General features: G+C 73.3%; 114 protein-coding genes and 2 pseudogenes (1 of these 116 cut by a window edge). 44 read left to right on the top strand and 72 right to left on the bottom strand.

Annotated features, from left to right (window positions below; all coding sequences use genetic code 11):
- Positions 1-564: 564 nt before the first annotated feature.
- Together BAW75_RS01105 and BAW75_RS01100 are read left to right on the top strand one after the other, a co-directional pair.
- A complete protein-coding gene (locus tag BAW75_RS01105; RefSeq protein ID WP_013286940.1) occupies positions 565-861 on the top strand; it encodes a DUF1540 domain-containing protein in 297 nt (98 codons plus the stop codon).
- Between the two features lie 151 nt (positions 862-1,012).
- Positions 1,013-1,795, top strand: coding sequence for a DUF2470 domain-containing protein (locus BAW75_RS01100; RefSeq protein ID WP_104112325.1), 783 nt, complete (start codon positions 1,013-1,015; stop codon positions 1,793-1,795).
- Here BAW75_RS01100 and BAW75_RS01095 read toward each other — a convergent pair.
- From BAW75_RS01095 to BAW75_RS01085, 3 genes are read right to left on the bottom strand one after another with little or no spacing between them, the layout of a single operon-like run.
- Entirely contained in the window at positions 1,792-1,977 is a 186-nt protein-coding gene (locus BAW75_RS01095) for a hypothetical protein (protein ID WP_104112324.1), read from the bottom strand. The two genes, BAW75_RS01100 and BAW75_RS01095, sit on opposite strands and share 4 nt — an antisense overlap.
- Positions 1,977-3,392, bottom strand: coding sequence for an NAD(P)-binding domain-containing protein (locus BAW75_RS01090; RefSeq protein WP_104112323.1), 1,416 nt, complete (start codon positions 3,390-3,392; stop codon positions 1,977-1,979). Before BAW75_RS01090 ends, BAW75_RS01095 begins: the two co-directional genes overlap by 1 nt.
- Positions 3,393-3,447: 55 nt before the next feature.
- Positions 3,448-3,774 (bottom strand): ArsR/SmtB family transcription factor, encoded by a 327-nt coding sequence (locus BAW75_RS01085; protein ID WP_369799347.1) that lies wholly within the window; start codon positions 3,772-3,774, stop codon positions 3,448-3,450.
- Positions 3,775-4,102: 328 nt separating this feature from the next.
- Here BAW75_RS01085 and BAW75_RS01080 point away from each other — a divergent pair, with 328 nt between their 5' ends.
- From BAW75_RS01080 to BAW75_RS01055, 6 genes are all read left to right on the top strand, one after another.
- Positions 4,103-4,486, top strand: coding sequence for an ArsR/SmtB family transcription factor (locus BAW75_RS01080; RefSeq protein WP_064445568.1), 384 nt, complete (start codon positions 4,103-4,105; stop codon positions 4,484-4,486).
- Between the two features lie 82 nt (positions 4,487-4,568).
- Complete coding sequence (locus tag BAW75_RS01075; RefSeq protein ID WP_104112322.1) at positions 4,569-5,261, top strand: arsenate reductase/protein-tyrosine-phosphatase family protein; 693 nt, start codon at positions 4,569-4,571, stop codon at positions 5,259-5,261.
- A gap of 100 nt (positions 5,262-5,361) precedes the next feature.
- Complete coding sequence (gene arsB / locus BAW75_RS01070) at positions 5,362-6,447, top strand: ACR3 family arsenite efflux transporter (RefSeq protein ID WP_043323148.1); 1,086 nt, start codon at positions 5,362-5,364, stop codon at positions 6,445-6,447.
- 56 nt (positions 6,448-6,503) lie between these two features.
- Positions 6,504-6,911 carry an arsenate reductase ArsC gene (locus BAW75_RS01065; RefSeq protein WP_069088393.1) on the top strand — a complete coding sequence of 136 codons (408 nt, stop codon included), beginning with the start codon at positions 6,504-6,506 and terminating at the stop codon, positions 6,909-6,911.
- 78 nt (positions 6,912-6,989) lie between these two features.
- On the top strand, positions 6,990-7,352 hold the full coding sequence (locus BAW75_RS01060) for an ArsR/SmtB family transcription factor (protein WP_043323144.1): 363 nt from the start codon (positions 6,990-6,992) through the stop codon (positions 7,350-7,352).
- Between the two features lie 118 nt (positions 7,353-7,470).
- Entirely contained in the window at positions 7,471-8,145 is a 675-nt protein-coding gene (locus BAW75_RS01055) for a pyridoxamine 5'-phosphate oxidase family protein (protein ID WP_104112321.1), read from the top strand.
- A 42-nt stretch (positions 8,146-8,187) separates the two neighbouring features.
- Here BAW75_RS01055 and BAW75_RS01050 read toward each other — a convergent pair whose 3' ends face one another.
- The gene (locus BAW75_RS01050) at positions 8,188-9,093 is read right to left on the bottom strand and encodes a helix-turn-helix domain-containing protein (protein WP_205796698.1); all 906 of its coding nucleotides are present in this window, start codon (positions 9,091-9,093) and stop codon (positions 8,188-8,190) included.
- 298 nt (positions 9,094-9,391) lie between these two features.
- On the opposite strand from BAW75_RS01050, the gene BAW75_RS01045 reads away from it, so the two are divergent.
- The 6 genes from BAW75_RS01045 to BAW75_RS01020 are packed head-to-tail and all read left to right on the top strand — an operon-like array spanning position 9,392 to position 14,509.
- On the top strand, positions 9,392-9,769 hold the full coding sequence (locus BAW75_RS01045) for a cupin domain-containing protein (RefSeq protein ID WP_064445565.1): 378 nt from the start codon (positions 9,392-9,394) through the stop codon (positions 9,767-9,769).
- Entirely contained in the window at positions 9,762-11,126 is a 1,365-nt protein-coding gene (locus BAW75_RS01040) for a class I tRNA ligase family protein (protein WP_104112320.1), read from the top strand. The genes BAW75_RS01045 and BAW75_RS01040 overlap by 8 nt, the downstream gene beginning before the upstream one ends.
- Positions 11,119-12,156: an NAD(P)/FAD-dependent oxidoreductase gene (locus tag BAW75_RS01035; protein ID WP_104112342.1), complete on the top strand. Its 1,038-nt coding sequence runs from the start codon at positions 11,119-11,121 to the stop codon at positions 12,154-12,156. Before BAW75_RS01040 ends, BAW75_RS01035 begins: the two co-directional genes overlap by 8 nt.
- A 16-nt stretch (positions 12,157-12,172) precedes the next feature.
- Positions 12,173-13,432 carry a lysine N(6)-hydroxylase/L-ornithine N(5)-oxygenase family protein gene (locus tag BAW75_RS01030; RefSeq protein WP_104112319.1) on the top strand — a complete coding sequence of 420 codons (1,260 nt, stop codon included), beginning with the start codon at positions 12,173-12,175 and terminating at the stop codon, positions 13,430-13,432.
- A gap of 5 nt (positions 13,433-13,437) precedes the next feature.
- On the top strand, positions 13,438-13,818 hold the full coding sequence (locus tag BAW75_RS01025; RefSeq protein WP_244205981.1) for an avidin-fold protein: 381 nt from the start codon (positions 13,438-13,440) through the stop codon (positions 13,816-13,818).
- Positions 13,811-14,509, top strand: coding sequence for a LysE family translocator (locus tag BAW75_RS01020; protein WP_104112317.1), 699 nt, complete (start codon positions 13,811-13,813; stop codon positions 14,507-14,509). The genes BAW75_RS01025 and BAW75_RS01020 overlap by 8 nt, the downstream gene beginning before the upstream one ends.
- Before the next feature lie 41 nt (positions 14,510-14,550).
- On the opposite strand, the gene BAW75_RS01015 is transcribed toward BAW75_RS01020, so the two are convergent.
- Genes BAW75_RS01015 through BAW75_RS01005 form a run of 3 tightly spaced genes read right to left on the bottom strand, consistent with a single transcriptional unit; the run spans position 14,551 to position 19,611 of the window.
- Positions 14,551-16,074 (bottom strand): class I SAM-dependent methyltransferase, encoded by a 1,524-nt coding sequence (locus BAW75_RS01015; RefSeq protein ID WP_104112316.1) that lies wholly within the window; start codon positions 16,072-16,074, stop codon positions 14,551-14,553.
- 34 nt (positions 16,075-16,108) lie between these two features.
- Positions 16,109-17,893, bottom strand: coding sequence for an ABC transporter ATP-binding protein (locus tag BAW75_RS01010; RefSeq protein WP_104112315.1), 1,785 nt, complete (start codon positions 17,891-17,893; stop codon positions 16,109-16,111).
- Positions 17,890-19,611: an ABC transporter ATP-binding protein gene (locus tag BAW75_RS01005; protein ID WP_104112314.1), complete on the bottom strand. Its 1,722-nt coding sequence runs from the start codon at positions 19,609-19,611 to the stop codon at positions 17,890-17,892. Before BAW75_RS01005 ends, BAW75_RS01010 begins: the two co-directional genes overlap by 4 nt.
- 176 nt (positions 19,612-19,787) lie before the next feature.
- On the opposite strand from BAW75_RS01005, the gene BAW75_RS01000 reads away from it, so the two are divergent.
- The gene (locus BAW75_RS01000) at positions 19,788-21,779 is read left to right on the top strand and encodes an acyl-CoA dehydrogenase family protein (RefSeq protein ID WP_104112313.1); all 1,992 of its coding nucleotides are present in this window, start codon (positions 19,788-19,790) and stop codon (positions 21,777-21,779) included.
- Here the strand turns inward: BAW75_RS01000 and BAW75_RS00995 are convergent.
- The 8 genes from BAW75_RS00995 to BAW75_RS00960 form a co-directional block, all read right to left on the bottom strand.
- Positions 21,776-22,837: a DUF1700 domain-containing protein gene (locus BAW75_RS00995; protein WP_208635148.1), complete on the bottom strand. Its 1,062-nt coding sequence runs from the start codon at positions 22,835-22,837 to the stop codon at positions 21,776-21,778. The genes BAW75_RS01000 and BAW75_RS00995 overlap by 4 nt on opposite strands.
- The gene (locus BAW75_RS00990; protein ID WP_043323114.1) at positions 22,834-23,172 is read right to left on the bottom strand and encodes a PadR family transcriptional regulator; all 339 of its coding nucleotides are present in this window, start codon (positions 23,170-23,172) and stop codon (positions 22,834-22,836) included. The genes BAW75_RS00995 and BAW75_RS00990 overlap by 4 nt, the downstream gene beginning before the upstream one ends.
- Positions 23,173-23,280: 108 nt before the next feature.
- Positions 23,281-24,762 (bottom strand): vanadium-dependent haloperoxidase, encoded by a 1,482-nt coding sequence (locus BAW75_RS00985; RefSeq protein WP_208635147.1) that lies wholly within the window; start codon positions 24,760-24,762, stop codon positions 23,281-23,283.
- A gap of 180 nt (positions 24,763-24,942) precedes the next feature.
- A complete protein-coding gene (locus BAW75_RS00980; RefSeq protein ID WP_197494849.1) occupies positions 24,943-25,881 on the bottom strand; it encodes a ParB/RepB/Spo0J family partition protein in 939 nt (312 codons plus the stop codon).
- 345 nt (positions 25,882-26,226) lie between these two features.
- Complete coding sequence (locus BAW75_RS00975) at positions 26,227-27,468, bottom strand: 3-deoxy-7-phosphoheptulonate synthase (RefSeq protein ID WP_104112312.1); 1,242 nt, start codon at positions 27,466-27,468, stop codon at positions 26,227-26,229.
- A 78-nt stretch (positions 27,469-27,546) separates the two neighbouring features.
- A complete protein-coding gene (locus BAW75_RS00970; protein ID WP_208635146.1) occupies positions 27,547-29,145 on the bottom strand; it encodes an FAD-dependent monooxygenase in 1,599 nt (532 codons plus the stop codon).
- A gap of 59 nt (positions 29,146-29,204) precedes the next feature.
- Positions 29,205-30,884 carry a solute symporter family protein gene (locus tag BAW75_RS00965; RefSeq protein ID WP_104112311.1) on the bottom strand — a complete coding sequence of 560 codons (1,680 nt, stop codon included), beginning with the start codon at positions 30,882-30,884 and terminating at the stop codon, positions 29,205-29,207.
- Positions 30,881-31,216, bottom strand: coding sequence for a DUF485 domain-containing protein (locus tag BAW75_RS00960; RefSeq protein ID WP_043323102.1), 336 nt, complete (start codon positions 31,214-31,216; stop codon positions 30,881-30,883). Before BAW75_RS00960 ends, BAW75_RS00965 begins: the two co-directional genes overlap by 4 nt.
- A 195-nt stretch (positions 31,217-31,411) precedes the next feature.
- Here BAW75_RS00960 and BAW75_RS00955 point away from each other — a divergent pair, with 195 nt between their 5' ends.
- Complete coding sequence (locus tag BAW75_RS00955; RefSeq protein WP_104112310.1) at positions 31,412-32,152, top strand: DUF6081 family protein; 741 nt, start codon at positions 31,412-31,414, stop codon at positions 32,150-32,152.
- Here the strand turns inward: BAW75_RS00955 and BAW75_RS00950 are convergent.
- From BAW75_RS00950 to BAW75_RS00910, 9 genes are read right to left on the bottom strand one after another with little or no spacing between them, the layout of a single operon-like run.
- Complete coding sequence (locus tag BAW75_RS00950; protein WP_104112309.1) at positions 32,145-32,846, bottom strand: SDR family oxidoreductase; 702 nt, start codon at positions 32,844-32,846, stop codon at positions 32,145-32,147. The genes BAW75_RS00955 and BAW75_RS00950 overlap by 8 nt on opposite strands.
- Before the next feature lie 11 nt (positions 32,847-32,857).
- Entirely contained in the window at positions 32,858-33,538 is a 681-nt protein-coding gene (locus BAW75_RS00945) for an isochorismatase family protein (RefSeq protein ID WP_104112308.1), read from the bottom strand.
- Between the two features lie 32 nt (positions 33,539-33,570).
- Complete coding sequence (locus BAW75_RS00940; RefSeq protein ID WP_069088380.1) at positions 33,571-34,356, bottom strand: 2,3-dihydro-2,3-dihydroxybenzoate dehydrogenase; 786 nt, start codon at positions 34,354-34,356, stop codon at positions 33,571-33,573.
- Positions 34,356-35,546 carry an FAD-dependent monooxygenase gene (locus tag BAW75_RS00935; RefSeq protein ID WP_104112307.1) on the bottom strand — a complete coding sequence of 397 codons (1,191 nt, stop codon included), beginning with the start codon at positions 35,544-35,546 and terminating at the stop codon, positions 34,356-34,358. The genes BAW75_RS00940 and BAW75_RS00935 overlap by 1 nt, the downstream gene beginning before the upstream one ends.
- Before the next feature lie 10 nt (positions 35,547-35,556).
- The gene (locus tag BAW75_RS00930) at positions 35,557-36,873 is read right to left on the bottom strand and encodes a phenylacetate--CoA ligase family protein (RefSeq protein WP_104112306.1); all 1,317 of its coding nucleotides are present in this window, start codon (positions 36,871-36,873) and stop codon (positions 35,557-35,559) included.
- Positions 36,870-37,631, bottom strand: a complete 762-nt coding sequence (locus tag BAW75_RS00925) for an amidohydrolase family protein (protein ID WP_104112305.1) — start codon at positions 37,629-37,631, stop codon at positions 36,870-36,872. The genes BAW75_RS00930 and BAW75_RS00925 overlap by 4 nt, the downstream gene beginning before the upstream one ends.
- 26 nt (positions 37,632-37,657) lie before the next feature.
- Positions 37,658-38,761 (bottom strand): 3-dehydroquinate synthase II family protein, encoded by a 1,104-nt coding sequence (locus BAW75_RS00920; RefSeq protein ID WP_104112304.1) that lies wholly within the window; start codon positions 38,759-38,761, stop codon positions 37,658-37,660.
- Between the two features lie 31 nt (positions 38,762-38,792).
- Positions 38,793-39,617 (bottom strand): 2-amino-3,7-dideoxy-D-threo-hept-6-ulosonate synthase, encoded by an 825-nt coding sequence (locus BAW75_RS00915; protein WP_104112303.1) that lies wholly within the window; start codon positions 39,615-39,617, stop codon positions 38,793-38,795.
- 15 nt (positions 39,618-39,632) lie between these two features.
- A complete protein-coding gene (locus BAW75_RS00910) occupies positions 39,633-40,916 on the bottom strand; it encodes an aspartate kinase (protein ID WP_208635145.1) in 1,284 nt (427 codons plus the stop codon).
- A gap of 214 nt (positions 40,917-41,130) precedes the next feature.
- Here BAW75_RS00910 and BAW75_RS00905 point away from each other — a divergent pair, with 214 nt between their 5' ends.
- Positions 41,131-43,116, top strand: a complete 1,986-nt coding sequence (locus BAW75_RS00905; RefSeq protein ID WP_104112302.1) for an anthranilate synthase family protein — start codon at positions 41,131-41,133, stop codon at positions 43,114-43,116.
- A 95-nt stretch (positions 43,117-43,211) separates the two neighbouring features.
- On the top strand, positions 43,212-43,679 hold the full coding sequence (locus tag BAW75_RS00900; protein ID WP_104112301.1) for a DUF6069 family protein: 468 nt from the start codon (positions 43,212-43,214) through the stop codon (positions 43,677-43,679).
- Between the two features lie 141 nt (positions 43,680-43,820).
- Here the strand turns inward: BAW75_RS00900 and BAW75_RS00895 are convergent, their stop codons facing one another.
- From BAW75_RS00895 to BAW75_RS00830, 14 genes are all read right to left on the bottom strand, one after another.
- Positions 43,821-44,210, bottom strand: coding sequence for a VOC family protein (locus BAW75_RS00895; protein WP_043323075.1), 390 nt, complete (start codon positions 44,208-44,210; stop codon positions 43,821-43,823).
- An 11-nt stretch (positions 44,211-44,221) separates the two neighbouring features.
- A complete protein-coding gene (locus BAW75_RS00890; RefSeq protein ID WP_104112300.1) occupies positions 44,222-46,273 on the bottom strand; it encodes a multicopper oxidase domain-containing protein in 2,052 nt (683 codons plus the stop codon).
- The gene (locus tag BAW75_RS00885; RefSeq protein WP_043323072.1) at positions 46,270-46,734 is read right to left on the bottom strand and encodes a DUF6220 domain-containing protein; all 465 of its coding nucleotides are present in this window, start codon (positions 46,732-46,734) and stop codon (positions 46,270-46,272) included. The genes BAW75_RS00890 and BAW75_RS00885 overlap by 4 nt, the downstream gene beginning before the upstream one ends.
- A 54-nt stretch (positions 46,735-46,788) precedes the next feature.
- Positions 46,789-47,184, bottom strand: a complete 396-nt coding sequence (locus BAW75_RS00880; RefSeq protein ID WP_104112299.1) for a DUF6223 family protein — start codon at positions 47,182-47,184, stop codon at positions 46,789-46,791.
- Positions 47,185-47,375: 191 nt separating this feature from the next.
- The gene (locus BAW75_RS00875; RefSeq protein ID WP_030499014.1) at positions 47,376-48,038 is read right to left on the bottom strand and encodes a response regulator; all 663 of its coding nucleotides are present in this window, start codon (positions 48,036-48,038) and stop codon (positions 47,376-47,378) included.
- Positions 48,035-49,168: a sensor histidine kinase gene (locus tag BAW75_RS00870; protein WP_104112298.1), complete on the bottom strand. Its 1,134-nt coding sequence runs from the start codon at positions 49,166-49,168 to the stop codon at positions 48,035-48,037. The genes BAW75_RS00875 and BAW75_RS00870 overlap by 4 nt, the downstream gene beginning before the upstream one ends.
- Before the next feature lie 90 nt (positions 49,169-49,258).
- Positions 49,259-50,149, bottom strand: coding sequence for an aromatic prenyltransferase (locus tag BAW75_RS00865; protein WP_104112297.1), 891 nt, complete (start codon positions 50,147-50,149; stop codon positions 49,259-49,261).
- 51 nt (positions 50,150-50,200) lie between these two features.
- On the bottom strand, positions 50,201-51,376 hold the full coding sequence (locus BAW75_RS00860) for a hydroxymethylglutaryl-CoA synthase (RefSeq protein ID WP_104112296.1): 1,176 nt from the start codon (positions 51,374-51,376) through the stop codon (positions 50,201-50,203).
- 2 nt (positions 51,377-51,378) lie between these two features.
- On the bottom strand, positions 51,379-52,434 hold the full coding sequence (locus BAW75_RS00855) for a hydroxymethylglutaryl-CoA reductase (protein WP_146074784.1): 1,056 nt from the start codon (positions 52,432-52,434) through the stop codon (positions 51,379-51,381).
- Positions 52,431-53,513, bottom strand: coding sequence for a type 2 isopentenyl-diphosphate Delta-isomerase (fni, locus tag BAW75_RS00850; protein ID WP_104112295.1), 1,083 nt, complete (start codon positions 53,511-53,513; stop codon positions 52,431-52,433). The genes BAW75_RS00855 and fni overlap by 4 nt, the downstream gene beginning before the upstream one ends.
- Entirely contained in the window at positions 53,510-54,619 is a 1,110-nt protein-coding gene (locus tag BAW75_RS00845; protein WP_208635144.1) for a phosphomevalonate kinase, read from the bottom strand. The genes fni and BAW75_RS00845 overlap by 4 nt, the downstream gene beginning before the upstream one ends.
- Positions 54,616-55,656, bottom strand: a complete 1,041-nt coding sequence (mvaD, locus tag BAW75_RS00840) for a diphosphomevalonate decarboxylase (protein ID WP_233514671.1) — start codon at positions 55,654-55,656, stop codon at positions 54,616-54,618. Before mvaD ends, BAW75_RS00845 begins: the two co-directional genes overlap by 4 nt.
- Positions 55,646-56,701 (bottom strand): mevalonate kinase, encoded by a 1,056-nt coding sequence (gene mvk / locus BAW75_RS00835; RefSeq protein ID WP_104112294.1) that lies wholly within the window; start codon positions 56,699-56,701, stop codon positions 55,646-55,648. The genes mvaD and mvk overlap by 11 nt, the downstream gene beginning before the upstream one ends.
- Positions 56,701-57,789, bottom strand: a complete 1,089-nt coding sequence (locus BAW75_RS00830) for a polyprenyl synthetase family protein (protein ID WP_104112293.1) — start codon at positions 57,787-57,789, stop codon at positions 56,701-56,703. The genes mvk and BAW75_RS00830 overlap by 1 nt, the downstream gene beginning before the upstream one ends.
- 420 nt (positions 57,790-58,209) lie before the next feature.
- Here BAW75_RS00830 and BAW75_RS00825 point away from each other — a divergent pair, with 420 nt between their 5' ends.
- Positions 58,210-60,879: a helix-turn-helix transcriptional regulator gene (locus BAW75_RS00825; protein ID WP_167435507.1), complete on the top strand. Its 2,670-nt coding sequence runs from the start codon at positions 58,210-58,212 to the stop codon at positions 60,877-60,879.
- A 54-nt stretch (positions 60,880-60,933) separates the two neighbouring features.
- On the opposite strand, the gene BAW75_RS00820 is transcribed toward BAW75_RS00825, so the two are convergent.
- The gene (locus BAW75_RS00820; RefSeq protein WP_146074783.1) at positions 60,934-62,628 is read right to left on the bottom strand and encodes a LuxR C-terminal-related transcriptional regulator; all 1,695 of its coding nucleotides are present in this window, start codon (positions 62,626-62,628) and stop codon (positions 60,934-60,936) included.
- A 1,000-nt stretch (positions 62,629-63,628) separates the two neighbouring features.
- On the opposite strand from BAW75_RS00820, the gene BAW75_RS00815 reads away from it, so the two are divergent.
- Together BAW75_RS00815 and BAW75_RS00810 are read left to right on the top strand one after the other, a co-directional pair.
- Positions 63,629-65,728: an MMPL family transporter gene (locus BAW75_RS00815; RefSeq protein ID WP_197494845.1), complete on the top strand. Its 2,100-nt coding sequence runs from the start codon at positions 63,629-63,631 to the stop codon at positions 65,726-65,728.
- Between the two features lie 83 nt (positions 65,729-65,811).
- Positions 65,812-66,816, top strand: coding sequence for an NAD(P)H-dependent flavin oxidoreductase (locus BAW75_RS00810; RefSeq protein WP_104112290.1), 1,005 nt, complete (start codon positions 65,812-65,814; stop codon positions 66,814-66,816).
- Between the two features lie 51 nt (positions 66,817-66,867).
- Here BAW75_RS00810 and BAW75_RS00805 read toward each other — a convergent pair whose 3' ends face one another.
- Positions 66,868-67,284 (bottom strand): YybH family protein, encoded by a 417-nt coding sequence (locus BAW75_RS00805; RefSeq protein ID WP_104112289.1) that lies wholly within the window; start codon positions 67,282-67,284, stop codon positions 66,868-66,870.
- Positions 67,285-67,474: 190 nt separating this feature from the next.
- Here BAW75_RS00805 and BAW75_RS00800 point away from each other — a divergent pair, with 190 nt between their 5' ends.
- On the top strand, positions 67,475-68,143 hold the full coding sequence (locus BAW75_RS00800; RefSeq protein ID WP_073827920.1) for an NAD(P)H-dependent oxidoreductase: 669 nt from the start codon (positions 67,475-67,477) through the stop codon (positions 68,141-68,143).
- A 51-nt stretch (positions 68,144-68,194) separates the two neighbouring features.
- On the opposite strand, the gene BAW75_RS00795 is transcribed toward BAW75_RS00800, so the two are convergent.
- Positions 68,195-68,869, bottom strand: a complete 675-nt coding sequence (locus BAW75_RS00795) for a TetR/AcrR family transcriptional regulator (RefSeq protein ID WP_104112288.1) — start codon at positions 68,867-68,869, stop codon at positions 68,195-68,197.
- Positions 68,870-68,997: 128 nt separating this feature from the next.
- Between BAW75_RS00795 and BAW75_RS00790 the strand changes: the two genes are divergently transcribed.
- Positions 68,998-69,693: an NAD(P)-dependent oxidoreductase gene (locus BAW75_RS00790; protein ID WP_043323041.1), complete on the top strand. Its 696-nt coding sequence runs from the start codon at positions 68,998-69,000 to the stop codon at positions 69,691-69,693.
- 140 nt (positions 69,694-69,833) lie between these two features.
- On the top strand, positions 69,834-70,928 hold the full coding sequence (locus tag BAW75_RS00785; protein WP_064445527.1) for an IS701 family transposase: 1,095 nt from the start codon (positions 69,834-69,836) through the stop codon (positions 70,926-70,928).
- A 50-nt stretch (positions 70,929-70,978) separates the two neighbouring features.
- Here BAW75_RS00785 and BAW75_RS00780 read toward each other — a convergent pair whose 3' ends face one another.
- Positions 70,979-71,983 (bottom strand): 3-oxoacyl-ACP synthase III family protein, encoded by a 1,005-nt coding sequence (locus tag BAW75_RS00780; protein ID WP_104112287.1) that lies wholly within the window; start codon positions 71,981-71,983, stop codon positions 70,979-70,981.
- A gap of 211 nt (positions 71,984-72,194) precedes the next feature.
- Between BAW75_RS00780 and BAW75_RS00775 the strand changes: the two genes are divergently transcribed.
- From BAW75_RS00775 to BAW75_RS00760, 4 genes are read left to right on the top strand one after another with little or no spacing between them, the layout of a single operon-like run.
- Entirely contained in the window at positions 72,195-73,190 is a 996-nt protein-coding gene (locus BAW75_RS00775; protein ID WP_146074782.1) for an amidohydrolase family protein, read from the top strand.
- 4 nt (positions 73,191-73,194) lie between these two features.
- Positions 73,195-74,004: an arylamine N-acetyltransferase family protein gene (locus BAW75_RS00770; RefSeq protein WP_051610887.1), complete on the top strand. Its 810-nt coding sequence runs from the start codon at positions 73,195-73,197 to the stop codon at positions 74,002-74,004.
- 3 nt (positions 74,005-74,007) lie between these two features.
- Positions 74,008-74,847 (top strand): arylamine N-acetyltransferase family protein, encoded by an 840-nt coding sequence (locus tag BAW75_RS00765; RefSeq protein WP_104112285.1) that lies wholly within the window; start codon positions 74,008-74,010, stop codon positions 74,845-74,847.
- The gene (locus BAW75_RS00760; protein ID WP_244205980.1) at positions 74,844-75,866 is read left to right on the top strand and encodes an alcohol dehydrogenase catalytic domain-containing protein; all 1,023 of its coding nucleotides are present in this window, start codon (positions 74,844-74,846) and stop codon (positions 75,864-75,866) included. The genes BAW75_RS00765 and BAW75_RS00760 overlap by 4 nt, the downstream gene beginning before the upstream one ends.
- On the opposite strand, the gene BAW75_RS00755 is transcribed toward BAW75_RS00760, so the two are convergent.
- Complete coding sequence (locus BAW75_RS00755) at positions 75,834-77,483, bottom strand: helix-turn-helix domain-containing protein (protein ID WP_146074781.1); 1,650 nt, start codon at positions 77,481-77,483, stop codon at positions 75,834-75,836. The two genes, BAW75_RS00760 and BAW75_RS00755, sit on opposite strands and share 33 nt — an antisense overlap.
- A gap of 136 nt (positions 77,484-77,619) precedes the next feature.
- Between BAW75_RS00755 and BAW75_RS00750 the strand changes: the two genes are divergently transcribed.
- From BAW75_RS00750 to BAW75_RS00730, 5 genes are read left to right on the top strand one after another with little or no spacing between them, the layout of a single operon-like run.
- On the top strand, positions 77,620-78,162 hold the full coding sequence (locus BAW75_RS00750) for an SRPBCC family protein (protein ID WP_064445522.1): 543 nt from the start codon (positions 77,620-77,622) through the stop codon (positions 78,160-78,162).
- Between the two features lie 9 nt (positions 78,163-78,171).
- On the top strand, positions 78,172-79,743 hold the full coding sequence (locus BAW75_RS00745; protein ID WP_104112282.1) for a class I adenylate-forming enzyme family protein: 1,572 nt from the start codon (positions 78,172-78,174) through the stop codon (positions 79,741-79,743).
- Positions 79,740-80,948, top strand: a complete 1,209-nt coding sequence (locus BAW75_RS00740; RefSeq protein WP_104112281.1) for an FAD-dependent monooxygenase — start codon at positions 79,740-79,742, stop codon at positions 80,946-80,948. The genes BAW75_RS00745 and BAW75_RS00740 overlap by 4 nt, the downstream gene beginning before the upstream one ends.
- The gene (locus BAW75_RS00735) at positions 80,945-82,918 is read left to right on the top strand and encodes an FAD/NAD(P)-binding protein (protein WP_104112280.1); all 1,974 of its coding nucleotides are present in this window, start codon (positions 80,945-80,947) and stop codon (positions 82,916-82,918) included. The genes BAW75_RS00740 and BAW75_RS00735 overlap by 4 nt, the downstream gene beginning before the upstream one ends.
- Positions 82,915-84,333, top strand: a complete 1,419-nt coding sequence (locus tag BAW75_RS00730) for a nitrosuccinate lyase (RefSeq protein ID WP_104112279.1) — start codon at positions 82,915-82,917, stop codon at positions 84,331-84,333. Before BAW75_RS00735 ends, BAW75_RS00730 begins: the two co-directional genes overlap by 4 nt.
- A 45-nt stretch (positions 84,334-84,378) precedes the next feature.
- On the opposite strand, the gene BAW75_RS00725 is transcribed toward BAW75_RS00730, so the two are convergent.
- On the bottom strand, positions 84,379-85,197 hold the full coding sequence (locus BAW75_RS00725) for a M23 family metallopeptidase (protein ID WP_064445517.1): 819 nt from the start codon (positions 85,195-85,197) through the stop codon (positions 84,379-84,381).
- Positions 85,198-85,327: 130 nt separating this feature from the next.
- On the opposite strand from BAW75_RS00725, the gene mce reads away from it, so the two are divergent.
- On the top strand, positions 85,328-85,798 hold the full coding sequence (mce, locus tag BAW75_RS00720) for a methylmalonyl-CoA epimerase (RefSeq protein WP_104112278.1): 471 nt from the start codon (positions 85,328-85,330) through the stop codon (positions 85,796-85,798).
- Between the two features lie 76 nt (positions 85,799-85,874).
- On the opposite strand, the gene BAW75_RS00715 is transcribed toward mce, so the two are convergent.
- The 16 genes and pseudogenes from BAW75_RS00715 to BAW75_RS00645 all read right to left on the bottom strand — a co-directional run bounded on the left by BAW75_RS00715 (position 85,875) and on the right by BAW75_RS00645 (position 136,109).
- Positions 85,875-88,190: an MMPL family transporter gene (locus BAW75_RS00715; protein ID WP_104112277.1), complete on the bottom strand. Its 2,316-nt coding sequence runs from the start codon at positions 88,188-88,190 to the stop codon at positions 85,875-85,877.
- A 127-nt stretch (positions 88,191-88,317) separates the two neighbouring features.
- Positions 88,318-89,307 (bottom strand): TauD/TfdA family dioxygenase, encoded by a 990-nt coding sequence (locus tag BAW75_RS00710; RefSeq protein ID WP_104112276.1) that lies wholly within the window; start codon positions 89,305-89,307, stop codon positions 88,318-88,320.
- Between the two features lie 83 nt (positions 89,308-89,390).
- Positions 89,391-92,258 (bottom strand): non-ribosomal peptide synthetase family protein, encoded by a 2,868-nt coding sequence (locus BAW75_RS00705; RefSeq protein ID WP_104112275.1) that lies wholly within the window; start codon positions 92,256-92,258, stop codon positions 89,391-89,393.
- The gene (locus BAW75_RS00700) at positions 92,255-93,118 is read right to left on the bottom strand and encodes a thioesterase II family protein (RefSeq protein ID WP_104112274.1); all 864 of its coding nucleotides are present in this window, start codon (positions 93,116-93,118) and stop codon (positions 92,255-92,257) included. Before BAW75_RS00700 ends, BAW75_RS00705 begins: the two co-directional genes overlap by 4 nt.
- Positions 93,072-94,784 (bottom strand): cyclic peptide export ABC transporter, encoded by a 1,713-nt coding sequence (locus tag BAW75_RS00695; RefSeq protein ID WP_104112273.1) that lies wholly within the window; start codon positions 94,782-94,784, stop codon positions 93,072-93,074. Before BAW75_RS00695 ends, BAW75_RS00700 begins: the two co-directional genes overlap by 47 nt.
- The gene (locus tag BAW75_RS00690; protein ID WP_104112272.1) at positions 94,781-99,472 is read right to left on the bottom strand and encodes a condensation domain-containing protein; all 4,692 of its coding nucleotides are present in this window, start codon (positions 99,470-99,472) and stop codon (positions 94,781-94,783) included. The genes BAW75_RS00695 and BAW75_RS00690 overlap by 4 nt, the downstream gene beginning before the upstream one ends.
- Positions 99,469-104,022: a non-ribosomal peptide synthetase gene (locus BAW75_RS00685; protein WP_104112271.1), complete on the bottom strand. Its 4,554-nt coding sequence runs from the start codon at positions 104,020-104,022 to the stop codon at positions 99,469-99,471. Before BAW75_RS00685 ends, BAW75_RS00690 begins: the two co-directional genes overlap by 4 nt.
- 103 nt (positions 104,023-104,125) lie before the next feature.
- Positions 104,126-109,777 carry a type I polyketide synthase gene (locus BAW75_RS00680; RefSeq protein ID WP_104112270.1) on the bottom strand — a complete coding sequence of 1,884 codons (5,652 nt, stop codon included), beginning with the start codon at positions 109,775-109,777 and terminating at the stop codon, positions 104,126-104,128.
- Between the two features lie 133 nt (positions 109,778-109,910).
- A pseudogene (locus tag BAW75_RS33555) lies at positions 109,911-111,731 on the bottom strand (amino acid adenylation domain-containing protein); the annotation flags it as partial.
- 12 nt (positions 111,732-111,743) lie between these two features.
- Positions 111,744-113,165: pseudogene (locus BAW75_RS33550) on the bottom strand (condensation domain-containing protein); the annotation flags it as partial.
- Position 113,166: 1 nt separating this feature from the next.
- Positions 113,167-117,993: a type I polyketide synthase gene (locus tag BAW75_RS00670; protein ID WP_104112268.1), complete on the bottom strand. Its 4,827-nt coding sequence runs from the start codon at positions 117,991-117,993 to the stop codon at positions 113,167-113,169.
- The gene (locus BAW75_RS00665) at positions 117,990-126,680 is read right to left on the bottom strand and encodes a type I polyketide synthase (RefSeq protein WP_208635143.1); all 8,691 of its coding nucleotides are present in this window, start codon (positions 126,678-126,680) and stop codon (positions 117,990-117,992) included. Before BAW75_RS00665 ends, BAW75_RS00670 begins: the two co-directional genes overlap by 4 nt.
- Before the next feature lie 1,322 nt (positions 126,681-128,002).
- Positions 128,003-130,027: a hypothetical protein gene (locus BAW75_RS00660; protein WP_104112335.1), complete on the bottom strand. Its 2,025-nt coding sequence runs from the start codon at positions 130,025-130,027 to the stop codon at positions 128,003-128,005.
- Between the two features lie 134 nt (positions 130,028-130,161).
- Positions 130,162-131,106 carry a GIY-YIG nuclease family protein gene (locus tag BAW75_RS00655; protein WP_064445507.1) on the bottom strand — a complete coding sequence of 315 codons (945 nt, stop codon included), beginning with the start codon at positions 131,104-131,106 and terminating at the stop codon, positions 130,162-130,164.
- Between the two features lie 45 nt (positions 131,107-131,151).
- Entirely contained in the window at positions 131,152-132,852 is a 1,701-nt protein-coding gene (mhpA, locus tag BAW75_RS00650; protein ID WP_104112266.1) for a bifunctional 3-(3-hydroxy-phenyl)propionate/3-hydroxycinnamic acid hydroxylase MhpA, read from the bottom strand.
- A gap of 116 nt (positions 132,853-132,968) precedes the next feature.
- Positions 132,969-136,109 (bottom strand): ATP-binding protein, encoded by a 3,141-nt coding sequence (locus tag BAW75_RS00645; protein WP_104112265.1) that lies wholly within the window; start codon positions 136,107-136,109, stop codon positions 132,969-132,971.
- 254 nt (positions 136,110-136,363) lie between these two features.
- Between BAW75_RS00645 and BAW75_RS00640 the strand changes: the two genes are divergently transcribed.
- Complete coding sequence (locus BAW75_RS00640; RefSeq protein WP_104112334.1) at positions 136,364-137,191, top strand: SAM-dependent methyltransferase; 828 nt, start codon at positions 136,364-136,366, stop codon at positions 137,189-137,191.
- Here the strand turns inward: BAW75_RS00640 and BAW75_RS00635 are convergent.
- The 3 genes from BAW75_RS00635 to BAW75_RS00625 form a co-directional block, all read right to left on the bottom strand.
- Positions 137,171-137,989 carry an endonuclease/exonuclease/phosphatase family protein gene (locus BAW75_RS00635; RefSeq protein WP_104112264.1) on the bottom strand — a complete coding sequence of 273 codons (819 nt, stop codon included), beginning with the start codon at positions 137,987-137,989 and terminating at the stop codon, positions 137,171-137,173. The genes BAW75_RS00640 and BAW75_RS00635 overlap by 21 nt on opposite strands.
- Before the next feature lie 157 nt (positions 137,990-138,146).
- Positions 138,147-138,797 (bottom strand): M23 family metallopeptidase, encoded by a 651-nt coding sequence (locus BAW75_RS00630; RefSeq protein WP_043329946.1) that lies wholly within the window; start codon positions 138,795-138,797, stop codon positions 138,147-138,149.
- 48 nt (positions 138,798-138,845) lie between these two features.
- A complete protein-coding gene (locus BAW75_RS00625; RefSeq protein WP_043329945.1) occupies positions 138,846-139,238 on the bottom strand; it encodes a VOC family protein in 393 nt (130 codons plus the stop codon).
- A gap of 814 nt (positions 139,239-140,052) precedes the next feature.
- On the opposite strand from BAW75_RS00625, the gene BAW75_RS00620 reads away from it, so the two are divergent.
- The 7 genes from BAW75_RS00620 to BAW75_RS00590 are packed head-to-tail and all read left to right on the top strand — an operon-like array spanning position 140,053 to position 147,697.
- On the top strand, positions 140,053-141,237 hold the full coding sequence (locus BAW75_RS00620) for an aminotransferase class I/II-fold pyridoxal phosphate-dependent enzyme (protein WP_208635142.1): 1,185 nt from the start codon (positions 140,053-140,055) through the stop codon (positions 141,235-141,237).
- Positions 141,234-142,220 carry a UbiA prenyltransferase family protein gene (locus BAW75_RS00615; protein WP_069088339.1) on the top strand — a complete coding sequence of 329 codons (987 nt, stop codon included), beginning with the start codon at positions 141,234-141,236 and terminating at the stop codon, positions 142,218-142,220. The genes BAW75_RS00620 and BAW75_RS00615 overlap by 4 nt, the downstream gene beginning before the upstream one ends.
- Position 142,221: 1 nt before the next feature.
- Complete coding sequence (locus tag BAW75_RS00610; RefSeq protein WP_104112263.1) at positions 142,222-143,271, top strand: thiamine-phosphate kinase; 1,050 nt, start codon at positions 142,222-142,224, stop codon at positions 143,269-143,271.
- Entirely contained in the window at positions 143,271-144,266 is a 996-nt protein-coding gene (locus tag BAW75_RS00605) for an NAD-dependent epimerase/dehydratase family protein (protein ID WP_167435506.1), read from the top strand. Before BAW75_RS00610 ends, BAW75_RS00605 begins: the two co-directional genes overlap by 1 nt.
- On the top strand, positions 144,253-145,173 hold the full coding sequence (locus tag BAW75_RS00600) for a diacylglycerol/lipid kinase family protein (protein ID WP_043322980.1): 921 nt from the start codon (positions 144,253-144,255) through the stop codon (positions 145,171-145,173). The genes BAW75_RS00605 and BAW75_RS00600 overlap by 14 nt, the downstream gene beginning before the upstream one ends.
- Positions 145,174-145,193: 20 nt before the next feature.
- Complete coding sequence (locus BAW75_RS00595) at positions 145,194-146,510, top strand: glycosyltransferase (protein ID WP_104112261.1); 1,317 nt, start codon at positions 145,194-145,196, stop codon at positions 146,508-146,510.
- A complete protein-coding gene (locus tag BAW75_RS00590) occupies positions 146,507-147,697 on the top strand; it encodes an acyltransferase family protein (protein WP_104112260.1) in 1,191 nt (396 codons plus the stop codon). The genes BAW75_RS00595 and BAW75_RS00590 overlap by 4 nt, the downstream gene beginning before the upstream one ends.
- Positions 147,698-147,762: 65 nt before the next feature.
- Here BAW75_RS00590 and BAW75_RS00585 read toward each other — a convergent pair whose 3' ends face one another.
- The 8 genes from BAW75_RS00585 to BAW75_RS00550 form a co-directional block, all read right to left on the bottom strand.
- Positions 147,763-149,103, bottom strand: coding sequence for a cytochrome P450 (locus BAW75_RS00585; RefSeq protein WP_158629871.1), 1,341 nt, complete (start codon positions 149,101-149,103; stop codon positions 147,763-147,765).
- Positions 149,104-149,254: 151 nt separating this feature from the next.
- A complete protein-coding gene (locus BAW75_RS00580; protein ID WP_187692950.1) occupies positions 149,255-150,910 on the bottom strand; it encodes a glycoside hydrolase family 43 protein in 1,656 nt (551 codons plus the stop codon).
- 285 nt (positions 150,911-151,195) lie between these two features.
- Positions 151,196-152,638 (bottom strand): pectate lyase family protein, encoded by a 1,443-nt coding sequence (locus BAW75_RS00575; RefSeq protein ID WP_043322973.1) that lies wholly within the window; start codon positions 152,636-152,638, stop codon positions 151,196-151,198.
- A gap of 61 nt (positions 152,639-152,699) precedes the next feature.
- A complete protein-coding gene (locus tag BAW75_RS00570) occupies positions 152,700-154,349 on the bottom strand; it encodes an RICIN domain-containing protein (protein ID WP_104112259.1) in 1,650 nt (549 codons plus the stop codon).
- A 38-nt stretch (positions 154,350-154,387) separates the two neighbouring features.
- Complete coding sequence (locus BAW75_RS00565) at positions 154,388-155,881, bottom strand: family 43 glycosylhydrolase (protein ID WP_104112258.1); 1,494 nt, start codon at positions 155,879-155,881, stop codon at positions 154,388-154,390.
- A gap of 38 nt (positions 155,882-155,919) precedes the next feature.
- Entirely contained in the window at positions 155,920-157,374 is a 1,455-nt protein-coding gene (locus tag BAW75_RS00560; protein WP_104112257.1) for a family 43 glycosylhydrolase, read from the bottom strand.
- A gap of 254 nt (positions 157,375-157,628) precedes the next feature.
- A complete protein-coding gene (locus BAW75_RS00555; protein ID WP_064445493.1) occupies positions 157,629-158,081 on the bottom strand; it encodes an OsmC family protein in 453 nt (150 codons plus the stop codon).
- Positions 158,082-158,090: 9 nt separating this feature from the next.
- On the bottom strand, positions 158,091-158,888 hold the full coding sequence (locus tag BAW75_RS00550; RefSeq protein ID WP_104112256.1) for a TIGR02452 family protein: 798 nt from the start codon (positions 158,886-158,888) through the stop codon (positions 158,091-158,093).
- 190 nt (positions 158,889-159,078) lie between these two features.
- On the opposite strand from BAW75_RS00550, the gene BAW75_RS00545 reads away from it, so the two are divergent.
- Together BAW75_RS00545 and BAW75_RS00540 are read left to right on the top strand one after the other, a co-directional pair.
- Positions 159,079-161,448, top strand: a complete 2,370-nt coding sequence (locus BAW75_RS00545; protein ID WP_104112255.1) for a NucA/NucB deoxyribonuclease domain-containing protein — start codon at positions 159,079-159,081, stop codon at positions 161,446-161,448.
- An 11-nt stretch (positions 161,449-161,459) separates the two neighbouring features.
- Entirely contained in the window at positions 161,460-162,170 is a 711-nt protein-coding gene (locus BAW75_RS00540; RefSeq protein ID WP_244205979.1) for a hypothetical protein, read from the top strand.
- Between the two features lie 132 nt (positions 162,171-162,302).
- On the opposite strand, the gene BAW75_RS00535 is transcribed toward BAW75_RS00540, so the two are convergent.
- Positions 162,303-163,520 carry the 3' portion of a sensor histidine kinase gene (locus BAW75_RS00535; RefSeq protein WP_167435505.1) on the bottom strand. The gene runs 63 nt beyond the window's last position, so only the last 1,218 of its 1,281 coding nucleotides appear in the window; its start codon lies beyond the right edge, outside the window — the gene reads right to left on this strand; it ends in the stop codon at positions 162,303-162,305.

The following is a 163,520-nucleotide window of genomic DNA, read 5'->3' as shown; positions in this document are numbered from 1 at the left end:
TGCCCGTGCGCCGGGCTGTCGTCCGCGCGGGCCCCCGCCCCGGGCGGCCCGCGCGGACGACAGCCCGGCGCACGGGCACGACGCGGACCCCCGGCCGACCCACCGCCGCCGACCGGCGCGGGCGCACAATTCCGTGTACGGAACCGGCGCTGCGGAAATTCGATTTCCGCCCCGGGCGGCGAAACCAATTCCCGGCTCCGGAGCGCCGATTTCCGCACATCAATTCACCTCCCCGATCCGGCGCATGACCCTCGGCGCGCTCCAGGCCGTTCGCCGGACCGCACCCTGCGCTCGGACCAGCGCGGACGGGGCCAGCGAACGCCCACCTCGCACCGGCAAACAAAGGCTTTCCTTACAAAGGTAAGCCTCATCTTCGCCCGCCCGGGAGTTCGCGCGGGATCGACGGTTTACCGCCGCCGACGCCGCATTCCGCTGCTATGGTGAGCATGATCCTCACTTCGGGCGGACAGGTTTGAAGCCCCGCTCGCAGGGCTAATACCGAATGGCATTCGAGCACCACGAGGCCGGCCGTCGCACCGCCGGCCCGCATGACTTGGAGGCACCATGAAGACGCTGTTGCAGTCTCCGCCGGTACGTGAGTGCGCCGCCACGGCGTGCAGTTTCAACGACAACGGTTGTCACGCGCCCGCGATCACCGTGGCGGCGAGCGCCGACGCGGCGTCCTGCGCGACGTTCGTCGAGTCGTCGCTGAGCGGCGGGATCGCGGAGGTCACCGGCGCGGTGGGCGCGTGCGCGCGGGCCGAGTGCGTGTTCAACACCAACCTCGCCTGCACGGCCGAGTCGATCACGGTGGGCCCCGGCGCCACCGTCAGCGACTGCCTGACCTACCAGCCCGCCTGACAAAGCGGACACCCACGCCCGTACGGGTCACGACGGTCACCGTCGTGACCCGTATGCGTCTCCGGCACCCGACCCGCCGTTGCACAGGTAAGGCTTACCTACTACCGTCTGACCTGGGCCGACTTCACCCCTTCCGGCCGAGGAGACAGACATGGCGTTGCACCCCGCCGGGCGCCCGGCCCCGTCGACCGGCGTCACCCCGGTCGCCGCCGGGCCGTCTCCGGTCACCTCCACGCCCCGCGACGCCGTCGCCGCCCGGTGCGTGCTGAGCGCTGCCTCGTCGCTGCGGCTGACGCTCGGCGACACCACCGCCGACCTCCTGTCCGCCCACGCAGTCCTCCCCGACGGCACGATCGTCCTCGCGGTCGACGCGATGAGCCGCACCGGCGGCCTGCTGGTGGCCGCGCGCGGTCACCGCGGTGCGGTACGCGTGGACGTGACCCACCTCGCTCCGGTCGCCGTACGCTCGCGGGTGCGGGACCGGCTGCGGATCCTGGGCACCGCCCGCCGCTTCGACCCGGCCGCGCTCGACGCCTGCGACCCGGCCACCGTGATGTCGCTGCTCGACCTGCCGCCGGTGGCGCTGTGGGCGATCGAGCCGGACGAGATCCTCCTCGACCGGGCCACCGAACCCGTCGCGGTGGACCTCGGCACGTACCGTGCCGCCCGCCCGGACCCGATCGCCGTCGACGAGGCCGCCCACCTCGCGCACCTGACCCGGTGCCACGGCGACCTCCTGGACCGGCTCGGTGCGCTCGTCGACAGCGCCGTCAGCGCCGGCGCGACGCGGATGGTCCCGGTCGCGCTCGACGCCGAGGGCATCGTGCTGCGCGCGGAGCGGCCGGACGGTCACGCCGACATCCGGTTGTCCTTCCTCCACCCGGTCACCGCCGGCGCCGGCCTCGCCGGGGCGCTGCGGACGCTGCTCGGCTAGGGCTGTCCGCTCCCTACCGAGCGCATCGCGGCGGCGGCGAGAAGGCGGGCGGTGGTGACCGCGGCCAGCAGGCGATGGAGGGTGCCGTATCCGATGGTGCTGGTGACGGCGAGGGCGGCGACGAGGCGCCACCCGTGACGCCCGCCGGCCGTGGGGCCGGCGGGCGCCGTCGTGGTGGTCATCAACTGGTGCAGCAGCCGCCGGTCTCGCCGTTGGTCGGGGTGTCGAGGCTGACCAGGCTGAGCGGCGCGGAGAGCAGGCCCCCGGAGATTCCGGTCGCCAGCCCCTGTGCGGCCGGCGTGGCCGCCGGGTCGGGGCCGCAGCAGCTGTCCGCGCCGGTGGAGTCGGCGGGGTTGCTGTTGCAGACGCCGGTCTCGGGCAGGTCGAGCTGGACGTCGCGGGCGGCGTCCCAGTCGCCGGCGAGAGCGGCGACGACGGAGCGGACCTGCTCGTAGCCGGTGGCCATCAGGAACGTCGGCGCGCGGCCGTAGCTCTTCATGCCGACGGCGTAGTAGCCGACCTCGGGGTGCGCGAGTTCGGCGGCGCCGTGCGGCGGGACGGTGCCGCAGGAGTGCTCGTTCGGGTCGATCAGCGGGGCGAGGGCGCGGGTGGCTCCCATGACCGGGTCGAGGTCCAGGCGCAGCTCGGCCGCGATGGAGTGGTCGGGGCGGAAGCCGGTGGCGGCGACGACGCGGTCCACGGTGACGGACTCGTCGGTGCCGTCGGCGTGCCGGACGGCCACGGTGACCCGGCCCTCGGCCGGGGTGAGGGCGTGTACGGAGAATCCGGTGAGCAGCCTGATCCGGCCGGCGTCGACGTGGTCGCGCAGCCGGGCGCCGAGCGCGCCGCGGGCGGGCAGGGCGTCGGCGTCTCCGCCGCCGTAGGTGCGGGCGGGGCTGGCCGAGCGGATCGCCCAGGTCACCTCGGTGCCGGGTTCGGCGGTGGCCAGCTCGGCCAGGGAGAGCAGGGTGTTCGCGGCGGAGTGGCCGGCGCCGACGACGAGGGTGTGCCGGCCGGCGAAGCGGTCCCGGCCGCTGCCGAGCACGTCGGGCAGGGCGTGCTCGAGGAACGCCGCGGCGTCCGTCTCGCCGCGGGCGGGCAGGCCGGAGGCGCCGAGGACGTTGGGGGTGCCCCAGGTGCCGGAGGCGTCGATGACGGCGCGGGCGAGCAACTCGTCGCCGTCGGCGAGGCGGATCAGGAACGGCGTCTGTTCGCGGCCGGCGGTGCGCAGCCGGTCCAGGCCGAGCCGGCTGATCGCCTCCACCCGCGCGCCGTAGCGCAGGTGGGGCTTGAGCTGCGGCAGGTCCGCGAGCGGCTGGAGATAGTCGGTGACCAGCTCGGCGCCGGTGGGCAGGGCATCCTCGACCGGGGCGACCCAGCCGGCGTCGTCGAGCAGCCGGCGGGCGGCGGGGTCGACGTTGTAGCGCCACGGGGAGAACAGCCGCACGTGCCCCCACTGCCGCACCGCCGCGCCGGTGGTGTCCCCGGCCTCCAGGACGAGGAAGGGCAGCTCACGCTCGTGCAGGTGGGCGGCGGCGGCGAGACCCACCGGGCCCGCGCCGATCACCACGACGGGCGACTCGTCCAGGACACTCATCGGGAACTCCTCGGTGTTGAGAATGGCGGATCAAGAGGTGCGGGTGACGCCTGCCTCAGCAGGCTCCGACCGGATCGGGGGCCGGGCGGCCCATGACGACGTCGGCGGCGGACGGGAAGCACCCGACACAGGCGTCGTTGATGCGGTAGTGGCGTGCGGTGCCGACCGGCTCGACGAGCACGAACCGCACCTCGGTGAGGATCTTCAGGTGCTGGGAGACGGTGGACTGGGCGAGCCCGACGGCGGCGACGATCTCCCCCACACTCATCGGCCGGGCGTGGCGGGCCAGGTACTCCACCACCTGCACCCGCGTCGGGTCCGCGAGGGCCCGGAACCACGAGGCATAGGTCTGCGCGGTGTCGCGGTCGAGGAGGTCCCCCATCATCTCTCCCTCCATCGTTAATCGCCGATTGACGATGGAAGCCTAGCAGGCGCCGGAGCGGGCGATCCGCAGGGCAGCGGTCCCGCTTCTCAGCGGGGTGCCGTCAGCGCGTAGGCGGTGGTGCGGGCGCGGTCGCGGAGGCGGGCGATCCTCTGCGCGGGAGTGGACACCCGGGCGCAGGAGTCGCAGAACCGGACCCCTGCCACGGATGACGGCCGGCGACGCGGGAAGCCGAACATGACGAGCCTCATTTCCTGGGAGCACCTTGTCTTGACATATGTCTAAACAGAGAGTTGCACGCTGATTAGATGGATGTCAACCTAGAGGCATGCCGAAGCGCCAAGCGCCGATCCCCCTCGTCGACCTCGACGCCGACGCGCCGTGCTGCCCCCCACTGGCGCAGCGCCGGGTCCCGGCAGAGACGGCCGCGATCCTCGCGCCCGCGTTCAAGGCCCTCGGTGATCCGGTACGGCTGCAGCTGATGTCGATGATCGCCTCCGCCGACGGCGGCGAGGCCTGCGTGTGCGACCTGACGCCGGCGTTCGACCTGACCGGGCCGACGATCTCTCATCACCTCAAGACCTTGCGCGAGGCAGGCCTGGTGGACGCCGAACGGCGGGGCACGTGGGTCTACTACCGGGCGCGGCCACAGATCCTGCGCCAGCTCGCCGGCCTGCTGTCGATCGAGCCGACCGCCGCGGCGCAGCGGTAGACCACCGCGCGGCGACTCGCGCTCCCGGGGGATCCGGCCGCGCGGCTTGACGCCTCCAGATTAATCAGAAATCATTGAGTCAATGGACATTGAGTCTTACTCGCTGGTCGAGCGCGCGCGGGTCCATGCCGCGTTGGGCGACCCGGCCCGCCTGGCCATCGTGGACGCGCTCACCCTGGGCGACGCCTCACCCGGGGAGATCGCACACACCCTCGCCATGCCGACGAACCTGGTCGCCCATCACGTCAAGGTCCTCGCCGACGCGGGCCTCGTCGTTCGGGGCCGGTCGGAGGGCGATCGGCGACGCATCTACCTTCGACTCCGACCGGCCGCCCTCTCCGCCCTCACGCCGCCACCACTGGCGGGCGCGCATCGGGTCGTCTTCGTCTGCACCCACAACTCCGCCCGCTCGCAACTGGCCGCGGCGCTGTGGAGGCAGCGCGCCAACGGCGACGCCGCATCCGCCGGCACCAGGCCGGCACCGCGGGTCCATCCCCGCGCGCTCGCCGTGGCCCACCGTTACGCCCTCGACCTCGGCCCGGCCGGCACCGCACACGTCGACGACGTCGCCCGGGACGGCGACCTGGTCATCGCCGTCTGCGACAACGCCCACGAGGAACTCACCGGGCCGGTCCGCCCCCGCCTGCACTGGTCCGTGCCGGACCCGGCCCGCGTCGACACCGACGAAGCGTTCGAGGCGGCCTACGCCGACCTCGCCGACCGCGTCGATCGCGTCGCCCCGCACACCGCCGCACCCTGCGGGAAGCCGGCCTGATCACCGCCTCAGTCTGCGGGCGCCCGACGCAGCCGCCCGGCACAGGGCGACCTCACCCGACGCGCACGCGCCGGCACCGACGATCCACGGGAGCAGACCGATGAGCACCGCCACCAGAGCCGAAGACGCCCCACCGTTGGTGGCACGCCTCTCGCGCCTCGACCGGTTCCTGCCGGTCTGGATCGGCCTGGCCATGGTCGCCGGCCTGCTGCTCGGCCGGATCGTTCCCGGCCTGGACGACGCTCTCGACGCCGTCGAGGTCGGTGGCATCTCCCTGCCCATCGCCCTCGGCCTGCTGATCATGATGTATCCGGTACTGGCCAAGGTCCGTTACGACCGCCTCGACACCGTCACCGGTGACCGGCGCCTCCTGGTCTCGTCGCTGATCCTCAACTGGATCGTCGGTCCCGCCGTCATGTTCGCCCTGGCCTGGATGTTCCTGGCCGACCAGCCGGAGTACCGCACCGGTCTGATCATCGTCGGCCTGGCCCGCTGCATCGCGATGGTCATCATCTGGAACGACCTGGCCTGCGGCGACCGGGAGGCGGCAGCGGTCCTCGTCGCCGTCAACTCGGTGTTCCAGGTCCTCGCGTTCGGCCTGCTCGGCTGGTTCTACCTGTCGGTGCTGCCGGGCTGGCTGGGTCTGGACGGCGCCGCGCTGCAGGTCTCCGGCTGGGAGATCGCCGGCAACGTGCTCGTCTTCCTCGGCATCCCCCTGCTCGCCGGCTACCTGTCCCGCCGCCTCGGCGAACGGACCAGGGGCCGCGACTGGTACGAGCGGCGATTCCTGCCCAGGGTCGGACCCGTCGCCCTGTACGGACTGCTGTTCACCATCGTCGTCCTGTTCGCCCTGCAGGGTGAGGCCATCACCGACCGGCCGGTCGACGTGGCCCGCATCGCCCTGCCGCTGCTGGCCTACTTCGCCCTCATGTGGGCCGGCTCCTACCTGCTCGGCCGGGCCATCGGCCTGAACTACGAACGCACCACCACCCTGGCCTTCACCGCGGCGGGCAACAACTTCGAACTGGCGATCGCGGTCGCGATCGGCACCTTCGGGATCGCCTCCGGCCAGGCCCTCGCCGGCGTCGTCGGCCCGCTGATCGAGGTCCCGGTTCTCGTCGGCCTGGTCTACGTGTCGCTGTGGGCCCGTGCCCGCCTGTTCCCCGCGCCGGGAACCCGGCCATGAGATGCCCCGACCGCGCCGCGGCACGCCACGGCAACCATCAGGATCATGGAGACCCGATGAGCGACAAACCCAGCGTCCTGTTCGTCTGCGTGCACAACGCCGGCCGTTCCCAGATGGCCGCCGGGTGGCTGCGCCACCTCGCCGGCGACACCGTCGAGGTCCGCTCCGCCGGAAGCGCGCCCGCCGACCAGGTCAACCCCGCCGCCGTCGAGGCCATGCGGGAGGTCGGCATCGACATCACCGACCAGACCCCCAAGCGCCTGGAGTACGAGACGGCGGAGTCCTCCGACGTCATCGTCACCATGGGCTGCGGTGACGCCTGCCCCGTCTTCCCGGGCAGGCGATACGAGGACTGGAAGCTGGAAGACCCCGCGGGCAAGGGCGTCGACGCGGTACGCCCCATCCGAGACGAGATCCGCGCCCGGGTGGAACGGCTGCTCGCCGACCTGCGCCCCGCCGCCTGACACCCCTGTCGTGCGACTCACCATGATCCGGTCCTGGTTGCACCGGCATGCGGCGGCCGTTGATGCAACGATGCAAGCGTGGGAACTGCGAAAACTGCCACCCCTGCCATCTCGCCGCTGACCGGCGAGCCGATCAAGCGTGCCGATGCCGAACGCCTCGCGGGAGTGCTGAAGGCGTTGGCCGACCCGGCCCGGCTGCGCCTGCTCAGCCTGATCCAGTCCGCTCCGGAGGGCGAGGCGTCCGTCAGCGACCTCACCGCGCCGCTCGGGCTCTCCCAGCCGACCGTCAGCCATCACCTTCGGATCCTCACCGAGGCCGGTCTGATCGAGCGGGAGAAGCGGGGTGTGTGGGCGTACTACCGTCTGGTGCCGTCCGCGATCTCGGCGATCGCCGAACTGCTGACGCCACCTCGTAAGCGACCGACGAGGAAGGTCCGCTGAGCAGGCGACCGCGGGGCTGCCGCGAGCACCCGCCGACCTGACCGGGTCGTCCCCGCCGGCCCCCTTGAGGAGCGCCGTCCGGCCCGGTAGAAACGGCGGGACCGACGGGAGATCAGCCATGACCGATGCCGACGGGCAGTTGTCCGCGACGCCCCGCACGAGCCTGCGCCGGATGAAGGAGAAGGGGCACCGCGACCGCGCCGCCCTGTTCGACGTGCTCCGGGCCGGGTTCGTCTGCCACCTCGGCGTCCTGGTGGACGGTCACCCGATGGTGGTGCCGACCGTCTACGGGTTCGACGACCGCCACCTCTACCTGCACGGCTCGGTGGCCAGCCGGAGCCTCACCACCGACGCCGACGTCTGCGTCACGGTCACCGTGGTCGACGGCCTGGTGCTGGCGCGCTCGGTGTTCGAGCACGGCGTCAACTACCGCAGCGCGATGATCTACGGCCGGCCCCGGTGGGTGACCGGCACCGAGGAGAAGCTGCACGGACTCCGCCTGCTCACCGAGCACGTCGCCCCCGGCCAGTGGGACCACGCCCGCCGCCCGAACCGGCGGGAGCTGGCGGCCACGGCCCTGCTGGCGCTGCCGCTGGCCGAGGCGTCGGTGAAGACGCGCAGCGGCCCGCCGGACGACGGCGACAGCCCGGACGCCGCGCTCGGACTCTGGGCCGGCGAGCTTCCGCTCGTGGCCCGCTGGGAGCAGCCGGTGACCGACCCGGCGCTCCCGCCGACCGCGCCGGTGCCGGCCCACGTGGCCGCCCGCGCCGGCACCCGCGCCGACCGGCGCTGACCGGGGCGCCCGCGCCGCGCGACCGCCCCGGTCCGCCGGTCCCTACCGCAGTTGGCGGGCCACCTCCGCCAGCGGCAGCCGGGGCGCGACGGCGGCGCGGGCGGCGACCACCGCCAGCGCCCGGGGCACCCCCGCGCAGTGGGCGATGATCTGCCGTACCGCCTCGCGTTCGGCGGTGAGGCGACGCTCGCCGAGACGGGCCGCCAGCAGCTCCCACGCCTCACCGGCCGCCAGCTCGTCCACCACGACCGGACGCGCGGCCTCGCCGACGACCAGTCCGGTGAGGCGGTCCCGGCTGGTCACCACCACCATGCAGCCGGGGACACCGGGTAGCAGCGGCCGGACCTGTTCGGCGTCGCGCGCGTCGTCGAGCACGATGAGCATCCGGCGCCCGGCGAGCACGCTGCGGTACAGCCCGGTGCGCGCGGCCGGACCGCAGGGAATGCCGCCGGGCACGTCGAGCGCCTCGATGAGGCCGGCGAGCGCCTCCGCGGGCGCCACCGCCGGCCGGCGCGAGTCGCTTCCGCCGAGCTGGACGTGCAGCACCCCGTCGACGAACCGTGCGGCGGACCGGTGGGCCCAGCGCAGCGCCAGCGCCGTCTTGCCGATCCCGGAGCGTCCGGACAGGACGCAGACCACCACGCTGGACATCCGCCGCGGTCCGCCGTCGAGCAGCCGGTCGAGTTGCCGTAGTTGTGCCGAACGGCCGGTGAAGCCGGGAATCTCCAGCGGCAACTGCATGGGGCGGATCCGGGCCGGCGCCGGGTGGGCCGGCAGGCCGAGCACGTCGCGCAGCAGCCGCACTGTCGCCGGGCGCGGGCGGGTCACCCGCGACGACTCCAGGTTGCGGATGCTCCGGACGCTCAGTCCGGTGCGGGCGGCCAGTTCCTCCTGAGTCAGGTTGGCTCGTCGCCGAGCGGTAGCAATTTCGTCACCCAACGTATCCATGTAGCCGATCACAGCGTCGTCTCCGTACCGGTTCTGGTGGATTCGTACAGGCGGACCACCACTGCGCGGCCACTGAGCGGGCAATCAGTAGCGCCATTGCCGGTGATCTGCCGGTGTAGCTCCTGTTGGCCAGCCGAGGTTAGGTCCACAGTGGGTCCGACGCTATCGACCGAAGTCGAATTGCCACTCCGGCAGGCGGTTGGCTCTGCGTCGCAGAAGCACCACTTCCGGTCACTCTCCGCAAACCCAGATCCGTCCGGCGCGCCCGACGGGCATCGCGCCGACCAGGAGGACGAACATGCGAAGGTACGTCAGCGACACCGCCGAGCTCACCGACGAGTACGGCATCCAGATCGGCCGCTGGACCCAGTACCGCGATCTCGGCCCGTTGCCGTTCGACGCCATGTGGTGCGTGATCCCGCCCGGCGGCAGCAGCACCGAGGACGTCCACCCCGAGGTGGAGTTCGCCGTGGTGACCCGCGGCACCGCCATCTACGAGGCGGGCGGCGAGAAGGTCGAGGTGCCGACCGGCGGGGTGATCCTGCTCGAACCCGAGCAGCGCCACGTCATCCACAACCCCTCCCCCGAACAGCCGCTGACCATCCTGAGCGTCTACTGGATGCCGCGCCCCGAGACCGGCCGGACGGACGCGGGCGACGGGACCGGCCGTGGCTGACGATCCGGCCGGGCGGGGCGCGGTGCTCCTGGTCACCCCGCCGCCCACCCCGAACGGTCCGCTGCACCTCGGGCACCTCAGCGGCCCGTACGTCGCCGGGGACGTGGCGGCCCGCGCGCTGCGCGCCGCCGGCCGGCGGGTGGTGACCCAGTGCGGGCTGGACGCCCACCAGAACTACGTGCTCGCCCGGGCGGAGGCGAACGGCGAGACGCCGGCCGACACGGTCGCCCGCTACGGGTCGCTGATCCACGCCGCGTTGCGCGCCGCGCGGATCCGGTACGACGTGATGGCCGACCCACTGGCCGACGAGGCGTACCGCCGGGCGGTGGCCGGCCTGCTCACCGAACTGGTCGAGGCGAAGGTGGTCGAGGTCGCGCCGGTGTCGCTGCGCGCCTGCGCGGCCTGCCGGCGGACCCTGCACCACGTGCGGGTCGCCGGGCGCTGCCCGGCCTGCGGGGCAGGCGCGAACGGCGGCACCTGCGAGGGGTGCGGCGGTTTCTGCAGCGCCGCGAACCTGGTCGACGCGCGGTCCACCTGCTGCGACGCGCCACCGGAGCCGGTCACCCACACGGTGCCGGTGCTGCGGCTGGACGAGCACCGGGAACGGCTCGCCGGGTTCTGGTCCGGGGCGGTGTTACCGCCCCGGCTGCGCCGGCTCGTCGCGTCGTACCTGGACGACGGGCTGCCGGAGGTGCCGCTGGCGTACCCGACGGACTGGGGCATCGAGTGGGACGACGGCCTGCGCATCGACGTCTGGGCCGAGATGGCCCTGGCGAACCTGCTGCTGCCCGCCCGCCACCTGCGGCCGGACGCGGACACCCTGGCCGGGTACCTCGACGCGTGGCGGGACGTGGACGAGCAGTGGATCTTCCTCGGGGTGGACAACGCCTTCTACTACGCGCTGCTCATCCCCGCCCTGCACCTGGCCGCCGGGCTGCCCGACCGGCCGACCGGCCTGGTGGTGAACGAGTTCTACCGGCTCACCGGCGCGAAGTTCTCCACCAGCCGGGGGCACGCGATCTGGGCGCACGAGTTCCTCGCCGACGAGGACCCGGCCGTGGTGCGGGCGTTCCTGAGCTGGGACCGGCCGGACCGCTACGAGTCGGACTTCCGGCCCGAGGCGTACGAGGCGTTCAAGGCGCGCTACGCCGCCACGCTCGCCGGGGCCGTACCCGGTCTGGACGGTGTGCTCGCCGACGTCGAGCTGACCCGGGGTGAGCAGGCGCTGCGCCCGGCGCACTTCGACAGCGCCACCGTCGTCCGGGCGGCGCTGGCCGCGTACCCCGGTGACCCGGACCGGGCGGCCCGCCTGCTCGACGTCGTCGGCGGCGCGGAACCGGCGGCCTCCGGTGGGTGAGCCCCGCGTGCTCGTCGTCGGCGCGGGCCTCGCCGGTGTCCTGCTCGCCCGGCGGCTGCGGGACGCGGGCGCCGAGGCGGTGCTGGTCGGCCCGCACGGCGGCGACCCGGCCCGCGGGCACGCCGACGCCACCGCCGCCTCCGGTGGCCTGGTACGCGCCTTCGAGCCCGATCCGGCCGCCCGGGCCCTGGCCACCGCGAGCCTCGCCGAACTGCGGGACGACCCGGCGCTCGCCGCGGCCGCCGGGTGGCGGGCCACCGGCTCGCTCTACCTGCTCGACGCCGTCGACGCCGGTGCGGCGGCCGGCGTGGCCGGGGCCGAGGTGCTGACCCGCGACGAGGTCTCCCGGCGGTTCGGCTTCGACCGGCTCCCGGACGGCACTGTGGGGGTCTGGGAACGCCGGGCCGGCCACCTCGACCCGGACCGGTTGCGCCGCAGTGTCCTGCGGGGCCTGGACCGGACCGAGACCACGCCGGTGGCCCGCCTCGGCGACGGCGCGGTCGACCTGCGCGACGGCCACCGGCTCACCGGCGACCTCGTCGTGGTGGCGGCCGGAGCCTGGACGCCGGGCCTGCTGCGCGCCGCCGGGCTGCCGAGCACGCTGCGCACCAAGCACATCCAGTACGCCCACCACCGCACCGGCCGGGCCGACCTGCCGTGTTTCGTCGACGAGACGAGCGGCCTGTACGGGCGGCCCGCCGGTCCGGGGCGTGTCCTTCTCGGGCTGCCCAGCGACCGCTGGGACGTCGACCCGCCCGCGCCCAGCCCGGACTCCGGGCTGGCGGCGCGGGTCCGGGCGGTCGCCGCGCGGCGGCTGCCCGGCCTGGACCCGCGCCCGGACGGCCCGCCGGTCAGCGCCGTCGACTGCTACAGCGACCCGCCCGGCCTGGCACTGCGCGCAGTGGCCGGCGCCGTGCACACCTTCACCGGCGGCAGCGGCGGCGCCGCCAAGACCGTCCTGGCCGCCAGCCGGCTCGCCGCCACCGCCCTGCTGAACTCCCGATCCGCGATCCGTGTCCCGCACGGCTAGACACAGAGGCAGACTGATGACGCAGACCTATCACACAGTGGGAATTGGCGCGGGGCCGGCGAACCTGAGCCTCGCCGCGATGTACGACGCGCTCGCGCCGCACGACATCGCGCTGTTCGAGGCGCGGGACCAGCCGGGCTGGCACGACGGGATGCTGCACAGCGGCGTGCGCATGCAGACCGGCTGGGTCAAGGACCTGGTCTCGCTCTACGACCCGACGCACCCGCTGTCGTTCCTCAACTACCTGGTCACCACCGGCCGGGTCTACGCCCTGCTGGGCGCCGGTTTCGACACCATCCCCCGGATCGAGTACCAGCAGTACCTGGTGTGGGCGGCGGAGCAGTTGCCGCGCATCACCTACGGCGCCCGCGTCGACCGGGTGGAGTTCGACGGCGCGATAGTCACCCGCAGCGGCGGCGTCGAGGTCGCCCGCTCCCAGCACCTGGTGCTCGGCAGCGGGACCGTCCCCTTCGTACCGGACTTCCTGGACGCCCTCGACCCCCGGCACCTGTTCGTCGCCGACGAGCTGAACCGGCGCCTGGCCGGCGTGCCCGACGAGCCGGACGTGCCGTGGGTCGTGATCGGCAGCGGCCAGACCAGCGCGGAGTGCGTCGCAGCGCTGCTCGCCCGCGGCTGCCGCGACATCAAGTGGATCGGCCGGCGGTCCTGGTTCGCGCCGCTGGAGGACTCCCCCTCGGCGAACGACCTGTACCGGCCCGCCTACCAGGAGGCGTTCCTCTCGCTGTCCCGGGACGTGCGGGAACGGCTCGTCTCCGGGCAGATCCTCACCAGCGACGGCATCTCCCCCGGCACGCTGCGCGGCGTCTACCAGCACAACTACGAGGAGCGGCTGCGGACCGGCCGGTTCCCGGTCACGATCATGCCGAGCCGTACCGTGACCGGCGCCCGGCAGCTCGACGGGGAGGTGGAGCTGGAGTGCCTCACCGCCGGCAGCGGCGAGGAACGGCACCGGGCGGTGAACGTGATCGTCGCGGCGGGCCGGCGGCTCGCCCCGCTCCCCTTCGATCCGGAGCTGTCCGCGCTGATCGACGTGGACGAGCGCGGCGAACCGGTGATCGAGTCGGACTACTCGATCCGGTGGAAGCACGCCGACGACCACAAGATCTTCGTGCTGAACCGGGGGCGGTACGTGCAGGGGCTCGTCGACTCCAACCTGAGCATCCTGCCGATCCGCAGCGCGATGATCCTGAACTCGATCGCCGGCCGCACGGTCTGCCGGTTCCGTGACGACTACGTGAGCACCCGGTGGGCGTGAGCGCGATGACGACTTTCGACTACGACGGCCGCGTCTTCGTCTCCGTCGACCACGCCGGTGACCGCGCCGAGCCGCTGCGGGGGCACTACCACCAGCGCGGCGACCTGGTCTGGGCGGAGATCACCGGCGGCCCGGTCCGGCACGGCCGGCTCGCGGGAACCTGCGACGCCCAGGGCGTGGTTCGCTTCGCCTACCTGGAGGTGCTCACCGACGGCACCATAGTGGTCGGCGAGTGCGAGTCCCGGCCCGAGCGGCTGCCGGACGGCCGGATCCGGCTGCGGGAACAGTGGCGCCGGCACGGGCCACGCCAGGACAGCGGTGTCTCCGTCATCGAGGAGGCGGCGCCGGCGCTCGCCGCAGGACAGGAGAGCCGGCCTCGTGTCTGACATCCAGATCATCAGTTTCGTCGCCGCCAGCCTGCTCATCATCATCGTGCCGGGCGTCGACTTCGCGCTCGTCACCCGGCAGACCGTCAGGTACGGCCGGCGGGCCGGGTTCGTGGTGCTGGCCGGGCTGGTCGTCGCCGCCCTGGTGCACGCGTCGTTCGCGACCGCCGGCCTGTCCGCGCTGCTGGTCTCGTCGCCGACGCTCTACACGGTGCTGCGCGTCGCCGGCGCGCTCTACCTGCTGTACCTGGGCGGCACGATCCTCTGGGCGACCCGGCCGCGCCGGGCCGTCCCGGCGGCGCAGCCGGTCCCGGTCGGCGCGGGCGCACCCGGGCCGGGCCCGGACACCGGCCCCGCGCCGGTCCCGGACGCCCCGGCCGCCGACGAGCCGCACGTGGCCCGCCGCTCGTTCGTCATGGGCGTCACCAGTCAGCTGCTGAACGTCAAGGTGGTCGTCTTCTACGTCTCGTTCGTGCCGCAGTTCGTCACGCCCGGCGACGGGGCGGCGGCCCGCACGGCGGTGCTGGCCGCCACGTTCATCGGTCTCGCCGTGCTCTGGTGGGCCTGCTACATCATGCTCATCGACAGGTTGCAGCCCTGGCTGACCCGGCCGTCCGTGCTGGTGGTGATCGAACGGCTGACCGGGCTCATCCTGATCGTCCTGGCGATCCGGATCGCGCTGAGCCGCTGAGCGACGACGGCGCCCGCCGGAAGCGGCGGGCGCCGTCGGTCTCACTGGTTGCGGGGGCGGTGGGCGACGGTGAGGACGTGGGTGGTCGGCCAGTCCAGCGGCCGGCCGTCGAGGTCGGTGAGGGACGCGACCGGTGCGATCCGGTTGTCGATCACCCACTCGTTGCGCACCGGCGCCGACGCCGGGCCGATCTCGAACCCCGCCTCGGTGAGCAGCGCCGTCCAGTCGGCGAAACTCAGGCCGCAGAACTGCTCCTGCGTCTCCGACAGCCAGTTGTCCGTGTAGTCCTTGCGGGTCAGGTAGTCCATCGCCGCGCCCAGCGACAGGCGTACCGCGCCGTCCGGAAGCGGCTCGTGGTCGAACCCGAACGCGAAGTCGACGGCGAACTGGTCCAGCCGCGCCCGCGTCGACAGCCCGCCGACGTGGCGCCGGACCTCCGCCGAGGTCAGCTCGGCGAGATCGCGGCGGGGCGCGGCCGGGTTGTCGCCGTCGTCGGCCGACAGCCGCAGCAGCACCTGCCGCCCGGGGTCGTCCGGACCGCACACGTCGCTGTTGATCCAGACGCCGCCGGGCACCGTGTGGTCGTGGATGCGGCGGGCGAACTGCAGCAGCGACTCCCGCTGCCGCCCGTACGACCAGATCTCATGGGTCAGCGCAAACGTGAGCGTGGTGTCGACCGAGCGGTCCTTGAACACCGCGCCGCCGAGGACGTTGCGGTGGAAGAAGTAGACATTGGCGTTGCGGAACACGCCCTGCGCCTTCTTGTGCAGGCACTCCTGGTAGAGGTGGCGGGCGACCTCCACGCCGATCAGGTCGCTCTCGCGCAGCGCGGCCTCCCGGTCGGCCAGCTCCAGGACCGCGCCCGCGCCGCAGCCGATGTCCACGATGCGGCCGGGCTGCACGTACCCGCGCACCGAGTCCCACTTGCGCTGCGCGGCAGTGGCGAACGCCTCCACGTAGGTGCGGTAGTCGCGGGTCACGGTGAGGCCGCCCTCGTCGCCGACGAGCGGGTCGTTCACCACCGACCGGATCGACTCGACCAGGCGGTAGCGCTCGAACACGTCGATGGTGGCCGGGTGGGTGAGCGCGCGCCAGGTCTCGTCCCCGGCGGCCAGGCGCAGCAGCACGTCCCACGGCCGTTCGGGCGGCTCGGGCAGGTCCGGGTCCGCCTCGACCGGCGCGATCCGGAAGCCGAGCCGCTCGTACAGTTTCGCGACCTCCGGCGTGGAGCAGGCCAGCAACGTGTCGGCGGGGGTGAGTTCGAGCCCGGTGGCCACCGCGATGGATTTCAGCGTCACCTCGGCGAACGCGTCGGTGTACGCGGTGTCGAAGATCGGCACCACCACCGAGCGCAGCCCGCTCAGCACGCTGAACCGCTCGATCGCGGCTTCCCGCCGGTGGTACGGCACCGGGTTGCGTCTGGTGTTCTCGTGGTTGGCCGACGTCACCGCCCAGACCACTGTGGCCTCGTCCCCGGCCAGCCGGCACAGGTAGTCGGCCTGGAACCGGGTCAGCAGGTGGTGCCGCCCCGGGAAGAGTACGAAGCGGGCCGGCTCGTCGGTCATGTTCCCCTCACCTGGGCCGATGGGCGGTGCGCGGTCATACCGGGACGCTCCAGGAGCGCCACAGATGCCCGTACCGGCCGTCGGCGGCGAGCAGTTCCGAGTGCGTGCCCTGCTCCACGATCCGCCCGTGGTCGAGCCGGTGCACCCGGTCGGCGGCGACCGCCTGGCTGAGCCGGTGCGCCACGATCAGCGTGGTCCGTCCCTCGGTGGCGGCCAGCGCCGCCCGGTCCAGGTCACGCGCTCCGGCGCTGCCGGCCTCCGCGGTTGCCTCGTCCAGCACGGCGACGGCGGGCGCGGCCAGCACCAGCCGGGCCAGGGCGACCTGCTGGGCCTGCGCGGCGGTGAGCCGGTGGCCGCCCTCGCCGACCGCCGTGGCCAGCCCGTCCGGCAGCGCGCGCAGCCAGGTGGTGGCGCCGACCCGGTCCAGCGCGTCGAGCAGTTCGGCGTCGGTGGCGTCCGGGGCGGCCAGGCGCAGGTCCTCGGCGAGCGGCCCGGCGAAGACGTGCACCTCTTGGCTGACCAGCGCGACGTCGCGCCGCACGGCGTGCTCGCCCCGCTCGGTCAGCGGCACGCCGCCCAGGCGTACCGACCCGTCGGTGGGCGCGATGATCCCGGCGGCGATGCCGGCGAGCGTGCTCTTGCCCGCGCCGCTGGCGCCCACGAGCGCGACCCGCTCACCCGGGGCCAGGCGCAGCTCGACGTCGGCCAGGACCAGGGGGCCGTCGTCGTCGTAGCGGTGCCGGCGGACCGTGACGTCCAGCGCCGCCGGGCCGCGCCGCCCGGCCGCCGACGGCGCGGACGGGGCGGTGTCGGGCAGCGTGGCCACGCCGACCAGCCGGGCGAGGCTCGCGCCGGCCTGCAGCACCGAGTCGGACTCCATCAGCAGCAGGCCGATCGGGTTGAACAGCCGGTGGAAGTAGAGCGCGGCGGTGGTCGCCGCGCCCACCGTGACCAGGTCGGCGCGGACCAGGAAGAACCCGGCGACGAGCACCGCGGCCAGGCCGAGGAACTCCGACCTGTTGATCCGCAGCCCGAAGCGGGTGTGCAGGTTGAAGATCTCCAGCGACAGGTCGCGCGCCACGCCGGAACGCTCGGCGATCGCCGCGACGTGCGCGTCCTCGGTCCGGTACGCGCGCACTGTCGCCGCGCCCCGCAGCGCGCCGGCCATGGCCTGTGTCCGCTCGCCGGTGGCGACGCGCTCACGGGCGTAGTACGGCGCGGACCGGCGCAGGTACCAGCGCAGCGCCAGCGCGTACGCGGGCGCTGCCACCAGCCCGGCGAGGCCGAGCCGCCAGTCGAGCGCGACCAGCCCGAACACGGTCAGCACCACGGACAGCAGCGCGCCGACGAACGCCGGACCGCTGACCGCGATCACGTTCGTCACCACCGCCACGTCGTCGCCGACCCGGGCCAGCAGGTCACCGGTGCCGGCCCGTTCCAGCGTCGCCGAAGGCAGGTGCAGCGCCCGGTCGAGCACCCGCTCGCGCAGCCGGGCCAGCACCGTCTCGCCCAGGCGGGACGCGAGCGCGGCCCCGGCGGCGGTGAGCAGTCCGGTGAGCACTGCCGCGCCGGCGATCACCGCGACCCGGCCGGCGATCCGGGAGACCGGGGCATCGGCGATGACGTCGTCGACGAGGCGGCCGAGCACCCAGGGCGCGACCAGCCCGCCGGTGGCGGCGGCGACGAGCACGGCGGTCGCGGCGGCGCTGAGGCCGGGCCGCCGCCGGAACTCCGCGCCGAGCGTCGTCCAGGTCCGCCGGGCGGTCGCGGTGGGCAGCAACGCCCGGCCGGGTTCGGCGGTACGCGGGTCAGCGGTCACCGCAGTGTCTCCTCGCGGTAGCGGGCGTCGGTGGCCAGCAGGTGCTCGTGCGTCCCTTCGGCGGTCACCCGGCCGTCGGCGATCACCACCACCCGGTCGGTGATCCGCAGCAGGGCGGGGCTGCTGGTGACCAGCAGCGTGCCCCGGGGCGCGTCGCCGCGCGCGCCGGCGAGTCCGTCGGCGAGTTGGGCCTCGGTGGCGGCGTCCACTGCGGTCGTGGGGTCGTGCAGCACGAGCACCGGCGGGTCGGCGTGCAACGCCCGCGCCAGCCCGAGCCGCTGGCGCTGGCCGCCGGAGAGGTTGGCGCCGCGCTCGACGAGCCGGTGGCCGAGGCCGCCGGGGTGCGCGTCCACCACGTCGTCCGCCGCGGCCGCCCGGACCGCGGCGCGCAGGCGTCCCTCGTCGGTGCTGCGGCCGGCGGCGAGGTTGGCGGCCACGGTTCCCTCGAACAGCGTCACGTCGTGCGGCTCGACCAGCACGGCGCCGCGCAGCGCGTCGATGTCCAGGTCGTCGGCGGGTACGCCGTCGACGCGTACCGCGCCCCGGCGCCGGTCCGCGGGCACCCGTCCGGACAGCAACGCGACCAGCGCGTCCGCGTCGGCCGGGTCGTACGCCAGCACGCCGACGATCTCCCCCGGGTCGACGCGCAGGCACACCCCGTCCAGCGCGGCGTGCCCGACGTGGTCGAGGACGAGCCGCGGCCCGTCCGTACGGTCCGGCCGGGACGCGGCGCCCGGCCGGGTCAGCGGCTCGGCGCCGAGCACGCGCGCGACCCGGGCCGCGGAGGCGCGGGCCATCGCGAACAACTGCACGCAGTAGCCCAGCGTCTGCACCGGCTCGGCGATGAACTGCGCGAGCCCGACCACTGTCACCAGTTCACCGATGGTGAGCCGGCCACGCAGGGCGAGCCAGCCGGCGGCACCGGCGACAGCGGCGAGGAAGAGGCCGTTCGCGGCGGTGGTGAGCCCGAGGTGCAGGCCCTTGGTGTTGGCGGCGCGCAGCGTCACGGCGAGGGCGCGCCGGCTGGCGGCGGCGTACCGGCCGGCGGCGTGGTGCTGGGCGCCGATGCCGCGCAGCACACGCAGGCCGGAGACGAGGTCGACGGCGAGCGCCGTGGTCTCGGCGAGGGCCTCCTGCTGGGAGGCGCTGCGCCGGGACAGCAGCGGTGCCATCCGTTGCAGCGCCAGGACCAGCACCGGTACGCCGATGAGCACGCCGAGCCCGAGCGGGACGTCGATGACCAGCAGCGCGACGGCCGCGACGGTCAGCGCGCTCACCGCGGCGACGCCGAAGCCGGCCACCCGGACCACGTACGCGGAGAGTTCGGCGTCGGAGGCGGCGACCGAGAGCAGTTCGCCGTCGCGTAGGCCGGAGCGGTGCCCGCGCGGGTCGAGCGCGCGCTCGGCCAGTTCCACCCGTAGCAGGTGCGCCTCCCGCTCCACGGCCGCGAACGCCTGGCGGGCGCCGTTGCGGTAGGCGAACGCCAGCACGGTGAACAGGGCGGCGAGGCCGGCGACGGAGTACGCGAGCGCCCACGGGTCGCCGGTCACCACGGCCCGGTCGATGATGACGCCGATCGCCACCGGCACGAGCGCCTCGGTGACCTGGTGCAGCCCGAGCAGGGTCACGCCGATCAGCACCGGGCGGCGCTGGCGGCGCAGCGCCTGGCGGAGCACGTGCCGGGCGGTGACGGCGCTGCCGGGGGGAAGCGGGGACACGAGGGGATGCCTCCAGTGCTTGAAGTGAGGACAGCCTAACCTCAGCTTCGCGGGCAGCCGAACCGCCGGGGGGTGGCCGGGCTCACCACGCGCTCCGCCAGCGGCGCGCGATCACCGCCGGTAATGTTGATCAGGCCGAGAGTGTATGCAAATGTCCACTGCACCGAGGAGTGACAATGTTCGATCACGCAGCCGGCCGCATCGACATCGCACGCCTGCGGGAAACGCTTGACGGCCGGTGGGCCGACGTCCGCCGGGCGCACCGCGAACACCTCGACGAGCGCTTCCTCCCGGTGTACGGCGAGACCGGTGACCAGGCTCGCGAGCGCATCACCCGGCTGCTGTCCGAACTCCCTGTCGAACTGGGCATCGCCTCGGGCTTCCCCGTCGAGTACGGCGGCCGCGGCGACGTGGGCGCCTCGATCGTCGCCACCGAGATGCTGGCCCAGGTGGACCTGTCACTGATGGTGAAGGCCGGCGTCCAGTGGGGCCTGTTCGGCGGCGCGGTCGCCGCGCTCGGCACGAAGCGGCACCACGACGCCTACCTGCCCGACATCGTCGCGGGCCGGCTCTTCGGCTGCTTCGCGATGACCGAGACCGGCCACGGCTCGGACGTGCAGCAACTGCGCACCACCTGCGTGTACGACCCGCAGACCCAGACCTTCGACCTGCACACGCCGCACGAGGCGGCGCGCAAGGACTACATCGGCAACGCGGCCCGGGACGGGCGGATGGCTGTGGTCTTCGCCCAGCTCGTCACCGGCGGGCGCCGGCACGGCGTGCACGCCTGGCTGGTGCCGATCCGCGACGAGCACGGCCGGCCGATGCCCGGCGTGACCATCGGCGACGCCGGACCCAAGGCCGGCCTGCTCGGCGTGGACAACGGGCGGCTCAGCTTCGACCACGTGCGGGTGCCGCGGGACATGCTGCTGGACCGGTACGCGCAGGTCGCCGAGGACGGCACGTACTCCAGCCCGATCGAGAACGACTCCCGGCGCTTCTTCACCATGCTGGGCACCCTGGTCCGGGGCCGGGTGAGCGTGGACCGGGCGGCGTCGGCGGCCACCAAGTCGGCGCTGGCCATCGCGGTGCGCTACGGCGACATCCGCCGGCAGTTCAGCGACGCCGACGGCGACCGCGAGGTGCTGCTCAACGACTACCTGGCGCACCAGCGCAAGCTGCTGCCCGCGCTGGCCACCACGTACGCGCTGACCTTCGCCCAGGCGGAGCTGGTCGCGGCGCTGGACGACATCCAGGGCGGCGACGGGCCGGTCGACGAACACCGGCAGCGGGAGCTGGAGTCCCGGGCCGCCGGTCTCAAGGCGGCGCAGACCTGGCACGCCACCCGCACCATCCAGATGTGCCGGGAGGCGTGTGGCGGCGCCGGCTACCTGTCGGAGAACCGCCTGCCCAGCCTCAAGGCCGACACCGATGTCTTCACCACGTTCGAGGGCGACAACACGGTGCTGCTGCAACTGGTCGCCAAGGGGTTGCTGACCGGTTACCGGGACGAGTTCGGCTCGCTCGACGGCTGGGGACGCGCCTCCTTCGTCGCCGAGCAGGTACGCGAGATGGTGCTGGAACGCACCGCCGCCCGGGCGCTGATCGCACGTTTGGTCAGCGCGGTGCCGGGCCGCGACGACGAGGTCGCGGTCACCGACCGGGGCTGGCAGCTCAAGCTCTTCGAGGACCGCGAGGAGCACCTGCTCGACAGCGCGGTGCGCCGCCTGCGCGGTGGCGCGTCGACCAAGAAGGACCGGCCCTTCGACATCTTCAACGACGTCCAGGACCACGTCCTCGCCGTCGCCGCCGCGCACATCGACCGGGTGACGCTGGAGGCGTTCGTCGCCGGGATCGACGCCACCGCCGACCCGGCGGTCAAGGAGCTGCTGTCCCGGGTCTGCGACCTGTACGCGCTCATCGTGATCGAGGCGAACAAGGGCTGGCTGCTGGAGCACGGCCGGCTCACCCCGGCCCGCTCGAAGACGATCACCAGCGTGGTGAACGGGCTGCTCAAGGAGCTGCGCCCGTACATGCGCACGCTCGTGGACGGGTTCGCCATCCCGGACGCCTGGCTGCACGCCGCGATCCTGCGCGAGGAGCCCGGACGCCAGGAGGCGATGGCCGCGCACGACGCCGCCGCGGATCAGCAGGCCGTGCCGGCCTAGCCGGCCGGCGCCGCGGCCTCCGGGTCCGCCTCCGTGGCCGGGGCGGGTCGCGGCCGGGCCGGTGCGCCGGGCGCCCCGGCGGGGTCGCCGTCGACGGGCGGTGAGGTGGGGTCACCGTCGGCCGCCCGCGCGGTGGCGGGGTCACCGTCGGCTGGCCGCGCCGCCGCGTACCCGGCGGCGCCGAGCGCCAGGTACAGCCCGCCGAACAGCCAGAAGGCGGCGAACAGGAAGCCGCGCTCGGCCATCGCGAGGATCATGACCAGCGCGCCGGCCAGCGCGGTCACCGCGTACCCGGCCCGGAATCCGTAGGCGCACAGCGCACCGGCCGCGACCGGCCCGGCGATCCACAGCGCCGCGCCCACCCAGCCGACACCGACCGAGCCGCCGGCCGACGCGACCGCCACGAGCACGCCGGGCATCGCCACGATCCCACCGGCCAGGACGTGCCACCACCGTCCCCCGGCGCCTCGCCGCACGGCCCACGGCACGAACGCCGCCGCCCAGGCCACCAGCGCGAGCGGGAAGTAGTACAGGCCCGTCTCGCCGGCCGCGCAGGCGAACATGGTCAGCGCGATCGCGCCGGCGAGCCGCGACCCGGCGCGTACCCGGGCGGGCGCCACGAGCGGCGCGGCCGCGACGAGCGCCGGCAGCAGCGTGAGCAGCGCGATTCCCGGACCGAGCCGGCCGAGGACGCCCTGCTCGCCGGCGTCGGCCTGGATCGGCTCGACCGGCACTGTGGACGGCAGCAGGAAGCTCACGCACACGGCGATCAGCACGCCGACCGCCGACGCGACCAGGGACAGCGTCCGGCCGACCCGCTCCGGGCGGTCCTGGTCCGGTAGCCCCAGCTCCTCCCGCGCCTGCCGGGCCACGTCCGGCGCGGCACCCAGGCCGGCGAGGACCTCGTCGGCGCTCCGCCCGCTGTCGAGGGCGTCGGCGATGTGCGCGCGGACATCCGCGACGATCTCCTCCGCCGTGCCGGACGGGACGTCCGACAACTCCGCGTCCAGCGCCCGCAGGTAGGCCCACGCCGCCTCCGGGAGGCCGTCGTCGCTCATCCTTCCTCCCCCATCAACTCGTCCACGTGCGGCTGGATCTCCCGCCACACCGTCGCGAACACCCGCAGGTGCGCCCGCCCCTGGTCGGTGATCGCGTAGTACCGCCGGGCGTGCCCCTGCTCGGGGGCCACCCACCGGGTCTGCACGGTGCCGGCCTGCCGCATGCGGGCGAGCAGCGGATACAGGCTGCCCTCGCTGGCGGTCAGGCCGCGCACGGCGAGCCAGTCGGCCAGTTCCAGGCCGTACATGTCGCGCCGTGAGAGCAGCGCGAGCACGCAGTACTCCAGCACGCCCTTGCGGATGTTCGTGGTGATCCGCTCACGTGCCCCGTCCATGCCTCGCAAGATACCTTGCTATGCAAGACATGTGGTGAGGGGGTCGGAACGCGCGCTGCCGGCCACGCCCGAGGGCATGGCCGGCAGCGCGGACCGGTACAGCGGGGATCAGCGCCCGTTCAGCTTGCGCTGGACGAAGTCGAAGGCACGGTCACCGAGCTGCGGCGCGTACTGGTCGACGGCCGCGACCGAGGCGGGGAAGTTCTCGCCGGCCCAGACCCGGCTCTGCCCGCACTCGGCGGCCCACTCCGAGTAGCTGTTCCAGGTCAGCATCATGTCGGCGGCCGGAGTCACGCCCGGCTCCACGATCGAGGAGCCCTTGCGCACCGGGATCACCACGGTCAGCTTGTCGGTGCCGGTGAACCGGCGCGCGACCTGGGCGTAGGCGACGCAGACCGCCGCGTTTACCGACGGGTACTCCGGAGCTGCGATGGCGACCGAGCTGAGGTAGCTGCGCCATTGGGTGCCGGTGATGTCGTTGACGGTGCCCCGGCCCGGGCCGCCCCACGCGGTCAGCTTCTTGTTCGGGTACAGGTGGCGGATCGCGCTGAACGGCTGCACCGAGTCGTACTTGCGCATGTAGTACCAGGAGGCGATCGCCACGTCGAACCCGGCGACGTCCGTCATCACGATGAACCGGACGGAGTCCTCGGTGTTGTACCGGCCCCGCAGCAGCGTGTGCGCGATGGCGCCGTACGGCGTGATGTTGTCGCTGAAGATCTCCGCGCTCATCTTCTTGCGGTCGTCCAGGCCGGCCGAGGCGCGCAGCACCTCGTCGGCCTGCTTGCGGTAGCCCTTCGGGTTCAGCAGGTGGTGGTTCGCCGGCGGGGTGAGCCGGAACTGCTCGGGCCGGTCGAAGGTGATCGGCTTGACCCGGCCGAACTGGGGCGTCGCGAACTCCTGCGTGTTGACGACCTCGCGCTTGGAGATGGTGTTCGGCTGCCAGCGCGACGGGAAGCGCAGCTCGTACGGGCTGTTGACCGGCCGGTAGCCGGTGTGGTCGGCGTACGGCTCACGGTTGTAGCGGCGGCCGCCCGCGTCGCCGTCCCGGTTCGTACCGTCGTTGTGGCGCGCCGCCATCGCGTTCTTCGCGGCGAGGATGCCGATGCCGCTGGCGGTGGTCCGGTCCTCCGCGGTGACCGCCGGGTCCAGGCCCGCGGTGGCCATCATCCGCTGCCAGGTCGCCTCGTGCTGCGGGTAGAGCTTGCTGAGCGAGGTGTAGGCCGAGTAGATGACGGCGATGTTCTTGTTGCGCGTGGTGTGCTCCTCGGCCGGACGGCGGCCGATGGTGGAGAAGATGCCGACCGCGGTGGGGTGGTACGCCGCCAGGGCGTCGAACCACGGCAGTTCGATGAGCATGGCCCGGTCCGCGGCCCAGGACCCGGGCCGGCCGCTGTACTCGACCCGCGGTTCGGTGTTGAGAGCCGGGTAGATGACGTCGGTCAGGGCGTTCCCGTGGTCGAGGTCGAAGGTCGCTGCCTGCGGGGCCGCCGACACACCGTTCGTCAGCGTCGCCACCAGGGCGATCGCCGCGGCGACGGCCGCGGCACCCCCGAGATGCCGTTTCCGCGGCCGCCTCAGAATCTTCACCGGGAATTCTCCTCTCCATTGGACCGCCGCACAAATGTGCTCACCGAAAATGAGGGCAGCGGATCGAAGGAACATTAACGCGCGTTATTCACGCCGGTCCACTACTCAATCGGGTAGTGGCGGCGGCAGCGCAATTCGTGGTGGGCGTCGGCACCGCCGCAAATATGCGGGCCGGCGTTTTCACGCCCGGTCCTCCAGTTCCTGGGCGAACGCCAGCCAGGCGGCGGCGCACGAGCGGGCCAGCTCGGCCACCGATGTGCGCCAGTACGGCGGCACGGCGTCGACGAACTCGCGCCAGGCGGCCGGGTCGACCACGTGCCCGTCGGCCCACCGGACGAAGGCCCGGCCCACCTCGGCGTACTTCACCGCGGGGTCGCGGATCAGGTTCCCGCGTACCGCCGGCCAGTCGACGGGCGGCGCCGGGGCCTGGCCCGGCCGGCGCCTGCGCGCCTCCGACCCGTCGTCGGCGGCCGGCTCGGGCTCGGCCGCCGGCCGCTGCGGGGTCAGGACCGGGTCCCGGCCCGCCTGCAGCCGGGCGCGCACGTCCCGCGCCGTGCCCACCGACACCCCGGCCTCCTTCGCGATGGCACGCAGGGGCGCGTCCGGCCGGAGCGCGATGACCGCGCTGGCCCGCCGCCGGCCCGCCGAGCCGTCCAGCGGGCGGACCCGGCCGTCCCGTCCCACCCGGCTGCCCTCCCGCGCCGCCGGTTGCAGCAGGCGGCGCCGGATGCCGCTGACCGTGGTCGGGGACAGCCCGGCGGCGGCGGCAACGGCGCGGTCCGACCACTGCGGATACAACCGCAGGATGCGGGTGGCGGCGGCCTCCCGGTCGGCGCGGGACAGCGGCAGCCCGTGTTTGATGTTGGCGTCGACCGAGAGCAGGAACGCCGCGGCGTCGTCGCCGTCGAAGAACGTCACCCGTACGGTCTCGTCGCCGCGCAGCTTGGCGGCCCGCAGCCGGTGCATGCCGTCGATCACCCGCATCGTGCCGCGCTGCACGAGGATCGGGGGGAGGTCGTGCATCGCGGCCAGCAGCCGGATGTGCTCGACGTTCTCTCCCGCCAGTCGCGGGGAGTCGCCGGGCAGCAGCGCGGAAACCGGAACCGTCTCGCCAAGCACAGACCGATCCTCCGTAGCTGCGTCCGGCAGGGGAAATCTCTCGTCGTTGCCCTTCACTTCCAGCGTGTTTGAGTTGCCCCACATTGGAAACACTCGCTTCAGCCGAGACAGGATTCCGTGCGGATAAGATGAGGTGCGCGCGTCACCGATCGAAGGATTACACCTTCCCACACATCATTGCGATGGGATTCCTGCTGGGCAACACCACTGACGGTCCCGGCACGGGTAGTAGACACTACCCACGCAGGTAGTGGACGACGAACTGCGGCGCGGCTAGCCTGGCCGAATTTGCTCCGGCAGGTCTCCTTCTGTCAATTTTCCCGCAGTTCGAAAAAGGTCGGCACCTCAGGGCCGCCTCGGCGCCGGGCCGACCGTCGCGGTGTCCTTGGCCCACGCTTCGATCAACTCGGTGGCCTGCCCCGGGTTGAGCCGGGGGTCGCACAGCGAGGTGTAGTGACGCGCCAGGTCCTCCTCGCCGGCCACCGAACCGCCGACGCACTCGGTCACGTCGGTGGCGGCGACCTCGACGTGCAGCCCGGCGGCGTGCTGCCGCTGCCGGTCGAGGATGTCGCGGAACCGCAGCGCCTCGGTGACCACGTCGGAGAGGTGGCGCGTCTTCAGGCCGACCGAGGCCTTGACGGTGTTGCCGTGCATGGGGTCGCTCAACCAGAGCACCGGGTGGCCCGCGTTCACCACCGCGCGGACGATCGGCGGCAGGGCCTCCCGGATCCGGTCCCGGCCCATCCGCGGGATCAGGACGAGACGGCCGGGCTCGCGCCGCGGGTCGAGCGCCTCGCACACCCGCAGGACCTCGTCCGGGTCGGCGTCCGGCCCGATCTTGCAGCCGACCGGGTTCGCCACAGTGGACAGCATGGCCACGTGCGCCTCGGCGGAGCGGCGGGTCCGCTCCCCCACCCACGGCAGGTGGGTCGACGCCAGGTAGCGCTCACCCGTGTCCGGGTCCCGGCGGATCAGCCGGGACTCGTAGTCGACAACGAGGGCCTCGTGGCTCGACCAGGGCCCCTCGGTCCGCGCTGCCCGCCCGGCCCCCTCCCGGTGGGCGCGCAGCACCCGCTGCACCCGGTCGCTCGCCTCGTACGCCCACCACATGCGGCGCGGGTCGGCCTTGCGCGTACCGGGCGCGGCCAGCTCGGAATTGATCATGTGGCCGCGGAAGGAGGGGATGCTCAGCGCGTCGTGCCACTCCGTCGCCTGCGACCGGGGCTTGGCGAACTGCCCGGCCATCCGGCCCACCCGCAGCACGTTGCGCCCGGTGAGCTCACTGAGCCGGTCCCCCAGCCGGTCGATGACCTCGATCTTGTCCGAGGTGTGCCGGGGGGTGCACTCGTAGAGGCTCTCGGCGCAGTCGCCCAGCTGCAGCAGGAGCCCGCCGGCCGACGCCAGCTCGGACAACGCCTGCCGGAGCCGCCGTACCTCCCCGGGCGGGACCAGCGGCGGGGCCGCCGCCAACGCCGCACAGGTCTGGGCGTACGCCGGGTGGTCCTGCCAGTCCGGTTGCTGGACCGCCGGCTTGCCCTCCCACGGCCCGAGTGGGCTGCGTTCCGCCGTTGAACCGGATTGCTGCATCTGTCCTCCAGTCGAGAGTCAGCCGGACCGCCGGTCGCGTGTGCGCGTGACCCGGCCGCCGGTGACGGCACGTCGCGCCTATCCGCCACCCCGTACGCGCTGGACCACGGCGTCGGGGTCCGGCGGCGCGGTGTTGCCCCGCCAGGCGACGTGGTGGTCCGGCCGCAGCAGGACGAGGTCGCGTTCCCACAGCTCGCGGGCCCGGGCGTCGGTCACCACCGTGTGGGTGACCGGCAGGCCCCGCGCGGCCGCCGCCGCCAGCAGCGGATCGGCGGCGCCGTCGCCGGTGAAGTCCACGAGGGTGAACGAGGCCGGGTCGAACCGGTCGAAGATCTGCTGCCCGCCACTGAGCAAAAGACTGGGCGGGCGGGCGCCGGGCCAGGTCGTCGGGGTGTACACCCGCGGGTCGTCCGGGGGTTCGGCCGGGCCCTCCGGCCGGAGCACCGGCGAGCCGGCATAGCGGTAGCCCAGCTCGATGCCCCGGTACTCGTTCTCGCCCCGCTTGGCGTCGAGGAAGGCCGCGACGGACGGCAGCGGGGCGCCGTCGCGCAGCAGTTCCCCCGCCCGCAGGTGCACGCCCAGGTGCCGGTGCGAGGTGTGCATGTTGCGCCGCCCCACCGGGCGGCGTTCGGCGTCGTAGCTGTCGAGCAGCGCGGGGCCGCCGAAGCCCCGGAGCACCGCGGCGAGCTTCCAGGCCACGTCGACGGCGTCACCGATGCCGGTGTTCATGCCGTACGCGCCGGTGGGGAACATCCGGTGCGCCGAGTCCCCGGTGAGGAGCACCCGGCCGGCGCGGTACCGGTCGGCGAGCATGAAGCCGGGACGCCAGCGCGAGGTGAGCAGCACCTTGTCGATCCGCAGCTCGGTGCGGATCGTGTCGAGCAGGAACGCCTCCGGGTCGGCCGGCGGCTCGTCGAACTCGTTCGGGTCGATCCCGTTGACGTGCGCGGTCCAGGTGTCCACCTCGTCCTGCGCGATGAGCACGTACCGGAACGCGAAGTAGTGCCAGAACCGGCCGTGCCGGTGCAGGCTGTCCAGGTCCCGGCTGGTGAAGTGCACCATGAACGCGCCCGGCAGGCCGGGCACGTCGAAGCCCTCCTCGCCGATGCCCACGGCCCGGCGGACCCGGCTCGACGCGCCGTCGCACCCGACGACGTACCGCGACCGCAGCCGGACCTCGCCGCCGGTGTCGTCGGCCAGCACGCTGGTGACCCCCGCGTCGTCCTGGGTCAGCGAGTCGAACCGTACGCCGAGGCGCAGGTCGACGAGCGGTTCCCGCCGGCAGCGCGCCCGCAGGACCGGCTCCAGGTCGATCTGGGAGATCCGCTGGCCCGGCTCGGCCGGCTGGGTGCCGTCGTTGTGCTCGGCGATGCGGCGCCACTCCTGCGTCACCGAGGGCAGGCCCCACCTGGTGATCGGCTCACCGGCGAGGCCGGTCGACCAGATCACGTCGGACCGGTGCTCGGGCGCGACCCCGGCGGCACGCACGTCGTCGGCGAGGCCGAACTGCCGGAAGAACTCCATGCTGCGGGCGTTGACGTAGTCCAGCTTGGGATGGACGGACGTCTCGAAGCCCTGGTCGACGAGGACGCAGGCGACGCCGTGACGGGCGAGCGCCAGCGCGGTGACCATGCCGACCGGGCCCGCGCCCACGACCAGAACCGGTACCGGATCCACAGTTGCCTCCCGAGGGGGTGTGGGGCGGCGGAGGGGCCGCCCCACACCGTGGCGGATGGTCAGCTCACCGGGCTGGGCGCCCGGTCCTGGCGGCCGTCGCGGTCCTCGTCGTCGACGGCGGCCGGCCGCGCCGGTCCCGTGGCGACAGCGCCGGTGAGGGACCGGACCTGCATCTCGGCGAAGGCGGCATCGTCGCGCTCGCGGCTGGTGATCGAGCCGAGGTAGCCGAGCAGGAAGCCGACCGGCACCGTGATCAGCGCGGGCTCGACGTCCACGAACTTGAAGTTGCGGTCCGGGAAGATGGCGTCCGGCTCGCCCGAGACGCCGTTGGAGAACAGCACCAGGAACGCGGTGAGCGCGAGGCCGCCGTAGACCGTCCACTGCAGGCCGCGGGTGTTGAATCGGCGCCAGAACAGCGCGTAGACGACGATCGGCAGGACCACCGCGCCGGCCACGTCGATCGAGGTCGGGATGAAGATGTGGGTCCGTACCGGCAGCATGGCGACCGCCAGCAGGACGGAGCCGACGCCGATGATCAGGGTGTTGCGCTTGATGTCCTTCAGCTCGGCGGCCGGGTCCAGCCGACGGCCCCGCAGCACGTTCACGTCCTTGGTCACCGTCGTCACCGCGCTGTGCAGCAGCGGCGCGAAGACCCCGACGATCGTCAGGACCGCGACGCCGGCGAGGGAGCCGACCATCACCGGCCCGCCCAGCTCGTCGGCGAGCTTGGGGAAGCTGATGTCGCGGTGGGCCTTGATGACGCCGATGTTGTCCCGGCCGAGGATCGCGACCGCGCCCAGCCCGACGACGGACAGGCACAGGTAGAACCCGACGATGATCATCGACGCCCACCCGGTCGACCGGCGCGCGTCCCGCCCGCTGGTCACCGCGAAGTTGCGCATGAACAGGAACGGGATCGCCGCCACCCCGACCGCGATGGCGAACAGCTTCGACAGGTGCACGAGCGTGGTCGCGCCCTCGCCGAACAGCCGGCCCGGGCCGAGCAGGTCGCTGCCGCTGGGCACCGGCGCCGCGTTGGCCTCGGCCCGCTCCAGCAGGCTGAACAGGTTCAGGTCGAAGCGGGCCAGCACCCAGGCGGTCAGCACGCCCACCACGACCACCGACAGCACCAGCTTGAACACCAGGATGCGGGTGACGCCGAGCATCCCGCCGAGGTACACGTACCCGACGGTGACCAGGCCGACCACGAAGACCGGGAGGACCAGGCCGACGAGGGCGTCGACGCCGAACCAGCGGTTGAAGATGAACGCGATGGCGGCCATCATGATCACGGTCAGCATGACGTACGTCAGCAGCGTGAGCACCGCCGAGGCCATCCGCGCCGGCCGTTCCCGGACGCGCACCGCGAGCAGGTCGCCGAGCGTGTAGCCGCCGACGTTGCGCACCGGCCCGGCGAAGAGGAACAGCGCGAGCATGGTGCCCATGGTGAAGGCGGTCATCAGCAGGATGGCGTCGTAGCCGCTGAGCGCGATGTGGCCGGTGATGATGTACATCGTCGAGTACATCAGCGGCGCGGAGGCCACCGCCAGCGCGTTCTGCACCGGCCCGATCCGCCGGTCGGCCAGCAGGAAGCCGTCCGCGGTGGTGGTGCTGGCGCGCGCCGAGCGGACCAGGTAGAGCACCGCGAGCGCGAGGACGACGGTGACCGGGACGGCGATCGCGGGCGTCGCCCACGTGTTGTCGACCGGGGGTGGCGGGTCGGCGAGGACGACGCTCATCGGGACGCTCCTTCCAGGTCGGCGCGGATCTTCTCGCTGAGCGGGTCGAGCCGCGTGCGGGCGTAGCGCAGGTAGAAGGCGGCGAGCGTCACCACGAAGGTGAACGACAGGAAGACGAAGAGCAGGCCCACGTTGACCGGGCCGGCCACCTTCTCCCGGAAGAAGTCCGGAGCGTAGGTGGCGAGCAGGCTGCCGAGGAACCACCACCCGAAGAAGGCGACGCTGGCCCAGAGCGTGACCGTGCTCGATCGTCGCCGTAGTTCCCTGAACTCTGCGCTGTGATGGACGGCGAGGTAACGACCGCCGTCCGGTGCCGGAGCTGCCGTGTCCATTGCTCTCTCCCCCTGGTGAGAACGTCGCAGACGATGCGGAGATGGCGTGCGGCGTCAGTCTCGGCGACCGCTCACGCTGCGGCATGGCTTAATCACGGGATTTCCGGGAGGCTGCCGGCGCATTGGCGTGCCCGGCCCGGCCGAACCGCGTGAACGGGTGATGCCCGCGCCCGGCCGGCGTCCGATGGTGACTGCATGACGTCGGCACTGAGAACCAGCGCGTGGACGTACGACGACTTCACCGGCCGCGAGCTGGACCCCGCCCGCTGGGCGATCATGTCGATCACCGGCGCGGACGGGCAGACCCACAGGTACCAGGACCGCAACGCCCGCGTCCGCACCGGCGACGGGCGGCTGGAGCTGACCGTCGACCCGTTCACCCGCTTCCACGACACCGATCCCCGGCAGAACAACGCCAAGCAGATGTACCGGTCGGTGCGGCGCTTCGCCGTGCCGGCGGAGGGCACGCTGACCGTCGAGGTGGAGATGGGCGTACGGACGTACCGGCAGATCCCGCACGACCTGCTGGACGCGTTCGGCACGGTGGCCCTGTTCGACCTGGAGACCGGCGTCGTGTTCAACGCCGCCGCGACGAACGACACCGTGTACGCGACTGTCGAGCGCCTCGCGCTGCCCGGCGTGACCCAGCCGCACGAGCACTACGTCCACCGGGTGGTCCTGGATGTGCCGACGGAGCCGGGCCGGGCGCACGGCTACGCCATCACCTACCGGGCGCCGACGTCGGAGGTGGAGTTCCACGTCGACGGCCGGCTCGCCTACTGGGCGCGGGTTCCGGTGCCGGTGACCGGATTCCACGCCGGCATGGCGCTGTTCTCCGCCCGCGACCTGGCCCGGTACTCCCGCGAGCAGCGGGAGCACGGGCAGGGCGCGACCGGGTGGTGGGGGCCGTGGCGGATCGCCGCAGGCGTCAGATGAGCACGTCTCCGCCGTCGATGTTCAGGTTGATCCCGTTTATCGCGCGGTTCGTCAGCAGGAAGTCGATCGCCTCGGTGCAGTCCCGCATGGTGACCGGCCGCCGGGTGAGCGCGCGCGTCGCGGCGGCCTCCCGCGCGGCGGGCTTGTCGCTCCAGAACGGCGTGTCGGAGACGATGCTCGGGTGCAGGGCGTTGACCCGGATCGGCGAGAGTTCCACCGCCAGGGTCCGGACCAGCGCGCTGATCCCGCCGTTGGCGGTGGTGACTGTGGTGGAGCCGGGGTACGGCCGGTGGCTGGCCAGGCCGCCGAGCAGCACGACAGCGCTCTCGTCGGTCATCCGCGGGGCGAGGGCGTGCAGGACCGCCGTGTAGCCGACCAGCTTCACGGTCAGCAGCCGCGCCGCGTCGCCCGGCCGGTACGCGCGGACGGTGTTGTGGTCACGGTCGAGCGCCGCGACCACGAGCCGGTCGACGTGCGGCACGTCGGCCAGCCCGGCCGCGATCCGCTCCGGCTCGGCCAGGTCGAGGGCGAGTCCCCGGGTCGACCCGCCGATCTCGTCCGCGACGGTCTTGGTCCGGGCCGCCGAACGGCCGGTGATCACCACGTCGTCTCCGCGTTCGGCGCAGGACCGGGCGAAGTGCCGCCCGATCCCCGAGGTGCCGCCGACGACCACGACCCGAGTCCGTTCCGACATCGATGCTCTCCTCATCGTTTGATGCTGCTCCGATCCGGACGCGCCGCGCCGGCGTCGCCCGCCAGGCCGTCCAGCACGTCCGCCGTCCACAACGGCACCGCGCAGCGGTCCGCGGCGTAGCGCAGCGCCATCAGGTGGTCCGCACGCGACAGGTCGGCCAGCGCGTCCGCCACCAGGAACGCCTCGATGTCGCGGCTGAACGCGTCGCAGGCGGTGATCAGGCACCCCATGTGCGCGTACACGCCGCAGACCACGAGCTGGTCCCGCCGGGCGCCGCGCAGTCGCTCCTCCAGGTCGCTGCGGAAGAACGCGCTGTAGCGCCACTTGGTCAGCACCGTGTCGCCCGGCTGCGGGGCGACGTCGTCGACGATGCCCCGGTCGTCCTCGTCGCAGCTCATGCCGGGGCCCCACAGGTCGTGCAGCAACCCCCGGTCCTGCCGGCTCATCCCGCCGGGCTGCGCGGTGTACAGCACCGGCACGCCGGCCGCCCGCGCCGCGGCGAGCAGCTTCGCGACGTTGGGCAGCAGCTCGGCCATCGGGGACTCCCCGGCCGCGAACGGGCGCAGGAAGTAGCGCTGCAGGTCGTGCACCAGCACGGCGGCCCGGTCCGGGTCCGGACGCCACGGCAGCGTGGTGCCGGGCAGGTCGCCGTCGCCGGGCATGCGGTACGGCGCGATCGGGGTCATGGCCATCGGTTCTCGCCTCCGGTTTCCGTGCCACGGCGTCACACGTGCAGGGCCGCGCCGCCGTCGACGTACAGGTCGTGCATGGTCACGTGGCCCGCCTGGTCGGACACCAGATAGGCGACCGCCTCGGCCACGTCGCGCGGCTGGGCCAGCTTGCGCAGCGGAATGCCGACGCGGTACGCGCCCGGCGTGCCCTCGATCACCGCACTCGGGTCGGCGCCCTCGCCGAGCATCGCCCGCAGCATGGGGGTGTCGGTGGAGCCGGGCGAGACCACGTTGCACCGGATGCCGTAGCCGGACAGCTCCAGCCCCAGGCAGCGGGTGAACTGGGCGGACGCGGCCTTGGAGGCGGCGTACGCGGCCATCTCGGTACGCGGCACCCCGGCGGCGTTGGACGCCACGGTGACGATCGCGCCCCGGCGGCGGCCGACCATCCGCCGCGCCACCGCCCGGGACACGTGGAACACGCCGTCGGCGTTCACCGAGAAGGTCCGGCGCCACTGCCGGTCGGACAGCTCGACGACCGGTCCGGTGTGCAGCACGCCGGCGGCGTTCACCAGGATGGCGACCGGGCCCATCTCGTCCTCGACCCGCCGCACCAGCGCGTCCACCGCGTCGCTGTCACACACGTCGACGCAGTAGGCGCGCGCCGAGTCGCCCTCGGCGGCGAGCTTCGTCACGACTGTGGTCAGCGCCTCGGCGTTACGGTCCACCGCCGCCACCTGCGCGCCCGCCCGGGCCAGCACACCGGCCACGGCGGCGCCGATGCCCTGCGCCGCGCCGGTGACCAGGGCGACCCTCGACTCGATTCCGGTCAGTTCCATCAGGTGCCTCCGCTGGTCGTGGTGGCCTTCTCGGCGTCGTACCCGAAGAGCCATTCGTGGCGGTCCAGGCCGGACGAGGACTGCGCGGCGACGTCCCGGCGGCGCTGGTCGGCGCCGTCGGCCAGGTGGAACGTCTCGGCGTTGGCCCGGGACTGGCGCTGGATCCGCGTGGTCCGGGGCAGGCGGATCCGTTCGTAGCGGCGCAGCGCGGCGCCGAGGCCCGCCGGCTCCACGCCGGCCAGGCAGACCGCGAGCACCACCGCGTCCTCGACGGCCTGGTTCGCGCCCTGCGCCTGGAACGGCAGCATCGGGTGCGCGGCGTCGCCGATCAGCGTCACCCGTCCCGCGCTGAGCCGGTCGATGCTGTCCCGGTCGTGCAGCGCCCACCTGCCGACCCGGTCGGCCGCGGCGATCAGCCGGGTGACGTCCGGGTGCCAGCCGGCGTACGCGGCCGCGAGCCGCGACACGTCGCCCCGGCCCGACCACGACTCCTGCCGCCAGTCGGTGGCGGGCACCGTCGCGCCGAAGCTCACCTGCCGGCCGGCGGACACCGGGTAGCAGACGCAGTGCTGGTCCGGCCCGAGCCACAACTGCACCCGGGGTTCGGTGAGCAGGAACGGCACCCGCTCGGCCGGCACCAGCCCGCGGTAGATGGACTGCCCGGAGAAGCGCGGCCGGTCCGCCACGATCTGCTCGCGCGCGACCGAGTGGATGCCGTCGGCGCCCACCACGAGATCCGCCGCGACGGTGGTGCCGTTGGACAGGTGCAGGTACGCCTCGTCGGCGGTCTGCGTCACGGCGGTGAGGCGGGCGCCCAGGTGCACCCGGTCGGGCGGCACCAGCGACAGCAGGCTGCTGTGCAGATCCGCGCGGTGCACAACGTAGTACGGCGCGCCGAAGCGGCGTCCGCACGCGCTGCCCAGCGGGGTGCGTTGCAGCAGCGTGCCGTCGTCCCAGCGGCGCATCTCGATCGCCTGCGGCGCCACCGCCACCGTACGCAGGCGGTCACGCAGGCCCAGCCGGTGCAGCAGCCGGGTGGCGTTCGGCGCCACCTGCACGCCCGCGCCCACCTCCGTCAGCTGTTCGGCCTGCTCGTACACGTGGCAGTCGATCCCGGCCCGGCGCAGGGCGGCGGCGAAGGCGAGCCCGGCGATGCCGGCGCCGGCCACGGCGACCCTCATCTGCGGCATGTCGGTTCCCTCAGTAGTAGAGGAGCGCTTTGCTCCAGTCCTCGTCCGGGCCGAACAGGCTGCGTGGCTTCACCACGTCCGGCATGCTGGTCAGCGCGTCCAGCGGGATCAGGCTCCCCGGCGCCAGGCCGGTGACCTCGCTGTCCACGCCGAACGCGGCCCGGATCGCGTGGGTCAGCTCCGCCTCGGCGGCGACCCGGTGCGCGGCGGCCACCTCGATCTGGACCCGCAGCAGCGCCGGTTCCGCCTTGGCCCGCCAGAACATCACCCGGTACGCCTCGGGGAGGGAGAAGACCAGCTCCTCCAGCCGGTGCTGGGTGATGGTGGCGCCGCCGACCCGGTAGCCGAACGCCGACCGGCCGAGCACCCGCACGGTGGGCAGCTTCCAGCCGCACGCGCAGTCGTCGTAGGAGACCGACACGTTGTCCTCGAGGTTGTACCGCAGCAGCGGCATCGCCTCCCGGAACAGCGGCGTGACCACGAGCTGGCCGTCGCCGTCCGCGCGGACGGTCCCGGTGGCCGGGTCGTACACCTCGAACAGCGCCCGGTCGGCCCACAGGTGCAGGCGGCCCTCGGGGCACTCCCCGGCCAGGCTGCCGGTCTCCGTCGAGCCGTACTCCTCGATGACCGGCACCCCCCACAGGCGGCTGATCCGCCGCCGGCGGGCGTCGGTCATCGGCTCGCCGCCGACGAACAGCGCGCGCAGCGCCGGGAAGTCGATGTCGGGCCGGTGCCCGGCCGCGATCGCCGCGGCGGCCCAGATCAGGCACTCCGTCGGCACCGACCAGGTGAGTGTGACGTCCAGGTCGTGCATCACCCGGACCACCCGGGCGTACGGCATGGCCAGCGACCGGTTGTCGCCGGGCACGACGGTGGCCCCGCGCAGCCGGGCGGCGGCGTGGGCGAGGTGCCCGGTCAGCAGCAGCGCGTACGGCGTGCGGACCAGGAAGACGTCGTCGGCGGACATGCCGATCCACTTGCGGGCGAAGCGCTCCGCCAGGTCGGTCCAGTCCTCCGCGGTGTAGTAGGAGGGGGTGGGCTTGCCCGCGGTGCCGCTCGACTCGTGGTAGGTCGCCAGCCGTTCGCGGGGCACGGCGAGCATGCCGAATGGGTAGTTGTCCCGCAGGTCCTGCTTGGTGGTCAGCGGCAGGTCGGCCAGGTCGGCCGGGGTCACCGGCGGCGCCCCGGACGCCAGCCGCGCCCGGTAGAACGGCGACCGGGCCGCCCAGGTGAACGTCTCCGCCAGTTGCTTCTCCTGAAGGCGCCGCAGGTCCTCGGGGCCGTGCCACTGGCCGAGCCGGGGCAGGGTCGAACTCGGCTCGCTCACCGCTTCTCCTCTCCTAGCAATCGATGCGCGTTGTCCCAGGCGACCCGCCGCCACTGGTCCGGCGGCAGTCGCAACGCCTGGAACTTGGCCAGCTCCACGGCCGGGTGCTGCAGCGGGTACTCGGAGCCGAACACCACCCGGCCGTCGCCGAGGCGGCGCAGCGCCGCCTCGGCCACGCAGGTGTAGCCGCCGGAGGTCTCCAGCGAGATGTTCGGCTCGTCCTGGATCAGGGTCAGGGCGTAGAGGTCGATGTTGCCGATGCCGCTGTGCCCGAGCACGAAGCTCACCTGCGGGAACCGGCGGCTCAGGCCGACCAGGTCGGCCACGCCCGCGCCGGGACGGTCCAGGCAGACCACGTACACCGGATGGTCGAACTCCGCCGCCACGGCCACCAGGTCGGCGACCCGCGGGTCGGTGAGGGCGACGCCGTGCACGGCGGGTGAGATCTCCAGGCCGCGGAACTCGGCGGCCCGGGACCGGTACGCCTCGGCGGGCCGGTGCGGGTTGGCGAAGAAGAACGGCACCAGCCGGCCGTCGGTGCCGGCGCAGGCCGCCGCCACCGCGTCGTTGTCGGCGTCGGTCTCGACGTGGCCGCCGGTGACGAGCTGGCGGGACAGCCGGTCCAGGTCGATGGTGCCGCCCGCGCACACCACCGCCCGTGTCAGCCCGCACTCGCGCAGCGCGTCGAGCAGCCGCTCCCGCGCGCCGGGCCGGGGCGCCAGGCGTACGTGGAAGTCCAGCACCGGCTGCGCGGTCATCGCCCCGCTCCCCTTCCCGCCGCCGCTCACTTCTCGATGCAGAACTCGTCGATCGGGTAGCCGACGTGCCGCTTCTCCACCGGCAGGTAGCCGAGCACCTTCGTGCCGGCGGTCAGCTCGGTGACGTTGAGGACCGTGCCGCCGGGCCCGAGCACGCGCACGTGCCAGTCGTCCTGGACGATGAGGTTGACAGGTGTCCCGGAGGGGGAGACCGCGTCGATCGCCAGCAGCGGGCGCGTCTCGATCTTGACCCGTCCCACGGTGACGACCCGGGACTTCCCCTGCGAGTCGACGGCCAGCACCCGGCCGCCGGAGACCAGCTCGCTGAGGTAGTTGGTCCGCCCGCCGGCGGACAGCGTGTACGAGTGCAGCGCGCCGGCGTTGACCCGGAACGGCCGGGTCGGCATGTACGGCAGCGGATGCGTCTCGCTGCAGCACAGGATCATGCCGGTGGAGTGCGAGCCGACCAGGATGCCCTCGTCCAGGCGGAAGTTCGTGCAGGTGTCGACGCAGGCGCGCTCGCCCATGCCCACCCGCCGGATGCCGGTGACCTCCAGCTCCACGAGCGACAGGTCCGCCGCCGTGCTCACCGCCGCGGTCCGCAGCTCGGTGGCCTCCCCCACGGCGCGCGGCGCCAGCATCACGCCGACGGAGCCGTGCTCCAGCACGCCGAAGACGATCTCCGCCTCCTCGACGTCGGCGACCTGCGTGATGATGCTGCCCGCCGCGCCCGCCGCGGCGGCCAGCACGATCTCCAGCGGAATCTTGGTGGGGTCGCGGAAGTACAGCAGGCTCCACCGGTCGTGGCGCGCGGACCGGCAGGCGTCCTCCAGGCTGTCCGCGTCGACGATCTCGACGTACCGGCCGAACTCCACATCCGGGTACCGGGCCGCCAGTTCGGCGGGCTCGCCGTGCCGGGCCGGTTCGACGATCACCAGGTCGGCCGGTTCCAGCTTCTCCGGCAGCGGCCCGCCCTGTGGGAACAGCACCTTCCTCACCGTCGGGGGGAGCGTCTCCAGGTCGGCCGGATCGGCCGCCACGACGGCGTCCACCCGCTGGTGGACCGCCTCCTCGACGATTGCCTCCTTGGCGCCGTTGACGTTACGGATGTCCAGCCAGCACAGCTTCACGGGTTTCTCCTCGGTGGACGGTCAGGGAGTCTCAGGACGTAAGGGCGAGCCGGTCGTCGACGTCGTACCGGTCCGGGACGTGCCGTGGTTCGTGCACCAGCCGCGCCACGGCGGCGGCCATCAGGCCGGGCTGCTCGGCCTGGAACACGTTGCGGCCCATGGCCATGCCGGCCACACCGGCGCGCAGCGCGTCCGACACGTAGGCGAGCACTGTCGGTGTGTCGGCCGAGCGCGGGCCGCCGGCCACGATCAGCGGGATCGGGCAGCCGCGCACCACCTCGGCCATCTGCTCGGGCGTACCCGCGTAGTCGGTCTTGACGATGTCGGCGCCGAGGTCGGCGGCGAGCGTCGCGGCGTGCGCCACCAGTTCCGGCGCCCGGGAGTCGGTGATCTGCGGCCCGCGGGCGTACACCATGGCCAGCAGCGGCACGTTCCAGCGTTCGCACTCCCCCGCCACCGCCGCCAGGTCGGCGATCTGCCGCGCCTCCTGCGGCGAGCCCAGGTTGACGTGCACACTGACCGCGTCGGCGCCCAGCCGCAGCGCCTCCTCCACGTGCGCGACCAGGTACTTCGCGTCCGGGTCCGGCGCGTGCCGGGTGCTCACGCTCAGGTGCACGATCAGCGACATGTCGCCGAACCAGCCGTGGTCGACGTGCCGCAGGCTGCCCTTGTGCAGCACCACGGCGTCCACGCCGGTGCCGGCGAGCTCACCGAGCAGCGAGTTCAGGTCGCCGCGGCGCAGCGGCCCGTCGGTGACAGAGTGGTCCAGCGGGACGACGAGCAGGCGTCCGTCGCCGCGCCGGAACAGTCGGCGCAGACGCAGGCCACGAGCGAACGAAGCGTTGAGTACGGCCACGGTTTCCTACCTCTCTCAGGCGGTGGCGGAACGACGGGAGGTCAGGGACGTGGCGTCCGCCGGCTCGGACCGGTCGAGGCGGAACGCGCGGTGCAGGGCTTCGACGGCGTCCACGGTGCGGTCCCGCGACACGATCACCGACAGCCGCATCTGGGAGGTGGAGATCCAGCTCGTCGAGATCCCGGCCTCGGCCAGCGCCGCCATCAGCCGGGCCGTGTGCTCGGGGCGGCTGAGCAGGCCCATGCCGACCACCGACACCTTGCCGACGTTCTCGTCGAAGTGGACGCCGCCGTCGAAGGACGCGGTGAGGTCGTGCAGCGCGGTCCGCACCGCGTCGGCCTGGCTGCGGCGGATGGTGAACCCCATCCGGAACTCGCTCTCGTACGGCCCGGACCGGGCCACCAGGTCCGCCACCGCGCCGTGGGCGGCCAGCACCTCGAACACGTCGGGCGCCATGTCCCGCCGGCCGTCGCGGCAGTGCACCAGCACGCGCACCACGTCGGTGTCGTGGGTCACCGCCACCACGGCCCGCCGGGTCTCCAGCGGCCGGTCGTCCGGCCGGTCCACGACTGTCGTTCCGGGCGCCTGCGACGACGCGTTGCGCACGCGCACTTCGACCCCTTCCATGGCGGCCAGCTCGATGCATCGGGTGTGCAGGACCCGCGCGCCGGCGAACGCCATCTCCGCCATGACGCCGGGCTCGACCCACGGCAGGCAACGCGCCGCCGGAAGGATGCGGGGGTCGGCGCTGAACACGCCGTCCACGTCGGTGTAGATCTCGCACGCCGACGCGCGCAGCCGGGCCGCGAGCGCCACGGCTGTCGTGTCGGAGCCGCCGCGTCCGAGCGTGGCGACGTCCCCGGCCCGGTCGATCCCCTGGAACCCGGTGACCACGGCGACCTCGCCGCGGTCCAGCCCCGCCTCGACCCGCGCCGCCCCGATCCGCGAGATCAGCGCGTCGCCGTGCCGGTCGGTGGTGTGGATCTCCGCCTGGTGCCCGGTCAGTGAGACGGCCGGCACGCCGAGCCCGGTCAACGCCAGCGCCATCAGCGCCGCCGACTCGGACTCGCCGACTGCGAGCAACTGGTCGAGTTCCCGGGACGGGCCGGCGGCGCCGACGTCGGCCGCGAGCCGCAGCAGGTCGTCGGTGCGGCTGCCGCGGGCCGACACGACAACTGTCACGGCGGACCCGTCCCGCCGCGCCGCGGCGATCCGCAGCGCGGCGTGCCGTACGCGGTCGAGGGTCTGCAACGAGGTGCCCCCGTATTTCTGGACCAGCACGTCCACAGTCGTCTTCACCGCCCTCGTCGTATCGGCATTGCGGTCGACAGTAATCGCGGTCGATCTGCGTGGGCACTACTCGCCCGAGTAGTAGCCCGCCGATTCAGTCGTTCACGCCATAACGTCGGCGCGTTACCGGAAACACGTGATGCCGTCGGCGACAACACGTCATGCGCGACGCCTTTTGCCGGACGCACTATCGACAGGCGATCTCTAGGGCAAAGGGAGCGACATGGACGGGACGGAATCGAACGTGGCCGGATTCCCGGATCTGCTGTCCGGTCTCGGCGACGACGGGCGTGCCTTCGCCCTGCTGCACCGGCCCGGCACGGCCGGGCGCGCGTACGTGGAGGTTCTGACCGGCGAGGTGTGGCAGGTGGACACGCTCGCCGAGCTGCCCCTGCCCGCCGGGCCGGCGACCGGTGGGCGGCACGACCTGCTCGTCGCGGTGCCGTACCGGCAGGTCACCGAACGGGGGTACGACTGCCACGACGACGGCGCGCCACTGCTCGCGATGCGCGTCCACGAGCAGTTCGGGCTCGACCGCGAGCAGGCGCTGGCGGGCCTGCCCGAGCGCGCCGTACCGGTGACCGACGCCGACTTCGACCTCAGCGACGAGGACTACGCGGCGATCGTCAAGCGGGTGGTGGGCGACGAGATCGGGCAGGGCGCCGGATCCAACTTCGTCATCCGGCGCACCTTCACCGCGCGGCTGGCCGACTGCTCGACCGCCACGGAACTGGCGATCTTCCGCCGGTTGCTGACCGGTGAGCTGGGTTCCTACTGGACGTTTCTGTTCCACTCCGGTGCCGGCACGTTCATCGGCGCGTCACCGGAACGGCACGTCAGCATGATCGACGGAACCGTCTCGATGAATCCCATCAGCGGGACGTACCGGCATCCTCCGAACGGCCCGGCGGTTTCCGGTCTGCTGGAATTCCTGAACGACCCGAAAGAGGCGAACGAACTCTACATGGTGGTCGACGAGGAACTGAAAATGATGGCGCGGATGTGCGCCTCCGGCGGCCAGGTGCACGGCCCGTTCCTCAAGGAAATGGCGCGGGTGACGCACTCCGAGTACATCCTGACCGGCCGCAGCGACCTGGACGTGCGCGACGTGCTGCGGGAGACGCTGCTCGCGCCGACCGTCACCGGCAGCCCGATCGAGAACGCGTTCCGGGTCATCACCCGCCACGAGACGACCGGCCGCGGCTACTACGGCGGCGTGCTCGCGTTGATCGGCAGTGACCCGGCCGGCAGCCGTACGCTCGACTCGGCCATCATGATCCGCACCGCCGAGATCGACCACGACGGCACGCTCCGCCTGGGCGTCGGCGCCACCCTGGTGCGCGACTCCAAGCCGGAGTCGGAGGTGGCCGAGACGCGGGCCAAGGCGGGCGGGATGCGCGCGGCGCTCGGCCTCGGCGTCGACCCGGCCGGCCCGGCCGGCGGGCCGGCGACGCCCGTGCGGGCACGCTCGTCCCTGGCCACCGACCCCCGGGTACGGCGGGCGTTGCGCGAGCGCAACGCCACGCTGTCGAGGTTCTGGCTCGACGGCGCGGAGCGGAGAACGCCGAACCGGGCGCTGGCCGGGCGCCGCGTGCTCGTCGTCGACAACGAGGACACCTTCATGGCCATGCTCGACCACCAGTTGCGGGCCCTCGGGCTGCGGTCGAGCATCGCCCGGTTCGACAGCCCGCTGCGGCCGGACGGATACGACCTCGTCGTCGTCGGCCCCGGCCCCGGCGACCCGGGCGACCTGAGCGACAGGCGGATGCGGACTCTGCGCGGGCTCACCCGCGACCTGCTCGCCGGGACGGTGCCGTTCCTGTCCATCTGCCTGGGCCACCAGGTGCTCGCCGCCGAGCTGGGGTTTCCCCTCGCCCGGCGCGCCGTGCCCAACCAGGGCGTGCAGAAGCGGATCGACCTGTTCGGCCGGCCGGAGCTGGTGGGCTTCTACAACACCTACACGGCCCGCTCCGCGCACGACGTGGTGGCCGGTGGCCGGCGGGGCCCGATCGAGATCAGCCGCAGCCCGGACAGCGGTGACGTGCACGCGCTGCGCGGCGCGGGATTCCGGTCCGTCCAGTTCCACCTGGAGTCGGTCCTCACCCAGCACGGCCCGCGGATCCTGGGAGATCTGCTGGTCTCCCTGCTCGCCGAGGGCACGGCCGCCGCCGCAGCCGGGGCGGCGGGCCGGCGCGGGACCCGGCCGTGACGCCCCGGCGTTCAACTGTCCACGATTGACTGCCGTCGTGGCGTCCCCGCATTCTCCCGGAGAACACATCGAGACACCGGACCGGAGGCGACGCCGTGGATGAGGCCACTCCCCGATCCCCCGTCGCGGCGCGGCCGACCCGGTCGCCGGCCACCACCCCGGTGTGGCTGGTCGGCGTGCTGGCCACCCTCGCCGGGGCGGTGGCCGCGGAAGCGTTCACGCTCGCCGCCCGGGCCCTCGGCGTGCCGATGGAGGCGGCCGGGGTCTGGGAGGAGCAGGCGCAGGCGATCCCGGTGGGCGCCATCGCCCGCAGCGTCGTGCTCTGGTCGATCGGCGGGATCGTCCTGGCGGTGGTCGCGGCCCGGCGGGCCCGGCGGCCCGTACGCGTCTTCGTGGCCGGCACTGTCGCGTTCACAGTGCTGTCCCTCGCCGCGCCCGCCTTCGCCCAGGACACCGCCGTGTCCACGCAGCTCGTCCTCGCCGGCACCCACGTGATCGCCGGCGCGGTGATCATCCCCATCCTGGCCGCCCGGCTCTCCGCACCCACCACGAACCGGTACTGATCCCGCCACCGTCCCTCCCGGCCTCCGCGATCTTGCACTTTCGGCCCCCGCAAAAGGGATATCCCCGGCACTGGAAGGGCGGTAAGTGCAAGATCGGCGCGGACGGTCCGGGGTAGACGGGAGGCGGTCGGGTCCGGTGGCTCAGCCGCGGGCGGTCGGCTCGAAGATCTCGACCAGGTTGCCGGCCGGGTCGGCGACCAGGAACTGACGACCACCCGGCCCGGACACGATGTCACTGCGCAACGTCACCCCGGCCCGCTGCAGCCGCTCCCGTTCCGCGTCGACGTCGTCGACGATCAGGTGGATACGGTTGCGCCCGCACCCGGCCGCGTCCGCCGGCGTGACCCGGGCGCCCGAGCTGGCCGGACCGGACAGCAGCAGCCGCAGCGGCCCGCGCACCACGTCCGCGAAGGCCGGCGGGAACGCGGTCGACACCGTGAAACCCAGGTGGGCGGTGTAGAACTCGATCGCCGCCGGCACGTCGTCGACGACGTAGCGGACGCCGGCCAGGGCGTGCACGTCTGCGGTCATGGCAGTCCCCCTCAGTGTGCGTGGCTCGTGCTGTCGAAGGGCGTGGTGACACCGTCGTAGACGAGCCGCAGCATCATGCCCTGCTCCTGGTGCGGCAGGTTGTGGCAGTGGTTCATCCAGACACCCGGATTGTCCGCCCGGAACGCCACGTCCCACACCTCTCCCGGCCGCACGTCGAAGGTGTCCATCCACAGCGGGCTGCCCGAGGAGCGCCGCCCGTCGCGGGACAGGATCAGCACCGGATGACCGTGCAGGTGCCACGGGTGGGTCTCGAGGCTCCGGTTGACCACCGTGAAGCGCACGACGTCACCCTCGCGGACGAGCTGGTCCGGGACGGAGGGGTGCGCGCGGCCGTCGACGGCCTGGGCGTAGGCGGGCTTGCCGTCGACCATGGCCAGGGCGCGGTCGAGGACGATGGTGAAGTGCCGGTCGGCGTCGTCGCGGTCGAACGGCACGGGTGCCGGCTCGCCGTATTCCAGCAGGTCCAGCTCGGGCCAGTCGCCGGTGTCCGGCAGGGTGCGGTCGCCGCCGCCGGCGCCGGCCGGGCGCAGCAGGACGCCCTGGTCGGGGTCGTGGTCGAGCAGCAGCGTGACAGTGGCGTCCGGCATGGTCAGGACCACGTCGTACCGGCCACCGGCGGGCAGGCGGAGGCCGACCTCGCGTACCTCGCCCGGCTGGTTGAGGTCGCGGCCGTCCACGGCCACCAGCCGGAACGCCGAGCCGGCGACGGCGAACCAGTGCGGGTTCGAGTCGGTGTTGATCAGACGCAGCCGCACCGGCTGGCCCGGACGGACGTCGTGGACGGCGCGTCCCTCCTGGTCGCCGAGAATCACGACGTCGTCGAACGTGTGCACCGGCAGCGTCAGGTCCAGTCCGCGCTCCGCGTCCGGCCGGTCCTCGCGCGGCGTCACGACGAGCGTCCCGTACAGCCCCTTGCGCACGGCGGGGTGCGACGCCTGGTGGGTGTGGTACCAGTACGTCCCCACCTGGTCCGCCTGGAACCGGTAGACGAACTCGCCGCCGGGCCGCACCGCGTGCTGCGTGGCGCCCGGCGCGCCGTCCTCGCCGCACGGCACGTCGTACCCGTGCCAGTGCAGGGTGACACCGTTCTCGATGTCGGCGTTGCGGAGCGTCACCTCGATCAGGTCGCCCTCGGTCGCGGTGATGGCCGGCCCGGGCAGCCGGCCCTCGTAGCTCCAGGCGTCGATCGGACGCCCTTCTGGCAGCGTGACGGTGCCCGTCCGGGCGGTGAGCACGTGGCGTCGCGCGGTGCCGCCCGCCGCCGGAGCGCCGGGGCCGCGCAGGTCCGCCACTGAAACCTTCGGGCCGGCGCCACCGGCGTGTCCGGGGCCGCCTCCGGTGACCATCGCCTCGGGCTCCCGGAAGAGCAGGCCGACGCCGGTGGCGCCGGCGCCCGCCGCGACGACGCCCCCGGCCACGCCGAGGAATCGGCGACGGGACAGCGCCGAGGCCCCGGCCGCCACCGGCGCTTGTTCGGGAGAGCCCGCGTCCGCCGCCGCCGAGCGTTCGGCGGAGCCGGCGTCCGCCGCCGCCGAGCGTTCCGGGGCGCCCGCGTCCGCGCCCTGCCCGGCGGGTCGTCCGACCACCCGGGCGGTGAGCAGCGCGCCGGCGCAGACGACGGCGACGGCGATCAGCGAGGTGCTCAACGTCAACGGGTAGCCGGCGGTGAACGTCACCACCAGGCCGGCCAGCGCGGCGTAACCGGCGGTCAGCAGCGCGACGAGCCCGCCGGCCGGCAGGCCCGTGGCCGGCGACTGCCGGGCCGCGAGCAGCCGCGGGCCGGCGAGGAGCACCGCGACGACCCCGGCGGCGAAGAGCAGCGGCAGCCCCAGCAGAACCTTCTCCTGGACGAACCACCAGCCGCGCCCGGCCAGCAGCGCCACGGTGCCCAGCCGGGTGATCGTCACGAGCACCGCGGCGGCGAGCAGGCCCAGCGCGAGGCGGTTGCGGCCGAGCGCGGCGGTGACGCCGGCCGCGAACCACGTCGCGACACCGAGCAGTGCCACGACGTGGTCCACGAGGATCCATTGGAGCGTGCTCATGAGGCCGTTCGCGCCGAGTCGGCCGCCGGGCCGGTCACAGTGGTGTCCACGCCGGGCGTGGTCGTCGTGTCCGGCCCCGGCCGGACGCTGCGCAGGATGACGCGGGCGACCGCCACCATCACCAGCCCGTTGACCGCGTGCAGGCCGAACACGTACCGGCCGACGGCCGAGTCGCCGGCCGAGTCGCCGAACGCCTTGGCGATGACCGCGATCAGGGCCTGCAGGATCCCCAGCCCGGCGACCAGGCCGGACAGGCCGATGATCCGGCCGGGCATCCGCATCACCGCGGCGGCCACCGTCAGCACCACGGCGACGAGGATGCTCCCCAGACCGAGGATCCGGTGGGGGCGGAACGCCTCCTCGTTGGCCTCGTTGCTGAACGCGCCGCTGGCGGCCAGGAAGAACTGCACCACGAGCACGAGCAGCAGGAACGCTGCCAGTCCGGCGAACACTTTGCGCATGGGACTCCCCTTCGGGTCGGTTGGGTCACCGGGGTGTTCGGTCGGCGGCGCCGGTCAGGCGGCGCGCCGGGAGCGGGTGAATGCCAGACCGCCGACGGCGATCCCGATCAGCGCCAGCACGACGGACACGATGGCACCGCCACGGCCGTTGCCGCTGCCGACACCGCCGTCGGAGCCGGCCAGGGCGACCACACCGGCGATCAGGCCGGCCGCCGCGAGCACCAGCGCGGCGACCGCGTTGCCACGACCGCCGCCGCGCCCCGCGGAGCGCAACGCCCACACGCCCAGGACGAGGCCGAGCAACGCGAGCGCGAGCGCCAGCACGGACCCGGCCCGGCCGGAACCACCGTCACCGTCGGCGGCCGTCACCTGCGCGGCCGCCGGCGCGACGAGTGCGAGCCCACCGAGGACGCCGGTTGCGGCGGCGGTGAGCAGACGACGGATGAACATGGGAGCCCCTTCGGCTGCGGGAACAGGCATCTGCGCCAGCGTAGGTAACGACTCCGCTACGGGTCGTCATGCCGATGGAGACAATCGATCTACTGCGGTGACGGTATTCCCGCGGTGCGGCGTCTGCGCGCGGAGCAGCCGTATACCGCAGTCGCAGCACTGCGAGCGACAGACCGGGCCGTGCCGCCCGGTCAGCGATTGCCGGGTGACACCAGGCCGGACTCGTAGGCGAACACCACCAGCTGTGCGCGGTCACGGGCCTGGAGCTTGGTCATGGCGCGGTTGACGTGGGTCTTCGCGGTCAGCGGGCTGATCACCATGCGATCGGCGATCTCGTCGTTGGACAGGCCCCGGGCGGCCAGCGCGACCGCCTCGCGTTCCCGGTTGGTCAGCTCCTCCATGCCGGGCGTGACGTCCGCGCAGAGCGGCTCCGACACGTACCTGTTGATCAGCATCCGGGTGATCGACGGCGCGAGCAGCGCGTCCCCGCGCGCGGCTACCCGCACGGCGTGCAGCAGGTCGTCCGGCTCGATGTCCTTGACCAGGAAGCCGGTGGCGCCGGCGCGCAGCGCGTGGAAGACGTACTCGTCGAGGCCGTAGTTGGTCAGGATGACCACGCGCACCCCGGCCAGCGCCGGGTCCGCGACGATCTGCCGGGTCGTCTCGACGCCGTCCATGACCGGCATCTGGATGTCGATCAGGGCGAGGTCGGGCAGGTGGTGCCGGGCCAGGGCCAGGCCCTCCCGGCCGTTCCCGCCCTCGGCCACCACCTCGATGTCGTCCTCGGCGTCCAGCAGCGCGCGGAACCCGCTGCGCAGCAGCGGCTGGTCGTCGAGCAACATGATCCTGATCATGGGACGCGCACCACCGGGAGTTCGGCCTGGACGGTGAACCCGCCGCCGCTGCGGGGTTCCGCCCGGAGCCGGCCGCCCAGCGCGAGGACCCGCTCGTGCATCCCGAGCAGCCCGACGCCGGGCACCGGGGCGACGCCCGGCCGGGCCGTGCCGTCGTCGTCGATCCGGATGCTCAGCGCGTCCGGGCGGTAGTCGATGCGGACCGCGGCGGCCGCGGCGGAGGCGTGCCGGGCCGTGTTGGTGAGCGACTCCTGGACGATCCGGTACGCGGTGCGGCCCACCGCCTCCGGCACGTCCCGCTGGTCACCCTCGATCGTCAGCGTGGTGGCCAGGCCGATCTTCTCGGCCCCGGCCAGCAGTTCCGGGAGGTGGTCGAGCCCGTGCGACGGGGACTTGGTCAGGTCGCGCAGCGTCTCCAGGGTCGCGCGCAGCTCCCGGGTCGCCGCCCGGCCGGCCTCCTGGATCGCCAGCAGCGACTCCGGCACCTGCTCGCCGCGCTTACGGGCCAGGTGGACCGCGACCTCCGCCTGCACTTTGATGATCGAGATCTGGTGGGTGAGCGAGTCGTGCAGCTCCCGTGCGATGTGCAGCCGCTCCTGGGTCGCGCGCAGCCGGGCGGTCTCCTCGCGGGTGCGCTCCGCCTCGTCCGCCCGCCGCTCGGCCTGCCGCAACGCCTCACCGGCCGCCGCCGCGGCGACCAGCCAGGCCAGTTCGAGCACGCCCCGCGACTGCGCGAGCGCCTCCTTGAGGGCGCCGTCCGCCGGCGAGGCCATGATCGCCAGCGGCAGCACGACGAGCAGGGCCGCGCTCACCCCGAGCGTGACGAGCCGGTGCCCGGCCCGGACCGCCGCGTACACCGCGAACAGGTACGCGATGGCCGGCACCCCGAAGCCGACCGCGTTGTAGCCCACCACGCACAGCCCGGTGGCGACCAGCACGGCGACCGGAGCCCGGCGACTGGCGGCCAGCGCCAGGCCGCTCGCCACCACCAGCGCGTAGCCGAGCAGCCCGAGGCCGTCGGGGGCGGGATGGTCACCGGCCAGCGCGCTGATCAGCAGCACCGCCGCCACACCGACCGCGATGACCCAGTTCTTCACCCGGGCCCACACACTGGACAGTCCAGTCCTCATAATCGCACTTTAGCGGAGGGTGCCAGGGTTGAGCCCCGAGCGAACAGGCATTGATCCCGGTGCCGCCGGCCGGGCGGCACCGGCGGGTGTTCAAATGAAGTTCACCGCGCCCGGCTTCCATTTGTAGTGCGACTCGAGTTTGTAGTACTCGCCCTTCGGGGTCAGCGCCACGCCGTAGACGAACTTGCGGTCCCCGCCGCCGTACGGAACGCTTTTCACGAACTTCTCGATCTCCGGTTCCACGGGTACGGGAAGCGTGGTCAGATCCGTTGTCGCCGCGGCGTAGCAAATCCGTTCGATCTCCGGGGAGTCCCAGCCCAGCGTCACGTAGAGCCCGAACGCCCCGGCGCCGAGCCGCAGCATCTGCTCGCTCGGCTCGGCCATCCCGGTCCGCCGCAGCGTCGACCGGATCGTCTCCGGCTCGAAGCACTCGCGCGGCACGTCGTTGAAGTAGACGTTCACGGTCCGGGCCGGGTAGTCGAAGCCCAGCACGCCGACCCGGTCGTCGAGACCGTGCCGGGTGAAGAACCCGGCGTTCGCGGCGAGGCTGCGGGGCATCGCCGGGATGCCGGCGAGCGCCGAGGCCACCTGCAACTCGTCCGGGGCGAAGGCCGCGTAGATCTTCTTGAAGCCGCCCACCACCCCGAAGTCGATGCCGTGGCTCTCCACCGGGCAGCGCCGGTGCACCTCGGCGAGCAGGCCGCCGATGGGGTGGTCGGTCCGCGGGGTGAGGCCCCGGGCGATCGCCGAGGCGTACGGGTCCCGGTCGTCCGGATGCGTCCGGAACCGGCAGTCCAGCTCGCCCGCGTGACGCAGCGCGGTCGCCACCCGGAAGGCGACCACCGCCTCGGGATGCGCGAACGCGTCGCCGTACGCGGACAGGACGGGCCAGACCCGGTCGCGCGAACAGGGCACGTCCAGCTGCCGGGCCGATTCCTCGATGGTCGAGTAGAGCTCGGCCACCTCGGGAGTTCCGGACATCGATCCTCCAAGCATGTGTCGTTCGGTCGGGGCGCCCGGCGTGGCCGGTCGCTATCGCGGCTCGTAGACGCGCTTGTGGCCGGAGAGCCCGGCCAGCCGGTACGGGCCGGTGGTCACCGCCGGCACGGGATAGTCACCGCCGTCGACCGGGAAGGCGTGCTCGTGCAGCTCCCGGTACGTGTCGTAGTCGACCTCCTGCCGCCTGTCGATCGCCGCGCGGTGCTGGTCGGGTCGCGTGTGCTCGCGGTACCCGGGCACGACGGTGCCGGCGAAGAACTCGGCGACGCTGCCGGAGCCGTAGCTGAGGAAGCCGACGGTCCGGCCGCTCAGGTCGTCGGCGGTGTCGAGCAGCGCCGCGAGCCCGAGGTACATCGACGCGGTGTAGCTGTTGCCGATCTCGGCGTTGTACCCGGTGGTGTGCCCGATGGCGCCGGCGACCAGCGCGTCGTCGACGTCGCGCCCGCAGTAGTTGAGCAGGTGCCGGTGCGCCTTGTCGGCCATCCTGGGGAACGGCTGGTGGTAGCAGAACGCGCCGAACTCGTCCAGCGCGCGGCCGCCGCGCTCGGTGTAGTCCTTCCACGAGCCCTCCACCGCCTGCAGGTAGGCGGAGATGGACTCGTGCCCGTCGACCAGGGCGGTGGTGCGGTAGTTCGGCCGCCAGAAGTCCATGACGTCGGCGGTGAACATGCCCGACGGGTCCTCGACGCGTACCAGAGCCGGGTCCGCGCCGACGAGCATGGCGACCGCCGCGGCGCCCTGGGTCGCCTCGCCGGGCTCGCCCAGCGCGTACTTCGACACGTCGCTTGCGATCACCAGGACCTGCTGCGACGGGTCGCGGTGCACCAGGCCGACGGCGAACTGCAGTCCCGCCGTACCGCCGTAGCAGGCCTGCTTCAGCTCGACCACCCGGGTGGCCGAGGGGAAGCCGAGCAGGGAGTGGACGTGTATCCCGGCCGCCTTCGCCTGGTCGACCGACGACTCGGTGGCGAACACGATGGTCCGGATCCGGTCGGTGCCGTGGCGGGCGACGACCGGCGCGGCGGCGGCAGCGGCCATGGTCACGATGTCCTCGTCCGGGGCGGGCACGCTCATCGCCCGCAGGCCGATGCCCCGGTGGTACTTGGCCACGTCGGTGCCGTTGGTGGCGGCCAGCGTGGCGTGCGTCAGCACGTGGTGCGTCGTCGCGGCGGACAGGTCGTGGATGCCGACGGCGGGTCTCGCGGCCATCGTCAGGCTCCGATCTTCGTGGTCTCGGTGGGGCGTTCGAGCCGGACGTGCGCCCGCATCAGCTCGCCCGGGTTGGTCTGCGCGGCGAGCAGGGACAGTTCGCCGCAGAGCACCGTCGCGGCCGCGATGACCGCGAGCCGCCGGGCGTTCTCGCCCGGATCGCGGGCGGCGCGGCAGCCGAGCCGCTCCAGGTTCTCCTCCACGAAGCCGAGACCCTTGCCGTTGCCGACGGTGCCCACGATCAGGTTGGGCAGCGTGCAGGAGAAGTAGAGGTCGCCGTCGCGGTCCTCGGCGACCGTCACGCCCTGGGAGCCCTCGACGATGTTCGCGGCGTCCTGCCCGGTCGCCAGGTAGAACCCGAGCAGCATGTTCGCGTAGTGCGCGTTGGCCGAGCGGATACCGCCGGCGAGCAATGTGCCGATCATGTTCTTGTGCACGTTCAACTGGGCGATCGCGGCCGCCGTCGTGTGCAGTCTGTCGTGGACGATCTCCCGTGGCACCACCAGTTCGGTGACCACGTTCTTGCCCCGGCCGAGAATGCCGTTTATCGCGGTGGCCTTCTTGTCGGTGCAGTAGTTGCCCGAGATCGAGCCGTACGAGATTCCCGGAATGGTGTCCAGGATGTGCTTCAGCAACGCGTCGGCGGCCAGCGTCGCCATGTTGTGCCCGGACGCGTCACCGGTGGTGAAACTGAACCGCAGGAACAGCAGATTCGCGGTGATCTCGTGGTGGAACCCGATCAGCTCGACGAACCTGCCGCAGGTGCGCACGATGTCGCGCAGCTCGTCGAACCGCGCGTCGACCTCCAGCGAGGCCAGGTAGGCGGTCTGCGCGTCCTTGGCGCGCACGAACACCGAGCGGGTCATGCGCTCGTCGACGAGCGTGGCGACGATGCCCGCCTCGACCAGCCGGGAGATCTTCGCGCCCCGGCCCACGGACGGCCAGAGCGGCGACTCGTACGTGGCGAGCGGGACCTCCGTCTCGACCTGTGCCACGTTGCCCGAGATCCGCACGGGACCCACCCATTTCATGGGCACACCGGCGATGGCGTCGTTCATCGAATGCCTCCGATCATCTCGTGGGTGGCGCCGGAGCGGGTGGCGAGGCGGTGGGTGTCGATGCCCCGGGCCGCGCAGAACGCGCTCAGCCGTCCCTGGATCAGCAGGTCGCACCGGGTCAGGTCGGCCGGTGTGCGCGCGCCCAGGGCGGTCATCAGGGCTTCGATCTGGTCGAGCCAGGTGGAGATCAGCGACAGCAGCGCCGGCACGCCGCCGTCCAGGAGCGTCCGCAGGAACAGCCCGGACACCCCGGCGGCGCCGGCGCCGAGCGCCAGCCCACGGACCACGTCGAGCGGGTGACGGACCCCGCCGGAGGCCAGCACGGGCAGGTCGACGCCCTGGGCGTCGAGCAGGCAGGCGGGTGTCGACTGCCCCCACCCGTCGAGGAAGGAGTAGTCGGCGGCGTCGCGCCGGTCGTTCTCGATCCGGGCGAAGTTCGTGCCGCCCCGGCCGGCGACGTCGGCCACCCGGACACCCATGTCCCGCAGCCGCAGCAGCGTCTCGCGGCTGAGCCCGAAGCCGACCTCCTTGACGATCACCGGGACACCGACGCCGGCGACGATCTGTTCGATCCGCGGTCCCCAGGCGGCGAACGACCGGTCCCCCTCCGGCATCACCGTCTCCTGGATGGTGTTCAGGTGGATCTGCAGCGCGTCGGCCCGCATCAGGTCGACGGCCCGCCGGGCCCGCTCGACGGAGGCGGTGGCGTTGACGTTGGCCATGATGAACCCGTCCGGGTTCTCCCGGCGCATCACGCTGAACGTCTCGGCCACCGACTCGTCGGCGAAGTAGGCGCTCATCGACCCGGTCGCGACGGGTACGCCGGTCTCCCGGGCCGCGATCGCCAGGTCCCGGTTGATCAGGCCGGTCTTGGTGCTGCCGCCGGTCATCGCGTTGATGCACAGTGGCACCGGCCAGTCGATGCCGCCGAACGAGGTGGCCAGCGAGACGTCGGACCGGTCGATGCCGGCCAGTGCGTGGTGCACGAACGACACGTCGTCGAACTCGTGGTGACCGCCGAGCCGGTCCTGCTGCTCGGCGGCGAGCCGGACGTGGTCGTCCTTGCGGTTGGCGATCATCGCGCGCTCCCGTTCGTCTGGTGGACCTGGACCGGCATGGGGAGCACCCCGGCGGCGGCCCACTGCTCGCGCAGCCGCGCGGTCTGCGTCGCGGCGGCGGCGTCCAGCAACGCGATGCCGCAGTCGCCGCCGCCGGCGCCGGACGGCTTGGCCGCGCCGCCGACGGTCTCGGCGGCGTCGCACAGCGCCGTCAGGCGGGGGGTGAAGATGCCGAGCCGGACCTCGTCGTCCAGCTCGGCGAGCACGTGCCGGGCCCGCCGGACCTGGTGCAGAAGTTCCTGGTCGTCGCCCCGCTCCAGCGCGTCGATCGCGGTGCGTACGCACTCCTGGCTGCGGCTGGTGAAGCTCCACCGCGCGGCGCTGCCCCGCCACCGGGAGGCGGCCAGCCGCCCGGTCAGCGCGCTGCTGCTGGCCGGCTCACCGGTCCAGCCCACCTCCAGCGCGAGGCCACGCGGTGGTGGCAGCCGCCGGACCCGCAGGCCCGGCCAGGGCGCGCGCATCGTCTCCTCCACGCCGCGCCGCCGCGCCATGTCGCGTACGGCGGCGCGGTCGGGCGCCTGGTAGGCGATCCAGCCGCCCCAGACGCTCGCGGCCAGGTCACCGCCGGAGGCGTCGGCGCCGTCGCGCACCGTCGCCAGCATCGCCAGCCGGAACCGCGATTCGAGCGACAGCTCCACCCCGTGGTACGCGGCCACGGCGGTCACCGTGGCGACGCTCACCGCCCCGCTCGACCCGAGCCCGAACTTCGTCCCGGCCCGGTGCAGCCGGCTGGTGATCGCCACCCGCATCGGCAGCGGGCGCAGTCCGCGCCCGGCCAGGAGTTCGCCGACCACCTCGATCGCGGAGGTCACGGCGCCGAGGTCGGCGGGCGCCGGCTGCCCGTCGTCCGCGGCGACGAGCCGGCCGTCCTGCCACCGCAGGCGCGCCCGGTCCGGGCGGAGGTCGGAGTCGACCACGAGGTGGGCGTCGGCGCCGTAGACGGTGACGTCCACTCCCCTGTCGACCGCCACCAGCAGCGCCGGGTGACCCGGCTCCAGCACCGCGTACTCACCGGCGATGAACAGCTTGCCCGGCGCGTGGTGGCGCACGGCGCCCGGCCCGGTCACGGCCGGCTGCCCGGGTCCGGCGCGGCCGCCGGGCCCGGTCCGGCGACGACCACGGCGCAGCCCGGCGCGACGTCGCGCAGGGTGTCGGCCACCCGGTCGGCGTCGGCACGGCGGCAGAGCACCTTGACGTTCGGTCCCGCGTCCATGGTGGCGTAGGCGCCGACGCCGTCGGCGCGCAGGCGCAGCACGCTGTCGAGCACGGCCACCGTGACCGGCGCCAGGTAGCGCACCGCCGGCCGGGCCGCCAGCATGGTGGCGTGCATGCCGAGGGCGTTGCGTTCGGCGATCTCGCCGACGGCGTCCAGGTCGCCCCGCAGCAGCGCGGTCCGCATCTCGGCCAGGTCGGCCCGGCCGGAGGCCACCCACGACGGATAGAGCGGCGAGGTCCGGACGGTCCGCCGCATCCCCTCACGGCTCGACACCGCCTTCGGCCCGGCGTCGACGATGGCGACCACCAGCACGACGTCGAACGGCGCGACCGGCACCGGCTCGGCGTAGGAGCCGAGGTCCGCGGCGGCCCCGGCGCCGGGGCCCGCGTGGCAGATCGCGAAGCCGCCGAAGACCGACCGGGAGGCCGACACGGACCCCCGCCGGGCCAGCCGGGACAGCGCGGTGGCGTCCAGGTCGAGGCCGTACGCAGCGGCGCCGGCGAGCGCGAGGGCGGCGAATCCGCTCGCCGAGGACGCCAGGCCGGCGCCGGTCGGTACGGAGTTGCGGGTGTCGACGTGGGCCCGTTCCGTGCGCCCGCCCATCTGCCGTAACAGGTCCAGGAAGGCGACGACGCGCTGTCGCCGCTCGCCGCCGGCGGGTGAGCCGTCGAGGACCACCTCGTCGGCCGGCGCGCCGCTGTCGATCCGGACGGTGGTGGTGGTCGGGAAGATGTCGAGCGTCATCGACAGGCTGTCGGCGTACGGGATCATGAGCTGCTCGTCGCGCTTGCCCCAGTACTTGATCAGTGCGATGTTCGGATGGGCCACGGCGGTCGCCCGCCGGTCCAGCGCCGGCGTGGACTGCTGCGTCCGGTGGTCAGTCGTCATGGCCGGCGAACCTCCCCATCGGGACGACCCAGGTGCGGACGGCGCCCGCCTGCCGGACGCCGCGCACCACCGCCGCGGACTCCCGGCGGTCCCCGGCCAGCGCGATCATGCAGCCGCCCAGCCCGCCGCCGCTGATCTTGGCGCCCGGGCTGCCCGCGGCGAGCGCGGCGTCGACCATCCGGTCGATCCGGTCGGTGCTGATCCCCACGTCGCGCAGCAGCCGGTGGTTCTCGGTCAGCCGCGCGCCGAAGTCGGCGACCCGGCCCTGGAGCAGGTCGTGCGCCGCCGCCTCGGTCAGGCTGGTGACCCGGCTGACGAACTCGTCGCGCGTGCGCGGGGAGCGTTCGAAGGCGCCACGCAGCAACTCCACCGCGTCCCTGGTGCTGCCGCTGACGCCGCTGTCGGCGATGACGAGCACCGCGTCGAACCCGGCCGGGTCGGACAGCCGCGCGGAGCCCGCCAGGGCGACCGGCAGTTCCCGGCCGACGCCGTTGCGGAAGATCAGCGGCGCGGTCGCGCCGGTGGCCAGCGCGTCGATGCCGCTGGCCCGGCCGTGCGCCAGCTTCTCCGAGGCCTGCACCAGATCGAACACCGTGCCGGCGTCGAGGCGGCGGTCGAACGCGTCCGCGAGGGCCAGAGCCGCGGCGCGGGCGCAGGCGGCGCTCGAGCCGAGCCCCCGGCCCTGCGGGATGGCGCAGTCCACGAGCACGTCGACGCGCATCGGCTCGGTGACGGCGGCCCGCTGCCGGAACTCCGTCACCAGGTGCTGCAGACCGTCGGTCGGCAGCGACGTCACCTCCGGGCTCTCCAGCCCGGCGATGGCGAACGAGATCTCGTCCGGGCCGTCGCCGCCGACCCGCCGCGCCTTCGCCACGGCGGTCAGCTGCGGCACCGGTACGGCGAGCGCCGGCGCGCCGTACACGACGGCGTGCTCGCCCAGCAGGATGGCCTTGCCGTGGGCGCGGCCGGCGCCGAGGCGGACCGGTCCGTCACCCCTGTCGTCGAGGACGCGGCGGGCGACGACGGTCACCGGTTCCGTGGACATCACTGCGCCCGCTGGGTGGCCTTGATCGCCATGTCGGCGAGCTGATGTTTCGCGGGGGCGGTGGCGCTGCTCGCCGCCGGCGCGGCCAGCGCGCGGTCGGTGCGCAGCGAGATCTGCCGCTCGATCTCCTCGACCGCGCCGACGTCGCGGAAGATGCCACGGATGCGGGCGACCTCCTCGTCGGCGAGGTCGGTGCCGACCTTGGCCCGCAGGTAGGCCGCCGCGTCCGGGTCCCGTTCGTCGGCGCGCTTGAGCGCCGTGGCGAGCAGGACCGTCCGCTTGCCCTCCCGCAGGTCGTCGCCGGACGGCTTGCCCGTCACCACCGGGTCGCCGAACACGCCGAGCAGGTCGTCGCGGAGCTGGAACGCGATACCGACGTCCGCGCCGAAGGCGCGGTAGGCGGCGAAGAGGTCGTCGTCCGCGCCGGCGATCGCCGCGCCGAACTGCAGTGGCCGCTCCACCGTGTACGACGCGGTCTTGTACTGGTTGATGCGCAGCGCCGCGTCGACGTCCTCGCTCCGGCTGACCTGGCTGATCAGGTCGAGCAGCTGGCCGTACATGACCTCGGAGCGCACCGCCGACCACACCGGCGAGACCCGCACGTGCGCGTCGGCCGGCAGGCCGGAGGCGCGAACCAGGACGTCGGCCCAGATCAGGACCAGGTCGCCGATCAGGATGGCGGTGCCGGTGCCGAACGTGCCCGGGTCACCGGAGAAGCGCCGCGCCCGGTGCCGTTCGGCGTACGCGACATGCGCGGCGGGATGGCCGCGGCGGGTCTGGGACGCGTCGATGATGTCGTCGTGGATCAGGCCGGACGCGTGCAGCAGCTCGAACCCGGCGCAGGCGTTCAGCACCGCGCCGGCCACCGGGTCCTCCGGGTCGCCGCCGGCGCCGATCCAGCCCAGCCAGGCGAAGGCGGGCCGGATGCGCTTGCCGCCCCGCAGCACGTAGCTCTCCAGCTCGGCGACCAGGGCCGCGAAGTCGTCGCCCAGCTCGCGGGCCTCGGCGCGGCGCTCGGCGAAGAAGTCCCGCAGCGCGGCGTCGACGGGCGCCGAGTCGGTGACCGTCCCGAGATGTCCGACGGTCATGCCCGGGTCTCCCGATCGAGGCGGCATTCACCATTACACTCACGCATCTCGGACTCCCCTGGATTCGCTGGACCAGTCACGTCGAGCCGCGATCAGTCGATTCCGTTCCGGACGGTCGCGCCGGCGCGGAAACGACGCCGATCTCCCCATCGGCGCCGCCATTTCGTCCGCGCCGGCATGCCGATTCCGGCATGGCCTGACAGTAATCGCGCTCCGTCACCGTGCCCACTACTCACGCGAGTAGTGGGCGCTGCCAGCGACGTCGCCGACGAACGGCCGCAGATCCCGTATAACTGAGTAGCCCGCACCGATCCGGCGTTCAACTGTCCAGAACAGACGGTCGAACGCCCGAGGACCTCGACTCGCGGCGCGCGTCGGACGATTCAGCAGAGGAAAAACGGGATGGTCATCATGAATCGCATGGCGGGGCGCGAGCGGGAATTGTCCTCATTGGGGGAACTGCTCGACGCCACCGTGCGGGGTTCCGGCGGCTGCGTCGTGGTCGACGGGCCGTTCGGCATCGGCAAGACCCACCTGCTGAAGGTCACCGGCCTGGAGGCGGCAGCCCGCGGGCTGACAGTGGTGGCCGGGCGGGCAAGCGTCACGGACCAGCCGGTGCCCGTTCACCTGCTGGTCAATTTCCTGCGCCACGCGATGCCCGGCGAAGCGGCGGTCGAGCAGCTCGCCGTCCCGGGCGCCAACCCGTTCTGGCTGATCGACCGGGTCGGCGATCTGGTCGAGGTCGCGGCGCGCCGGCGTCCGCTCGTGGTCGCCCTGGACGACGCCCAGCGCATCGACGACGTCAGCGCCCTCGCCCTGCGCGGACTCGTGCCGCGGCTGGCGTCCTCGCCGGTGCTCTGGCTGCTGGCCCGACGGCCGGTCGCCGCCGGGTCGATCGCCCAGCACGCCGTCGACTGGCTGGCCGAGCACGTCGCGGTACGGGTACGGCTGCGCGAGCCGGGCGAGGAGGCGGTGGCCGACCTGTGCGCCGGCGTGCTCGGCGCCCGGCCGGACGCCTCCGTCCTGCGCTGGGCGGCCCGCTGCGGCGGCAACCCGAAGGTGATGGAGAACGTGTTCAGCGCGTTCATCAAGGCCGGCCAGATGATCATCGTGGACGGTGCCGCGTCGGTGGTGTCCGACGGGCTGCCCGACGGTGTCCTCACCGCCGTCCACGGGCTGCTGGAGGAGATGCCGCCCCCGCTGCGGCGCCTGCTCGCGGCCGCCGGCCGGCTCGGCCACACGTTCCCCGCCGACCGGGTCACGGGCCTGCTCGACGGGCCGGCCGCCGACGTGTCCGCCGCGATCGACGAGGCGGTACGGGTCGGGCTGCTGCGGCGCGACGGCGCGCAGCTGACCTTCGCCCACCAGGTCGTCGGCGAGGCGCTTCGGCACGCCGCGTACCCGCGACCGGAGCGCGCCGAGCCCGCCGCCGCGCCGGCGGCGGGCGACGTGGCGGACGGCCCGGCCCCGCGCGGGCGGCTCGGTCCGCCCCACTCCCCCGCCGGCGTACGTGTCGCCCGCTCCGCGCCGGAGGCGGCGATGCCCGTCGCGGCGGCCGGGCCGGCGCCGCGCTCCGGCCGGTGCGGATGCGACGAGGTGGTGGCGGAGGCCGTGTCCCACCTGGAGAACAGGTCCGCCGAGGCGCCGCGGGCGCTGGCCCGTGCGCTGCGCCTGCTGGCCGGGGCGGGACGGCCCACCGAGGCCGGCCGCCTCGCGGAGGTGATCCTGCGCCGCGACCTCCCGGCGGACGTCGAGACGCAACTCGTGCTCGAACTGGGCCACGGCATGCGGGCCGCCGGCAGCCACCGCCTGGCGGCCGGCTTCCTGCGGCGCACGCGCGCCCGCCACGACGTGTGCGAGCTGGACCGGGCCAAGCTGGACCGGGCGCTCGCGGACGTCACGAAGCGCCTGGGCGGCGCGTCGCCCGCCGGGCCGGAGCCCGGGACCCCGTCGCCGGGCTGCGCGCCCGGCGGGCGGCCGCTGTGGACCTGGCTGGTCCGGGCACTGGCCGCGGCCGATCAGCGCGACGAGGCGCAGGCGGTGCTGGACACCGTACGGCCGACGACGCGGGAGTCCTGCCACACCGGCTCGGAGACGCTCCGGCGCGGCCACCGGGCCGAGCTGCTGGCCGCGGCGGGACGGCTGGAGGAGGCGCGCGCCGAGGCGGAGGCGGCGCTGCGAGCCGCCGATCGCGCCCGGCCGGCCGACTGCGTACCGGCGCGCCTGGTCCTGGCCCACCTGAGCGTGCACCGCGGTGACCTCGCCACGGCCAGCGACCAGTTGCGGGCGGCCGAGCGGCTGGCCGGCGCCGACGACACGGCGCGGATGGACTGGGCGCTGGCCCGGTTCCACGCGGCCAGCGGCCGTCCGGCGATGATGGTGCAGACGTTGATCAACGTCGCCGGGCAGGTCGTACCCGATCCGCTGCTGTTCACCGAGGCGCCGGCCGCGGCGGCGGCGCTCGTCCGCCACGCCCGCCGGGCCGGGCTCGACGCGGAGGCCGAGCGGGCCGTGGAGGTCGCCCGGCGCGTCGCCCGCGGCAATCCGTTCGTCCAGTCGCTGGCGGCGGCGGCCGAGCACGCCGCGGGTCTGCTGCGCGACGATCCGGCGGCACTGCTGCGGGCCGCGGATCTGCACCGGCTCGCCGGCCGTACGCTGGCCGCGGCCGGCGCGGTGGAGGACGCGGCCGGGGGCACCCGGGACCGGGCCGAGGCCATCCGGCTCCTCGAAGCCGCGGCGGACGCCTACCGCGAGTGCGGCGCGCGACGCGACCTGGACCGCGTGGAGGCCGAGCTGCGTGGTGTGCCCGCGCACAACGTCCGCCCGCTGGTCCCGGACCGGCCCCGGTCCGGGTGGGAGAGCCTGACCAGCGCGGAGCTGCGGGTCGTGCGGGCCATCGTGGACGGGATGACCAACCGTGAGGCGGCGAGCTCGCTGTTCCTGTCCCCGCACACCGTCGACAGCCACCTGCGGCGCGTCTTCTCCAAGCTCGACATCAACAGCCGGGTCGAACTGACCCGCTGCTTCATCGCGCACGAGGCGGTCCGGCCGGCGCTGGCCACCCCACGCCAGCCGGCGTCCGCCGGCTGAGCGGGCCGTCCGGCGGACGGGCGCGGTTCAGCCGGCGGACGCCGGAGACGCGGTTCAGCTGGCCTTGCCGGTCACGGAGCCCGTGTCCCAGTCCGGCTCGCCGGTCATCGAATAGATCGCCGCACGGCTGGAGTAGGTGGCCGCGGCGTGCGCCAGCTCGGCCCGGGTGTTGAAGCCCAGCTTCCGGTAGACCTTCCGCAGGTGGTAGTTGACGGTGTGCGCGGACAGGTGGACCTGCTTGGCGATCTGCCGGTTCGTCAGGCCCACGCTCACCAGGTAGGCGATCCGCTGCTCCATGTCGGACAGGGTCGACCAGCAGCTCGCCGGTGGGACGCCGGTTTCCTCGGCGCGGGCCGGCGTCACCGGCCGTCCCCCCGCCTGGGCCTGCGCGGCGTAGAGCTTGGCGAGCTCCTCAGTGGCCAGCGCCACCGAGATCGGGTCCCGTGACTGCACGATGATGAGCGCCAGAGCCGCCGGGGCGCTGTTCGCCAGCGCGTGGGCGTGCATGGCGGTGAGGCTGACGACCTGGATCCCGGGATTGTCGGCGGCCAGCCCGTCCACCGTGGCGAGGACGCGGCGTTCGAGGTCACGGTCGTCCACGTCGCGGGCGAGCAGGACCAGGAAGGCGGCGGCGCTCGGCACCTCGACGTACAGGCGGCGTCGCGTCGGCAGGCGGCGGTGCTTGCCCGCCAGCAGCCGGGCGGCGGCCCGCGGGCCCTCCTGCTTGACCGTGATCAGCACTTCCGCCCACGAGTACTGCACCGAGTCGAGGACCACGTGGCGGTCCGCGTCCTCCTGCCCCCGCCTGAGGTACTCGATCGCGGCGGGCACGTCGCCCATGTAGAAGGAGGCGGTGCTGAGCACCGCGTAGGCGAGGGGCCGCAGCATGGGCACCGCGTCCCCGGCCACGGCGGCGGTGGCCAGCCCCGCCTCCCGGCGCGCGTCCCCGATCCGCCCGGCCTGCAGCAGCAGCCGGGACCGCATCACCGCCGGCGCGGCCGTCCAGATCGGCGCGGGTAGTCCGCGCAGGCCGGCCTCCGCCTCGTTGATCAGCGCCTCGGCCTCGTCGAACTCACGCAGGTTCGCGAGTTTGCCGGCGAGCGCGAGCTGGGCGTGCAGACGCCACACCGGTTCGGCCTCCGCGCCGGCCCGCACCGCCGCCCGTCCCAGCTCCAGGCCGTCGGCCAGCTTTCCCGCCGACCACAGCCCGGTGGACCGGGCGGTCAGCGCCATCGCCAGCGCGGCGTCACCGGACTCGGCGTCGCGTTCCCGCAGGATCGCCTCGGTCAGCGGATCGGTGCCCTCGCCGCCGAGCAGGAGATCGGCCAGCACCAGACACGCCTGCGCGTCACGCCGGGCGGCGGGCGACGCGGCCGGGCCGGCGAGAACCGCCTCGGCGACACGGACGCCGGCCTCGGCGTTCCCGCTCATGATCAGGCGGTGCGCGCGGGAACAGGATCCGGTGGCGTCCTCTCCGGCCGCGCTCACCGGCGCGGCAGTCGCGGCGTCCATCCGGCGATTCCGGTCGGCCACCGGGCTGCGTCGCCCGGAAAGGCTCATCGCCTCACGTCGTAAGGCGTCGCGGGCGGGCCCGGGAATGGCCTCGATGATGCCGCGCAGCAGGAAATCGCTCTGAAAGGCGAGCTGATGCTCGGCGGCCACGACGAAGCCCGAGGCGATCGCCTCGTCCACCGGCGGGAGCAGGGCCGCCGACGATCTGCCCAGCATTCTCGAGACGTCCTCCAGCATGAAGGATCTGCCCAATGCGGCGGCAACCTTCAGAAACTGCTGGCAGCCGGCGCTCACGTCATTCAATCGCCGCATGACAAAACTCAGCACACGCCGGGGAATTCGACGGGAAACCAATTCCGCCCGACCATTTCTCTCCCGGATCAATCCCTCTTCGGCGAGCCCGCGCGCCAGTTCGGCGACCAGGTGCGGATTTCCGCCGGCACCGCCCGCGAAGTCAATCAGCTCGCGGTGCACGTCGACCCCGAGGATCTCGCGCAGGACCTGCTCGTCGCTCCCTCCGCCCCCCGGCTGGGACACCGGCCCCCCGGCGGCGCACACCGGATTTCGTGCTGCGGCTGTCGCCTCGTACTCCCGCGGCCGTCCCGTTGTCATAATCCCCCCGGAATATGCGCACACAGCTCAAGAAAAGCCTGGACTCGGTCGATGACGCTACCCCACAGCAACCACATTTGCCATCGATCACCGTCGTCGCTCATCATAACTATCCGGCAGGCCCCGGCGCAGCCGTCATATATCAGGCAGCATCCCGCTGATATCGGACTTACCTAAACAATGCCACGATTGGCAGAACTCGCACGCATGACCGAAACAGCCCTCGCCGCGGACCGTCCCGGACCGGCCGGCCGAACGTCCAGCACCATCGTGACCAGGTGAAACAAGCTCCGCCCGGAACACGGCGTCACTCCTGCCCGGCCCGGACGCGACCGCTCCCGCGGGCGGTCGACGGCGGCGGGTCACCGCACCGCTCTGCCGACAGAGAAAGCGCAGGATACGGCGCTGACCGGATACCGACAGGTGTACTGCAAATGGAGTACCGCAACCGTGGTAGCGACGTCCAGGAAGTGCCTGCATCCGTACGGCGACACAGAAGTGCCTGTTCACGACCATTAGGTAGAGCGCTTATTGACTTGAGGAGAAGATGATGCCTACCGAGACTCCCCGCACAGACGGAGCTCTGGCGGGATTGGCGCGGTTCTGTTACCGGCGTCGTCGACTGGTGCTCCTGACCTGGATCGTCGGCGTCATCGCCCTGGCGTTCCTGGGCTTCCGCTACGGCGCCGCCCCGGACAACGTCTACTCCGGCGGGGACTCCCATTCCGCACGGGCGCAGGCCCTGATCGAGAAGCACTTCCCCGAGCAGCGGGGCGACACGCTCACTCTGGCCATCAAGGCCGAGCGGGGCATCGACGACCCGGCGGCGCGGCAGAAGATCGAGAAGGTCATCTCCGACCTGGACGCCTCACCGGTGACCGGGCCGATCGTCTCGCCCTACGACGACCGCAACCTGGTCACCGCCGACCGCCGCATCGCCCGGACGACGATCCCGCTGACCTCGATGGACGTGGAGAAGGCCGAGGCCAAGCCACTCGTCGACACGGTCAAGGACGCCTCCGGCGACGGCGTGACACTGGGGCTGGGCGGCGAGCGGGCGGAGAAGGCGGAGACGCCCCCGCAGGGTCCGGCCGAGGCGGTCGGCGTGGTGACCGCCGCGGTGATCCTGTTCCTCGCGTTCGGCTCGCTGGTGGCGATGGGCCTGCCGATCGTCACCGCGCTGCTGGCGGTGCTCGGCGGCGTCGCGCTGATGAAGCTCGTCGGACACCTCGTCCCCTCACCGGACTTCACGGTGCTCATCGCCGTGCTGATCGGCCTCGGCGTCGGCATCGACTACGCGTTGTTCATCCTCACCCGCTTCAAGGACAGCCTGGTGGAGGGGGACGATCCCGAGAGCGCCACGGTCAAGGCCATCACCACCGCCGGTCACGCGGTCCTCTTCGCGGGCACCACCGTGATGATCGCGCTGCTGGGCCTGATCGCCATGGGCCAGAAGATGATGAACGGCGTCGCGCTCGGGGCCTCGGCGACGGTGCTGGTGACGATGATCGCCGCGGTCACGCTGATGCCGGCCTTCCTGGGCTTCGCCGGCTACAAGATCCAGGGTCTGCGCGTACCGCGCCGGGGCCCCCTTCGGCAGGCCGGCTCCGACGCGCCGAAGCAGGAGCGCCGCACGCTCGCGGAACGCTGGGCCGGCGTGGTGCAGCGCCGCCCGGTCATCGCCGCGCTCGGGGCAACCGCCATCCTGCTGGTGCTGACCGCGCCGCTGCTGTCGATGCGGCTGAGCCTGCCCGACGCCAGCGTCCAGCCCCGCGACCGCAGCAGCTACACCTCGTACGAGATCCTGTCCGAGGGCTTCGGCCCCGGCTACGGCGCTCCCCTGATCTTCGCCGCCGAGGTCGGCGACGGAAACAGCGACCTCGGTCCGGTCGTCGCCGCGGTGAGCGGCACCGAGGGCGTGGCGTACGCGACGCCGCCCCGGATCAGCCAGGACGGGCAGGCCGCCGTCTTCATGGCCTTCCCCCGCACCGGCGCCCAGGACGAGGCCACCGCGGACCTGGTGCACAAGCTGCGCGACGACGTGCTCCCCGCGGCGTCCGGCGGCCGCGAGGTCTATCTCGGCGGCCCGAACGCCGGCGCGATCGACCTCGCCGAGGAGACCAGCTCCCGGCTGCCCGTGATGATCACCGTGGTCATCCTGCTGTCCCTGCTGCTGCTCGTCGTGCTGGTGCGGTCGGTCACGATCGCGCTGCAGGCGGCGGTGATGAACCTGCTGTCCATCGGCGCCTCGTTCGGTGTGCTGGTGGCGATCGTGCAGTGGGGTTGGCTCGGGTCCGCCCTCGGCTTCCCCACCTCCATGCCGATCACGACATGGGTGCCGATGATGATGTTCCCGCTGCTGTTCGGCCTCTCCATGGACTACGAGGTCTTCCTGATCTCGCGGATCCGTGAGGAGTACGAGCGCACCGGCGACACCCGCCGTGCCGTGACCCGCGGTCTGGCCCGTACCGCCAAGGTGATCACGGCGGCAGCCGCCATCATGATCGCCGTGTTCACCACCGGCATGCTCGGCCCCGACGTCTCGGTCAAGCAGGTCGGCCTGGGCATGGCGGTGGCGGTGTTCGTCGACGCCACCATCGTCCGGATGATCCTCGTCCCGGCCGTGATGGAGCTGTGCGGCAAGGCCAACTGGTGGATGCCCGGACGGCGGGCGAAGACGGCCCCGGTTCCCCCGGCCGGGGTCGAGGAAGCGGCCCGGATCTGAGCCCTTCCCCCACAGGGTGCGGGGAACCCCTGGACGGGGTTCCCCGCACTCGCTGTCGTCCGGAACCGACGTAGGGTCACGCCATGACCGAGCTGCTCCCTCCCCTCGTGGTCGCCCCGATGGCCGGAGGTCCGTCGAACCCGGCGCTGGTCACCGCCGCCGCCCGGGCCGGCTCGGTCGGCTTCCTCGCCGCCGGCTACCAGACCCCCGAGGCCGTCGAGGACCAGGTACGCGCGACGCGCGCGGCCGGCGTGCCGTACGGGCTCAACATCTTCGTGCCGACCCCGGCGGAGCCGGACCCGGCGCGGGTGGAGGCGTACCGCCGGTTGTTGCTGCCGGAGGCACAGCGGTACGGGGTGGACCTGCCGGCGCCGCGCCGGCACGACGACGACCACTTCGCCGCGAAGGTGGACCTGGCGGTGGCGTACGCGGTCCCGCTCGTGAGCTTCGCGTTCGGCGTACCGCCGGCGGGCGTGGTGCGGGCGCTGCGCGGCGCCGGATGCCACGTGCTGATCACCGTCACCTCGGCCGACGAGGCCCGCCGGGCGGTCGCCGCCGGACCGGACGCGCTCGTCGCGCAGGCGGGCACGGCGGGCGGGCACGCCTCGACCACCGATCCGTCCGGCTACCGGCCGCGCGGCAAGGCGCGGGACCTGCTCGCCGCCGTACGGTCGGTCACGGACCTGCCGGTCGTCGTGGCCGGCGGAACCTCGGCCGCCGAGGATGTCGCGGGGCTGCGCGCGGCCGGCGCGGCGGCGGTGCAGAGCGGCACCGCGTTCCTGCTCGCCGACGAGGCCGGTACACGGCCGGCGCAGCGCGCCGCGATGCTCTCCGGCGACTTCCGCCGGACCGTGGTCACCCGGGCGTTCACCGGTCATCCGGCGCGGGCCCTGGCCAACCGCTTCACCGACGCCTACTCCGCGGCGGCGCCGGTCGCCTATCCGGCGGTGCACCACCTGACCGCGCCGATCCGGGCCGCGGCGGCACGTCTCGGTGACGCCGAGGCGCTGAACCTGTGGGCCGGGACCGGTTTCGCGTCCGCCGCGCCGGGCCCGGCCGCCGACATCGTCGCCCGCTTGACGGGCTGACCGTCCGGCCGGCCGGTCACCGGCGCCGCTGCGGCCCGGTGTCGACAGTGGTCAGGGTGCGGTGGGATCGGCGGCGCCCAGGCCGGCGGGGTTGCTGATGACGCAGCGCCAGGCGCCGTCCGCGCCGCGCCGGAGCACGTCGACGGCGGTGCCCTCGATCCGGAGCGGGGTGCCGTCGGGTCCGGTTCCCTCGTGGACGTAGTCGTTGATCACCAGGGCGATGTCGCCGGTGACGTACTGGTGGCGGACGGCCACCTTGATCGGCAGGAAGTGCTGCTCCTCCCGGCTGCGCGCGCGCCTCTGGTCGCCGGTCAGAACCGTGCCGGGGGCGAGGATCAGCAGGGCGTCCGGCTCGTAGAGCTGCTCCAGCTGGTCGAGATCGCGGTTGTTGAACGCGCGCTCGAACAGGGGCAGGAGCGCGGCGGGGTCGGTGGGTGCGGCGGGCGGTTCCGCGGAAGCGTTCGACATGGGCGCAGCACACCCGCACCGGGACGGACCGGTCAACGGTGACGGGCCGGTTCTGTCAGGTCGCGGCCCCGGCGGACATCGAGGTGACTAACTAAGATCCGCGCCGTTTGCCGGGCGGGGCGCGGCCGACAGGATGCCCGTAGATGGCCCATGCGGTGCCCAGGCGCATCGACTCGTGAGGAGCGTTCCTGTGATCAAGGTGGCAATCATCTTCCACTCCCGCAGCGGGAATACCTACCAGATGGCCGTGGCCGCGGCGGCTGCGGCGGTGAAGGCGGGCGCGGAGGCGCAGCTCTACAAGGTGCCCGACCTGCCCAGCCCGATGGTGCTCGACCACAAGGCGTACGCCGAGCTCAACGCCGAGACCGCGGACGTCCCGGTGGCCACGCTCGCGGACCTGGTCGCGGCGGACGCCATCATGATCGGCACACCGGTGCACTACGGGCTGCCGGCTCCGCAGATCCTCGACTTCATCGACCACTCCGGACCGGTCGCCATTCCGGGTGACCTGGCGAACAAGGTGGTGTCCGTGTTCGCGTCCGGCTCGATGCCGCACGCCGGGCAGCAGGCGGCCATCCTGGCGCTGCACAACTGCATCTGCCACTGGGGTTCGCTGATCGTCCCGAACGGCTCCAGCGTCGAGGTGCTCGGCCTGCCGAACAACGGCGCGCCGTACGGCACGTGCAGCGTCTCCCGGCACGAGGCGAACAACGTCCACGAGGACAACCTCGCCGCCCTCGAGTACCAGGCGCTGCGGCTGGTCGAGGTGGCCACCGCGTACAAGATCGGCCGCGAGCAGACCACGTCGGCGATCAAGTACGTGGACCGCCGGCTGCTGGCGGAGAAGTTCGGCCTCTGACTCCGACGTGAACCGGCCCGCCCGGCGCGGGCCGGTTCGGCGTGTCCGGCCTCAGGTGGCGCCGGCTGCGGCGCGGGCGGTCAGACCGTCGAGCACGTACGCCAGCCCGAGCGCGAAGTTCGTGTCCCAGTCGTCGTCGAGCAGGTGTCGCTGCGCGGCCAGTGTGGGATAGCTGGCGCTGTGCCGCTCCAGCATCAGCTGGCCCTCCCGGCGTTCGGCCACCGACCACCGCAGCGTGGCCTGGCTGGCCGCGGAGCCCTGGACGTGGCTGTAGAGCACCCAGCTCGCCGCGGTGACGTCCCGGGAGGTGAACCCGGCGCGGGTCAGGGTGGCCTGGAGGAACTCCATCCAGGACAGGAAGCCGGGGCCGACCGCGGGACGACGTCGCATCACCGCCGACCACGGGTGCCGCAGCAACGCGGCACGGCGCTCGGTCAGCAGCGTCGTGACGTCCGCCCGCCAGTCGTCGCCGGGTGGCGGTGGCGGCGTGGCGGCGAACACCGCGTCGACCGCGAGGTCGATCACGTCCTCCTTGGTGTCCACGTGCCAGTAGAGCGTGGTCGTGCCGACGCCGAGGCGGTCGGCGAGGCGGCGCATGGTGAGCTGCCCGACGTCGTCCTCGTCCAGCAGCTCGACCGCGGCGGCGGTGATGCGTTCGACGGTCAGCGGCGGGTCGGGCCGCGCCGACGTCGTCCGTAGCCACAGGCTCCGGCTCCGCTCCGCCATCCCGTCACCCGCCTCGCCCGAAATCTGCCTGTTCCGCCCGTGAGCGTAGTACATTGGTCGGGCACCGGAACGTTGTTCGACTGCTGGACCGTCGTTCGACCCTCGCGCCGACGAAGAGGTGGGGCCAGATGAGACTCGTGGTGTTCGGCGCGAACGGGCCCACCGGCCGGCTGGCCACCGAGCTGGCGATGGCCCGGGGCCACGTCGTCACAGCAGTGACCCGGCGTCCGGAGTCCTTCCCGGTGCGGGGCGAGAACCTGCGGGTGGTGGGCGCCGACGTGCTGGACGCCGCGGCTGTCGACGCCGCCGTCGCCGGCCAGCAGGCGGTGATCTCGACGCTGGGTGTGCCGTACACGAAGGAGACGGTGCGAACCTACTCCGAGGGCGCCGCCAACATGATCGCCGCGATGCGGGCCCACGGCCTGCGCCGGCTGGTCTGCGTGACGTCGACCGGCACCAGCGGCGAGCACGCCGAGGGCGAGACGTTCACGTTCAAGAAGATCATCGCGCCGATCCTGCTGCGGATGGGACGCACCGTCTACGAGGACATGGCGCGGATGGAGAAGGTGGTGTCGGAAAGCGGTCTGGACTGGACGGTCATTCGTCCGGCCGGCCTCTTCGACGGTGACGGCGTGACCGACTACCGGGCCGAGCCGCGCCGGCTCCCCGGCCGGTTCACCTCCCGCACCGACCTGGCCGACCTGCTCGTCCGGGAGGCGACCGAGGACCTTCACGTCGGCCAGTTCATCGACGTGGTGACCACCACCGGCGCGCCGACCTTCGCGCAGATGTTCATCCGGGAGGCGCTGCACATCGGCAAGTGACGCCCGCCCCGCGGGCCTCCCGGCGACCTGCGCCTCGGCCAACCACTGTGGCCCCGAGGGCGGTGCCGCCAGCACCTCGACCATCCTCGCCGCGGGTTCCAAGCTCGTGTGGATTCGCCGCCGCGCCGCGAGGAGGCAGGATGCTGCTGGACGAGGACCTGACGGATCTGTGTGACGACATCCTGGCCGGGCTGCCGCGCAGCGATCAGCGACGGCGCGGCCGGGAGTACGTCCGCGGGCTGCTGCTGGCCCGGGGACGCAAGTCGATCCGCAACATCGCCGCGATCTCCACGGAACCCGCCGCGGAGCAGGCGCTGCACCATTTCGTCAGCGACTCCACCTGGGACTGGATGCCGGTCCGGCGGGCGCTCGCCCGGCACGTCACGCGCCTCTGCGGGGCCCGGACCTGGGTGCTGCACCCGACCCTGATCCGCAAGGCCGGGACGCACTCGGTGGGCGTCGGCCGCCGGTACTCGCCGGGCCTGGGGCAGTCCCTCAACGCGCAGCACGCGGTTGGTCTCTGGGCGGCCTCGACGAGCGTCGTCACGCCGGTCAACTGGCGGCTGCACCTCAACGAGGACTGGTTGTCCGACGAGAAGCGCCGCCGGCGCGCGGCCATCCCGGACGACCTGGTCGCCCAGTCGCTGGGCGCCTGCACCGTCGAGGCGTACCTGGAACTGGGGGCGCCGGCCGGCGAGCTGGTCGTGGTGGACGCGCGGGAGATGGACGTCGAGGCGGTGGTCCGCCGGTTACGGGCCGCCGGAGCGCCGGTGCTGGTCCGGGTGCCCGCCGGCCTGCGGCTGGTCCCGGCCGCCGGCGCCACCGCCGAGCCGGCCGGCGACCTGGCGGCGACCGTACGGCACCAGCGCAGGCCGGTCTTCGGGCTCACGGCGCGCCCGCCGGTGCTGGCCGGCACCGTCGCGGTTCGGCTGCCCAGCACCCGCAGCTACGATCCCCTGCTTCTGGTGGAGCTGAGCGCGCCGGGGCGCGGTGAGCCCGGCCAGCTGTGGCTGACCAGTCGCGGCGACATCGGCCTCGCCGACCTGGTCCGCCGGGCGGCGCTGGTCCGGCGGGTCACCGACGACCTGGAGTCCACCGGCGACCAGGTGGGACTGCGCGACTTCACCGGCCGCTCGTACCGGGGCTGGCACCGCCACGTGACGCTGGCGTCGGCGGCGCACACCGTGCTCGCGACGCACGGCCGGCCGGAGCCGGCCCTGCGGCGCACCTCCTGACGCGCGACGGGCGCCGATGACCACCGGGCACCGGCGCCCGCCCGGACGGTTCAGCCGGCCTGGAGCAGGGTCATCCCCATGGACATCCCGCCGCCGAATGCGGTGAGCAGCACGAGGTCGCCGACGCGGACCCGGCCGGAGCGGCACAGCTGGTCGTAGGTGATGGGCACCGCGGCGGCGCCGGTGTTGCCGTAGGCGGTGTACGTGCTGGCGACACGGTCGAAGGGCAGCCCGAGCCGCTCCGCCATCGAGGCGAGGATCCGGCCGTTGGCCTGGTGCGGCACCAGATGCCCGAGCCGGTGCGGCGGCACACCGTGCTCGGCCAGGAACTCCGCGATGCCGGCGACCACGTACGTGTCGATGAACTCGCGTACTCCCCGGCCGTCCATCCGGAAGTGGTGCGAGCCGTCCCGGAGCGTCTGCTCCGAGGCCGGCAGGCGGCTGCCACCGGCCGCCACTCCGATCAGCCCGCGCGCCTCGGCGAAGCTGAGCAGCCGGGTGGCCACGACCCGGTGCGCGCCACCGACCCCGATCACCGCGGCGCCCGCGCCGTCGCCGAACAGCACCACTGTCCGGCGGTCCTGCGGCGACAGGATGCGCGAGTAGACGTCCGCGCCGATCACCAGCGCCGGCCGGTCCCCCGCTGCGGTCACCAGCCGCTCGGCGACCGCGAGCCCGTAGCTGAAGCCGCTGCACACCGCGTTGACGTCGAACGCGGCGGTACCCCGTCCGGCGCCGATCTCGTGGGCGACGACGCTGGCCGTGGGTGGTTGCGGCGAATCCGGCGTCGATGTGGCCACCACGACGAGCGCCAGGTCGGCCGGGTCGACGCCGGCGTCCGCGAGCGCGATGCGCGCCGCGCCGATCGCCAGGTCGGAGGTCGCCTCGTCCGGCTTGGCCCACCGCCGCTGCCGGATCGCCGTCTTCTCGAACACCCAGTCGCCGGTCACGCCGGCGTGCTCGGCCGCCTCGTCGTTAGTCACCACCCGGCCGGGCAGGTAGGAGCCGGTGCCGAGCACACCGATCGGCCGGTCGCCACGCGAATATGTGAGCATGCGCCAGGTCCATTTCTTCACCAGCCGTCGATCGCGAAAATTGCGATAGGGACGGGCACCGACTTCGCGGCGAATAGTGTCGACGGTCCTCCAGACCAGACCTGCGGTCAATGTATGGCACCCGCAACGGGCAGGGCAACCGCCGGAACCGACGTGACATATTCACCCGCACCGCCTTGGCCGGGCGCGCTCCGATCACCACGATGCGGATGTGGACGCCAAACCCGTAAACGGTCCGGCCGGGTCACCGTGGATGGACGCCATCGACGTGCACCATCACATAATTCCCGATTTCTATGCGGCCGAGCTTCGCGAATTGGGTGGTTCCACTGTTCTTTCCGGAGTCGACCGCCCCACCTGGAGCCGGTCGGGCAGCATCGCCATGATGGACCGGCAGGGCATACGCGCCGCGCTGGTCAGCCTCTGGCCGGGCGTACCGTCGCTGGACCGCGCCCGCAGCCGCGCTCTCGCGCGGCGGCTGAACGAGTACCTGGCCGAGTTCGTGGCGGCCGGCGACTGCCGCTTCGGCGCGTTCGCGGTGCTGCCCTTCCCCCACCTCGACGACTGCGTGACGGAGTTCGTCCACGCGGTCGACGTGCTCGGCCTGGACGGGCTCGGGCTGCTCACCAACTACGACGGGCTCTACGTCGGTGACCGCCGGCTCGATCCGCTGCTGGCCGAGGCCGAGCGGCGGCGCACGCCGATCTTCGTGCACCCGGCGGTGCCGCCGGCCACCGGCCAGCCCGCCTTCGGGCTGCCGCTGTCGCTGTACGAGTTCCCGTTCGAGACGGTGCGGCTGGTGGCGCAGCTGCTCTACAACGGCACGCTGGAGCGGTTCCCCGAGCTGCGGATCATCCTGCCGCACGGCGGCGGCGGGGTCACCTACTACGCCGACCGGCTCACCTACGGCCCGGTCATCAACCGCGACCTCGCCGACCGCCTGCCGGACGATCCCCTCGCCCTGCTCCGCCGCCTCTACTTCGACGTGGCGATGTGCGGCCGGCACGCGCTCGCCTCGCTGCGGCTGTTCGCCGATCCGGAACGGGTCCTGGTCGGCTCCGACTACCCGTTCATGCCGGAGTCCTTCGGCGCCTCGATCGGTGCGGGAGTGGCGCGCCACGCGGACCTCGATCCGGGGTGGTGGGCCGCGGTCAACCGGTCCAACGCGGCGAAGCTGTTCGCCCGCTTCCCCTCGACAGGAGAGTGACCACATGCTCGACGACACGCTTGTCGACGCGTACCTGAACCGCATCGGTGTGGCCCGGCCGGAGCGGCTCGACGCCGAGGCGCTGCGGCTGCTGCACGCGCAGCACGAGCTGACGGTGCCGTTCGAGACCATCGACTACCACCTCGGCAAGGAGATCTTCATCGACGAGCGGGTGGTCGAGAAGATCGTGTACCAGAACCGCGGCGGCGGCTGCGGTGAGATCAACAACGCGTTCCACTACCTGCTGGAGGCGCTGGGCTTCGACGTCACGCTGCACCAGGGCCGGGTCTGGCTCGGTCACGAGTTCACGCCGCCGTACAACCACTCGGTGACCACGGTGCGCATCGGCGAGCAGCGGTGGCTGAGCGACGTCGGCCTGGGTCGCAGCAGCCGCTACCCGCTGCTGCTGGAGTCGCCGCAGCCGCAGGAGGACCCGCACGGCACCTTCTCCACCAAGCGGGTCGCCGACAACGCCACCGACGTCTTCCGGGCCGACGCGCTGCAGTACCGCTTCTACGACGAGCCGGTCGTGGCCGCCGACGGCATGCAGGTGCTGTGGTGGTACCGCACCTCACCGGACTCGCCTTTCCTGCAGAACCTCTCCTGCACGCTGCCGACCGAGAACGGGCGCATCATCCTGCGGGAGAACAAACTCGTCGTGATCGACGGCGACGAGCGGCGCATCGAACGGATCACCAACGACGACGACCTGCTGGCGGCGTACGACAAGTACTTCGGCATCAAGCTGGACGCGCCGCCGAAGCCGAGTCCGCACGTCAAGAAGTCGATGCGCATGTCGTACGAGCGGGACTGAGCCGTGCTGACCGACGAGCAGGTGCGCGGCTACCTGGACCGGATCGGCGCCGCCCGCCCCGAGCGGCCGGACCTGGCGGCGCTGCGCGACCTGCAGGAACGCCACACGTTCACGGTGCCGTTCGAGAACCTGGACTACCACCTGGGCCACGAGATCTACATGGACGAGCGGGTGCTGGACAAGGTGATCCGCCAGCGCCGCGGCGGCGGCTGCTTCGAGATCAACACCTCGCTGTTCTTCCTGTTGCGGGCGCTGGGTTTCGCGGTGACGCTGCATCAGGGGCGGGTTTGGCTCTCCGGGCGGTTCAACGGCCCGCACAATCATCTGATGCTGACCGTGGACCTGCCCGAGACCGGCTCCCGCTGGCTGGTCGACGTCGGCTTCGGCAAGAACAGCCGGTTTCCGTTCCGGCTCGACGCGGCCGAACCGTACGTGGACCCGCACGGCCGGTTCGCCACCCGGCGGGTCGAGCCGGGGGTCGTCGACGTGTACCGCAACGACGCGCTGCAGTACCGGTTCTACGACGAGCCGGCCGACCTGGCCGACTTCCGGCAGAACCTGTGGTGGTACCGCACCTGCCCGGACTCGCCGTTCCTGCGGAACATGTTCTGCACGCTGCCCACCGCCGACGGCCGGGTCACCCTGCAGGGCGACGTGCTGACGGTCATCGCCGGCGACCGCCGGAGCGTCGAGACGCTCACCGACGGCGACGCGCTGCTGGAGGCGTACCGGCGGTGGTTCGGGATCGTCCTGGACAAGCCGCCGACGCCGAGCCCGTACGCGGACCAGTCGTCGCGCATGGCGTTCTTCCAGAACGACGACGGCGGGCCGGCCCGCCGATGACGACAGTGCGGGCCGCCTACGTCGACCGGCTGGGGCCGGCCACCGAGATCCGGTACGGCGAGTTGCCCGCGCCCCGGCCGGGCCCCACCGACGTGCTGGTCGACACGCTCGCCACCACCGTCAACCACGTCGACACGTTCGTGCGGGCCGGCACGTACCGTACGCCGGTCCCACTGCCGTTCGTGGTGGGCCGGGACGTGGTGGGCGTGGTCGCGCACGCCGGTGACGGCGTGGCCGGCTTCCGCCCCGGCGACCGGGTCTGGTGCAACAGCCTGGGCCACGGCGGGCGTCAGGGCGCGGCCGCCGAACAGGTGGTGGTGCCCGCGGACCGGCTGTACCCGCTACCGGCGGCGGCCTCGGTGGAGGCCGTCACCGTGCTGCACCCGGCCGCCACCGCCTACCTGGCGCTGGCGGTGCACGGCCGCATGCGCCCCGGTGAGACGGTGGTGGTGGGCGGTGGCGGCGGCAACGTCGGCTCCGCGTTGATCACGACGGCGACGGCGCTGGGCGCGCGCGTGGTCGCCACCGCGGCGCCCCGGGACGAGGCGTTCTGCCGGGCCGCCGGCGCGGTCGAGGTGGTCGACTACGCCGCACCGGATCTCGGTGACCGGCTCGCCGCGTCCTGCCCGGAGGGCGTCCACGTCTACCTGGACACCTCCGGCACCAACGACCTGGACCTGGCGGTCGGGCAACTCGCCGTACGGGGGCGGATCGTGCTGCTCGCGGGCGCGCGGACCCGTCCGGCGCTGCCCGCCGGTGAGCTGTACACGAACGACAGGTCGATAGTCGGTTTCGTCATCTCGCTCGCCACGACCGCGGAACTGGCGGAGGCGGCCGGTTTCATCAACCGGCTGCTCGCGGCCGGCCGGCTGCGCCCGCGCGAGGTGGTGCGGCTTCCGCTGTCCGCGATGCGGGAGGCGCACCGGATGGTGGAGGACGGCGAGATGCGCGGGCGGCGGGCCCTGGTCGTCCCGGACGGCGCGGCGTCACAGCTCGGTGAGCAGGCGGTGCAGGCGTAGCGCGAGCTGGATCTCCAGCGCCCGTGCCGGGAGTTGCCAGGTCGGGCCGAGCAGGCGCTTCACCCGGTCCAGCCGCCGGGTGACCGTGTTCGGGTGCATGTGCAGCAGCTCGGCCGCGTTGGTCGGGCTGCGGCCGGCCTCGAAGTACGCGTCGAGCGTGCGGGCGAGGTCGCCGTCGCGGTGCCTGTCGTAGTCGAGCACCGGCTGGAGGGTGGCGTCGATGAACTGGTCGATGCCCTCCCGGCCGGCCAGCAGCATCGGCAGGAAACCCAGCTCCCGTACCGACACGCCGCGACCGGCCAGCTCCATTGAGATCATGACGTCGAGGCAGCGCAGCGCCTGCCGGTAGCGCACCGCCACCCGCTCCGGCCCGGAACCGCTGTCGGACGCCGCGGCCGTCACCGGGCGGCCGAAGAGCGCGCCCGACTCCTCCGCGGCCGTCCGGGCGATCTCGGCCGGGTCGGCCTCCCCCGGCAGCAGCAGCACGATGTCGTCGTCGTGCAGCGCGGACAGACCGTCACCCCGGGCGGCGAACGCCGCGCTCCACATCGACGCCCAGTGCGGGCTGACGCCGTCCGGGCGCAACACCACCACGACGTACGGCCGGTCCAGGCGCACGCCCAGCCGCCGGGCCCGTTCGACAAGCGTGCCGGTGGGCTGCGGCGTGGTGATCAGCTCGTTGAGCAGGGCACGACGGGCCTGGCTCTCCCGGCTGTCGTCGAGCTGGCGCAGGATCACCGCCGCCGCCTGGGCGATCAGGAGCAGGAGCTGCCCGTCCGGGTCGGCGAGCGGGCTGTCCATCTCCAGCAGCAGGTCTCCCATCCGCCGGTCGCCGGCCAGCACCGGGACGACCATGCGGCGGCCGTCCGGCACGCCCGGCTCCGGTCCGGCGGCGGCGGACCGGCTCGCGGCGACCACCAGACCGTCGTCGGTGCACAGCCGCACCGACGCGCCGAGACGCCGGTCGGCCTCCACCACGAAGGCGCGCGCGTCGCCGCGGGCCACGGCCAGGTCGATGAAGCCGTAGTGCGCGGAGCGCAGCGCCCGCATCCGGTCCAGGTCGGCGGCGGTACGGGCGGACTGCTGCTCCAGCCCGTAGAGCCGGGCGATCGCGACGTCCAGCAGTTGCGTCTTCTCCATCGCCGCGCCCGCGAGCCGGGCGAACGAGGTCAACTGGACGCGCTCCCCCTCGGTGACCGTCCGGGGGCGCCGGTCGGCGAGGTACAGCGCGGCGACGGACCGGCGGGGGGCGTATCCGCGCAGGTGGCCCAGACGTACCGCGACCACCGCGTGCAGTGCGCCGTCCTCGTGCGGCCCGGACGTCGCCGGGGCGGATTCCGCGTCACCGCACCACAGCGGCGATCCGTCCAGCAGCGCCGCGCCGGAGGGATGGTGACCGGGCAGGTCCAGCCGGCCGTCCTCGTGGGGGCCGTCCGCCGCCCGTACCGTGATCGTCGGTCCGTCCTCGGACACGACGGCGACGAAGGCGGCCGGCGCGTCGAGCAGCCGCCGGCCCTGCCGGGCGATGTCCCGCAGCAGACCGCCTTCGTCGTGCGGCACCCCGGCGTCGTCGGCGGAGCCGGGCACGGCGGCGCCTTGTTCCGTGCTCCCCCCCATGGCTCTTCCCGTGTCCTTAGTCGCGTCGCGGATCTGCGCCGGATTATAGGCGTCCCGGCCACGAAAGACGTCGAACCTGATGAATCAGAGTCGAACACTTTGACCCTTCGGGAAGCCGATAACGACGATTCTCCGCATGGCCGAAACCGATACCACCACGCCACTGTTCGAATCGCAGGCGGAAATCGTCGTCGACGCCACTCCGGACGAGGTCTACGCGCTCGTCAGTGACCTTCCCCGGTGCCGGGAGTGGAGCACCGAGTGCACCGGAGGCGAGTGGATCAGCGGCCGTCCCGGCGCCGCCGGGGCGGTGTTCCGCGGCCACAACGTCCGCGGCGAGGACGTCGTCGCCTGGGCGCCGGTCGTCCGCGGCGTCTGGACCACGGAGTCGCAGGTGCACACCGCGATCCCCGGCGTCGAGTTCAGCTGGGCGATGCGGGACAGCCGGGGGCGCGCCCAGAGCAGCGTGTGGGCCTTCCGGATGAGCCCCGAGGGCGCCGGCTGCCGCCTGACGCACCACTTCCGGATGGACGAGCCCACCGAGGGCATCCGCAAGATCACCCGAGACATGGACGACGACGAGCGCCGGCGTTTCGTCACCGAATGGGGCGCCAAGGTCGGCGCCGATCTGCACGAGACGCTGCGCCGACTCAAGTCGATCATCGAGACCGAACGGTAGGAGCCGGACATGTTGCTGCAGACGATCGCCAATCGCGGCATCCGACTGGGCACACTCTTCGACCGGGCCGCGGCCCGGCACCCGGACAACAGCATCACCCTCGACCACGACCTCGACGTGGCGCCGGAACTCGGCCGGCGGCTCACCGTCGGCGCGGTCGCCGGCCTGGTCGCCGACCTGGCCGCCCGCCTGCACGCCGCCGGCGTACGACCGGGCGACCGCGTGGTGGTCCACAAGTCGCACAACTTCGACATCACGCTGAGCGCGTGCGCGCTGGCCCGGATCGGGGCCGTGCCGGTGTTGCTCTCCCCCCACCTCGACGCCACCACGGTGCTGCATCTGATCCGCCGGGCCGGCCGGCCGTACCTGCTGACCGACCGCGCCACCCTCGACGGGGAACTGGCGGACACCGTGTTCCCGGCGGTCGCCGGGGTGCTGCTCGCCTCCGGTGACCATCCGTCGGCCACGTCGCTGCGCGCCCTGACCGGTGTGCCGAGCGTCCCGCCGATCGTCATGTCCCCCGACCATCCCACCCTGGTCACCCACACCTCCGGCACCACCGGGCTGCCGAAGCTGGCCGTGCACACCGGACGGACGCTGCAGGCGCGCTACCGCCCGCAGGCGTCGGTCGCCGCGCTGGTGCGGCGCCGCTGCCCGGTCGCCATCCACGTCTCGTTCGTGCACTCGCGCCTGTTCACCGCGCTGGCGATCACGATGCTGCGCGGCTTCCCGCTGCTGGTGCACGCCGACAACGACCCGGACCAGGCCACCGACCTGTTCCTGACCCATCGTCCGGGCGTGCTGGAGACCCACCCCAACTCGTTCCTGCGGTGGGAGCGGCTGGCCGACGACCCGCGCGCGCCGCTGGCCACCGTGCGCTACTTCAGCAGCACCTTCGACGCCATCCACCCGCGTACGGTCCGGCGCATGCTCGGGGCCTCCGCGCATCCCAAGCCGGTGTTCGGCCAGCTGTACGGGCAGAGCGAGGTCGGCCCGGTCGCGGCCCGCGCGTTCACCCGCCGCCGGCCCGAGGACGCCGACGGGCGCTGCGTCGGCATGCCGTTCCCCGGCATGACCGACATCCGGGTGGTCAGCCGCAACGGACGCCCGCCCACCCGCGACAACCCCGGCTACATCGAGGTACGCACCGACGGGCGCATCGTCACCTACCTCGGCGAGCAGCAGCGGTACGAGGGTCAGCGCCACGGATCGTGGTGGCGGATGGGCGACCTGGGCTACCGCACCCGGCTGGGCTGCCTGCACCTGCTCGACCGCGAGGTCGACGAGATCGACGGGTTCGGCAGCACGCTGGCGGTCGAGGACACGCTCTTCACCCGGCTGGACGAGCTCGTCGAGGTGATCATCCTGCCGGCGCCGGACGGGCCGCCCGTGCCGGTGATCTGCACCAGCGAGGACCTGCCGATCGACATCGACCGCTGGGCCGGCGCGGTCGCCACGCTGCCGCCGATGGCCCGTCCGGTGCAGCGGCGCCTGGCGGATCTCCCGCAGACCGCCACCACCAAGATCAAACGGTTGGAGCTGGCCCGGCAGCTGCTCGACCGGGACAGCGCGGCCGGATGAGCACCCGGACGCCCGTGCGCGTGGTCGTGGCCGGGGGCGGCATCGGCGGGCTCGCCACGGCGCTGGCGGTCGCGGCGCACGGACATCACGTGACGGTCCTGGAACGCCAGCCCGAGTTCACCGAGCTGGGCGCGGGCATCCAGCTCGCCCCCAACGGCCTGCACGCGCTGGACGCGCTCGGTGTGGGACCGCAGGTGCGGGCCACCGCGGTCGCCATGGCGGAACTGCGGTTCATGGACGGCGTGACCGGCGCCCACGTCACCAGCATGCCGTTGACCGAGCGCTACCAGCGCCGGTTCGGCAGCCCGTACGTGGTGGTGCACCGCGCCGAGTTGCACCGCCGCCTGCTCGACGCGGCCCGGCGGCTGCCCCGGATCACGCTGCGCCCGGCCGCCTCGGTGGCCGGCTACGACCAGAACGCGGCCGAGGCCGCCGTGCGCCTGGACTCCGGCGAACGGATCCCCGCCGACATGGTGATCGGCGCCGACGGCATCCACTCCCGCATCCGCCGCCAGCTCGTCGGCGACGGCGAGCCGCGCAACTCCGGCATCACCGCGTACCGCGCCATAGTCCCCATGTCCCAGGTGCCGGCCCGGGTACGCCGGGACGCGGTCACCTGGTGGGCCGGACCGGACTGCCACTTCGTGCACTACCCGATCAGCGGCGGGGCGTACCTGAACATGGCCGCCAGTCACGCCGACGGCGCGCCCACCCTGTTCGCCGGCCGGCCCACCGACGGCACACTGGTCCGGGCCGCGATGTCGCGCCTCGGCGCGGTCGGTGACCTGCTGCGCCTCAGCGACGAGTGGCGGGCCTGGGTGCTCGTCGACCGGCCGCCCGTCGACGACTGGGCCGACGGCCGGGTCGCCCTGCTCGGCGACGCCGCGCACCCCATGCTGCACTACGCCGCGCAGGGGGCCTGCCAGGCGCTGGAGGACGCGGTGGTGCTCGGCGACCTGCTCGGCGACGGCGCCGAGCCGGTGCCCGAGGTGCTCCGCCGCTACGTCGCGCAACGGCGGGAGCGGACCGCCGCGGTGCAGGCCGTCTCCCGCGACAGCATCCGGCTCTGGCACGCCGCCGGGGACGCGGCGACGGCCCGCAACCGGGCGCTCACCGCGATGACGCCACAGGAGCTGCACACGGCGGTGGCCTGGATGCACGCCGCCCGGGTGCGCGGCGAGCGCCCGAGCGAGGCCGTGCGATGACAGGCCCGCGCCACCTGCGGATCTGCATCGTCGGCGCGGGCCCGCGCGGACTGTCCGTCCTGGAGCGGCTCTGCGCCCAGGAACGGCACGACCGGGCCTGCGCCAGCCTCACCGTGCACGTGGTGGACCCCGCCGCGCCCGGCGCCGGCGCGGTGTGGCGCACCGACCAGTCCCGGCTGCTGCTGACGAACACCGTCGCCTCACAGATCACCGTCTACACCGATCCGAGCTGCCGCCTGGCCGGGCCGATCGAGCCCGGGCCGAGCCTGTACGAGTGGGCCCGGAGCGTGGCGTCGGCAGGACCGCGGGGCGCGCTCGACCCCGACGTGCTCGACGAGGCGCGCGCCCTCGGCCCCGACGACTATCCGACCCGGGCGTTCTACGGCCACTACCTGCGGGCCAGCTTCCGCCGGATCGTGCGCCGCGCGCCGCCGCACGTCTCGATCCGGTGCCACCGCTCCCGCGCGGTGGCCAGCGCCGACACGTCGGGCGTGCCGGGCGGTCCGCAGGGCGTCCGGCTGGCCGACGGCACCCGGCTGCACCACCTGGACGCCGTGGTGCTGGCCCTGGGCCACGCCGCCGCCCGGCTGGATCCCCGGCAGGCACGCACGGCGAGCCTGTCCCGGGTCCACGGACTCACCTATCTCCCCCAGGCCAACCCCGCCGACGTCGACCTCAGCCACCTCCCGGCGGGCGCCCCGGTGCTGCTGCGCGGGCTGGGCCTGACGTTCTTCGACCACCTGATCCTGCTGACCGTCGGCCGGGGCGGCAGCTTCACCGAGGAGGGCGGACGGCTGCGGTACCGGCCCAGCGGCGCCGAACCGAGGTTGTCCGCCAGTTCCCGCCGGGGCATCCCGGCGCACGCCCGGGGCGACAACCAGAAGGGCGTGACCGGCCGGCACCTGCCCCGGCTGCTGACCGCGCAGGCCGTGGCGCGGCTGCGCGCCCGCCGCGCCCGCGGCGAGTCGATCCGGTTCCGTCGCGACGTGTGGCCGCTGATCGCCGCCGAGGTGGAGAGCGTCTACTACGCGACGCTGCTGCGCCGCACCGGGCACGCCGGCCGGGCCGAGAGCTTCACGCTGCGCTACCTCGCGACACCCGCCGAGCGGCGGCCGGCGCTGCTCGACGAGTACCCGATACCGCCGCAGCGGCGCTGGGACTGGGACCGGCTGGCCCACCCGTACCGCGGGCGCGAGTTCCGCGACCGGGACGACTTCCGCGCCTGGGCGCTTGAGCACCTGGCCCGGGACGTGGCGCACGCGCGGGCCGGCAACGTCGACGGGCCGCTCAAGGCAGCGCTGGACGTCCTGCGTGACCTGCGCAACGAGGTCCGCCTGGCGGTCGATCACAGCGGGATCGACGGCGACTCGTACCGCGACGAGCTGACCGGCTGGTTCACCCCGTTCAACGCGTTCCTCTCGATCGGCCCGCCGGCCCGGCGCATCGAGGAGACGATCGCGCTGATCGAGGCCGGTGTGCTGGAACTGACCGGGCCGGACACCCAGATCGTCATCGACACCGAGACACCCGCGTTCGAAGCGACGTCCCGGACGGTGCCCGGTCCCCCGGTCCGCGCCGGCGTCCTCATCGAGGCGCGGCTGCCGGAACCCGACCTGCGCGGCACCGCCGACCCGTTGCTGCGCCACATGCTCGACACCGAACAGTGCCGGCCGTACCGGATCCCCTACGACGGCGGCACGTACGAGACAGGAGGACTCGCCGTGACCGAACGTCCCTACCGGGTCGTCGACGCCCAGGATCAGCCGCACCCGCGCCGGTTCGCGTTCGGTGTGCCCACCGAGTCGGTGCACTGGGTGACGGCGGCCGGCATCCGGCCGGGCAGCGACTCGGTGATCCTGGCCGACGCCGACGCGATCGCCGCCGAGGTGCGCTCGCTCGCGCCGGCCGGACATGCGGTGGCCGACCGCGCGGCCACCGGGGCGGCCCGTTTCCCGGGGGTGATCGTGTGATCGACACCCTCGAAGTGGCGGTGGACAGCGGCCTGCTCTCACCGGTGCGCGCCGGCACGAGCATCGAGCCGGTGGTCGGCGACCGGGCCTGGCTGCAGGCCATGCTGGACGCCGAGGCGGCGCTCGCCCGGGCCCAGGCGCGGCTGGGCACGCTGCCCGTCCAGGCCGCCGCGGTGATCACCCGGACCGCCCGGGCCGAGCTGTTCGACCTGCGGGGCGTCGCGGTGGCGTCCCGGGACACCGCGAACCCGGTGGTGGCGCTTGTGGCCCAGCTGACCCGCGCGGTCGCCGAGCTGGACCCGGCCTCCGCCGAGTACGTCCACCGTGGCTCCACCAGCCAGGACATCCTGGACACCGCGGCGATGACAGTCGCGCACCGGGCGCTCACCGTCATCGACGACCACCTCGCCGCCGCCGTCGACGCGCTCGCCGGGCTGGCGCTGACCCACCGCGACCTGCCGATGGCCGGGCGGACGCTGGCCCTGCACGCCGCCCCCACCACGTTCGGGCTGAAGGCGGCCGGCTGGCACCAGTTGCTGTGCGACGCCCGGGTGCGGCTGTGCCGGGTACGCGACCAGGGCCTGCCGGTGTCGCTCGGCGGCGCGGCCGGCACGCTGGCCGGCTATCTGGAGTACGCGGCGCTGGACGGCGCGGCCGAGCCGGACCCCGGCTACGTGGACCGCCTCGTGGCGGCGTTCGCCGAGGAGACCGGCCTGAGCCGGCCTGCGTTGCCCTGGCACACCCTGCGTACGCCGCTGGCCGACCTCGCCGCGGTGCTCGCGTTCGTGACGGGCGCGCTCGGCAAGATCGCCGTCGACGTGCTCTCGCTGGCGCGCAGCGAGGTGAGCGAGGTGGCCGAGCCGGCGGCCAGCGGGCGCGGCGCCTCCTCCGCGATGCCGCACAAGCGGAACCCGGTCTTCGCCACGCTGATCCGCAGCGCCGCGCTCCAGGTGCCGCCGCTGGCGGCCGGGCTCACCCAGGCGCTGCTCAGCGAGGACGAGCGGTCCGCCGGCGTGTGGCACGCCGAGTGGCTGCTGCTGCGCGAGTGCCTGCGGCTCACCGGGGCCGCCGCGGAGGCGGCCGTGACGCTGACGCGGGGGCTCGTGGTGCGCCCGGAGCGGATGGCGGCCAACCTGGCGCTGACCCGGGGCCAGCTCACCTCCGAACGGGTCGCCGCCCGGCTCACCCCCGTCGTCGGCCGGGACCGGATCAAGGAGGTGCTGACCCGGGCCGCCGCGGAGGCCGACGCGACCGATCGCGCACTGTACGACGTCCTGGCGGAGACGCCGGAGCTGCGGGGCCGCTACACCGCCGAGGAACTGGCCCGGATCGGTGATCCGGCCGGCTACCTCGGCGCGGCGGGCACGCTCGTGGACGGCGCGGTCGTCGCCCGGGCGGAGCCGGCCCGGCGCTGACCGCTGGTCCCGCGCGCACGGGCCGCGGTCGGACGCGGGATCGGGTCAGCCGATGCCGTCGACCGCGGCCCGCAGCGCGCTGATCGACGGATCCCAGGTGAAGTTCAGGACGGGGATGCCGGAGGCGGCGGCGTTGCTGTCGCCGCCGAGGACCACCGCCCGCGGTTTGCCGGTGCCCTGGGGGACCACGAGATACCAGTTGCCCTTCACGTTCGCGATGAACACGTCGTCTGCCTCCTGGTCGGGCGGGTTCGGGTTGGTGACGTCTCCGGCCCAGCTCTCGAAATCGACTGTCGCGCGGAAATCCGTCGGACTGGCGGTGTTCAGCCAGAGGCTGGTGTGCACGTGCGGCCCGACGCCGGACTCGCTGCCGTTGGCCGAGGCGCCGGAGTACGCGATGGTCTGGCCACGCGACACACGTTGACCGGGTGAGACGGCGACCGCCGACAGGTGCAGGTGCCGGGTGTAGTTGCCGTCGTCGTGGGCCATCCCCACGACCCGCCCGGTGGCCGTGGACGTGTCGGCCTTCACGAACCGGATCGTGCCGTTCGCCGCCGCCATGACGGGGGTGCCGGCGCCGACCGCGTAGTCGGTGCCCGGCTCGGCCGAGGGCGGCGTCCGGTTCCGGTGGTCCTGCCAGGAACTGGAGATGCGGACACGTCCGCACGGCCGCTGGTAGCCGCCGGCGGCCCGGGCGGAGCCGGGCAGCAGGGCGAAGGCGGCCGACACCCCGGACGCGGCCAGCGCGGCGCCGGTGAGGAGCCCGCGTCTGGACAGTCCGCGCAGGTAGGCGATGCCGCCGAGGTCCTCGGGCGGCGGAGCGCCGTGGCCGACGTCCCGGGACGACCCGTCACTGAGGATCATCGATGTAAGGTACGGCCGGTTCGGACGCGGGGCAAGCGCCTCGCCCGGACGCCACGCACGCCCTCGCCGGTCGTCATTCCGTCGATGGACGCCTATTCGAAGAACCCGTCTCCGGCACTAGGCTGACGACATGTCTGACGAGCTTTCACCTTCGGCGCAGCAGTCTGCGCTGTCCGGAATCGGCCTGCGCGGCATCGACCACATCGGCCTGGCGGTGAATGATCTGGACGAGGCGATCGAGCGGTACGAGACCGTCTTCGGCATGCGGTGCGTACACGTGGAGGAGAACGCCGAGCAGGGAGTCCGGGAGGCGATGATGTCGATCGGCCCCGACCCCGCCCATGGCCGGCTGCAGTTGCTCGCCCCGCTGACCCCGACCTCACCGATCGCCCGCTTCCTCAGCCAGTCCGGCCCGGGCGTGCAGCAGATCGCCTGGACCGTCGACGACGTCGAGGAGACCTCCGCCGAGCTGCGTGAGCGCGGCGTACGGCTGCTCTACGAGCAGCCCAAGCGCGGCACGGCCGGCTCCCGGATCAACTTCGTCCACCCGCGTGACGCGGGTGGAATCCTGGTCGAGCTGGTCGAGCCGGCCGCCGCCTGAGCGGGCCGCCCGGCCGCCCCGAACGGCCGGTCCCGCCGGATCGTGCCGGTCCGGCGGGACCTCGACGGCGCCGCGGTCAGTGCCGGGTGCGTGGCAGGATCCGGTCCAGCCAGCCGGGCAGCCACCAGTTTCCGCGACCGATGAGCCGCATCAGGGACGGGACCAGCAGCAGCCGGACGATCGTCGCGTCGATCAGCACGGCCAGGGCCAGCATGAAGCCCATCTGCTTGATCTCGAGGATGCGGGTGAACATGAACGACGCGAAGACCACGACCATGATCGCCGCGGCGGCGGTGATCACCTTCGCGGTGCGGGTCAGTCCGAGCTGGACGGCGGCGGCGTTGTCGCCGGTACGGTCCCACTCCTCGCGCATCCGGGAGAGCATGAACACCTGGTAGTCCATGGAGAGCCCGAAGACCAGGGCGAACGCGAACAGCGGCAGGATCACCTGGATGAACCCGGTCCGCTCGACGCCGAGGAGGTCGGCGCCGTGCCCCTCCTGGAAGACCAGCACTGCCGCGCCGAAGGCCGCGCCCGAGGTGAGCAGGTTCATGAAGATCGCCTCGAACGGCAGGACCAGCGAGCGGAAGGCGATCAACAGCAGCAGCCAGCTCGCCGCCAGCACGGCGCCGATGACCAGCGGCATGGCCCGGGAGCTCTCGTCGGTGATGTCCACGATCTCGGCGGGGCCACCGCCGACGTGAGCGGTCAGCCCGGTGCCGGCGAAGGCGCCACCGGCCTGAGTGCGCAGCTCGCGTACCAGATTGGCCGTCTCGTCGGTGTCCGCGCCGTGCCGTGGACGGACGGTGACCACAGTGGTGTCCCCGTCCCGGCTCACCAGCTCGGCCAGGGCCGGGCCGGCGGCGCGCGTCGCGGCTTCGAGGTGGGCGGTGGTGTGCCCCTTGGCCTGGGCGTCGAGCACCCGGGTGACGCTCACGACGTCAGCGGCCTCCCGGTTGCCGGCGGCCTGGTCGCTGAACCGGGCGACGGCGTCGAGCTGCGCGTCGGTGAACCGGTCGCCGCCGGCCGAGACGACAACTGTGATCGGGGCGAGCACGCCGGGCGCGTACGCCTCGGAGACGATGCCGTACCCCTTGCCCGGCGGCGACTCGGCCACCGCGCCGGCGCCGAGGTCGACGCCGTACTGGAGGTGGAAGACCGGGATGGACAGGGCGCCGAGCAGGACGGTGCCGAGCGCGGCCACGAGCAGCGGACGGCGCATGACCACGGCGATGGCCTTGGCCCAGCCGGAGTGCTCCGGGTCCGGGTGGGCCAGCGACCGGCGGGCCCAGGGCAGCGCGAAGCGGTTGATGCGGGGGCCCAGAAGACCGAGCAGGGCGGGCAGCAGGGTGACCGCGATGAGCATCATGACCAGCACGGCAACTGTCATGCCGACGGCCATCGAATAGACCTTCGCGGAGCGGACCAGCCAGAGCCCCGCCAGCGAGACGACGACGGTGATGCCGGAGAACAGGACGGCCTGCCCGGCGGTGGCCACGGTGCGCCCGATGGCCCGGGCCCGTTCCGGACGGCCGCTGTCACCGGCTTTCGCCAGTTCCTCGCGGAACCGGGTGACGATGAACAGCGTGTAGTCGATGCCGAGCGCGATGCCGACCATGCTGACGGCGGTCTGCACGAACACGTCGAAGGTGGTGAAGTGGGTGGCGATGCCGAGCGCGCCGAACGCGGCGAGCACGGCGACGACACCGAGCAGGAGCGGGATGGCGGCCGCCACGAGCGACCCGAACGCGAGCAGCAGCACGATGGCGGCGGCCGGGAAGCCGATCGTCTCGGCCATGGACAGGTCCTCGTTGCCCTGCTCGACGGCGGCCGCGGCGAGCGGCGAGACGCCGGTGAAGTACGCCTCCACCTGGCCGGTGCCGAGCCCTTCGGCGATCTCGCCGAGCGGCCCGGCCTGCTCCTGGAGCTTCTTGTCGTCGCCGTCGAGACTGACCGGCACGAGCGCGGTCTTCCCGCCGGGGGCGATGAGCCGGTCCGGCGCGTCGTACGGGCTGACCACGGTGCGCACGTCCGGGGCCTGGCGGTAGCGCTCGACAGCGGTGCGGACGACCTCGCGGAACGCCGGGTCCTGCGCGTCGATCGAGGTCGAGTGCAGGACCACGAAGTCGGTCTCGCTCGGCGTGTCGGGGAACTCGGCGCTGATCAGCTCGGCGGCCTTCTCCGAGTCGGAGCCGATCACGGAGTTGGTGTTGCCGGTCAGGTGCGAGGTGAAGTAGCCGGCCGAGACGGCCGCGCCGGCGAGCAGCACCAGCCAGACCAGGATGACCTTCACTGGATTGAGCGCCGCCCAGACGGCCCAGCGGTAGAGGAAGCCTTCCTCCAGCGGCCGGTGTTCGCCACCTCGGCGGGTGCGCGACAGCGTGTCGGTCATCGAATCCCTTTCACGGTTGGCACTGATGTCCGCCGGCCACTGCGATACGGCTGCCGGCGCCCCCTTCCGGCGCCGGTCAGCCTACCGTCCACTAGAGGCCGTTTTGTGGACCTTGTGAACGTCGAAATCAGTTGAGTACGGCGCCGGCGTCGTCCCGGAACTCCCGGCTCCGCCGGTTGTCCAGGTGCACGTAGACCCGGTGCAGCCAACGGTCCCGCCCGTCGAAGCGGGGAGTGAACTCGGACCGGCCGTGCAGCACCAGCCGGTTGTCGATGAGCGCCATCATCCCGGTCTGCAGCACCAGCGGCGTGGAGACGTCGGTGAGGATCCGCTTCAACCGCGCCATCACCTCGCCGGCCTCCTCGTCCAGCGCGGTGGTCGCGTTCAGGTCGAGGCAGATGTTCGAGTCCTCCACGCTGCCGGTGAGCACCGCGTGCGGCGTGGTGCGGTCACCCTGGCGGAACGAGGGCGGCGGCGCGGTGACGAACCGGGGCTCGCGCAGCACCTTCCGGTCGGTCTCCTCGATCTTCGGCAGGGCCTGCCGGATGCAGGTGACCAGCGTGCCGGCCCGCTTGGCGTGATCGTTGCGCAGGCACAGCAGGCCGACGTAGTCGGGGCGTTCCCGGTGGAACGCGTTCTCCACGTGGAACTCCAGCGGCACCGACCCGGCGTTGCTCTGGGAGTCCTCCAGGCCGCGCACCGGGACGACGTTCTGCACCAGGGCGCCGCTCTTCTCGCTGCGGTAGGCGATCACCTCGCCGAGGTGCAGGCCGACGAGCATGGCCAGGACGGCCGGCACGGTGGTCGCCCGTTCCACCGACTCCCGGACGGTCGGAGTGCTCGGCAGGTCGCGCTCGTCCACCGGAAGGCCGGCGAGCACGAGTGAGCCGGTGGCCCCGGCGTCGCTGCGGAAGTCGCGCAGCGTCTCCATCAGCCGCAGCGGCATCCGGCAGCTCGCCTGCCGGGCCTGCGTCACCCAGGACAGGTCGTCCAGCAGGCGCGGCGACGCGGCGACGAGTTCCTCGGCCAGCGCCCGCAGGGCGGTCCGTTCGTCGTCGGCGAGGTCCAGCCTCAGTCCCTGCGCGCCGCGGGTCGACCGGTCAGATGTCGTGGTCATGGATTCGTCCTCTCGTACGGCGTGCGCGATCGTCCCGGCGCACGGGGGCCGGTGTCGGCACGGAGGGGATTCGTGGGAGCGGATCAGAGGGCGGGCAACGCGCGGCTGTCCACCTTCCCGTTGGTGGTGAGCGGAATGTGGTCGATGGCGACGACGTCCGCCGGGATCATGTAGTCGGGCAGGTCGACGGCGAGGTGGGCGCGCAACGCGGCGGCGTCCACCGCCGCGCCGGCGGTGAGCGCCACGTACGCCGCCAGGCGCTTCTCGCCGGGGCTGGGCTCGCGGGCGAGCACCACGGCGTCACGGACGCCCGGATGGGCGGCGAGCCGGGCCTGGATCTCGCCCAGTTCCACCCGGTAGCCCCGGATCTTGACCTGGTTGTCGATGCGGCCGAGGAACTCCAGCGTGCCGTCGGGCAGCCAGCGGGCCAGGTCGCCGCTGCGGTAGAGGCGGCTGCCCGGCGGGCCGTACGGGTCGGGCCGGAACCGGTCCGCGGTCAGGTCCGGGCGGCCCAGGTAGCCGCGCGCCACCCCGACGCCGCCGATCCAGACCTCGCCGGGCACGCCGACCGGCACCGGGTCGAGCCGCTCGGTCAGCACGTACATGGTGGTGTTGACGATCGGCACTCCGAGCGGCACCAGCTCGGTGGCCGGCGGCTCGCTGATCGGCTGCCCCGAGTTGCCGATGGTGATCTCGGTGGGGCCGTACTCGGTGGCGACCTTCGTGCCGTCCGGCCCGGCCAGATCCAGCCAGCGCTCGGCCAGCGCCGCGGTGAACGAGTCCCCGGCCGCGATGACCATGCCGGCCAGTTCCCGCGCCTGCTCCCCGGTGAGCTGCCAGGTGAGCAGGTCCAGGTGGCCCGGGGTCATCTTGATGAAGCTGTACGGCGCGCCCGTGAGCAGGTGCGCCCCGAGGTCGGCGGTGTCCAGCGGCTCGGGCAGCAGGTGCGCCGGCTCCCCGGTGATCAGCGGGGTGAAGATGTTCGGGATGCCCAGGTCGAACGAGATCGAGGAGAAGACCGGGGCGCCGCCGGGGCCGTGCGCGGCGTACGCGCCGACGGTCCAGAGCAGATAGTTGGCCAGGCCGGCGTGCGGCACCAGCACGCCCTTGGGCCGCCCGGTGGAGCCGGAGGTGAAGATGACGTAGGCGAGCTGGGCCGGGTCGATCGGCACGGTCGCCGGGGTGTCGGGCCGGGCCGCGACGGCCGCCGCGTCCGCGTCGACCAGGACCAGGACGCCGTCGTACAGGCCGGTGAGGGTGGCCTGCTCGACGGTGGAGGTGACCACCACCGGGCTGCCGGCCGCCTCGATCATGTAGCGCAGCCGTTCCGCCGGCAGCTGCGGATCCAGCGGCAGGTAGCCGGCCCCGGACTGCCAGACCGCGATCAGGGCGGGGATGAGGTCGGGTGTGCGGCCCAGGCACACGCCGACCAGGGTGTCCCGGCCGGCGCCGAGGTCGAGCAGGTGGTGGGTGAGCCGGTTGGCCCGCCGCATCAGCTCCCGGTACGTGAGCCGCGTGTCGCCGGCCCGGACGGCGATCCGGTCCGGAGTGGCGTCGGCCTGGGCCCGGATCAGGTCGACCACGGTCACGTCGCCCCGGTGCGCCGTCTCCGCGACGGCCCAGTCGCGCAGCACCGCGTCGCGCTCGTCCGCCGGCAGGTAGGTGCGCCCGGCGTCACCGTCGGGGTCGGCGGCCATCGCCACCAGCACCTCCCGGTAGAGCGCGGCGAGCCGGCGGGCGTTCCCGGGGTCGACTGTCTCCCCGGCGACGCGCAGGCGCAGGCGGTCCGGCCCGGCGGTGACCCGCAGGCCGTACCCGTCCCGGTCGGCCGGCAGGCCGGGCAGCGGCTCACCGGGCAGGCCGGCGGCCGGGTCCCACTCGAAAAGGGCGTGCTGCCCCTGCCCCGGCCCGCCGGTGACCGGCCGGTACGCGAGCCGGTGGGTCCACGCGTCGCGCTCGTGGGCGGCCACGTCGCGCACCAGCGCCCGCCAGGTCGCCGCGCGGGCGGCCGTCGGCACGGGCCGCACCACGCGGTGCAGCAGTCGCTCGCAGTCCGGGCGCGCGGCGCCGCCGTGCGGGGTGAGGGTGGCGTCGGTGTGCCCGGCGGGTTCGGCGCCGAGCATGCCGAGCACGGTCTGGTGGGCGGCGAACAGCACAGTGGACAGCGGCGCCCCGGCAGCGTCGGCGAGCACGGCCAGCCCGGCGGACATCCCGGCCAGGTCGACGGTGAGCTCGGTGCTCCCGGCCGCGCCGCCCAAGCCGCCGGGCAGGGCGCAGGAGCCGCCGGCCAGCGCCCGGGTCCAGTACTCCTCGCCTTCGAAGTCGGCGGCGGCGTCGAGCGCGTCCGCGACGCAGGGCGCGTGCCGGGTGGCGGTGACCGGCGCCGCGGCGTGGTAGGCGCGCAGCAGCTCGGCGAGGATGCCCGCCGGGTCGGCCACGCAGCTCAGCGCCCGGGGCGCGGCGACCAGCAGCGTCCAGGTCTGTTCGGTCTCCAGGATCACGGTCAGCCGTAGCGGCCCGGCGGCGGCCGGGTCGAACGGCGTGGCCCGTTCGGTCTCCAGCAGCGCGGCGAGCATCGCGTCGCGCTTGTCCGCGTCGACGCTGCGGTGGTCGTGCCGGGCCAGCGGGACCGCGGCGTCCGGATGCGCCAGGTACAGCGGCTCGGTGCCGCCGGACGGGTCGGTCGAGCAACGGAGCAGTTCGTGCGCGCGCACCACCGCCTCGACCGCCGAGGCGAAACGCTCCGGCGCGAACGGGGCCGGGTCCTCGATCCGCCGGCCGTCCAGGTCGACCTCGGTGAACGCCGACGCCTGCGCGACCAGGTCGGCCGGCACGTCGGGCAGCGGATAGGCGTCGCTGACGCCGGCCGGGACGATCGCCCGGTCCCGGGGACTGAGCAGCGTGAACGGCTCGATGTCGGCCGCGTCCACCGCCGGGTCGAGGGGGGTCATGTCTCGTCTCCTGGGTTCCGGTCCACCGGCGGCCCGCTCCGGGCGGGTACGGCGGCGGCTGTGGTCGGGGGCGGTCGGTGGTGGTACCGGTCGGCGGCGCCGGACACCCACGGCGGCGGTACGACAGGGGCGAGATCCCGCGCCACCGTCGCCACCACCTCGGCCCGCGCGCCGTGGAGGAAGAAGTGGTTGCCGGGGAACAGGCAGAGCCGCGACCGGGCCGAGGTGTGCCGCCGCCACCCGTCGAGCGCCCTCGGCGGCACGATCCGGTCCCCCCGGCCGCCCAGCACCGTCAGTGGCGTCGCCAGCGGCGGCTCGGGGCGGTGCTCGTACGTCTCCAGCACCGAGAAGTCGGCCCGCAGCACGGGCAGCATGAGCCGCATCAGGTCGGCGTTGTCGAGCACCTCCGGCGGGGTGCCGCCCAGCTTCGCCAGGTGCGCGCGGATCTCGTCGTCGGCGGCGCAGTGCAGCAGGGGCCGCGACGACGGGGAGTCCGGTGACGCGGCGGCGGAGACGAACACGTGCTCCGGCTGGCGCACCGGGCGGCGGCGCAGCGCCCGGGCCAGCTCGAAGGCGAGCAGGCCGCCCATGCTGTGCCCGAACAGCGCGTACGGCCGGTCCAGCGCGCCGGTCAGCGCGTCGGCGAGGGACCGGATCAGCGGGGCGAGGCGCAGGAAGGGCGCCTCCTGCAGCCGGGTGCCCCGGCCGGGCAGCTCCAGCGCCACCACCTGGACTCCGGGCGGCGCGGCGCGCTGCCAGCCCCGGTACGCCGCCGCGCCGCCACCTGCGTACGGCAGGCAGAACAGGCGGACGTCAGCGTCCGGATTCCACACCTGACCGCCCAGCCACCGACTGTCCACGGGGAACCTCCTCCTCCCTGATCTGGCCGTAGTCGAGCCGGACGAGCCGGTCGGCGGCGTCGAAGTAGCGGTCGTCGTGGCTGATCACCACGACGGCCTTGTCCCGGTCCCGCAGCTCCGGCAGCAGTTCCCGGTAGAAGAAGTCCTTGAAGACCGGGTCCTGGTCGGCCGCCCACTCGTCGAACAGGCAGAAGGGGCGGTCCTCCAGGTACGTCACCAGCAACGCCAGCCGTTTGCGCTGCCCGAGCGAGAGCGCCGTGGTGGAGAAGCGGTCCCCGTCGACGCGTACCTTGTGGTCCAGTTGCAGGCGCTCCAGGTACCGCTGCGCCTTGGCGGCCTGTTCCCCCGCCGGCAGCCCGAGCAGGCTGTCGAAGAGGTGGAAGTCGGAGAACACGGCGGAGAACAGGTTGCGGTAGTCCTCCCGGTTGGCCGCGGTGACCTGGGTGCCGTCCACCTGGATCGCGCCGCTCTCCGGCTCGTACAGGCTGGTGAGCACCTTCGCCAGGGTGGTCTTGCCGCTGCCGTTGGCGCCGACGACGAAGAGGATCTCGCCGCGCCGGAACTCGAAGTCCAGCGGGCCGAGCACGAACTGCTCGCCTTTCGGTCCGGGGTAGACGTGGCTGACCCCGCGGAAGGCGATGCTTCGCCACCCGGCGAAGACGTTGCCCGCCCGGGCCGCGGCGGCCGGGACCCTGCTGTTCGGCACGGCGGGCGCCCGCCCCGCGCCCGGCCCGCCGAGACCCGCGTCGAGCTCCGCGAGCCGCTCCTTGATCTTCCCCAGGGCCACCGACGCCCGGCCCAGCGCGGGGAACCAGACGAGGACGCCCTGAAGGCTGGAGACGGCGAAGAGCAGGATCAGCACGCACGACGTGAGCGTCTGGTCGGACAGGGCGAACCAGGCGGGGAAGGCGAACAGCAGCAGGCCGATGAAGGCGAAGAAGACCGCCTGGCCGCCACCGGTGGCGCCCTCGTAGACGGAGAGGCCGAAGACGCTGTGCCGGCGGTAGGCGGACGCCGTGGCCGTCAGCTCACCGTCGATCAGCGCGGCCCGCCGCTCCCGGTTGAGCTTCAGCTCCTTGAGCCCTTCGGTGACCGAACGGAAGTGACCGAACAGCGCGTCCTGCTCCCGCCGCGCGGCCTTGAGCGCGCCCAGGCCGGAGGCGGAGACGAGCAGGTAGAGCAGCACGCCCACGACGACCGTGGCGCCGGTGGCGAGCGCCACCGCCGGTGAGACGATCACCAGGTACGCGATGGCCACCAGCACGAACGCCGCGCCCGAGCAGATGCCCGGCAGGCCGGGCAGCGCGTCGGCGATCACCACCACGTCGTCGGTGAGCGCCGAGTAGAGCTGCGCCGTGCCGGTCCGCTCCACGGTCCGCAGCGGGGCGTCCAGGATGCCGTCGATGAGGCGGCGGCGCAGGTGGTAGACGGCGCCCTGGGACAGCCGGTACAGCATGCTCTGGGAGACGAACTTGGTGACCAGCGTGGCCAGGCAGAGCGCCACGTATCCCCAGATCAGCCGCTGCGAGGGCGCGGCGTCGGCGGCCAGCGCCAGGTTGACCATGGCGATGAAGGCGGCGCCGGTGCCGCCGCTGACGATGCCCGCCGCGATGGCCAGCAGGAACGGGCCCCGGCTGTAGCGCAGCAGGTAGGCGAAGAGGCTCATGCGCCCACCTCGTCCAGCCAGGCACGGAGCGTGGTCAGCGGCGCCGCCGGTGAGTCGGCCAGCCGGCCGAGCAGCAGGTCCCAGCGTCGCATCAGCGCCTGGAGCGCCCGGGCGTCGTGGACGTCGGTGGAGAAGATCCAGGTGCCGTGCAGTTCCGCGCCCTGTTCCCGCATGATCAGCGCCAAGTCGACCTCCGCCGGTCTGAGGTTGGTGCCGAGCACCTCGGAGAAGACGTAGTCGTCACCGATTTCCAACGAATCGACCCGCAGCCCGGGCAACGCGAGTTCCGGCACCTCGGCGTTGAGCAGGTTGAACAGGGTCCGCGTCGGGTCACCGTCCGCGGTGGCCGGCGCCGCCAGCCACGGCGGCACGGCCCGGTTGGCGTACGCGTCGAGCGTCCGGTCCCGGACCTGCCGCACCAGCCCGGCGAACGTCGACGCGGCGGTCAGGTCGGCGCGTACCACGAGCGGGTGCACGAACCAGCCGATCAGGTCGGCCGTCTCGGCCCGGTCCCGGCCCGCCTCCGGGAAGCCCACCGGGATGTCGTCCCGGCCGGAGCAGGCGGCGAGCAGCAGGTGGTACGCGGCCAGCAGCGCCATGAACAGGCTGGCCCCCTCCTGCCGGGCGAGCCCACGCAGCTTCTCCGTGACCGCCGGGTCGACGCGGAACGCGCGGGTGAAGCCGTCGGCGGCGGTCGTCCCGGTGGCCGGTGGCCGCAGCGTCAGTGCCGGTGGCAGGCCGGCGAGGGCGCGCCGCCAGTGGTCCACGTGCGCGTCGAGCGCGCCGCCGGCCAGTTGCCGGCGCTGCCACGCCGCCACGTCGGGGTACTGCACGGCCAGCTCCGGCAGCTGCGGCGCCCGGCCGGCGGCGTGGGCGCCGTAGAACTCGGTCAGGTCGCGCACCAGCACCCCGTAGGACCAGTTGTCGGTGACCAGGTGATGCATGGTGAGCACCAGCGCGTGCCGGTCCTCGCCGAGGTGGGCCAGCAGGCCGCGCACCATCGGCTCCGCGTCGATGCGGAACGGCCGCCGTCCCTGCTCCTCGATCAGCGCGCGCAGTTCGCCCGGGTCGGCGTCGCGGAGGTCCACCGCCGTCAACGGCCAGCCGCCGGCCGGTTCGATCCGCTGCGCCGGCCCGTCCGGGCCGTCCACGATCCGGGTCCGCAGCGCCTCGTGCCGCCCGGCGACGTCGTCCAGGGCGCGGCGCAGCGCCGCCTCGTCCAGCGGTCCGGTCAGCCGCAGCGCGGTCACCACGTTGTGGATCGGGTCGGCCGGGCCGAGCGGGTGGTGCCGGATCAGCCGTTCCTGGCTGAACGACAGCGGCAGGTCGCCGTCGCGGCCGACGCGCGGGATCGGGGCCGGGCCGGTGTCCGCGCCGCTCGCGTGCCGCCGGACCTGCCCGGCCAGCCAGCCGACGGTCGGGTTGCCGAAGAGGTCGCGCAGCGCGAGCCGTACGCCGTACCGGGCGTCGATCTGCGCGGCGAGTTTGGTGGCGAGCAGGGAGTGCCCGCCCAGGGTGAAGAAGTTGTCGTCCCGGCCGACCTCGTCGATCCCGAGCAGCTCCCGCCAGATGTCGGCGATCGCCGCTTCCACCTCGTCGCGGGGCGCTTCGGCAGCGGCGGCGGGCTCGCCGGCGGGCGGCTGCGGCGCGGGCAGGGCGGACCGGTCGACGGTGCCGGCCGGGGTGCGCGGCAGCTCCGGCAGCGCCACCCAGGCGGCCGGGAGCAGATTCTCCGGCAGCCGCTGCCTCAGGTACGCCGCCAGCTCACCGGCCCCGGCCTGCCCCACGACGTACGCGACCAGCCGGTCGTCGTGCGCCACCACGGCGGCCCCGGTCACCGCGGGATGCCCGGACACGATCGACTCGACCAGGTCCAGGTCCACCGGGAAGCCGCGCAGCCGTACCTGGTGGTCGAGGCGGCCCAGGTACTCGATCACGCCGTCGGCGCGCATCCGGGCCCGCTCGCCGGTGCGCAGCAGCCGCGCGCCGTGCGCCGTGCCGAACGGGTCCGGCGCCAGCAGCGCCGCCACACCTCCGGCCGGCGCCGGAAGCGGGTCGCCACCGACGTACAGCTCCCCCGGCACACCGGCCGGGAGTGGCTGACCGGCCCGGTCCAGGACGTGCGCCCTGGTGCCCGGCACCGGGCGGCCGACCGGCATCAACTGCCGCTGCCCGCCGTCGGGCGTGGCCGGGTCGGCGGGCCCGCCGTCGGGCGTGGCCGGATCGGTGAGCTCGCCGTCGACGGCGCACAGGTGGGCGGTGACCGGCGCGGCCACGTCCGGCGGCACGAGCACGTGGTGCAGGGCCGCCGGCGACCGCTCCGCGAAGCGCGCCACCAGGTGCCGGGACAGCGGCGCCCCACCGCAGAACACGTGCCGCAGCGCGGCGCAGCGCTCCACCCCGCGCTGGTCGAGCAGGTCGGCGAGCAGGTCGGGCCGGAAGCAGGCCACGCTGACCCGCTCCGCTCGGATCAGGCCGACCAGGTGGCGGGCGTCGCGGTCCCCGCCGGGCCGGGCCAGCACCACGGCCGCGCCGCTCAGCAGCGGGGCGTACAGCTCCCAGACCGCCGCCGGGGCAGCCAGGGGCGCCTGCTGGAGCACCCGGTCGGCGGCGGTCAGCCCGGCCGCCTCGGACAACCAGCGCAGCCGGTCGCGCAGCGCGGCGTGGCTGTGCACCGTGGTGCGCGGCGCACCGTCGGGCGGACAGGTGACGTAGGCCGGGTCACCGCCGGTGACAGTGCCCGCGCCGGCCGGCGCCGCGGCGTCCGGCACGAGGGCACCGGGCACGGCGGCGCCGCGCACCGCGCGCGGGTCGGCGGACGGGTCGTCCACCAGGCAGGTCGGCCCGGACCAGCGCGGGACGCCGCCCTGCGGGCGCGCGGTGAGCAGCAACGCGACCTCGGCCGCCGTCAGCAGCGCGGCGGCCCGGTCGGCGGGCAGCGCCGGGTCCACCGGTACGACCACCCCGCCGGCCCGCCAGACGGCGAGCGGCGCGGCCACCAGCTCCACGCACCGGTCCAGCCGCACGCCGACCCGGGTGCCCCGGCGCACGCCCGCTGCCCGCAACCGGTCGGCGAGCGCGCCGACGAGCGCGTCCAGCTCGCCGTAGCCGACCGTACGGGAGCCGAACCGCACCGCCGTGGCGGCCGGGTCACGGCGGACCGCCGCGGCGAAGGCGTCACCGACCAGCGGACGGTCGGCGTCGGTCGCCGGACCGGTGGCCAGCGCCAGCAGCTCGTCCCGCTCGACCGGGCCGACGAGCGGCAGCACGCCGATCGGGGTGTCCGGGTCGTCCAGCAGGCCCCGCAGCAGACGGTGGAACATGCTCACGTGACGGCGGGCGGTCGCCTCGTCGAACAGATCGGTGCTGTACTCCAGCCGCCCCCAGATCGTGTCGCCGTCCTCGAAGAGGTCAAGCAGCAGGTCGAACTCGGCCTTGCGGGCGTCCAGCGAGACCGGCTCGACCCGCAGCGGCCCGTCGTGCCAGGACGGGAACGGCACGTTCTGGTACGAGAACAGCACCTGGAAGACCGGGGTGCCGGCCGCCGACCGTTCCGGCTGCAACTGCTCGACCAGCCGCTCGAACGGGATGCCCTGGTGGTCGTACGCGGCCAGGCACACCGCGCCGACCCGGCGCAGCAGCTCCCGGAACGACGGCTCGCCGCGCAGGTCGGTACGCAGTGCCACGGTGTTCATGAACAGCCCGATCAGCGGCTCCAGCTCGACCAGGCGCCGGTTGGCCACCGGCGAGCCGACCACCACCTCCTCGTCGCCGGTGAGCCGGTGCAGCAGCACCGCGAAGGCGGCCTGGAGCACCATGAACAGCGTGGCGTTCTCCTGCCGGGACAGCGCCCGCAGCCGGGTCACCACGGCCGGCGGGATCTCCACCGGCACCGAGTCACCCCGGTAGCTCTTCTCCCTCGGCCGGGGCCGGTCACCGACCAGGCCGATCTCCGGTGGCGCGCCGCCGAGCTGGCCCGTCCAGTACGCCAGGTCCGCCGCCCACGCCTGCTGAGCGGCCGGCTCCTGCTGCCAGAGGGCGAAGTCGGCGTACTGCACCGGCAGCTCGGGCAGGCCGTGCGGCCCACCGGTCAGCAGGGCGCGGTAGCAGTCGATCAGCTCGCGCAGCAGCACCCCCATCGACCAGCGGTCGGACACGAGGTGGTGCAGGTTGAGCAGCACGCCGGTCACCTGCGGGCCGAAGCGGAGCAGCCGGACCCGCACCGGCGAACCGGCGGCCAGGTCGAACGGCCGGCCGATCAGCTCCTCCTCGCGGCGGCGCAGCTCGGCGTCGACCTCCCCGGGCGTCACCCCGGGCACGTCCTCGACCCGCACGTCCGGCGGCAGCTCGGCCCGCACCTGCTGGTACGGCCGTCCGTCCCGCTCGAAGAAGACCGTCCGCAGCGACTCGTGCCGGCGGACCACCTCGGCGCAGGCGCCGGCGAACAGGTCCGCGCGGAAGTCGCCGTGCACCCGCATCGCCGTGGAGATGACGTACGCGGAGGTGTGCGCCGCGAACTGCTCCAGGAACCAGATCCGGCTCTGCGAGAAGGTCAGCGGCACCGGGGCGTCCAGGTCGGCGCGCGGTGGCACGGTCCGCGCCGGGGCGCGGTCGATGCCCTCCTCCTGGAGCAGGTTGCCCAGCAGCGCGAGCCGTTGCGCGGACAGGGCGAACCGCCTGGTGCTCATGCCTGCGTCCTTCCGTCGGCGCGGTCGAGTGCCTGCTGCACCTCGTCGTCGGACAGGTCGCTGAGCCGGATCAGCAACTCGGCGGTCTTCTCCACGACGGTCCGCTGCGCGGGGTCGGCGGTCACGGCCCGGGCGAGCCCGGCGACCGTCGGGTCGGTGAAGACCTTGTGCAACGGCACGTCCACGCCGAACGCCTCCCGGACCCGGGCCACCATCCGGGTGCTGAGCAGCGAGTGCCCGCCGAGGGCGAAGAAGTCGTCGCCCACGCCCACCCGGTCGACGCCGAGGGTCTCGGCCCAGATGCCGGCGATCACCTCCTCGACCGGTGTGCGCGGTGCCACGTACGCCGATGTCACCTGCCGCCGGCCCGACTCGGGCGCGGGCAGCGCCTTGCGGTCGACCTTGTTGTTCGGGGTGAGCGGCAGCGCGTCGAGGAAGACGTACGCCGAGGGCGCCATGTAGTCGGGCAACTGCTCGCCGACCGCGGCCTGCAGCCGCGGCAGCAGCCGCCTCGCCCGGCGGCCGAGGGCGTCGTTGACGAACGAGTCCCAGCGCGGCTCGGCGGCGGGCGGCCCGGCGAGCCGGGGCAGCGGCGTCTCCGGCCGGCCGTCGCCGGCCAGCCGGCGCAGCACGACGGTCAGGTCACCGGCCGGTCCGTGACCGGACCAGTCCAGGTCCAGCCGGTAGCCGGTCTCGTCGGCGAGCCGGCGCAGCTGTTCCGGCTCGACGGCGGCCGGGTCGACAGGGGACGCCAGTTCGGCCCGCAGGTCGGCGACCGTGCCGTCCGCCCCGGCGAGCGCCGTCGCCGCCCGCGCCCAGTGGTCGACGCGGGCGTTGGGTACGCCGCGCAGCGCGAGCAGCGCCGGACGGTCGCCGGTGAGCCGCTCGCGCAGCCCGGCCGCGGTGAGCCCGCTGTCGCGCCAGTCCAGCCACGTCACGTCCCCGGCGTCGACGACGTCGCCGTCGACGGTGAGCCGTACGTCGTAGCGGAACCGGGTCAGCTCGTTGCTCACCGAGCCGAGCTTCGGCATCACCCGTACCTCCGTCAGCCGGGGGAAGCGGGCCGGCAACGCGGTGAAGAAGCCCGGGTCGAAGACCAGCTCCCGGTCGTCGGCGACGGCCCGGCGCACCCGCTCGCGCAGTTGCTCGGCGCTGTCCTGCGCCTCGGCCCGCTCCACCTGCACGGAGGTGTGGAAGGTCTCCAGCAGTGGCAGGCTGCGGATGTCGCCGAGGAAGAGCGAGCCGCCCGGGGCGAGCCGGGGCAGCGCGCCCTCGATCACCCGCAGCAGGTAGTCCTCGTCGGCGAAGTACTGCGCCACCGAGTTGAGCACGATCACGTCGAAGAGCTGGTCGGGCAGCGCGTCCAGCTCGTCGGCGGCGCAGCCGAACAGCTCCACCCCGGACAGTCCCCGCGCCGGCACGTCGGCGCGCAGCCGGTCCAGGGCGACAGCGGAGATGTCGGTGCCCCAGTAGCGGCGCACGTGCGGGGCGACCCGGTAGAGGATCAGGCCGGTGCCGCAGCCGATCTCCAGCACCGAGCGCGGGCCGTCCTGGAGGATCCGCTCGGCGGTCGCCTCGGCCCAGCCGCGCATCTCCGCCACCGGGATCGGCGCTCCGGTGTAGCTGCTGTTCCAGCCCCGGGTGTCGAACGTCGGGTCGACCTCGCCGGTGTCCGTCACGTCGTACGCGGCGTCCCAGACGTCGCGCCACTGCTCCACCTCGTGCGGCCACTGCGCCGCCGCCTCGGCCCGGGCGTCGGCGCCGGCCACCACGTACGCCACCAGCCGCTGGTCGCCGGGGGTGTCCTCGCGTACGGTCACCACCGCCTGGTTGACCTGCGGCTGCCGCTCCAGCACCGACTCGATCTCGCCCAGCTCGATCCGGAAGCCCCGCAGCTTCACCTGGTGGTCGAGCCGGCCGAGGAACTCGATGCTCCCGTCGGCGCGGCGACGGACCAGGTCGCCGGTGCGGTAGAGCCGGTCGCCCAGCCCGATCGGGAAGGGGTGCCGGACGAACCGCTCGGCGGTCAGCTCGGGCCGGTCCAGGTAGCCCCGCGCCAGGCCGGCGCCGCCGATGTGCAGCTCGCCGGGGACACCCGGCGGCACCAGGTGGCCGCTGCCGTCGAGCACGTGCAGTTCGGTGTTGGCGATCGGCTCGCCGATGGAGATCGGGCCGTGGTCGACCCGCGCCACCGCCGACCAGATGGTCGTCTCGGTCGGGCCGTACATGTTCCACAGCTCGGCGCACCGGCCGAGCAGGCGCTGGGCCAGCTCGGCGGGGAGCGCCTCACCGCCGGCCAGCACCCGCAGCCCGGCCTCGCCGGTCCAGCCGGCGTCGAGCAGCATCCGCCAGGTGGACGGGGTGGCCTGCATGACCGTCGCGCCGAAGGCGTCCAGCGCGGCGGCCAGCCGTTCCCCGTCGGCGGCGACCTGGCGGCTCACCACTGCCACGCAGGCCCCCTCGACCAGCGGCAGGAGCAGCTCCAGCCCGGCGATGTCGAAGGAGAGCGTGGTGACCGCCAGCAGCACGTCGTCGGCGGTGACGCCGGGGCGCTCGCCCATGGCGAGCAGGAAGTTGCCCAGCGCCCCGTGCGGAACCTGCACGCCCTTGGGCCGGCCGGTGGAGCCGGAGGTGTAGATGACGTACGCCAGGTCGTCGGGGCGCACGTCGACGTCCAGCGGTTCGGCCGACTCGGCGGCCAGCTCGTCACCGAGCAGGTCCAGGCAGAGCGGCTGCGCCTTCACCCCGCCCAGGCCCGCCAGCACGTCGCTGCTGGTGAGCAGCACGGACAGGTCGGAGTCGGCGAGCATGAAGGCGATCCGGTCCGGCGGGAAACCCGGGTCCAGCGGCACGTACGCGCCGCCGCTCTTGAGCACGGCGAGCATCGCCACGACCATGTCGGCCGAACGCTCCAGGCAGATGCCGACCATCGTCTCCCGGGCCACCCCGAGCCGCCGCAGCCGGCGGGCCAGCCGGGTCGAGCGCCCGTCCAGCTCGGCGTAGGTCAGGCTCTCCCGGTCGGTGCGCAGCGCCGGGGCGTCCGGGGCGGCGGCGGCCCGGGCGGCGAAGCGCTGCGGCACGCACACCGGCTGCGGCCAGTCCCGGCGGGTGTCGTTCCACCGCAGCCGCAGGTCACGCTCCTCGTCGGCGCCGAGCATCGGAACCTGGTCGATCGGCCGGTCCGGGTCGGCGAGCAGGTTCTCCACCAGCTGCGCGAGGTGCCGGGACATCCGCTCCACGGTGGCCGGCTCGAACAGGTCGGTGTTGTACTCGAACCAGCCGGTCAGCCCGTCCGGCCGGTCGAAGACCTGCAGCTCCAGGTCGAACCGGGCGGTGGAGCTCTCCACGTCGACCGGCTCCAGCCGCAGCCCGGCCACGTCGAACTCCGGCATCGGGATGTTCTGGAAGATGAAGTGCACCTGGAAGATCGGCGAGCGGGACAGGTCCCGGCGCGGGGCCAGCTCCTCCACCAGCCGCTCGAAGGGCACCTCCTGGTGGGCGAACGCGCCGAGGCAGGTCTGCCGGACCCGCCCGACCAGCTCGCGGAAGCTCGGGTCGCCGGACAGGTCGGTGCGCAGCGCCAGGGTGTTGACGAAGTAGCCGACGAGCCGTTCGATCTCCGGCCGGTTCCGGTTGGCCACCGGTACGCCGACCACGATGTCGTCCTCGCGGCTGTAGCGGTGCAGCAGCGCCTGGAAGGCCGCGAGCAGGGTCATGAACGGGGTGGCGCCCTCCCGCTGGCTCAGCGCGCGCAGCCGGGTCATCACCGGCTCGGGCAGGGCGAAGGGCCGGGAGCCGCCCCGGGTGCTCTGCACCGCCGGGCGGGGCTTGTCGATGGGCAGCTCCAGCGCGGCCGGCGCCCCGGCGAGCGTCTTCTTCCAGTACTCCAGGTCGGCGTCGAGCGCGTCGCCCTCCAGCCGCTGCCGCTGCCAGACGGTGTAGTCGACGTACTGGATCGGCAGGTCCGGCAGGGTCGACTCGCGACCGGCGGCGAACGCCCCGTACAGCTCGACCAGCTCGGCGATGGCCACGGACATGGACCACAGGTCGGCCGCGATGTGGTGCATGGTCAGCAGCAGGATGTGCTCCTGCGGGCCGAGCCGGAGGAACCGCACCCGCAGCAGCGGACCGCCGGCCAGGTCGAACGGGCGGGTGAACTCCTCCCGGGCCAGCTCCTGGATGCCCGCCTCGCCCTGCGGTCCGCGCAGGTGGGCGCAGTCGACCATGGTGAACTCCGGCTCGCAGACGGCGTTGACCAGCTGCCGGGGCTCGCCGTCGACCTCGGTGAACGTGGTCCGCAGCGCCTCGTGCCGGCGGGTGATCTCGTTGCAGCAGCGCCGCCACACCTCCAGGTCCAGCGGGCCCAGGATGCGGACGGCGCCGGGGATGTTGTACGCGGCGCTGCCCGGCGAGAGCTGCTCCAGGAACCAGAGTCGTTGCTGGGAGAAGGAGGCCGGGAACTCCCGCCGCTGCTTCTTCTGCCGCAGCCGCTCGGCCAGCAGTGCGCGCTTCTCGGCGGCGGACAGGCTGCCCAGGTCGGTGGTCGTCACGGGCGATCATCCTCGGTGTGTGGGTGAGCTGACACGACTGCGGACAGGACGTGCGGCGCTCGCGTACGGCGGGCACGCGCCGGGGCGGGCGGAATCGGCCGGCTCATGCCCGTCCCCCGCCGTCGTCCTCGGCGAGCAGGGCGGCGAGCTGTGCCTCGATCTCCTCGTCGGACAGCTCGTCGAGGCCGGCCAGTTCGTCGTCGGGCACGTCCCGGCTCACCACTTCGATCCGGTCGGCGCCCCGATCCCCCGGCCCGCCGGGGTCGGCCAGCACGGTCACCGTGTGCGCCACCGTCGGGCTGTCGAAGAAGCCCCGCAGGTTCAGCTCCACCCCGAACCGGCCGCGGATCTTCGCGCCGATCTGCACGGCGGCCAGCGAGTGTCCGCCGAGGGCGAAGAAGTCGTCGTGCACGCCGACGCGGTCCAGGCCGAGCACCTCCTGCCAGATCTCCGCCACCGTCCGCTCGGCCTCGGTGCCCGGCGCCACGTACGGGGTGTCCAGATCGGGCCTCGGATGGGTGCCCCGGGGCGGGGCGATCTGCTCCACCTCCCCGGCGAGCAGCGCGGGGGTGATCGAGGCGGCGAGCCGGCGCAGCCCGGAAAGGTCCCGGCCGGTGACCACCACGTGCTCCGGCAGCTCGGGCGCGGCGAGCAGCCGGTCGAAGGCGGCCATCCCGTCGGCGGCGGTCATCCCCTCGCTGAGCACGTGCAGGGTACCCGGCGTCGCCTCGCCCGCGCCCGTGCCGGCGGCGGTCACCGCGCCGTCGCGCACCTGTTCCAGCAGGCCGTCGATGTCGTTGATCCGCTTGATGGTGAAGTCGGTGATCCGGGCCAGCAGCTGTCCCTGCGGGGAGATCAGCTCGATACTGACGGTGAGCGTCTCGCCGGAGTCACCGGCCTCGTCCACCTCGACGTGGCAGTGGACCACCCGGGTCAGCGGGGCGAAGACCCGCAGGCTGCGGTAGGTGAACGGCAGGTAGAACACGTCCCGCGCGCGGATCCGTGCGGACGCGCCGGCCACGTCCAGCAGCGCCGGGTGCAGCGGGTAGCGCTCCAGGTCGGCGGCGAACTCCTCGGCCAGTTCGAGCGTGACCATCAGCCGCCGCTCGCCGGCCTCGATGCGGCGCAGGCACCGCCAGCGCGGGCCGAACGAGAACTGCAACCGGCCGCCCTGCTCCACCCGGTCGAGCTTCAGCCGCCGCTTCAGTTCGTCCTCGGTGTCGATCACGTCGGTGACGGCGCAGTCGCGGCGCAGCCGGTCCAGGTCCCGGGCCGTGTCCGCCGGCCGCTCGTGGAAGGCCACGGTGCCGCTCGCGTGCTCCTGCCAGCGGCCGGCCTCCCCGTCGACGCGGCTCTGCACGCTGAACCGGAGCTGCCCGTCGCGCTCCTCCACCGTGGTGAACAGCTCGCGGCTCCGACCGTCCGGCACGATCACCGGCATCAGGAACAGCACGTCGTTCAGCTCCACCACCCGGCCGGCCGCCCGGTCGGCGACCGCCGCGTGGACCAGCTCCAGGTACGTGGTGCCGGGAACGAGGCCGTGGCCCATGATCCGGTGCTCGTCGACGATCCAGCTGTCGGCCGTGCTGAGCGTGGTGGCGTACGTCCGGGACGTGCCGGTCGAGGAGACCAGGCGTTGCAGCAGCGGGTGCCCGGTCAGCGCGGCGCCGCCGTGCAGCCGCTCGACCAGGCCGGCGGCCATGCCGGTGTTGCGCCAGGTGTCCCAGGCGACAGCCGCGACCGGCGCCCCGGTGGTGGCTCGCCGCCACTGGGCGTAGACGTCCAGGAAGGCGTTCGCCGCGCAGTAGTCGCTCTGCCCCGGCCCGCCGAGCAGCGCGGTCAGCGACGAGCAGAGCAGCAGGAAGTCCAGTCCGTCGGCGTCGCAGACGGCGTCCAGGTGCAGCGTGCCGACGGTCTTGGCGGCCAGCACGTCGGTCACGTCCCGGCCGGACTTGACCGCGATCAGTCCCCGCGACGGCAGGCCGGCGGCGTGGACGACACCGTGCAGGCCACCGCCTTCGGCGCGCAACCGTCCGACCGCGTCGGACAGGGCGGCCCGGTCGGTGACGTCGGCGTGCAGCACCACCACCCGCGCGCCCAGTTCCCGCAGCCGCTGCACGCCGCGGATCCGCCGGCTGGTGTCGTCCTGCTCGCCGTGCTCGGCCAGCCAGTCCGGCCACCGCGTCGAGTCGGGGAACGCCGAGCGGTGCAGCAGCCCGAGCACCGGCGCGTCGACCGAGCGGGCGATCTGCTCGGCCAGCGCCAGCCCGACCCCGCCGAGACCGCCGGTGATCAGGTAGACGCCGCCGGGCCGCAGCCGGCCGCCCGTCCCGCCGGCGGCGTCGGCGGGCAGGGCCTCGAAGTCGCGTACCCACCAGTGCCGGCCGCGCAGCGCCAGTTCCCGGTCGGCGGTGGGCGCGGTCAGCCGGGCCAGCACGGTCGTGGGGCCGGGCGCCGGGTCGGCCGCGGGCAGGTCGGCGCCGGGCAGGTCCAGCACGCGGCAGGTGACGTCCGGGACCTCCTGCGGGATGACCGTGGTGGCGCCGAGCAGCGGGGCGTTCTCCGGCTGCAGGCTCTCCTCGCCGGTCACCGCGAACAGGCCCCGGCTGAGCACGTCGATCTCCACCGGGCCGGCGGGCTGCACGTCCCCGATCGCCTGGGCCAGGGCCAGCAGGCTGTCGAACCCGACCCGCCGGGCGCTGTCGATCCGGTCCGGATCCGGGCCGTCGCCCGGCTCCACGGTCAGGCTCCACAGGTGCACCACCCGGATCGTCCGGCCGGCGTCCACCTCCAGCGACTTGAGCAGGGCGGCGTGCTGGTCCCGGCTGGCCGGGTCCAGCGACCAGGCCCGCTCGCCGGTCTCCCGCAGCTCGTCGCCGGCGCTGACCCGCAGCACTGTCGCGCCGTCGTCGGCCAGCCGCCCGGCCAGCGCCACGCCCAGCGGCAGCTCGGCGCCGAGCACCACCCAGGTCGCCCCGTCGGTGGTCCCGGCGGCCGGCGCGGTGAGCCGCCGCCAGCCGGGCACGTGGAACCACTGCGCGTCCGGCCCGGTCGCCGCGACCGGCGCGGGCCGGACCGGGCCGGGCCGCGGCTCGATCCAGTAGCGCTGGCGCTGGAACGGGTACGTGGGCAGGCGCAGCAGCCGCCGCGGCGTGTCCCCGGCGCGGGCGGCCCAGTCCACCGGCGCCCCGGCGGCCCAGAGTTCACCCAGCCCCGCCAGCAGGTACTCCTGGTCGTCGCGCGGTTCGTCCGGGTGCCGCACCGATCCGGCCACCGTCCGCCGCTCGTGCCAGGCGCGGTGCTGCCGGACGAAGTTGCGCAGCGTCTGCCCCGGACCGACCTCCAGCAGCACCAGCTCCTCGTCGGCGAGCAGCACGTCCAGGGCGTCGGCGAAACGCACCGGCGCGCGCAGGTGTCGTCCCCAGTACTCCGGGTCGGTGGCCTGCTCGTCGGTGATCCAGGCGCCTGTGACGTTGGAGACGAACGGGGTGGCGGGCGGGCGCAGGGCGACCCGGCGGACCGCGTCGACGAACGGCGCGACAGCGGCGTCCATGCTGGGTGAGTGGAAGGCGTGCGAGGTGCGCAGCCGGCGGCACGCCACCCCGTCCGCCGTGAGCCGCTGCGCCAGCGCGTCGACCTCGGCGGTCGTGCCGGCCACCACGCACAGGCCGGTGGAGTTCACCGCCGCGACGCACAGCCCGCCGGTCAGCCGGCCGGTCACCTCCGCCTCGGGCAGGAACACCGCGAGCATCGACCCGGCCGGCGTCGACTGCACCAGGCGCCCCCGCGTGACGACCAGCGCCACCGCGTCCTCGAGGGAGAACACCCCGGCCAGGCAGGCGGCCACGTACTCGCCGACGCTGTGCCCGACCATCGCCGCCGGGCGGACGCCCCACGACATCCACAGGCGGGCCAGCGCGTACTCCACCGCGAACAGCACCGGCTGCGTGACAGCGGTACGCGCCAGCGCCAGCGCCGCGTCGCCGGTCTCGTTGTCGGCGGCGAACAGCGGCACCCGCAGGTCTTCGCCCAGGTGGCCGGCGAACAGGTCGGCGCAGCGGTCCAGCTCGGCGGCGAACACCGGCTCGCTGCGGTACAGGCCCCGCGTCATGCCCACGTACTGCGCGCCCTGGCCGGGGAAGAGGAACGCCACCGGCGCGTCCCGTCCGGCAGGCGTGCCCGTGCCGGCGTCGGCGGCCCGCCGCAGCGCGGCGACCAGTTCGGCGCTGTCCCGGCCGGTCACCGCCGTACGGTGCTCGAAGGCCCGGCGGCGGGCGGCCAGCGTGTACGCGACGTCGTCCAGATCCAGGTCGGGGTGGGCGGCCAGGTGGTCGGCGAGCCGGCCGGCCACGGCGGCCAGCGCCGGCGCGGAGCGGGCCGACAGCGGCAGCACCCGGGCTACGGCCGGTGCGGCGGGCGGCGCGGCGGCCGACGCGGCCAGGGCCGGCGCCTCCTGCAGGATCACGTGCACGTTGCTGCCGCCGATGCCGAACGAGCTGACCCCGGCCCGGCGCGGCGTCTCCCGCCGGGGCCACTGCCGCAGCTCGGTGTTGACGAAGAACGGGCTGGTCGGCAACGCCAGCTCGGGGTTGGCCCGGGTGTGGTGCAGGGTCGCCGGGATCGCCTCGTGGCGCAGCGCCAGCACCGCCTTGATCAGGCTGGTCACCCCGGCCGCGGCGTCGAGGTGCCCGACGTTGCTCTTCACCGAGCCGATCGCGCAGTAGCCCACCCGGTCGGTATGCTTGCGGTACGCGCGGGTCAGCGCGGTGATCTCGATCGGGTCGCCGAGGGCGGTGCCGGTGCCGTGGGTCTCGACGTAGCCGATGCTGTCCGGGTCCACGTCGGCCACGGCGAGCGCCTCGGCGACGACGCGGGCCTGCCCGTCCACGCTCGGCGCGGTGTAGCCGACCTTCAGCGAGCCGTCGTTGTTCACCGCGGTGCCGAGGATGACCGCGTCCACTGTGTCCCCGGCCGCGTGGGCGTCGGTCAACCGCCGCAGCACCACCACGCCCACACCGTTGCCGGCGACGGTGCCCTGCGCCTGCGCGTCGAAGGGCCGGCAGTGCCCGTCCGGGGAGAGGATGCCGCCCTGCTCGTAGCGGTAGCCGCCGCGCAGCGGCACGCTCACCGACACGCCGCCGGCCAGGGCCAGGTCGCACTCGCCGTTGAGCAGGCTCTGGACCGCCAGGTGCACCGCGGTCAGCGAGGTGGAGCAGGCCGTCTGCACGGTCATGCTCGGCCCGGTCAGGTTCAGCTTGTACGACACCCGGGTGGCCAGGAAGTCCTTGTCGCTGGAGATCAGCGTCTGGTAGCTGCCGGCCGCGTCCACCGCCTGCTCGTTGGCGAGCAGGTTGAACAGCAGGTACGAGTTCAGGCTCGACCCGGCGAAGACGCCGATGCGCCCGTCGAAGGTCTTCGGATCGTGGCCGGCCGACTCCAGCGCCGTCCACACGCACTCCAGGAAGACCCGGTGCTGCGGGTCGAGCACCTCGGCCTCGCGGGGGTGGTAGCCGAAGAAGCCCGCATCGAAGCGGTCCGCGTCGGCCAGGACGCCCTTGGCCGGCACGTAGTCGTCCAGCGCGGCCACCTGCGGGTCGACGCCGTCGGCGCGCAGCTCCTCGTCGGACAGGCGGGCGATCCCCTCCCGGCCGGCCGTGAGGTTCGCCCAGAACTCGTCCACGTCGGCCGCGCCGGGGAACCGCCCCGCCATGCCGATGACGGCTATCTGGTCGAGGTTCTCGACGTCGTCTGACATCTGTCTCACCTACCGTTCATGCCTGCGCGGCCGACGAGCGGCGGCGACGTCGACTCAGTGACTGCCGGCGGGTGGCCGCCCGTTCCTGGGCGTCGCCCAGGCCGTCGCCGTCCGCGCCGGGCCGGTTGAGGTAACCGGCGAGCGCGGCGACGGTCGGGAACTGGAACAGCTCGACGAGCGTCACGTCCCGGCCGGCCGCCGCGACGAGCCGCAGGCGGGCCTCCGCCATCAGCAGGGAGTGGCCGCCCAGCTCGAAGAAGTTGTCGTCCACCCCGACCTGCTCCACGCCGAGCAGCTCCCGCCAGATGCCGGCGACGGTCCGCTCCAGTTCGTCGCGCGGCGCCACGTACGGGCTGCGCAGCTCCGGGCGGGCCAGGTCGGGTTCGGGCAGGGCCGACCGGTCCACCTTGCCGTTCGGGGTCAGCGGCAGGGCGTCCAGCGTGGTGAAGACCGCCGGCACCATGTAGTCGGGCAGCCGTTCCTTCAACCGGCTGATCAGCTCACCGGTGGCCGGTACGGCCGGCCCGACCAGGTACGCCACCAGCCGGGTGTCGCCGCCGTGCGCACGCGCCACCACCACCGCCTCGGTGACGCCGGGGCAGGCGGTCAGCGCCGCCTCGATCTCGCCCAGCTCGATCCGGAAGCCGCGCAGCTTCACCTGGTGGTCGAGGCGGCCCAGGTACTCGATCGCGCCGTCGGCACGGATCCGGCCCAGGTCACCGGTCCTGTAGAGCCGGGCGGGCGGCCGGTCGTCGTCGCGGTCGCCGGTGACGGCCGCGCCGCCGACCCGCGCCGGCGTGGCGAACGGGTCGGCGACGAACCGTTCGGCGGTCAGCTCAGGCCGGTTCAGGTAGCCGAGCGCCACGTTGACCCCGCCGATGTGCAGCTCGCCCGGCACACCCACCGGCACCGGCTGCAGATGGCGGTCCAGCACGTACACCTGGGTGTTCGCGATCGGCCGCCCGATCGGCACCGGCCGGGGGTCGTCGCGGCGGCAGGCCCAGGCGGTGACGTCGATCGCCGCCTCGGTCGGGCCGTACAGGTTGTGCAGTTCGGCGGCGGACCGGGTGAAGAAGCGGTCCTGCAGGTCGCGGGGAAGCGCCTCGCCACTGCAGATCACCCGGCGCAGGCTCACGCACCGCTCGACGTCGGGCTCGCGCAGGAACGCCTGGAGCATGGAGGGCACGAAGTGCACGGTGGTGACCTGTTCGGAGCGGATCGTGTCGACCAGGTAGGCGCCGTCGCGGTGCCCGTCCGGGCGGGCCACGACGAGCGTCGCGCCGGTCATCAACGGCCAGAAGAACTCCCAGACCGAGACGTCGAACGAGTACGGCGTCTTCTGCAGCACCCGGTCGCCGGGGCCGAGGCCGTAGGCGTCCTGCATCCACAGCAGCCGGTTGCGGAGGCCGGCGAACGTGTTCGGCACGCCCTTGGGCCGGCCGGTCGACCCGGAGGTGTAGATGACGTAGGCGACGTCGGTGCCGCGTACCGGGGTGGGCCGGTCGTCGGCGGCGTCCGCGGGCACGTCGTCGGTGAGCAGCTCGTCGGCGTACCACAGCGGCCCGTCCCAGGACAGCTTCTCGCCGAGCCGCCGCTGGGTGAGCACCACCGCCGGGTCCGCGTCGTCGAGCATCAGCGCCACCCGCCCGGCCGGCAGGCCGGGGTCGACGGGCACGTACGCGCCGCCGGCCTGCCAGATCGCCAGCAGGCCGACCACCAGCTCCACCGAGCGTTCCAGCACCAGGCCGACCCGCACGCCGGGGCCGACCCCGGCGGCACGCAGCCGCCGGGCCAGCACGTTGGCCCGGTGCAGCAGCTCCCCGTAGCCGACGGTGCGGCCGGCGAACCGCACCGCCGGCAGTTCCGGCGTACGCCGGGCCCGCTCGGCGATCTGCTCGTGCGCCCAGCCCGCACCGGGCCACCGCCGCGGCTCGCCCCGGGACAGCGCCAGCACCGCGTCCCGCTCGTCGGCGTCCAGCAACGGCAGTTCGTCGACAGCCGTGTGCGGGCCGGCGACGGCCAGCTCGACGATCCGCCGGTAGTGCCCGGCCATCCGGGCCATGGTGGCGGGTTCGAACAGGTCCCGGTCGTACTCGAACCAGCCGCTGACCCCACCGGCGTCGTTGAACAGCTGCAGCTCCAGGTCGAAGCGGGCGCCCTGGGCGCGCAGCGGCAGCCGTTCGAACTCCACCCCGGCCAGGGCCAGCGTGGGCAGCGGGTCGCTCTGGTAGGAGAGCCCCACCTGGAAGATCGGCGGCCGGCTGAGGTCGCGGGCCGGCTTCAGCGCCTCCACCACTTTCTCGAACGGCACCCGCTGGTGGGCGTACGCGCCGAGGCAGGCGTCCCGGACCCGGCCCAGCAGTTCGGTGAAGGTCGGGTTGCCGGTCAGGTCCACGCGGACCGGCAGGGTGTTGACGAAGAACCCGATGAGCGGTTCGACCTCGGCCCGGTCCCGGTTGGCCATCGGCACGCCGACCACCACGTCGTCCTGCCCGCTGTAGCGGCGCAGCAGCACGCCGAAGGCGGCCAGCAGCGCCATGTACGTGGTCGCGCCGTGCTGCTTGCCGAGCGCGCCGAGCGCGGTGAGCACCGGCTCGGGCAACGTGAACGGGTGGGAGGCGCCCTGGAAGCCCTGCACCGGCGGGCGGGGCCGGTCGGTCGGCAGGTCGAGCACGGCCGGCGCCCCGGCGAGGTGCTCCCGCCAGTGGGCCAGGTCCGCCGACAGGTCCTCCCCGCGCAGCCAGTCCTGCTGCCAGGCGGCGTAGTCGCCGTACTGGACACTCAGCTCGGGCAGCGCCGGCCGGTCGCCGGTGGCCAGCGCGGCGTACCGGGTGGAGAGTTCGCCCAGCAGCACCCCGACGGACCAGCCGTCGGAGACGAGGTGGTGCATCGCCACGCCGAGCACGCAGTCGTCGTCACCGAGCCGGAGCAGGGCCAGCCGCAGCAGCGGGCCGGTGGTGATGTCGAACGGCTCGCGCAGCGCGGCCACGATCCGCGCCTCCAGCTCGTCGCCGCCGGCCGGCGTGCCGCGCAGGTCGGTCTCGGCCAGCGGGATCGCGAGCGCCGGGTGGACCACCTGCACCGGCCGCCCGTCGCGCAGCTCGAACGTGGTCCGCAGCGACTCGTGCCGGGCGACGATCCCGTCGACCGCCTGCCGCAGCAGGGCGGTGTCCAGCGGGCCGCGGATGCGCACCGCCGCCGGGATCAGGTACGCCGGGTTGGCGGGCCGGAGCTGCTCGAGGAACCAGATGCCCTGCTGCATCACGGAGATCGGGAAGACGTTCTCCCGCCGGGCGGGCCGCGCCTGGCCCCGCTCGCGCAGCAGCTTCTCGAACAGCGCCCGTTTCTCCGGGGAGAGCGCGGCGAGCCGTGCGTCGAGGTCGGTCATCTCACGCCTCCTGGCCCAGTACGGCCCGCGCCTGCTCGTCGGAGAGGCCCTCCAGCTCGGCGAGCAGCTCCGAGGCGACGTCCTCGAACCGCTCGACCCGCCCGATGGCCGCCGTGTCGGCGCCGCCGTCGTCCGCACCGGCCGGCAGCCGGCTGACGATCTGCTCGGTGAGGGTGCGCAGGGTGGCGCCCTCCAGGAACACCGCGATGGACAGCGAGACGCCGAGCTGGCGTTCGATCTCGTTCTTCAGCTCCACCGCCATGAGCGAGTCCAGGCCCAGGTCGAACAGCGGCTGGTCCAGCCCGACCGACGCCGTCGCGGAGCCGAGGGTGGCCGCGACGGCGAGCACCAGTTGCCCGGTGAGCGTCTCGGCGCGCCGGTCGGCCGGCAGGGCCAGCAGTTGCGCGCGGCTGGGCAGCAGGCTGGTCCGGGCCGTACGCCGGGCGGGCCGCGCGGGGCCGTCGCCGCGCAGCAGCGGGGCGAGCAGGGCCGAACCGGAGACCTCCTGGTAGCGGCGCCCCCACTCGGTCCAGTCGACCGGGACCACGGCGATCTGCGGCTCGTCGTGGCGCAGCAGCCGGTGGAAGACCCGCAGCGCCTGGGCGGGCCGCAGCGTGCCCATGCCCTTGCTGAGCCCGGGGGTGGCGTCGGCACCCCGGTTGGCCAGGCCGACCCCTTCCCAGATACCCCAGTTGACGCTCAGACCGGGCAGTCCGGCGGCGCGGCGCTGCGCCGCCAGCGCGTCGAGGAAGGCGTTGGCCGCCGCGTACCCGGCCACGAACGGCGAGCTGAGCAGCGAGCTGGTCGAGGAGAACAGGATGAAGAAGTCCAGCTCCCGGCCGGCGAACAGGCGGTGCAGCACCCAGGCGCCGACGGCCTTGGGCAGCAGCGGGCGTTCCAGGTCGGCCAGGGTCAGCTCCATCAGCGGGGCCACCTCACCGGTGCCGGCGGCGTGCACGACGCCCCGGATCGGCGGCCGGCCCTCCCGGTCGTAGCCGGTCAGGAACGCCCGTACCGCCTCCTCGTCGGCGACGTCGACGGAGGCGACGTGCACGGCGGCCCCGAGCGCCTCCAGCTCGCGCACCCCGGCGACACGTGCCGCCGCCGGATGGTCGGCGGGCAGGCCGGCCCACTCGGCGCGGGGCGGCAGCACGGTGCGGCCGAGCAGCACCAGCCGCCGCGCGCCGGCCCGCACCATCGACCGGGCCACCTCCAGGCCGATGCCGCCGAGGCCGCCGGTGATCAGGTAGCTCGCGTCGGGCCGCCACGGCCCGTCGGCGGCGTCGGCCTCGGGCACCGCCTGGCGGACGAGCCGGGCCACGTAGCGCCGGTCGCCGTGCAACGCGACCTGGTCCTCGGCGTCGCGGGCGGTCAGCTCCCCCACCAGACGCGCGGCCAGCGTGGCCGGATCGGCGGCCGGGTCGAGGTCGATCAGGCCGCCCCAGAGCGCCGAGTGCTCCTGCTGCAACGACCGGCCCAGACCCCACAGGGCCGACTGGGCCACCGCGAGCGACACCGGGCCGCCCGGGGCGTCGGCCGGCCGTACCGCGCCGCGGGTGACCAGCCAGAGCCGTACCGTCTCCGGGCCCCGCGCCCGGGCCAGGGCCTGCGCGGTGTGGACCGCGCTGAGGCTGCCCCGCTCGGTGGCCCGCAGCAGCGCGGCGGCGTCCGCCGCGCCGTCCGGGTCGGTGTCGTCGAGGCTCCACAGGTGCAGCACCTGAAGCTCGCCGCCGTCGAGTGCCAGCTCGTCCACCAGCCGGCTCAGGTCCGCCGGGCCGTCCAGGCGCACCTCGGCCCGCGCGCCGTCGACGCGGTACGCCGGACCCGGCGACACCCGTACCACCCGCTCGCCCCGGGCCGCGACGGCGTCGGCGAACCCGGCGCCGACCCCGGTCCCGTCGGTGAGCACCAGCCAGGTCCGGGCCGGGGTTGCTTCCGGGTCGGGAGCCGGCGCGGGCGCGTCGACAGGTTGCCAGTCGAGCCGGTAGAGCAGGTCGTCGTCGGCGTACGCGGCGGCGCCGTCCTCGCCGGTGTCGTCCACGGTGGACGATCCGGTGTGCCGCTGCTGCTGCCGCTGCGTGCGGCGCGGCTCCTGCCAGCAGTGCGTCTTCTCGAACGGGTAGGTGGGCAGCGGCACCCGGGCCCGCCGGTAGTCCCGGTCGAAACCGGCCCAGTCCAGGTCCACGCCGGCGGTGTAGAGCCGGGCGACGGTGTGCAGCAGCACCGCCCAGTCGTCGTGCTTGGGCCGCAGGCTCGGCGCCAGCAGGGCCTCCCCCGCCGGCAGGTTGTCGCTGATCATGCCGAGCAGCGTCGGCGCGGGTCCCATCTCGACGAAGGTGCGGTAGCCCAGCTCGCGCAGCGTGTCGATGCTGGCCGCGAAGCGCACCGGCTGGCGGGCGTGCCGGCACCAGTAGTCGGCGTCCGGGGCGGTGTCCCACGGCCACAGCTCACCGGTCAGGTTCGCCACGAGCGGGACGCGCGGCGGGGTGAACGTCACCGCGTCGGCCGCCGCGCGCAGGCCCGGCAGGATCGGCTCGATCAGCGGCGAGTGCGACGAGGTGGTGATGTGCAACTGCTTGGTCTTCACCCCGCGCCTGTCGAACTCGGCGCAGATCCGCGCCAGCGCCTCCCGCTCACCGGAGATGGAGGTGGTGCCGGGGCCGTTGACCGCGGCGACGGACACCCGGTCGGCGTACCCGGCGAGCACCTCGGCGACCTCGGCCTCGGGGGCGAAGACGGCCACCATCGCGCCGTTGTCGTTCAGCTCCCACATCAGCCGGCCGCGTTCGACGACCAGCCGCAGCCCGTCCTCCAGGCTCATCATGCCGGCCACGCAGGCGGCCACGTACTCGCCGAAGCTGTGCCCGAGCACCGCCACCGGCTCGACGCCCCAGGAGCGCCACATCTGCGCCATGGCGTACTGCACCGCGAACAGCGCCGGCTGCGAGTAGGTCGTGCGGTAGACCAGGTCGGAGTCCGGGTCGGCCGGGTAGATCACGTCCAGCAGCGGGACGTCCAGCAGCGGCCGCAGGATCTCGTCGCAGCGGTCGACGGCCTGCCGGAAGGTGGGCTGCGTCTGATAGAGGGCGCGGGCCATGCCGACGCGCTGCGGGCCCTGCCCGGTGAAGAGGAAGACCACGTCGTCGCTGCCGGCCTCGCCCACCACCGGCAGGTCGCCGGGCAGCCCGTCGACGAAGTCGGCGAGCTGGTCGGCGACCTCCCGGGCGGACGCGCCGACGGCGGCCAGCCGGTGCGGGAAGTGGGCCCGTCCGGTGCCGGCCGAGAAGCAGAGGTCGCCGGGCGCCGCGCCCGGGTCGGCGGACAGTCGCTGCTGGTAGCGCCGGGCCAGCTCCAGCAGCCCGTCCGGCGTCCGGGCCGACAGCGGCAGCACCGAACGGGGCCGCTCCACCGCCGGTTCCGACGGTACGGCCGGCGGCTCGGGCGCGGCCTGCACGATCAGGTGGGCGTTGGTGCCGCTGAACCCGAAGCTGCTCACCCCGGCCACCGGCCGCTCGGCGACCGCCGGCCACTCGCTCAACTCGGTCGGCACCGCGAACGTGGTGCCGGCGAAGGAGATGTGCGGATTCAGCTCGGTGAAGTGCACGTTCGGCGGGATCGCGCCCTTGTGCAGGGCGAGCACCACCTTGATCAGCCCGACGATGCCGGAGGCTGCCTCGGCATGGCCGACGTTCGTCTTCGACGACCCCAGGTAGACCGGTGCGCCCTCCTCCCGGCCGTACACCTCGGCCAGCGCCTCGACCTCGATCGGGTCGCCGAGCGTGGTGCCGGTGCCGTGCGCCTCGATGTAGGAGACCTGCTCGGCGGCGACGCCGCTCGCCGCGAGCGCCCGGCGCAGCACGTCGCGCTGCGCCACCCCGTTCGGGGCGGTCACCCCGGAGCTGCGACCGTCCTGGTTGACCGCGCCGCCGCGGATCACCGCGAGCACCTGGTCGCCGTCGCGTACCGCGTCGGTCAGACGCTTGAGCACGACGATGCCGCAGCCCTCGCTGCGGACGTAGCCGTTGGCGCGGGCGTCGAAGGTCTTGCACCGGCCGTCCGGGGCGACCATGCCGGGGAACTGGGAGAAGGCCACGCTGGGCAGCGGCGACAGGACGACGTTCACCCCGCCGCCGAGGGCCAGGTCGCACTCGCCGGACCGCAGGCTCTGCACCGCCATGTGCACCGACACCAGCGAGGAGGAGCAGGCGGTGTCCACCGCCACGCTCGGGCCGCGCAAGTCGAAGACGTACGAGATCCGCCCGGTCACCACGCTGTGCGCGGTGCCGGTGCTGGCGTAGGCGGTGATGTCCTCCAGCCCGGGGAAGTTCTCGGTGGCGAAGTCGTTGCTGCACACGCCGAGGAACACCCCGGTACGGCTGCCGGCCAGCGCGGTCGGCGCCTTCCCGGCGTTCTCCAGCGCCTCCCAGGACACCTCCAGGGCGAGCCGCTGCTGCGGGTCCATGGCCAGCGCCTCGCGCCGGGAGATGCCGAAGAACTCGTAGTCGAAGTGGTCGACGCGGTCCAGGAAGCCGCCCCAGCGGGTCCGCATCTTGCCGGGCTGCTGCGGTTGCTCGTCGTAGAACTCGTCGACCGGCCAGCGGTCGGCCGGGATCTCCGCGACCGCGTCGACGCCGTCGCGCAGGATCCGCCAGAAGCTCTCCGCGTCGACCGCGCCGCCGGGGAAGCGCAGCCCCATGCCGACGACCGCGACGGGCTCGGTCCGGCCGCGCTCGTACTCGGCGAGCTGCCGCTGCATCCGCTCCATCTGCAGGTAGGCGCGCTTGAGCGTGGAGTTCGGCGCCTGCGCCTGCTGCCCGGTCGTGGTCATCCCTGACGCCCTTCCTCGATCTGGTTGAGCTTGGCCAGCAGGAGCGCCTCGACGTCGTCGTCGGAGAGCTGCTCCAGGTCGGTGGCCGGGTCGTCGGTCCCGGCGGCCGGTGTCGCGCCGGGCGCGGTCGCCGGGCCGGTCCCCGCCGGGGAGACGTCGGCGTCCGGCCCGGCCTCCAGCGCCACGTCCATCCGCTCGGCGAGGTGCGGTACGAGCGCGTCGATGGTCGGGAAGCGCCACGCGAGCGTGGCGGACAGTTCGACGTCGAGCGACGTCTCCAGCCGCTTGCGCAGCTCCAGCGACATCAGCGAGTCGAAGCCCATGTTCGCCAGCGGCGAGGTGACGTCGACCCGGTCGGCGTCCACCTTGAGCACCCGGGCCACCTCACCGGCGACGTGCCCGGTGAGCAGGGCGCGCCGGCGGCGGCCCGGCTCGACGGTGAGCAACCGCCGGCGTACCTCGCCGGAGCGCGCCCGGCCCTCGGCCGTGCGCGGGGTGTCCACCGCGACCAGGTCGGCCAGCAGCGCGGGCACGAGCCCGCCGGCCGCGGCCGTGCGGAGCCGGTCGAGGTCCAGCGGCAGGACGGCCGCCTGCGCCGCCGCGGTCAGCACCAGCCGGTCCAGCGCCTCGATGCCGTCGCGTGGGTCGATGCCGACGATGCCCTGACCGGCGAGCTGGCCGCCACGGTCCGGGCGGGCCGCCAGGCCGGACCCGGACCAGGGGCCCCAGTTGACGCTCAGCGCGGCCCGTCCCTGCGCCCGGCGCCGCTGCGCGAGCGTGTCCAGGAACGCGTTCGCGGCGGCGTAGTTGGCCTGGCCCGGTGAGCCGAGCAGCGCGGCGGCCGAGGAGTAGAGGACGAAGAAGTCGAGGTCCCGGTCCAGGGTGGCCCGGTGCAGATGCCAGGCGCCGTCCACCTTGGGCGCGGCCACGGCCCGGAACCGGGCCCGGTCGAGCTGCAGCATCAGCCCGTCGTCCAGCACACCGGCGGCGTGCACGACGCCGGCCAGCGGCGGCATCGTCCGGTCGAGGTCCGCCAGCACCGCCGTGACGTCCTCGTGGCGGGCGATGTCGGCCTGCCGGACCTGGACGTCGACGCCCTGCCCGCGCAGCTCGTCGAGGACCTGCCCGGCGTACGCCGAGGGCCGGCTGCGGCCGAGCAGCGCCAGGTGCCGCGCGCCGCGACCGGCCAGCCAGCGGGCGGTCTCCAGGCCGAGAGCGCCGAGACCACCGGTGATCAGGTACGTGGCGGCCGGCCGGACCGGGACCTCCCCCGGCGGTACGGCGGCCACCTCGTGCCCACCGGGCCGCAGCACGATCTTGCCGGTGTGCCGGGCCTGCGCCATGAGACCGAACGCCGCCGCCGCGTCGGCGTAGTCGTAGGTGGTCACCGGGAGGGCGGTGAACTCGCCGCTGTCGAAGCCGCGCAGCACCTCGGCGAAGAGGCGGGCGATCAGCGTCGGCCGCTCGGCGAAGGCGCGTTCCAGGTCGACGGCGAGGAACGAGCGGTTGTGCCGCAACGCCCGCAGGCCGAGGTGGCTGTTGGCGTAGATGTCCTGCTTGCCGATCTCGACGAACCGCCCGTTCGGCGCGAGCAGGCCGAGGCTGCGGGTGAGCGCCTCGCCGGTGAGCGAGTTGAGCACGACGTCCACGCCCCGGCCGTCGGTGAGGGCCAGCACCTCGTCGGCGAAACGCAGCGACCGGGAGTCCATCACGTGCTTGACGCCGAGGCGGCGCAGCAGTTCCCGCTTCTCCTCACTGCCGGCGGTGGCCAGCACCTCGGCGCCGTTGCGGCGGGCCACCTGCAGCGCGGCCAGGCCGACGCCGCCGGTGGCCGAGTGGATCAGGAGGGTGTCGCCCTCGCCGAGGTGGGCCAGGTACTCCAGGCCGTACACCACGGTGAGGAACGCGATCGGCAGCGCGGCGGCCTGCTCGTCGGTGAGCCCGCCGGGGACGGGGGCGACCAGCTCGGCCCGGGTGGTGGTGTACGCGGCCATGCTGGACGGGGCCACCGCCATCACCGCGTCGCCGACGCTCAGGCCGGTGACTCCGGCGCCGAGCGCGGTGACCCGGCCGGCGCACTCGCCGCCCAGCGGCACGATGCCCGGGGGTACGCCGGGGCAGATCTCCATCGCCTTGAGCACGTCGTTGAAGTTGAGTCCGGCGGCGGCCACCTCGATCTGCACCTGGCCGGGGCCGGGCGGCACGCGTGCGGAGAGCACCGGCGTCAGGCTGCCCAGGTGTCCCTGCACCGACAGCAGCAAGTAGTTGCCGTCGGCGGCGGACCGGTCGAACGGGTGCGGACGCGCCGGCGTGGCCGCGGGCGCGCGCCACGGGACCAGCCGGGGCACGTAGCGCCGGCCGCCGCGCAGCGCGACCTGCTCGCCACCGGGCCGGTGCAGCAGTTCGTCGACCAGGCCGGGAACGCCGTGCCGCCCGTCGGCCGGGTCGAGGTCGACGATCGTGGGGCGCAGCTCGGCGTGTTCCAGCGCGACCACCCGGGCCAGTCCCCAGAGGCCGCCCTGGGCCGGGTCCGGCGCGCCCGCGTCGGCGGCGACCACCTGCGCGCCCCGGGTGGCCAGCACCAGCCGGGGTGACCGGCCGCCGACCTCGGTGAGCGCCCGCACCAGATGCGTGACGGCGACCGGACCGAGCAGTTCGAGCCGGTCCAGTGGGGTGTCCGGCAGGTCGGCCGGGCTCTGCTCGGTGAGGCGCGCGTCGAGGCTCCACGCGTGCAGCACTCCGGCGCACGGCTCCGGCCGGGCGGCACGCAGGTCGGTCAGGAGCGTCACGAAGTCCGCCGGCCGGGCCGGGTCGACCTCGTACCGGTCCGGGGCAACCTGCCGGTAGGCGTCACCGGGTGCGACGGTCACCGTGTCCACGCCCCGGCCGGACAGCGCGGCCCGCAGGTCGCCGCCGACCGGATCGGAGCCGGTGAGCAGCAGCCACCAGCCGCCGGTCTCCGGCGTCTGTGCCCCGTCGGTGGTCTCCTGCCAGGCCAGGTCGAGCAGCGCCTCGCCGACCGGGTCGGCCGGGCCGGAACCGGCCAGCCGGCGCAGCCGCACGCCGGCGATCTCGCCCACCGGGTCGCCGGCCGCGTCGTAGAGCACCACCCGGGCGCCGTCGATCTCCGGGCCGCCGGTGGCGGCCCCGCCCACGGTGGCGTGCGCCCATCGGGGTACGCCCGGGCCGGCGGCGAGGGCGAAACGCTCCACCCCCACCGGCAGGTACGTCCCGGCGTCGGCGCCGGTCATGGCCGCCGCCAGCACCTGCAGGCAGCTGTCCAGCAGGGCGGGGTGCACCAGGTACGGCTCCCGGGCGCCGGTCAGCTCGGCCGGGTCGCGCAGTTCGGCGACCGCCTCGCGCTCGCCCTTCCAGAGCGCGGCGACGCCCTGGAAGGCGGGGCCGTAGCGCAGGCCGGACCGGGCCAGCCGGGCGTAGTGCTCGGCGCTGTCCCGCTGCTCGCCGCAGCGCGAGCGGACCGTGGTCAGCGGCTCGACGGCGCCGGCCGGGAACTGCTGCGCGGCGCCGTACCGGCCGTGCGCCACCTCGTTCCAGGCGTCGTCCGGTCCGCGGCTGTAGATCCGCAGCGTGCCACCGGTGGCGGTCTCCGGGAGCAGGACGAGTTGGACGGTGTCCGCCTCGGCCAGCTCCTCGACGAGGGTGACCCGGGTCAGTTCGATCCGCTCGACCACCGCGGCCGGATCGTCGAGCAGCCGCCGGGTCGCCGCCAGCGCCGCGTCGAGCAGCAGGCTGGCCGGCAGCACCGGGCTGTCCTCGACGACATGGTCCCGCAGGTAGCCGAACCCGGCCAGGTCGAGCCGGACGGCGAAGTGGTGTCCGCCCGGTTCGGCGGCGGACCGGACGTACGTCTCCAGCACCGGGTGCCCGCGGTGGGCGGTGCGCCGCGTCCGGGGGTACTCGTCGGTGATCCAGTGCCGCTCCCGCTGCCACGGGTACGCCGGCAGCGCGGCCATCGGCACGACCGGCCCGTACATCCGGCGCCAGTCGACCGGGCAGCCGGCGGTCCAGAGGCGGCCCAGCTCACCGAGGACCGTGGCCCGGCTCGGCTCGTCGCGCCGCAGCGAGGCGACGACGACGCCGTCACGCTGCTGGCGGGCGATGCGTTCGGTGACCGGGCCGCCGAGCATGGGATGCGGGGAGATCTCCACGAACACGTCGTGCCCGGCGTCGACCAGGCGGGTGACGGCGGTGTCGAACAGCACCGGCCGGCGCAGGTTGTCGGCCCAGTACGCGGCGTCGAGCGCGGCGCCGTCGATCGGCCCGGCGGTGACCGTGGAGAGCATCGGCACGGCGGCGGGACCCGGGGTGAGCCCGTCGAGCAGCGCGCCGAGCTCGGCGCGCAGCGGCTCCATCTGTGGGCTGTGCGAGGCGTAGTCGACCGATTCGAGCATCCGGCAGAACGTCCCCTCGGCCGTCAGCGTCTCGGCGAGGGCGGCCAGGGCCGCGCCGTCGCCGGAGAGCACAGTGGACTCCGGTCCGTTGGTGGCGGCGACCGAGACGGCGCCCGGCCGCCGCTCGGCGAGCAACTGCTCGGTCCGGTCGAGCGGGAGGCCGAGCACCGCCATCCGCCCGTTGCCGATGGCGGCGCGGATGACCCGGCCCCGCTGGCGGGCGACCCGCATCGTGTCGGCGATGCCGAGCGCGCCCGCGACCTGGGCGGCGGCCACCTCGCCGACGCTGTGCCCGACCACGGCGGCCGGCTCGACGCCCCAGGAGCGCCAGAGCGCGGCCAGGGCGATCTGCACGGCGGTCAGCGCGGGCTGGGCGACCGCCGGGTCGTCCAGCAGACTCGCGTCGTCCCGGCCGGTGACCAGGTCGAGCAGGGAGAAATCGACGTACTGCCGCAGCGCCCGGTCGCACTGCGCGAACGTGTCGCGGAACGCCGGCTCGGCGAGCAGGTCCTCGGTGATCGGCCACCACCGGGGCCCCTGGCCGGAGAACACGAAGACGGGCTTCGGGCGCCGGGAGACGCGCCGGGCGCCCCACGACAGCCCGGGCCGTTCCGTGCCGGCCGCGTACGCGACGAGCGCGTCCCGTACCTGCTCGGGCGAGTCACCGACGCAGGCCAGCCGGTGCTCGTGGTGGGTGCGGCGCACGGCGGCGGCGGCGCAGACGGCGGCGAGGTCCGCGCCTTCGCCGGGCGGGGCCAGCTTCGCCGCGTACCGCCGGGCGAGTTCACCGAGCGCCTCGGGGGTACGGGCCGAGATGGTCAGCAGCCGGGCCGGGTCCGCCGGGGCGCCTCCGGCGGGCGCGCTGCCGTTGAGGCGGAGGTGGCCGGGCGCGGCGGCCGTTTCGGCGAGTGCGTGCCGGTCGGACCGGGGCGGCTCGGCGAGGACCAGGTGCGCGTTGGTGCCGCCGAAGCCGAACGAGCTGACTCCGGCGACGGCCCGCGCGTACCCGTCCGGCCACGGCTGGCCGGTGTCGGCCACCTGGAGCGCGAGCTGCGCGAACGGGATGTGCGGGTTGGGCTGCCGGTAGTGCAGGGTCGGCGGGATCTGCCGGTGCCGCAGGACCAGCGCGGCCTTGATCAGGCCGGCGATCCCGGCGGCGGCCTCCAGGTGGCCGAGGTTGGACTTGACCGATCCGATGAGCAGGGGCCGCGCCGGATCGCGGTCGGCGCAGACCACGGCGGCGAGCGCCTTGGCCTCGATCGGGTCGCCGAGCAGCGTGCCGGTGCCGTGCGCCTCGACGTAGCCGACCTGTTCCGGCGCCACGCCGGCCCGCTCGTACGCGCTGCGCAGCACCGCCTCCTGGGCGTGCGGGTTCGGCGCCATCAGCCCGTTGGTCCGGCCGTCCTGGTTGACCGCCCCGCCGAGGATCACCCCGTAGATCGGGTCCTGGTCGGCGAGCGCCCGGGACAGCGGCTTGAGGATCACCACGCCGGCGCCCTCGGCGCGGACGTAGCCGTCGGCCCGGGCGTCGAAGGTCTTGCAGCGACCGTCGCCCGCCATCGCGCCGGCCTTGCTGAAGTTGATCGCCAGCGCGGGTGACAGGACCACGTTGACCCCGCCGGCGACGGCCAGCGTGCAGTCTCCCCGGCTCAGGCTGGTGACGGCCTGGTGCACCGCGACCAGCGAGGAGGAGCAGGCGGTGTCGACGGCGATGCTCGGGCCGCGCAGGTCGAACAGGTACGACAGGCGGTTCGCCGCGATGCTGAACGCGTTGCCGGTGCCGGTGTACGCGTCGACGCGGTCGAGGTCGGCGAGGGTGAGCTGGGCGTAGTCGCTGGTGGCGATGCCGATGAAGACGCCGGTCGGGGAGCCGGCCAGGTCCACGGCGGCCAGTCCGGCGTCCTCCAGCGCCTCCCAGGTCACCTCGGCGAGAAGCCGCTGCTGCGGGTCCATCCGGGCGGCCTCGTGGGCGGCGATGCCGAAGAAGTGCGGGTCGAACTGGTCGATCCGGTCCAGGAAGCCGCCCCAGCGGGTGGTCGTCCTTCCGGGCGTCGTCGCGTCGTCGGTGTGCAGCTCGTCGGCGTCCCACCGGTCGGCGGGCACCTCGCGGACCGCGTCGCGTCCTTCGGTCAGCAGGCGCCAGAAGCTCTCCGGTCCGTCGACGCCGCCGGGGAGGCGGCAGCCGATGCCGATGACGGCGACGGCCTCGTCGGTCGCGTCCGCGTGGCCCGCGGTCGCCTCGGCGCCGGTCGCCGTGGTCGCGGCCGGATCGGCCGGCGCCGTGGGCTCGACCGGCGCGGCGGGTTCGGAGCCGGTGGCCGGGTGGCCGAGGTGGGCGGCCAGCGCCTCGATGGTCGGGTACTCCCAGATCAGGGTCGCGGACAGGGTACGGCCCAGCCACGTCTCCAGTTCGCCCACGAGCCCGACCATCTCCACCGACTGCAGCCCGTACGTGGCGACGGGCCGGGTGGGGTCCACCGCCTGCGGGCTGATTCCCAGCCGGGCGGCCAGCTCCGCCACGAGGCGCTGCTCGACCTCCGCGCGACCGGGCGCGGCCACGGCCGGTGCCGGCGTGCTGCCCGCACCGCCGGTGACGTGTTCCGGGTCGGCCGCGCTCCAGCGCGCCAGCACCGTGAGGTCGCCGGTGAGGAAGGACTGCCGGGCGGCCCGCCGTTGCAGCTTTCCGCTGGAGGTCTTCGGGATGCTGCCCTGCTTGATCAGGACCACGTCGTGCACCTGGAGGCCGTGCTCCTGGGCGACCGCGCCGCGGATCGCCGTGACGACGCGCTCGGCGTCGAGCCGGGCGCGGCTGCCGCCGACCTCCTGGATGACGACGAGCCGCTCCTCGCCGTCGACCTCCACCGAACAGGCCACGCCGCAGCCCGGACGCAGCGTCGGATCGCTCTGCTCGACCGTCACCTCGATGTCGCTCGGGTAGTGGTTCCGCCCGGCGATGATGATCAGGTCCTTGTGCCGGCCGGTGACGAACAGCTCCCCGTCGTCGGTCAGGAAGCCCAGGTCGCCGGTGCGCAGGAACGGGCCGTCGCCGCTGCCGGCGAGCCGGGCCCGGAAGGTCTCCTCGCTCTCCTGCGGGCGTCCCCAGTAGCCCTGGGCGACGCTGCCGCCGCCGAACCAGATCTCGCCGACCCGGCCGGCCGGGAGCCGCTCGCAGGTAGCGGGGTCGACGATGACCAGCTCGTGCCCGGCGGCCGCCGTTCCGCAGCTGACGAGCGTCCGGCTCTCCTCGTCCGGGCCGGCCTCGACCGCCCGGTTGTCGGCCAGGTCGGCGGCACGCACGCGGCGTACTGCCGGTTCGGTGCCGGCCAGCCCGCCGGCGACGAACAGCGCCGCCTCGGCCAGGCCGTAGCAGGGGTAGAAGGCCTCGCGGCGGAACCCGCTGGGCCCGAAGGCCGCCACGAACCGGTCGATGGTCTCGGCCCGGACCGGCTCGGCCCCGCTGAACGCCAGCCGCCAGCTGCTCAGGTCCAGCGCCGCGCGTTCGTCCGCGGTGGTCTTCGCCAGGCACAGCTCGTAACCGAAGTTGGGGCTGCCGCTGAGCGTGGCCCGGTAGGTGGAGATGGCCTGCAGCCAGCGGAGCGGGCGCTTGAGGAACGACGTCGGTGACATGAAGGTCGCCGGGAACCCGGCGTAGAGCGGCTGCAGCATGGCGCCGATCAGCCCCATGTCGTGGTACGGCGGCAGCCAGCTCACCAGCCGGGTGGTCTCGACGTCGGTGATGAAACGCTGGTTCGTCACCTCGAGGTTGGCCAGCAGGTTGGCGTGGCTGAGCACCACGCCCTTCGGCCGCCCGGTGGAGCCGGACGTGTACTGGAGGAACGCCACGTCGTCACCGCCGAGGCCGGGCTCGCGCCACCCGTCGGCCACGGCCGGGTCGATCCGGTCGACGGCCTGCCAGACGAGCGAGCCCAGCGCGGGCGCCAGCGCGGTGATCTGACCGGCCATCGCGGTGATCTCCGCCGGCGCGAGCACGACAGCGGGACGGGCGTCCTGGATCACGCCGATCAGCCGGGGCAGGGTCCGCTTGAGCAGCACCGGGTTCGGCGGGTACACCGGTACGGCGATCACCCGGGCGTAGAGGCAGCCCAGGAACGCGGCGAGGTAGTCCAGGCCCGGCGGGCAGACGATGAGCGCCCGCTCGCCCTCGTTCACGCGCTCTCGCAACGTGGCGGCGATGGCCCGGGCCCGCCGATCCATGTCGGCGTTGGAAATGGCGACCTCGTCGTTCTCGCCGTCGGCCAGGAACCGATAGGTCACGCCGTCCGGACGGTCGAGAAGGACCGCACGGAACCGGTCGACCAGGGTGCCGGGTTTCGGCGGTTGACCAGCGCGACCGGCGGACCCGGCCGACTGTCGCACTGGGTCGGCCGCATCGCCTCGTCCTGGCAGGGAAATGCCCACGATCCGATTCCTTCTGACGTCCGGTAAAGGCACAGCAGGTCCGGCACGAATGCATGATTAATGCTGCGTTCGCACCACGTTAATAGTCCGGAAAGCACGTTCTGGACTTCGCGAAATGATCCGCGTTCGTCCCGCCGACTACCAGGACGGCGGCGGCACCAGCATCCCGGCGTTCATCGGCGAGTGTCAACCCTGGTCGTTGATAAAGTTTGTGTAACTCGGTTTTCCCAGGAGGCGCAAGCAACGCACCGAGCGCCAACTCTCCGACAGGCGGGAACGATTTTCATAACTGCAGGTGAACGCAGCTCTGCCACTGTCGGATAATTGCGCGCCACTTACCCGACAGTCGACCCGGAGCAGCGTCCCGCCCGGCAGGGAGCGCGCAAAAGCGCAGGCCGTAGGCCATCACGGCATACACAACGGCGCGCCTTGCCGCAGGGAAAACGCGAGCGAACGCGCGTACGGCGGCCCACGTGCCCCGCTGCGCCATGCCCGTGACAGATGGTGCGCTTCAGCCAAGAAGCGCGTCGGCGGGCGTCATCCGCCCCGCCTATGCCGTCCTCGCCGCACATATTGACGAGTGGAATAAACGCCGTCGTGTACGGGCCTGAAACTCCTGGCCAAGGCCCATCTGATAGCCGATGACATCATCCAGACTACCTCCCCCGGAGCGCAGCATAACACCAGGCGTCGCTCTGCGTTGCCCGTCGATCACGCCAATCAGGGCCGCCAATCCGGGCAGCCAAGATCAGTATGCTCACGACACTCCACGCGACCTGCGGAAATGGCTTCCGCGCCCGGATCGGGGCGCGCGATAAGCGCGTCGACCAAAGGAAAGGAGTGGCGAAAAACAAGAGGAAGAAGTCCTCAAAATTGCCCTGATCCACGGGGTTGACTTCTCGCCCAGGAGCCCGTGCCGGCCGACCTCATCCACCCGTGCCGCAATCACGGACTGGAGGGACATGTCCGTCTCATGTGGAATCGGCGCCTTATCGGAGACAGTTCCTACTGCGGAGAAGAGCCGGATAATGAGGTCTTGTTCGGGATCTGGCCGTAAAGACGCGGGATATCCAATCGCTGATTCACCTGTCAGCGATCAGACGCCGCGCGCCGCTGCCGGTGGCGCCACTCCCCCGGCGGCGGACCGGGCGTGCGCCATCGCACGCCCGGTCCGGACGTCACGGGCAGGGCCGGCCCGGGCAGACGTCGATCACCTTGCCGGTGAGCAGGAAGACGGCCTTCTGCCGCTGCGCGCCGGGCTGCGCGCGGGGGAACTCGTGCGAGTCCTCGCCGTACTCCGGTCCGGCCGGGGCGAGGTTCGTCGGCGGTGGCGCGTACGCCGCGCCGCTGTTCCAGACCACCATGGCCGAGCCCGCGTACGGGTACCTGCGGATCGGCGCGATGCCCCAGAACGGGCGCACGTCCGGTGACCAGCCGTCGGCGAGCGCCGGAGTGTGCAGGCGGGCGCCGATGGTGCGGGCCTGCACCTCCGCCGCCGCGGTGGAGACCTGCTGGTCGGCGAAGGCCACGTGCATCAGGACCCGGTGCGCCGGGGTACGCGGCAGCGGCCGGTCGGTCATGTGCTGGGCGTACCCGTTGGCCTCGGACCGGTCCCACAGCATCTGCAACAACCCGAAGACGAGCTGCTGATCGATCTTGTCCGGGTAGTAGCCGTCCAGGACGGTCTGGAACGGGGCGAAGTCGACGCTGCGCTGCAGCAGCGTGGAGTAGTTCATCGCGGGCACGCCGAGCACCGAGCGGGTCCAGTCCTGGGCGATGGCGGTCAGCGCGCCGCCGTTGATGCCGCCCTGGCTGTTGCCGTCGTAGTGCAGCCCGCCGGCCACGTCGATCAGCGGCCGTCCGGCGGCGTCGCGGAACGCCGGGTGGCCGGCGAACCCGTTGCGATGGATCATCGTCCGGCCGAGGAAGAGGAAGTTCAGGAAGCTCTGCTGGAGCCGGTCGGCCACCGCCGGGAAGGCGCTGAGGTCGGTGAAGGCGCCCCCCACGTACGGGACGTCGGCCGCCGCCATGCCGATCCAGCTGGTCGCGCAGAAGGTGAAGTCGTACGTCTGCGACATTGTCTTGACGTTGCCGGCGTTGATCTCGGTGGGCCGGCCGAGCAGCCCGTGGCCGTAGAGCGACAGGTGGGCTGGCTTCGTGGCGGACGCGCTGCGCGGGATGTTGCAGACGAAGTCGGCCGCCACCGTCGTGCCGGACGGTGTGGGCAGCGCGTTCGGCGTCGGCGGCGTGCCGTCGCCGCCGGGCGGACCGTAGTGCAGCCGGGAGCCCGGTCCCCCGTCACCGGTCAGGTAGGACGGCACGGCGACGGTGCCGGTCACCTGCCGGGCGATCAGCGGGTCCTGCTCGGGCGTGTAGTCGGTGACCTGGCTGACGGTGAACGAGGGAGCGCGGCGGCCGAGCGCGGCGAACGCGCCGTCCCGGACCGCCAGCATCCGCCCGGTCAGACCGTGCCGGCTGGCGACGGTGAAGTCCCAGGCCAGGTAGAGGCTGTGCCGCTTGACGCCGGCCCGGCTCAGGTCGGCGAGGATCCGCTTCATCTGAGGCGCGCGCGGGTCACGCCGGTCCAGGCCCGCGCCGGTCACGTACCTGCGGAACGCCTTCGGGGCCGGGATCAGCGCGCCGTCGCCGTCGCGCATGCCGCGCAGGCCGACGACGTACCGGGCGCCCTCGGTCAGCGCGACCGCCGGCCGGATGATCAGCACCTGCCGGTCCGGGTTGCCGGCGGCGTGCGCGTCCAGTTCGGCCCAGTACGGCGTACGCCGCCCGGTGCGGGCGTCGAGCAGCACGATCGGCGCGTCCGGCGCCAGCGAGCGGCCCACGTCGGTGACCGGCGCGATCCGGGTCCGCGTGGCGTCGAGACCGGGTACGCGCGCCAGGATCGGCGAGCCGGGGCTGAACCCGTCCTGCCGGTTCCACTCCGCCGGGTCGATCGGTACGCCGAGCACGTTCGCCGGCATCGCGGAGGCGGCGAACCGCACCCGCTTGCCGGTCGGCGTGCTGCGGTCCGGCACGGTGAAGTAGTCGTTGGGGAACGGCAGCAGGCAGGCCGCCGGGTCGATCGGGTCGCAGGACCGGTTCGCGGCCGGCGCGGGCGGCGCCGCGGCGGCGCCGGAGCCGAGCAACACGGCCGATACGGTCACCAGCGCGGACACGGCGAGACGGAGCCGTCTGGGGGTGGGCACGCGCGTCTCCTTCGGCATCGGAGTGTGGTACGACGGTGGTGGATGGTGGTGCTCTTCCTACGCGCGTGCACGCATCCCGGCAAGGGATCGCCGTCGCGGCCGCCGCGCCCGGCAGCGCACCAACCTTCCCGTGCTCAACTCGACAGCACGTGCCGGACGAGGTCCGGGCAGTGGGTCTTCCAGTTGAGCGCGGGTCCCTTCCTCATCAGGTCCAGGTTGAGCCGGCGAGCAGCCTTGACGATCTGCCGCCGGGTCAGCGCGTCGTGCGCGCTCTCGACCGACTCGAACTCCAGCGCCAAAACCCCCGGTCGGACGCGGTAGGGGGCCCGGGCCGCACCCATCGCTCGCAGCCGCAGCCGCGTGCGGAACTGTGACCGGGCCACGGTCTCGTCGATGTTCAGGCGGATGTGCGGAGCCTGCGGCCGCCGCCGGTCATGGCAGACGAACAGCGTCTCCAGCGCGTGCACGGAGACGGTGAACAGGCGCGGGTAGCGGGCGGCGTTGGTGCCGGGCAGCGCGGTGAGCGTCCAGAAGTCACGCTCGGTCTGCTCCGGTGCAGGGATCGTGAGGCGCAGGTACGCCCCGACCAGACGGCCCATCTCGGCGGTGAACCGGGCATCGGCTCGCAGCCGGTCGAACTGGTGGCGGGTACGGCGGCGCAGGTCGGGATCCCCCTCGCCGAGCGCGAGGGGGATCGGGCACGGCTCGTGTCCGGCCAGCCAGCGTTGCTGCCGCGGCGGGGGCAGTATCCGGTCCAGGTCGGCGGCGCCGAGCCGGCCGGCGGTGTGTACGACGTTGCGCAGCCGCACCCCGGCCGACTCCCGCCTGCGGATCTGATCCCGCTCCTCCTCGTCGAGCCGGTCGCGCGGCACCCGCCGGAAAGCGATCTCGACGATGTCGTGCCACTTCTGGCGGTGCATGCCGAACCGCGCCACCACGTCGACGGCCTGCCCCACGTACCGCTCACCGTCGGCGAAGGTCAGCTCGTAGATGCCGCACCGGCCGCGTGACCTGGGCAGCAGGTGCGCGATCGAGCCCGCCCCGTCGACAGCCACCCGGTCGACCTTCGCGTCGTCCACAGTGAACGATGATAGGAGCGGGAGCCACGGGCACCGGGGCTCAGGTCACGAACCCGGCGCCGCAGCGAGTCCCGCTGTGTCCGCCCGGCTCCGGCCTCCGTCCGGCGCGCCGAGCGCGGCGGACAGGTCCCGCCCGGCCTGCTCGATCCCACCGGCAGCCACCATGGCGAACACGAACCGGTCCGGCCGCAGCACCACCAGGTCGGCGCCGTGCCGTCGCAGCCAACCGCCGAGCACCCCCTCGGCGTCCACCACGTCGACCCGGTCCGGCCCGCCGGGTGCCGAAGGGCCGGCAAGCGGATCCGGCAGGTCGGCGAGCGACGTACCGCTCGGGTGGACCGCGACGAACCGCGCCGGCAGCCCCGGCCGCCACGCTCCGAGCGGGTTGTCCACGCCGGCGCGGCCGAGCACGGCGAAACCGTCGCCGAGCACCTCGTCGAGCAGGCGCTCCCCGGGCGCGCCCGGGACGAGGACCCGCGGCTGGGGGAACATCGTCCCGACCACGCCGGCGCGCCGCCCGCCGGCCATCAGGCCCCGCCGGTACGCCGGCACCGGCTTGAACTCGAAGCGCTCCACGAACCGCCGTACCCGGGGGATCGTCTGCACCGCCCGCAGCGCGGCGTCGCGCATTCCGGCGGTGACCCGGTTGCGGGCCAGGAAGACGTGCCCCAGCCGGACGCTCGTGCGCGCCATCTCCACCGTGTGCGGGCGCCGCTCGATCTCGTACGTGTCGAGCACTGCGGCGTCGGCGACGCCGGACAGCACCAGCGACAGCTTCCACGACAGGTTCGCCGCGTCGCGCAGGCCGCTGCACAGTCCCTGGCCCATGAACGGCGGCATCTGGTGGGCGGCGTCGCCGAGCAGGAACACCCGTCCCTCCCGCCACCGTCGCGCGATGAGGTGGTGGAAGGTGTAGACCACCGCGCGGGTGACTGTGAACCGGTCCGGGTCGACGTACGGCGAGACGAGCGCGGCGACGGTCTCGGGCCGCTGCATCTCGTCCTCGGTCTCCCCCGGGCGCAGCATGAACTCCATCCGGTAGCTGCCGGCCGCGCCCGGGGACACGAACGCCGGACGCCGCCAGTCGCAGACGAACCGGGTGTCCCCGACCCGTACCGCGTCGGGCGGCACGTCGCCGGAGACGGCCAGCCACGGCTCGGCGTAGCTCGCCCCGGACAGCGGGATCCGGACGGCGGCGCGGGTGGCGCTGCGCGCGCCGTCGCAGCCGAGCACGTACCGGGCGCGGACCGTCCGCCGCTGCCCGGTGGCCACGTCGGACAGCAGCACGGTGACCCCGTCCTCGTCCTGGGTGAGGCCGGCCATCTCGGTGCCGAGCGAGAGCTGCACGTGCGGGAACCGGTCCAGCCCGGTACGCAGCGTGTGTTCCAGCCGAGGCTGGTCGAAGAAGCGCAGCGGCGCGTGCCCGTACCCGAAGTCCGTCTCGGACAGCGCCATCCGGGCGAAGACCCGGCCGGCGCCGTTGACGTATTCCACGAGCGGCGGCGCGACAGTGGCGTCGCGGATCTCGTCGAGCAGGCCGGCCTGCTGGTAGATGCGCATCGCCTCGTCGTCGCAGGAGAAGGCCCGCGGCTGGCCGTGCGCCGTCGCACTGCGCTCCACGACGAGCGTACGGACGCCGCGGGCGCCGAGCAGGTTCGCGGTGAGCGCGCCCACCGGCCCGCAGCCGATGACGGCGACGTCGACCTCCTGGACGGCCTGGCGATCCGGCGGCTGAACTGATCCCATCGTGATGCCCTTTCGGAACGTGGTCCCGGACGGCTCCGGCCGTCCGACGCCGACCAGGGCACCAGCCCGGCGTGGAAAGGGTGTGGAGAAGGCGTGGAGGCGGGCCGCCACACCGGTCAGAACGTCGCGAACCGCTGCCGCAGCAGTGCGGCGCCCTGGTCGGCGGCGATCCGGGCGCCGAGGTCCCACTCCGCGCGGTCGCGGCGCGCGACCCCACGGATCCGGTGCAGCTCCGCGACGACGACGCGCTCACCGAACCGGTCCGCCACGGCCAGCCCTTCCTCGGCCAGCGTCGCGGCGGTCTCCGCGCGACCGGCGGTCAGGTACGCCTCGGCCATCGCGGCGCACGTGATGGTGCGGGTGGACCGCAACCCGGGACGGTAGAACCCGTCGGCGGCGGCGCGCATCGCGTCGAGCCGGCCGTGGTCGCCGGCGCGGGCGGCGGCCCACTCCAGGAAGTACGCGCCGGTCGCCGTCATGTGCGGCAGGCCGGTGGACCTCCCGATGTCCCGGCACCGCCGTCCCGCGGCGTCGGCCGCGTCGACGTCGTGTTCCTGCATCGCCAGCCAGGCCGCGTAGAGCGCCGCGTTGGCCCGGCCGTACGGGTCGTCCAGTTCCTCGGCGAGGGCCTCGGCGTCGGCGATGTCCGCCCGGGCGCCGACCGGGTCGCCGCGCATCGACCGCACGAGCGCCCGGAAGTTGTGGCAGGCCAGCACCGGCCGCCGGCCGACCTCCCGGCGCAGCAGCGCCCGGTCGACGGTACGCAGCCGTTCGATGCCGGCGCTGAGCCGCCGCTCGGCCTCGGCCTGACGGCCGGTGAAGTAGCCGACCGCGCCGAGCAGGTACTCACCGGCCACGGCGATCAGCCCGCTGCCGTCGTCCGCGGACCGCACCAGGCGCCCGGCGAGGTCGGCGCAGATCGCGAACTCGGCCCGGTTGGCGGCCAGCTCACCCAGCGCCCAGAGCGCGTGCCGGAGGTCGGTGTCCGGCCCGACGAGCGTCAGCAGCTCCCGGGCGCGGGCGCAGACCTGGTCGACGGCGTCGCTGCCGACGCCGACGGTCATCTGCAACAGCGCCGCGCGGCGCAGCTGGACGGTCAGTTCGGTGGACGCCGCGTCGGGCGAGGTCTGCGCGGCCGGGGCCAGCCGGTGCGCGGCGCGTTCGAGGTGGCCGAGCGCGTCCTCGTAGGCGACCCGCCGCGTCGCGTCGTCGGCGGCGCGCAGCGACCACCGCAGGTGGTCCTCGCCGTGTCCGAGGCCGATCGCCTGACCGTAGTGGCGGGCCAGCTCGGCCGGCGCGACACCGGCGGCCCGCTCGTACGCGCGCGCCAGCCGGGCGTGCAACGCGGCCCGGCGCGGCGGGACCAGCTCGGCGTAGGTGACCTCGGCGATCAGCGGATGGCGGAACGTGACGGTGCCCGGCCCCGCCTCGGTGACCAGCGCGGCCGTGTACGCCGGGGCGAGCGCTTCGGCGACCGCCGGTGCGGTGGTGTCCAGCGCCGCCACCATCACCTGCAGGTCCAGCTCGTGTCCGGCCACGCTGAGCAGGTCGAGGCAGCGTCGGGCGGGCTCGGGCAGCCCGACGAGCCGCAGCCGTACCGTGTCCCGGATGCTCGGCGGCAGTTCCGCGTCGGCCGCCGCGTCGGTGCGGGACCGCAGCAGCTCGGTGAGGAAGAACGGGTTCCCGCCGGTGCGGGTGACGAGGCGGACCACCACCGGCTCCGGCGGCGCCACCCCGGTCCGGCGCCGGACGAGGGTGGCGACCGAGGAGGCGTCCAGCCCGGCGAGCCGGAGCTGACCGAAGTCGCGGCCGCGCGCCAGCTCGGCGACCGTCGCCACCAGGGCCGGGTCGTGGTCGTACGGACGGAGCGTTGCGACCACCAGCGCCCGGGACGTGGACAGCCCGGCGGAGAGGTAGCGCAGCAACAGCAGCGAGTCCGGGTCGGCGGCGTGCAGGTCGTCCAGCACGACCAGCAGGCCGTGCCGCCGGGCCGCCGCGTGCACCAGGCCGGACGCCGCCTCGTACACCTGGAACCGCGCCGTGGGGTCGAGGCCGCCGCCTTCCGCGGGGCCGGGCAGCGATCCGGCGGCGAACCCGCCCAGGCGGCTCGCCGAGCCGGTGGCGCCGGCGTCCGGCATCGCCGCGAGCGCGCGTACCACCTGGTTCCACAGCCAGAACGGTGGCGCCTGCCCGACGTCGGGACAGCGACCCCAGACGACCGGCACGCCGCCGGTGGCGGCCCGGTCGCCGAGCGCCGCGGCGAGGCTGGTCTTGCCGATGCCCGCCTCCCCCACCACTGCCAGCACCCGCCCGCCGCGCCGGGTGGCCGCGTCGAGCGTCTCCCGCAGCAGCGCAAGCTCGGCGCCCCGCCCCACGAGCGGGTCCGCGTGCCGCCGCGGCGACTCCGCGGCCGGGCCCGGTTCGGGTTCGGCCGGCACCGGCGCGGGCCCGGCCGCCCGCACGACCTGCCGGCCGGCCACCGCCGAGGGTCCGGGCTGCGCCGGTACGGCCTGCTCCAGGATCAGCCGGTGCGCCGCCCGCATCTGCTCACCGGGGTCGAGGCCGTACTCCGCGGCGAGGACCCGGCGGCCCTCGTCGAAGGCCGCGAGCGCCTCGGTCTGCCGGCCGGACCGGGACAGCGCCAGCATCAGCTGCGCGCGGGCCCCCTCGCGCAGCGGATTCGCCGACACGAAGCGGCGCAGTTCCGCCAGCAGCGGCGCGTGCCGGCCGGCCGCGACGGCAGCCGTCAGGCGGCCCTCCTCGGCGGTGAGCCGCAGCTCGGTCAGCCGCGCCACCTCCGGACGCACCGCGTTCAGCTCGCCGACGCCGGCGAGCGGCTCGCCCCGCCACAGCGCCAGCGCCTCGGCGTACGTCCGCTCGGCGACCGCCGGCTGCCCGGCCGCGAGCGTGTCCGCCGCCCGGTCCACCAGGCGTCCGAATCGGATCGCGTCGACGGCATCGTCCTCGACCCGCAGCTCGTACCCCCGGGGGCGGCTGCGCAGGACGCGCGCCGGCTCGCGGTGGGACCGCTCGGGCTCCACCGCCCGGCGCAGTCCGGCGACGTAGGTGCGCAGCGTCGTGTGGGCGCTGGCCGGCGGTCGCCCGTCCCACAGCGCCTCGACCAGCCAGTCGGCGGCGACGAACCGGTTCGGCCGCAGCAGGAACAGGGCCAGCAGGGCCCGCTGCTTCGGCCCGCCGAGCGGCACGCCTCGCCCGTCCCGGTCGATGCCGGGCGGACCCAGCACCCGGAACCGCACGCCATCACCCTTACGACGATGTTCACCTGTCCGATGCCGAGTATGGCAGTGGGAACGCCACATCGGACATCGGCGAGCCGGTTCCGGCCCGGCGCGTTCCGCGTGTCGCACGGTGAACGTGCTGGTGACGGGCCGACGCCGTGGGAGCGGTACCAGCCGGGGCCACAATTCGGGCCGTCCGGTCGCTACACTCCCCGAAAACGCCCGTAACCCCACCGGCGGGCGGCGCTGATCAGAATCGAATGGAGACGCCTGTGACCCGCGACAAGGCGGCACCCCCCGGCATCGACCTCAACGTTCCCAGCGTCGCCCGGGTCTACGACTACTTCCTGGGCGGCAAGGACAACTTCGAGGTCGACCGGAAGGTCGCCGAGCACGCGCTGCGGATCACGCCGGACGGGCCCGCCGCCGGCCAGGCCAACCGGGCGTTCCTGCGCCGGGTCATCCGGTTCCTGGTCACCGAGGCGGGCATCGACCAGTTCCTCGACCTCGGCTCGGGGCTGCCCACGCAGGGCAACGTGCACGAGGTCGCCACCGAGCACAACCCGGCCGCCCGGGTGGTCTACGTGGACAACGACCCGATCGTGCTGACCCACGGGCGGGCGCTGCTCGCCGCGGAGGGCACCGCGACGGTGATCCAGGCCGACGTCCGGGCACCGCAGGAGATCCTCAACGACCCGGACGTCCGCCGGTTCCTCGACTTCGACCGGCCGATCGGGTTGCTGCTCTTCGCGATCCTGCACCACCTCGGCGACGACGAGGACCCGGGCGCGGTGGCGGCGGAGCTGATCGACGCGATGCCGTCCGGCAGCTACGTGGCGATCTCGCACTTCCGCGACCCCGGCGAGCGCGACCCGGAGGGCTCCCGCAAGGCGCGCGAGGTCGAGCGGGTCTTCAACGAGTCGCTGGGCACCGGCCGCTGGCGTACCGACGAGGAGATCCTCGCCTTCGCCGACGGGCTGACGGTGCTGGAGCCGGGGCTGGTGCCGCTGGCCGAGTGGCGTGTGGATCCGGTCGCGCCCGCGCCGCAGCAGACCGACACCTACCACACGTTCGTCGGGCTACTCGCCCGCAAACCGTAGGTCCGTCGCGGGCTCGCCGTCGATCGACACCGTCGCCAGCAGCGCCGGATGGTCGGTCGTCCCGCGCATGTCCACCGGCCGGTGGCAGCAGATCGTGACGTCGCCCGTCGTCACCATCTGCTGCCGGGCGCCGTCGTCGATCCGCCGGTAACCCGCCGGCACGCACGACCGCACGTCCGGCGTGCCGCCGACGCGCAGGTTGAGGTCACCGGCGAGCACTGTGGGCGCGTACCCGCCGTCGCGGCGGATCGCCGGCACCACCGCGCCGACCAGTTGGGCGCACTGGGCCAGCGCGACCTGACCGCTGGTGTTCGCCAGGTGCGTGGTGCAGGCGTGCAGCAGCCCGGCGGCCCGCAGGCAGAGCCAGACCCGCTCCTCCGGGTCGGCGAAATCCTGCGCCGGGTAGGTGCCGCGGTGCACTGTGGGCCGCGCACCGCGCGCGTCGAGACGGGTCACCAACCCGATCCCGTACGGCTGGCCGTTGTTGCAGTAGGTGGGCGCGGCGTTGGGGCGGTCACCGGCGGCGTGGAACGCGGACACCACCGTGCCGCCGAGGAGGGCGGCCCGCAGCGCCCGCTCCAGCGTCTCCACGTCGTCGCGGCAGATCTCGTTGAGCGTGACCAGGTCGGGTCGCTCGGCGGCGATCACGTCGGCGGCCTGGCGGACGGCCCGGCCGGTGTAGCAGCCGGCCCGGCCGCTGTTGCAGAGGTTCATCTGGAGCACCCGCAGCGTCCCGGAGCCGGGCTCGCCGAGCGGCGCCGACCCGGCGGGCAGCCCGGCCACGACGAGCAGGCACATCAGCGCCAGCGCCCGGCGGGCACGCCGGGTGGGACGGGTGGCGGGCGGCCGGGACAGCGGGGCTCCAGCGGGTACGGGCGGCGGGTGCCGGTGATCCTATCGCCGGGACCGCTCTCGCCGCCGTCCGGCACGACCCCGGTGGTACGCCGAACCGTGGCTACCGGCGACCCTGGTCGCAGTTCGCGCTGGTCAGCCGGACGGTGTACTCGCGGTCGTCGGACGTGATGCCGGACGGCACGCCGTCGAAGTGGGCCTCCACCTTCTCCCAGCCCCGGCGCTGCTCGTAGTGCAGGTGCGGGGCGCCGGAGTTCCCGGTGCTGCCGACCCGCCCGAGCTGATCGCCGCGGGCCACCCGCTGACCGGCCTCGACCAGCGGCGGTTCGAGCAGGTGCAGGTACTGCGTCTCCCACTTCCCGCCATGGTCGATCTTCACCCAGTAGCCGCCGCCGCGCCCCTTCGGCCCGTTCGGGTCCTGCGGGGTGCGACCGCCCAGGGAACCGTTGACCCCGGCCACGGTGACGGTGCCGGCGGCGGAGGCCAGCACCGGCCGTCCCCACGCCTCGCCCCGGGTCGGGAACAGGTCGATGTCGTAGTCGTCGTGCCCGGGATAGGTCGACAGGCGCCACGTCTCACCGCAGGCCACCGGGAGCTGGAAGGCCGGGCGAGGGCCCGGCGGCCGCAGCAGCGGCACCACGACCACAGCGACGGCGCCCAACGCGGCGAGGACGCCGGCGACCAACGCGACGCGGGCCAGGGGGCGGCGCGGCCGACGGAGGGGACGTGGGTCGCGCGGACGCTGGGTGCTCATCGCTTCGAGCATGACACGGGCCATGCGGACGCCTGCGTGGCCGCGCGCCTACTCCCACGCCTGGGAGAGGGACTCGAAGGTCTTCGGATCGCTGTGGCACGGGATGACACACACGAGATGACCGCCCGGAGCCCGTAAGGTGATGCACTCCAGCCAGCGGCCGACCTCGACAGCACCGAGGGCGATCAGCCGGCGTGCTTCGGCCTCGACGTCGTCGGTCTCGATGTCGACGTGATATCGAGCCGGCTCGTCCACGGACTGGATCGCGAGCACCAGGCCGGGCAACGCGCCGTGCAGAGAGGTGAACTGCGGCTCGTCGGGGACTGTACGTGCCGGAACGCCGAGTGCCGTCGACCAGAAGGCGGCGGCTGCGGGCGCCTCACCGCCCGGCACGTCGATCAGGATCGTCGAGAGTCTGCTGCGATGCGCCACGACGATCATTATCCACATTCTCCCGCCGATTCGCCTGCCCGATGCGCGACCGGTCAAAGCCGGGCAGCCGGAACGAAGATGCGGGTTATTCATCGACGACTATTCGTTGATCTTGTCGAACCGGCCGGATGACCCCTGTTCAAGCCCTCGGTCACCGCCCTGCGCACCGCACCGGAAGCCGGCGTGGACCCCGCGCCCGGGAGGAACCGACGCCCGAAGCGGGGTGGACTCGCGCTGCGGATCCGGCGTAGCATCCTGCCCCAGAGAGATCGCTTAGCGATTCGCCGCTGATGAATGTCGACAGCGGAACGGGGGAGGTACCGGTCTATGCGTTGCCGTCGAAATACCGTTTTCATCGGGCTGCTGTAGAAGCGCGTCTTCTGGTTCTGGTCCTGGCTTCCGAGAGCCTTCGCAAGCCTGATGGCCTGATGCCGGCTGATATCGCCGGCCCCGGATCGAAGTGCAGGCCGCGCTGCCCGGATCACCCGCTCGCATTCGGAATGGCCGAACCGCGGCCGGCGGCCGTCGTTCACCCGGGCGAACCCGCCACCGGCGTGTCGGCGCGCCGTTGCGCCAGGCCGCCGGGCAGGTCCGGCCACCCTGCGGCGAGAGCCCGGGCCCGCCTCGGCGGGCACCCACCCGCAGAGCCTCCGTACGCCGTCCGCGTCCGATCGCCCACCTCCCTCCGCACAGCGGTTCCGTGCCGGCCGGAACCGGTCGGCGGTGCGCCGCCGTCCGGAGCGAGTTCGCCGACAGCTGGGGCAGCAGGTCCGCCCGATGACCTGATGCACACGGGGTACCAGACGAGAGGGGTTACGCGAACGTGGTGACAGTGGACATCTTCGGCCGCTGCCGGTCGTACACCGAGAGCAGGGAGGCTCGCGCGGCCAGGCTCTACCCGTACTTCACTCCTTTCGAGGGGCAGGACGCGACCGTCGCGCAGACCGGGGACGGCGACATCCTGATGTGCGGCTCGAACAACTACCTCGGACTCACCTCCCACCCCCAGGTGAAAGCAGCGGCGCAGGCGGCGATCGAGGCGTACGGGTCGTCGCGTACGGGCTCTCGGCTGCTCAACGGCAACACACCTCTGCACGAGGAGCTGGAGCACGAGCTGGCCGAGTTCCTCGGCATGCCGGCCGCTCTGGTGTTCCCGACCGGCTACCAGGCGAACGTCGGAGTCATCGCGTCGCTGCTGTCTCGTCACGACGAGGTCATCCTCGACCGCGAGGCGCACGCCTCGGCCTACGACGGCTGCGGCATGAGCCGGGCGAAGACCCGCCGGTTCGCCCACAACGACATGGCCGACCTGGAGCGGCAGCTGGCGGCCGGCCCCTCGGACGCCGGCCGGCTGGTCGTGGTCGACGGCGTCTACTCGATGGCCGGCGATCTGTGCCCGCTGAACGAGGTGGTCCGGCTGTGCCGGCAGTACGGCGCCCGCCTGCTCGTCGACGACGCGCACGGCATCGGCGTGCTGGCCGACGGCCGGGGCACCAGCGCCCACTTCGGCGTCACCGATCAGGTCGACCTCGTCACGGTCACCTTCAGCAAGTCGCTGGCGTCGATCGGCGGCGCGGTGCTCGGTCCGGAGGATGTCATCGAGTACCTCCGCCACCACGCGCGCAGCCTCATCTTCAGCGCATCCGCGCCGCCGGCGAACCTGGCCGCCGCCTACGCCGCGTTGCGCATCCTGCGGGCGGAACCGTGGCTGTGCCGGCAGGCGGTCGAGAACGCCTCGTACGTGCGTCGCGAGCTCACCGCCCTGGGTTACGACCCGATACCGAGTGAGACGCCGATCGTGTCGGTGCGGCTCGACGGCGTCCAGCAGACCCTGCTCGCGTGGCGCAGCCTGCTGGACCGCGGCGTGTACGTCAACGCCGTGGTCCCCCCGGCCGCCTCGCCCCGGCTGCGGGCGAGCTTCGCCACCACGCACACGTCGGAGCAGCTCAAGCGCGTCGTCGCCGCGTTCGCCGAAGTCCGCGACCTGATGCACCTGGAGGACCGATGACCGTCAGCCGGCTCGAACCCGCAGTCAGCACCCGGGACCTGCTGGTGGCCTGGGCGCGGATGTGGCGGCTCCACTTCGTGCCCTTCTCGCTGTCGGCCGGTCTGGTCGGCATGACGGCGCCGCCGGTCGGGGCCAGCGCCGCGAGCATCGTGATCGGGCTGCTGTTCTGCACCCTCGGATACGGCGTCGGCGTGGTGATGAACGACTGGTTCGACCGCAAGGCCGACGCCGTCAACGCGCCGGACCGCCCCTTCGTCACCGGGCTGATAAACCCCCACGTCGGGCTGGGGCTGACGCTCGCGCTGTCCACCGCGCTGATGCTGGTGGCTGTCGTGGTCGCACCGACGCTGGCCCTGTGGAGCGTCATCGCGATCGGCGGTCACCTGGTCTACTCCTGGACCAAGCGCATCCCCATGCTGGGCAACCTCGTCAACGGCGTCGACATGGCGCTGTTCACGGTGCTCGGCGCCGTGGCCGTCCGACCCGACGCGGGATGGCTCGACATCCCGGCGGTGACCTGGTTCCAGACGGCGCTCGTCGCGGTCGCGTTCAGTGGCTTCTGCCTCGTGGGGTACTTCAAGGACATCGAAGGCGACCGGGTCGCGGGCTACCGGACGCTGCCGGTGGCCATCGGGACCAGGGCCTCCAGCCGGATCGCCGTGGTGTTCCCGGTCGTGGCGGTGGTGGCCGCGGGCGCGGCGGCCGTGGCGGGCGCCGATCGCGCGGGCGCCTATGCCGAGGTCGTCTTCTGGGCGCTGCTCGTCGCGTCCGGGCTCGGGTTCACGCAGAGTCTCGTGACGCTCATCAGGGCGCCGGAGACCCGCGCGTACGAGGCGCTGGTCTGGTTCATCAGGGCGACCACGCTGTTCTTCCTGTCGCTCGGCGCGCTGCACCGGCCGACGCTCTTCCTCGTCGTCGCCGTTCCGATGATGGCCTATCTGGAGCTGACGTTGCGCGCGACCCAGTCTTCCCGGCAGGCATGACATGACCTCCACCGCCTGGAACCGGCTGTCCCTGAACGCGGCCGAGGGCAGCCTGATCACTGCGATACGCGAGTGCATGGTCCGGTCGCCCCGGCAGCTCAACAACGCCTTCGAGGCCGACGCCGAACTCCTCGATCTGGGCGCCGGCGGGCTCCTGGCACTGACCGTCGACACGTTGAACGACGGCGCCGAGCTGGCCACCGCCACCACGCCGTACGCGAAGGGGTGGTTGACCACCACCGTCAGCGTGAGTGACCTCGCCGCGGTGGCCGCCGACCCGGTCGCCGTGCTCGTCTCCTGCTCGCTGCGCCGGGACAGATGGACTCTCGAGGACGCCCGCGAGTTCGGGCGCGGCGCGTCCGAGGCCGCCGAACGCTACGGCTGCCACGTCGTTGGAGGTGACACGAACTGGGCCAACGAGGAGAGCTTCACCTCGTGTGCCCTGGGTACGCTGCGCCGCGGTTCCGTCCTGAGCCGGCTCGGCGCCCGGCCCGGTGACGCGCTCTACGTGACCGGTCCGGTCGGAGCCGGCAACGCGGTCGGATTCCGCACCCTGGCGCTGGGCGGCACGGCGGCGGGCGATCCGTGGCTGCCCGAGGCGCGGGTGGCCGCGGGCGATCCACTGCGCCGGTACGCCCGGGCGTGCATCGACACCAGCGACGGCCTGTTGAGCGCGGCGGTCAGCCTGGCCGAGCTCAATGGCCTGGGGGTCGAGGTGGTGCTGCACGACGAGGTGTACGCGCCGATCGCCTCCGCCGTCGCGGAGGCGGCCCACCTGCCCCGGTGGTGCTCGGCTGCCGCGGAGTGGGGCGAGTTCGAGCTGCTGTACGCGATCGATCCGGCCGACGCGGAGCGATGCTCCCGGGCGATGTCGGAGCGCGGCCTCCAGCCCGCGCACGTGGGACAGTTCGTCGCCGGCCCGGAACTGCTGCTGATCGACGAGTCAGGCCAGCGCCGGGACCTGCGCACCCTGCTGCCGCGCATGCGGGCGCTCGACCCGGCCGGGTCGTTGCTCGCCGACCTGCGTGCACTGCTGACGGGCGGCTCGTGATGGGGTCCCGTGTCGCGCTGGTGACGGGTGTCACCGGCTGCGTCGGCCGCGCGGTCGCGGCCGCGCTCGCGGAGAACGGCTGGTCGGTACGAGGGCTGGTGCGGACGCCCGCACCGGACCACGCGACGTACGCGGCGCACCTCGGTGACCTGACCGATCCGGAGTCGCTGCGTGGCTCCTGCGCGGGCGTCGACCTCGTGGTGCACGCGGCCGCCGATCTGACCGACTGGCGGCCCGGCCCTCGCATCTGGCAGGTGAACCGGGACGGCACCCGGGCGGTGCTGGACGAGGCGCGACGCTGCGGCGTCTCCCGGTTCGTCTACCTGAGCACCGTCGACGTCTTCGGTTTCGACGCCGCGAAGGTCATCGACGAGGCGTCACCGCGGCGGGTGCCGCGATACCCGTACCCGCTGTCGAAAGCTGCCGGGGAAGACGTGGCGTGGTCGTACCACGGAAACGGCCTGGACGTCACTGTGGTGTACCCCGCCTGGGTCTTCGGACCCGGTGACCGCAATTTCCTGCCCGAGCTCGTGCGCGGACTGCGAGACGGCAAGCTCGTCCAGTTCGACCGCGGCGCGCCCCCGATCGAGTTGACGTACAGCGCGAACCTGGCCGACGCGATCGTGCTGGCCGGCACCGCACCCGGGTGCGCGGGTGGGCGGTTCATCGTCGGCGACTCGTACGGCCTGACCCTGGGGCGGCTGTTCGCCGCGGTGGCCGAGCGGATCGGGGCAAGGCCACCGGCCTCGTCGGTCCCGTTCGGCGCGGCGCTGGCCGTGGGCGCGCTGTCCGAACTGGCCGGGCTCGCCGGCATCGGCACCGGGTCGGGCCGGCCGTTGCTCACCCGTTACGCGGTCCGGTCCGTCGCCGGAGGAATGCGGTACGACGTCGGCCGGATCCGGTCGATCGGCTATTCACCACGGGTCGGCTTCGCGGAGGCGCTGAGCCACTCCCTGGCGGACCTGACGAAGGAGCAGGCACATGGCGGCCGGTGAGCGCGGCCCGGCCGTCTGCATCGTCAACCCCGCTTCCGGGGTCCAGCGCGGGCGCACGATCGAGCAGCGGATCGCCACCGAGCTACCCGAGGCGGACTGCTGGTTCACCCGCCACCCCGGGCACGGCATCGCGCTCGGGCGACAGGCGGTGGAGGACGGGTACGGCACGGTGGTGGCGGTCGGTGGTGACGGCACACTGTCCGAGGTCGCCAACGGGGTGCTGGTGGCGGGCGGGGAGAAGGTGCGGCTGGCGTACGTGCCGGCCGGCACCTGCAACGACTTCGCCCGCGGCCTGCGGCCGGTCGCCGACCTCGGCGGTCTGCTCGACCGCGCCCGCGACCGGGAGACCGATGTCGGCGAGGTGACCTTCACCCGGCCCGACGGCACCCGGGGCCACAGGTACTTCCTCGTCAGCTGCACGGTCGGGCTGATCAGCGTGATCGGCCAGCGGTTCACCGAGAAGACACCCGCCAACCGGGTCCTCAAGCGGCTCAACCTCCAACTCGCCGAGACGGCGTCCAGCATCCGGACGCTGGCCCGCTGGCGGCCCGTCGCGGTGCGGCTGGAACTCGACGGCGAACCGTCGCACCAGATCATCACCAATCTGGCCGTGCTCAAGGTGCCGTACTTCGCCGGCGGGCTGACCTTCGGCCGCGCCGAGCCGCCGCGGGCGGGTTACCTGGACGCGGTGCGGGTGGCCGGCGTGGGCCGGGCCGGCGTGGCCGGGCTGATGTGGCGGGTGTTCCGCGGCGCCGCCGCGGGACACCCGGCGATCCACCGGCAGGAGGTGCGCACCGTGCGTGTCGACGCGGACAGTCCGCTGCCGGTGGAGGTGGACGGCGAGATCGTCGGACGTACCCCGGCCGAGTTTTCGATACATCAGTCGCGTCTGACGACTGTGGTATGAGCCCAGCGAGGGAGCGAGACATGCCTGCCCCGAACACGTTCCACATCGGACTGGTGGTCCCCGACTACACCGGTCAGCTCAGCCCGATGGCGACGCTCGGCAGGGAACTGCTCCGACGCGGCCACCGGGTCACCCTGGTCTCCCTGCCGGACGCCGGGACGAGGTCGTTCACGGCCGGGTTCGCCTTCGCACCGATCGGCGAGCGCGAGTTTCCGGTCGGCACACTGGCCCGCTTCTCCGAGGAACAGGGCCGGCTGACCGGTCTGGCCGCGATCCGTTTCATCGTCCGCGGTTACGTACGGGAGGTCGAGGTCCTCCTGCGGGACCTACCGGGGCTGGTGCAGCGGCACGGCATTGACGCGCTGCTGGTGGACCAGGTCTACGGCGCGGGCAACTCCGTCGCGGAACACCTCGACCTTCCGGTCGTGAACGTCTGCAACGCGCTGGCGCTGAACACCGAGCCGGGTGTACCGCCGTTCATGACGGCGTGGCCGTACCATCCCTCACTGCTCGCGCGTGTGCGCAACATGCTGGGCGACCAGGTGATCGCCTGGGTCATCCGGCCGGTGGTGCAACGGATCAACGAACGTCGGGCCGCATGGGGCCTGCCGCCGGTCAAGGGAGTCAACGACGGCTCGGACCTCGCCCAGATCACCCAGCAGCCGCCGTTCTTCGACTTCCCGCGCACCCGGTTGCCGGACACGTTCCACTACACCGGGCCGTTCCATGACGAGGACAGCACCGAGCCGGTGTCCTTCCCGTGGGAGAAGCTCGACGGTCGCCCGTTGATCTACGCGTCGATGGGCACCCTCCAGAACCGCCTCCCGCACATATTCCGGGCGATCGCCCAGGCGTGCTCCGGACTCGACGCGCAACTGGTCGTCTCCCTCGGCAGCACGGATGTCGAGCCGCCGGCCGACCTGGCCGGCAACCCGATCGTGGTGCGGTACGCACCACAGCTCGACCTGCTGGCGCGGGCGTCCCTCGTCATCACGCACGCCGGAATCAACACCACGCTGGAGTCCCTCGCCCACGGCGTGCCGATGGTCGCGCTACCCGTGGGCAACGACCAGCCGGGCGTGGCGGCCCGGCTCAAGTACCTCGGCGCGGGCGAGTTCATCCCGGTGCACAAGGTGACTCCGGGGCGGCTTCGTGCGGCCGTCGACAGGGTGAGCGGCGACCCCGCCTACCGGGCGAAGGCCCAGCACTACAAGCGCAGGATCGCGGAGTTGGACGGCGTACGGCGCGCGGCCGACATCGCGGAGCAGGCGTTCCGGACGCGCCGGCCGGTACGCCGACAGGAGTTGTCCGACACCACGGAGGGTGGCCGCCGATGACACAGCAGGCGGGCCGCATGGCCCGGCAGTTGCCGACGCTCAACGGGTTGCGGGGGATCGCGGCCGTGACGGTCTTCTTCTCCCACACGACGTTGTTCGGCTTCTTCGCCGACGGCCGGATCGACGACTGGTGGTTCGCCGTCCTCAGCCGGACCGGCTCTGCCGCCCTCGGCTTCTTCTTCATCCTCAGCGGCTTCGTCCTGACCTGGTCGGCTCCGGAGCACGAGCCGAAGCGCCAGTTCTGGCGCCGCCGGGCCGCCCGGATCCTGCCGAACCATCTGGTCGTGTGCGCCGTGGTCGTCGTTCTCATGGTCCTGATCCGGGGCGGCGCGCCGCTGTGGCCGACGCTGGCGAACATCACGCTGGTGCAGAGCTGGATTCCGGACGAGTTCATCTTCAACGGAATCAATCCGCCGAGCTGGTCGCTGAGCTGTGAGATCTTCTTCTATGCGTCGTTCCCGTGGCTGCTCGCCGGTTTCCGGCGGCTCTCCGCCGCCTGGCTCTGGTGGATCGCCGGTGGCATCGTCGCCGCGATGCTCGTCGCCCCCGTCGTCTCCACGGCGTTCCTTCCCGCCGAGCCGACGTACACCTATGCGGATGCGGCATTTCCGCAGTTCTGGTTCGTGCAACAGTTTCCGCTGATCCGGATGCTGGACTTCCTCCTCGGGATCGTCATCGCCCGGCTCGTCATGCAGGGCCTGTGGTTCCGGCTGAGCCTGCCCGCCGCCGCACTTGTCACGCTGGCCTTCTACGGCGTCTCCGAGGTCGTGCCGCTGCTCTACTCGGTCGTCGCGGCGATGGTCGTCCCGCTCGCGCTGCTGGTGGCCGCCGCAGCCCGGGCCGACGTCGAGGGGCACCGCTCACCACTGCGCGGGCCGGTCGCCGGCTGGCTGGGCGACACGTCCTTCGCCTTCTATCTCATCCACATCCTGGTGCTGTACGGCGCCGGCAACATGTCCGCGAACGGCTTCGGTGTCGCCGCTGCGCTGGCCGTCATGGTCGGCGCCTACCTGGTGACGCTCGGCCTCGCGTCGCTGTTGCACGTCAGCGTGGAACGGCCGATGATGCGCCGGTTCGCCAGGCCCCGCAGGCGTGCCGCCGATCCCCGGCCCGCCGCGGTGACTGGCGCTCCACCAGCCGTCGAGGCGGTGCCCGCCGCGAAGGGCGAAGGGTCGCGGGTCACGTAGCGACCGACCCTCACCGGAGCCGGACGCGCCCTGGCTGACCCCGTCGGATCAGCCAGGGCGCCGGTTCACCGGACGGTCAGCGTGGCCCGGACCGCGCCGGCCGGACGCAGAGTGACCATCGGTACGAGCTCCAGCCTCTCGTCGCGCGTGTCGACGCGATAGCGGGCGAGCAACGCGCTCAGCAGTACGGTCATCTCCAGCAGCGCGAAGTGTTCCCCGATGCAGCTACGCGGCCCGCCACCGAAGGGGAAATACGCATAGCGCGGCCGCTCCTGCCGGCCGAGGAACCGGTCGGGCTCGAAACGCTCGGGATCGGGCCAGAACTCCGGGTGCCGGTGCGTGACCCAGGGAGCGAGTACCACCTTGGTGTTGGCGGGAATCCGGTGACCGGAGACGACGACGTCCGTCTCGGACATCCGCTCCATGCTGTACACGGGCGGGTACAGCCGCATGCCTTCCAGGACCGCGGCCCGCACCAGTTCCCCGTCGCCCGTGGCGGCCTCGGCCGCGACCCGCTCCTGCACGTCGGGATGGCGGCCCAGCAGGTGCATGGTGAAGGCCAGCCCGGCCGAGGTCGTCTCGTGGCCGGCGAGCAGGAACACCAGGACCTGGTCCCGGATCTCCTCGATGGACAGCGCCTGCCCGGTCTCCGGATCCTCGGCCGCGAACAACCGGCTGAGCAGATCCTCCTTACCCTCCCCGACCGCCCGGCCCTGTCGATCGGCGATGATGCGGTCGACGATTTCGTACTGACTCGCGCGTACCTGCCCGATCCGGCGTGCCCGCGGCGTCGGCCAGCTCAGCGGCAGCTTGACCACCTGCAGGGCGCGCGCCAGCGCGAGGTCGCCCAGAATCGGCATGAGCTCCTGCAGACGGGGCACGACCTCGTCGATGTCGTCGCCGAACAGCGCCCGGCCGACGACACGCATGGTGTAGCGCTGCATCACCTGGTAGAGGTCCACGACGGATCCCGTGGTGAGCGCCATGTCGTCGGCGACGCGGGCTGCCTCCTCGGTCATCAGCTCGGTGTAGCGGGCCACCCGGCGCGGCGTGAACAGCGGTTGCAGCGTCCGCCGCTGTCGCAGCCACCGGTCTCCGTCGCTGGTCAGCAGGCCCTCTCCGATGAACTCGCGGAGGATCTCGTACGCGCTCGCGCGGCGGCTGAACACCTGCGGCGTGGTGAGGACCTGGTGGATGCCGTCGGGGTGGTGCACGTTCACCACGTCCATGCTGACGGCGCGCGGTCCCTGGGGCAGTCCGACGTGGTACGCCACCACGTCGCCATACGTGTGGAAGCCGTCCAGAATCGTGCCCAGCAGGTCGCGGCGCAGCGCCGGCAGCATGCCGAGGAGCGGATGCCCGGCCGGACCCGGCACGACGGCGGCCTTTGACAATTGCGTCGTCACGATGATCCCCCGTTCGATCGATCGACGTACGTCGACCATGTTTCCACGTGCCGCGCCGAGACGTCGACCGACCGGGTGCGCAACGCGACGCGGCCGGGCGCGGACGCCGGGGACGGCGCACACACCCGGCCGCGATCAGGCCGGCCACTACTCACCAGGAGCGGTACGAGGCCCAGTCGAAGTCCGCGTATCCGCCTTCGGCGCCCAGATCCTGTACCCACAGGCCGACGAACGCGCCGGTGAAGCCCCAGCCCTCCGGCTCACCGTCCACGAGCGTCGCCGCGTACTCGTCGGACAGGATGGTGGCGTCCAGTTCCGCCGGCAGCCCGATCCAGTGCGCCGCGCCGGCTGGTTGATAGGCGAACGTGACACGGGGACCGTCGAAGGTGACCCGCAGCGTGATCTCCCCCGCTTCCGGCAGTTCGACGCGGCACGCGTCGTGCATGGCCCGCCGGCCGTTGTCGGACGACATCACCTCGAGTACCGGCCGCCCGTCGTCGTCGGCGGTCACGTAGGCGAAGTGCCAGTTGCGGGTGTTGTAGTAGGCGGTGACGCCGGCGAGCTGGCGGTAGTTGGCCGGCTCGAAGCGCATGTGCGCGGTCAGCTCGCACTGCTGCGCGGTCACACGGCGCGCGACCAGGCTCGGACGCTGGCGGCCGACCGGCGACTGCCCGCCCTGGATCCGCAGGTACGACGGACGCGACGTGAGGTCCACCCAGTCCGCAGTGGCGGGGCGGCGCAGCGTCGACCACTCCGGGCCGAGCACCGGCCCGGTGAAGTCGTCCCGGTCCTCCGTCGGATCCTCTGCCGGCTCGGCTTCGCCCGGCACCGGCACCGTCACCGCCGGTACCCCGCCCTCGATGCGCGGCCACTCCCCCTCCGGCCACTGCACGGCCTGGATCGCGGTCTCCCGGCCGAGCACGCACCGGCCGAGTGGGGTGTACGGCCGGGCGGTCAGGTGCGCCAGGTACCAACGCCCGTCCGGCGTGGACACGAGACTGCCGTGGCCGGCCTTCTGCAGCTCCAGCTCGGGACGACCGTGCGAGGTGAGCATCGGGCCGGCCGGATCGACCTCGTACGGCCCGAACAGGCTACGCGAGCGGGCCACTGTCACCTGGTGCGTCCAGGACGTGCCACCCTCCGCGGTCACCAGGTAGTACCAGCCGTCCTTCTGGTACAGGTGCGGCCCTTCGGTGACGCCGACCGTGGTGCCGTGGAAGATGACCCGTTCGGCGCCGACGAGGCGACGGGCCTCACGGTCGTACTGCTGGATCTGAATGCCGGCGAACCGGTCGCGGCCGGGCCGCCAGTCCGCGGTCATCGACAGCATCCAGGTCGTGCCGTCCTCGTCGTGGAACAACGCCGCGTCGAACCCGCGCCCGTGCAGCACCACCGGATCCGACCAGGGCCCGGCCAGGTCGGACGCGGTCACCAGGTAGTTCTGGGGATCCCAGTACCCGCTGGCGAAGCTGGCGACGTCGGCGTAGAGGAGATGGAATTCGCCATCCACATAGGACAGATCGGGCGCCCAGACGCCACAGGAGTCACCCGCTCCGGTGAGGTCGAGAAGACGCCGCTCGGTGAGGACGCCGCCGAGCGGGCGCCAGTGCACCAGGTCGGTCGAGTGGTGCAGGCGGACACCCGGGTACCACTCGAAGGTCGACGTCGCGATGTAGTAATCGGTGCCGACGCGCAAGATCGACGGGTCGGGGTTGAAGCCGGGAAGAACCGGATTTCGGATCAGACGGCCGCGCACCTCGCCGCCGTGGGGCCCGGCTGTTTCGGGGCTCTTTGTTGCGGTCGTCATGTCGCTTCTCCGTAGCGGTAGCTTGTCGAAAGTTTCGGCGAACTTCGATCGCCCGACCGGCACAGACTATCCGTTGAAGCGTTCTAGTGACAATGTCGACGACCAGTACATCTGTGTTCTGTTAGCGCTTTCTGTTTCCGGAACTTCTTCCGATAGTTCATCCCGTCACCCCCTCGGCGGCCCCGCAATGAGAGCCCGGCCCGGCCCTGCTTCCGACGGCTGGGCCGGCCCGAGAAAGCCCGGGCCGGCCCAGCCGGTGACGTGTTGGCGCCAGGCGGCGCGCGGTCAGACGCTGATCCGGCCGGCGCCGGCGCCCGCCGTCACGACGGACTTCACGTCGCAGGCGGCGTCCATCGTGTACGGGTACGGGATGCCGGCGACGCTGCCTCCGGCCTGCCCGGCCCCCGAGTTGACGAAGCAGTTGTTGCGTGCGACCAGGGATCCGGGGCCGGAGGAGCCCTCGCCCCGGTGGTAGGGGTCGGCGGTGTTCTCGAAGTAGTTGCCCTCCACGAGCACCCCGGCGTTCATCGTCGACGCCACGCCGTAGCCGCCGACGTTGCTGTAGAGGTTGTTGTAGACGTGGACCGGGTTGCCGAAGCGCACCCGCGGGTGGCGCTGGTTGGAGCCGTCGAACCAGTTGTGGTGGTAGGTGACCCGCAGGTGCCCGACGTCCTGGCTGCCGTTGTCGTCGCTGTGGCCCAGCAGCATCGACTTGTCGTGACCGTAGACGCGGTTCCAGGACACGGTGACGAAGTCGGAGCCGCGCTTGATGTCGACAGCGCCGTCGTACCCGTTGGTGAAGCTGTTGTGGTCGATCCAGATGTTGGTGGCCGACTGCTCGACGTTTATCGCGTCATCGTTCCAGTTGCGGAAGTTCAGGTTGCGGACGATGACGTTGCGGTCGCCGCTGACGGTGAATCCGCAGCCGGAGATCGTCGCGCCGGCGTTGCCGAGGATCGTCTTGTTGGAGCGGACCCGCAGCATGCCGGAGCAGGAGATCGTGCCGGAGACCCGGATCACCGCGGCGCTGGACGACCCGAGCGCGCTGGACAGGGCGGACGCGCTGGTCACCGTGGTGACGGCGGCGTTGCCGCCGCCGGTGGTGCCGCCGTTCTGGGTGGCCCAGCCGACCAGCCCGGTCTGGGGCGTGCCGGGGCTGCCAGCGCCGATCGGCACCAGTTGCCACTGCTGGTTCCACCCGTTGAGGTCGGTGTACTGGCTGATCCGGGCGCCGTCGGCGGTCGACCGCTCCCAGACCTCCAGGGCCTTGCTGGAGTGCCTGTTGATCAGGCGGACGTAGCCGCTGTCCGAGTCGAGGACCCGGAACTGCTGGTTCGTGCCGTTGAGGTCGGGCCACTGCCGGTACTCGGCGCCGTCGGCGGTGTTCCATTCCCACAGGTCGATCACCTTGCCGCTGTGGCGGGCTCGCAGGCGGTAGTAGCCGCTGCCGGAGGAGACGAACTGGAACTGCTGCCACGCGCCGTCGTTGCGGGACCACTGCTGGATCACCGCGCCGTCGGCGGTCGAGGTGTCCCGGACGTCGAGGACCTTGCCGCTGTTGCGGTTGACCAGCACGTAGTACGCGCCTGTGTCGATGGTCGCGGCCTGGGCCGAGGGCGATGCGACGACCGCGCCGACGGTGCCGACGACGAGGGCGCCGGCGGCGGCGACCACTGACCGCCAGCGGTGCCGCCGGCGCCTTTCGGTGGTGGTGAGAGCCGTTGTCACGGGGACTCCTCCGGTGGACGGTGGTGGTGGGTGGGTGGTGCGGGGGGTGCGCCTGCGGCGCTCAACACCAGGTCAGCGTCGAGTTGACCCGCGTGACGTTGCTGATCGTGTTGTTCGCTCCGCCGCAGGGACTCTGGGTGATGTTGGTGTTGGTGACGGAGAGGTTCTGGAAGCGGATGCCCGAGGAGATCGGGAACTCGGTCCGGGAGGCGATGCGCACCTCGCCGCCGCCGGTCACCGTGCCGGACACCCCGGCGATCGTGACGTTGTAGCAGTTCTCCACGAGGATCGAGTTGTTGCCGGTGTTGGAGATCGTCACCCGGTCGACGACCGCGCCGCCGGACTCCGACACGCAGAAGATCCCCCGGCCGCCACCGGACGCGATCACGGTGCCGACCCGGATGTTCGTCGGGTACGAGCTGCCGATCCGGCCGTTGCGGTTGGCCATCCGGAACGCCGCGTAGCCGGTTCCGGTGCCGGCGCCCTGCGCGTCGACGGTGCCCACTGTGGCGTTGATCGTGTCGTTGAGCAGCAGACCGGAGTATCCGGTGTTGCGCGCGGTGACGGTGCCGATCGTCAGGCCGTCGACGCCGTACGTCTCGACGCCGTGCGCGCCGGTCCCCGACACGTACACGGTGTCGATGCGCACGTTGCGCACCTTGACCGCCCGGTCGCCACCGTGGTTGTCGATCCGCACGCCCAGGCCGCCGGACAGCCGCATGTCGATCTGCCCGAGCGTCAGGTTGTTCACGTTGCGCATGAAGATCCCGTACAGCGGAGCACCGGTGAGCGTCAGATTCTGCACCTCGACGTCGGTGGTGCCGCGGGAGTAGACCGGCGCGTAGTCGCCCGACCCCGAGCCGGTCACGTTGATCGTGCCGCAGACCGCCAGCGTCGTGTACGACGGCAGCGACAACCGCGAGCCCGCGCTCATCGAGCCGGAGCCGCGCACCACCACCCGCTGCTTCGCGGTCCGTCCCGGCGTCAGCGAGTTCACCGCCGCCTGCATCGCGGCGAGCATGTCCGAGCCGGTGTACACGGTCGACGATCCGTTGCGGGCCGTCCAGGTTCCACCGTTCAACACGGCCTCGGCCTGGTACGAGCCGCTGCCGCACCCGGTGGCCGGTGGCGGCGTGGTGGGCGTGCCGGTACCGATCGGGACCAGTTGCCACTGCTGGTTGGCGCCGTTGAGGTCGGTGTACTGGCTGATCCGGGCGCCGTCGGCGGTCGACCGCTCCCAGACCTCCAGGGCCTTGTTGGAGTGCCTGTTGATCAGGCGGACGTAGCCGCTGTCCGAGTCGAGGACCCGGAACTGCTGGTTCGCGCCGTTGAGGTCGGGCCACTGCCGGTACTCGGCGCCGTCGGCGGTGTTCCACTCCCACAGGTCGACGACCTTGCCGCTGTTGCGGTTCTGCAGGCGGTAGTAGCCGCTGCCGGAGCTGACGAAGCGGAACTGCTGCCAGGCCCCGTCGTTGCGGGACCACTGCTGGATGGCCGCGCCGTCGGCGGTCGAGGTGTCCCGGACGTCGAGGACCTTGCCGCTGTTGCGGTTGACCAGCACGTACCAGGCGCTGGTGTCGATGGTGGCGGCCTGCGCCGGCGGCGCGGCCACGCCGATCGCGCCGGCCACCGCCGCCACGAGGGCCAGCACCAGGCCGGCCCGCCGGGGCCGTCGGGCGCCGGGCGGCGACGTCACTGCGGGGTTGAGCATCGTGGACCTCCAAAGGGGGTACGCCGGTTTGCGGGCGCCTACTCCAGGTGGAAGGTGGCAGTGGCCCGGTCGGCGCTGGTGTCCACCGCTTCGAGCTGGAGCAGTCCGTCGCGGTGGCGGACGTACCGGCCGCTGTAGTTCTGCGACTCCAGCGAGAGCGCCTCGGGCGCGGCCAGGCCGGGACGGCGCTGGAAGCTCGCGTCGTTGTCGAACAGGGCGGAGCCGTCGTCGCGTTCGACGTAGAGGGCGAACGCGCGGTGCCTCAGGTAGTAGCCGGGGAAGTTCGTGGACTCCAGCGACACCGATCCGCCGCCGGCGAGGCCGGGGACGATGCGGAACTGCGAGTCGGCCAGCTTCGTCACGTTCGGCTCGACGCGGGCGCGGTAGTCGTAGTGCCGGACGTAGCTCGTCGTCAGGTCGTGTGACCGCAGCCGGACCGGGGTGGCCCCGTCGGGCACGGGGATGCCGAAGTTCGGGGTGCCGTCGGCGTTCCAGTACAGCTTCTGGATCCGGGTCCGCCGGTTCGGGTCGTTGAGCGGGTCGCCGCTGATGTCCCGGTAGTTGCGGTCGTGGTAGACCAGGATGTCGCTCTGCCCGTCGTCGGAGACGGTGAAGGAGTTGTGTCCGGGGCCGTACTGGCCGGTGGCGGCGCTGCTGGCGAACACCGGGGTCGGGCTCTTGCTCCAGGCGGCGGCGTCGGGCAGGTTCGCGCCGGCGGACGCGGTCAGCATGCCGAGGCAGTAGTTGGCGTCGGTGGCGCTCGCCGAGTAGGTGAGGAACACCCGGCCGTTGCGCTGGATCACCGTCGGGCCCTCGGCCACCCGGTAACCCCGGGTCTCCCAGTCGTACGTCGGCACCACCAGCCGGGTCACCGTGCCGGTGATCTGCCACGGGTTGGCGCCCATCCGGGCGAGGTAGACGTTGGAGTTGGTGGAGATGCCGGGTTCCTGCTGGGCCCAGGTCAGGTACCGCACCCCGTTCACGACGAACGTGGAGGCGTCCAGGCTGAACGTGTCCCACGGCGTGGTGATCCGGCCGCGTTCGGTCCACGAGCCGGACAGCGGGTTCGCGCTCGTGTTCTCCAGCACGTACATCCGGATCCGCCACACGTCGTCGGTGCGTCCGGCGGCGAAGTAGACGTACCACTTGCCGTTTATGAAGTGGATCTCCGGCGCCCAGATGTGGGCGCCCATCTCTCCGCTGGTGTGCCGGCGCCAGATCGTCGTCTCCGCGGCGCCGGCCAGTCCCTGGAGGGTGGTGGCCCGCCGGAGCACGATCCGGTCGTACTCCGGCACCGTCGCGGTCATGTAGTAGTAGCCGTCGGTGTGCTTGACGATGTGTGGATCGGCACGCTGGTTGACCAGCGGGTTGGTGTGGTTCACCGCCGGTGCGGCCTGCGCGGGTCCGGCCACCGGCAGGCCGGCGGTCACGGCGATCGCCGCGAGCGCCGCGGCCAGCATCGGCCGCAGGCGACGGCGTGCGGGCGCCGCGCCGGCCCGGTGGGCCGTGCGGAGCAGGTGTCGAAGCGGCATGTGCCCTCCCAGGTGGGCCAGGTATCGGTGGTCCCGGGTCAGTAGACGTAGGGCCAGGCGTCGGCGTCGTAGCCGATGCGGTTGACGCCGAGCAGCGACGCGCCGTTGTCGGCGTAGTAGTGGTAGAAGAGGACGTCGCCGTCGGTGTCGGCGAGGACCGCCTGGTGGCCGGGCCCGTGCACGCTGCCGTGCGAGGCGAGGATCTGGGTGCCGCCCCCGGCGAGCATGTCCCGGCCGGCGCGGTCCAGGAACGGCCCGGTCGGGCTCGCCGAACGGCCGACCATGATCCGGTACGTGCTAGCGGCGCCCTGGCAGCATCTGTCGAACGAGACGTACAGGTAGTACCAGGCGCCGCGCTTGACCAGGACCGGCGCCTCGATGCCGGGGCCGTAGTTCGCGAGACCGTACATGGCGGTGCCGAGCCGGCGTCCGGTGGCCGGGTCGATCGGGATCATCTTGATGCCGGACCAGAACGAGCCGAAGGTGAGCCACCAGCGGCCCTGGTCGTCGACGGTGAGGTTCGGGTCGATGGCGTTGAAGTCGTCGGTGGTCCGCGACTCGACGACCAGCCCCTCGTTGGTCCAGCTCCCGGAGGCTCCGGTGGCGCTGGTGGCCAGGAAGATCGCCGAACGGTTGGAGCCGAAGGTCGACGCCGAGTAGTACAGGTGATAGCGCCCGTTGCGGTACGACAGGTCGGGCGCCCAGAGGTTGCGCGCGCCACCCGTGTACGTGGTGGTCCACGGCGCGCCACCGGGGAAGACGGTGCCCGCGTTGCGGAAGGCCACCCGGTCGGTGGAGGTCTTCAACGCGATGTCGTCACCTGTGTGCGCGACGAGGTAGGTGCCGTCGGGTCGTCTGACCACCGTCGGGTCGTGCACGCCGATGTCGCCGGTGACCCGGCCGGGCTGCGGATAGGCCGGCGCCGGAGTGGTGGGTGCCGGGGTGGTCGGCGTCCCGCCGCCCAGGCGGATCAGCTGCCACTGCTGGTTGCCGCCGTCCAGGTCGGAGTAGCCGGCCAGCCGGCCGCCGTCGGCGGTCGACCAGCCCCACACGTCGATCACCTTGTTCCACTGGCGGTTCACGAACCGCACGAACCCGCCCGCGGAGTCCTGCAACCGGAACTGCTGCGTGGCCGACGACCTGTCGGTGGACTGCACCAGCTGGGTGCCGTCGCTGCCGCTCGGCAGTTCCAGCACCTTCCCGCTGTGCCGCGACCGCACCCTGTAGAAGCCGCCACCGGCGTCCACGAACTGCCACTGCTGCACCGCGAGGTCGTTGCGCGTCCACTGGTTCACCGGCGCGCTCTCCGCCGTCGACCAGTCGTACAGGTCCATCGCCTTGCCGCTGTGCCGGTTCACGAACACGTACGACGCGGTCGTGTCCACCGTCGCCGCCGACGCGGGCGGCACCCCGGCCAGCGCCCCCGCGCCGAGTGCCAGGGTCGCCGAGACCACCACCGCAACCGTCCGCGTCGTCTGAGCGGTTCGTGCCACCGAAACCTCCCGCGCTTGGTCGCTTCCGCTCCCGAGATCACGAGACGGGGCGAGCGATCATGGCAGCGGCGTTACGTCCGGGTTACCAGTCATGTTTTCGATAACATAGACGGCTGTCAAGGTAATCGGGGGGTCAAAGCTTTCCGAAGGCTTTTCTGTGGCCGGATGGCGACCCATGCCGGGACACTGCCTCGGCAATGGTTAGCGTTAACAGACCTGGCGGATCGGCCCGGGTGGCACCGGGTCTCCGGCGGTCACCGAGGCTCGGCCGGGCCCCTGTCGCTCGCGTCCACCATGGTGACGGGGGTGCCCAGCTCCACCGTGCGGGACACGGTGCAGAGCCGGTCGTGTGACTGCCGCAGAGATCGGGGCAGCGCCTCGCGGGCCCGGTCACCGTCCGCGCCGGCCGGAAACGCCACCGCGAAGGTGACGGTGAGGTTCTCCATCCGGTTGCCGGCCTCCGGGTCGCGGATCTTGTCACCGCTCACCGTGACGGCGAACCGGGTCGGTTCGGCGCGCCGGCTGGTCACCAGGTCGACGTCGACGGCGGTGCAGCCGCCGAGCGCCGCCAGCAGCAGTTCCACGGGCGTGAAGGTCGCGTCCTCCCCCGTACCCATCGACAGCTCGCCGCCACGGGCGTTGCGCACGACGTACCTGCCCACGCTGGTGCGCTCGATCTCCACCGACCGGAGCGTGTCCTCACTCATGCGACGAACCTACCGAAAGCGCTCCGCGAACGTGCGGTAGACCGGTGTGCCCGGCAGCCCGTCGCGCACGGCGAACACCACGAGGTCGAACCGGTCGACCACCCGGAGCGCGTCGGCGAACGCGCCGGCCACCACGGCCGGGTCGTTGCGGAACACCCCGCACCCCCACGCGCCCAGCACCACTGTCCGATGCCCGTGCGCGGCCGCCACCTCCAGCACCCGCCGGGCCCGCCGGCCCAGCACCGCCGGCACGTCCGGCGCGCGCTCCGGCTGGTTGCGCACGATCGCGCCCAGGTTCGGCGCCGCCGCGGTCAGGAAGGACGTCGTGTACGGCCGGTCGAGCAGGTTCCCCTTGTCGTCACGGAACACCGGCACGCCCGGGGAGTAGACGACGCGGTCGCTGTAGCGCAGATCCCGTTGCCCCCGGTGGAAGGCATAGAAGTCCGGGGCGGCGAGCAGACAGGGATACAGCGCCGACGAGCGGGCGATGCTCTCCTCCTGCGCCTTCGCCCCGCCCAGGAACCCGCCACCCGGGTTCTTCGCCGACGCGAACACCAGACACGCCGCGCCGGGTCCGAGCCGGCGGGCCGCCTGCAACGTCGACTCGTACGTCACCTCGACGGTGTCGGCGCCGGGCTTCGCGCCGTCCAGGTGGAGGACCTCGTCCGGCAGGTGCTCGCGGGTGCCGTCGACCGCGGCGCGTACCGCCGCTTCGATCGTGATGTCCTCGCCGGCGCTGTTGCGGTAGCGCCCCGACTCGGCGATCGCGACCGTCTGCCGGGCGATCTCGCGGAGACGGCTGCTCATCCGGAACGCCCGTCGATGTCGTGCATGATCGGCAATCTAGGCAGCCCTCACCGCGACGGGCAACCGATTAGTGACCTCCGCTCCGGCCACGTCGCCTGGTGCGACCGGGCGACGAGGGGCCACCACGATGGACCGCGCCTTGCTAATGTCCGCCCAACCATTGATTGGCGTCATTCATACGGGGGTAGGCATGGCCAACCATGGGCACGACAGGCATTTCAGCAGATTCTTACGAGCTACGGCGCTCGCCGTCTCGCTCATCCTCCCCGTCGGCCTGGTGAGCCAGCCGGCTGCCGAGGCGACTCCGGCCGAGCAACTTCCCGCGTGCGCGGATCCGTCGGTGCCGGAGGACGTCAACCACGCCTCCATCCGGCTCGAAGGGCCGACGACCGGGACCGAGGTCGCGGTCGACGAGCACGGGAAGATCGCTCTCAGCGGCTTCCTGCACAAGAACGCCACCATGGTCGACGTCTCGGTCGGCCGGCTGACCACCACCGACATCACCCTCGGGCCGCCGCCGGCCGGTGTGTCGGACTGGTCGGCGTCGTGGACCGCCAGTCTTCGCCCGGCGGAACTGGGCGAGAACGAGGTGTGCGCCCGCGCCGAACGCGAACCCGGACGCTACGCCCGGATCCTGCGGTCCGTCACCGTGGTGGACCTGCTCCCGCCGAGCGCCGTCCCGGACCTGACCGTCGGCGCGATCACGGCGACCACGGCCAAGGCGACCTGGGGCGAGGCCACGGACAACTACGGCCTTGCCGGGTACGAGATCACCGTCGACGGCGGAACCCCGCACCGGACCACCATCGGCACCCGGTCGTACTCCATCACCGGGCTGTCGCCGTCCACCAACCACACGGTTTCCGTGGTCGCCGTCGACCTGGCCGGCAACAAGTCCGCGACCCGCGCCACGGCGTCCTTCACGACGGCCGCCGCCCCGCCGCCACCGGATCCCGACGCCGACCTGGTCCTCGACCCGGAGCAGGGTGCCGCCACGGCAACATGGCATCCCGACCCCGCAACCGAGACCAGCTACCGCGCCTACCTCGACGGCCAGTTGTACGACGAGTTCTCGCTGACCCACTTCTGCCAGGACGCCGACGGCAATCCGGCGAACCCGTGCACGGCGGGGAACAGCATCGTCCTTCCGATCGGCCCCCTGGAGGAGTACACGCCGTACACGTTCCGGGTCGAGGCGCTACGCGCCGACCGCACGGTGGCCCGTGAGCTCTCCGCCGACTTCACCACCATGATCAATACGGACGAGGTGTCTCCCGCCGCCACCCAGCAGGCGGCAAGCGAAGGCTCTCAGTGCGCCGGGAGCGGCGGAGACTTCTACCTCGCTGCGGACTCGCGTACCAGTGTCACGGTGCCGGCCGGCAGCACGGAGCTGTTCCCGGGCTGCTACACCGTCTCGAACGACAGCTGCCTGGACGCCTTCCTACCGCCGTCCGGGGAGAAGCTCGTCAACTGCGCGGACAGCCTCACCCAGCTTCTCTTCTCGGCGGCACCGCCCGGCCGTGGTCCGGTGATCTCCTCGGTGGACCCGGTCCCCGGTCGCGTCTCGACGCTGTTCGATCCGGGCAATGCGACGATGCCGATCACCTGGTGCGCCCAGAACACCACCACGTGCACGCTCGTGCTGGCGCCTGCCGCGCAGGCCGTCCGGCTCGTCGCAGTCGCGCCCGCTGCCGCCGTCGGCACCTCCTGGGTCGTCGTCGCTCTCTCGGGAATCGGCATCGGACTCGCGCTCTGGGCGCTGCTCGAGATCCTCTTCCCCGGTCAGATCGGCATCCACGGCATCCTCGAGTACCCGATCCGCCACGACACCGACTTCGACACGTTCGAGAACTGGGGCGCGGACGAGGGCGAGTGGTACAACAGCTTGAAGATCTACGCGGAGGTGATCAAGACGACGAAGCTGGTGGCCGACCGGGACGGCATTCCCTTCGCCTGGACCAACGCCGAGGACGGCCGGCTCAAGCGGATCATCGATGCGGCGTGCACCGCCCAGCGTGGCACCCAGGGTACGGCCGGCTGCGACAACGGCTTCGCCGTCTACGTCCCCGGTGGCGTGTCCTACGACCTCCGGCCCATGAAGGAGACCGGGACCCACATCGTGACGGCGATGGGTGACGGTGGATATCCGCAGCCACCGACGCGGGCCCAGTGGTTCTACCCGGCTCGCAGCCAGGGCGGTCGGGCCGCCATCGACGCCGGCTATCCACGCCGGTGGTTCAACACCCATTTCACGCCGAACGAGTGCACCGGGCGCGCGCCGGGAACCGTGTGCGACGAGTTCCCGTTCTGGGTGACCAACCAGGCGGTGAACCTGTCGGGCGAGCGCGCTTCCCTGAAGCCGGTTCCACCGTCGGAGTCGAGCCCGCAGGGCACCGAGATGTCGGCGTTCTTCCGCAAGTGCGAGGTCGCCGACGGAGAGCGGTTCATCGTGCTGCCGGTGAAGCCGTGGGTCGCGGCGAACGGGCCGAGCTTCGGGTTCCGGGTCAGTGAGGGCGGGGCCAGCATGTGCATGAGCCCCAAGCCGGCGGCGGCTCCCTGATGCTCGACGACATGCGCGTACTGCGTGACGCCGTCGCGGAGTACCGTGCGGCGGCGACCGCGGCCGGCCTCGACTGGCCCGAGCACGCCGAGGCACCCGCCGGGCAGCCGCCCGGCTCGGTCTACCGCATCTTCGGCGTGGACCACGTCGCGGAGCAGCTGGCCTGGTTCCAGTCACAGAACTGGCCGCCCCGGCGGCTGCTTCCCAACGGCGGCTGGATCATGCCGTGGCCGGCCGACGGGGGCGAGGAACTCGACACCCTGGCCATCTCGATCGGCACGCCGTTCCCGTGGCGGCACCAGGTGCGCTTGTTCAACTTCGAGCATCTGGTCTACACGTTCGTGCTCGCCGGCGAGTACGAGGGCGAGATCTGGCGTTACGAGTTCACCCCCGACGTCTGGGGTTCGGCTCGTGCCGCCACCAGCCTCGCCGCGCTCTTCACCGGCTGGACGAAGGGGATCGCCGCCGGCGCGGTCGTCCACGATGACCTCAACGGCTGGCTCCAGGTCAGGGAAGACGGGCAGGACGAGGTAGCCGTGCTCCGGGAACGGGTTCCCGACGTCGATTTCCTGACCTTTCCGGTGTATGTGGCGGACGAGTCACTGCTGCGGGCGCGGCAGCGCGAATGCGGGGTCGACATGGACTGCATCGAGCGGGGATTCGACTGCTACGAGGAACTGTCCGACACGGTGCGGGCCACTCGGAGGTCGCTCGGCATCTGACCCGGCACCGCGGGCCGGGGGATGCCCGGGTTCGCACCGGCGATCTCATCCGTCGCTCCGAGCGCACTGGCGGCCAGTGCGCTCGGAGCGACCACGCGGCGTCCCGGTGTGGCGATCCGTCCCGTCCGGCGATCACGTACCGGCGCCGAGCTGCCACATCCGAAGGTTCCTGATCCGCGCGGCCCGACCCGTGGTAGCCGACGATCCCGCCGTGGGAAGGCGCACCGTGAAGCGGGCTCCCCGGCCCGGTTGACCCTCCGCCTCGATTGTGCCGTGGTGGCTCGTGACGACCTCCTGAAGCAGCGCCAGTCCCAGGCCGAAGCGGCGGTCTCCGGCGCCCGCGCCACGGTGGAACCGGTCGAAGATCCGCCGGGCGTCCGCCTGGTCGAAGCCCTTGCCGGTGTCGGCGATCACGAACTCCGCGGCGTTGTCCACCGCCCGCAGCGTCACGGTGATCCGGCCTCCCGCGGGGGTGTGGGCGAGCGCGTTCGCCAGCAGTTCGCCGACGACCCGGCGCAGGGCCGACTCGACACCCGGCACCGGCAGCGGGTCACCCGGGACGTCCAGGACGAGCGTGACCTGGCGCTCGGCTGCCCGGTCACCCTCGGCGGCGACTGTCGTACCGATCAGCGCGGTGAGGTAGAGCGGCGGGTCCGGCTCCCGGTCGGCGGGCGCGGCGGCGAGCCGGGCGGAGAGCAGCAGGTCGTCGACGATCTCGCCGAGCCGGCGCGTGGTGCCGATCAGCCGTTCCAGGTCGTCCAGGTTCGTGGCGGCGCCGTCGTTGCGTGCCCGGCGCGCGATCAGCTGGGCCCGGGTGTGCACCTGGGCGATCGGCGTCCTCAGCTCGTGGCTGGCGTCCGCGACGAAGCGGCGCTGCCGGGTCAGCGCCTCCGCGAGCGGCGCGACGGCACGGCGGCCGACGAGGACACCGGTGAGCACGGCGGCGAGCAGCCCGGCCACCGCCGCGAGGCTGAACGCGAGCAGGAGGTGCCGGCGGTCGGAGAGCTGGAAGCGGGCGTCGAACACCGCCTGGACGACGGTGTCGCCGCGCGCCTCGGTGCGTACGTGGTACGTGGTGCCGTTACGCGCGACGGTGGTGATCTCGGTGGTCCGGTTCGCCGCCACGGTGGCCAGCGTGTCGTGCAACGGGAAGCCCGGTGGCGGCGGGTTCGCGCCGGTGCGCACGGTGGCGCCGTCGTACCGGAAGATCCAACTGCATGCGGGCGGCCCGGCGATCGTCCCGTGTTCCGTGCCCCACGCCAGCTCACGCTGGATCTGCGCCTCCTGGCCGCGGACCAGGACCGCGTAGGAGATGCCGCCGGCCAGCAGGAGCAGGCCGCCGATGGTGAG

This window comes from Micromonospora chalcea, assembly GCF_002926165.1.
Lineage (GTDB): Bacteria > Actinomycetota > Actinomycetes > Mycobacteriales > Micromonosporaceae > Micromonospora > Micromonospora chalcea.
Note: the sequence above shows the minus strand (reverse complement) of the source record. Positions and strands in the feature narration are given on the sequence as shown.

Bases quoted from the DNA above. Each gene is read 5' to 3' on its own strand.
- BAW75_RS01105 (WP_013286940.1), top strand. From the start codon at position 565: ATGAAGACGCTGTTGCAGTCTCCGCCGGTACGTGAGTGCGCCGCCACG.
- BAW75_RS01100 (WP_104112325.1), top strand. From the start codon at position 1,013: ATGGCGTTGCACCCCGCCGGGCGCCCGGCCCCGTCGACCGGCGTCACC.
- BAW75_RS01095 (WP_104112324.1), bottom strand. From the start codon at position 1,977: ATGACCACCACGACGGCGCCCGCCGGCCCCACGGCCGGCGGGCGTCAC.
- BAW75_RS01090 (WP_104112323.1), bottom strand. From the start codon at position 3,392: ATGAGTGTCCTGGACGAGTCGCCCGTCGTGGTGATCGGCGCGGGCCCG.
- BAW75_RS01085 (WP_369799347.1), bottom strand. From the start codon at position 3,774: ATGGGGGACCTCCTCGACCGCGACACCGCGCAGACCTATGCCTCGTGG.
- BAW75_RS01080 (WP_064445568.1), top strand. From the start codon at position 4,103: ATGCCGAAGCGCCAAGCGCCGATCCCCCTCGTCGACCTCGACGCCGAC.
- BAW75_RS01075 (WP_104112322.1), top strand. From the start codon at position 4,569: ATGGACATTGAGTCTTACTCGCTGGTCGAGCGCGCGCGGGTCCATGCC.
- arsB (WP_043323148.1), top strand. From the start codon at position 5,362: ATGAGCACCGCCACCAGAGCCGAAGACGCCCCACCGTTGGTGGCACGC.
- BAW75_RS01065 (WP_069088393.1), top strand. From the start codon at position 6,504: ATGAGCGACAAACCCAGCGTCCTGTTCGTCTGCGTGCACAACGCCGGC.
- BAW75_RS01055 (WP_104112321.1), top strand. From the start codon at position 7,471: ATGACCGATGCCGACGGGCAGTTGTCCGCGACGCCCCGCACGAGCCTG.
- BAW75_RS01050 (WP_205796698.1), bottom strand. From the start codon at position 9,093: ATGGATACGTTGGGTGACGAAATTGCTACCGCTCGGCGACGAGCCAAC.
- BAW75_RS01045 (WP_064445565.1), top strand. From the start codon at position 9,392: ATGCGAAGGTACGTCAGCGACACCGCCGAGCTCACCGACGAGTACGGC.
- BAW75_RS01030 (WP_104112319.1), top strand. From the start codon at position 12,173: ATGACGCAGACCTATCACACAGTGGGAATTGGCGCGGGGCCGGCGAAC.
- BAW75_RS01025 (WP_244205981.1), top strand. From the start codon at position 13,438: ATGACGACTTTCGACTACGACGGCCGCGTCTTCGTCTCCGTCGACCAC.
- BAW75_RS01015 (WP_104112316.1), bottom strand. From the start codon at position 16,074: ATGACCGACGAGCCGGCCCGCTTCGTACTCTTCCCGGGGCGGCACCAC.
- BAW75_RS01000 (WP_104112313.1), top strand. From the start codon at position 19,788: ATGTTCGATCACGCAGCCGGCCGCATCGACATCGCACGCCTGCGGGAA.
- BAW75_RS00995 (WP_208635148.1), bottom strand. From the start codon at position 22,837: ATGAGCGACGACGGCCTCCCGGAGGCGGCGTGGGCCTACCTGCGGGCG.
- BAW75_RS00990 (WP_043323114.1), bottom strand. From the start codon at position 23,172: ATGGACGGGGCACGTGAGCGGATCACCACGAACATCCGCAAGGGCGTG.
- BAW75_RS00975 (WP_104112312.1), bottom strand. From the start codon at position 27,468: ATGCAGCAATCCGGTTCAACGGCGGAACGCAGCCCACTCGGGCCGTGG.
- BAW75_RS00965 (WP_104112311.1), bottom strand. From the start codon at position 30,884: ATGAGCGTCGTCCTCGCCGACCCGCCACCCCCGGTCGACAACACGTGG.
- BAW75_RS00960 (WP_043323102.1), bottom strand. From the start codon at position 31,216: ATGGACACGGCAGCTCCGGCACCGGACGGCGGTCGTTACCTCGCCGTC.
- BAW75_RS00955 (WP_104112310.1), top strand. From the start codon at position 31,412: ATGACGTCGGCACTGAGAACCAGCGCGTGGACGTACGACGACTTCACC.
- BAW75_RS00950 (WP_104112309.1), bottom strand. From the start codon at position 32,846: ATGTCGGAACGGACTCGGGTCGTGGTCGTCGGCGGCACCTCGGGGATC.
- BAW75_RS00945 (WP_104112308.1), bottom strand. From the start codon at position 33,538: ATGGCCATGACCCCGATCGCGCCGTACCGCATGCCCGGCGACGGCGAC.
- BAW75_RS00940 (WP_069088380.1), bottom strand. From the start codon at position 34,356: ATGGAACTGACCGGAATCGAGTCGAGGGTCGCCCTGGTCACCGGCGCG.
- BAW75_RS00935 (WP_104112307.1), bottom strand. From the start codon at position 35,546: ATGCCGCAGATGAGGGTCGCCGTGGCCGGCGCCGGCATCGCCGGGCTC.
- BAW75_RS00925 (WP_104112305.1), bottom strand. From the start codon at position 37,631: ATGACCGCGCAGCCGGTGCTGGACTTCCACGTACGCCTGGCGCCCCGG.
- BAW75_RS00905 (WP_104112302.1), top strand. From the start codon at position 41,131: ATGGACGGGACGGAATCGAACGTGGCCGGATTCCCGGATCTGCTGTCC.
- BAW75_RS00895 (WP_043323075.1), bottom strand. From the start codon at position 44,210: ATGACCGCAGACGTGCACGCCCTGGCCGGCGTCCGCTACGTCGTCGAC.
- BAW75_RS00890 (WP_104112300.1), bottom strand. From the start codon at position 46,273: ATGAGCACGCTCCAATGGATCCTCGTGGACCACGTCGTGGCACTGCTC.
- BAW75_RS00885 (WP_043323072.1), bottom strand. From the start codon at position 46,734: ATGCGCAAAGTGTTCGCCGGACTGGCAGCGTTCCTGCTGCTCGTGCTC.
- BAW75_RS00880 (WP_104112299.1), bottom strand. From the start codon at position 47,184: ATGTTCATCCGTCGTCTGCTCACCGCCGCCGCAACCGGCGTCCTCGGT.
- BAW75_RS00875 (WP_030499014.1), bottom strand. From the start codon at position 48,038: ATGATCAGGATCATGTTGCTCGACGACCAGCCGCTGCTGCGCAGCGGG.
- BAW75_RS00870 (WP_104112298.1), bottom strand. From the start codon at position 49,168: ATGAGGACTGGACTGTCCAGTGTGTGGGCCCGGGTGAAGAACTGGGTC.
- BAW75_RS00865 (WP_104112297.1), bottom strand. From the start codon at position 50,149: ATGTCCGGAACTCCCGAGGTGGCCGAGCTCTACTCGACCATCGAGGAA.
- BAW75_RS00860 (WP_104112296.1), bottom strand. From the start codon at position 51,376: ATGGCCGCGAGACCCGCCGTCGGCATCCACGACCTGTCCGCCGCGACG.
- BAW75_RS00855 (WP_146074784.1), bottom strand. From the start codon at position 52,434: ATGAACGACGCCATCGCCGGTGTGCCCATGAAATGGGTGGGTCCCGTG.
- fni (WP_104112295.1), bottom strand. From the start codon at position 53,513: ATGATCGCCAACCGCAAGGACGACCACGTCCGGCTCGCCGCCGAGCAG.
- mvaD (WP_233514671.1), bottom strand. From the start codon at position 55,656: ATGACGACTGACCACCGGACGCAGCAGTCCACGCCGGCGCTGGACCGG.
- mvk (WP_104112294.1), bottom strand. From the start codon at position 56,701: ATGTCCACGGAACCGGTGACCGTCGTCGCCCGCCGCGTCCTCGACGAC.
- BAW75_RS00830 (WP_104112293.1), bottom strand. From the start codon at position 57,789: ATGACCGTCGGACATCTCGGGACGGTCACCGACTCGGCGCCCGTCGAC.
- BAW75_RS00825 (WP_167435507.1), top strand. From the start codon at position 58,210: ATGGCGGGGCGCGAGCGGGAATTGTCCTCATTGGGGGAACTGCTCGAC.
- BAW75_RS00820 (WP_146074783.1), bottom strand. From the start codon at position 62,628: ATGCTGGAGGACGTCTCGAGAATGCTGGGCAGATCGTCGGCGGCCCTG.
- BAW75_RS00810 (WP_104112290.1), top strand. From the start codon at position 65,812: ATGACCGAGCTGCTCCCTCCCCTCGTGGTCGCCCCGATGGCCGGAGGT.
- BAW75_RS00805 (WP_104112289.1), bottom strand. From the start codon at position 67,284: ATGTCGAACGCTTCCGCGGAACCGCCCGCCGCACCCACCGACCCCGCC.
- BAW75_RS00795 (WP_104112288.1), bottom strand. From the start codon at position 68,869: ATGGCGGAGCGGAGCCGGAGCCTGTGGCTACGGACGACGTCGGCGCGG.
- BAW75_RS00790 (WP_043323041.1), top strand. From the start codon at position 68,998: ATGAGACTCGTGGTGTTCGGCGCGAACGGGCCCACCGGCCGGCTGGCC.
- BAW75_RS00785 (WP_064445527.1), top strand. From the start codon at position 69,834: ATGCTGCTGGACGAGGACCTGACGGATCTGTGTGACGACATCCTGGCC.
- BAW75_RS00780 (WP_104112287.1), bottom strand. From the start codon at position 71,983: ATGCTCACATATTCGCGTGGCGACCGGCCGATCGGTGTGCTCGGCACC.
- BAW75_RS00770 (WP_051610887.1), top strand. From the start codon at position 73,195: ATGCTCGACGACACGCTTGTCGACGCGTACCTGAACCGCATCGGTGTG.
- BAW75_RS00760 (WP_244205980.1), top strand. From the start codon at position 74,844: ATGACGACAGTGCGGGCCGCCTACGTCGACCGGCTGGGGCCGGCCACC.
- BAW75_RS00755 (WP_146074781.1), bottom strand. From the start codon at position 77,483: ATGGGGGGGAGCACGGAACAAGGCGCCGCCGTGCCCGGCTCCGCCGAC.
- BAW75_RS00750 (WP_064445522.1), top strand. From the start codon at position 77,620: ATGGCCGAAACCGATACCACCACGCCACTGTTCGAATCGCAGGCGGAA.
- BAW75_RS00745 (WP_104112282.1), top strand. From the start codon at position 78,172: ATGTTGCTGCAGACGATCGCCAATCGCGGCATCCGACTGGGCACACTC.
- BAW75_RS00740 (WP_104112281.1), top strand. From the start codon at position 79,740: ATGAGCACCCGGACGCCCGTGCGCGTGGTCGTGGCCGGGGGCGGCATC.
- BAW75_RS00735 (WP_104112280.1), top strand. From the start codon at position 80,945: ATGACAGGCCCGCGCCACCTGCGGATCTGCATCGTCGGCGCGGGCCCG.
- BAW75_RS00725 (WP_064445517.1), bottom strand. From the start codon at position 85,197: ATGATCCTCAGTGACGGGTCGTCCCGGGACGTCGGCCACGGCGCTCCG.
- mce (WP_104112278.1), top strand. From the start codon at position 85,328: ATGTCTGACGAGCTTTCACCTTCGGCGCAGCAGTCTGCGCTGTCCGGA.
- BAW75_RS00715 (WP_104112277.1), bottom strand. From the start codon at position 88,190: ATGACCGACACGCTGTCGCGCACCCGCCGAGGTGGCGAACACCGGCCG.
- BAW75_RS00710 (WP_104112276.1), bottom strand. From the start codon at position 89,307: ATGACCACGACATCTGACCGGTCGACCCGCGGCGCGCAGGGACTGAGG.
- BAW75_RS00705 (WP_104112275.1), bottom strand. From the start codon at position 92,258: ATGACCCCCCTCGACCCGGCGGTGGACGCGGCCGACATCGAGCCGTTC.
- BAW75_RS00695 (WP_104112273.1), bottom strand. From the start codon at position 94,784: ATGAGCCTCTTCGCCTACCTGCTGCGCTACAGCCGGGGCCCGTTCCTG.
- BAW75_RS00690 (WP_104112272.1), bottom strand. From the start codon at position 99,472: ATGAGCACCAGGCGGTTCGCCCTGTCCGCGCAACGGCTCGCGCTGCTG.
- BAW75_RS00680 (WP_104112270.1), bottom strand. From the start codon at position 109,777: ATGTCAGACGACGTCGAGAACCTCGACCAGATAGCCGTCATCGGCATG.
- BAW75_RS00670 (WP_104112268.1), bottom strand. From the start codon at position 117,993: ATGACCACGACCGGGCAGCAGGCGCAGGCGCCGAACTCCACGCTCAAG.
- mhpA (WP_104112266.1), bottom strand. From the start codon at position 132,852: ATGGGATCAGTTCAGCCGCCGGATCGCCAGGCCGTCCAGGAGGTCGAC.
- BAW75_RS00635 (WP_104112264.1), bottom strand. From the start codon at position 137,989: ATGTGCCTGCTCGTCGTGGCCGGGCTGCCCGCCGGGTCGGCGCCGCTC.
- BAW75_RS00630 (WP_043329946.1), bottom strand. From the start codon at position 138,797: ATGAGCACCCAGCGTCCGCGCGACCCACGTCCCCTCCGTCGGCCGCGC.
- BAW75_RS00625 (WP_043329945.1), bottom strand. From the start codon at position 139,238: ATGATCGTCGTGGCGCATCGCAGCAGACTCTCGACGATCCTGATCGAC.
- BAW75_RS00615 (WP_069088339.1), top strand. From the start codon at position 141,234: ATGACCGTCAGCCGGCTCGAACCCGCAGTCAGCACCCGGGACCTGCTG.
- BAW75_RS00610 (WP_104112263.1), top strand. From the start codon at position 142,222: ATGACCTCCACCGCCTGGAACCGGCTGTCCCTGAACGCGGCCGAGGGC.
- BAW75_RS00605 (WP_167435506.1), top strand. From the start codon at position 143,271: ATGGGGTCCCGTGTCGCGCTGGTGACGGGTGTCACCGGCTGCGTCGGC.
- BAW75_RS00600 (WP_043322980.1), top strand. From the start codon at position 144,253: ATGGCGGCCGGTGAGCGCGGCCCGGCCGTCTGCATCGTCAACCCCGCT.
- BAW75_RS00595 (WP_104112261.1), top strand. From the start codon at position 145,194: ATGCCTGCCCCGAACACGTTCCACATCGGACTGGTGGTCCCCGACTAC.
- BAW75_RS00590 (WP_104112260.1), top strand. From the start codon at position 146,507: ATGACACAGCAGGCGGGCCGCATGGCCCGGCAGTTGCCGACGCTCAAC.
- BAW75_RS00580 (WP_187692950.1), bottom strand. From the start codon at position 150,910: ATGACGACCGCAACAAAGAGCCCCGAAACAGCCGGGCCCCACGGCGGC.
- BAW75_RS00570 (WP_104112259.1), bottom strand. From the start codon at position 154,349: ATGCTCAACCCCGCAGTGACGTCGCCGCCCGGCGCCCGACGGCCCCGG.
- BAW75_RS00565 (WP_104112258.1), bottom strand. From the start codon at position 155,881: ATGCCGCTTCGACACCTGCTCCGCACGGCCCACCGGGCCGGCGCGGCG.
- BAW75_RS00555 (WP_064445493.1), bottom strand. From the start codon at position 158,081: ATGAGTGAGGACACGCTCCGGTCGGTGGAGATCGAGCGCACCAGCGTG.
- BAW75_RS00550 (WP_104112256.1), bottom strand. From the start codon at position 158,888: ATGAGCAGCCGTCTCCGCGAGATCGCCCGGCAGACGGTCGCGATCGCC.
- BAW75_RS00545 (WP_104112255.1), top strand. From the start codon at position 159,079: ATGGCCAACCATGGGCACGACAGGCATTTCAGCAGATTCTTACGAGCT.
- BAW75_RS00540 (WP_244205979.1), top strand. From the start codon at position 161,460: ATGCGCGTACTGCGTGACGCCGTCGCGGAGTACCGTGCGGCGGCGACC.